The 230,686-nt window shown below is 39.0% G+C and carries 144 protein-coding genes (2 of these 144 running past the window's edge); 102 read left to right on the top strand and 42 right to left on the bottom strand.

The window, feature by feature from the left end; genetic code table 11:
• Positions 1-1,199, top strand: the 3' portion of a protein-coding gene (locus P0Y49_13105) for a sulfatase (protein ID WEK17735.1). 319 nt of this gene lie to the left of the window's left edge; the window shows 1,199 of its 1,518 coding nt (coding positions 320-1,518); its start codon lies beyond the left edge, outside the window; it ends in the stop codon at positions 1,197-1,199.
• A gap of 2 nt (positions 1,200-1,201) precedes the next feature.
• The gene (locus P0Y49_13100) at positions 1,202-2,431 is read left to right on the top strand and encodes a sulfatase-like hydrolase/transferase (protein ID WEK17734.1); all 1,230 of its coding nucleotides are present in this window, start codon (positions 1,202-1,204) and stop codon (positions 2,429-2,431) included.
• Between the two features lie 17 nt (positions 2,432-2,448).
• Here P0Y49_13100 and P0Y49_13095 read toward each other — a convergent pair whose 3' ends face one another.
• Positions 2,449-3,300 carry an IS3 family transposase gene (locus P0Y49_13095; protein ID WEK17733.1) on the bottom strand — a complete coding sequence of 284 codons (852 nt, stop codon included), beginning with the start codon at positions 3,298-3,300 and terminating at the stop codon, positions 2,449-2,451.
• A complete protein-coding gene (locus P0Y49_13090) occupies positions 3,297-3,575 on the bottom strand; it encodes a transposase (GenBank protein WEK17732.1) in 279 nt (92 codons plus the stop codon). Before P0Y49_13090 ends, P0Y49_13095 begins: the two co-directional genes overlap by 4 nt.
• Positions 3,576-3,635: 60 nt before the next feature.
• On the opposite strand from P0Y49_13090, the gene P0Y49_13085 reads away from it, so the two are divergent.
• The 5 genes from P0Y49_13085 (at position 3,636) to P0Y49_13065 (ending at position 12,828) form a co-directional block, all read left to right on the top strand.
• On the top strand, positions 3,636-3,833 hold the full coding sequence (locus P0Y49_13085; protein WEK17731.1) for a hypothetical protein: 198 nt from the start codon (positions 3,636-3,638) through the stop codon (positions 3,831-3,833).
• A gap of 2 nt (positions 3,834-3,835) precedes the next feature.
• Positions 3,836-6,469 (top strand): DUF4962 domain-containing protein, encoded by a 2,634-nt coding sequence (locus P0Y49_13080; protein WEK17730.1) that lies wholly within the window; start codon positions 3,836-3,838, stop codon positions 6,467-6,469.
• A complete protein-coding gene (locus P0Y49_13075) occupies positions 6,466-10,536 on the top strand; it encodes a two-component regulator propeller domain-containing protein (GenBank protein ID WEK17729.1) in 4,071 nt (1,356 codons plus the stop codon). The genes P0Y49_13080 and P0Y49_13075 overlap by 4 nt, the downstream gene beginning before the upstream one ends.
• A gap of 99 nt (positions 10,537-10,635) precedes the next feature.
• Positions 10,636-11,553: an ROK family protein gene (locus tag P0Y49_13070; GenBank protein ID WEK17728.1), complete on the top strand. Its 918-nt coding sequence runs from the start codon at positions 10,636-10,638 to the stop codon at positions 11,551-11,553.
• 18 nt (positions 11,554-11,571) lie between these two features.
• Positions 11,572-12,828, top strand: coding sequence for an MFS transporter (locus P0Y49_13065; protein WEK17727.1), 1,257 nt, complete (start codon positions 11,572-11,574; stop codon positions 12,826-12,828).
• Between the two features lie 5 nt (positions 12,829-12,833).
• Here P0Y49_13065 and P0Y49_13060 read toward each other — a convergent pair whose 3' ends face one another.
• The gene (locus P0Y49_13060; GenBank protein ID WEK17726.1) at positions 12,834-14,525 is read right to left on the bottom strand and encodes a hypothetical protein; all 1,692 of its coding nucleotides are present in this window, start codon (positions 14,523-14,525) and stop codon (positions 12,834-12,836) included.
• Between the two features lie 112 nt (positions 14,526-14,637).
• A complete protein-coding gene (locus P0Y49_13055; GenBank protein ID WEK17725.1) occupies positions 14,638-15,363 on the bottom strand; it encodes a ThuA domain-containing protein in 726 nt (241 codons plus the stop codon).
• Positions 15,364-15,569: 206 nt separating this feature from the next.
• On the opposite strand from P0Y49_13055, the gene P0Y49_13050 reads away from it, so the two are divergent.
• The 7 genes from P0Y49_13050 (at position 15,570) to P0Y49_13020 (ending at position 30,513) form a co-directional block, all read left to right on the top strand.
• Positions 15,570-18,311, top strand: a complete 2,742-nt coding sequence (locus P0Y49_13050) for a hypothetical protein (GenBank protein ID WEK17724.1) — start codon at positions 15,570-15,572, stop codon at positions 18,309-18,311.
• Positions 18,311-19,855 (top strand): trehalase family glycosidase, encoded by a 1,545-nt coding sequence (locus P0Y49_13045; GenBank protein WEK17723.1) that lies wholly within the window; start codon positions 18,311-18,313, stop codon positions 19,853-19,855. The genes P0Y49_13050 and P0Y49_13045 overlap by 1 nt, the downstream gene beginning before the upstream one ends.
• A gap of 20 nt (positions 19,856-19,875) precedes the next feature.
• Positions 19,876-21,474, top strand: coding sequence for a glycoside hydrolase family 28 protein (locus P0Y49_13040; GenBank protein ID WEK17722.1), 1,599 nt, complete (start codon positions 19,876-19,878; stop codon positions 21,472-21,474).
• A 16-nt stretch (positions 21,475-21,490) separates the two neighbouring features.
• Positions 21,491-24,316 carry a glycoside hydrolase N-terminal domain-containing protein gene (locus P0Y49_13035; GenBank protein ID WEK17721.1) on the top strand — a complete coding sequence of 942 codons (2,826 nt, stop codon included), beginning with the start codon at positions 21,491-21,493 and terminating at the stop codon, positions 24,314-24,316.
• Positions 24,294-27,818: a malectin domain-containing carbohydrate-binding protein gene (locus P0Y49_13030; protein WEK17720.1), complete on the top strand. Its 3,525-nt coding sequence runs from the start codon at positions 24,294-24,296 to the stop codon at positions 27,816-27,818. Before P0Y49_13035 ends, P0Y49_13030 begins: the two co-directional genes overlap by 23 nt.
• A 131-nt stretch (positions 27,819-27,949) precedes the next feature.
• On the top strand, positions 27,950-29,518 hold the full coding sequence (locus P0Y49_13025; GenBank protein ID WEK17719.1) for a sodium:solute symporter: 1,569 nt from the start codon (positions 27,950-27,952) through the stop codon (positions 29,516-29,518).
• Between the two features lie 62 nt (positions 29,519-29,580).
• Positions 29,581-30,513: a dihydrodipicolinate synthase family protein gene (locus P0Y49_13020; GenBank protein ID WEK17718.1), complete on the top strand. Its 933-nt coding sequence runs from the start codon at positions 29,581-29,583 to the stop codon at positions 30,511-30,513.
• Here P0Y49_13020 and P0Y49_13015 read toward each other — a convergent pair.
• Entirely contained in the window at positions 30,510-31,382 is an 873-nt protein-coding gene (locus tag P0Y49_13015; GenBank protein ID WEK17717.1) for an AraC family transcriptional regulator, read from the bottom strand. The genes P0Y49_13020 and P0Y49_13015 overlap by 4 nt on opposite strands.
• Before the next feature lie 242 nt (positions 31,383-31,624).
• Between P0Y49_13015 and P0Y49_13010 the strand changes: the two genes are divergently transcribed.
• The 8 genes from P0Y49_13010 (at position 31,625) to P0Y49_12975 (ending at position 47,083) form a co-directional block, all read left to right on the top strand.
• Positions 31,625-33,247 carry a fucose isomerase gene (locus tag P0Y49_13010; protein ID WEK17716.1) on the top strand — a complete coding sequence of 541 codons (1,623 nt, stop codon included), beginning with the start codon at positions 31,625-31,627 and terminating at the stop codon, positions 33,245-33,247.
• 40 nt (positions 33,248-33,287) lie between these two features.
• Positions 33,288-33,962, top strand: coding sequence for a DUF3826 domain-containing protein (locus P0Y49_13005; protein ID WEK17715.1), 675 nt, complete (start codon positions 33,288-33,290; stop codon positions 33,960-33,962).
• A 258-nt stretch (positions 33,963-34,220) separates the two neighbouring features.
• Positions 34,221-37,397, top strand: a complete 3,177-nt coding sequence (locus tag P0Y49_13000) for a SusC/RagA family TonB-linked outer membrane protein (GenBank protein ID WEK17714.1) — start codon at positions 34,221-34,223, stop codon at positions 37,395-37,397.
• An 11-nt stretch (positions 37,398-37,408) separates the two neighbouring features.
• A complete protein-coding gene (locus P0Y49_12995; GenBank protein WEK17713.1) occupies positions 37,409-39,229 on the top strand; it encodes a RagB/SusD family nutrient uptake outer membrane protein in 1,821 nt (606 codons plus the stop codon).
• 33 nt (positions 39,230-39,262) lie between these two features.
• A complete protein-coding gene (locus P0Y49_12990; GenBank protein WEK17712.1) occupies positions 39,263-40,819 on the top strand; it encodes a DUF4957 domain-containing protein in 1,557 nt (518 codons plus the stop codon).
• Positions 40,820-41,104: 285 nt separating this feature from the next.
• Entirely contained in the window at positions 41,105-44,248 is a 3,144-nt protein-coding gene (locus tag P0Y49_12985; protein ID WEK17711.1) for a TonB-dependent receptor, read from the top strand.
• 24 nt (positions 44,249-44,272) lie between these two features.
• A complete protein-coding gene (locus P0Y49_12980) occupies positions 44,273-46,111 on the top strand; it encodes a RagB/SusD family nutrient uptake outer membrane protein (GenBank protein WEK17710.1) in 1,839 nt (612 codons plus the stop codon).
• A 30-nt stretch (positions 46,112-46,141) separates the two neighbouring features.
• Positions 46,142-47,083: a hypothetical protein gene (locus tag P0Y49_12975; protein ID WEK17709.1), complete on the top strand. Its 942-nt coding sequence runs from the start codon at positions 46,142-46,144 to the stop codon at positions 47,081-47,083.
• Between the two features lie 27 nt (positions 47,084-47,110).
• Here the strand turns inward: P0Y49_12975 and P0Y49_12970 are convergent, their stop codons facing one another.
• Both P0Y49_12970 and P0Y49_12965 read right to left on the bottom strand, forming a co-directional pair.
• A complete protein-coding gene (locus P0Y49_12970) occupies positions 47,111-48,934 on the bottom strand; it encodes an ATP-binding protein (GenBank protein WEK17708.1) in 1,824 nt (607 codons plus the stop codon).
• A gap of 12 nt (positions 48,935-48,946) precedes the next feature.
• Entirely contained in the window at positions 48,947-49,543 is a 597-nt protein-coding gene (locus P0Y49_12965) for a redoxin family protein (GenBank protein WEK17707.1), read from the bottom strand.
• Between the two features lie 430 nt (positions 49,544-49,973).
• Between P0Y49_12965 and P0Y49_12960 the strand changes: the two genes are divergently transcribed.
• The 20 genes from P0Y49_12960 (at position 49,974) to P0Y49_12865 (ending at position 86,336) form a co-directional block, all read left to right on the top strand.
• Positions 49,974-51,629: a polysaccharide lyase gene (locus tag P0Y49_12960; GenBank protein ID WEK17706.1), complete on the top strand. Its 1,656-nt coding sequence runs from the start codon at positions 49,974-49,976 to the stop codon at positions 51,627-51,629.
• Positions 51,630-51,740: 111 nt separating this feature from the next.
• Positions 51,741-54,878, top strand: a complete 3,138-nt coding sequence (locus tag P0Y49_12955) for a TonB-dependent receptor (GenBank protein ID WEK17705.1) — start codon at positions 51,741-51,743, stop codon at positions 54,876-54,878.
• A 20-nt stretch (positions 54,879-54,898) separates the two neighbouring features.
• Positions 54,899-56,758, top strand: a complete 1,860-nt coding sequence (locus tag P0Y49_12950) for a RagB/SusD family nutrient uptake outer membrane protein (GenBank protein ID WEK17704.1) — start codon at positions 54,899-54,901, stop codon at positions 56,756-56,758.
• Positions 56,759-56,844: 86 nt separating this feature from the next.
• Positions 56,845-58,470: a polysaccharide lyase gene (locus P0Y49_12945; GenBank protein ID WEK17703.1), complete on the top strand. Its 1,626-nt coding sequence runs from the start codon at positions 56,845-56,847 to the stop codon at positions 58,468-58,470.
• Between the two features lie 166 nt (positions 58,471-58,636).
• Positions 58,637-61,786, top strand: coding sequence for a DUF6298 domain-containing protein (locus P0Y49_12940; protein ID WEK17702.1), 3,150 nt, complete (start codon positions 58,637-58,639; stop codon positions 61,784-61,786).
• A gap of 14 nt (positions 61,787-61,800) precedes the next feature.
• Positions 61,801-63,207: a glycoside hydrolase family 140 protein gene (locus tag P0Y49_12935; protein ID WEK17701.1), complete on the top strand. Its 1,407-nt coding sequence runs from the start codon at positions 61,801-61,803 to the stop codon at positions 63,205-63,207.
• A gap of 11 nt (positions 63,208-63,218) precedes the next feature.
• Entirely contained in the window at positions 63,219-64,127 is a 909-nt protein-coding gene (locus tag P0Y49_12930) for a glycoside hydrolase family 43 protein (GenBank protein WEK17700.1), read from the top strand.
• A 5-nt stretch (positions 64,128-64,132) separates the two neighbouring features.
• Positions 64,133-65,977: a six-hairpin glycosidase gene (locus tag P0Y49_12925; protein ID WEK17699.1), complete on the top strand. Its 1,845-nt coding sequence runs from the start codon at positions 64,133-64,135 to the stop codon at positions 65,975-65,977.
• Between the two features lie 58 nt (positions 65,978-66,035).
• Positions 66,036-67,454 (top strand): sialate O-acetylesterase, encoded by a 1,419-nt coding sequence (locus P0Y49_12920; GenBank protein ID WEK17698.1) that lies wholly within the window; start codon positions 66,036-66,038, stop codon positions 67,452-67,454.
• Positions 67,455-67,471: 17 nt separating this feature from the next.
• Positions 67,472-70,246, top strand: coding sequence for a glycoside hydrolase family 2 TIM barrel-domain containing protein (locus P0Y49_12915; protein WEK17697.1), 2,775 nt, complete (start codon positions 67,472-67,474; stop codon positions 70,244-70,246).
• A gap of 34 nt (positions 70,247-70,280) precedes the next feature.
• Entirely contained in the window at positions 70,281-73,022 is a 2,742-nt protein-coding gene (locus P0Y49_12910; GenBank protein WEK17696.1) for a family 78 glycoside hydrolase catalytic domain, read from the top strand.
• A 17-nt stretch (positions 73,023-73,039) separates the two neighbouring features.
• Positions 73,040-74,176 carry an exo-alpha-sialidase gene (locus tag P0Y49_12905; GenBank protein ID WEK17695.1) on the top strand — a complete coding sequence of 379 codons (1,137 nt, stop codon included), beginning with the start codon at positions 73,040-73,042 and terminating at the stop codon, positions 74,174-74,176.
• 4 nt (positions 74,177-74,180) lie between these two features.
• Positions 74,181-75,584, top strand: a complete 1,404-nt coding sequence (locus P0Y49_12900) for an acetylxylan esterase (protein ID WEK17694.1) — start codon at positions 74,181-74,183, stop codon at positions 75,582-75,584.
• A gap of 4 nt (positions 75,585-75,588) precedes the next feature.
• Positions 75,589-76,485 (top strand): TIM barrel protein, encoded by an 897-nt coding sequence (locus P0Y49_12895; protein WEK17693.1) that lies wholly within the window; start codon positions 75,589-75,591, stop codon positions 76,483-76,485.
• A gap of 9 nt (positions 76,486-76,494) precedes the next feature.
• Positions 76,495-79,035, top strand: a complete 2,541-nt coding sequence (locus P0Y49_12890) for a right-handed parallel beta-helix repeat-containing protein (GenBank protein ID WEK17692.1) — start codon at positions 76,495-76,497, stop codon at positions 79,033-79,035.
• Between the two features lie 9 nt (positions 79,036-79,044).
• Positions 79,045-80,130, top strand: coding sequence for a Gfo/Idh/MocA family oxidoreductase (locus P0Y49_12885; protein ID WEK17691.1), 1,086 nt, complete (start codon positions 79,045-79,047; stop codon positions 80,128-80,130).
• Positions 80,131-80,168: 38 nt separating this feature from the next.
• Entirely contained in the window at positions 80,169-81,758 is a 1,590-nt protein-coding gene (locus tag P0Y49_12880; GenBank protein ID WEK17690.1) for a sodium/solute symporter, read from the top strand.
• Between the two features lie 14 nt (positions 81,759-81,772).
• The gene (locus P0Y49_12875) at positions 81,773-83,962 is read left to right on the top strand and encodes an alpha-rhamnosidase (protein WEK21795.1); all 2,190 of its coding nucleotides are present in this window, start codon (positions 81,773-81,775) and stop codon (positions 83,960-83,962) included.
• A 154-nt stretch (positions 83,963-84,116) separates the two neighbouring features.
• Complete coding sequence (locus P0Y49_12870) at positions 84,117-85,598, top strand: hypothetical protein (GenBank protein ID WEK17689.1); 1,482 nt, start codon at positions 84,117-84,119, stop codon at positions 85,596-85,598.
• A gap of 264 nt (positions 85,599-85,862) precedes the next feature.
• On the top strand, positions 85,863-86,336 hold the full coding sequence (locus tag P0Y49_12865) for a hypothetical protein (protein WEK17688.1): 474 nt from the start codon (positions 85,863-85,865) through the stop codon (positions 86,334-86,336).
• Here the strand turns inward: P0Y49_12865 and P0Y49_12860 are convergent, their stop codons facing one another.
• A complete protein-coding gene (locus P0Y49_12860) occupies positions 86,337-87,848 on the bottom strand; it encodes an arylsulfatase (GenBank protein WEK17687.1) in 1,512 nt (503 codons plus the stop codon).
• A gap of 178 nt (positions 87,849-88,026) precedes the next feature.
• Between P0Y49_12860 and P0Y49_12855 the strand changes: the two genes are divergently transcribed.
• Positions 88,027-90,363 (top strand): PDZ domain-containing protein, encoded by a 2,337-nt coding sequence (locus P0Y49_12855; protein WEK17686.1) that lies wholly within the window; start codon positions 88,027-88,029, stop codon positions 90,361-90,363.
• Positions 90,364-90,383: 20 nt separating this feature from the next.
• On the opposite strand, the gene P0Y49_12850 is transcribed toward P0Y49_12855, so the two are convergent.
• Entirely contained in the window at positions 90,384-90,743 is a 360-nt protein-coding gene (locus P0Y49_12850; GenBank protein ID WEK17685.1) for a DUF1622 domain-containing protein, read from the bottom strand.
• A 142-nt stretch (positions 90,744-90,885) separates the two neighbouring features.
• Between P0Y49_12850 and P0Y49_12845 the strand changes: the two genes are divergently transcribed.
• Positions 90,886-91,791 carry an NAD(P)/FAD-dependent oxidoreductase gene (locus tag P0Y49_12845; protein WEK17684.1) on the top strand — a complete coding sequence of 302 codons (906 nt, stop codon included), beginning with the start codon at positions 90,886-90,888 and terminating at the stop codon, positions 91,789-91,791.
• Here P0Y49_12845 and P0Y49_12840 read toward each other — a convergent pair.
• Both P0Y49_12840 and P0Y49_12835 read right to left on the bottom strand, forming a co-directional pair.
• Positions 91,778-92,635, bottom strand: a complete 858-nt coding sequence (locus P0Y49_12840; protein ID WEK17683.1) for an Rpn family recombination-promoting nuclease/putative transposase — start codon at positions 92,633-92,635, stop codon at positions 91,778-91,780. The two genes, P0Y49_12845 and P0Y49_12840, sit on opposite strands and share 14 nt — an antisense overlap.
• 74 nt (positions 92,636-92,709) lie before the next feature.
• Positions 92,710-93,489: an IclR family transcriptional regulator gene (locus tag P0Y49_12835; protein WEK17682.1), complete on the bottom strand. Its 780-nt coding sequence runs from the start codon at positions 93,487-93,489 to the stop codon at positions 92,710-92,712.
• A 218-nt stretch (positions 93,490-93,707) separates the two neighbouring features.
• Between P0Y49_12835 and P0Y49_12830 the strand changes: the two genes are divergently transcribed.
• The 17 genes from P0Y49_12830 (at position 93,708) to P0Y49_12750 (ending at position 120,707) form a co-directional block, all read left to right on the top strand.
• Positions 93,708-96,476, top strand: a complete 2,769-nt coding sequence (locus P0Y49_12830) for a glycoside hydrolase family 78 protein (protein ID WEK17681.1) — start codon at positions 93,708-93,710, stop codon at positions 96,474-96,476.
• Between the two features lie 8 nt (positions 96,477-96,484).
• A complete protein-coding gene (locus P0Y49_12825) occupies positions 96,485-97,600 on the top strand; it encodes a glycosylase (GenBank protein ID WEK17680.1) in 1,116 nt (371 codons plus the stop codon).
• Between the two features lie 13 nt (positions 97,601-97,613).
• Positions 97,614-100,034, top strand: a complete 2,421-nt coding sequence (galB, locus tag P0Y49_12820) for a beta-galactosidase GalB (GenBank protein WEK17679.1) — start codon at positions 97,614-97,616, stop codon at positions 100,032-100,034.
• 9 nt (positions 100,035-100,043) lie between these two features.
• Positions 100,044-101,204: an extracellular solute-binding protein gene (locus tag P0Y49_12815; GenBank protein WEK17678.1), complete on the top strand. Its 1,161-nt coding sequence runs from the start codon at positions 100,044-100,046 to the stop codon at positions 101,202-101,204.
• Entirely contained in the window at positions 101,201-102,352 is a 1,152-nt protein-coding gene (locus P0Y49_12810; GenBank protein ID WEK17677.1) for a CaiB/BaiF CoA-transferase family protein, read from the top strand. The genes P0Y49_12815 and P0Y49_12810 overlap by 4 nt, the downstream gene beginning before the upstream one ends.
• Before the next feature lie 3 nt (positions 102,353-102,355).
• Positions 102,356-103,519, top strand: coding sequence for a CaiB/BaiF CoA-transferase family protein (locus P0Y49_12805; protein WEK17676.1), 1,164 nt, complete (start codon positions 102,356-102,358; stop codon positions 103,517-103,519).
• Entirely contained in the window at positions 103,512-104,747 is a 1,236-nt protein-coding gene (locus P0Y49_12800; GenBank protein ID WEK17675.1) for an extracellular solute-binding protein, read from the top strand. The genes P0Y49_12805 and P0Y49_12800 overlap by 8 nt, the downstream gene beginning before the upstream one ends.
• A 5-nt stretch (positions 104,748-104,752) precedes the next feature.
• The gene (locus P0Y49_12795) at positions 104,753-105,832 is read left to right on the top strand and encodes a Gfo/Idh/MocA family oxidoreductase (protein ID WEK17674.1); all 1,080 of its coding nucleotides are present in this window, start codon (positions 104,753-104,755) and stop codon (positions 105,830-105,832) included.
• A 14-nt stretch (positions 105,833-105,846) separates the two neighbouring features.
• Positions 105,847-106,287, top strand: coding sequence for a MaoC/PaaZ C-terminal domain-containing protein (locus tag P0Y49_12790; GenBank protein ID WEK17673.1), 441 nt, complete (start codon positions 105,847-105,849; stop codon positions 106,285-106,287).
• Positions 106,288-106,319: 32 nt separating this feature from the next.
• A complete protein-coding gene (gene fucP / locus P0Y49_12785; protein ID WEK17672.1) occupies positions 106,320-107,633 on the top strand; it encodes an L-fucose:H+ symporter permease in 1,314 nt (437 codons plus the stop codon).
• Positions 107,630-110,998, top strand: a complete 3,369-nt coding sequence (locus P0Y49_12780; protein ID WEK17671.1) for a glycosyl hydrolase — start codon at positions 107,630-107,632, stop codon at positions 110,996-110,998. Before fucP ends, P0Y49_12780 begins: the two co-directional genes overlap by 4 nt.
• Positions 110,999-111,034: 36 nt before the next feature.
• Positions 111,035-113,083, top strand: a complete 2,049-nt coding sequence (locus tag P0Y49_12775; protein ID WEK17670.1) for a glycoside hydrolase family 127 protein — start codon at positions 111,035-111,037, stop codon at positions 113,081-113,083.
• Positions 113,084-113,100: 17 nt separating this feature from the next.
• A complete protein-coding gene (locus P0Y49_12770) occupies positions 113,101-114,549 on the top strand; it encodes a sialate O-acetylesterase (GenBank protein WEK17669.1) in 1,449 nt (482 codons plus the stop codon).
• Positions 114,494-116,845, top strand: coding sequence for a DUF5703 domain-containing protein (locus P0Y49_12765; GenBank protein WEK17668.1), 2,352 nt, complete (start codon positions 114,494-114,496; stop codon positions 116,843-116,845). The genes P0Y49_12770 and P0Y49_12765 overlap by 56 nt, the downstream gene beginning before the upstream one ends.
• 99 nt (positions 116,846-116,944) lie before the next feature.
• Positions 116,945-118,861: a glycoside hydrolase family 88 protein gene (locus P0Y49_12760; protein WEK17667.1), complete on the top strand. Its 1,917-nt coding sequence runs from the start codon at positions 116,945-116,947 to the stop codon at positions 118,859-118,861.
• 13 nt (positions 118,862-118,874) lie between these two features.
• Complete coding sequence (locus tag P0Y49_12755) at positions 118,875-119,663, top strand: SDR family oxidoreductase (protein WEK17666.1); 789 nt, start codon at positions 118,875-118,877, stop codon at positions 119,661-119,663.
• A 27-nt stretch (positions 119,664-119,690) separates the two neighbouring features.
• The gene (locus P0Y49_12750; GenBank protein ID WEK17665.1) at positions 119,691-120,707 is read left to right on the top strand and encodes a zinc-binding alcohol dehydrogenase family protein; all 1,017 of its coding nucleotides are present in this window, start codon (positions 119,691-119,693) and stop codon (positions 120,705-120,707) included.
• A 2-nt stretch (positions 120,708-120,709) separates the two neighbouring features.
• Here the strand turns inward: P0Y49_12750 and P0Y49_12745 are convergent, their stop codons facing one another.
• Complete coding sequence (locus tag P0Y49_12745; protein ID WEK17664.1) at positions 120,710-121,105, bottom strand: c-type cytochrome; 396 nt, start codon at positions 121,103-121,105, stop codon at positions 120,710-120,712.
• An 86-nt stretch (positions 121,106-121,191) separates the two neighbouring features.
• Complete coding sequence (locus P0Y49_12740; protein WEK17663.1) at positions 121,192-121,677, bottom strand: Lrp/AsnC family transcriptional regulator; 486 nt, start codon at positions 121,675-121,677, stop codon at positions 121,192-121,194.
• Between the two features lie 273 nt (positions 121,678-121,950).
• Here P0Y49_12740 and P0Y49_12735 point away from each other — a divergent pair, with 273 nt between their 5' ends.
• Positions 121,951-122,379 carry a hypothetical protein gene (locus P0Y49_12735; GenBank protein WEK17662.1) on the top strand — a complete coding sequence of 143 codons (429 nt, stop codon included), beginning with the start codon at positions 121,951-121,953 and terminating at the stop codon, positions 122,377-122,379.
• A 65-nt stretch (positions 122,380-122,444) separates the two neighbouring features.
• Here P0Y49_12735 and P0Y49_12730 read toward each other — a convergent pair whose 3' ends face one another.
• The 5 genes from P0Y49_12730 to P0Y49_12710 all read right to left on the bottom strand — a co-directional run bounded on the left by P0Y49_12730 (position 122,445) and on the right by P0Y49_12710 (position 128,897).
• Positions 122,445-124,130: a sodium/solute symporter gene (locus P0Y49_12730; GenBank protein WEK17661.1), complete on the bottom strand. Its 1,686-nt coding sequence runs from the start codon at positions 124,128-124,130 to the stop codon at positions 122,445-122,447.
• A 22-nt stretch (positions 124,131-124,152) separates the two neighbouring features.
• Positions 124,153-125,652, bottom strand: a complete 1,500-nt coding sequence (gene araA / locus P0Y49_12725) for an L-arabinose isomerase (GenBank protein ID WEK17660.1) — start codon at positions 125,650-125,652, stop codon at positions 124,153-124,155.
• 11 nt (positions 125,653-125,663) lie between these two features.
• A complete protein-coding gene (locus P0Y49_12720) occupies positions 125,664-126,362 on the bottom strand; it encodes an L-ribulose-5-phosphate 4-epimerase (GenBank protein ID WEK17659.1) in 699 nt (232 codons plus the stop codon).
• 32 nt (positions 126,363-126,394) lie between these two features.
• On the bottom strand, positions 126,395-128,098 hold the full coding sequence (locus P0Y49_12715; GenBank protein WEK17658.1) for a ribulokinase: 1,704 nt from the start codon (positions 128,096-128,098) through the stop codon (positions 126,395-126,397).
• Positions 128,099-128,186: 88 nt separating this feature from the next.
• On the bottom strand, positions 128,187-128,897 hold the full coding sequence (locus P0Y49_12710; GenBank protein ID WEK17657.1) for an NUDIX domain-containing protein: 711 nt from the start codon (positions 128,895-128,897) through the stop codon (positions 128,187-128,189).
• A 123-nt stretch (positions 128,898-129,020) separates the two neighbouring features.
• Here P0Y49_12710 and P0Y49_12705 point away from each other — a divergent pair, with 123 nt between their 5' ends.
• The 18 genes from P0Y49_12705 (at position 129,021) to P0Y49_12620 (ending at position 160,624) form a co-directional block, all read left to right on the top strand.
• Positions 129,021-130,196, top strand: coding sequence for a galactose mutarotase (locus P0Y49_12705; protein WEK17656.1), 1,176 nt, complete (start codon positions 129,021-129,023; stop codon positions 130,194-130,196).
• Positions 130,197-130,293: 97 nt separating this feature from the next.
• Positions 130,294-134,382 carry a two-component regulator propeller domain-containing protein gene (locus P0Y49_12700; GenBank protein WEK17655.1) on the top strand — a complete coding sequence of 1,363 codons (4,089 nt, stop codon included), beginning with the start codon at positions 130,294-130,296 and terminating at the stop codon, positions 134,380-134,382.
• 245 nt (positions 134,383-134,627) lie between these two features.
• Positions 134,628-135,827 (top strand): acetylxylan esterase, encoded by a 1,200-nt coding sequence (locus P0Y49_12695; protein ID WEK17654.1) that lies wholly within the window; start codon positions 134,628-134,630, stop codon positions 135,825-135,827.
• A 173-nt stretch (positions 135,828-136,000) separates the two neighbouring features.
• Complete coding sequence (locus P0Y49_12690) at positions 136,001-136,585, top strand: RNA polymerase sigma-70 factor (protein WEK17653.1); 585 nt, start codon at positions 136,001-136,003, stop codon at positions 136,583-136,585.
• 265 nt (positions 136,586-136,850) lie between these two features.
• Positions 136,851-137,882 (top strand): Fic family protein, encoded by a 1,032-nt coding sequence (locus P0Y49_12685; protein WEK17652.1) that lies wholly within the window; start codon positions 136,851-136,853, stop codon positions 137,880-137,882.
• A gap of 140 nt (positions 137,883-138,022) precedes the next feature.
• On the top strand, positions 138,023-139,168 hold the full coding sequence (locus P0Y49_12680; GenBank protein WEK17651.1) for a FecR family protein: 1,146 nt from the start codon (positions 138,023-138,025) through the stop codon (positions 139,166-139,168).
• A 277-nt stretch (positions 139,169-139,445) separates the two neighbouring features.
• Entirely contained in the window at positions 139,446-142,811 is a 3,366-nt protein-coding gene (locus tag P0Y49_12675) for a TonB-dependent receptor (GenBank protein WEK17650.1), read from the top strand.
• A gap of 47 nt (positions 142,812-142,858) precedes the next feature.
• Positions 142,859-144,286: a RagB/SusD family nutrient uptake outer membrane protein gene (locus P0Y49_12670; protein ID WEK17649.1), complete on the top strand. Its 1,428-nt coding sequence runs from the start codon at positions 142,859-142,861 to the stop codon at positions 144,284-144,286.
• A 13-nt stretch (positions 144,287-144,299) separates the two neighbouring features.
• Positions 144,300-146,180, top strand: coding sequence for a glycoside hydrolase family 97 N-terminal domain-containing protein (locus P0Y49_12665; protein WEK17648.1), 1,881 nt, complete (start codon positions 144,300-144,302; stop codon positions 146,178-146,180).
• Between the two features lie 12 nt (positions 146,181-146,192).
• Positions 146,193-148,490, top strand: coding sequence for a trehalose hydrolase (locus tag P0Y49_12660; protein ID WEK17647.1), 2,298 nt, complete (start codon positions 146,193-146,195; stop codon positions 148,488-148,490).
• Between the two features lie 108 nt (positions 148,491-148,598).
• Positions 148,599-150,392 carry an alpha-L-fucosidase gene (locus P0Y49_12655; GenBank protein WEK17646.1) on the top strand — a complete coding sequence of 598 codons (1,794 nt, stop codon included), beginning with the start codon at positions 148,599-148,601 and terminating at the stop codon, positions 150,390-150,392.
• Positions 150,393-150,420: 28 nt separating this feature from the next.
• Positions 150,421-150,996, top strand: coding sequence for a sigma-70 family RNA polymerase sigma factor (locus P0Y49_12650; protein WEK17645.1), 576 nt, complete (start codon positions 150,421-150,423; stop codon positions 150,994-150,996).
• Between the two features lie 96 nt (positions 150,997-151,092).
• Positions 151,093-152,235: a DUF4974 domain-containing protein gene (locus P0Y49_12645; protein WEK17644.1), complete on the top strand. Its 1,143-nt coding sequence runs from the start codon at positions 151,093-151,095 to the stop codon at positions 152,233-152,235.
• 190 nt (positions 152,236-152,425) lie between these two features.
• Positions 152,426-155,821 (top strand): TonB-dependent receptor, encoded by a 3,396-nt coding sequence (locus P0Y49_12640; protein ID WEK17643.1) that lies wholly within the window; start codon positions 152,426-152,428, stop codon positions 155,819-155,821.
• 10 nt (positions 155,822-155,831) lie between these two features.
• Entirely contained in the window at positions 155,832-157,763 is a 1,932-nt protein-coding gene (locus P0Y49_12635) for a RagB/SusD family nutrient uptake outer membrane protein (GenBank protein WEK17642.1), read from the top strand.
• Positions 157,764-157,784: 21 nt separating this feature from the next.
• Positions 157,785-159,002, top strand: coding sequence for a DUF5000 domain-containing lipoprotein (locus tag P0Y49_12630; protein WEK17641.1), 1,218 nt, complete (start codon positions 157,785-157,787; stop codon positions 159,000-159,002).
• A 43-nt stretch (positions 159,003-159,045) separates the two neighbouring features.
• The gene (locus P0Y49_12625; GenBank protein ID WEK17640.1) at positions 159,046-159,732 is read left to right on the top strand and encodes a DUF4998 domain-containing protein; all 687 of its coding nucleotides are present in this window, start codon (positions 159,046-159,048) and stop codon (positions 159,730-159,732) included.
• A gap of 298 nt (positions 159,733-160,030) precedes the next feature.
• Positions 160,031-160,624, top strand: a complete 594-nt coding sequence (locus tag P0Y49_12620) for a sigma-70 family RNA polymerase sigma factor (GenBank protein WEK17639.1) — start codon at positions 160,031-160,033, stop codon at positions 160,622-160,624.
• Positions 160,625-160,721: 97 nt separating this feature from the next.
• Here P0Y49_12620 and P0Y49_12615 read toward each other — a convergent pair whose 3' ends face one another.
• The 6 genes from P0Y49_12615 to P0Y49_12590 form a co-directional block, all read right to left on the bottom strand.
• Positions 160,722-161,222, bottom strand: a complete 501-nt coding sequence (locus tag P0Y49_12615; GenBank protein ID WEK17638.1) for a hypothetical protein — start codon at positions 161,220-161,222, stop codon at positions 160,722-160,724.
• Between the two features lie 157 nt (positions 161,223-161,379).
• On the bottom strand, positions 161,380-162,138 hold the full coding sequence (locus P0Y49_12610) for a DUF4998 domain-containing protein (protein WEK17637.1): 759 nt from the start codon (positions 162,136-162,138) through the stop codon (positions 161,380-161,382).
• Between the two features lie 28 nt (positions 162,139-162,166).
• Positions 162,167-163,414 carry a DUF5000 domain-containing lipoprotein gene (locus tag P0Y49_12605; protein WEK17636.1) on the bottom strand — a complete coding sequence of 416 codons (1,248 nt, stop codon included), beginning with the start codon at positions 163,412-163,414 and terminating at the stop codon, positions 162,167-162,169.
• Between the two features lie 25 nt (positions 163,415-163,439).
• Positions 163,440-165,395, bottom strand: a complete 1,956-nt coding sequence (locus tag P0Y49_12600; GenBank protein ID WEK17635.1) for a RagB/SusD family nutrient uptake outer membrane protein — start codon at positions 165,393-165,395, stop codon at positions 163,440-163,442.
• A 10-nt stretch (positions 165,396-165,405) separates the two neighbouring features.
• Positions 165,406-168,801 carry a TonB-dependent receptor gene (locus P0Y49_12595; GenBank protein WEK17634.1) on the bottom strand — a complete coding sequence of 1,132 codons (3,396 nt, stop codon included), beginning with the start codon at positions 168,799-168,801 and terminating at the stop codon, positions 165,406-165,408.
• 193 nt (positions 168,802-168,994) lie between these two features.
• On the bottom strand, positions 168,995-170,200 hold the full coding sequence (locus P0Y49_12590; protein WEK17633.1) for a DUF4974 domain-containing protein: 1,206 nt from the start codon (positions 170,198-170,200) through the stop codon (positions 168,995-168,997).
• Between the two features lie 347 nt (positions 170,201-170,547).
• Between P0Y49_12590 and P0Y49_12585 the strand changes: the two genes are divergently transcribed.
• From P0Y49_12585 to P0Y49_12535, 11 genes are all read left to right on the top strand, one after another.
• Positions 170,548-171,426 carry an AraC family transcriptional regulator gene (locus P0Y49_12585; GenBank protein ID WEK17632.1) on the top strand — a complete coding sequence of 293 codons (879 nt, stop codon included), beginning with the start codon at positions 170,548-170,550 and terminating at the stop codon, positions 171,424-171,426.
• A gap of 176 nt (positions 171,427-171,602) precedes the next feature.
• Positions 171,603-174,065, top strand: a complete 2,463-nt coding sequence (locus P0Y49_12580) for a glycoside hydrolase family 2 TIM barrel-domain containing protein (protein ID WEK17631.1) — start codon at positions 171,603-171,605, stop codon at positions 174,063-174,065.
• 16 nt (positions 174,066-174,081) lie between these two features.
• Entirely contained in the window at positions 174,082-176,553 is a 2,472-nt protein-coding gene (locus P0Y49_12575; GenBank protein ID WEK17630.1) for a glycoside hydrolase family 95 protein, read from the top strand.
• Position 176,554: 1 nt separating this feature from the next.
• The gene (locus tag P0Y49_12570; GenBank protein ID WEK17629.1) at positions 176,555-179,155 is read left to right on the top strand and encodes a glycoside hydrolase family 95 protein; all 2,601 of its coding nucleotides are present in this window, start codon (positions 176,555-176,557) and stop codon (positions 179,153-179,155) included.
• 13 nt (positions 179,156-179,168) lie between these two features.
• A complete protein-coding gene (locus P0Y49_12565) occupies positions 179,169-181,316 on the top strand; it encodes a glycoside hydrolase family 31 protein (protein WEK17628.1) in 2,148 nt (715 codons plus the stop codon).
• Between the two features lie 11 nt (positions 181,317-181,327).
• Complete coding sequence (locus P0Y49_12560; GenBank protein ID WEK17627.1) at positions 181,328-182,515, top strand: alginate lyase family protein; 1,188 nt, start codon at positions 181,328-181,330, stop codon at positions 182,513-182,515.
• Positions 182,503-184,383: an alpha-L-fucosidase gene (locus P0Y49_12555; GenBank protein ID WEK17626.1), complete on the top strand. Its 1,881-nt coding sequence runs from the start codon at positions 182,503-182,505 to the stop codon at positions 184,381-184,383. Before P0Y49_12560 ends, P0Y49_12555 begins: the two co-directional genes overlap by 13 nt.
• A 26-nt stretch (positions 184,384-184,409) precedes the next feature.
• Complete coding sequence (locus tag P0Y49_12550; GenBank protein ID WEK17625.1) at positions 184,410-185,714, top strand: glycoside hydrolase family 88 protein; 1,305 nt, start codon at positions 184,410-184,412, stop codon at positions 185,712-185,714.
• Positions 185,715-185,799: 85 nt separating this feature from the next.
• Positions 185,800-187,239 (top strand): alpha-L-fucosidase, encoded by a 1,440-nt coding sequence (locus tag P0Y49_12545; GenBank protein WEK17624.1) that lies wholly within the window; start codon positions 185,800-185,802, stop codon positions 187,237-187,239.
• A gap of 7 nt (positions 187,240-187,246) precedes the next feature.
• Positions 187,247-188,761 carry a DUF4955 domain-containing protein gene (locus P0Y49_12540; protein ID WEK17623.1) on the top strand — a complete coding sequence of 505 codons (1,515 nt, stop codon included), beginning with the start codon at positions 187,247-187,249 and terminating at the stop codon, positions 188,759-188,761.
• 135 nt (positions 188,762-188,896) lie between these two features.
• Positions 188,897-190,318, top strand: coding sequence for a GDSL-type esterase/lipase family protein (locus tag P0Y49_12535; GenBank protein WEK17622.1), 1,422 nt, complete (start codon positions 188,897-188,899; stop codon positions 190,316-190,318).
• 165 nt (positions 190,319-190,483) lie between these two features.
• On the opposite strand, the gene P0Y49_12530 is transcribed toward P0Y49_12535, so the two are convergent.
• The 6 genes from P0Y49_12530 to P0Y49_12505 form a co-directional block, all read right to left on the bottom strand.
• Entirely contained in the window at positions 190,484-192,004 is a 1,521-nt protein-coding gene (locus P0Y49_12530; GenBank protein WEK17621.1) for a hypothetical protein, read from the bottom strand.
• A gap of 91 nt (positions 192,005-192,095) precedes the next feature.
• The gene (locus P0Y49_12525; GenBank protein ID WEK17620.1) at positions 192,096-194,093 is read right to left on the bottom strand and encodes a heavy metal translocating P-type ATPase; all 1,998 of its coding nucleotides are present in this window, start codon (positions 194,091-194,093) and stop codon (positions 192,096-192,098) included.
• Positions 194,094-194,128: 35 nt separating this feature from the next.
• Positions 194,129-194,551 carry a transcriptional repressor gene (locus P0Y49_12520; protein ID WEK17619.1) on the bottom strand — a complete coding sequence of 141 codons (423 nt, stop codon included), beginning with the start codon at positions 194,549-194,551 and terminating at the stop codon, positions 194,129-194,131.
• Between the two features lie 23 nt (positions 194,552-194,574).
• Complete coding sequence (locus P0Y49_12515; protein ID WEK17618.1) at positions 194,575-195,876, bottom strand: efflux RND transporter periplasmic adaptor subunit; 1,302 nt, start codon at positions 195,874-195,876, stop codon at positions 194,575-194,577.
• 4 nt (positions 195,877-195,880) lie between these two features.
• Positions 195,881-200,248: a CusA/CzcA family heavy metal efflux RND transporter gene (locus P0Y49_12510; protein WEK17617.1), complete on the bottom strand. Its 4,368-nt coding sequence runs from the start codon at positions 200,246-200,248 to the stop codon at positions 195,881-195,883.
• 90 nt (positions 200,249-200,338) lie between these two features.
• Entirely contained in the window at positions 200,339-200,710 is a 372-nt protein-coding gene (locus tag P0Y49_12505) for a hypothetical protein (GenBank protein ID WEK17616.1), read from the bottom strand.
• 817 nt (positions 200,711-201,527) lie between these two features.
• On the opposite strand from P0Y49_12505, the gene P0Y49_12500 reads away from it, so the two are divergent.
• On the top strand, positions 201,528-201,794 hold the full coding sequence (locus P0Y49_12500; GenBank protein WEK17615.1) for a hypothetical protein: 267 nt from the start codon (positions 201,528-201,530) through the stop codon (positions 201,792-201,794).
• Between the two features lie 96 nt (positions 201,795-201,890).
• On the opposite strand, the gene P0Y49_12495 is transcribed toward P0Y49_12500, so the two are convergent.
• A complete protein-coding gene (locus P0Y49_12495) occupies positions 201,891-202,703 on the bottom strand; it encodes a lysophospholipase (protein WEK17614.1) in 813 nt (270 codons plus the stop codon).
• A 21-nt stretch (positions 202,704-202,724) separates the two neighbouring features.
• Positions 202,725-203,225 carry a DinB family protein gene (locus P0Y49_12490; GenBank protein WEK17613.1) on the bottom strand — a complete coding sequence of 167 codons (501 nt, stop codon included), beginning with the start codon at positions 203,223-203,225 and terminating at the stop codon, positions 202,725-202,727.
• Positions 203,226-203,360: 135 nt separating this feature from the next.
• On the opposite strand from P0Y49_12490, the gene P0Y49_12485 reads away from it, so the two are divergent.
• The 3 genes from P0Y49_12485 (at position 203,361) to P0Y49_12475 (ending at position 207,735) form a co-directional block, all read left to right on the top strand.
• Positions 203,361-205,691, top strand: coding sequence for a TonB-dependent receptor (locus P0Y49_12485; GenBank protein ID WEK17612.1), 2,331 nt, complete (start codon positions 203,361-203,363; stop codon positions 205,689-205,691).
• Between the two features lies 1 nt (position 205,692).
• Positions 205,693-206,478 (top strand): DUF4249 domain-containing protein, encoded by a 786-nt coding sequence (locus tag P0Y49_12480; GenBank protein WEK17611.1) that lies wholly within the window; start codon positions 205,693-205,695, stop codon positions 206,476-206,478.
• Positions 206,479-206,541: 63 nt separating this feature from the next.
• Positions 206,542-207,735, top strand: a complete 1,194-nt coding sequence (locus P0Y49_12475) for a GAF domain-containing sensor histidine kinase (GenBank protein ID WEK17610.1) — start codon at positions 206,542-206,544, stop codon at positions 207,733-207,735.
• On the opposite strand, the gene P0Y49_12470 is transcribed toward P0Y49_12475, so the two are convergent.
• Entirely contained in the window at positions 207,736-208,602 is an 867-nt protein-coding gene (locus P0Y49_12470; protein ID WEK17609.1) for an aldose 1-epimerase family protein, read from the bottom strand.
• Positions 208,603-208,887: 285 nt separating this feature from the next.
• Here P0Y49_12470 and P0Y49_12465 point away from each other — a divergent pair, with 285 nt between their 5' ends.
• Positions 208,888-210,867 carry a PAS domain S-box protein gene (locus P0Y49_12465; protein ID WEK17608.1) on the top strand — a complete coding sequence of 660 codons (1,980 nt, stop codon included), beginning with the start codon at positions 208,888-208,890 and terminating at the stop codon, positions 210,865-210,867.
• 8 nt (positions 210,868-210,875) lie between these two features.
• Here the strand turns inward: P0Y49_12465 and P0Y49_12460 are convergent, their stop codons facing one another.
• The 5 genes from P0Y49_12460 to P0Y49_12440 are packed head-to-tail and all read right to left on the bottom strand — an operon-like array spanning position 210,876 to position 218,855.
• Entirely contained in the window at positions 210,876-213,047 is a 2,172-nt protein-coding gene (locus P0Y49_12460; protein WEK17607.1) for a S9 family peptidase, read from the bottom strand.
• A gap of 4 nt (positions 213,048-213,051) precedes the next feature.
• Entirely contained in the window at positions 213,052-214,917 is a 1,866-nt protein-coding gene (locus tag P0Y49_12455) for a sulfatase-like hydrolase/transferase (GenBank protein ID WEK17606.1), read from the bottom strand.
• Between the two features lie 12 nt (positions 214,918-214,929).
• Positions 214,930-215,607, bottom strand: coding sequence for a hypothetical protein (locus tag P0Y49_12450; GenBank protein ID WEK17605.1), 678 nt, complete (start codon positions 215,605-215,607; stop codon positions 214,930-214,932).
• Between the two features lie 19 nt (positions 215,608-215,626).
• Complete coding sequence (locus tag P0Y49_12445) at positions 215,627-216,406, bottom strand: enoyl-CoA hydratase-related protein (GenBank protein WEK17604.1); 780 nt, start codon at positions 216,404-216,406, stop codon at positions 215,627-215,629.
• Positions 216,407-216,455: 49 nt separating this feature from the next.
• Positions 216,456-218,855: a TonB-dependent receptor gene (locus P0Y49_12440; protein ID WEK17603.1), complete on the bottom strand. Its 2,400-nt coding sequence runs from the start codon at positions 218,853-218,855 to the stop codon at positions 216,456-216,458.
• Positions 218,856-218,984: 129 nt separating this feature from the next.
• Between P0Y49_12440 and P0Y49_12435 the strand changes: the two genes are divergently transcribed.
• Genes P0Y49_12435 through P0Y49_12420 form a run of 4 tightly spaced genes read left to right on the top strand, consistent with a single transcriptional unit; the run spans position 218,985 to position 225,008 of the window.
• A complete protein-coding gene (locus P0Y49_12435) occupies positions 218,985-219,800 on the top strand; it encodes a phosphatase PAP2 family protein (protein WEK17602.1) in 816 nt (271 codons plus the stop codon).
• Positions 219,787-221,052: a TolC family protein gene (locus P0Y49_12430; protein ID WEK17601.1), complete on the top strand. Its 1,266-nt coding sequence runs from the start codon at positions 219,787-219,789 to the stop codon at positions 221,050-221,052. The genes P0Y49_12435 and P0Y49_12430 overlap by 14 nt, the downstream gene beginning before the upstream one ends.
• Before the next feature lie 12 nt (positions 221,053-221,064).
• Positions 221,065-221,991, top strand: a complete 927-nt coding sequence (locus P0Y49_12425; protein WEK17600.1) for an HlyD family efflux transporter periplasmic adaptor subunit — start codon at positions 221,065-221,067, stop codon at positions 221,989-221,991.
• Positions 221,988-225,008, top strand: a complete 3,021-nt coding sequence (locus P0Y49_12420) for an efflux RND transporter permease subunit (protein ID WEK17599.1) — start codon at positions 221,988-221,990, stop codon at positions 225,006-225,008. Before P0Y49_12425 ends, P0Y49_12420 begins: the two co-directional genes overlap by 4 nt.
• Positions 225,009-225,012: 4 nt before the next feature.
• On the opposite strand, the gene P0Y49_12415 is transcribed toward P0Y49_12420, so the two are convergent.
• Together P0Y49_12415 and P0Y49_12410 are read right to left on the bottom strand one after the other, a co-directional pair.
• Positions 225,013-225,429 (bottom strand): EamA family transporter, encoded by a 417-nt coding sequence (locus P0Y49_12415; GenBank protein ID WEK17598.1) that lies wholly within the window; start codon positions 225,427-225,429, stop codon positions 225,013-225,015.
• Positions 225,430-225,455: 26 nt separating this feature from the next.
• Positions 225,456-226,271 carry a sterol desaturase family protein gene (locus P0Y49_12410; GenBank protein ID WEK17597.1) on the bottom strand — a complete coding sequence of 272 codons (816 nt, stop codon included), beginning with the start codon at positions 226,269-226,271 and terminating at the stop codon, positions 225,456-225,458.
• Between the two features lie 133 nt (positions 226,272-226,404).
• Between P0Y49_12410 and P0Y49_12405 the strand changes: the two genes are divergently transcribed.
• Together P0Y49_12405 and P0Y49_12400 are read left to right on the top strand one after the other, a co-directional pair.
• The gene (locus P0Y49_12405) at positions 226,405-227,082 is read left to right on the top strand and encodes a response regulator transcription factor (GenBank protein ID WEK17596.1); all 678 of its coding nucleotides are present in this window, start codon (positions 226,405-226,407) and stop codon (positions 227,080-227,082) included.
• A complete protein-coding gene (locus P0Y49_12400; protein WEK17595.1) occupies positions 227,079-228,332 on the top strand; it encodes a HAMP domain-containing sensor histidine kinase in 1,254 nt (417 codons plus the stop codon). The genes P0Y49_12405 and P0Y49_12400 overlap by 4 nt, the downstream gene beginning before the upstream one ends.
• On the opposite strand, the gene P0Y49_12395 is transcribed toward P0Y49_12400, so the two are convergent.
• Together P0Y49_12395 and P0Y49_12390 are read right to left on the bottom strand one after the other, a co-directional pair.
• Positions 228,318-230,099, bottom strand: coding sequence for a ComEC/Rec2 family competence protein (locus tag P0Y49_12395; GenBank protein ID WEK21794.1), 1,782 nt, complete (start codon positions 230,097-230,099; stop codon positions 228,318-228,320). The genes P0Y49_12400 and P0Y49_12395 overlap by 15 nt on opposite strands.
• A gap of 65 nt (positions 230,100-230,164) precedes the next feature.
• Positions 230,165-230,686, bottom strand: the 3' portion of a protein-coding gene (locus tag P0Y49_12390; protein WEK17594.1) for a type II secretion system protein GspK. It continues 1,500 nt past the right edge of the window; only the last 522 of its 2,022 coding nucleotides appear in the window; its start codon lies off the right edge, out of view; it ends in the stop codon at positions 230,165-230,167.

Genomic DNA, 230,686 nt, shown 5'->3' with positions numbered 1-230,686 from the left:
CTACGCTTACCATATATACTGATTTGATGGAGCAGGCAGGTTATAAAGTTGGTTTTAATGGTAAAGGATGGGGTCCAGGTAGCTATGAAGCTAACGGTCGCCCTCATAATCCTGCAGGTAATTATTTTAAAACATTTAAAGATTTTCTTAAAGACAGAAAGGGTGAGGAGCCCTGGACCTTTTGGATAAGCAGTTATGAACCTGGCAGACCATATGATCCGAACAATATTCAGGCAACTGGTTCTGGTAAGGCAGCAGGCATTGACCCGGATAAAGTTACCGTACCAAAGTATTTGCCAGATTCGAAGGAAGTACGTGGTGATATAGCCGATTATTATGCGCAAGTTGAGAAGTTTGATCGTATCATTGGCGAAACTATGGCACAATTGAAAGCCAGTGGCCAGCTTGAAAATACAGTTGTAGTTGTTTGCGCTGATAATGGATGGCAAATGCCACGAGGCTTAGCTAATTTGTATGATTTTGGTACCCATGTGCCACTTATTATTTCCTGGCCGGGTAAATTTAAAAGCAATGCCGTTGCCGAAAATTTAGTTACATTGAATGATCTTGCCCCAACATTTTTGGAGTTGGCAAATATTAAATTGCCTTCAGATATGACCGCTAAAAGTCTTTTACCTTTTGTTGATGAGCAGACAAAACCAGCAAAAGAAAGAGATTATGTAGTATATGGTAGAGAACGTCATGCTTTTGTGCGTCAACATGGTACGAGTTATCCTGGTCGGGCGATTCGTACAAAGGAGTTCCTATACATTCGCAATTATGAACCAAACAGATGGCCTGCAGGTGATCCACCGCTTTATGGTGATGTTGATCCTTATATGATGCACTATCCAGGTCCTGCTAAGTTTTATTTAATGGCCAATAAAGACAATCCTAAAGTAAAGCCTTTATTTGACCTGGCATTTGCTAAAAGACCAGCTGATGAATTGTTTGATGTGAATAAAGATCCTGATGAGTTGGTTAACCTGGCTTATAAGCCTGAGTATGCTCAAATTAAACAAAAACTTGCGGAGAAATTGGACGCCTATCTTAAAGCAACTAAAGACCCCAGGGCTGTAGGTGGAAAAATCATTTGGGACAATACCCCATATTTTAGTGAGATTGACAAAACACCACGCCCAAGTAAGGAAGCGCAAAAGCAATTTAAATTGGATTCTGTTTACAATTATTTGAAATAAGGATGAGGACGTACAAAGTGAAAGGATTACTGATAGCTGCTGTATTGTTGGCTGGATTTGGAAATACTAAGGTACAGGCCCAAAAGGCAAGTGCTTCAAAGCCGAATATCATCATCATCATGACAGATCAGCAAACTGCTGATGCAATGAGTAATGCAGGTAACAAGGATTTACATACGCCAGCCATGGATATGCTGGCTGCTAATGGAACCCGTTTTACCCGCGCGTATTGCGCTCAACCACTTTGTACGCCTTCAAGGTCATCCATTTTTAGTGGCAGAATGCCCCATGAAACCGGCTTTACAGGGAACTCTCCTGAAAAAGACGGACAATGGCCGGATTCTGTGTTGATGATGGGTAAAATACTTAAGGCAGGAGGCTATAAAACCGGCTATGTCGGCAAATGGCACCTGCCTGTTCCTGTTACCAAAATAGAACAGCATGGTTTTGAAACCATCGAAAATACCGGTACAGGAGATTATACTGATGCAGTTACGCCATCACAATGTGCTGCCTTTATTAAAAAAAACAAGGCTAATCCTTTCTTACTGGTGGCTTCCTTTCTTAATCCGCATGACATTTGTGAATGGGCCAGAGGAGATGAATTGAAAATGGATGTATTAGATGCAGCGCCTGATACTGCATTTTGTCCTAAATTACCTGCCAACTGGCGGATACCTGCGCATGAACCTGCTATCGTGAGGGAGCAGCAAAAAGTAAATCCACGTACGTATCCTTCAGTAGGTTGGAATGAAACAGAATGGCGTCAATATCGCTGGGCCTATAACCGATTGGTAGAGAAGGTAGATAATTACGTAGCTATGGTGCTGGGTTCCTTAAAGAAATACGGTATTGAAGATAATACGATTATCATTTTTACCAGTGACCATGGCGATGGTTATGCAGCCCATGAATGGAATCAAAAACAGATCCTTTATGAGGAATCCGCTAAAATACCATTTATGATTTCTAAAATCGGGCAATGGAAAGCAAAAACTGACGATCAATTGGTTTGCAATGGAATTGATATGATCCCAACTATATGTGGCTTTGCAGGTATTCAAACACCCGCAAATTTAAAAGGAGTTGATTTAAGCAAGCGTATCTCAAACCCTAGCCTTAAACTGCGTGATACGCTGGTTATAGAAACTGATTTTGCCGATAATGATCGGTTATTAGGCATTAAGGGGAGGGCTGTGATGAAGTACTCCCGGTTTGCTGGACAGCTATAGGTCAAACTTAAGATTATTTAGGACACTTTTTTATTATTTTGATAGAATACCTCATTTGGCGTAAGATCGTCCATTGACCGATGCCTTCGTTCATTGTTATAAAATTCCACATACCGTTTTATACCCTGGAATAATTCCATACCACCGTTAGGTGGGTTAAGATAAATATACTCCTGTTTCAAAGATCTCCAGAATCGCTCAATGAACACATTATCCAAGGCTCTTCCCTTGCCATCCATAGATATACTTACATTACTGTCTTTAAGTGCTTTAGTGAAGATCGGACTGGTGAACTGTGAGCCTTGATCCGTATTAAATATACCAGGTGTACCATGTTCTTCAATGGTTTCAAGCAGTACATCTCTGCACCATTCTACGGTCATGGTATTTGAAATGCTCCATCCGACAATCTTTCGGCTGTACACATCAATAATGGCAAACATATACATGAAGCCTCTGAACATGGGAATATAAGTGATATCAGCCTGCCAAACCTGGCCCGGCCGATCTATTTTCAAGCCTTTCAGCAAATATGGATATTTATGGTGTGCCGCATTAGCCTTGCTCAGGTTCTTTTTAGGATAAATTGTCCGCAGGTTCATCACACGATAAAGACGACGTATACGCTTGTTATTCACATGACATCCCAAATCTTTGTTAAGATACGCAGTCATCCGGTCCACGCCGTAAAACGGGCAGTCAAGAAACTTACGGTCAATCAAATTCATTATCGACTGGTTGAACAGCGACTCGCCTTTAGGCTTGAAATAATAGCAGCTGCGCTGCAAGTTCAGTAGCTTGCACTGACTGGCAATACTCAGCGCCTGGTGCTCCGGGGAAATAAGGCTACGCCTTTCAATCATACTCATTTCCCCAAGACTTTTTTTAGGAAATCAACCTGGATCTGAAGTTCGCCAATCTTGGAGTACAGTTCCTTCTCTTTAGATTCTTCCTTTTCATCTGGTTTCTCTGAACCAAACACCGTATCGGCTTTCTCAAGAAATTCACGCTTCCACGCGGTGATCTGTGTGGGATGGAGACTGTATTTGGACGCAAGTTCTTGCATGGTACTACTTTCCTTAATTGCTTCAAGCACCACTTTGGTCTTGAAAACAGAACTGAATTTTCTACGCTCTTTTTTCATTTTCAACTGTTAAATTTATGAATTTAATCAGCCGTCCAATATTTGGGGAGTATTATAGTGATGACCAAAGATTTTAAATATATCATATACGATAAGGGTGAGATTAGGGAACAATTGTTTGACCTTGAAAAAGACCCGGGTGAGACGGATAATCTAGCTATAAAAGCTACCTATAAAAAGAAACTGAACCAAATGCGCGCTTATCTTAAGAAATGGTGTGAAATGCATCAAGACTCATTTTATGCGCAAAAAAAATAGATATGGCTACAACCTTAGCAATCATCCTTCAGTCGGCCTTACTGTTTACGCCGGTTAACCAAACTATTCAACAACAGGTAATTCAAAAGTTGGATACGGGTATGCTTCACCCTCGTACACGCGAATGGGCATATCCTGTAAACCGTGTTGAAGTGCCTGATGACAGTCCTTGTTTGCTGTGGCCGGGTATAAAAGGTAAGACTGTAAAATATAAGGTCCTTTTGGCAACGGATAGCCTGTTTAAAAAGGATGTGATAACCGGTGTTGAACAGCGCTGGGCGGTATACCCTTTACACCAAAGCCTAAAACCGGGCAGATGGTATTGGAAATATGCAGCATCCGAGAAGGCGGGAGGGAAATGGAACTGGTCGCCCGTATACGATTTCATCGTTAAAAAGCAGACCCAAAATCTGTCAGTATCACCGCCTGTAACAACTATATTGGAAAAAAGTAAGGCCATTCATCCTCGTTTGTGGGGTATGAACAAAGGTGCTGATGCTTTTTATTCCAATAACAAACAAAATCCTGAAGCGAAGATTTTTATCGCTGCTTCAACTAAATTATTAGGGCAACCTTTGCCTGAAGAAAAACCTACCCGACCGCGTGATACGACGGGAATGACGGCCTTGCAGCGCAAACAAATGGTTGAGTTTATGTACCATGGTTTTGGCGAAAAAGTAGCTACTCCAATTAGAAACTTGTGTATTGCTTACCAATTGAGCAAAGATGAACGTTTTATAAAAGAAGCGATAAAAAGGGCAGTGCATGTGGCCAGGATGAATCCTGAAAGTCTGGCTACACGTGATGATTTCAATAATGGGAATATTCTTGAAGGATTGGCCTGGCTATATGATGCCGGTTATAAATTCCTGACTGCTGAAGAAAAAGCCGTTTTAAGAAGGACAATCAGCATCCGCGGACAAAGGATATATGAAGGTTTGCCTAACCGCTTTGAACTTCAAATGTGCGATAACCATGTTTGGCAACATATTTTACGCAATTTCTCTATTGCAGCAGTCGCTGTAGCTGGAGATTTGCCGGAAGCAAATGAATGGCTGACCTATGTATATGAAGTATGGAGCGCCCGTTTTCCGGTACTGGGGACTACTGATGGGGGATGGCATGAAGGTAATGGTTATTTCAGGGTGCATTATGAAACATTGATCTATTTACCGGAGCTATTTGGTAATATTTCTGGGGTAGATTATTTTAAGCAGTCCTGGATGCAGAATCTTCCATATTATATGCTGTATAGCTATCCACCAAATTCAACTTCTACCGCAGTTGGAGATATGCACGAGAATTTAAAGGACATGGTAAAGATGCAGGCTGTATTTGCCGATGCGTTATCTATGAAAATGAATAATTCATACCTCAACTGGTATGTTTCCGAAATAAAGAAAAGTAAGCCTGAGTATTTTAAAGGGAATGATGATTTTCAGTTGTTTAGATTGTTGAATTTCAATCCAAAAGCAGTAAAACAAATAGCCTTGCCTTCGGCTTTGCCTAAAGGTCGAGAATTTAAAGACATTGGTTTGGCAGCTATGCATTCCGACCTGACACATGCAGGGAAAGAACTGGCTAGTTATTTAATGGCCAATCCTTTTGGTGCTGCAGGTCATGGTCATGCTGCTCAAAATGCATTTACCATCAACTATAAGGGTAAAAAGATATTTGGTGGAACTGGGTTTTATAGCAATTTTAGCGATGCACATAATCTGTTGGATTATCGTTCTTCGAGAGGGTATAATACAATTTTGGCAGATAGTCTTGGTCAAAGGATAGGCGAGGATGGATATGGCTGGATGCCCCGCTTTATGACGGGAGAACATATTCAATATGCTTTAGGTGATGCTTCAAATGCTTATGGTGAGGTAACTACTGACTTTTGGCTGGGACGCTTTAAAGAAATTGGTATTAAAGCCGATAAGCGTAGCGGTTATGGCAACTCTGGTGTAAAATTGTACAGAAGACACATGTTACAATTAGACAGTAATTACGTAGTCTTATATGATGAGTTGGAAGCTGATAAACCTGTAAAATGGACCACGCAATTTCATAGCCCCTTTATGATGAATGGGAAAAACACAGTAAATGCCCTATCACAACAATTTGATGTGAAAACTGGATTTGCTAGTGTAAATGCGGCTGTTTATGCACATACTCCTTTGCAAATGGTGGTCCATGATAAATATAATTACCCTGCAAAAAACTGGAAAGGTAAGACCGATGATGAAGGAAATATCATCGAATTTAAAGATCAATGGCATGCAGGCATCAGTACGGTTAATCCAGTGCGGGTAAATCGGTTTTTAACCATCATTCAGTTAAAAAACAAAACTGTAGAGGTGATTAAAATGGTGAATGAGGTAAATGGGCTTTACAACTTACAAGTAGGAGTTTGGAATATTATGGCTGAGCTAAATGCAGCTAATCCTGCATCATTGGTCGTAAAATCAGCTATTGATAACGTCGCGTTTAGCTATGGTGCTATGCCTGTTAAAATTCAAGACAAAGTTTATGAGCACAATATAAAAGGTAGCTCTATGCTGATTGAAATAAAAAATAAGACATTAAACAGACAAGAAGTAGTGGATAGTTTGCCGGATGTAGTTAATTTTGACGCGGGATTATGAGGAAAGCAGTATCTATCTTTTGTTTGTTGGTTTGGTTGGTATTAACAGGCCAGATCGTACATGCGCAAGATGTTACTGAGCAACCTGTAAAGCGTTATTTCAGGAGTATTTCTGTCGATAAAGGCTTGTCGCAAAGTACGGTGTTTTCTATTGTACAAGATACACTTGGCTTTATGTGGATGGCCACTCAGGATGGGCTTAACCGCTATGATGGAGAGAGTTTTACGGTTTACAGACCTTCTAAAAGCGATAAAACCAGTTTACAGTCAAACTATATCCGCAGTATTTATCTGGATGATAAAGGGCTGCTATGGGTAGGTGGTAACCAGGGTGTAAGTCGTTATGACTATGCAACCAATAGCTTCGAGAATTACCAACTACCCCGCAAATCAGGCGAATGGTATATTTCATCCATTGTACAAGATGCCGGCAAATTAATTTGGGCCAGCTCAAGTGCGGGAGAGATTTTCTATCTGGATCAGGCTTCCGCTCAGTTTAAGCAAATTAATTTCGACACATCGGTTTATAATATTAAAAGTGTAACCCGCCTGGCCTTGTTAAAAAATACTTTGCTGGTGGGCACTGATGTTGGCTTGTTCAAAATGAATTTGGCGACAAAGAAATTGATGGCTATAAATTTAGGTGTAAACAGACCTAGAATTAATGAGTTTTTTATTGATGGACAATGGTTGCTGATTGGTACTGAGGGGCATGGATTAATTAAGTACAACATTAACACTGGCGTAACGAGCAACTATAGACACAGCCCTAGCAATCCTGCCGGACTAGCTGATAATGATGTACGCGGGATAAGCAAAGACGTAAAAGGTAACATTTGGTTAGGAACCTTTAAAGGACTTTCTATTCTTGATGCTAAGGACGGAACTTTTCAAAATTACTATCACCAGGCTTCTATACCTTATACCATTAGTCAAAATTCGGTACGTTGCGTATATCGGGACAATCAGGATGGGATGTGGATGGGTACCTTTTATGGAGGAATAAACTATTATCATCACAATGACATTAAGTTTAACCTCCTGAATCAGAATACAGGAACACTATCTTTAAATGACCAGGTCGTAAATGTAATTAAGCAAGATCATAAAGGCGATTTCTGGATCGGTACCAATGATAAAGGATTAAATTATTGGAATCGAAACGCAGGTACTATTAAGTATTATACTTATAAAGAATCGGGTCAGGGAGCACTAAGCTCTAACAACATCAAAGCTATTGCTTTTGATCAGAATGGTAAATTATTGGTGGGTACGCATAATGAGGGCCTCAATTATTTCGATCCCGCTACCGGAAAAAGTAGGGTCTATCGGCATTCATCAACGGATCCAAAAAGTATTACCGGAGATATGGTATATGCCTTGTTAAAAGATCATAAGGGTAGAATGTGGGTAGGGACGCGGTCCGGTTTAGATGAGTTTAATGTTGCCGATCAATCCTTTAATCATTTTTACATGGATAAGGCCGGGAAGCGTTTAACTTCTGATGAAGTGACCTATTTGCTCGAAGATTCTAAAGGGCGAATATGGATAGGCACAACAAACGGCGTAAATATATTTTACCCGGATAACCTGTTGTTTGATACTTTTCCAGGTACCTTACTTAGTAATGATGTAGTAAGCTGTATTGTTGAAGACAATAAGAACCGTATTTGGATAGGAACACGGGATGGCTTAAACCTATTTGATGAAAAAACCCGATCGTTTGTCACCTTTAATACACGTAAGGATTTTCTTAAGGGGACTATTTATGGTATACTGGTCGATGATGAAGGGTATCTTTGGATTTCGACTAATAAAGGTCTGGTTAAGTTTCATCCGGATACTCGTAAACTACAGGTGTTTGACAATAAGGATGGTTTACAGAACAATCAGTTTAATCTGTATGCTTTTTGTAAAGCTGCTGATGGGATGATGCTTTTTGGTGGTATAAACGGTATTTCGTACTTCTATCCTAAAGCTTTGAAGCAAGATCTACTTAAACTAAAGGTGACTTTTACGGGGCTCGAAGTATTTAATAAAACAGTTGTTCCTGATGATGGTTCCAATATTTTGGATCAACATATAGATCAAGCCGAAAAGCTAACTTTTAAGCACGAATATAAACAGTTTACGATCTTTTTTAATGCCTTCAATTATATCTCGCCCAGTAAAACGAAGTACGAGTATAAGCTGGAAGGTTTTAATAGCGATTGGCAGATCACGGAGGGTACGTCTAAGGCTAGCTATACCAATTTGCAACCTGGAAAATATGTATTTCAGGTAAGAGCCATTGGCCCTTCAGGAGAAAGCAGTGCTGTGAAAAGGCTGGTTATTGTGATCTCTCCACCTTGGTGGAACAGCAATTGGTTCTATCTGCTGATGATCATATTAGCTGCTGCTGCAGGGTATATGGTATACCGTGTAGTTTCGGAGCGTATAAGGACATTGCATCAGCTTAAACTGGAAAGAATGGAACGAGAAAAGGTAGACTACATCAATCAGATGAAGATGGAGTTCTTTACTAATGTTTCTCATGAATTCCGTACGCCTTTAACCCTGATCCTTGCTCCATTGGAAGAGATCATGAGCAAGCCGGTTACTGATAAACCGCTAAGGAAACATCATGAACTGATGATGCATAATGCAAAGCGTTTGTATCATCTGGTTGATCAACTTTTTGAGTTTAAGAAAACAGAGTTGGGTACTAAAAAGCTAAAGGTAAATAAGGCTGATATGGTTAGTTTTATCCATGAGGTTTATGGTTCGTTTACCACTTTATCTGAAAAGAATAAAATCAAATACACTTTCCGCTCTACGGAGGCAAGATTGTCCTTCTATTTTGATAAGGATGCTATTGAAAAGATCATGTTTAACCTGCTTTCCAATGCATTTAAATATACTCCGGAAGGGGGCTCCATAAATATTGAGTTTGCTAAGAAGAATGGTGATGCTGTGATTAAAGTAAGTGATACAGGAATTGGTATTGCTGAGCAACATAGGGATCGCATCTTCGACAGGTTTTACCAGGTAGATGGCCGGGAGATGAACCTGGGCTCTGGTGTTGGTCTGGCTTTTACCAAACGTTTAGTGGAATTGCATCATGGAACCATTACAGTAGATAGTGTAGCAGGTAAAGGCAGTGTTTTTATCGTGGTTATCCCTTTGGCTGATGAGTTGTATGAGGCTGACGAGCATAACGAAGTACCAAGATACGAGCTTTCTGTAGAAAATGTTATCCATAGCCAGGTTGTAGAAAATGAAGAGCTTGTTCAAATAGAAACAGAGGGGGCAGAGCTTGAAAAAGAGAAACTGCTGGTCATCGATGATAACCCGGAGATTGTAGGCTATCTTAAAAATTATTTTAATAAGATTTACGAGGTTAGTGTTGCCTATGATGGTAAGGAAGCATTAGCTTTATTGGAAGAAGAGTCTGTCGATCTGATCATTTGTGACGTAATGATGCCAGAACTTGATGGGATACACTTTTGTAAAAGGATAAAGCAAAATATTCAAACCTGTCATATCCCGGTGATTTTGCTGACCGCTAAAATTGAAACCAATCAGCAGATCAAAGGATTGGAAGTTGGGGCCGACGATTACGTTACCAAACCTTTTTCTATAGCTTTGCTCGAAGCTAAGTTGCAAAACATCAGTCGTTCACGCAAAAGATTAAAAGAGTATTATTCTAGTTCCAAGGAGATCGTTCCGGAAAATATAGCTTTCAATACGCTTGATGAAGACTTTTTAAGAGCTGCTATTGCTATTATTGAATCACACATTACGGAGTCTGATTTTTCAGTCGATAAGTTTAGCCGGGAAATAGGCATGAGCAGATCAAATCTTTATTTAAAATTGAAAGCCATTACCGGCGAATCTGCAACTGATTTTATCAAGCGTATCCGTTTTAAAAAAGCAGTAGAATTGATGGAGTCACGACAGTATACCATTGCGCAAGTTGCCTATATGTCGGGCTTTAATTCACCTTCTTATTTCTCTACGGCATTTAAGCAATATTATGATTGTATGCCAACGGAATACCTTGCAAAGAAAGAATTAGACCTTGATTAAGTACTTTTAGCACAAAATCTAAATCATTTAAGTCAATATTGAAATCCCCTCAGGGGCTTTACAGCTAATTTCGATTTAATAATTGAAACCTGAGAAAAATTGACAAAATCGTACGCTATAGGAATTGATGTGGGTGGTTCATCCTTAAAATGTGGACTGGTAAGTAACACAGGAGAAGTGGTCTATTCATTTTTATTTCCGCTAAATAATGTTTTAACAGAAGGTGAAGTAATTGCATTAATTAATGCAGCTATCCGCAAATGTGTGGAGTATGCTCCCGAAAAAGTAATCGGAGTTGGTATTGGTTTTCCCGGTATCGTAGATCAGAATGTGGTGATCGGTGGGGCCGACAATTTGCCCGGATTTGAAAACTTAGATTTGGGTAAAATCATAGCTGCTTCTACGAGTTTAAATGTGGTGATTGATAATGATGCCAATATGATGGGCTGGGGAGAGTTGGTTTATGGCGCTGCTGGTGATTGCACTGATGTGGTTTTTATCACGATAGGTACAGGGATAGGAGGCGGACTGATCATTGATGGTAAGCTTTATGGTGGTTATAAAAACAGGGGTACAGAATTGGGGCACATCACCATCCAGCATAACGGAATTAAGTGCTCTTGTGGATCATCGGGCTGTTTCGAAGCTTATGCTTCAGTAAGTGCATTAATTAATGATTATGCAGTGTTGCATGATACCGATACCGAAGGTATAACCGGGAAAATGATTGTAGAGAATTACCTGGCCAGGGAGCAAGAAGCCGTTTCGGCCATGCAAAAACATTTCGATTACATGGCAACAGGAATAGCAAGTTATATAAATGTGTTTAGTCCGCAAAAAGTAGTATTGGGTGGAGGAATTACTGAAGCAGGTAAATTCTACATCGAAGAGATCAAATCAAGAGTGATGGAAAGGGTTATGCCCGGAACCTCACAGTATACCCATATTGTGGCTGCAAAATTAGGTAATCAGGCAGGTTTGCTCGGTTGCGCAGCAAGAGTGTTTTCAAAGTTTTAATCATTTAAAAGAATTTATATGCAGCGTAATAATTTTCTGGTTGGCGTTATTTTATTGATCTGGTTCGTCATTTCATTTGTGACCAATATTCTTGGTCCGTTAATGCCTATTATCATTCAGACTTATAAACTGAGTCTTACGATGGCGGCTTTTTTGCCTTTTTCATTTTTTTTGGCTTATGGAATTATGTCTATTCCATCAGGAATGATGATTGAGCGGATTGGTGAGAAAAAATCGATGTTGATCGCTTTTACTTTGAATTTTATTGGTGCTATCGCTTTTGGTCTATACCCACAATATAGTATTGCCCTGGGCTCTTTATTTATCATTGGGATGGGGATGGCGATGTTGCAAGTGATTATTAATCCGTTGATGCGTACTGCAGGTGGAGAAGAAAATTTTGCTTTCTTTTCTGTGATGGGGCAATTGGTATTTGGTTTGGCCTCTTTTATCAGCCCGTTTGTATTTTCTTATCTCTTATCAGAACTTTCTGCAACTCCTATTGGAAATCCATTAGTAGGGATGTTGGCTGGTTTGGTAAAAGACAATTTATCGTGGACTGCATTGTACTGGCTGTTTAGCTTTATCTTTTTATTGATTCTATTGTTACTTTCTTTTATAAAAATGCCTGTGGTAGAATTAAAGGACGACGAAAAATCTGGAGCCACAAGTGTTTATCTGGGTTTGCTTAAAAACAAGGAAGTATTGTTGTTTTTTGTTGGTATTGTGGCTTATGTAGGTACAGAACAGGCATTGGCAAACTGGATGTCTGAGTTTTTAAGGACTTACCATAATGTAGATCCCAATCAAGGTGGTGCGCAGGCAGTGGCATGGTTCTGGGGCTTAATGTCGCTGGGGTGTTTACTTGGCCTGGCTTTGTTAAAGCTATGGGATTCAAAGTTGATCCTGAAAATAGCTACACTGATTTCGATGGTTACAGTTTCTATAGCATTATTTGGCGAGAAGGATATGGCATTATATGCCTTTCCACTAGCTGGATTCTTTATTTCGGTAATGTTTTCTATTATCTTTTCTCTGGCTTTAAACTCTGTTGCGCAGCATCATGGTTCTTTTTCAGGGATATTATGTTCAGGTATTTTTGGCGGGGCATTAGTGCCACTAATAATTGGTTCTTTGGGCGATGTAATAGGACTGCGTTATGCATTGATGTTTCTTTACATCACTTTGGCTTATATACTGTTTCTGGCTTATTATGCTAAGCCGATGATTAATAACAAGACGGTAAGTTTGAAGGAACTGCTTGTTGGAAAGTAAAGTTTTTATTCTATGTTCCTTGATCTTTGAAAATCGGTGATCTGCTCTTTCATCACATTGATATCTCCTGGCAACATATAAGTACTTAAGTTATCGGCATAATCATGAAGTAATTGAGAGAGCAGTGCATCGTTCTTAGCTGTTTTTACGATAAACCTTTCGCGTCTAGCAAGTGCATCTGCTTTAAGGGAAGGGTAGATAAAAACACTACTGATAACATTGCATACCTTTATATCAAGAGTAAAGTCTGTAGAGGTATCTTTACGTTTTAGCCCACCACCATGCTGCTCAAATTCATCATAATTTCCTGTACAATTAAATAGAATAACGTTCGATTGGAAGAAAATCTCAGTATTAAAAAACATGTAGATTTCATAAACCAGCTTTCTGCCAAAAGAATTTACTGCAATTCCAAGCAGCACCAGGAACAGGCATAAAAGTACATTGGGAGAGTAAGTGATCAGTGCAGCAGTGGGTTGATTTTTAACCAGGTCAATATCTATGCCGGGTGTGGTCATCACACTACAAAATATGAGGATGATCCCCAGGCATATCAATATAGTTCCAATACCCCATACCTTCTTAATCAGTTGATCGGTCTCCTCATCATAGGTAGATGAGAACAGGGCTGGTTCTGTTTCATAAACATATTCAAAATTGAAATCACCCTTTCTGTTCTCATCGCCAGCCAGCGCATCTTTAGCATAAGCGGTAGCTTGCTTGGTCTGCCAGCCTGTTAGCTTAGCAACTGTATTCTCAAATTGTTGTAACAGATTTCCGGGCTGTGTGTAAGTGCGGTGATTGGTCCTTCCTAAAGTTGAAACATTTACGGTCACTACTTCACGTTTGCCGAAAGCCCTTTCTATTAATTTAAATGCAACAAGCGAGGTGAATATCATAATTGCACCCACAGCGAGTATAAATGCAAATAGGGCAAAATTGATTTGGCCTGTATAAGGTTTAAAGAAAAAGATTGTCAATATAAAGAAGATGACAAACAATACAATTTTATATCTGATATCGTTTTTTTGTGATCTTTCTACTAAGGACTCGATTCTCGATGGTCTACATAAGCTCAGTAATCCTACTAATATAAACAGATTGATCCAGGTCATGTTTATCGGAAAAATCTCAAGGTAAGCTAGAAAAAGGAAAAAGAATAAGATCACTAAAAATGAGGCCAATAGCGAGATAGATTTAGATTGATTCTTGATGAATTGGGTGACAGGATAAGGAAGATGATCAACAATCTTTGAGTTCTTTTTTCCTGATATTAATCTGAAAAATAATACTTCCCACCATTTGATATCGCTTTTTTCTATATCAACGAGGCTAAACGAATGGCTGTGCAAAATATCTGAAAGTGCACTGGCGCCATTTTGGCCTTTGTTTCTTTGTCCCAGTAAATTGTTTACACGTTTATTTTGAGCAGGACTGTAAGTTTCATCAAGATCAAAGCTGCGTTCATGCTGATAACCCCTCCAGAATGAAATTCCGCCTACTATGAGAAAGGCAAGACCTGCACTTAATTTCTCAACTACCAGATTTATGAAACCTGCTTTTAAATCTTGTTTTACAGTGAGAAGCAAGATAAGCCCAAAAACAATGGTAAGTATGCTGATGATAAAGGACGTTACTGAGAGTTGCCTGAAAGGATGCTTTTCTGTCCGGAGATTATTAGGTATTTTTAATTTCATGGTGAGATGTTAATTTCTAGAAGTTTGACTTCTGCAAGTTAATGTTTTTTTGTAAAAATTTAAAGAAGAGGATGAATGCCGGCACTATATGCCTCTTATTTATAACCTCTTTTTATTTTTTATGCTGGGCCACAGACCATTCAATTCCCTGTTTCAACAATTTTCTGTAATTAGGATTGGCAAAAGCTTCTGGTCCATGTCCAAGTTGTATAAAAAGCACTTTGTTATTCCCGTATGGATTAATCCATGCGATATAACGTGAGCTCCCCGGATGAGTTGTACTGAGTAAAGGTTTTATGCCAGGTTGAATACCAAATCGACCATAAACTTCATCATGGATTTCAAAATCTTTAAGTCCTCTGGTAACCGGATGTTTTGGGTCTTCAATTTTTACCGGAATAATTACATCATGTTGATAGTTGGAGCTTAATGTGTCACCGTTTATGACTGTTGGTTCTGTATAATACTTGCCACCTATAATCCGTTGAAATTCATCCCATTTCTGATAAGATACAAGTGAATGATGCAGAAAAATCATTGCCTTTCCTTTATTCAATAATTTCAGGTAGGCTTGTTTTTGTGGAGGCGTGATTGTATCATACATATCATAGAAAACCAGGGCGTCGTATTTATCAACCGCAGGAGAAGCGATCAGTTCGTTAGCTTCAGGTTGTTTTAGTTTATCATAACTGATATTGCCCAGGGAGTCAAACATATTGTAAAATGGTATCTGTTTAAATCCATGGCCTCCGGTAATGATAAGAATATGATTTTTTTTCTGCGCAAAACAACCTATGGTGATAAAGCAGAGTATGAAGACGATTCCTATTGATTTCATAAAGAAAGTTTGTATTAAAATATGATTTTTTATTAAGTATAACAGCTTTTTTACAACTTGAAATAGCCAATGGTAATATCCTACAGGATTTTGGGGAAATAATATAGTAAAGCCTATAGGCCAGTAACTATATTTGAGATTTGCATATTTAACCAAATGTAGTCTGAACTTTTTTAAAGCTTTAGATATTCTGAAATCTGTATTGAATGAGAAATTTCCCCATTTTTATTTGTTTGTGTTTTTTGCTTTTTAGCACTACAGGATCTGGTGCGATTGAGGTTTATAAAAAAAATAAACGCACTATCGTTATTCCAATCCAAAGCAATTCAAGGGTTAAATTCGGAGCAGATAGATTGGTAAAATCATTATCATTAATTGGTTATGATGTTAAGATTGTACAAAGTGATAAAGTGCCAAAAGGCAGCGAACTGATTGTAATCGGTACAAAAGGAGATAAACTACTGACTGGTTTATCAACAACCAATTCAGGTAAACAACCCGGAAAAGAAGGGTTTAGCATCAGTTACACCAAAGACAAGAACCTTGTTGTTGAAGGTACAGATCATTCCGGGGCTTTGTACGGTTGCATGGAGCTTGCAGATGAAATAAAAACTAAAGGTAAACTCCCCGAAGATATATCTCTTATAGATCAGCCAGAAATGGTATTACGTGGCACATGCATCGGATTACAAAAGCCTGAGTATTTGCCCGGCAGAGATGTATATGAATATCCCTATACACCAGAAACTTTTCCTTGGTTTTATGATAAAGCATTGTGGATACAGTATTTGGACATGATGGTAGAGAACCGTTATAATTCATTATATCTTTGGAATGGACATCCTTTCGCATCGTTGGTCAGACTTAAAGATTATCCTTACGCAGTAGAAGTAAGTGATGAGACTTTTAAAAAGAATGAAGAAATGTTTAAGTTTCTTACAGAAGAAGCGGATAAACGTGGTATATGGGTAATTCAGATGTTTTATAACATTCTTATTCCAAAGCCTTTTGCCGAAAAACATCACATGAAAACCCAGGATAGAAATCGTCCCATTATTCCATTAATAGCCGATTATACCCGCAAATCTATTGCTGCCTTTGTGGAGAAATATCCTAATGTAGGCTTGTTAGTGGCTTTGGGCGAAGCGATGGAAGGTGTAGGACAGGATGATGTGGATTGGTTTACTGAGACAATTATTCCTGGTGTAAAAGACGGTTTAAAAGCTGCTGGTATTAAAAATGAACCTCCAATTGTTTTGAGAGCTCATGATACAGATGCACCAAGAGTAATGGCATCAGCTTTACCTTTATATAAAAATCTGTACACCGAAAATAAGTTTAATGGTGAAGCTTTAACTACCTATACACCAAGGGGAAGTTGGGCAGAGTTACATAGAAAATTAAGTGCAATTGGTACCGTTCATATTGCTAATGTGCATATTCTGGCTAATCTTGAACCCTTTCGCTATGGTTCTGCTGATTTTATCCAGAAATCAGTACAGGCCATGAATAAAATATATGGAGCTAAGGGCTTGCATCTTTATCCGCAATCCGGTTACTGGGATTGGCCTTATACGGCTGATAAGATTAGCGAAAGACAATTACAGGTCGATAGGGATTGGATTTGGTACAAAGAATGGGCCAGGTATGCATGGAATTCTGCCAGAGATAGAAATGAGGAGATCAATTACTGGGGACAGGAATTAGCCAACAAATATGGCACTGATTTAAACGGAGGCAAAGCAATTTTAGATGCTTATGAAGCATCAGGAGAGATTTCTCCTAAGCTTTTACGTCGTTACGGGATTACAGATGGAAACAGGCAGACCTTAACATTAGGTATGTTAATGACGCAGCTGATCAATCCTTATCGTTATGGCTTATTTACTTTAATGTACGAATCAGAAGCGCCGGAAGGGGAGATGATAATCGAGTATGCTGAGAAGGAATGGAAAAAACAGGGGCATATTGGAGAAACACCGGTGCAGGTAGCTAAAGAAGTGATCGCACATGGTAAACAAGCGTTGGCAGCTATAAATAAAGCAGCGCCAACCGTTACCAAAGATACAGCAGAGTTTAGAAGACTTAGGAACGATATGTATTGTTATGACGCCATGGCAAATTTTTATGCAGAAAAGGTAAAGTCTGCACTATGGGTTTTACGGTATAAGTATTCTAATGATGTAGCCGATTTGGAAAAGGCTTTACCATTTCTGGAAAAGAGCGTTGATTATTATGCTGATCTGGTTAAACTGACACAGAATGATTACCTGTATGCAAACAGCATGCAAACCAAACAACGTAAAATACCAATGCGTGGGGTAGACAAAACTTTTATCCACTGGAAGGAAATGTTACCGGTGTTTACCAAAGAGCTTAACCATTTTAAAAGAAGTATTGACTCCTTAAAATCAGTAGGTTTAGGAAAAGCGAATATTATGGAGCCATTTAAAAATGCTGTAGTTAAACTATTGTCGGGCAACGAAAGCTACATCATTAATAAAGATGCGGGGGTATTTATTGATTCAGTTGCCCCTATAAAAGATGTCACAGAAAAATTGATAGGACTTAAAGGTGTAAAATTGAATAAAGCACAACAGATAAAATCCGGTACTACACTTAAGTTTAGTAATACAACTCCGGTAAAAGTGTTGGTTGGCTTCTTCAATAAAAAAGGGCGTTCTTATCTGGCTGCGCCAGAATTGGAAACTGATGCCAGCGCAAATAATTATGGACAATCGGAGATAAAGATCTCCAATGCCCTGGTTTTAGATGGCTATCCACCGATTAACGTGCACGCTTATTCGTTTGAAGCAGGAACAAATACTTTAACTTTAGGAAAGGGAGCTTGCATGATTCTTGGTTTTATTAGTGAAAGTCAGAAAATGCGGATTTATAATGCAGGATTGGATGGCAAGGGAAAAGATATTGATTGGTTATTTGAATAATGATGAATAGAAAAGAATTAATAGCCATTGCCCTGTTTTTGCTGGTCGGAACTGGAGTTTTTGCGCAATCACAGGTCACGGCAAAGCTTAAAAAATATGTGACTTATTTTAACTCCATTGATACAGAAGCCGTCAAAAATTTTGTGCCAAATGCGCAATCTTATGATTGGCTTGCACAAAACATACCTTTGCTGGACTGCCCGGACAAAGTGCTGGAGCAAAATTATTATTACCGTTGGTGGTCTTTTCGCAAACATCTTGTAAAAACACCCGAAGGTTTTATCTTCACTGAGTTTATTGAACCTGTTAAACATGCCGGTAAATATAATTCTATTAGTTGTGCGCTGGGACATCACATTTACGAAGGCCGCTGGCTTAAAAACACAGATTATTTAAAGGAATACATAGACTTCTGGTTGTATTATGCTGATGTTGGTCAGAGCAGGCAGCGTTTCCATCAGTTTAGCAGTTGGTTGGATGATGCTGTTTATCAGAATTATTTAGTAACACCCGATATAGCTCATTTAAAACGCATTTTGCCTGCATTGGATGCCGATTATGCCAAGTGGGAAAAGGAAAGGCAGTTAAAGAGTGGTTTGTTCTGGCAGTTTGATGTAAAAGACGGCATGGAAGAGTCGGTGAGTGGATCGAGAAAAGAAGAGAACAGAAGACCAACAATTAACAGTTATATGTATGGAAATGCTAAAGCACTGGCTAGTATAGCTGATATTATTGGTGATAAGGCACTTGTGCAAAAATATAATGGTAAAGCTGACGAGCTTAAAAAATTAGTGCAAGATAGTCTTTGGGATAGCAAAGCAAGCTTTTTTAAAACCGGAATGGCCCATGGAGAACTGGCAAATGCACGCGAAGCGATAGGATTTATTCCATGGGATTTTAACTTGCCTGCTGATCAACCAATTTATGCTAAGGCCTGGGACCAGCTATTGGATACCGGAGGATTTAATGCACCTTGGGGTTTAACTACTGCTGAAAGAAGAGAACCTTCATTCAGAACCAGAGGCTCCGGGCATAATTGTGAATGGGATGGTGCTTTATGGCCTTTTGCCAGTGCCCAAACCTTAAAGGGGTTGGCTAATTTGCTTACCAATTATAAAAATCATGGTAAGATGACCACAAAAGTCTTTTATGATGAACTCCATAAATACGCTAAGTCTCATCAGAAGAATGGTAAACCCTATCTGGGGGAGTATCAGGATGAAAAGAATGGCGAATGGCTGAAAGGTGATAACCCAAGAAGCAGTTTTTATAACCACTCTACTTTTTGCGATTTAGTAATTAATGATTTGATCGGTATTAAACCAAGGGTAGATAATGCCATTGGATTTTATCCTTTAATTCCGGAAGGGGCTTGGGATTGGTTTCAACTGGATAACATCTCATATCACGGAAAGATTCTTAAAGTATTATGGGATAAAACCGGTAAGAAATACAATAAAGGAAAAGGGTTGTACATCTATGCCAACGGAAAAGAAATTTATCATGCTGCGAACTTAAAACCTGCAGTAATTCAACTTAAATAACCAGTTAATATAGCCGAAAAATGAAGTTTTGTAATTCGTATCCTGTTACCAGATTTTTTACCATTTTTATAGCATGTTGCTGTGCAATAGTTCTTAATGCAAACGCACAACCTTATTACAATGTGTTAAAGTATGGTGCAAAGAATGACAGTAGCAAATTAGCCACTTCAGCTATTAGAAGGGCCATTGATGCAGCTTCAAAAGCTGGTGGAGGTACTGTCTATTTCCCTGCCGGGAAATATTTAACAGGAGCAATACACCTGAAAAGTAACATCACTATTTTTATTGATGCAGGAGCTGAGCTTCATTTTAGTGATAATTTTGATGATTATCTACCCATGGTAAAAAGCAGATATGAAGGGGTAGATGTAACTAGTTTCTCCCCTTTGTTTTATGCATATAAAGCAGAAAATATTGCCATTAAGGGTCGAGGCATCATAGATGGACATGGTAAAAAATGGTGGGATTTTGTAGAAGGTTATAAAGAAGGACAGACAAGATCTAAATGGCAATATCAATTTGATGAGCTCAATAAGGATATACTTATGCCTGATGAGCCAAAGCAGATGAAACGAGGCTTTCTTCGTCCGCCATTTATTCAGACTATGTATTGTAAAAATGTTTTGATAGAGGGAATTAGTATCCGTAATTCTCCTTTCTGGACGGTTAACCCCGAGTTTTGCGAAAATGTAACTGTTCACGCAGTAACGATTAACAACCCACATTCGCCAAATACAGACGGAATCAATCCTGAGTCTTGTAACAACGTACACATTTCTAATTGCCACATTAGCGTTGGGGATGATTGCATTACCATTAAATCGGGTAAAGATGAACCGGGCAGAAAAATGGCTGTTCCGGCCGAGAACTATACCATTACCAACTGCACCATGCTTTCCGGTCATGGGGGGGTGGTTATTGGTAGCGAAATGTCTGGTGATGTAAGAAAGATTACTATTTCTAACTGTGTATTTGATGGCACAGATCGGGGTATCCGTATCAAATCTGCACGTGGAAGAGGTGGCATAGTTGAAGAAATCAGAGTAGATAACATCATCATGAAAAATATAGGCCTACAGGCTATTGTGCTTGATCTGCAATATGCTAAAACGGTGGTTGAGCCTATCTCTGAGCGTACACCAAGATTCAGAAATATCCATTTTAGCAACATTACAGCGCAGGTAAATCAGGCTGCTTATCTAAATGGATTGGAAGAAATGCCTATTGAGAATATCAGCTTTAACGATATCAATATGGAAGCTAAAACGGGATTTGATATTCATAATTCCAACAGGATAGAATTTCATAATGTCCAGGTAAATACAGAAATCGGCCCTTCAGTAAAAGTCGATAATGTAAAAATGTTGACTATTAATGGGTTGAAGAGTTATGAGCCACATAAAAATGCAGCAGTAATAGATCTTAAAAACGTAAATGACGCGTTTATTTATAATTCTTTTCCGGTTGTGGGTACGGAAGTGTACTTAAAATTAAGTGGAGAAAAGATTAAAAATATAACGTTAGGAAATAATAACTTTAGTCATGCTAAAACTCCTGTTTTAACTGAGAGGGAAGTTACAGAGGCAGTAAGGGTTATTTCGGGAGATTCAATTAAGTAATTTAATTTGTATCAAGATGAAATTTATAAGTTTCCCAAACTTGATGTCTGTAGTAATGATCAATTGTTTAATCATTACACATGTTGTTGCCCAACAACCTTCCTATCAACTTTGGTATAACAAACCTGCAGTAAAATGGACTGATGCTCTGCCTATTGGAAATGGACGTATAGGAGCCATGATATTTGCAGGTGTGGAAAGGGATCACATTCAGTTTAATGAAGAAACCTTATGGACAGGTGGTCCTAGAGATTATAATCACAAAGGTGCTGCTGGCTACCTTGCCGAGATCAGGAAACTACTTTTTGAAGGTAAACAGAGTGCTGCAGAAAAGTTAGCTGAAGAAAAGTTTATGGGCAGCCAGAGCGGAGCGGGAGACAGGGATAAATGGACTGCGGAAATGAAAACCGGGAAAGGTATGCAGGGTAATCCGGCTGCAGAAAGCTACGATGACCAGCAATGGAAAACCATTAAAGTACCGAGCTATGAAGGCTGGGAAACAACAGTGGGACTATCGGGCTTTGATGGTGCAGTATGGTTGCGTACTACCTTTGATGTACCTGAAAACTGGCTGGGTAAAAACCTGGTGCTTGACTTGAATCGTATCCGCGATCAGGACTTTACCTACGTAAACGGAACGCTTGTTGGCAATACAGATGGGACTACACCAAGAAAGTATACCATTCCGGCTAAACTGATTAAAAAAGGAACAAATACAATTGCTATACAAGTATTGAATTACTTTGATAAAGGCGGTATAGCAGGTTATAAAGATATCAATAGACCTATTGCAGTTTATCCCGAAGGCGATCAACCCGAAAAAGGAGTTTCGTTGGTTAAAGAGTGGAAATATAAGATTCAGAATGATGAACCACCAGTAGTTTCACAGTTTCAGGCGAGTTATCAGCCATTTGGTGATCTGTTTCTGAACTTTAAAAATCAGGCTGTTGCCGTTACCAATTACAAACGCAAGTTAGATTTAAGTACAGCTATTGCCAGTACATCTTATACGTTAAATGGTGTAAATTATTTACGTGAGTATTTTGCCAGTCAGCCAAATCAGGCTGTCGTAATCCGTTTAACTGCTGATAAAAAAGGAAGCATTAGTTTAGATGCTTTACTGGGCAGTCCACATAAATATACTGCTGTTAAAAAAATAAATGAAAATACCATTTCATTGACCTTAAGTGTACGTGGTGGCGTTTTAAAAGGTCAAAGTCAGCTTAAAGCAGTTATTACAAAAGGGAAATTACTGGTTGGACAAGGTAAGTTAAGCATAACCAATGCAGATGAAGTTACCCTTTACCTTACTGCAGGTACCAATTTTATTAACGATAAAAATGTATCTGGAAATCCTGCTGCTGCCTGTATAAAAGCCATTGCTAGCTTACAAAATAAAACTTACGCACAGATTAAATCAGCACATGTAAAAGAATACCAAAAATACTATAATCCCTTTTCAATTAGTTTTGGAAAGAGCGAAAATGAAGGCTTACCTACCGATGAGCGCATAGAGAAGTTTGCAGGATCAGCCGATGCCCCCTTTGCGGCCTTATATGTGCAATACGGTCGCTATTTGTTGATTTCAAGCTCGAGACCCGGAACCCAGCCTGCAAATCTTCAGGGCATCTGGAATGATTTGCTAACTCCGCCATGGGGTAGTAAGTACACCACCAATATTAACCTGGAGATGAATTACTGGCCAACCGGGATTTTGAATTTGGAACCTCTGAATGAGCCTTTATTTAAAAAGATACAAGAACTCGCACAAAACGGTGCCATGACGGCAAAAGTACATTACAATGCAAATGGCTGGGTGTTGCATCACAATACCGATTTATGGAACGGCACGGCACCTATAAATGCTTCAAATCATGGGATATGGGTTTCTGGTGCAGGTTGGTTAAGTCAGCATTTATGGGAGCATTACCAGTTTACCCAAGACAGGGCTTTTCTTAAAAATGAAGCCTACCCCTTAATGAAGCAGGCGGCAGTTTTTTTCGTAGATTTCTTGATCAAAGATCCTAAAACAGGTTGGTTGATCAGTACACCATCTAATTCTCCGGAAAATGGAGGTTTAGTGGCAGGACCAACAATGGATCATCAGATCATCAGGACATTGTTTAAGAACTGTATTGCGGCCAGTGAATTGTTGGGAACTGATGCTGAATTTAGAAAAACATTACAACAAAAACTTACTCTGATTGCACCTAATCAGATTGGTAAATATGGACAGTTGCAGGAATGGCTTGAAGATAAAGACGATACTACTAATAAACATAGGCATGTCTCGCATTTATGGGGGGTACACCCGGGTAACGACATTACCTGGGATACGCCGGATATGATGAAGGCCGCGCGCCAATCCTTAATTTACAGAGGTGATGAAGGTACAGGGTGGAGCCTTGCATGGAAAATCAATTTCTGGGCAAGATTTAAAGATGGCGACCATGCTATGAAAATGGTGAAAATGCTGATTAGTCCTGCAGAAAAAGGTGGTGGTGCTTATGTGAATCTATTTGATGCTCATCCACCATTTCAGATTGATGGCAATTTTGGTGGCGCTGCAGGTATTGCCGAGATGCTTTTACAAAGTCATACGCAATTTGTTGAATTGTTACCAGCGTTACCTGCAGATATTCCGGAGGGAGAAGTGAATGGGATTTGTGCACGCGGTGGCTTTGAGTTAAATTTTAAATGGAGTAAAGGTGTGTTAACGGCACTGGAGATTTCTTCTAAAACCGGAGGGGTTTGTCTGTTGCGGTACGGAAATAAAATTACCAGTATCGCTACACAAAAGGGAGAAATATATAAATTGAATGGAGATTTGGAGAAATTATAAAAGAAAGCTTATTGTCTTTTTGGTAGGCATTCTTTTAACTAGTACAGGTTTTACACAAACAGGATTACGTAAAAATACTACACTAAATAGCAACTGGCAAAGCATTGCCAATGATATAAATATCAATGCCTATAATGGTTTTGAACAAAGCAACTTTAATGATAAAAGCTGGAAAAGGGTAAATGTTCCGCACAATTGGGATCAGTATGAAGGGTATCGCAGGTTGTTACATGGCAACAGACATGGCTACGCCTGGTATCGTAAAACCTTTACAACTACAGCTCAAAAAACAGGTAAACGTTTCTTTCTTTATTTTGAAGGGGTTGGTTCGTATGCCAGCATATGGCTAAACGGTAAAAAGGTAGGTTACCATGCCGGTGGCCGTACCACCTTTACACTGGATGTAACGAATGTGATTAAATTAAACAACCAGTCTAATCTGCTGGCTGTACGTGCTGATCATCCAGTGAACATTCAAGACCTACCTTGGGTAGATGGTGGCTGTTCGACAGAACGTGGTTTCTCCGAAGGCTCGCAGCCCATGGGGATTTTCAGGCCGGTACACCTGGTTGTGACCAGCGATGTAAGGATCGAACCTTTTGGCGTGCACATCTGGAATGACAATAAAGTTTCCGAAAAATCGGCTATGCTGAAAATGGAAACGGAAATTAAGAATTATGGTACGACACCCCGTACAATAGAGGTTATCAATCAGTTGTTTGATAAGGATGGCAAGAAAATAAGCGAAAGTAAAAATGTAAATAAGCTATTGGCAGGAAGGAGTTTAACAGTAGTTCAGCAAACAGCAGACTTGAAGGGTGTAAAGCTATGGTCCTTAGAAAACCCTTATTTGTATACACTTAAAACGAGCATTATTGAAGGAAATAAAGTAATTGATGAATTGAGCACTCCTTATGGCATTCGCTGGATCAGCTGGCCTATAGGAGACCATCCTGCAGATGATAAACGGTTTTTATTGAATGGAAAACCTGTCTTTATAAATGGAGTGGCAGAATATGAGCACCTTATTGGTAACAGTCATGCTTTTAGTGCAGAACAGATCAGATCGCGCGTGATGCAAATTAAAGCCGCTGGTTTTAATGCTTTTCGCGATGCGCACCAGCCACATAATTTGCTTTATCAGGAGTATTGGGACAAGTTGGGGATTCTATCATGGACACAAATGGCAGCTCACATTTGGTATGATACACCTGAGTTCAGAGCCAATTTTAAATTATTGCTTACCGATTGGGTTAAAGAACGACGCAACAGCCCTTCAGTAGTATTGTGGGGATTAGAAAATGAGAGCACATTGCCCGAAGATTTCGCAAAAGAGTGTACAGAGCTCATTCGTAAGTTGGATCCTACGGCATCTGCTCAGCGAAAAGTAACAACATGTAATGGTGGTAAGGGGACAGACTGGGATGTACCGCAAAATTGGACAGGCACCTACGGTGGGGATCCTTTAACCTATGCTGATGATATACAAAGACAAGTGTTGATTGGTGAATATGGTGCCTGGCGTACACTTGACTTGCACACAGAAGGCCCTTTTATGCAGAAAGGGACGTATAGTGAAAATAACATGACCCAATTAATGGAAACCAAGGTCAGGCTAGCTGAATCAGTAAAAGATAAAACGGCTGGACATTATTTCTGGTTGTTCAATTCGCATGATAATCCGGGTAGGGTACAAGGTGGTGAGGGGTTGAGAGAATTGGATCGTGTAGGTCCTATAAATTACAAAGGAATGTTTACTCCATGGGAAGAACCATTGGATGTATTTTATATGTTTAGAGCCAACTATGCACCAAAACAAACAGAACCTATGGTTTATATTGTTTCGCATACCTGGCCGAAAAGATGGTTGAAACCGGGTAAAAAGGACAGTATTACTGTGTATTCCAATTGTGATGAAGTTGAGCTTTTTAACGATGTAAACGAGGCATCCTTAGGGAAAAGAAAACGAGGAGGTATTGGTACGCATTTCCAATGGGATGGAGTAATTGTACAATACAATGTACTTTATGCTGTGGGGTATGTAAATGGAAAGGCTGTGGCTAAAGATTATATCGTATTGAACAACTTACCAGTGGCGCCTCATTTTAATGAGTTTAATAAGGATGCTAAAAACATAACAGTTCCCGCAAAAGACTATACCTATTTGTATCGAATAAATTGTGGTGGACCGGAGTATAAAGATCAGAACGGACAACTGTGGTCGGCAGACAGACAACTAATTAATGGAGGTTTTGGTTCTCGATCCTGGACAACTAGTTTTCCCGGTATGCCGGCATTTTTTGCCAGTCAACGCCGTACATTCGATCCGATTAAAGGCACTATAGATTGGAAGTTGTTTCAAACTTTTAGGTATGGACGTGATCAACTTACCTATCATTTCCCTGTTCCTGACGGGGAATATCTGATAGAACTCTATTTTATAGAACCCTGGTTAGGTACTGGTGGAGGAATGAATGCTAAGGGGATGCGTTTGTTTGATGTCGCTGTAAATGGCCAAACATTACTTAAAGATGTAGATATATGGGCGGAAGTGGGGCATGATGCGGTTTTAAAGAAAACGGTAAAAGCGTGGGTTAAAGGCGGACAGCTTATTGTTTCCTTTCCTCAGGTAAAATCAGGACAGGCTGTGATTTCAGCGATTGCAATTGCCTCCACTACAAAAAATATAACACCGGTAAGGGAGAGTAACAGTATCATTGAGCTTGCAGGGGGTAGCGGCTTTAGATCCAGTACATGGATGGATCTTGGCGATCAGCAGTATGCTGATGATCCTGTGTATTTTACTTCATTACCTTCAGCCCTTTATGGTGCAGAATGGATACAAACATCTAATAAAACAAATGCTGCTTTACAATTTAAGGTTACGGCCGATGCGGATGTATATGTAGCCGTTGATACTCTTGTAATTAATCGACCGGCTTGGCTAGCCAATTTTGAGGATACCAAAACAACACTCCATAACAGCAGAGAACAAACTTTTAATATTTATAAAAAACGCTACCTCAAAGATGAAACCCTGAAACTGGATGGGAAATATACTATTGCTGTATTGCCATTAAGCAATATGCAGCCTGCATATGACCTTAAAACAGTAACCACCTACAAAGCAACGGATGCAAATCTTATAGGTAATGGATTGATAAAAGAGGAACTGATGGATAAGGTACGTGTTACATTTAAAAAGCCATCGGGCGATGTATTGGAATGGCACATTACAGTTGGTGTTGCCGATACTTACTCGCTTACGCTAAAATACCACAATCCATTTGAGCGCTCGTTAAAAGGAAAAATGGAAGTATTAACTATGGATGGTGCGGTACTAAAAGCGGCAGAGCATATAGAGTTTACACCAACTAAAAAGGGGAAATGGAATTATTTCAATACCAATACTGGTACAATGATCAATGCAGGTACTTATAAAGTAAGGCTAATTGCGGAAGATGCAGCAGGATTAAGTATGGATGGTCTTGATGTACAATAATTCGATTTTAAGGGATATAATAAGCTGAAATAAGATAAGATATTATAACATATAGCGAAAATATTATATTAATATAGGACCCTGCAAGTTGATATTTGCTTAACCAAATTTATAAAACAGTTAATCGCCTAATGAAGGGTCTCCCTATTTTCGATCTTGTTATAATTGTCATTTACCTTATTGGGATGATACTGGTAGGGATTTATTTCTCCCGTAACAACAAAAATTCAGAACAATTTACTAAGGCTTCAGGCCTTATACCAGGCTGGGCCATAGGCTTATCCATTTATGCTACATTTTTAAGTAGTAATACTTTTCTGGGCGTACCAGGCAAAGCATTCGGTGGAAACTGGAATGCATTTGTCTTTAGTCTTTCTATGCCACTAGCCGCCTGGGTAGCTTCAAAATACTTCGTGCCTTATTATAGAGGCACAGGCGAAATCTCTGCTTATACACACCTCGAGAATCGATTTGGTGCATGGGCCAGAACCTATGCTGTTGTGTGTTTTTTGCTTACTCAACTGGCCCGTATGGGATCAATTTTTTTCGGAATAGCCTTAAGCTTACAAGCACTCACTGGCTATTCTATGCAAATGATTATGGTTGTGATGGGCGTTTGTATTATCATTTATACGGTGCTGGGTGGAATTGAAGCGGTGATCTGGACAGAAGTAGTTCAGGCTGTCGTAAAAACCTTTGGCGCGCTGCTTATCCTTTACCTTATCATTACCAATATGCCTGGGGGCATACCAAAAGTAATTGAAATTGGTAAAGCATCTGATAAGTTTAGTTTGGGTAGCTTTTCGCCCGACTTCGTCAGTTCCTCCTTTTGGGTGGTTTTATTGTACGGTTTCTTTATCAACCTCAATAACTTTGGTATGGATCAGAATTATGTGCAACGTTATCATACGGCATCCTCATCAAAATCAGCTTCTAAATCCATCTGGTTGTGTGTTTGGTTGTATGTACCTGCATCGCTGATGTTCTTTGTAATCGGTTCTTGTTTGTATGCCTATTATGACGTTCACCCGGAGCTGATTGAAAATATAAAACACCAGGTAGCGTTAGAGCGTTTGCCGCTTAGCGCATCGGCCGCAGAGATTATGACTATAGAGAAATCATTGCAGCCTGCAGATTATGGCGACAAGATTATGCCGCATTTTATGGTAACCAAAATACCTGTAGGCTTAGTTGGGCTGATTGTTTCGGCCATATTATCTGCAGCTATGAGTACGATTAGTTCAGGAATGAATTCATCAGCAACTGTTTTTACTGTCGACATTTATAAAAGATATTTTAAACCCGGTATTACCGAAAAGCAAAATCTCTCCCTCTTGCATATTGCAACCGTAGTGTTCGGACTATTAGGTATGGGAGCGGGGATTGCCATGATAGGCGTAAAGAGTATCCTTGATGTATGGTGGGAGCTGTCGGGTATTTTTGCTGCAGGGATGTTAGGCCTGTTTTTGCTGGGCATTGCAAGCAGACAAACAAAAAATCACGAAGCCTTAATTGCTACCATGATTGGTATTGTGGTGATCATTTGGATGACATTTTCTGCTCATTTGCCGGAGCAGTACGAGTTTCTCAGGAATCCCCTAAATAAAAATATGATCATTGTGATCGGTACCCTAAGCATCTTTCTGGCAGGGATATTTTTAACAAGATTGAAGAATAAGAACCTAAAACCAGCTGATTGAAGCCTTCCGGTTTAAGCCGGTCATATAGAATACTTTATAGAAAATTTATTAGAGAATATAAAATGGAAAACTCACGAAAAGGGTTCATCCCGGTCATGCTTACGCCTTTTTTAAGCAATGGAGAGATAGATTATACTGCACTTACGCAGCTTACAGAAGTGTATTTACAAGCCGGTGCGTCTGGATTATTTGCCAATTGTCTTTCAAGCGAAATGTTCGAGTTAACAGATGAAGAACGCATAAAAGTAATCAGTCATGTTATTAAAGTGACGAATGGAGCTGTGCCTGTAGTGGCGACAGGCACTTTTGGGGGCGCAATCAGTAAACAAGCTGATTTTGTTAAAAGAGTAAATGATCTGGGTACTGAAGCTGTGATTATGATTTCCAGCTTACTGGCTGAAGAGCAGGAAGCTGATGAAATATTCGATCAGCGTGTTTTCGAGCTGTTTGAACAAACACCGGGAATTCCGCTTGGTTTTTATGAATGTCCAGTTCCTTATAAAAGGATATTAAATGCAACTCAGCTAAAGCAATTTGTAGCCAGCGGAAGGGTAATTTATCATAAAGACACTTGTTTGGATCTGGAGCAGATAAAAGCCAAACTGAATGTAACCAAGGATTATAAGGCGTTTGGTTTATATGATGCTTACATGGTACACGCGATAGACTCTCTAAAAGCCGGTTCAGCAGGTTTGTCTTGTATTCAGGGGAATTACTTTCCGGAACTAATTGTATGGCTATGCAATAATTACAATGACCCTAAAATGGAAATTGAATTGCTAAGAGTACAACAATTTCTGATAGATAATATGGATGTAATGCATAATGTATATCCGGTTGTGTCTAAGTACTTTTTACAAAAAAGAGGGCTGAATATTTCCACCTTTACGCGTAGGGACGTTGGTATATTTGACAGTAAGATTGTTAAAGAAATAGAAGGTTTATACAGCGATTACAGCACATTAAAAAATGAATTAAACATCCAGGTACTTTAGTCATTTAAATATTTTCGCTTATAATCCATTGGAGTCATGCCTGTTACTTTTTTAAAATGCCTGTAAAAATTAGATACATTGTTAAAGCCGCAATCAAAACAGATCATTTCTGTAGGGAGTTTATCTTCAATTAAAAAGCGGCAGGCATGACTAACCCTAATTTCAATGAGAAAATCATAATAGGTTTTTTTTGTCATCAATTTAAAATACCGGCAAAACGAGGTGATACTCAGATTACTTAACGAAGCGATTTCTTCGAGCGTAATGTCGTTTTTGTAATTGGTCATCGTATATGTGCATATTTTGTTGATACGGATCGTTTCCGATTCATTGGATTGGTAAAAAGTATTTTTCCCCGTTACAATAGTGTCATATTCATCCGTTTCGGCAAGTGTTTTTAAAATACTTAACAGTATGATGATGCGGTCCAGGTTTGTTGCCTCTATAGATGATTTCATCAGTTCGGCCAGCTTATCCTTAGCTTTACCACTGATAACCATTCCGCTTTTTGCCTTCTCAAATAGCTTTGGGATCAGGTAGGCTTCCGGTAAGTTTAACAAATATTTTCCCAGGCAATCCGGTAAAAATTGGATCACCATAGCTTCTACATGCAGATCAGGATTACCCTGGAAATACTCATCCTTACAGCGCCAGGTATGCGGTAGATTTTCTCCTAATAAGATCATTTCACCAGGTATGAAATTACTGATGTTGTCGCCTATAAAACGGACACCTTCGCCTTTAATAATATAGTGAAGTTCAAGTTCCGGATGGTAGTGCCATACATTTCCGAAGTCAGGTTTAATATCATGGCGGATACTAAAGGAGCTTTGGAGCGTACTTGGGATTTTATGGAAATAAGGCTTCATTTTTATTTTTATATTTGAATATTATATTTATATTTAATTATTAAAAATGTTGATTTAGCAAATCATGTATAGAAATTGACTAAATATAGTAGTTTTTATGATAATATCCTATAATAATTTGCTAATAACTATCAGTAATTGATAAGCGCTATTGTTGAGTTTTGTATAAATCACAACAGGCGATAACCAAAATATAAACCGACACATTCTTTTTATATAAAGAATGTGTTCAGTAATAAATTATGAAACAACGGGGAAATAAAGAAATTTTACTAGTTTCCAGCGGAGATTTACGATTGTCAGCAAATCAAAATTGCTGGGAAGCGCAATCTCAAATGGAGTGTGATCTGACCAAAGCCATTACTAAACTTGGCTGGACAGTTAAACGCGCTCATCCTTACGATGTAACGAAGAAACATGGCTTTATTGATTCCCAAAGAATGGGAATGGATATATTCCAAAACATAGATCCAGAACAACCCCTAATTGTTGCCGAAAGTGTTTGGCAATATTCACATCACGTATTTGCAGGTTTAACTACACACAAAGGTCCAATTTTAACGGTTGCCAACTGGAGCGGTCAATGGCCAGGACTGGTAGGTATGTTAAACTTAAACGGCTGTTTAACTAAAGCCGGTGTGGCTTACAGTACTTTATGGTCTGAGCAGTTTGTGGATGATTTTTTTGTTGATGGATTAAATGAATGGTTGATTACTGGTAAAATCAGCTATGACTTAAGTCATGTGAGAAGCCTGGAACTCCATAAACTTCCATTTGTTGAAGAAGAGCAAGGAAGAAATTTTGCTCGTAAACTGAAAGCAAGAAAGGTGATTATGGGGGTTTTTGATGAGGGCTGTATGGGCATGTACAATGCTATTGTGCCGGATGAATTATTACACCCAACAGGATTTTTTAAAGAAAGATTAAGCCAATCGGCTCTTTACGCAGCTATGTTGCGCGTAACAGATATAGAAGCTGTAGCTATTTTAGATTGGCTATTGAATAAAGGCATGAAGTTTAATTGGGGGTCAAATCCGGAAACAGAATTGACTAGAGTACAAACCCTTGATCAATGTAAAATGTATATCGCTGCGGTTCGTATAGCTAACGAATTTGGTTGCGATACTATTGGGATACAATATCAGCAGGGTATGAGAGATCTTACAGTGGCGAGCGACCTGGTAGAGGGACTGTTAAACAACGAAGACAGACCACCTGTATTTTCGGAAAAGGGAAAAGAACTTTACGCTGGAAAAGCATTACCACATTTTAATGAAGTGGATGAATGTGCTGGGGTTGATGCTTTTCTAACCTATAATCTATGGAAAGAGCTCGGAATGTCGGGGGAAAATACTTTACATGACATTCGCTGGGGAGAACATTATAAAGGCGAAGGAATTGATGATTTTGTGTGGCTTTTCCTGATCTCGGGGGCAGCGCCTGCTGCTCATTTTGTTGATGGATATAAAGGTGCGGCTAGCGACAGGCAGCCGGCAATGTATTTCCGTTTAGGTGGCGGTACACTTAAAGGGATCAGTAAACCGGGCCCTATTGTTTGGAGCCGGGTATATGTGATGAATAACGAATTGCATTGTGATTTGGGGGTTGGTGAGGTGGTTGCTTTACCTGAAGAGGAAACCTACAGACGATGGAATGAAACTACTCCAGAATGGCCGATTATGAATGCAGTTTTAAAAGGAGTGAGCAGAGACCAGTTAATGAGCAGGCACAAGGCAAACCACATTCATGTGGTGTATGCAACAGATGAGACCATGGCGCACAAGGCATGTCGCATAAAAGCGGCAGCAATGGACGAATTAGGAATAAAGGTGCATTTCTGTGGAGATGTAAATCTTAAAGCTTAACAAGGATTTTAGTACAAATTACTAACCAAATTAATAAATTATGAAACGTGTTTACCTTTTATTTTCTTTAATGCTCTCCGGTATGGTCAGTGTACTTGCGCAGAATAATGCAATTCCCGAGAACGAAAAGACGGCATATTTAAAGGTGATCACTCAGCGGGCTGATAAGATCGCTGCTGCACTTAACATCAATGATGTTGCAAAACAAGAAAAGGTTAGGGATATTATTCGTAATCAGTATAGTGATCTGAATGATATTTATACAGAGCGTGATGCAAATCTAAAATCAATTAAAGAAGTAAATAGTGGCGATAAAGTAGCAACAGAAGCGGCTATAAAAGAAGTCTCTACTAAAACTGATGCTAAATTGGCTAAACTACATGAAAAATACCTGAGTAAATTGTCCTCGAATTTAAGTACAGAGCAAGTAGATCAGGTAAAAAATGGGATGACATATAATGTTTTAACCATTACTTATAAGGCTTACCAAGAACAGATATTAACACTTAACGACGAGCAGAAGAAGCAAATTTTAACCTGGCTTACCGAAGCGCGTGAGCATGCCATTGATGCAGAATCATCAGATAAAAAACACGCATGGTTTGGTAAATATAAAGGTCGAATAAACAATTATCTTTCAGCTGCAGGTTACGATTTAAAGAAAGAAGGACAGGAGTGGGAGAAGCGCAGACAAGCAAGCGCAAAAGGGAACTAAACAATAATACTATCCGCTCTCATTTGGTTAGAAGGAGTTCCCGTTACTGATTAAGTTGATTAGTGGTAATGGGTTCTTCTGTTCATAATGATAAAACTAAAACTTAAACCAACTCAATTTGATTCAAAATTTACATTAAACCAAACCATTAACAATCTTTAAAATAAACCAAACTATAATTATCCAATGGAAAAGTTTACCTAACAATGAGCTTATTCCTTAGATAATAAATTGACCATTTATATAACAAAACCGAGTATGAACTTTAAACTTTTACGAACGTTAAAAGGGGTAGTAATATTATCCCTGCTTTTTTGCGCCTCATCGTATGCGCAAGTAAGGAAAATTACAGGTAAAGTAACCGATGCCAACGACGGAGGACCATTACCAGGCGTAAATGTGAGCATTAAAGGTAAACCCAGTAATGTGAGCACCAACGAAGACGGAATTTATACCATTCAGGCCAATCCAGAAACTGATGCATTGGTATTCTCCTACATCGGTTTTACTCGCCAAACTGTTAACCCGGCTGGAAAAACGACTTTAAATGTTCAGTTGGTCCCTAATAACGAGGCCCTTAAAGAAGTTGAAATTGTTTCTATTGGTTATGGCTCGCAGAAGAAAATTTCCTCGACGCATGCAATTGAAAATGTTAATATGAAGGCAATTGAGGATTTACCAGTGGGAAGCTTAGCTGCGGCCTTAAGAGGGCAATTGGCTGCTGTAAGTGTTAATGGCGGCCAATCCAGACCTGGTCAAAATGCCACTATTACCATTCGTCAACCCCGTATTTTTTCTAAGGACGGAGGAAATACAGAACCAATTTATATTGTGGATGATGTTTTTAAAACGCCTGCAGAATTCAACTTATTGGATCAGAGTGAAATAGAGAGTATTTCAGTCTTAAAAGATGCCGCTGCTGCAATATATGGTGTTAACGGTAATCAGGGTGCTGTACTGGTTAAAACAAAGCGTGGAAAAATAGGTGCTCCTAAAATTAGTTATAGTGGCTCTGTCGGTATAACTGATGCAACCAGATTACCTAAAATGATGAGTGGATATGACCAGGCAAGGTATTTAAATACCTATAATTATACCGAAGGTAAGTTTAAGAATCCTGCTTTTGACTGGAACGGAGCTCTGGTAAGATACACCGATGAAGAACTGAATTATTTCAAGAATTACAATTACGATTGGTTAGATATGGCCTGGAAAGCCTCAACCATTAACCGGCATACTTTAAACGTAACTGGTGGGGCTGATAAAGCGACCTATTTTGCAAGTGTTACTTACAATGCACAAGATGCAAATCTAGATAACATAAATTCAGATAGGTGGACTTATAGAGCCAGTACTGATATCAAACTAGCAACCGGACTTAATTTGGGTGTTCAGCTGAGTGGGGATGTTTATAACAACAAATCCTATTGGTTAAAGCAAGGAGGTGAAAATGTTGAAAAGGATGTTCTGGCATTGATGCAAACCCCTCAATTTATTCCACCTTACATCAATGGCTATCCGGTAAATATAACAGGAAGCACGAGTGCAACGACGGAGAATTTTCATTTTTTTGCTGTACAAAACAATGGGGATTATACCAAAACAAGAAATGTTGGTTTAAATGTTAATCTTAACCTCAATTACGAAATACCTTTTATTAAAGGTTTGTCAGCGAAGGCAACATACAATCAACGAAATAATAACAGTTTTGGCAAACAGTATGGGACTGCGTATGACGTTTACAATTTTTCAATGTTAGGTAATAAGCACATTTACGGCGGGAACATAACGAGCAAAACGACACTGAAAAATGGATATATGTTGCGTTTTAATCCTACATATGATAAAAATTATCAGATCAACGGAGGATTTAATTTTAATAGATCTTTTGGAAAACACAATATTTCCGCAATGGCTTTGGTGGAACAAAGAGAGTCTTATGCCGATGGAGTTGCTACCTATATAGAAGATCCTATTATGGGAGGTGAGGATAATATGAATTATTTTTATGGCACTTCGGTAATGCAAAGCGAATCTGAATCGGAAGCAGGATACTTATCTTACATTAGTAGATTTAGTTACAATTATGACGAGAAATATTTGTTTGAGACAACAGTAAGGGCAGACGCTTCGACCAATTTTGCTCCCGAAAATCGTTGGGGATATTTCCCCTCTTTTTCTGCCGGTTGGATTGTGAGCAAGGAAAACTTCTTTAAAAAGAATGTGAATTTCGTGAATTTCCTAAAAATAAGAGCCACTTTAGGATTTGCAGGCAGTGATAGAACCAGAGGGTTTCAATGGTATGACCGTTATAGAAAACAAACCCAAAGAAGTGCAGTGTTTGGGGGAGATGCAGACAGGACATTGGTTTTTAATCAAAATGGTATTTCTAACAGAAATGTACTATGGGATGATGCCGTGAAAATGGGTATAGGTATTGAGACCAGATTCCTAAGAGATAGGTTATCTGTTACCATTGATGGTTATAAGGATAAATTTAAAAATATGTTAACGCAACTGACTTCTTCAGTGTCTTTACTAGTAGGTGAAGCATTGCCGTCTGAAAATTATTCAAGAGTCAATACCTTTGGTACAGAAGTTAGTGTTGGTTGGAACGATAGAATTGGTAAAGACTGGTCTTACCGGGTTAATACATTCTTATCATGGTATGATGATAAGAATATATTAAAGGACGTAAGTGCCGGTAATAAAGGCACTATGATGGATCCAAATGGTCGTTCGAGTGACCAGGGTGTTTATGGTTATAAATACGGAGGGCTTTTCAGGACACAAGAAGAGGTAGATGCTTTTATGGCAATAAATCCAAATTACAGGCTTTTTGGTGAAATACCAAAGCCGGGAATGATATGGTATCAGGATGTATCAGGTCCGCGAAATGGTAGTGGAGATCTAACTGCTCCGGATGGTGTGATTACTGCAGATGACCAGACTTATTTAACCAAAAAGGCCGACAACCATTATGGTTTGGGTTTCAATTTTAATGTTACTTATAAGTCCTTGAGTCTGGGGATAACTTCAGGAATGTCGTGGGGCGGACAAGCTGTGGTTGAAGGTGATGCCAGGGCTAGGGCAACAACAACGCTCAATAAGCCGGCTTTTTGGGCAGATCATTGGACTGAAGAGACTCCAAATGCCAAATATCCCAATCCATTCTATACACAAACTTATACAGGTGTTTCCGAGTTTTGGTTCAGGAGTTCTACTACCGTTAGGATTACCAATTTAAATCTATCTTATACATTACCTCAAAACATAAGTAAGAGTATTGGAATAAGTAGCCTGAGAGCTTTTGTTGTTGCAACAAATCCATTCGAATTATATAATCCGTTTAAGGATTACAAGACTAATTCAGGTTCATTTAATGTATATCCAGTATTAAAAACCTGGTCATTGGGTTTAAATGTTGGATTTTAAAACTTAAAATTATGAAATTAAATACAATCATATTTTTTACTGCAGCCATTTTGTTAGGTTTAAGCAGTTGTCAGAAAGTTCTTGATAAAAAAGATTTAGGATCATTGGATGGGGGTTTGATTTTTAACGATTCAACACTTGCATTTTTTAACTTGAGTTTTGTCTACGATCAAAATCTTCCTTCATGGTATGGAAATACTGGAGGTGCCATTAGCGGAAATGGAACTTTTTCTGATGAAGCACAGGGAACTCAGTTGTTTTTTTCGGGGCAGGTAATTTCCACTACTGTTGCTGATTTTGGTACAGGATTAAGCAATACCAATAATTGGGGTAAAATTAGAAAAATCAATGAATTTATCAGAGATGTGAAAAATGGTAGCATGCCAGAAGCAACTAAAAACAGAATGCTGGCGGAAGCGATGTTTTTCCGGGCTTTTAGGTATTTTGATTTGGTTAGGTTATATGGTGGAGTACCTATTGTACTTGAACCGATGGATCCAATAGGAGAAGCAAATAAAGAAGGTAATATGCTGCCAAGAGAGCCAACATCAGCATGTATCCAGCAAATTATTGCCGATTTGGATTTTGGAATTCAAAATTTGCCAGGTAAATGGCCTTCAACTAACGACTGGGGAAGAATGACAAAAGGAGCTGCAGCTGCTTTTAAAGGTAGAGTGTTATTGACTTATGCAAGTCCACAATTTAATCCAAATGATTTACAGGAAAGATGGCAAGTAGCCTATGATGCTAATGTGAAGGCTAAGGAGCTTTTAGATATATATGGTTTTGGATTAAACTCTTCCTATGCTAACCTATGGTTTCAGGAAGTAAATAATCCTGAGGCAGTTATTATTACTGGTTATAATACAAAAAGTGGAGATAATTCAAGAAAAAGCAATACATATGACCTGCAAACACGACCAACCTATTTAAGTAGTGGTAACGGAGGTTCTAATGCGCCTACATGGGATTTCGTAAAGGATTATCCAATGAAAGATGGCAAAAAGCCAGGGTTATCTACAACTTATCCTTATGATGAACAGCATTATTACAAAAATAGAGATCCAAGATTTGACAATACCATTGCTTACAACGGATGTACCTGGAGCATACTAGGTGATGCAACATATCGATTATGGACTTATATAGGTTATAAAATAGATGACAAAGGTGTTGTAACCTATGTAACTACTGAACCGAATGGCAGTAATACGGGCTTTTATTTGAGAAAGGCCATTAGCCCGACCGCAACCAGAGACGCTTTACCTTATTCCGGTACGGATTGGATAGAGCTTAGATATGCAGAAGTACTATTGAATTTAGCAGAAAGTGCTTGTGGAATTAACAAAACAACACAAAATCAGGAAGCTTATCAGGGGTTAATCGCATTGCGGAAAAGAGCTGGTATTGATGCAGGAGCAGATGGTATGTATGGTTTGCAGCAAGGACTAGGACGTTCGGCATTATTCGATGCAATTTTATACGAACGTAAAATAGAACTTGCATTTGAAGGTAAGCGTTTCTGGGATTTGCGTAGATGGAAAAAATTTGAAACAGAGCTAAACGGTAAAAAAAGGACTGGTTTGAGAATGAGGCTGAAAATAGGCGCAGGTATTCCTACTTCTGATCAGCTTGAAAACACAAGGAATACACTCAATCTGGATGATATTTATACTAACTATATGGAGCTTGAGACTCAGGTTAAAGATGGTGCCAATATTAACTGGAAACCTGAGTATTATTTCTTCGCCATTCCGGATGGGGCATTGAACAACAATACAAAGTTGAAGCAAAATAATACCTGGGGTGGTCCATTTAACCCATTAAATTAATATATAGGTAATATCACACCAAATATAAATGATATGAAATTCAATACATATAAAACGCTGCTTGCACTTATGCTGCTAACAGCATTTACGGCCTGTAAAAAAGCACCAGGTCCTGTTATGAACTATTATGTTGATGCTCCTAAAAATATGAGGCTAAATGCAGTTAAAACTACATTGCATGCTACCTGGGAATATTCTGGAAAAGAGAACGTAGGTTTTTTAGCGCAGGTGGCATATGATGCAAACTTTTCAACTATTATCAAATCAGATACTTTAGCCTCAACAGCAACTGCTGTTGATTTTACCAATCTGAGTTATTTTTCTGAAGCTTATGTTAGGGTAAGAGCTTTATCAAGTAATTTGATCTTGCATTCAAATTTTGTGGCCGCTACTATTAAGCCTGAGAGCATTTTAAAAACAATTTTAAAATCAGAGCTAACAGCTACATCAGCTATACTAAGATGGAATGCTCCAAGTTCAGGCACTTTGACCTCTGTATTAATTCTTGATAATCTGAAAAAGACAGAAAGAACTATTCAACTTTCTACACAAAATATTAGTTCTCAATCATTGTTAATTGATGGTTTAGAATCAGCAGGTAATTATACTGCAGTAATTTTTGCTGGCGAAGACAGAAAAGGAGTACTTACATTTAATGCTGTGGATTTAAAGATGAGTATTACTATTCAAGGCAGTACTGAAATCTATGAAACGCTTCATGAAGCTGTTGCAGCAGCACCTGCTGGGGGTATAATCAACATTGGAGGAGCAAAATATGACTTTAGTACACTAGGTACGGTAGAAATAACAAAAGCAGTAACCATTAGGGCAGTTCAGGGAGGAGATATTCCTGAAATTACTTCTCAGGCATTTAATATTGTAGGTAATGTAGCCAGTTTAACATTATCAGGATTAAAAATAGCTGGCAAATCTTCTTATGCAATTATAGCAACCGGTCTCACCAGCGCTTGCAGTATTGTTGTGGAGAACTGTGAAGTAACAGGCCCTACCGCCGGTCTGGTTTATGTAGCAGCAACTGCGGTGGCTGCGGCAAATGTTAACTTTAGAATGAATAATTCAGTCTGTCGTGATTTCGGTGCAACCGGTGGCGATTTCATTGATTTTAGGGCTGGTGGATTAAGTGGTATGACTATTACCAATTCTACATTTTATAATCTTGCCAGAGATTTTTTCCGTATTGATGCAACAACGACCTATCCAATTAGCAATCCGCCGATTTTGGTTGAAAACTGCACATTTAATAATGTTTGTGGTTACGGTACTAATGGTACTCAGGGCAGATTTATTTATATCAGAGTAGCAAAAGTTACTGGATACACTATGATGAAGATAAATAAATGTATACTTACGAATAAGTTCAGGTCTCTGGCCAGCGGTGTGAATCCAACGATTGAGTTTACAAATAACAATGTTTTTGGAAATTATTCGACAGAATGGGCTGGTGGTACAGTAAGTAACGCCGTAACTACTTTAGACCCTCAGTACGCTGATGTTGTTAAGTTTAACTTTACCGTTGGAAATGCGACCGTCAAAGCTGCAGGATTAGGTGATCCAAGATGGTTGAAATAACAAGATAAATTTGGTTAGAAGAGAACTCCCGTTACTGATTAAAGTAACTATCGGTAACGGGTTTTTTATAACTAGAAAACATCCCTAAATAAGCAATTAACAATACTAAATAAATTCATTTGATAAAAACTTTACAAAAGGAAATTTGAACCAGGTTAACAGCTCATTCCGAAGCAGTAAAACTGAATAACCAACAGTTTTAGTAATACCATTCCGCACCTGTCAACACGCTGTTTAATCCTCCTGGATCAACCAATTAACCAATCATAAACCAACAAACTAAGTATGAATTTCAAACTTTTACGAACGTTAAAAGGGATACTTCTATTGTCCCTGCTTTTTTGTACATCCTCGTATGCACAAATAAAGAAAATTACAGGTAAAGTGACAGACAACAGCGACGGCGGGCCAATACCCGGAGTTAATGTGAGTATCAAAGGTAAGCCCAGTAATGTGAGCACTAATGCAGATGGGCAATATACCATTCAAGCTGATCCTGCTACTGATGTCTTGGTATTTTCTTTTATTGGCTTCGTCAGACAATCGATTGCACTAAATAATAGACTTAGATTAGATGTAAAATTATCTTCTGACAATAAGGACCTTGATGAAGTGATTGTAGTGGGATATGGTACTAAAAAGAAATCCGAAATACTAGGTTCCATTGCTAATATTAAAGCAGAGGAAATAGAGGATTTACCGGTGCCAAATATTGCTGCTGCGTTAAGGAATAGGATACCAGGGGTAGGTGTAAATGCGGTTTCAGGAAAACCAGGTGCATCTATAACCATCAATATCCGGAACTCGGCAGTGTCCGACCAGGCCAAACTAAGTGGGGGGGTAGTCAATGAGCCATTGTATGTTATTGATGGAATTACCGTTAGCCGGGATGATTTCGATAATCTTGATCCTACCATGGTAGAGGATATTTCTTTTCTTAAAGATGCTTCTGCTGCGATTTATGGAGCTGCAGGTGCCAAAGGAGTGGTATTAATCACTACAAAAAGAGGTAAAAAAGGTAAACCTCAGATCAGCTATACAGGATTTAGAGGTGTATCAGATAATGCCTCAAATATAGATATGCTATCTGCTTATGATCATGCGCTATTATTAAATGATGGTTTCCGTATTGGAAATAATCCTGCAGGTGATTTTTTTTCAGATGCCGATCTGGAGCAATTAAAGAACAGTACAACAAAGGGATGGTTTGATGAACTATGGAGAACTTCGGCTGTAAATCGACACACCATGAATATTTCTGGAGGTTCTGATGCAATTACTTTCTTTGCAGGTGGTAATTACTATGATGAGTCTGGAAATTACGGAGGGATTAAATATAGTAAATATGCGTTCCGTTCAGGAATGAATGCCAAAATTCTTGAAGGGCTTACAGCTCAGGTAACTTTAAATGCAGATTTCAATAAAAAAACAAGTGATACCTATAAAAACGGTGGTGAAAATGATCAAGCCTTCTTTCAGCAACTAATTACTACGCCAAAATGGGTACCCATACAAATTAATGGGATGCCGGTAAACTATAATAATAATACCAATCCATTGGCAGTTGTTAATTCCGGGAATAAAATTTGGAATAAATCACAAGGACTATCGATCAATGCTTCGATTGACTACAGACCTAAAGTTGTACCAGGTTTAAGCGCAAGAATTCAATTCGGCAAGAATAACAGAAGTGGAAGTAACGGCCAGTATGTACCTCCATATACTGTTTACAACTTTGTAAAAACCGGTCAGAATGGTTTACTTTTTACCGATCAGTTACAAAGCACTGCGCCTACCACCACAGCTGTTGGTGCTGCTAATACACAGCTACTTTCCGGAAGTAACCTCAGCTCAAGTTACCAGGCTATTGCTTCCTTAAGCTATGAAAAAAAGATTGATAAACATAATTTGAGTGTGATGGCCGCCTTTGATCAGTCTGAAAATAATTCGGAGGTCTTAAGTGTCTATTGGAGGAATCAAATTTTGCCTGGGGTAGACGAATTTTGGGGTTTTGATCAAAGTACCTTTACTAAACAAGAAAGAAGTTTTGTTGAATCGGTACAGCGATCATATATCAGTAGGTTGAGCTATGATTTTGATAAAAAGTACTTCTTGGAGGGGATAGCTCGTATGGATGCATCCTCAAATTTTGCACCCGGTCACAGATGGGGGCTTTTCCCAAGTCTGGGTTTAGGATGGGCAGCAAGTGAAGAGAAATTCTTTAAAGACAATGTCAAATTTGTAGATCGTTTAAAATTTAAGATCAATTACGGGTTGGTAGGTGAAAGTAGGGTAGGTTCAAGATTATGGCAGGCCCGCTATACAGTAGATCCAAATGGTTACTTGTATAATGAAACCTTGGGGGGAGGTATAAATCCTACTATGAAACCTAATCCAAATATCAGTTGGGAAAAAGCTAGAACACTTAACGTGGGGGTAGATATGGCAATGTTGGATAACAAGATCACTTTCTCTTATGAGTTTTATCATAGATTCTCTTATGATATGTATGACAAAGGAAACAATGAAAATTTCCCTATGTATGCAGGTTTTGAAGCTCCGTTGTTGAATTATCAGGAGCGTACCAATTGGGGGTCAGAATTTAGCTTAGGTTACCGCACTAAAATCGGGGCAAACTGGGGAGTGAATACGAATGTATTGTTTGGTTTCGCTAACAATCGTATCGATAAAATGTTCTACAATCAATTCCAGCTATGGGACATCACTTATCCCGATTTGAAGTATCAGTTTGGAACAGATACAAAAAAATACAACAGCTCTAACTACGGTCTGATTACTAAAGGAATGTTTAGGACGCAAGCACAATTAGATGCTTTCATGAACGAAAATCCAACCTATACCATCAATAATAAAGTGCCTCAGGTTGGTTGGTTATATTATGAAGATACAAATGGAGACGGCAAAATAACGGAGAAAGATCAGGTACCCATGTTCAATAGTACCAATTCTTTTGGTGTAGGTTTCAATGTTGGAATATCTTATAAAACTTTAAGCCTCAATACTAATTTTGTAACCAGGTTTGGTGGAAAAGAGTTTTATGACAGTAAATCAAAAGCACCGGCAAGTAAAACTGTAAACGTTCCTGCTTATTGGAAAGACCACTGGACACCGGAAAATCCAGATGCAAAATTTCCAAGATTTGACGATGCGGGTATAGGGGCAGGCTGGAATTCTGATTTTTGGGCTGTAAGTGGTACCATGATCAGGATCAATAGCATGACATTAACCTACAAAATGCCAAAAAATATCCTAAGTAGAATTGGTATTGCAGATTCAAGACTGGTATTAACCGGAAATAATCTTTGGACAATCATCAACCCATTAAAGTATAAAGACCCATATTCTTCAACGATATATGATTATCCAACTTTAAGAACAGTTTCTTTAGGCTTGAATGTTAGTTTATAATGTTTACAATTTAAAATCAGAACAATGAAATTTCAATATAAAAAAGCATTAACTATAGCGGCATTGGCTTCTTTAGTGACTGCATTTACCGGCTGTAAAAAAGACTTTTTTGATCTGAAAGACAGGAACGGCATGGATTCCAGGATATGGGATAATGAAGGTGCAATACAGTTTCTGCTAAATGGTACTTATGATGTAGTGATGCCAGAATTTCCTTACGAACTAGCTGCTAATAACGTATTATATGCCAGCGATGAGGACCGTTTCTCATCATCAGATGCCATCATGAGAAAAGCAATCGGGGTTAATGGTTCCTTGATCGCTAATGATGTTAAATTTGTTGCCCAGAAGTACCAGGGAAATAATAAAGGTGATAACAAGTATTTTGATATTGCTCGCTGCAATAATGCAATAAAGGAAATCCCTGGAGGAACTTTATCTCAGGATGCTAAAAACAAGCTAAGAGGGCAGTTCTTTGCACTAAGAGCACTTTCTTATTTTGAGCTTACACGCGTATATGGTGGTGTGCCGCTGGTATTGGAACCACAAGATCCTGATAATATTAAATTAGAAGGAAGGGCAAAAGCTGCAGAATGTTTTAAAGCTGTTGTTAATGATCTGGATTCAGCAATGGTATTGTTGAATGGAGTTACCTGGAATGATGCGAATGAAAGGGGGAAATTTACACGTGCATCAGTAGCAGCCTTAAAAGGTAGGGTATTATTGTATTGGGCTAGTCCGCAGTTTAATCCAACTAATGATCCTGCTCACCCTTATGATGCTAAAAGATGGCAAACCGCGTATCTAGCGTGCAAAGATGCCTATGATATTTGTAAAGCAAGCGGCAATGCTTTAATGCCAAACTATTCAGATATCTTCTTAAAAGAAGGAGCTGCCAATCCAGAGGCAATTATTGTAAGATCGTATTCCAACAAAGTAGCCAAAAGAGGCCAGGCGGTAGAGGGTAAGTTGAGACCTGTTGAAGAAGGAGGTTCTCCATCTGCATTTTTACCTACGTTAAATATGGTTAATGCTTATAGCATGAAAGATGGTGTACCAATTGACAAGGCTTCATCTTTTACTTACGATCCTTCTATGTTTTGGGTTAATCGGGATCCAAGACTCGATGCGACTATTGCTTATAATGGTAGTGCATGGAAACTGAGTGGGTTAGCTAACCGAAGACAATGGAACTATACAGGAAATGTTACTGAGTCTTCTCCTCAGAGCTTTTATATGAAACGTTTTGCAGATCCGGATTTAGCCAAAGGTGCAGTTAGTTATTCTAACGATTTTGGAGGTAATGGCATGGATTGGATAGAATTGCGCTTTGCAGAAGTAATTATGAATTATGCGGAGTGCGCTAATGAGATCGGTAATCTAGCCGAAGCAAAAGATCTGGTTAAGCAAATTCGTATTAGAGCAGGGATAGTCCAGGGCACAAAAAACTATGGTCTTGATCTTGCAACTAGTAGAACCGAAATGAGCGATTTGATTATGAGAGAGAGAATGGTCGAGTTTGCATTTGAAGGTAAGCGTGGTTACGATCTAAGAAGAACTCGTCGCTTCCATCTTTTAAGCGGGCAGATGCAAGTTGTAACCTGGGCAACTAAATCAACAGCTTTAAAAACAGAACTGGAAGCTATAACAAGTAATGGAACAAGATTTAGAGATGGAATTAATGTAAATGATAAAGCTACGTTTGATAAGTACTTTACATCTACTATAAATACAGTTGGAGTTACCGGATTTAGCATTCCTGAAACCTACTACTTCTATGCGCTACCTTCTACTTTTATGAATTCTAGTCCATTATTGGAACAGACCATAGGATGGGATGGCGGTACATTCGACCCATTGTAAATAATTATTTAATCAAAACAACTAATAACAATGATGAAAAGATTAAACAAATATTTGGGCTATGCTTTAGTTGCAGCCTTATTCCTCAGTTCCTGCAAAAAGGAAACTACAAATATTTTTAATATGTTTGGCGATGTAAAGGTTACCTATCATTCAAATAGTCCTTATGCAGTAACCGATTATAAGGAGGTAAATGCTGGGGATAGTGTATATTTAGAATATACTGTCGAATCTGCTAAAAAAGATATGTATGCAATTGCTATTTTTGAAACATCTGCAGCAATCCCTTCTAAAATAATGCTCGATAATACGCAAAGAAGAAGTTATTCAGGAATAGTCAAACTTAAAATGAATACCAGAGTAGGGAAAACCTCTTATCGCATCTGGGCTTTAGATAACACCGGTATATATTTGGGTGATGGTAACAAGACCATAACTATAGATGTAAGATCTGATTACAAATATTGGGCAGGTAGAGAACTTTACGCACCAGACACGTTGGAGAAAGTAAAGAATTGTTATTTTGCACTTACTACCGGCGAATTATTTAATTATAGTAATGGGGCCGCTAGTTCTGCTAATATTGATTTGGGCTTATTTAGAACTCCTACGTTTGATACTAATGGAAGGCTTTCCGGTTATGTATATAATGCCTATTCCTTAAGTGCGACTCCACTGCCCTTCACAGCTTATGATATTAGTTCCTGGACAAAGAAAGGGACATTGTTTGCAGCTCCAAAAACAGGGCAATCTGCTGCATTTCTGGCTTTAAGAACGGCCGATCAGATTATAACAGCGGGTAAAAGCGCAAAACCAACCTTAAAGGCTATTACAACAGGGCTTATTGCAGGAAGCTTGTTCTATTTTCTTACACCTGAAGGTAAGTATGGTGCTTTTTATGTCAATTCTATTTCGACTAATAACTCGCAAAAAGGAGTTTTTCTTAATGTTGATGTGAAGATGCAGAACTAAAAGATAATTATTGTGTGTTTAAGGCTGCTACCGAGAGGCAGCAGCTTTTGTTATTTTAAAAGTGTACCATTTTTCAAGCTTATTCATTAGATCTTCAGGTTTAAAGGGTTTTCGGATATAATCACTCATTCCAGCATTTAAACATTTTTCTTCATCATCCGCCATCGCATTGGCTGTCAGCGCAATAATGATAGGTTGCGATCCAGCTGCCCTCCGAATAATCCGGGTTGCCTCCAAACCATCCATGATGGGCATTTGTATATCCATCAAAATTATATCATAATCCTTTTGCTTAGCTGCTTCGATAGCCTCTAATCCGTTTTTAACCAGATCTGGTTGATAGCCCATTTTGCGAAGAATATTAACAATTACTAATTGGTTCATTTGGTTATCTTCTGCAATGAGTATATGGTGTGGAAACTTCTGGTAAAAATTAGTCGACAGTTTATTTTGGAATGTCTCTTCTTTTTGAAGATGAGTATAAGACGTTGATTTCAATGGGGCAAGATCTGTGCTGATTGTAAAGGAAAAAGTAGAACCAACACCTATTTGACTTCTTACATAAATATGCCCTCCCATTAAACTGACCAGCTTTTCTGATATTGCCAGACCAAGTCCGGTACCTCCATACTTTCTTGTAGTGGAGGAATCCACTTGTGAAAATGCCTTAAAAAGCCGCTTCAACTTATCTTCTGGTATGCCAATGCCAGTATCCCGTATATCAAATCTTAATTCTATTTGTTCATCTGATCTTCTTTTTTCCAGGTGGACATGTACGCAAATCTCTCCATGTTCAGTAAATTTCATTGCGTTGCCTACCAGATTAGTTAAAACCTGACGCAGTCGTAAATGATCTCCTATTATCAGTAGGGGCACATCCTCATAAATTTCATAAGTTAGATTTAAGTGTATTTGTGCCGCTTTGGTGGTAAAAATGTCAAGTACATCTTCAAGACATTGACGAATATCAAAAACCTCTTTTTCGAGCTCCAGGCTTCCGGATTCGATCTTTGAAAAATCAAGAATGTCATTGATTACATTGATCAACGTTTCGCCACAGGTGCCAATCGTTTTGTTAAACATTCGCTGTTCTTCTGTTAAGGAAGTTTCTCCCAGCAAGGCAGACATTCCGATTACTCCATTCATAGGAGTACGAATCTCATGGCTCATAGTAGCAAGGAATATGCTCTTTGCCTGATTGGCCTGATCAGCCTCCTTTCGAGCTTTTCCGAGCTCCATATTAAATTTTCTTAGCTGTTGATTCGATTTGTCGAGCGCTACCTCATGTTGTTTCCGTAGCTTATTATATTTTTCTAACTGATAAGCCCACAAACCGCAAATAAAGAATATTGCACCGGCCAGTAGAAAATGAATGATAAGGGTTTGTAGATCAATGTAGTCAATTTTACTGAAATAGATTTCAGTAAAGCCAATGTTTTGCAGATAGCTGAAAATGGTGTGATGTAGAATGACCACCAGTAATATAGGAATCTGCAGCTTCCACTTTTGGTAAGTAATGAGCAGGGTACTGCCAATAAAAGCAAAGAAATGCATCTCAAATAGCCCATGCATTTGGTAAATAAACTGAGCCATAAAAATGCCGAGAACAGTGCTTAAAGTATACTGGTACAGAGAAGAATTAGGTAAAGCTATTTTAGCAGAATAATAGGCTAGTAATGAAATTCCGCCAACACCAAATGCGATCAGCCAGGTATCATAATATCCTGCGAGTATTAATCCAACTAAAAAAAAACTGGCCAGAAAATAATTCATCAACCTGTCTGATCTTTCCTTTACATCAAGCAGGAGTGTAGGTCTCTGATTGTTGGAGAGGTTAAAATTTGTATTCATAATCGATTTTTATTATTGAGTGCAATCTGGCAATTGACAACCATAGGCTTTTAATGCAAACTGACTAAAAGTTAGTCTGGTATGCTGATTTAATAGGCCTGTTATAGCCATTTTTGCATAATTTGTTTTTTCGTCAGTGCAATAGCGACTTCTGTTGTAGTTTCCCCTATAATATAGTTTATGTTCCTTATCTATAAGTACGGCTTGCGGTGTAGAATAAACCCCACAGGAGCTGGCTATAGAATTGTCAAACAAAATGGGTATATCTAAATTGAATTTATTTTGTATCGAATTAACAGTAAATGTTTTATGACTAACGACAACCACTATAAAATTCACTTGAGTCTTATATTGGGCGACTAATGATTTAAAGTTTTTAATGTTAAATCTTGAGCAGGGGCAATCAGGGTTAAAGAAGTGAAGAAAAAGGGGATTATTATTTAACTTTTTTAGTTGGCTATTTAATTCAATTACTTCTCCAATGTTAACTGTTTTGTAATTCTTAGGAACCGGTGTCGGCAACTGGTATACCCATTCATTATACCAAAATAATGCGCCTACTATAATAAGAAGGAGCATCAACCAGATCATTACTATTGTTTTCTTCATTTCTTTTATACAGTTGGTAGGTGTATTTTGTTTAAAGTATCAATAAACACAGACGAAGGCAGTCTGAGTATGTATTGCAAAAGTTAGTTTAATAAAAATGTTATAGAGGCTCGTTAACCCTTGGTTAAATATAATGAAATTATTTGTGCTCTTTCAACTTTCCATTATTTTCAAAAATATGTAACAGATTTGCAATATAAACCGTTATTTTGACGTATAAAAAAGTAATGTGATAAGATTGTACAAAATATTGAGAAAATGCTATAGTAAATAGCGTTTTTTAGGTTGCAATTTTGGACTAATACACAATCTAACCAAAAAAGAATTAAACCAGAAATACCAAAAAATGAGCTCGTTTTATATATTTCAACTAGATCCTGTATCTGAAAAATGATTGCTTAATTTTTGGTATTTGTTAGCCTAAACATCGATGAAAACTAGATTTTTGCAATTCGTATTTTCTGCAACACTTGTTGTAGCAGCGTTTTCAACTTTTGCTCAATACCCTAATATACCTCCTGATATCAAAAAAAAATCAGAGGATATGATGAATGAAGCTTATCGTCAATCAGATATTGCGTGGCAAAAGGCACTTCCTATCATAGAGAAAGAAGCAAAAGAAGGCAAACCCTATATTCCATGGGCAGGCCGACCGGTGGATCTTCCACAATCAGAACTATTGGCTTTTCCAGGAGCAGAAGGTGGTGGTGCACATAGCTTTGGTGGTCGCGGGGGGCGCGTAATTGTGGTTACAAATTTAAATGATAGCGGTCCGGGTTCTTTGCGTGATGCATGCGAACAGGGTGGCGCAAGAATCGTAGTATTTAATGTATCTGGAATTATCCGGATTAACACACCTTTAATTATTCGTGCACCTTATATTACCATTGCAGGTCAAACCGCACCTGGTGATGGTGTTTGTGTAGCTGGAGAGTCAGTTTGGTTAAATACACATGATGTAATAGTTCGTTTTATGCGTTTCAGAAGGGGAGAAACTTTTGTTGGTCGTAGAGACGATGCAATCGGAGGAAATCCGGTAGGCAACATCATGATAGATCATGTTTCAGCCAGTTGGGGGCTTGACGAAAATATGTCTATATATCGCCATATGTATAATGACAGTACTGGTAAACCTGAAGTTAAGTTGGCTACAGTAAATATTACCATCCAAAACTCTATCTTCTCCGAGGCTTTGGATACCTGGAACCATGCTTTTGGAAGTACCCTTGGTGGAGAAAACTGCAGTTTTATGCGTAACCTCTGGGCCGATAATGGTGCTCGTAATCCATCGATTGGCTGGAATGGTATTTTTAATTTCGCCAATAATGTGATTTTTAACTGGAACAACCGCTCTACAGATGGCGGCGATTATACTGCTATGTATAATATTATTAACAATTATTACAAACCAGGTCCGGTAACCTCTTTAAAAGATCCAATCAGCTATAGAATATTAAAACCTGAATCTGGCCGAAGCAAATTGCCTTATGTGGTGTTTGGAAGAGCTTATGTTGAAGGAAATATCATTGAGGGTAATGAAAAAGTAACTAAAGATAATTGGGATGGTGGCATTCAGCTGGAAGATAAGAAAGGTAGCCTGATGACCTACGATCAGGCAAAGCCATACTTCGCTGCTATGCGTGTTAAAAAACCATTCCCAATGGCAGAAATGACCATTTTGCCAACAATGGATGCACATAAATATGTATTGGCTAATGTTGGTGCAACTTTACCTAAACGTGATCCTGTGGATACGCGTATAATTGAACAAGTAAGAACAGGTAAAATTGACTACCTGAAGGATGTAAAACTATCAGATAAACCGGATTTTCAGCATCGTAGATTGCCAAAAGATTCTTATAAAATGGGTATCATTACAGATATCAGTCAGGTAGGTGGTTATCCTGAATATAAAGGAACGCCTTATAAGGATTCTGATAATGATGGTATGCCAGATAGTTATGAAATTAAAAACGGATTAAATCCTAATGATGCTTCTGATGCAGCTAAAATCACTAAGAGCGGATATTCTAATATCGAAGTTTATTTAAATAGTGTTGTTCCTATTAAGACAGTTAAACCATAAGGATAATTATTGAAGATAAATCGACTATGTCTGATGTAAAATCAGGCATAGTCGATTTATTTAAAAATGCGCTTCTCCGTATTACTTTTTAGAAACCAAAATAACCAAAATATGAATCCAATTTTACAAACCCACCACTATTTAAGTAAAAAAACGAGGATGGTAAGTATGCCTTTGCTAGCATCACTGGTTTTATCGGCAACAGCTTATGGAGCCAATAGCTCAAGTTTACCCATCGAAAATTTGCTTTCGTATCGAAAACAAACTGCACAGGTTGTAATCAATGGTACGGTAAAAGATGCAAAAGGAAAACCAATCCCAGGCGTAAGCGTAAGGATTAAGGGATCAGGCACAGTTACAAGTACTGATGCAAATGGCGCTTACAAGTTAACCCTACCAATAGGGAATGAAATATTGGTCTTTAGCTATATTGGCTTCAATACTCAGGAAGTTCGTCCAGGTAATAAAACGACAATTAATATTATCTTAGAAGAAGGTAATTCAGGGCTGGACGAAGTAGTAGTTATTGGGTATGGTACTGTTAAGAAAAAGGATTTAACAGGTGCCGTTTCTAGTGTAAAGGCAGCTGATATTGCCTTAAGTCCGGTCAGTAATCCAATTGAAGCCCTGCAAGGTAGAGTAGCGGGTTTAGATATTGAACGCTCTAGCGGCAAGGCAGGTGCTAGTCCAAGTATACTGTTGCGGGGAAACAGATCAATTAATGGATCATCAACCCCCTTGTACATTATTGATGGGATTCCTGGAAATATTACTATGTTAAATCCTAACGATATTGAATCTATCGATGTTTTGAAGGATGCTTCTTCAACCGCAATTTATGGTGTTGCTGGTGCGAATGGAGTAATTATTGTGACTACCAAAAAAGCAATTGACGGAAAGACGCAGATAGATGTAGATAGCTATTATGGAGTAAATGGATTTGCTAAATTTCCTAAGCCACTAATGAATGATGCCTGGGTACAGTATTTAAAAGACAAGTATTTTGCCCTAAAAGGTCTACAAGCTAACAGTTTAATTGACTTAGATATTGCTGCTAATGTAAGAGATGCAATTAACGCCGGACAATGGATAGACTGGGTTGACGAAACATTAAGAACAGGGATACAACAAAACCACCATGTTTCTTTAAGAGGTGGCACCGAAAAAACACAGGCCTACATGTCATTGGGTTACATTGGTGAAAAGGGAATTTATAAAAGCGATGCTTCTCAAATCTTTAATGTAAGGGCAGGTGTTGATGTTAGATTCAATAAATTATTGAAAGCTGGTATCCAAACCACATTTAATGGTAAAAATATTGATGCAACCAATAGTCGCATTAATAAAGCCTTTGGTGTACCTCCTGTAGGCGAAGCTTATAATGAAGACGGGTCTGTAAAACTTTACCCATTAGGTACTGAAACAGATAAGACTGCGGGTTATGTTAGTCCAATTGCTAATTATGCTCCAGGGGTGCTCGTAAATAATACTAAGAATCTTAATTTGGCATTGAATCCTTACGCAGAATTTACTCCCATTAAAAATCTTATGATAAGATCAAATTTAGGCTTATCCATATCTTCTTCTCGCAATGGTACTTTTCAAAATGAGAAATCCTACAATCTGGCTTCAGAATCAAGGATAAATAAAGAAGCAAGTTATTCAACAGGACTGGGATACAGTTATATTTGGGAGAATTTTGCTACCTATAATTTTGTTCTAGAAAACGATCATAGTTTTACGGTTACAGGTATAACTTCAATGCAATCAACAAAAAATGAGAGCTCAACTACATCCGTAGATGGTTTGGACTATGATAAATATCTTTATTATAATTTGGGCGCCGGAAAAAATGTTACCGGAAGAGGTACATCATATTCAGAGATCAGTAAAATGTCATATGCGGCAAGGTTAAATTATAGTTATAAAGGTAAATATCTACTTACTGCTTCTAATCGCTGGGATGGAGCATCTCAATTGTTTAAACATTGGTCAGCATTTCCTTCTGTTGCTCTTGGATGGAGAATTAGTGAAGAGAACTTTATGCAGGATACAAAATCATGGCTAAGTAATCTGAAAATAAGAGCGAGTTATGGGGGAACAGGAAATGATGGTATTGATCCTTACCAAAGTATTACCGAAGTTTCGGCTAAAACGGCTGCTTCAAATTTATCTCTCGGCGGAACCTCAATATTGCCAATTTATGTATTAAAGCAAGCATTGGGAAATTTCGAGCTGACCTGGGAAAAATCGTATAGTACCAATTTAGGTTTGGATTTTTCTTTACTCAAAGATCGTCTAAATGTTAGTGTAGATTGGTATCATACCCATACCGATGGTGTTTTGTATAAAAGAGCACTGCCTACTACTTCTGGTGGTTTTGATGCTAAAAATTCTTATATCAAGGTCTCAAACATCGCTAAAACAGAAAACCAAGGCATAGAATTTACATTAAACAGCAGGAATATTGTGAATAAAGATTTTCAGTGGAGTTCTGCATTAACATTTACAAAAGCAAAAGAAAAATTAAAAAGTATTGATCTTGGAAATTCGGTTAGTGCAGACCAACTGATTTCTGAAAATTTGTTTGTTGGTTACCCATTAAAAACAACATACGATTACAAAAAAATTGGTGTTTGGCAATTGGGTGAAGAAGCAGAGGCTTTAAAATATGGTGCTAAACCTGGAGATGTCAAACTGGCAACGGTTCCAAGAAACGATGCTAATGGCGTTTCTGATGAAGGAGTACACACTTATTCAGCAAAAGATAAAATGATTTTGGGCCATAGGAATCCAGATTGGACCTTAGGCTTGCAGAATACATTTGTTTACAAAAACTTTGATTTAACAGTTTTTGTAAACATGAGGTATGGTCAGACGATTAATGCTCCTATTTTAGGGTATTGGAATGCTGTTGCTCAGCCGGCATCCTATAATTACTGGACACCAACTAATCCAACTAATGATTTTCCTCAGCCGGGATCAACCATGAGCTCAAACTACTTGTCAGCATTGTCCATTGTTGATGGTTCGTATGTAAAAATTAAAAATGTCACATTAGGGTATACACTTCCTAAAAATGTTGGCAGCAAATTGGGTATCTCAAGAATGAGAATTTATGGAACAGCATATAATCCATTTATTTATGCAAAAAGTAGTTTGCTAAAAGATGTAGATCCTGAAACTGGAGGCTCAGACTCTTTCCCATTGTATAAACAATTGGTATTAGGTATTAATATGTCATTTTAATTAAAATAAAATTGAAGAAGATGAAAACGATATATAGAATTTTGTTTGCCGGATTATTTATCTCATCAGGAGTATTGTCGTCTTGCACCAAGTTAGATGAATATAATCCAAGTACAGTGTCCTTAGAGACTGCTTATGGAGAAAAAGCGGGCTTTGAAGGATTAATTAATGGTTGCTATACTGATCTTTACTTTTTTCACGGAAAAGTTGATTTTATTGGCCCCACAGAAGCGGGTACAGATAGTTGGGTCAACTATGGTACTAGTGAGATTGGCCTTTGCTTATATGACAACTCGTTAACAACGGCTAGTGGCACATTAAAAGTAATTTGGAATGGTTTGTATTCAATGATTAACTTTTGTAATACTGCTATTTATTATGCCAAAGATGTAAAGGGATATGCTACTCAGCAGGAATTAAATGCCAAGATAGCTGAAGCCTATTTTATCAGGGCCTATGCCAACTTTAATCTGGTCGAGCAATTTGGTGGTGTGGTGTTGCAAACAAAATCTGCAGCAATTAGTGGTGTAGATACAGAACCTAAGCGCAGCACTGAAAAGGAGTTTTATGATTTAATTTTTTCAGATCTTAAATTTGCATGTGATAACTTACCCATTGATCAAACGTTAAGAGGTCGTGTAACCAGAAAAGCAGCCTATGCGTTATTGGCCAAAGCTTATCTGCAAAGAACAAGGCTTGGTGAAAAAGATCAGTATGCAAAATTGGCTCTTGAAACTGCAGAAGAATTGATTAATAATCCTGCAAAATATAAGTGTTCTTTATATTTAAGTGACGCTCAGAAATCAGGTTTCGCTAAATTGTGGGATGGTGCGAATAATAAAAATAATCCCGAATTTTTATTCTTACAGGCAGTTGATGCTACAGCAGGACTAAATCCTGAAAACTTTAATAGAGGACGTACCCGCCAGTACTATTTGCCGGATCTTGGTGGCCGCGGCGCGGAGTGGGGAGCCAGAGAGACCAGTATTCTTTATGGACGTTCAAATGCAAAATATTTTAAGCCAAGTAAATATTTGCTAACCAGTATTTTTGAACCTAGTGAAACTACACCTGATACCCGTTTTGCTCAAACATTTACTTATAAATTTTATGCAAACACTGATAAGGTGATTATTCAGTCATTGGCAACAACCTATGGAAAAGACGCTTCTATAGTTGGAAAAACCATATTGGGAACTACAGCTGCGTATACTGGGTTATTTGGTGCACAGCAGCTGGAAGAAGAAAAGAATATGGCCAATGATGCTGGATTAGCAGTGTTTACACCTAACTGGACAATCGATGCCGCAACGAAAAAGAAGATGCCTATGCTGGTAGCAGATCCAAGTGATATTTTTGATGCTGCAACAGGTAATTATAAACTTGCTTCATCCATACAAGCACCAGATGTAGATCTGACCAATATGTTCCCTGCAATGAAAAAGTTCTCTAGCAAAATGTATGATTATTCCAATCAGTACTGGATGGGCGATATTCCTATCATTCGCTTAGGTGATATTTATCTGGTTGCTGCAGAAGCCGCTTTATTATACAATAATGACCAGAATAAAGCAGCACAATATGTAAATGTAATTAGAAAAAGAGCTGCATTGACTACACGTGAAACAGCTATGGTTGTACTGCCTTCAGATATGACTGTGAATTATATTTTAAAAGAAAGAGGAAGGGAGTTGACAGGTGAGCACTGGCGTTGGTATGACTTGAAACGCACAGGAAATTTGACCAAGGCTTATTTGCAAGCAACAAATCCTGTTGTTGGGGTAAATTTTAATGACAATAAAAATAAAGTCCGCCCTATTCCGCAATCATTGTTAGATGCAATTACCAACTCAGCTGAGTTTGGAACAAACGGTTATTAATCATCTTTAATATAAGCTAAGTGAAAAGGTATGATCACTTCGATCATACTTTTTCACTTAGCTTTCAATAAATCACTTCATAAAATATGAAACTCAATAACATACTGCTTTTTGGCGCTCTATTAGGTACTCAACATGCAGTGGCACAATATCCAACCATTCCACATGCAATGCAGGACTCGTCAGATGCTGTTCAGGCAAAAAACGATAAATTATCTGATCTGGCATGGGAAAAAGCCTTTAAGATTGTTCAGCAAGAAGCCAAAAATGGCAAACCTTATGTTCCAAATGCATCAAAACCTTCAGATCTTTTGCAGGCTAATATTCCCGCTTTTCCAGGAGCTGAAGGTGGTGGCGCGTTTACTTATGGTGGTCGTGGAGGTAGGGTGATTGTGGTCACAAATCTGTCAGATAGCGGACCAGGATCATTTCGTGCCGCCTGCGAAGAGGGAGGTGCCCGTATAATCGTCTTTAACGTTGCCGGAATTATAAAATTAAAAAGCCCGGTTAGTATTCGTGCGCCATATGTTACTATTGCCGGACAATCGGCTCCGGGTGATGGGATATGTATAGCAGGAGAGTCTGTGTGGATAGATACGCATGACGTCGTAATTCGTTATATGCGTTTCCGTCGCGGCGCTACAGATGTAACCCGTAGAGATGATGCCTTGGGAGGAAATCCAATAGGTAACATTATGATCGACCATGTGTCAGCCAGCTGGGGACTAGATGAAAATATGTCTATTTACAGACATGTTTATAAGACAGAGGGAGCTAAACCTGAAAAACTACCAACGGTAAATGTGACCATACAAAACTCAATATTCTCTGAAGCATTAGATACTTATAACCATTCTTTTGGAAGTACGATTGGTGGTTTAAACAGCACATTTATGAGAAATTTATGGGCATCGAATATCAGCAGAAGTCCTTCAGTAGGTATGTATGGCGACTTCGGTTTTGTAAATAATGTTATTTTTAACTGGTGGAACAGAAGTGCTGATGGAGGTGACAACAATTCGTTTTTTAGTTTTATCAATAATTATTATAAACCAGGACCAGTTACTCCTGCAGGTCAGCCAATTTCCTATAGGATCTTAAAGCCGGAATCTGGACGTGATAAAAGGTATGCGCATCTATTTGGAAGAGCTTATGTTGTCGGAAATATAGTAGAAGGAAATGAAAAAGTAACGAAAGACAATTGGGCAGGTGGCATACAGCCGGCAGATGCAACAAATAATCAAAAATTGCTGGACTCTATCCGTACAGATAAACCTTTGCCAATGGCACATGTAACTACAATCAGTGCAAAAGATGCCTATACTTATGTTTTGAACAATGCAGGTGCAACATTACCAAAGCGTGATCCTGTGGATATTCGTGTTGTAGAGCAGGTAAGAACAGGTGTGGTTAAATACAGTGATCAGGCAAAGCCGGGAGTTGGAGGGCAGTTTATCAAAAGAAGATTACCGGATGATTCTTATAAGAAAGGGATTATTTCAGACATTAGTCAGGTAGGCGGTTATCCAGTATACAAGGGGACTCCATATAAAGATTCGGATAATGACGGAATGCCAGATGCATGGGAAATTAAAAATGGTTTAAATCCTAATGATCCATCAGATGCGGTGAAATATAAATTCAAAAACGGTTATACGAACATTGAAAATTACCTGAACAGTTTGGTTGATGTTAAAAATGTAAAACCATAAGAGATTAAAGTGCCTGAACAGATTTGGCAAGATCATATAATATATAGGGAAAATGCTATAAAATGAGCAGGCGTTATCTTCTAATTTTGTAATACAAATATAAATCCAGGTTGTATAGAAGGGGTTCTAATGTAGATCAAACTGCAACTTGTAAAAACAGCTTATTGTGAAATACATTAGTACAAAATCCTATAGTCGGTTATGCTGGTTTACATTGAGCCTGTTTTTGGGCTTATCTGCCGCTGCGCAAAAAGTAAAAGTTGAAGAGCCGGCTAAACCCGTATTTAAAGGTAAGGATGGCAAATTGAATTATACCCCTGATGAAAAAGGCAACCGTATTCCCGATTTTTCTTACTGTGGATATATGGCCGGCGAACAGGCTATTCCTGATGCGGTGGTTAAAGTTACTGTTCCTGCAAAAGCTGGTGATGCGACTTTAAGGATCCAATCGGCTTTAAACTACGTGGCCACTTTACCTTTAGGTCAGGATGGTTTAAGAGGAGCAGTATTACTGGAGAAGGGAAAATATGAAATTGCAGGTACCTTAAAGATCAATGCATCGGGTGTAGTGCTTCGAGGTAGTGGAATGGATAAAAACGGAACTATATTGTATGCAACCGGGTTAGATAGACTAGGTGTGTTACGCATAGCAGGTCAGAGTAATCTTGTTAAAGAAAAAGCGGTAACCATTACCGATAAATATGTTCCGGTAAATGCCATGAAAATTACAGTTGGTAATGGAGCCGCATTTAAATCAGGAGATAGAGTGATTGTACAACGCGCATCCACAAAGAATTGGATAGATGCCATTGGTACAGATCATTTTGGAGGAGGAATTACCTCATTAGGATGGAAACCAGGTCAGCGTGATATTTATTGGGATAGAAAAGTTGTTGTGGTAAATGGCAACGAACTTACACTTGATGCCCCCTTAACTACAGCACTTGATGTATCGTATGGTGAGGCTACAGTATCAAAATATACATGGACGGGTAGGATTTCCTGTTCTGGCGCAGAAAATATGAGGCTCCAATCTGCCTTTGATGCTAAAAATTCTAAGGATGAATATCACCGTTGGACAGGGATTTCACTGGAAAATATTGAAGATGGATGGGTTCGTCAGGTAACATTTGAGCATTTCGCAGGTTCGGTAGTTACTGTACAGGAAACGGCTAAAAGAATAACAGTCGAAGATTGTAAATCCTTTGTTCCTGTTTCGGAAATAGGAGGTGAACGTAGATATACCTTTTTAACTACCGGCGGACAAACGTTATTTCAAAGGTTATATTCGGAATATGGTTATCATGATTTCGGTGTAGGTTATTGCGCTCCGGGGCCCAACGCTTTTGTTCAGTGTCAAGCATATTTGCCATTTAGCTTTAGTGGAGCAATTGACAGTTGGGCATCAGGAGTCTTGTTTGATGTGGTCAATATTGACGGACAAGCATTGAGTTTTATGAACCGCGGTCAGGATGGACAAGGTGCGGGTTGGGCTGCGGCAAATAGTGTTTTTTGGCAGTGCACAGCGGCAAGGGTAGATTGCTATCAGCCACCGACAGCCCAAAACTGGGCTTTTGGTACCTGGGCACAGTTTGCAGGAGATGGATATTGGGATATGTCTAACGAGCAGATCCAGCCACGTAGTTTATATTATGCACAATTAAAGGACAGATTAGGTTCGCAAGTAGATGCGCGCGCCTTTGTTATGCCTGTCGAGACAGATGCTTCGAGTAGTCCTCCAGTAGACGTAGCAATGAAATTGACAAAATTGTCAGTTAAACCGGCAATGACGCTTATAGAATATATAGATCAGGCGGCGCAAAGACAAAAAATTAATACTGATGCCGGTTCGGCTAAAAGTATAGACAAAATTGGCGTTGAAAAGCCTGTACAATCTCCCTCGGCAGCAACAATGTTACTGAACAATGGTTGGTTGGTACGTGGTAACACGGTAGTAACCGGGGATAGGCAGGATGTACAATGGTGGAATGGAAGTGCAAGGCCTTATGGCTTGAAAAGTACTAAGCCACACATTACCCGTTTTGTTCCGGGACGTTCAGGAAAAGGCTTAACGGACGACCTTGACGAAACCACTGATTCCATGCAAAATGGAACAGTAAAGATTTTAGATCATAATTATGGTTTGTGGTATGATCGCCGTCGTGATGATCATGAGCGTATCAGAAGAATGGACGGCGAGGTATGGACACCTTTTTATGAATTGCCATTTGCCAGAAGCGGGCAAGATAAAGCCTGGGATGGTTTAAGTAAATACGATCTTACCAAATATAACTTATGGTATTGGGAGAGGCTTAAGCGGTTTGCTGATCTTGCTGATCAAAAAGGTCTGGTATTGATCCACCAAAACTATTTTCAGCACAACATTATAGAGGCGGGAGCACATTATGCAGATTATCCGTGGCGTACTGCCAATAACATCAATAGTACAGGTTTTCCGGAACCGGTTCCTTATGCAGGTGACAAACGTGTGTTTATGGCCGAACAGTATTACGATGTGACCAATTCAACTCGTCGTGCATTACACCGTGCTTATATCCGTAAATGTTTGGATAATTTTAAGGATAATAATGGCGTGATCCAGTTGATTGGAGCAGAATTTACAGGGCCTTTGCACTTTGTACAGTTTTGGATCGACACCATCAAGGAATGGGAAAAAGAAACTGGTAAGCATCCTATAATTGGCTTAAGTACCACTAAGGATGTGCAGGATGCAATTCTGGCTGATAAAGACAGAGCAGCTGTAGTTGATTTGATCGATATTCGTTACTGGCATTATCAGGCAGATGGTACAGCCTATGCACCAGAAGGTGGACAAAATCTGGCCCCACGCCAACACGCACGTTTATTAAGGCCTAAAAAAACATCATTTGAACAGGTATACCGTGCAGTATCAGAATACCGTTTGCGGTATCCTGAAAAAGCAGTTATATACTCAGGTGATAGCTATGATTCTTTTGGATGGGCTATTTTTATGGCTGGAGGTTCATTATCAAACATTCCGGGTTTTAATAATGCTTTGCTTTCAGCAACTGCCGGAATGAAACCTGTTGCACTCGCTGGAAAACCAGCCGGTCAGTATGCTTTGATAAATCCGGGTAAAGCTTATGTATTCTACAACAGTTCTGCCGCCCCATTAAAGGTCGATTTAAGCAATACGGCAGGTAATTACGCTGTAAAACGCATCAATACTCGTAATGGTGTAGTAATGAGTGAGGAAAAGGTCAAAGGAGGATCAGTAATTGAATTAAAGAAACTTTCATCAGGAGACGAGGTGGTTTTCGTCAACAAAATTTAAAATATTAATATATAATGTATAAAAGGATAGTCTTATTTGCCATTATTTCATTAGCGTTGTTTGGTTGCGCTTCTAACAAGAAACCTGTGGGGGTTAAAGGTTTACAGGTTTCGGAGAATGGCAGGTATTTTACGGAAGAGGGTAAGCCATTCTTTTGGCTGGGTGATACAGGATGGCTTTTGTTTAATAAGCTAACCCGAGAACAGGCAGATCAATATCTGGAAGACCGTAAACAAAAAGGGTTTAATGTAGTGCAGGTGATGGTATTGCATACCGTTCCATCTGTAAATATTTATGGTGATTCTTCATTGGTAAATGGCGATATCTCTAAACCAAAAGTTACCGAAGGCAGCTCTTTTGCCGATTCCACACAGTATGATTTCTGGGATCATATTGATTATGTGATTGGTAAGGCGAAAGAAAAAGGCATTTATCTGGCAATGGTTCCTGTTTGGGGAAGCAATGTGAAGAACAAGAAAGTAACACCGGAACAGGCAAAAATATATGCAGAGTTTTTAGCCAAAAGATACAAAGATAAGCGTAACATCATATGGTTAAATGGTGGTGATATCAGAGGAGACGAAGGAGGGAAAGTTTGGGAAATGATTGGCAGCACATTGCGGGCCAATGATCCAAATCACTTGATTACTTTTCACCCTAGAGGGAGAACTGGCTCTTCGGAGTGGTTTCAGGATGCGAATTGGTTAGATTTTAATATGGTACAATCTGGTCATCGACGTTATGATCAGGATACCTTAGCCAAAGAAAAATGGCATTATGGCGAGGACAACTGGAAGTATATTGAAAAAGATTACAACCTAAAACCTGTTAAACCAACAATTGATGGGGAGCCTTCTTACGAAGATATACCACAAGGCTTACATGATTTCTCGCAGCCAAAATGGAGCGATGCAGATGTAAGGAGATATGGCTACTGGTCTGTTTTTGCTGGTGCATTGGGTTATAGTTATGGTGATAACTCGGTAATGCAGATGTATAATCCGGAAAAGAAAGATCCTGCTTATGGTGCAACAAGACCATGGCAGGAAGCATTGAATGATCCGGGGGCGGGACAAATGGTGCATTTGAAAGACCTGATGTTGTCCCGAAATTCTTACTTTGATAGGGTGCCCGATCAATCATTAATTGTTGGAGCTGCAGGTGGTGACGGTGAAAAATACAACAGATTGATGGCAACCCGTGGCAAAGACTACATTTTCGTATACACCTATACTGGTAGAAACATTCCATTGAAGATGGGCGTACTTTCCGGTGATCAGGTAAAAGCGTCATGGTTTAATCCCCGTGATGGGAAAACTACGCTTATCGGCAATATTGAAAATAAAGGAACCCATCAATTTGATCCTCCGGGAGAAGAAAAGAATGGTAACGATTGGGTATTGATTGTAGATAAAATATAATGATGAATGGAATGAAGCGTACATATCGTTTGTTTTTGCTATTTGGTTTGGCGGTGGCATTTAGCTCTTGTTCTAAAAAGGGCTATTTGTTTACCTCCTTTCATGAGCCTGCAAATGAAGGTCTACGTATGCTGTATAGCTACGATGGCTATAAGTGGCAAGATCTGAATAAGATTTTCCTGAAACCGGAGATCGGTAAGCAAAAGATCATGCGCGACCCTTCGATGATACAGGGACCTGATGGTCTTTTTCATTTGGTATGGACTTGTGGTTGGAAAGGCGAAAGAGGCTTTGGTTATGCAAGTTCTAAAGATTTAATCCATTGGTCGGAACAGCAATTCATTCCTGTATTGCAAAATGAGCCGACAACAGTAAATGTATGGGCTCCGGAATTGTTTTATGACGAGATTAAAAAAGAGTATATTATCATTTGGGCTTCTACTATACCTTATCGCTTTGAAAAAGGAATAGAAGAGGAGGAAAACAACCACAGGATGTATGCGATTACCACTAAAGATTTTAAAACCTTTAGCGAGGCTAAGTTATTCCTTGACCCGGGATTTAGTGTAATTGATGCTGTGATTGTAAAGAAAGCAGCTGAAGATTATGTGTTGGTATTGAAAGACAATACAAGACCAAACAGGAATTTAAAGGTAGCTTTCAGTAAGGATGCTTATGGGCCATATACTGGTATTTCGGAAGCATTTAGTGGTAAACTTACAGAAGGTCCAACAGCGGTTAAGATAGAAAAAGACTGGTTGATTTACTATGATGCCTATGGCGAGAAAAGGTATGCAGCCATGAAAACCAGTGATTTTAAAAGTTTTAAGGATGTTTCTGCCGAAACGGTAATCCCAAAAGGGCATAAACATGGGACGATAGTGCCTGTAAATAAGAAAGTGATTAAGCGTTTGAAATAACAATAATGAAGATATATAACAAAATTTGGATAGCCTCAGCGATTTTTATATCTGTACAAACTGTACAAGCACAGGATACCGTGCGTTATATTGGCAAAACGCTGGTTAATGCCGATTATCACCACGGTCAGCTTGTGCCTGTAATGGGGGTTCATAGCATTCAGACCTTCCGGGCAAACCGGGAACATCCTGAGCTTTCGGAGGGTTTTGGCTGGACTTATAACCATGCACCAATGTTAGCCTACTGGAACAATACATTTTATGTTGAATATTTAAGTGATAAGGTGGGGGAGAGTATCCCCCCAGGACAAACCTTACTGCAATCTTCGAAAGATGGTTATAGCTGGACTAAGCCTGATGTGATTTTCCCGGTTTACCGTATTCCTGATGGAACTACAAAAGAAGGTCATCAAGGTGTGGCGAAGGACCTAGATGCGGTAATGCACCAGCGGATGGGCTTTTATGTCGCTAAAAACAATACTTTTCTGGTTTTAGGTTTTTACGGGATCAGCTTTGATGCAAAGGATGATCCGAATGATGGTAAGGGAATTGGAAGAGCAGTAAGGGAGATATTACCTGATGGTAAATATGGACCGATTTATTTTGTCCATTATAATCCAGGATATTCTGCCAAAAATACTTCCTATCCATATTATACTTCAAGCAAGAACAAAAAGTTTGTAGCAGCCTGTAATGAATTGCTGGCTAATAAATTGATTACACAGCAATGGAATGAAGAGTCCGATAGGAATGATCCACTCATCACCTTAAAGAAACAATATAAAGCTTTCAGTTATTACCACTTGCCGGATGGCAGAGTCGTGGGTTTATGGAAAAATGCACTTACAGCGATCAGTAAGGATAATGGAAAAAGCTGGCCGGAAAATGCCTTTCGTGCACCTGGTTTTGTGAACAGTAATGCCAAAATATGGGGACAAAAAACATCAGATGGTAGTTATGCAACAGTATATAATCCGTCGGAATACCGTTGGCCATTAGCGATTTCGACCAGTAAAAATGGTTTAGAATATACCAATTTGCTATTGGTAAATGGGGAGATTGCCCCAATGCGGTATGGAGGTAATTATAAATCATATGGACCACAATATGTGCGTGGAATTATTGAAGGTAATGGTGTGCCGCCTGAAGGAAAGATGTGGGTAACCTACAGTATGAACAAGGAGGATATTTGGGTGTCATCAATCCCAGTCCCAGTTAAAGATAAGGCAGATCAGCATGTAAACGAGGTTTTTAATACGATGCCTGCAGGTAAAGAGTTGGAATTTTGGAATATATATAGTCCTCTTTGGGCACCTGTAAAAATAGCAACGGTAGCAGGAAACACAAAGGCTTTGGTTTTGGCTGATAAAGATCCTTTTGATTATGCAAAAGCAGAGCGCTTGTTTCCTTCTTCTAAAAAAATAGTGGCATCCTTCAGTGTTACGCCAATGCAAGATGATAAGGGCTTGCTTGAAATTGAATTACAGGATACGAAAGGTACAGCTTCAGTACGCCTTACTTTCGATTCAACAGGTACTTTGAGTGCAAAAGCAGGTGCGCGTTACAAGAATTTTATGAAATATAAGGCGGGAGAAAATTATGATATCAAAGTGAAATTGAATACGGCTGACCGTTTTTATACCGTTACTGTAAATGGAAAGGATGTGTTAACCAGTTTGGCTTTTGTACCGGTTGCGGAAGTAAGCCGTGTGGTATTCCGTACAGGTGACATACGTCATTTTCCGAATGTAGATACTCCAGCTGATCAAACTTACGATCTGCCAAATGCAGGAGCATCGTTACCTCAGTCTACCTATTATATCAAATCATTAAAAACAGAGACATTTTAATATAAAGATGATGGGCCTAAGAAGATATTTTCTGTTGATTTTGTTATTGGGAATGATAATGAAGGCTAAAGCAAAAATACTTTTACCTCAAATTCTTTCGAGTAATATGGTTTTACAGCGTCATAAACCTTTAAATATTTGGGGTTTTGGTGCAACTGGAGAGGCTGTTTCAGTAAGCTTTGCTGGTCAGCTTAAGCAAACTATAACCGATGCAAATGGCAAATGGAAAGTGGTTTTAGCACCTTTGCAAACATCTGCAGTTCCTGCTGTAATGACCATCAAAGGAACAAACACTATTGTACTGGATAACATTTTAGTAGGAGAGGTTTGGCTATGTTCCGGACAATCGAACATGGAATATGCGATGCGTAAGATCGCAAAAGTAAAAAAGCCTTTAAAAGAAGAGCTTGGGTATCCTGTTGATGAAGTCGAAAAGGCCAATAATTCACTGATTCGTATATTTTTAGTTAACCGGAAGGAACTCAGTAAACCGGATTCTATCCATAAAAGCTGGAATATTGCCCGGGATTCAGCTTTAAAGAGCTTCTCAGCAGCAGGTTATTTCTTTGCAAAGGCCTTATACGATAAATTGCATATACCGATAGGGGTGATCTCTTCGGCGGTAAGTGGTAGCCCGATTGAACCATGGATGCCTAAAGAAAGTTTGGAAACCGATTATTTTAAAGGACAGAAAGTAGGGAACGACCCCGGCAAGTTTTATACGCCTATGATTGAACCATTAACACCTTTCGCTTTGCGAGGGTTTTTGTGGTATCAGGGCGAAACTAATTGCTTCTTAAAAGAGAACATCAGCTATAGCTATAAAATGAAAGCATTGATCAATAGCTGGAGAACAGCATGGAGCAACGCCTCAGGTGTATCCGGTAAAGAAACTGAGCTGCCATTTTATTACGTGCAAATTGCTCCTTTTAATTATGCGGCCACTAAAGGCAAGGTAGTATTGGATGCAGAGACAGAACCTGAATTTTGGGAGGCACAGGCACAATTGCTAAGGGTGCCTAATACCGGAATGGTGGTCACGACCGACTTAAACGATTATCCTGATGATTTACATCCCACTTATAAATGGGAAATAGGTCGCAGGTTAGCCCTTTGGGCATTGGCCAATAACTATGGTGAAAAAATAAACTACTCAGGCCCCATTTATCAATCGGTTAGCCTTAAAGGAGAAACTATCGAACTGGATTTTGATCATATCGGTAATGGCCTGATAAGTGTCGATGGCAAAGCTTTAGATTGCTTTACCGTAGCAGGTGCCGATGGAAAATTTGTATCTGCCGAAGCTGTAATCAAGGGAAACAAGATTATTGTTTCGGCAAGGGGCTTGGAGAAACCAACTACAGTGCGCTTCGGGTGGAATGAAGCCATGCGACCTAATTTGTATAACAAGGACGGTTTGCCGGCTTTGCCATTCCGAACAGATAATCCATTAACAAAACAATTTAAACCTATATAAAACCAGATCCTTTATTCATGAAGCTTACACCGATCCTTTCTATTATTTTGCTGACACTATTCAGCTCTGTTCGCGCTCAGCAGACAGAGCAACTCTATTTATCGGGTACCGGAAACGACGATACTGTAAAATGGGATTTCTTTTGTACGGCAGGAATGAACTCAGGAAAATGGACTACCATACCCGTACCATCCAGTTGGGAATTACAGGGTTTTGGTAAGTATGATTATGGATTTTCTAAAGATAGCTTGCGTGGTAAAGAACTAGGCTTATATAAATATAACTTTAAAGTCCCTGCAAGTTGGAAAGGCAAAAAAATAAATATCGTATTTGAAGGTTCGATGACCGATACCGAAGTAAAGATCAATGGTAAATCGGCAGGAGCTATTCATCAGGGATCTTTTTATGTGTTCCGTTATGATATTTCGACCTTGTTGAAATATGGAGCGGCCAATCTGCTGGAAGTAAAGGTTGCTAAACATTCGGCCAATAAATCGGTAAACGAAGCAGAAAGAAAAGCGGATTTCTGGTTGTTTGGTGGGATATTCAGACCGGTATACCTGGAGGCTTTGCCTTTACAGCATATAGAAAAGGTAGCCATAGATGCAAAAGCAGACGGACAATTTAAAGCTGAAGTTCAGATAGCCGGTAATGCGGATAGGATAGCTGTGCAGTTGTATACTACCGATGGTAAAAAATATGGCTTGCCGTTCGAAGGAAATGTGAAAAATGGATCAGCATTAATCAATGGATCATTTAATTCTCCTAAATTATGGTCTTCCGAGTTCCCTAATCTCTACAAGGCCACATTTACTTTATATCAGAAAAATAAAGCGGTTCATACTTTATCCAAAAAGATCGGTTTTAGAACTGTAGAGGTTAGAGAAAGAGATGGGGTGTATGTGAATGGAGTTAAGATGAAGTTTAAGGGGGTAAACCGCCATTCTTTTTACCCTGCATCGGGCAGAACAACCAGTAAAGCCATTAGCATTGCTGATGTATCGCTAATGAAAGAAATGAACATGAATGCGGTCAGGATGTCGCATTACCCACCAGATGGACATTTTTTGGATGTTTGTGATTCATTAGGTTTGTTTGTGATGGATGAGTTGGCAGGTTGGCATGGGCATTATGATACTCCTACAGGTACTAAATTGTTGAAAGAAATGATGGCAAATGATGAAAATCATCCTTCTATTGTGTTTTGGGCAAATGGAAATGAAGGCGGACATAACCGTGATTTTGATCCGATATTTAAGCAATTGGATATTCAGAAAAGACCTGTCATCCATCCTTGGGAAGTCTTCGGTGGGTTTGAAACTACGCATTACAGGGAATACAATTACGGAATCGGGAACTACGACCATGGTCACAACATTGTGATGCCAACTGAGTTTTTGCATGGAATGTTTGATGGTGGGCATGGAGCCGGACTTGAAGATTACTGGAAGGCAATGTGGAATAATCCACTGGCAGCGGGTGGTTTTCTATGGGATTTTGCAGATCAGGGTGTAGTGCGTACAGATAAGAACGGGATCATTGATACCGATGGAAATCATGCACCTGATGGAATTGTTGGCCCATATCACGAAAAGGAAGGTAGTTTTTTTACCATTAAAGAAGTTTGGAGCCCTGTGTTTATGGAGCATAGGGAGATTACTCCGGCATTTGATGGTCGCTTTAACCTGGAAAACAGGTATGCTTTTACCAATCTGAATCAGTGTACCTTTAGCTGGAAATTAAAAAAACTAGGCAAAATAGCGGTAGAAGAGGAGTATAAAGCCGGTAATGCGGTTGCACCGGATGTAAAACCATTTGAAAAAGGGGTGTTGAAATTGGATTTGCCGGCCGACTGGCGAAACTTTGATGTATTGTATGTAACGGCGAAAGATAAGGATCAGTGTGAGCTGTTTACCTGGAGTTATCCAATCGTAATGCCTGCGCAACAGGCGGAGAAAATGGTAGTTAAATCCGGAGCAGGTAAAGTAGAGGTGGTGCAATCAGCTACAACTTTTGAAATTACGGCTAATGGCATCCGATTATCCATCAATAAAACAACGGGTTTATTGGAGAAAGTGGGCAATGCAAAGGGGCTTATTCCATTTAACAACGGACCGATCCTTCAGGAAGGGGTAAATAACTTTAAAGACTTTACCTCCCGTAAGGATGGTAATAACATCATCATCTCTTCTAAATTTAATAGAAAAGAAAGTTACAATACGCTCGAATGGACCATTTATCCTTCAGGATGGGTAAAAATGCAGGTCAAATATTTCCCTGCTGCCTATTTCACCACTTTTGTGGGAATGAACTTCTCTTATCCTGAAAAGGAAATTAAAGGGGTTGAATACATGGGGAACGGTCCATACCGCGTATGGAAGAACCGCATGAAGGGCACTCAGTTTGGTGTATGGCATAAAGATTACAACGATTCTGCAACGGGTGAAGTTCCCTTTAACTACCCGGAATTTAAAGGGTATTATTCCAATTTGTATTGGTGTAAAATAATCGGCAAGGAACAATCTTTTAAAGTCGTGACAGATCAGGAGGATATTTTTCTGAGGTTATTTACACCTAAAAAATCAAAAGATACAGAGTATGACAATATGCAGCCAACTTTTCCTAATGGTGATATTTCTTTCATGAATGGGATTTCGGCTATCGGTACTAAAACTCAAAAGCCGGAAACAACAGGTCCGATGGGGATGAAACATGTATTTTATGATTTTGAGAAAGAGCCTGCACGGGCATTGGATATGACGCTGTACTTTGATTTTTCGACCAATAATTAATTGCTTAAATTGAATAGAAAAAAGCCTGAACCGAATGAAGCTTAAACGATATATCCTACTTGCAGCTATTTTAATGCTCAGCTTTACTGGGGCATTTGCCCAGATATCACTGCAAAATCTACGTTGCGAGCTGTTGCAAAATCCTTTGGGAATTGACGTGGTTAAACCACGGTTAAGCTGGGAAATCACTTCAGTTCAGCGTGATGTTAGACAAACAGCCTATCATATTCTGGTGGCCTCATCGGTAGATAAGCTCACAGAGAATGATGCGGATATATGGAACTCAGGTAGGGTAAATTCATCGGAATCGATTTACAACCAATATGCCGGGCCGGCATTAAAAAGTAAAAACAAATATTACTGGAAAGTTAAAGTATCTACGAACAAAGGTGAAACGAGTTGGAGCAAACCTGCATCATGGTTAATGGGGTTGCTGTATTACAAAGATTGGGAAGCCAGATGGATAGGTTTTGATCGCTTTTTTCCTTGGGACAATGAAAACGAGGATCGTTTATCCGCTCGCTATTTCAGAAAAGAGTTTTCAACGGATAAAACAGTAGCATCTGCTACTGCCTACATTATGGGGATGGGCTTATATGAAATGTATATTGACGGTAAAAAAATCGGCGATCAGGTTTTGGCTCCTGCACCTACAGATTATACAAAGAATATAAAGTACAATGCATTAGATGTTACTAAACAGTTGAAACAGGGCAAGCACGCTATAGGCGTAATCTTGGGAAACGGGCGTTTTTTTGCCATGCGTCAGGCCAAAGCTTATAAAGTGAAAACATTCGGGTTCCCAAAATTACTCTTGCAGGTGGTCATTAAATATACCGATGGCTCTACAGTACTAATCAAAACGGACGATAGCTGGAAAGGTACCGCTGATGGACCAATTCTTGCCAATAATGAATACGATGGTGAGGTATACGATGCCCGTAAAGAGTTTAAAGGATGGACCGAGCCTGGATTTAACGAGAATAAATGGCTCCAGGCCGAATATGTTCAGGAACCTGGCGGTACTTATGAGGCCCAGTTAAGTGAAGCTATGAAGGTGATGAAAAATATTGCACCTATATCAGTTAACAAACGTCCGAATGGTAAATACATCTTAGACTTTGGTCAAAACTTTGCAGGTTGGGTCAAGTTTAATGTTAAAGGGCCTAAAGGAACTGTTGTTTCATTGAGGTTTGCAGAGTCGCTGGAACCCAATGGGGAGCTATTCAGAACAAATTTACGAGATGCTAAAGCAACAGATTCTTATACACTTAAGGGAGAGGGAACCGAAACCTGGGCGCCAAGATTTACCTATCAGGGATTCCGTTATGTCGAATTGAATGGTTATCCTGGTATTCCTCAAAAAGATGATTTTACGGGATGCCTGGTTTATGATGACATGAAAACTGTAGGGACTTTCGAGTCTTCCAATAGTCTGCTCAATCAGATATTCAAAAATTCATGGTGGGGCATTGCCTCCAACTATAAGGGAATGCCAATTGATTGTCCACAGCGTAATGAGCGCCAACCTTGGTTGGGTGACAGGACTGTAGGTGCCTACGGTGAAAGCTTTTTATTCGACAATACTGCTATGTATAAAAAATGGTTGGATGATATTCGCTATGCCCAGAAAGAAGATGGCGCGATACCTGATGTTGCTCCGGCATTTTGGAGGTATTACAGCGACAATGTGACCTGGCCTGCAACTTTGCTTATGATATCTGATATGCTATACAAGCAAACAGGAGACGTTACTATACTGATTGCAAACTATCCTGCTATTAAAAAATGGATGGGTTATATGAAGGACAGGTATATGAACAATGAAGGGATCATGACAAAAGATAGCTATGGTGATTGGTGTGCACCTCCTTTAACAGCTGAGGATGGTAAGGGCGTAAATGCCGATCAGAAACATCCAAGTGCATTAATTGCTACAGCTTATTATTATCACTTAGCTACTATGATGACCCGTTACAGCGCGCTTACAGTTAATGGAGCTGATAGTGCGGGTTATGCCGCATTGGCCTCGGAATTAAAAAAAGCATTTAACAGTAAATTTTACAATGACCAGGGGTATTATGGCGACAATAAATTAACGGATAATCTGTTGCCTGTTTATTTCGGTATAGTCGACGAAGGGAACAAGAAGAAGGTTATAAAGCAGATCTGCTCCATTATAGAAGAAAAAAATAATGGACACCTGAGTACCGGATTAATAGGGACACAATTCCTGATGCGTACGCTTACGGAAGTTGGAAGGAGTGATCTTGCTTACCGGATAGCTTCACAGAAAACCTATCCTTCATGGGGATATATGATTGAAAATGGCGCTACAGCGATATGGGAATTATGGAATGGAAATACTGCTGCCCCTAAAATGAACTCTCAAAATCACGTGATGATGCTTGGTGATTTACTGATCTGGTATTACGAAAATCTGGCCGGCATTAAAGCAGCTGCACCCGGATTTAAGGAAATTGTGATGAAACCAGAGATGATTGAGGGATTGGATAAAGTAAACGCAACTTATCAATCTGTATATGGCCCTATAATAAGCAGCTGGGCTAAAACCTCTGGTAAGTTTAGTTGGAACATCAGCATTCCGCCAAATACTACAGCAAAGATCAGTATTCCTGCAAAATATGTAGGACAGGTAAAAGAAAGTGGACAGAAAGCTACAGATGTTAAGGGGGTGAAGTTTATACACATGGAAGCTGGTAGGGCAGTGTGTGAGCTAGGCTCGGGTGATTATACATTTACAGCAGTACAATAAAATTTAATAGACGACACATGATGAATAAGAAAATATACCTATTGACCTTACTAATCTGCATGACTGGCGGATTGATCCTAAAAGCGCAGTCGCAGAAATGGCGTTCAGGAATCATAACAGATGAATTCTTGTACGAAAAGGCAGCTTTTCCTTCCTGCCACTCTGCGACTATTGCTGAAACCCCCACAGGATTGGTGGCAGCTTACTTTGGCGGTACCAAAGAGCGTGATCCTGACGTAGAAATTTACATTAGCCGTAAAGTAAACGGAACATGGTTAGCCCCTGTTTCAGTGGCCAATGGTATACAGAATGAGAAATTAAGATTGCCAACCTGGAATCCTGTTTTGTACCAGGTACCTGGTGGCGATTTGCTGTTATTTTATAAGATAGGTCCTAAACCATCAGAATGGTGGGGAATGATGCGTACTTCTAAAGATGGAGGAATTACCTGGTCAGATGCTAAAAAACTACCTGATGGATACATCGGCCCTGTTAAAAACAAGCCAGTATTGCTAAGCAATGGCAACTTATTCTGTCCTTCGAGTAAAGAAGGCGATGGTTGGAAGGTACATTTTGAAGTAACCAAAGACAATGGGCAAAACTGGCGTACAGTTGGTCCGATAGCAGGTGCAGGATTGAACGCCATACAGCCAAGTATTTTAGACCATGGAAAGGGCAAACTGCAGATTTTAGCCAGAAGCAGAAACAGAGCAATAGTGGAGTCATGGTCATCCGATAACGGAGAAACCTGGTCTACCTTAACCAAAACAACTTTACCTAACAACAACTCGGGTACTGATGCAGTTACTTTAAAAGACGGCCGTCACGTACTGGTTTATAACCATGTATTGCCTCCGGGAGATCTGGCTAAAGGCGCAAGAACCCCTTTGAATGTCGCTATTTCCAAAGATGGTAAAGAATGGTATGCAGCCCTGATCCTCGAAGATTCTCCAATTAGCCAGTACTCTTATCCGGCAGTGATCCAAACCACAGATGGTATGTTACATTTCATTTATACCTGGAGAAGAGAAAAGATCAAACATGTTGTAGTTGATCCGTCAAAGTTGAAACTTAAAAAGATTGTAAATGGCGTTTGGCCAAAATTAAACGGATATTCTGCACCTGTGGTTACAGATGTTAAAAACGAGGAGTAATCTGATGAAACGAATTGCCTTATTTCTGATTGTGGGATTTTCGCTGATTTTAAGCGTCGCTGTTGCGCAAACGCAAAATTCTGATCTTCTATACCGGCAGCCACTTAAAACTGTGTTGATGGAGATAGAAAGCCGTTTTAAAGTAAAGATAAAGTATAATGATGATCAGGTGAAAGACCGATGGGTGAATTATGCACTTTGGCGTTTCAGACCGGAGCTCGATGAAACATTGTCTAATGTGCTGGCACCTTTGGATTTAAAGGTAAACAAAGAGAAAGAAGGCATTTATAAGTTAAAAGAATACGAGTATTATCGTTGGGATGTACAAGATGGGCAAAATAAGTTGGATCAATTGGCTGCGCAATATCATGATAAAGCCAGTTGGGAGCAGCGCAGGACTTTAATCAAGCCGGGTTTGTATGAGGCTCAGGGCTTGTCGACCCTGCCAGTGAAACCCACATCTAAACCCATTATTACTCCTAAAAGAGTAATGGATGGTTATACGGTAGAAAATATTGCAATTGAAATCTTACCAGGACTATATGTGAATGGCTCTTTGTATAAACCTTTAAAAGTTAAAGGAAAGATCCCGGTAATGCTAAGTCCGGATGGACATTGGGCACAGCAGCGGTACCGTGCCGATTGCCAGATCCGCTGTGCGATGATGGCCAGAATGGGTGTGATGGCGATTAGCTATGACCTGTTTGCTTGGGGGGAATCCTTGCTTCAGTTTAAGTCGGAAGACCACAGAAGAAGTCTGGCACAAACTATTCAGACTCTTGGTGGTATTAGGATACTGGATTATGTTTTGTCCCTTAAAGAAATTGATCCAAATCGTGTTGGTATTAGTGGTGGATCGGGTGGGGGTAGCCATACCGTGTTGATTGCGGCTATGGATGATCGTATTAAATTAAGCATTCCGGTAGTGTCTTTATCTTCTTCATTTTATGGAGGTTGTCCGTGTGAAAGTGGAATGCCTATTCACCTGTGTGCAGGCGGTACAAACAATGTAGAGATTGCAGCAATGGCTGCGCCAAAACCTCAGTTGGTCGTATCGGATGGAAAGGATTGGACGGTTACAGTACCTGATCATGATATGCCTTTTCTTAAAAAAATATACAGCTACTATGGTAAATCGGATCAGGTAGAGAATGTTCATCTGCCTGACGAAGGTCATGATTTTGGCCCGTCGAAACGCAAGGCTGTATACGATTTTATCATTAAAAACTTCAAGTTAGATGGAGCTTTGGTAAAGGATAAAGCCGGTCAATATGATGAAAGCAAATGCACCATTGAAAAAGAACCTGCTATGTATGTGTTTGGCGATAAAGGAGAGCATCTGCCTGCCAATGCAATAAAGGGATTTGAACAATTAGAACAGGTATTTAAAGCAAGTATTTCAAAATAAAGCTATGGAAAATCGTCGTCAGTTTATTGGAAAACTGACCCTTCTTATGGGTGGGTTGATGCTTGGCAACCAATATACATGGGCTTTAAGGGCTAAAGAACAACGTTATAAAGTTGCAGTGGTCGATCTTATGATCCTAAAACGGCAAAAATTGGGTGCCTTACAGCTGACCAGGGATATAGGTGCTGATGGTGTGGAAGTGGATATGGGTGGATTGGGCGATAGGGACACTTTTGATAATAAACTCGTTGATCCGGCGACCCGAAAGGAGTTTATGGATACAGCGAAAGTGCTGAATCTGGAAATTTGTTCGCTGGCAATGACTGGCTTTTACGCACAATCACTGGCTACGAGACCCACTTATCAGCAAATGATCGGGGATTGCATTGCCACCATGAAGGAGATGAATGTAAAAGTTGCCTTTTTACCATTGGGCGTCCAGGGTGATCTGGTTAAGAATCCGGAACTGCGACCTGCTTTAGTGGAACGCTTAAAAGTGGCCGGAAATATGGCAAAGAAAGCTGGAGTAGTGATTGGTATTGAAACTGCCTTAGATGCTGCTGGTGAATTACAATTCTTAAAAGACATAGGTTCAAGTGCTATAAAAAGCTATTTCAACTTTTCCAACGCCATAAAGAATGGCCGTGATTTGAATAAGGAACTACAGATATTGGGCAAAAAGAACATTATCCAGATTCATTGTACAAACGATGATGGCGTATGGCTGCAGAATGATCCTAAGATTGATATGAGGGCAGCTCGAAAGACACTGGATGATATGGGGTGGAAGGGATGGCTGGTTGTAGAACGTTCCAGAGATGCCAGGGATGCCCGTAATGTAAAGTGGAATTTTAGTGCAAATACAGCTTATGTAAAGTCTGTTTTTCAGTCAGATATATAACTCGAGATTATGAATTTTAAACCTTTCTGGCTGGTTTTGCTTGCAGGCATGCTATTGAGTAGCATCCCAAGCCTGGCTGCAGATATTTATGTTTCTTTGAAAGGATCGGACAAGAACGAGGGCACAAAAACAGCCCCCGTAGCCAGCTTATCAAATGCCTTGCGTAAAGCGCGTGAATTGAGGCGCTTAAAAGATCCTTCTATAAAAAATGGGATCAATATTTTTATTGAACAAGGAGTTTACTATTTAACAGAAAGCGTGATTTTGCGGCCTGAAGATTCGGGGACTGCGGGTAGTCCAACTGTGATTACTACGCTGGATGAAAATGAAGCTGTTTTAAGTGGCGGTTTACCCATTTCCGGATGGAAAAAGGTGGTTAGTAACGTCGATGGGTTACCAAATGTAGCTAAAGGTAAAGTTTGGGTAGCTGATGTATCTGATCTGGGAAATAGTCTTTTAGAATTTAGACAACTATGGGTTGATGGAAAAAAGGCTATTAGAGCCCGAGATTGGAATGGTGCACAAATGGGGCGAATTTTAAGTTGGAATTTTCCCGCAAAAACCTGCAAGATTCCTTTTTCAATGGCTAAATATACTGCCGGATTGGAGCAGATTAAAGGTATAGAAATGGTGATCCAGCAATGGTGGGCTATCGCTAATTTGAGGGTTAAATCAATCAAAGTAAATGGAGCAGAAGCAGAACTGAGCTTTATAGAACCGGAGAGTCGTGTACAGTCAGAACATCCCTGGCCGGCCCCTTGGATATCTGCCAGGACTGGCAATTCCCCATATTACCTAACCAACGCGATTCAGTTCTTGGATGAACCGGGAGAATGGTATGAAGACTTAAAAAATGACAAAGTTTATTATTGGCCTCGGTCGGGCGAAAACATGAATACGGCTAAAGTTGTTGTGCCGAATTTGGAGACTTTAGTGAGGGTAGAAGGCACGATCGATAATCAGGTGGCCTATGTGTCATTCAAAGGCATTTCCTTTCAGCACGCAGGCTGGTTGAGGCCGTCTCGCTTTGGTCATGTGCCGCATCAAGCCGGAATGTACATGTTGGATGCCTATAAATTGAAAATCCCGGGAACTCCGGATAAAAAGGGGTTGGAAAATCAGGCTTGGGTAGGTCGACCAGCAGCAGCAGTTGAAATCAGCTACGCGCATCATACGGGCTTTGAAGCTTGTAAATTTGAACATCATGCTTCAACAGGACTGGATTATAGACGGGGGACCCATGATAATGAGATTAAAGGAAATCTTTTTAAAGATATAGGCGGTAGTGGTATACTGGTAGGTGTTTTTTCTGATGAAGCTGCAGAAGTTCATTTACCATATAACCCAACAGATCAGCGTGAAATCTGTACCAATGAAAGTATTACAAACAACCTGATTACTGATGCGACCAATGAAGATTGGGGGTGTGTGGGCATAGGTGCTGGTTATGTAAGGGGGATCAATATTGCGCATAACGAGATTAGCGATGTGGCTTATTCTGGAATCAGCATGGGCTGGGGTTGGACTAAAACCATCAATGCAATGCGTAACAATACCATCCATGCCAACAAGGTTCATCATTATGGGAAGTATTTGTATGACGTGGCAGGCATTTACACATTGTCTGCGCAACCTGGTTCTGTGATCTCCAACAACTATATTGATAGCATCTACAAAGCCCCTTATCCGCACGATCCAGAGCATTGGTTTTACCTGTATACAGACGAAGGTTCTTCTTATTTTACAGTGAAAAATAACTGGACCCCGGCAGAGAAATATTTGCAAAATGCCAACGGGCCTGGTAATGTTTGGTCGGGTAACGGCCCTAAGGTAGCGGATAGTATTAAATTTAAAGCTGGTCTTGAACATGATTATGTTTATTTATTGAACAGTAGTTCAGTAAAAGTTTTTAATCAGCCTGTGAATAGTGTTGAATCCGGGAATGGGAATGAGGTTGCAATAGAGGTTGTGTTACCTTCAGCTGCAGAATTGAGTAAACCTCTAATGGTGGAAATTTGTAGGGAAAAAGGTATATCAGCTTCTGCAGTTTATCAATGGAATAACCGATTGCTGGTGTATGCTACAATGAATGAAGCAGAGGCTTTAATCAGGCAATTCCAGCAAAGGATTAAGGGAGCAGAAGTCAGGCTGTACAAGGATGTATTTTACACGTTTAACAGGAAAAAGCATTGTGGACAGGAGCCGGTTAAGGAATGGGATAACATTATTTTGAGTACGAACCTGGTAAAGGATGAGGCGATGCAAAAGGAATATCTGAATTACCATGCTACACAATTTGATAAGTGGCCGGAAGTAGCCAAGGGCTTTTGCAATGCTGATTTTCAGCAGCTGCGGATCTTTAAAAATGGAAGGCAGTTGATGTTGGTGATCAGCATTCCGAAAGGGACAAGTTTAGATGAATTAAACCCGAAAACCACACTAAATAATCCAAAGGTTGATGAATGGAATGTCTTGATGAAGAAATATCAGGAAGGTATAGCAGGCACCAAACCGGATGAAGTTTGGGTGTTTTTTAGTCAGAATAATTAAAGAATTTATATGTTGAAGTTAGGAATATTAGGATTAGGAGAAGGAAGAAGTACTATGTCTGCCGCCCTTGCGAGTGATAAATACGAGTTGGTTAAAATCTGTGATGCGAACGAAGAAGTGTGTAAACAGCGGGCTAAAGAGTTCGATTTCCCGTATTATACCACCAGCTATCAGGAAATACTGGATGACTGCACTATTGATGTAATTGCCATATATACTCCTGATCATTTGCATGCAGACCATGTTAAACAAGCGCTGTTGCACGGAAAGCATGTGGTTTGTACAAAACCATTCATTGATGATTTGGGAAGAGCTAAGGAGCTCCTGGAGGTTTCAAAGCAAAGTGGTAAGAAGGTGTTTGTTGGTCAGAGCTCTCGTTTCTTCGAACCTTATAAACGACAAAGAACAGATTACACTGCAGGTATTATTGGTGATTTAATCACTGTTGAGTGCCATTACAATGCAGATCATCGCTGGTTTCTGGAAAAGAAATGGGCTCTGGAAGCTTCTTTTAAGTGGCTTTATGGCGGATTGAGCCACCCTGTCGATTTCATTAGGTGGTACTTGCCAGAGATTGAAGAAGTAATGGGCTATGGAATGATCAGTGCCAATGGAAAAAAAGCAGGATTAAAAAATGAGGATACCATGCATTTTATCTTCAAATCAACTGATGGTAGGATTGCCCGTGTAAGTGGCTCCTATACCGGTCCAATACAGCCCGCTTATCGCGAAAGCGAAATGAGTTGTGTGTTAAGGGGGACAGAAGGGGCTAGTCAAGCTGATTACCACGAACTCCGTTATGCGGTAACCACCAATACTGGTGAAGAGCAGTTGATCACCTGGGGTGACGCTAAATTGAAGCATTTCTTCCGTTTCGAAGGACAAAGTCACCATGCAGGAGAATACCAGAATTACCTGGAATACTTTGCTGACAGCATTGAAAATGATACTGTTGCTTATCCGGATTTAAAAGAAGGAATAGGTACAATTGCGCTGCTACAAGCAATGGATAGGTCATTGCAAACAGGCTTACCAATTAAAATCAATGATATTTTGAATGAATACCAATTGTTAAGATCCGATTTCGGACTTTAACTAAAAACTAAACCAATCAACTAAACCAAAAACATTTAATGGGAAACATTGTAGAGCGCTTAACCAGTCTCGATTACTTCATTGTAATTGCTTATCTGGTTATTCTAATCATTATAGGTTATAGGGCCAGCTTCTCTAAGAAGGGGAACAGGGATGAGACCTTATTTCTGGCGAATAAATCATTAGGTTGGTCCAGTATCGGTTTCAACATGTGGGGTACCAATGTTGGTCCGTCTATGTTGCTTGCATTTGCAAGTATAGGTTATAGTACAGGTATTGTGGCTGTTAATTTTGACTGGTATGCCTTTGTATTCCTGTTTTTACTTGCTATCGTTTTTGCGCCTAAATATCTGGCTGCCAAAGTAAGTACTATGCCCGAGTTTATGGGTAAAAGGTATGGTGATTCTACGCAAAATATACTTGCCTGGTATGCACTGATCAAGATCTTAATCTCCTGGTTGTCGCTGGGACTATTTGCTGGGGGCTTTTTAGTTCGACAAATTCTCGGCATCCCCATGTGGCAATCTGTAACCGTGTTGGTTGCTTTTGCAGGTTTGTTTACTTTCTTTGGTGGTTTAAAAGCCATTGCCAGGGTAAACGTTTTTCAAATGATCCTGTTGATTGCAGTATCTCTTGCGCTTACTGTATTGGGTTTACATAAAGTCGGAGGTATTGAGGCTTTATACAGCAAAACCCCATCACATTATTGGAATCTGATTCAGCCAGCCAGCGATCCCAAATATCCTTGGTATGCCATTTTGCTTGGTTATCCGGTAGCCGCTGTGGCTTTCTTTTGTACAGATCAGGCCATGGTACAATCTGTATTAGGGGCTAAAAATCTGGAACAGGGCCAGCTTGGAGTTAGCTTTATTGGTTGGTTAAAGATCTTGTCGCTCCCCTTGTTTATCATTACCGGGGTATTGTGTTTCGTGCTATTTCCGGATTTGAAAGACCCTAATGAAGCCTATATGACCATGGTGACTAATTTATTCCCTCCGGGAATGAATGGGCTGGTTATAGTAGTGCTGATTGCAGTGTTGGTAGGAACCATTGGTTCTTCTTTAAATTCTTTAAGTACCGTGTTTACCATGGATGTTTACGTAAAAAACATCAATCCGCAAGCTACCAATAAACAGATCATTAGGATGGGTAGAATAGCTGTGATTGCCGGATGTGTATTGGCAGTAATTGTGGTATTGGCTATAGATAACATTAAAGGTTTAAACCTGTTTGACGTTTTTCAGTCGGTCCTGGGCTTTATTGCGCCTCCATTATCGGTAGTTTTCTTGTTAACCGTTTTCTGGAAAAGAACAACACGCAAAGCCGTCAACTTTACACTATCGATCGGTTCAATTTTAAGCTTAGGCACAGGAGTGACATATTTGTGGATTCTTCCACCGGATGAATGTTCTTTCTGGCCGCATTACCTGATCCTTTCCTTTCTGATCTTTTTAGGTTTGCTGATAATCGCCATAGTAATCTCCCTGGTTGATAGGAACCCGACGGTTTATGAGATTGACGAACTGGACAAAAGTACAATCGAAAAACCAACAAATCGTGTTTGGGTATCCTGGATTGCGTTGGCAATTGTGATGGTTGCATTATATATCTTTTTTAACGGACATTAATTTTATAGATGGAAATGAAACTTTTTAAAACAAGTATACTGAAGTTAGCAGCACTTGTACTTTTATTAACAGTGCTATGGACTGATGTTCATGCACAGAATGCTAAAAAAGCCTCCTGGATCTGGTATCCTGGTGATCTGGATATATGGGTATCTAATAAAATGCAGAATCGTAGAACAGAAAGAGGAGCTTTCCTTCCGCCATTCTGGAAAATGGATAGCCATTATGTACTGGTAGAATTTCATAAGGAATTTAATCTGGCTACTCCGGAAGAAGTAAAACTGTATGTGGAAGGACAATACAATGTAAAGATTGACGGACAAGCCTTTTCGGGTTATCCTAAAAAAATTACCATCCCGGCAGGTAAGCATAAACTGAGTTTAAAGGTCTATGGACAGGATAAGGTTCCGGCTATATTTGTGCAAGGGAAAACGGTAGTTTCTGATGATAGCTGGTTAACTACTTTTGAGGATAAAGAATGGATAGACGAGAGTGGAAAGGCTTCCGATAAATCGGGAACCACCTTTGTTTCTGTTGGATCATGGAATTTAACGGATCCACTATCACCACCTTCACAATTTAAGTTATCCACCAAATCTATGGAGGCTGTAAAAACCGATAAAGTGGATAAAGGTTTTGTAGCTGATTTTGGCAAAGAGACTTTTGGTTTTCTTAAGCTTCATGGTTTAAAGGGAAATGGTAAACTGCATATTTACTATGGAGAATCAAGGGAAGAGGCTTTGTCTGCCGATAAATGTGAAACACTTGATCTGTTGGATATCGATTTAAAAGGAAAAACAGACTCATTAATTGAGTTGTCTAAAGCCTTTCGTTATGTGAATTGTCAGCCGGAAGGCAATGTAACACTTGATAAGGTAAGTATGCTGTATGAGTATGCTCCCGTAACAGAAAAAGGGAGTTTCCGTTGCTCCGATGAGCAAATCAATAAGATTTATGATGTATCGAAATATACATTTCATTTAAACACCCGCGAGTTTTTTATCGATGGAATTAAGCGGGATAGGTGGGTATGGTCAGGCGACGCTTATCAAAGTTACCTAATGAACTATTATTCTTTCAATGAATCGCCAATAGTGAAGCGTACTTTGCTGGCGCAAAGAGGAAAAGATCCTGTAACGGCACATATCAATACCATTATGGATTACTCCTTTTATTGGTTTTTAGGTATTTATGATTATTACCAGTATTCAGGAGATCAGAAGTTTGTACAAGATGTTTATCCAAGAATGAAAACTCTGATGGATTATGTGTTAAACCGCCGGAATAATGATGGTTTGCTGGAGTGGATGCCGGGCGATTGGATTTTTATTGACTGGGCTGACAAGTTAAGTAAAGATGGAGAAGTGAGTTTTGAGCAATTGTTGTTTTGCCGTAGTCTGGAAACCATGGCACTTTGTGCGGACATGGCAAAGGATACTGAAGCAGCTGCAAATTATAAACAGCTTGCAGTGGATTTAAAAGCGAAGATCTTTAAGCTGTATTGGGACGAGAACAAGCATGCATTGGTACACAGCAGAGTTGGTGGTAAACCTACCGATAATGTAACACGTTATGCCAATATGTTCGGTATTTTTTTCGATTACTTTACGGCTAATCAAAAGCTAGAGGTGAAACAGCATGTGCTGATGAATGATAAGATCAACAAGATCACAACACCTTATATGCGTTTTTATGAGCTCGAAGCGCTTTGTGCAATGGGCGAGCAGTCGTACGTATTGAAACAGATGAAAGATTATTGGGGTGGGATGTTGGATTTAGGAGCTACTTCTTTTTGGGAAGAGTACAATCCTGAGAAGAAAGGTACTGAGCATTTGGCCATGTATGGCAGGCTTTTTGGTAAAAGCCTTTGCCATGCCTGGGGCGCTAGCCCAATTTACTTGCTTGGTAAGTATTATTTAGGAGTTAAGCCGCTTTCACCGGGATACGAAACTTATGTGGTTGAACCAAATCTGGGTGGATTGGACTGGATGGAAGGTAAGGTGCCAACACCTGCTGGCGAGATTTCCTTGTATTGCAGCAAGAAAGAGATTAGGGTGAAATCTGATGAAGGATCAGGTGTGTTGCGGTTTAAAAGTATTTCTAAACCAGTTATAAGGGGAGGAGAAGCCAAAGAGGTGGGGAAAAGGACTTATGAACTGCAGCTCGAAAAAGGGGTAGCCTACGTAGTTAGTTATAAAAAGTAACGTTAATTATAACGATTAACTGCTTTGAAAGACCATTTAGGTGAAGAATTGCTTGAATACTCTTTTTAATGAAATTTTTTTGTTGTAACCATAAAAGTGTACCTTTAGGTTAATTTTAAAGTTTTATTTTCACTTAAACTGTAATAAATTATTTATGACTACTAGAATAGCGTTCTTGTTAATTGCTTTTTTTGCCTGTAATACTACTTTTGGACAATCTCAGATTGGCATTATTAAAGATCCGCAATGGAATTTAGTGGCTGCTTATGACAGTAAATTCAAGAATACGATTAACCTTTCTGATAATAGTTTGGCTATGGTGGTTGGGGTTCCGAAAGTTGATTTTGCTGTTGTAAATATTGATTGTAAACTGGCTCAGAAATGGCTTACCCCACTTAGTGGATATCCGTTGACCATTGGGAAGTTCAAAAATAACATTTTAGTAGTCGCTGCAAGTGATAAAAATTTTATTAAGAACTTTGGGGGTGCTTATAAAGCTTATCTCCTCGAAGAGAAAACAGGTAGGGTATTGTCTGAAAAGATAATCTACGAAGGAAATAAAGATTTTATTGAAGAACCTGATTTTTTCTTTGCTACTGATGGTTCTTACTTCAGAATGTCGGTACGTCTGACTTTAATGAAACGTAAAACGGGTATTCTTGCCTTGTACCAATCTGACAAATCATATCCGCAGACGCAAGATTTTAGCATCATTAATTATGATGGGGACTTAAATCAAAGAGAAATCATACATCCTCGGATGCCGGAAGGAGAGCAATGGACGACATCAAACGGTGCGGATGGTAGTTTGTTTATTGCTACTGTGGATAATAAAGGAGGTAAAATCTCTGCTGCAACTTATATCGCAAATAGCGCAGATCCGTTAAAGATTGTGACCATTCCGATGGATATAAGGAAGGGCAGAGTGATCAGTTCAATATTGAGTACTGCTAGTGCGAAGCCATTCATCAACTATTTGGCTATAGTTTATGAAAATATGGACAAAGAGACGACTTTAATTACTGCTAAAATAGATTTTAAAGATGGTACTTCAAAAGTAACTAAGGATGTTTTTGATAGTAAACGTGTTAAGGAATTACGAAAAACCTTTGTTCCGGTTAATAAAACTTTTGACGATCTAAAGTTCGCTAAAATAGAATTTTTAGGGGTAAAGCATATTACGGAATATGGGGATAAATTATTGGTCAGTGTGGCACCTAGTTTCTTTCAGGCGTCAAATAATGTAGCCGTCACTTTCGATGGTTCATTATTAATGAAAATTTATGATCAGGAGGTAAAAGAATTGTATCACCAATTTATCCCACGTACTTATATGAGCTTAGATGGCGAAGGCTCGAAGATAGCCTACTCACTTAAAGGTAATGTCTTAAGAATGGTTGCTAACATGAGAACAGGTAGCTTGAGTACGACTTCTTCATTGTTTGCTGAAATGGATTTTACAACAGGTAAGATGCTGAGTACCAGTAAGATTTATAATAGAGATATCAAAAGAGGTTTTTATGTAAATACAGAATCTGTTACTTGGTTAAATGAATCATTTATTCTGCCTTATTATGATAAACAACGTGTTTTTAGAACAACTATTGACGCTCAAATGCAGTTGTTGAGTTATTAATATAAAATGATCTTCTTTATGGAGTGCTTCAGACACCTCTTAAACTTCTATTTAGAAGTTTAAGAGGTGTCTTTTTTTGTGATAATTTTTCTTTAGTTTAAATCACTTAAGAAAGCCAATGATAAAAGGAGGTAAGGTGATAGAGGTTGGAAAAAGGACTTGCAAGCTTAAAATAGAAAGGGGGATGGAATACATGGTGAGTTATACCCTCCAAATATGGAAACAAAGCTCTAGCCTGATTTGTTACTATGAAAAGATGCAATCATGGAAAGTGTATTGAAGCCATTTCTGGAGTTGTTCCGGGAAATTTATATTGGTTCTGAGTTTGAACAAACCTGGATTATAGATGGTACACCTGGGTATGGCTTCACCACAACAATTAAACAGATAACGGCTAAAATGGCATCTACTCCTATGGTAGAAGGTGGCTCTACCATTGCAGGTCATACTGAACATTTGCGATGGAGCTTGGAATTTGCAATGACATTTTACAAAGGACAGCAGCCTTCAGGTAGCTGGGAGGAGAGTTGGAGAATTCGTAAAGTCAACAATAAGGAATGGGAGGAATTACAGTTGGCTTTATTGATTGCTTATCAGAATCTGGTTAATGCTATTAGAGAAGTTAATGACTGGTCAAATCCGTCTTTGCTTAAGGGCACATTAGCATTATTGCCACATGCAGCCTACCATTTGGGTGCAGTGAAACAGTTGATCATAGCTGTTCATGAACATAAATAATTAATTTGTTTTTCTGCTATGGCCTTCGGTAATATATTTATTTAGCAAAGTAGATAGTTCCTTTACAATTTCGGGTTTCTCGAAATATAGGTTGTTTTTTTCTTCAATATCGCTAGCCATATTATACAAAGTCATGGGTGCTTCTCCTGGTTTTGCTTCCAGTTTTCTTGGTTCAGTAAAGCCTCCGGAACCTAATTCAGTGCTTAGCTTCCAGTCGCCTTTACGGATAGCAAAAATACCTCCTAAAGAGTGATGTACAATGGCCTCCCTGATAGGAGATTTTTGTTGCCCGGTAAATGCAGGTAACATATGCTCACTATCTTCAGCGGCGTTTATAGGTAATGGTTTGTTGATGATGTCAGCGACTGTCGCAAATAAATCTGTTGTGCACATGATTTCATTGCTTACACTCCCCGGTTTAATTTTTGTTGGCCATCTTGCGATAAATGGAATCCTGTGACCCGCATCGTAAATATCAGCCTTTCTGCCTTTGAAAATATAATTGGCATGATGATTAGTTTTTTCAATGTCAGCAGGCTTCCAATCAGAGCCGTTATCACTCGTTACAATAACTAGTGTATTGCCATCTAAATTGTTTTTTTTCAATGCTTCTAGTACTTTCCCGATCATGTAGTCTGTTTCTTCTACGTAGTTTCCATATACTCCGGCTTTAGACTTTTTAAATTCTTCGGTAGGCACCCATGGGGTATGTGGGGAGGGAAGTGGAAGATAAAGGAAAAAGGGCTTATTACTGGTTGACTGCTTATTAATATAGGTAATAGCATCATTGATGAATTCAGGTAATACCTGCTGAAAATCAAATCCTGGTGACATTTTTCCTGCCCTTCTCATACTACCCCTGCCTTCAGATTCACTTTTTCCGGGAGTATAGGCTGTAGCAGGAATTACAGCTTTGTTATTTCTAAGATATAGGTATGGACTCATGTCTAACGAAGCCGGAATAATATATGAATAATCAAAACCGTGGTTTAAAGGACCATCTTCAAGTACCTTTTCGTAATTAACATTGTCGTTAAAATCAAGATCAATTTTTTCGCCAGTCCCAGAATTTCCTACAGGTTTTGTTTGGTCATTCTTTGCCCAGCCTAATCCCAAATGCCATTTCCCTATACAGGCAGTAGTATAGCCATTATCTCTTAAAAAGGAAGCTACTGTTGGTCGACCTTTTTCAATGAGCGCTGGAGAATAGCCATGAAGTACACCTTTTTTAAGCGAAGATCTGAAAGCATATCTTCCGGTAAGTATACCGTATCTGGTTGGTGTACAGACAGAAGAGTTGGAGTGTGCATCAGTAAAATAAATTCCATTTGAGATCATTTTGTCAAGGTTTGGAGTATTGATCTTTGATTCCTTATTGAGACTGGAGATATCACCAAATCCCATATCGTCTGTAAGTATGTATACAATATTAGGCTTGGTCTGCTGTTGGGCAAATGAAATTGAGGTGGTTAAACAAATAGCGGTAAGTAAAAGGTTTTTTATGTATTTCATGTGCCTAAGAGGATTCAGATATGAGGTTGAATTTCAATATAATGTATTAATTTGTTTACTGTTTTATAAGCAATCTGTTAAATGATTTTGGCAAGAAGCTCATATAGGAGCTTAAATTGTTTAATACTCTGCCAATATATATTAAGTGATGTTGAATGATTATCTTCAATTTAGGATAATGAAACTAGCGATTACTTTCTTTTTTAGCTTTTTGATAGTGGTTACTTCTACTCACGGAAAGGATATATATGTATCTGAAAAAGGAAATGATAAGAATAAAGGGACATTGCTTAGTCCATTTGCCAGCCTATATAGGGCACAGATGGAAGCTAGAAAATTTAAAACGCAGCAGATAAATATATTCCTAAGAAAGGGGACTTATGATTTAAGTCAACCTATCATTTTTATTTCAGATGATAGCCGCGCTCAAGGCAAAGGGCTAGTTATTCAAGCATATCAACAAGAAAAAGTATATATTAAAGGCTCATGTAAATTGAAGTTAAATTGGGCACAAAAAGACGGCGTTTATCAGGCAAAAGTTCCTCAACCAGGATTAATCTTTGATCAGCTATATGTAAATGGTGTATTGATGCAAATGGCGCGTTACCCTAATTATCAACAGGGAAAAATGCCTTTTAATGGTACTGCAGCAGACGTGATTAGTCATGAGCATATTCAGAAGTGGAAAAATCCTGAAGGAGCTTATCTTCACGTAATGCAAACTAGTATGTGGGGTGGGTTTGCTTATCGGATTAAGGGAAAAGGTGGATCTGAGTTAGAAATGGAAGGTGGCTGGCAAAACAACCGGCCATCTGCTATGCACAAGCAATATCGTTTTATAGAAAATGTATTTGAAGAGCTGGATACTTTGAATGAATGGTATTTTGACAAACACAACCAACAGCTTTACTTAAAGACCAATAGGGATCTGTCGACCGCCTTGATTGAAACACCTCAACTGGAAAGTTTACTGGAAATAAAAGGTTCAGCTGAAAAGCCTGTAGAAAACATCAGTATAAAAGGGCTTATTTTTAATCACGCGCTGCGGACTTTTATGAAAAACAGCGAGCCTTTACTACGGAGCGACTGGACCATATATCGTAAGGGAGCCATCACTATTGAAGGAGCTAAACACATTAACATAGAAAAGTGCGTATTTAATGAACTGGGAGGGAATGTGTTGGTGTATAGTAATTACAATAAACAACATACTTTTTCCGGTAATCATATATATAATTCGGGGGGCAATGCTGTAGTGTTTGTTGGTGATCCGAAGGCAGTGCGTTCGCCTGTTTTTCAATACAATAAATTCGTGGAGTTAAAAGATATAGATATGCAGTCAGGTCCGATCGGTAATAATTTTCCATCAGAATGTACGATTTACGACAACCTGATCCATGACATTGGCCAGGTAGAAAAGCAGACGGCTGGCGTGCAGATCTCTATGGCCCAAAATATTAAAGTAAGTCATAATACCATTTATAATGTCCCAAGAGCAGGTATTAATGTAAATGAGGGGACTTGGGGAGGTCATAACATCGAATATAATGACGTTTTTAATACAGTACTGGAAACAGGGGATCATGGTGCTTTTAACTCTTGGGGAAGGGATAGGTTCTGGCATCCTAAGCGGGTGGTAATGGATAGTCTTGCAGCTAGTCATCCGGAACTGATCTTCCTGGATGCGATGAAACCTACAGTGCTTTTTAACAATAGATTCAGGTGTGATCATGGCTGGGATATAGACTTGGATGATGGCTCTTCCAATTATATTATCAAAAATAATGTATGTCTTGCGGGAGGTCTAAAACTTAGAGAAGGATTTAAGCGAGTAGTGGAGAATAATATCATGATTAATAATTCTTTTCATCCTCATGTATGGTTCAAGAATAGCAACGATGTATTTAAACATAATATTGTCAGCACCGTTTACTTTCCAATTCAAATTAAAGATTGGGGGAAACAGGTGGATGATAATCTCTTCCCGGATGCGGCTTCGTTAAAAAAAGCACAGGCATGGGGAACAGATGCAAATTCAGTATTCGGTGATGCACAGTTTGTTAATGCAGGACGGGGGGATTATCGGGTAAAAGCAGGATCAAAAGCTTTTAGTGTAGGATTTAAGAATTTTGAGATGAATTTTGGAGTAGTATCGCAGGATTTAATCACAAAGGCTAAAAAAGTAGCCATCCCAAAGTTGGTATCGTTGGTATGGAAGGAAGATGCTATATATGATTTTGCAGGTGTAAAGGTTAAAAATCTCACTACTCTTGCAGAAAGGTCGGCGACAGGGATGTCGGCCGAAACAGGTGTATTGGTAATCCAGATAGACCAAGGCAGTTTAATGTACAATGTGTTAAAACCTAATGATGTGATTTTACAAATGGCGAACCTTCCTGTGCTAACGGTGAAAGATCTGATTGTGGCAAGACAGTTTTCCCAATCTAAGAACATGGTCAAACTTAAACTATTCAGAGACCAGAGAGAGCAGGAAGTCACAGTGAATTTGAAATAATTCAGGTAAAATTGTAATATTTATTCGTCTTTATCTTCCTTTATTGGTTTGTTTTCGGCAATGTTTTCAATTTCTTTATTCAGGAAAAAGGATAGGCCTGTTCTGATGACTACAGTTCCGGCCAATATTCCTAAATCATCAAATGAAGGATTTAGAATGGTATCTATAATATCTGATGCAATTAGAAATTCTAAGCCTAACAATAAATAATAACCTACTTCTATTTTGATTTGAACAGTTTTAGCTAGTGAAAAGGAATTTCTAAACCGGTTCAATTCGTTATGGATGAATTTAAACATTCCAAGTGCTGCGCCATAACAGATGATGGCAATACTGGCGTAGCTAATGATATGAGACAAGGATTGGAGCAGGTAATTCATAGATAAGCTGGATTTATATAAAAATAACAAATTATAAGAGAATATTTACTTTATAGCGGTATTGAATTTTATTGCATCAATGTTGCAATTGTTGTTTGCGCTGTGTTTATTATTTTGCAACTTTGTTGCAAAATAATATTGAATGAAAAAGAACCAAAATTATGATGTAGTCATCATTGGTGGAAGTTACGCCGGTCTGTCAGCTGCTTTAGCACTAGGTAGGGCTATAAGGAATGTGTTGATTATTGATAGTGGAAAACCTTGTAACAGTCAGACACCGCATTCACATAATTTTCTTACCCAGGATGGTAACACACCAGTGGGTATAGCTGCACTGGGAAAATCTGAAGTGATGCAATACCCAACAATAGAATTTCTAGCGGATTTGGTGACTGCAGTAAAAGGAGAAAACAATAATTTTGACGTTTTTACGAGTTCTGGTAAAGTAATAAAAGCACGTAAGTTACTATTTAGTACGGGGGTAAAAGATCAGATGCCGGATATTCCAGGTTTTGCAAATTGCTGGGGGATATCTGTTATTCATTGCCCTTATTGTCACGGTTATGAATTTAAAGATCAGGTTACAGGGATATTAGCCAATGGAGATACCGCTCATGAAATGGCACTTCTGATTAATAACTGGACAAAGAAATTGTCTGTTTTTACCAATGGGCGATCAGAATTAACTGAAGCACAGCTGCAAATGCTAACAGCCTTGAAAATAGATGTAATTGAAAAACCGTTGCGGGAGATTGAGCATAAAGATGGTTCCTTAAATCAGATCATCTTTGGTGATGGTAGTCGCTACGCCTTAAAGGCACTATATGCAAGACTTCCCTTTGAGCAACATTGTGTCGTTCCAAAAGAAATGGGATGCGAGCTCAATAAAATGGGCTATCTGCAAGTAGATGAACTCCAAAAAACAAGTATCGCAGGTGTATATGCTGCAGGTGATAACACGAGTAAGTTTCGTGCGGTTTCAGCTGCAGTAGCTGCTGGAGGTAAAGCAGGGGCTTTTATTAATCACGAATTGATTACCCAAGGGTGATCAATTCGATCTCTTCAATTGAAAGTTTAGTGAGTTTTGCGATCAGTTCATTCGTTAAGCCCTCTTTTTTCATTGCAGAGGCAATGTTAAGCTGAGTTTGTTCTGCTGCTTGCTCCGCAGCTTGCTCTTTAGCCCAATCCATACCACCTTTCCAATCAGATTTAGCTTTTATGTCTGATTCATACAATTCGCGTTGTTCTTTGGTTAACTTACTCACTTCGGCAATTTTAAAAATCTTTTGAAATACTCTTTTATCCAGGAAGCTAGGAATTTTATTTAGACGGCTTAAGTTTTTTAACAGGTAAAACCATTTGTCCAGATCAGATTCCAATTCATGCTCGAGCTTATCAAAGCTAGGTAATTCAAGGAACTTGTAGCCCATGCCTTTGTAAAATACTTTGCCGGTATCTGTGTTCATTAATGCGATATTATGCAGGTAGTTGCTATCGACATTATTGAACTGGAACTCCATAATGCCTATCAGGTAAACTTCTTTTAATGGCGTATTCCAGTCTTTTCCTTTTGGTAATTGCGCACTAATTAGTCTTGACATGTAAAATACACATCTATCCCTAAAGAACTTTTGTCCGGTTCTCTGCATTTCAATAATAAATTGCTCACCATCCTGTCCGGTACAGGTGAGGTCGAAGAGTACTTTTTTCTCTTTAGTATAACTCCCACTATACTCAGTAGCGCTATAGGTAATATCTACAATGTGCTTTTCTCCCTGAAAGAGGGTATTTAAAAATTCGATAAGAATGTCCTTATCGGGTTCATTCCCAAATAAAAGTTTAAAACCAAAGTCTGTTAGTGGATCAATGTAGCGGCTTGTGTTTTCTGTCATGGCTATTAAATTACGTAACTGGTAATTTAATCTATTTTTAGTAGAGAAACACAAATTTCAAAAGTTAATTTATTTTACAATGCTAAAATCCCAATCCGCTCTTCAATTTTCTTCGCACACTTAATCGCCTCAACCAAAATATCCTCATTATCCATATCCTTATCCGCATTTAAGGCGGTAAGACTTGAAATTGTTAAGCAAGCGATAATTCCGGTGCTTCCGCGACCAATAGGAACGGATACATCAACTACTCCTGCAGCAAGATCACTGGTCCTGATGTAGGCGCCTTTACTTTGAATTTCCCGTAAAGAAGCTAAGAACTTTTTCTTTTCCTTTTCAGGGTATGCCTGATAGATATCATTGCTATTCAACACAACTTCCTGTTCAGCGTCAGGCATATAGGCAAGCAATACTTTTCCGGAAGCAGTTAAAGGCAAAGGAAAAAGGTTTCCCTCTTCAATAGATAGTGCTATCGGTCCCGGGCTTTTGGCGTGAATAATCACCATTACCTGGTTCATATATAATATACTAAGGTGACAAGATTGCATCACTGCATTAGCCAGTTCTTCTAGTGGATATTGTGCGGCCTTGCGCAATTCATCAACAGGCGAGTGCCGATGCGAAAGGTAAAATAGTTTTAGTGAAAGCCTGTATTTCCCGGAAACCTCGTCCCTTAAAATGTAGCCTCTACTTTCCAGGCTCATTAACATCCTATAAATCTCATTTGGACTTTTATCTATACCTGTAGCTATCTCTGTCTGAGAAAGCGGTATAGATTGAGCAGAGAGGTATTCAAGAATGTCCAAACCTTTATCCAATGCCGGGGCCTGGTATTTCATTTCCTTATCCTTCATAAAAACAAGCGAGTAACTTTTTTAATTGACAAACATACTAAATGCTTTTTATTCATTCTCCTGTAGTAGATTTAATAAAAAGATACTTAAATATACACTTTCATATTTGAAATAAATATTTATATTTGAATTAACAACCATTTGTAAACCCAATACCTTATTAATCTTTAAACTAAAAAACTAATTTAGTTATAACAGGTGTTAATCTTATAAACTGAATGAGCAAACTATTATATTTCCTTGGTTTATTTCTTTTCACTATACCGGTTTTTGCACAAAATTTAAGTGTATACGATTTGCGGTGTGACTATAGAACTAACCCACCAGGGGTTGAAATAGCTGCACCTGCATTAAGTTGGAAAATAGCATCTGCCGAAAGAAATATACAACAATCAGCTTATCATATTCTTGTAGCCGACGATGTTACTTTATTAACTAAAAATATCGGCAATGTCTGGGATTCAAAAAAGGTAGGTTCTGGTAAATCTTTGCAGGTAAATTATTCAGGTAAAGCTTTAATGGCCGGAAAAACCTATTACTGGAAAGTAAAGGTGTGGGACAATAAAGGCAATGCTTCAAGTTGGGCTACAATTGCCAAATGGCAAATGGGACTTTTGACAACAGCAGATTGGAAGAATGCCAAATGGATTGCTTATGAGAAATTGGCAGATTCTAATGTTACAGTCTTGCCAAAAGATAATAAAAAGGATACTTATTTGGGAAGTAATGTGTTGCCGCTTTTAAGAAAGGATTTTGCCGTCAAAAAGCCGGTAGCTAAAGCCAGTTTATTTATCAGTGGCCTGGGACATTTCGAGATGAGTTTGAACGGCAAAAAGCAAGGTGACCACTTTCTGGATGCGGGTTGGGTAAAATATGATAAGGAAGCGCTGTATGTAACCTTTGATTTGACGAATGACTTGCTTAAGGGAGCGAATACAATTGGCGTAATGTTGGGTAATGGTTTTTATTATGTGCCTCCGGTAAAGGGTAGGTTTAGAAAGTCGAAACCTGCATTTGGCTACCCAAAAATGATATGTAGGTTGTTGCTGGAATATAAAGATGGGACTACAGAAAACATCATCAGTGATCAAAGCTGGAAAACAACACCTGGACCAATTACCTTTTCCAGTATATATGGTGGAGAGGATTACGATGCGCGTCTGGAGCAGAAAGGTTGGGATTCACCATCTTTTAAAGATGCACAATGGAAAAATGTATTAATTGTAGATGGGCCACCGGCCATCAGATCGCAACAGGCAGAGCCACTTAAGGTATTTGAAAATTTCGGTGCACAAAAGGTTACTAAAATCTCTACCACGGAATGGGTATATGATCTCGGACAAAATGCTTCGGGTATCATTAGTTTAAAAGTAAAAGGCAATAAGGGCGATACCATCAGGATTTATCCAGGGGAACTACTTAAAGATGGAAAAGTTAACCAGAAACCAACTGGAAGCCCATTTTATTTTGAATATGTATTAAAAGGTGTAGGGGAAGAAATCTGGCAGCCACGTTTTACCTATTATGGTTTTAGGTACCTGGAAGTAAGAGGCGCAGTGCCTACAGGAAATAGCAAGCCAAAAGGCTTGCCGGAAATACTGGAATTAAAAGGTCTCCATACCCGTAATGCAGCCGCTAGAGTAGGAGGATTTACATCCTCAAATCAACTTTTCAATCAAACAGATAAATTGATCGATTGGGCCATAAAAAGTAATATGGCCAGTGTATTTACGGACTGTCCGCACCGTGAAAAGTTAGGTTGGCTGGAAGAATCGCATTTGATGATTTCATCGGTCATGTATAATTATGATGTGGCTACGTTAGCTGATAAAATCGTAAATGATGTAATTACATCCCAGCTGGATAATGGACTGATTCCGGAAGTTGCCCCTGAATACATTCATTTTACCTGGGGTGGTGATATGTTTCGTGATTCTCCTGAATGGGGGAGTACAGGGATTATCTTACCTTGGTATTTGTATGAATGGTATGGTAATACCGAAGTGTTGAAAAACGCTTACCCTATTATGCAACGCTATATTGTTTATTTACAAACTAAAGCAGAAAATAATATATTAAAGCAGGGTTTGGGCGATTGGTATGATATTGGCCCTAAACGCCCAGGTGTTTCACAGCAAACCCCAATGGGCGTAACAGGTACAGCCATTTATTATTATGATTTATGTCTGATGCAAAAAATGGCAAGCTTGTTGGGTAAACCTGCAGATGCAGAAAAGTACGGTAAGCTCGCTGCTGCGGTGAAGCAGTCCTTTAACACCACTTTTTTTAATAAAGAAACCGGGCAATATGCTACAGGAAGTCAGGCAGCCAATGCCATGGCCATCTATATGCAATTGGTTGAGCCAGAATATAAAGCTAAGGTGTTGGCTAATCTGATTAAGGACATCCGCGACAGAAATAACGCTTTAACAGCAGGTGATATTGGTTATCGTTACGTTCTGCGGGTTTTGGAACAAGAGAATAGGTCGGATGTAATATTTGATATGAACAGCAGGAGTGATGTGCCGGGTTACGGATATCAATTGGCACATGGTGCCACAGCATTAACAGAATCCTGGGCTGCATTGCCAGAAGTATCCAATAATCACTTTATGTTGGGCCATATTATGGAATGGTTTTACAGTGGGCTGGCGGGAATTAGACAGGAAGAAGGATCCGTTGCCTTTAAACATATTAAAATTTATCCTGAACCTGTTGGTGATCTGACCTCAGCAAAGGGCAGTTATCTTTCTCCATATGGTTTGATTGTTTCGGACTGGAAAAAAACAAACCAGACATTTGAGTTGTCGGTCACTATACCAACAAACACAATAGCTACCGTTTCCATTCCGGCAATGGAAAAACAGCAACTTACAGAAAACAATGTTCCTGTAAAGGACAATCCAGGAATTAAATTAATAGGTTACGAAAAGGGGAGAGCAGTATTGCAGATCGGATCGGGTAGTTACAAATTTAAAGCACAATAGGTTTAATCATGAAGTGGATAAAGGTTTTAGGTTTTTCTTTCTTGGTTTCGTCGGTTGCTGTAGCGCAGTCGCCGAAAAATGATATTCCGTCAGCTAAGATGCAGGAGATTTATGAGGAGGTTAAAACACCTTATAAATACGGATTGGTGATGGTACCGGAGGATGAGCAGCATAAAATGGACTGTCCTACAATTTTTCGTGAAGGAAAATTTTGGTATATGACTTACCTGATTTATAGTGGAAGAGGCTATGAAACTTGGTTGGCTAAAAGCAGTGATCTGCTGAGTTGGGAAAATATGGGGCGTTTAATGTCCTTTGGTGATGCCGGTAAATGGGATGATAATCAAAAGGCTGGATACAATGCTTTAACAGATACCAAATGGGGTGGTAATTATAAACTGGGTAAGTTTAACGGTAAATACTGGATGTCTTATTTCGGAGGTAAGGAAAAGGGCTATGAAACAGAACCGCTATCAATCGGAATGGCTTATACTGATCAGCAGCCTTGGGTGGTACAAGAGTGGACCAGGATGCCGGAACCTATCTTAAGTGCCCTTGATAAAGATGTGAGATGGTGGGAAAACCGTCATAAGCTTTTTAAAAGTTCAGTAATTGAAGATAAAAAGAGGCTAACAGGACATCCTTTTGTGATGTATTACAATGCTGTTGGCGATTCATTGGAAAACAATAAGAAAACAAGATGGTATGAGCGGATTGGTATGGCAGTGTCTGATGATATGTTACACTGGAAAAGATTTGGTAAAGATCCTGTAGTGCATCATCCTGTGGGTATTACCGGAGACGGTGTGATTCAGAAGATTAAAAATACCTGGGTGATGTTTTATTTTGGGGCTTTCTGGCAGGATAGAAAAGGCTCATTTAATCGTTTTGCGGCTTCTGATGATCTGGTAAACTGGACGGATTGGACGGGAGATAACCTGATCCAATCCTCTGAGCCTTATGATGAACTGTATGCCCATAAATCATTCGTTTTAAAATATAAAGGAGTAGTTTATCATTTCTATTGTGCTGTAAATAAAAAAGATCAGCGTGGTATTGCGGTGGCCACTTCTAAAGATTTAGGGAAGAGTAAGCTTGACTTTGTTTCGGGCAATGTTAAATAAAGAATTTTAAATTATGACGTTAAGAAAGAACCTGGTATTGCTTTTTCTGATATTGATTGTTGGCCTTAAAGCCAGTAGTCAGTCTCGTATACACCAAAGTTTTAATCAGGACTGGAAGTTTTTTTTAGGAGATCATGCTGAGGCTAAATCGTCGGATTTTAATGATTTAGGCTGGAGAAAGCTGAGCTTGCCACATGACTGGAGTATTGAAGGGAAATTTGATGAAAAGAACCCGGCAAAGCCGGAAGGAGGTGGATTACCCACGGGGATCGCCTGGTACAGGAAGTCGTTTACTTTGCCTGCTGCGTTGCAGCAAAAAAACATATTCATCGAGTTTGATGGCGTATATAAAAACAGTGAAGTATGGATAAATGATCATTTGCTGGGCAAACGCCCGTATGGTTATAGCTCTTTTCGATATGAGCTGACAAAATATTTAAAGGCTGGTAAGAATGTCATCGCTGTGCGGGTAGACAACTCAGCACAGCCTGATTCGAGGTGGTACTCCGGATCTGGTATTTACCGTAACGTTTGGTTAAGCGCTACTGGAAAGGTAGCCGTGGATCATTGGGGTACATTTGTAAGTACACCGGAGGTGAGTAAAGCGACAGCTAAAGTAAGCTTTAAGACTACGGTCAGAAATCAGGATAAATTAAAAAGGAAGGTTGATGTACAGTCGCAGGTTTTTGATACAAAAGGGAACCTTGTGGCTACTGCTAAAACGGAGGATGTAATGCTGAAAGACACACTTACCGAAGTCACACAGTTTGCTACAATAAACAACCCGGAATTATGGTCAGTAAGCCGACCTCATCTATACAAAGTAGTAACCCGATTATTTGTAGGTAAAAAACTGTTAGATAGTTACGAAACGCCACTCGGGATTCGTTATTTTAATTTTGATGCAGCAAAAGGTTTTACGCTGAATGATGAATATCTAAAAATATTAGGTGTCTGTATGCACCATGATCTAGGTGCTTTAGGGGCTGCGGTGAATATAAGGGCAATGGAGCGTCAGCTTGAAATACTAAAGGAAATGGGCTGTAATGCCATTCGCACGGCGCATAATCCACCAGCGCCGGAACTACTTGATCTTTGCGATAAAATGGGTTTCCTGGTGATGGATGAGGCTTTTGACATGTGGAAGAAGAAGAAAAACTCAAAGGATTATCACTTAAACTTTACAGAATGGCATGCTTCCGATCTGCAGGATATGGTTAAACGCGATAGGAACCATCCTTCAGTTATTTTATGGAGCATAGGAAACGAAATTCGTGAGCAGTTTGACAGTACTGGCCTAGCCATCACTAAAGAATTGGTGAAACTGGTAAAAGATCTGGATACTACCCGCCCGGTTTTATCCGCACTTACAGAAACCGATGCAAAGAAGAATTTTATTTATCAGGCAGGTGTATTGGATATATACGGCTTGAATTATAACCATAAACTGTATAAGGATTTTCCGAAGAATTATCCTGGACAGAAGTTCCTGGCTACAGAAACAACCTCTTCCTTAGATACCCGTGGTTTTTATGAAATGCCATCTGATAGTATCCGTCGCTGGCCAAAAGATGGCAAAACGAAATTTACAGAAGGTAACGCCGAATTTGCAGCTTCGTCGTATGATAATGTATCGGCCTACTGGGGTTCAACACATGAAGAAACCTGGAAGGAGGCTAAAAAGTACGACCATGTTTCAGGTTTATTTGTGTGGACAGGATTTGATTATTTAGGAGAACCATTGCCATATCCATGGCCAGCCAGAAGCTCTTATTTTGGCATTGTTGATTTGGCAGGATTTCCAAAGGATGCCTACTATATGTACCAGAGTGAGTGGACAAACAAGCCAGTATTACATCTGTTTCCACACTGGAACTGGACGGCCGGTAAAATGGTCGATGTGTGGGCTTATTACAACAATGCAGATGAAGTAGAACTATTCTTGAATGGAAAATCATTAGGAAAGAGAACCAAACAGGGAGAAGACTTGCACATTGTGTGGTCGGTAAAATATGAACCGGGTACTTTAAAAGCTGTTTCTAAAAAGAATGGTCAGGTGGTACTGGTTAAGGAGATTAATACTGCAGGTAAACCGGCTAAAATAGAATTGCTTACAGATAGAAATCAAATTGCGGCCGATGGAAAGGATCTTTCCTTTGTTACCGTAAGAATTTTGGATGCAAAAGGAAACCTGGTACCTGATGCAGATAACCTGGTACAATTTAAACTGGAAGGTGAGGGTACAATTGCAGGTGTTGATAATGGCTTTCAGGCTAGTCTGGAGCCTTTTAAAGCGGAATATAGAAAAGCTTATCGTGGCTTGTGTCTGGCCATTGTAGAGGCTAAAAACAAAGCAGGAAAAATAAAATTAATAGCGACATCTGCAGGGCTTAAACCCTCAGAAGTATGGATTAGCGTAAAAGGAATAAAGTAAAAAGAGGTCATGAGTGACAAGATTAATTTAAAAGGAATAACATGGAACCATAGCCGGGGCTTTGTGCCCATGGTGGCCACGGCACAACGGTTTTCGGAGTTAAACCCATCGGTAGAAATTACCTGGGAGAAAAGAAGTTTACAGCAATTTGCTGATTTTTCAATACAAGAGTTGGCACAGCATTTTGATCTGTTGGTGATCGATCATCCCTGGGCAGGCTTCGCCGCTAAAATGCAGTCTATCCTTCCATTGGATACTTATCTGACTAAAGCCTATTTAGATGACCAGTGCAAAAGTACCGTTGGACATTCGTTTGAAAGTTACTCTTATGATGGTCACCAATGGGCTTTGCCCATTGATGCTGCTACTCCTGTAGCTTCAAGCAGACCTGATCTGTTAGAAAAGCATGGTTTTAAGTTGCCTGCGTCTTTTGCAGATCTGCTTAAGCTGGCTAATAAAGGTTTAGTTGCCTTTGCAGGAATTCCCATTGATGTGCTGATGAATTTTTATACTTTCTGCTGTTCTCTTGGTGAAGATCCTTGTCAGCAAGAAGACATCATCGTTTCGCAGGAAACTGGTGTAAAAGCTTTGCAAATGTACCGCGAACTGGCTTCAAAAATTCACAGAGATAATTTTAAAAGAAATCCCATACAAGTGTACGAGGCCATGACCTTAAGCGATGACATTGCTTATTGCCCTTTTGCTTATGGCTATTCCAACTATTCAAGAAATGGTTATGCACGTAAATTGCTGCATTTTCATGATATGATTTCTTTAGATGGGCAAACCAATTTACGCAGTACTTTAGGCGGTACGGGATTGGCTGTGTCTTCCAGCTCAGAAAATATAGAAATGGCGGTTAAATATGCAGCCTATGTAGCTTCCCCTGCTTGTCAACAAAGCGTTTTCTTCGAAAATGGCGGTCAGCCAGGTCATTTAAGTTCATGGACTGCTACCGATGTGAACATCAAATCAAGCAATTTCTTTACCAATACTTTGCCTGCTTTGCAACGTGCCTTTCTTCGCCCACGTTACCATGGACACATGTTTTTTCAGGATCATGCTGGTGATATCGTAAGAGATTACCTGATGGAGGGAGGATCGGAATTACGCGTGCTGGAGCAGATGAACAAGTTGTATGTTGAATCACGAAGCTTAATATTATCATGAGAAGACCACTTGAAGGAATACTGGTCTTAGAGTTTTGTCAGTTTTTAGCAGGCCCCTCAGCCGGGTTAAAGATGGCTGATTTGGGCGCTCGTGTCATTAAAATTGAGCGTCCGATAAAAGGTGATGCCTGCAGACAACTGGCCATCAAAAATCTTTTTGTAGATGAGGATAGTTTGCTTTTTCATACCATCAATAGAAATAAAGAATCGTATGCTGCAGATCTGAAGAATTCTGAGGATTTAGATGCCATCCGGAAACTGATCGCCAGAGCTGATGTAATGACACATAATTTCAGACCAGGGGTAATGGAGAAAATTGGATTGGATTACCAGTCTGTAAAAACCGTTAACCCTAAAATTATATATGCCGCAGTAACAGGCTACGGAAATGAAGGACCTTGGGTAGGTAAACCAGGGCAGGATTTGTTGGTACAGTCAGTTTCGGGATTAACCCATTTATCGGGCAGTAGCGAAGAAGGTCCGGTGCCATTTGGATTGTCGGTAACAGACATTATGTGTGGTAATCACCTCACACAGGGAATTATTGCCGCTTTAATTAAGCGGGCAAAAACAAATAAAAGTGTATTGGTAGAGGTAAGTCTGCTGGAATCCGCATTGGATGTTCAGTTTGAGGTGTTGACTACTTACTTGAACGATGGTGGACAGTTACCGAAAAGGAGTAAAGTGAAAGGAAGCGGACACGCTTATTTAAGTGCTCCTTATGGAACCTATCAAACCGCTGATGGTTACATTGCACTTGCAATGGGGGATTTGAGTAAGATCAGTAAACTGATAGGTTGTGATATTTCTGCAATCTATACGAATGCTAAAGACTCATTTGAAAACAGGGATGAGCTGATCACATTGCTGGGACGGACTTTTAAAACCAATACCAACCAACATTGGCTAGAGGTATTGGAACCTCATGATATCTGGTGTGCCGCAGTATTGAACTATAAAGAAGCAACAGAACTCGAAGTATTTAAAAATATGGAGATGAGGCAACAGCTGGATCTTGGTAATGAGAGAACACTGGATACTACAAGAGCACCCTTGCAGATTGATGGGCGTAAATTATTTGCCAGCAAAGCAGCACCTAAAATTGGTGCGGACAACCAGAAAATTAACAAAGAATTTGAATTGAAATAGTATATGACCACCCTTGAAGAATATTTAGTAGTTGATTTTAGCCAGTTTCTGTCAGGTCCTTCTGCAAGTCTGCGGTTGGCCGACATGGGTGCAAGGGTAATTAAAATAGAACGTTTAGGTGTAGGTGATATTTGTCGCACTTTGTACACTTCTAATGTGATCATGAATGGAGAATCTTCTGTCTTTCATGCCATCAATCGCAATAAGGAAAGTTTTGAAGTGAATTTAAAAGATGAGCGGGATTGTCAAATGGTACGTGAGCTTTTGGCAAAGGCGGATGTGATGATCCATAACTTTCGTCCCGGTGTGATGGAAAGATTGGGTTTCGATTATGAATCTGTAAAACAGATCAATCCAAATATCATTTATGGGGAACTTTCTGGTTACGGTGTGGAAGTTGATGGTAAGGGAAAACCTGGACAGGATTTGTTGTTGCAATCTGTCACGGGCTTAACCTGGTTAAGTGGTAATGCTGATAGTGGACCTGTAGCAATGGGTTTATCTATTGTAGATATGCTTGCTGGCTCGCATCTTGCCCAAGGCATTTTAGCTTGTTTGTTTCGTAAAATAACAAGTAAGGTTGGGGCCTTGGTACAGGTGAGCATGATCGAATCTGCTTATGATTTTCAATTTGAAACCATTACCACTTTTATGAACGAAGGAGAGGCCCTTCCTGAACGAACGGCGAAGAATAATGCAAATGCGTATTTAGGAGCACCTTATGGTATTTATAAAACTGAAGATGGACATATAGCACTGGCTATGGGATCGATACCTGTTTTAGCCGATTTGTTGCAATGCGAAGAAATGAAGAAATATGTAGTACCTGCCGAAGCTTTTGATAAACGTGATGAGATTAAACCTATTCTCGCAAATCATTTGCTGAAGGGCACTACAGAAAAATGGCTGTCAATTTTGGAGCCTGCAGATATATGGTGTGCAGATGTGTTGAATTGGAAGCAACTGATGGAACATGAGGGGTTTAAAGCCTTAAACATGATCCAGAAAGTGGAAATGAGTGATGGCTATCAGTATCAGACTACAAGATGTCCGATCAGGATTGATGGAGAATTGTTAACTTCAGCCAAAGGTTCGCCTAAATTGGGGCAGGATAATGAACAAATCATCCGCCAGTTTATTAATATAAAATCAAGCATCCATGACTAAAAATGAAGTATTCAGAATTGCCTTACGTAAGTTTGGCCCCTTTGAATCTGCCATGCAAAAAGTATGGGATCAATATTGTCTTTATTCCGGTTGTGAATTAAAGGCAGAGCTGGTTTCTTTAGACTTGCATGAACTTCATGAAACTACACTAAAGCAGGATGGTCTTAAAAATGGTGATTGGGATGTAGCACATATCAATACGGATTGGTTGTATGAAGGGTATACGAATGGTGCTTTCGAAGATTTAAAGCCTTTTATCACTGCAAACTCTCCTTCGGAATTTCCACATGGATGGAGTAATTCACTATTGGCTTCGCAGCAATTTGACGAAGCAATTGTGGGCCTGCCATTTCATGATGGACCGGAATGTCTGATTTACAGAAAGGACTTGTTTGATGATCCTGAGGCCCAAAAAAGCTATTTAGCTCAATACGGAAAACCATTATTTGTACCCGAAACATGGGCCGATTTCCAACAGGTGGCCCGGTTTTTTAACCATCCCGAGCAAAATTTATATGGAAGTGTATTTGCCTGTTATCCTGATGGCCATAATACCGTGTTTGATTTTTGCCTGCAATTGTGGAGTCGCGGTGGAACACTTGTGGATGAACAAGGCAGAGTTAATATAAATACACAGCAAGCTATCGAAGGACTTGAGTTTTACAGGGAGATCGTTAAAGATAAAAATGCGGTACATCCCGGTTCAGTGAATTTTGATTCTGTACAGGCCGGTGCTGCATTTGCGAAGGGAGAGGTAGCGATGATGATCAACTGGTTTGGCTTTGCCTCGGTTTGTGAGGTAGATCCGGCTTCAGCTGTAAAAGGAAAGGTAGAAGTTGGCTTATTGCCTACTTCTCCGGGCAGTAAATCAGCATCATTAAACGTTTACTGGTTATATACAGTGGGTTCGGGCAGCAAGTATAAAGCAACAGCCTACGATTTTATCCGCTTTGCAGTAAATGAGGAAAATGATAAACTATTAACCCTTGAAGGAGGAATTGGTTGCCGGATTTCGACCTGGAAAGACAGAAAAGTAAACGAAATTGTCCCTTATTACCATAAGCTCGAACAGCTGCATGAAAGTGCCAGAACATTGCCACAGAAGCACAATTGGGCAGACATTGCATCGTTAATTGATGAAATGGTGTTAAGCACCCTAAACTCAGAATTACTTGTCGCTGAAATTGTAAAGACAACTCAGGATAAAATTAATTTAATCGATAAGTAGCATATATGAATATTATATATCAACCTCAGCTGCCTGAAACTATACAACCCATTATTATTATAGGTGCTGGTGGTATTGTAGCCGATGCCCATCTTCCGGCTTATAAAAAAGCAGGTTTCACTGTTTATGGAATTGTAAATCGGACAAGAGCAAAAGCAGAGAAATTGGCAGAGGATTTTCAAATCCCTCATGTTTATGATACGGTGGCAGAAGCAGTAGCAAATGCACCTGAAAATGCGGTGTACGACCTGACGATAATGCCAGAGCAATATCTGGAGGTGTTGGCGCAGTTGTCAGATGGAGCCGCAGTGCTAATCCAGAAACCGATGGGCGACAGTTTTGATCAGGCTAAAGAAATACTGGAGCTATGCAGGCAGAAAAAACTGGTAGCAGCGATTAACTTTCAGCTTCGCTTTGCGCCTTTTGTAAGTGCCGCAAGGTATATGATAGCACAGGGGATGATTGGCGAGTTATACGATATGGAAGTTCGCGTAACTATTAAAACGCCATGGGAGATTTTTCCGCATGTGATGGTACATCCACGCCTGGAAATTCTTTATCATAGTATCCATTATGTTGATATGCTCCGTTCTTTTTTAGGGAATCCGGAAACGGTAATGGCGAAGACCTTAAAGCATCCTGCTAAAACACTTTCATCTTCACGTTCTACCATTTTAATGGATTACGGAGATACCATGCATGCGGTGATCAATACCAATCATGATCATGATTTTGGGCCGCATAATCAGGAGTGTTTCATTAAATGGGAGGGAACAAAAGGAGCAATAAAAGCTAAAATGGGCCTGCTTATGGATTATCCACATGGCGTTCCTGATGTGTTTGAATATTGCTTTCTGGAGGAAGGAAAAGAGCCTGTGTGGAAGCAACTGAAACTGGAAGGGTCCTGGTTTCCAGAGGCATTTGTCGGTACGATGGCCAGCTTAATGCGGTTTAAGGAAGGTTCATCTGATATCCTCCATACCGGCGTGGAAGATGTGATCAATACGATGGCCGTGGTAGAAAGTGCTTACCTATGCAGCGATAAAGGTGGCGTAAGGGTAAGCGAGCAGTTGAATAATAAATAAAGTAGTAAAAGAGCATGTATTTTAAATCAATATTTTTTGAAGATTACCAGTTAGAAGAGAAAAGGATAACATTGGGGCGTACGATTACAGAAACAGATTTCGTAGTTCATGCAGGGCATACAGGAGATTTTTTTCCGCATCATATGGACGAAGAATGGTGCAAAACCCAACCATTTAAACATAGAATTGCCCATGGAACGATGGTGTTTAGCATTGGCATTGGATTAACAGCATCGGAAATTAATCCTGAAGCTTTTTCTAAAGGATATGATCGCCTGCGCTTTGTAAAACCTGTATTTATTGGAGATACCATTCATTCGGAGATTACCATTTCGGAAAAGGCGGAAGCTAAAAAGCCGGAATACGGAACGGTAACAGAGCATGTAGAAATTAAAAATCAACACGGAGAAGTTGTATTGGTCTGTGACCACCTGCTGCTTGTAAAAAAGAAATAAAGCCTTATTAAGAACCAACCTAAAACTAAAATATGAACCATAATACAGAACCGGAAGCAATTGCCATAGCAAACCCTGCAGTCCATATCAAAGATGACACGACCACAGGCAAAAAGTATTTAGTGCCATTTATCCTTGTTGTAAGTTTGTTCTTCCTATGGGGAATGGCACATAACCTGGATTCTGTGTTAATTCCGCACTTAAAAAAGGCCTGCGATTTGAATAATCGTCAATCGACATTAATCGATACCTCTGTGTTTTTAGCCTATTTTCTGATGGCTATCCCGGCAGGGATGCTACTGAAGAAATGGGGTTATAAAGCCAGCATGATTAGCGGCTTACTTGTTTTTGCTCTAGGTGCATTCCTGTTTGTACCGGCAGCTAATCAGCTTTCTTATGCTACTTTTTTAATCGCACTGTTTATTATCGGCTGTGGTTTAACCATTTTGGAAACATCAGCTAATCCTTATGCCGCAGTATTGGGCAGTCCAGAAAAGGCCACCAGTAGACTTAATCTGGCTGCAGCTTTTAATGGATCGGCTGCGATGGTTGCTTCGTTTGTTGGCAAATTTATTTTATCAGGTAAATCTCATACTAAAGAAGAGCTGGCGGCAATGTCCGATTCAGTTCGGATGGATTATTTCCTTTCCGAAGCATCTTCAGTTAAGTTGCCTTATATCATTTTAGGTTCAGTGCTCGTATTGGTCGCAGTGATCTTCTATTTTATGGATCTTCCGGAGATCAAAACGAAGAGCAAAGATGGTATCTCGAGTGGTAGCTTCCTGGGTGCATTAAAACATAAGCATTTGAAATGGGCGGTTGTGGCTCAGTTTTTTTATGTAGGTGCACAAGTATGTGTAACCAGCTTTTTTATCAGAATGGCGCAACAGGGCGGAGGTTTTGATGAACATACGGCATTGAATTATCTGGCTATGTATGGCACCTTGTTTATGGTTGGTCGTTTTGCGGGAACATTTTTATTACAATTTATTGCTTCCCATAAGCTTTTATCTATTTACGCGGTTATTTCCACGGTCTTGTGTCTGGTAGCTATTTTAGGCGAAGGAGCTTATGTGGTATATGCTTTAGGGGGGATTGGTTTCTTTATGTCGGTGATGTTCCCAACTATTTTTGCATTAGGAATAGAGGGAATTGGGGAAGATACAAAAGCGGGGTCGTCATGGTTAATCATGTCAATAGTTGGTGGTGCAATTTTACCTTATGCAATGGGAACATTGATTGACATGAACGGCGACCATATTCAGATCGGTTACAGTGTACCATTGGTTTGTTTCCTGATCATTTTATTTTTTGGTCTTAAAGGGTACAAGATTGCCAGTAAATGATGAAAAAGACATTCTTTCTTTTTTTATTGGTTTGCAGCCTTTGCAGGTATGTCGCCAATGCACAGCAAAACGAAACAGCTAAGCCCTGGGTATTGTGGTACTGGATGCAGGCAGGTGTTTCCAAGCCTGGTATTACCGCAGATTTGGAGGCAATGAAAGCTTCCGGAATAGGTGGTGCTTACCTGGTATCGATCAAGGGAGCTACCAATCCGCCATTATTTTTGCCTCCGGCAGAACAGCTGAGTCCACAATGGTGGGATATGGTAAAGTTTGCCATGGAGGAGGCTAAAAGGTTAAATCTAAAGATGGGTATGCATGTTAGTGACGGTTTTGCACTTGCCGGCGGCCCCTGGATTACCCCCGAGCTATCTATGCAAAAAGTAGTCTCTACACAACTGAATATTAAAGGTGGTACCCAAACGAAATTAAGCTTAGCACAACCAGAAACGGTTGAAGGTTATTATAAAGACATTGCTGTTTATGCCTATCCTTCACCAGAAGGGACATGTATTTCGACACAAACTGTAATTCCAAAAGTAAGTACAAGTACAGGTGGTGATGCCAGTGGACTGGTCAAAGCGGGCAACAAAAAAAGCTTTGGCAGTAGCGAGCCTTATTGGATTCAATATGAGTTTGCCCAACCGTTTACCACACGTACGATTATGGTTAGAACTAATGGTAACAACTATCAGGCAGAACGATTGGATGTTCAGGTGAGCGATGATGGTAAGGTATTTAAGTCTGTAGGACGGCTAGAGCCACCTCGTCATGGTTGGCAAGATACAGATGCCGATGTAACCCATACCATAGTTCCGGTTACAGCAAAGTATTACCGATTTGTGTATGATAAGAAAGGATCTGAACCGGGAGCAGAAGATCTTGATGCCGCCAAATGGAAACCATCTTTAAAACTGGTTAATCTGGAGCTTTCTGCTGAAACAAGAATTAATCAATATGAAGGAAAAGCAGCTGCGGTATGGCGCATCAGTAAACGCAGTACTGCAACTCAGATTCCTGATCAACTTTGTGTGCCTTTAAATCAAATTGTTGATTTAACAGGTAAACTGAATGCTGATGGCAGTTTAAACTGGAAAGCACCTAAAGGAAACTGGACGATATTGAGAATTGGACACACTTCTACCGGTCATAAAAATGCCACAGGTGGAGGCGGCATAGGTTTGGAAAGCGATAAGTTTAATCCAATAGCTGCGAAATTGCAGTTTGATAGCTGGTATGGTGAAGCTTTAAAACGTGGTGGACCTGAGATCGCTTCGAAAGTATTGAGTGTGTTTTACATAGACAGTTGGGAATGTGGTAGTCAGAATTGGTCGTCACTGTTTGCCTCAGAATTTAAAAAGCGTCGGGGTTACGACCTTATGCCTTATTTGCCTGTAATGGTCGGCATTCCTGTACAAAGTGCAACCGTTTCTGAAGGTTTTCTCTATGATTTGCGCAGAACGATTGCTGAACTGGTGGTGGATCAGTTCTATAAAACATTGGCGGCATTAGCCAAAGAGAAAGGACTGGCATTTACTGCTGAAAGTGTTGCACCAACTATGGTTAGTGATGGCTTGATGCATTATAAAACGGTAGATATGCCGATGGGAGAGTTTTGGTTAAACAGTCCGACTCACGACAAACCCAATGATATGTTGGATGCCATTTCAGGTGCACATATTTATGGTAAAAAGATCATTCAGGCAGAAGCATTTACTACGGTACGTATGGATTGGGGCGAGCATCCGGGAAATATGAAAACTTTGCAGGATAGAAATTATGCATTGGGTGTAAATAAACTGGTTTATCATGTGTTTACCCATAATCCATGGATGGACAGGAAACCGGGGATGACATTGGATGGTGTGGGCTTGTATTTTCAGCGTGACCAGACCTGGTGGAAGCCCGGTAAAGCATGGATAAATTATGCAGAACGAGCACAGTCACTTTTACAACAGGGAAATCCGGTAGTCGATGTAGCAGTATTTACCGGTGATGAAATTCCAAGAAGATCTGTATTGCCCGACCGACTTGTTGCTGTGCTACCAGGGATTTTTGGATCTGATGTTGTTGAAAAGGAACGAATCAGACTATTGAATTCCGGGGAGCCATTAAGGCAAATACCTGCTGGAGTTACACATTCTGCAAATATGGCTGATCCTGAAAATTGGGTAAACCCGCTTCGTGGGTATGCCTATGATTCTTTTAACCCTGATGTATTAAGTACTGCAATAGTAAAAGATAAAAGGGTAGTGTTTATAGGTGGGGCTAGCTATGCCATATTGGTCATTCCTGGTAGAACGGCTATGGACCCCAATTACCAATACATGAACTTTGAAACAGTAAAGCAATTGCTTGCTCTGGTAAAAGGAGGAGCAACAGTATTACTGAATGAGAAACCACTTTATCAGGCGGGTTTAAAACAGGTGGAAGAAATTGAGTTCAAGAAGGTTGTTGATGAATTGTGGACTGCAGGAAAAGTTGGTGAGGGAAGGGTAATTATAGGGCCTTATCAGGATGAAACATTTAATGCGCTGGGACTTGAACGCGATTTACTTATTACGGAGAGCGGAGAAGCTGCTTATGCAAAAAGTGTTGCTTATACCCACCGTAAGACTATAAATAAAGATATTTATTTTATAGCCAATCAATTAGATAAAGCGCGTTCGCTAGATTTTTCATTCCGTGTTGCTGATCTAAAAACTGCACCGGAATTCTATGATGCTGTTTCGGGCAAAAGCTGGAAAGCAGAAAATTGGTCTGTGGTGGATGGGAGATTGGAGCTGCAGACTAAACTGGAGCCTAATGCATCCCTTTTTGTAATCTTTGATCGTAATGCTGAACCTGCAAAACCAGTTGAAGGTAAACTTAACTTTACAGTGTTTAACGCTTCTGAAACATTAAAAGGCGAATGGAAGGTGAGCTTTGATGTTGCTTATGGTGGCCCTTCAAAACCAATAATTTTTAAAGAACTGCAGGATTGGAGTACAAGTGCAGATTCTCTTGTCAAATATTACTCAGGTACTGCGGTATATACTAAAAATTTCGGGTTTAAAGGAAACAAGCAAGCTGAAGTTTGGCTGGATTTGGGCAAAGTAGCGAATATAGCAGAGGTAAAGGTAAATGGAGTTTCTTGTGGGACAGTTTGGACACCTCCCTACCGGGTAGACATCAGTAAGGCGCTTAAAAATGGGAACAATGTAATTGACATTGAAGTAAGTAATACCTGGGCAAATAGATTGATTGGAGATCAGCGCCTACCGGAAAATAAACGGATTACCAGAACTACAGCACCTTATCGTTTGGAAGGGAAACCTTTACTAGAGGCAGGGTTATTGGGCCCGGTAACGATCCAGACCATAAAATAATTGATACAATTAAATCGAACTATAAAACCGATACATATGAAAAGGATCAAAGTACAGTTGGCTAAAGTTTTGTTGTACAGTACTTGTTCTGCATTGATTTTTCTGTTCCTGAATAGTTCAGCGCAAGAGAAAAGCCTGGTGAATACAAAACAGAGTAGCCACGCTAAACTACATAGTCCGAATATGAAAGACGTGACCTGGACTAAAGGTTTTTGGGCGGATCGCTTTAAAGTAGCAAAGGAAACAATGGTTCCTAATATGTGGGATATCTATAATGATGAGCACATCAGTCATGCTTTTAAGAATTTTGAAATTGCTGCCGGTCTGGATACAGGAGCACATAAGGGGCCATCCTTCCATGATGGCGATTATTATAAAACACTGGAGGCTATGGCCAGTATGTATGCGTCGACGAATGATCCAAAGCTATTGGCTAAGATGGACAAAGCCATTGCTGTGATCGCAAAATCGCAGCGCGAAGATGGATATATCTATACCAAGGCTATGATAGAGCAGCGGAAGACCGGGTCAAAAAATCAGTTTCAGGACAGGTTAAGTTTTGAGGCATATAATATTGGTCATTTGATGACTGCCGCCTGCGTGCACTATAGGGCTACAGGTAAAACTAATTTATTGGATGTCGCTAAAAAAGCTACAGAATATTTGTACAATTTTTATCAGAAGGCATCGCCAGCACTGGCTAGAAATGCCATTTGCCCTTCTCATTACATGGGGGTAATTGAAATGTATCGAACCACTAAAGAGCCTCGTTACCTGGAGTTGGCTAAACACTTGATTGCCATTAAAGGGAAAATTGAAGATGGCACGGATGATAACCAGGATAGGATACCATTTTTGCAACAAACTAAAGCAATGGGACATGCGGTAAGGGCAAACTACCTATATGCCGGTGTAGCAGATCTATATGCTGAAACTGGTAACGATTCGTTGATGCATACACTGAATTTGATGTGGGACGATGTAAATCAACACAAGATGTACATTACGGGTGGTTGTGGTTCTTTATATGACGGTACATCTCCCGATGGGACATCTTATGATCCAACAGAAGTACAAAAGATCCATCAAGCCTTTGGCAGGGATTACCAGTTGCCAAATTTTACAGCCCATAATGAAACCTGTGCAAATATTGGTAATGTGTTGTGGAATTGGCGAATGCTTCAAATTACGGGGGATGCTAAATATGCAGATGTGATGGAATTGGCGTTATACAATAGTGTGTTGTCTGGCATTAGTCTGGATGGTAAAAACTTCTTGTATACCAATCCGCTAAGCTATTCGGATGATTTACCGTTTAAACAACGCTGGTCTAAAGATCGGGTACCTTACATTGGCTTATCAAATTGTTGTCCGCCAAACGTTGTGCGTACCATAGCTGAGGTAAGTGATTATGCCTATAGTATTTCAGATAAGGGGGTATGGTTCAATCTTTATGGTGGTAATACCATCCAGACAAGTTTAAATGATGGATCGAAAGTGAGCCTTGTTCAGGAAACGAATTACCCATGGGATGGTAATATAAAGATCAGTGTTAAAACAACCGACAATAAGCCTTATTCGATGTTCTTTCGTATTCCAGTCTGGACAGCTAATGCAGCTGTAAAGGTCAACGGAAAAACTCAAAACATGGTGTTAACCCCAGGTACTTACTCGGAACTGAATCGCCAATGGAAAGCAGGAGACCAGATAGAACTGGTATTGCCGATGGAAGCACAGTTAGTGGAATCAAATCCGCTTGTAGAAGAAAATAGAAACCTGGTGGCAATTAAACGTGGACCGGTTGTCTATTGTCTGGAATCTCCGGATCTGCCAGGTAAGCGGATCTTTAATGTTTTCATACCTGCTAAGATCAGCTTAAAGGCAAGTCCTATGCAAATTGATGGGGCAGACATGATGAGTCTGGAAGGCGATGCGCAGCTAATTGAAAATAAGGACTGGAAAAATGTGCTTTATCGTCCGATAAATAAATCAAATACCATAACGCCGATCAGGTTAGTGCCTTACTTTGCCTGGGGTAATCGTGGGCATTCTGAAATGTCAGTTTGGTTACCATTAAGCAGATAAAATTAATAGATTTAAAAATGAAAACATTTAAAGCATATATTCTTAAACCGGCAACGTTATTATGCCTGATTGCCTTTTCTGTAGGTTCTTCCTTTGCCGAGGTAAAACCTGCCTCTATTTTTACCGACCATATGGTACTTCAGCAGAAAGCTGATGTAGCAGTATGGGGTTGGGCAAAGAACAATAGCCTGGTTACTGTAACCCCATCATGGGACAAAAAGAAATACACTGTAAAAGCGGATGCGAATGGAAAATGGAAGTTAAAAATAGCCACTCCAAAAGCGGGTGGCCCTTACGAAATGACCATAACTGATGGTACTTCCATCACCTTAAAAGACATCTTGATTGGCGAAGTTTGGTTTTGTGGTGGACAATCCAATATGGAAATGCCCATGAAAGGATTTAAAGGGCAGCCTATTCTTGGGTCAAACGAGGCAATTTTAAAATCTTCCAATTCACAAATCCGACTATATACAGTCCCACGGTCATCTATAACAGAAAGACAGGACAATAGTAAGCCTTCTGATTGGAAAATTGCAGGGCCCGAAGCGGTATCAAATTTTAGTGCAACCGCGTATTATTTTGGTAAATTGCTGAGCGAAATGCTACAGGTTCCGGTTGGATTGATTAACGATAGTTATGGAGGTTCAACTATAGAAGCCTGGATGTCGCCCGAATTATTAAAGTCATTTCCTGAAGTTAAAATACCTTCAAAAGGCGATACGATTAAAGAAGTAAGTCGTACACCAACAACGTTATATAATGGTATGTTATACCCTGCTATTGGTTATGGAATCCGTGGAGCGATTTGGTACCAGGGAGAGTCTAATCAGGAACGTCCGGATAGATATGAAGATTTGTTTCCGGCCATGGTAAAGGAATGGCGGAATGTATGGGGAATGGGGGAGTTTCCTTTCCACTATGCACAGATTGCGCCATATAAATATGCAAAAGACCCAGCTCAAAGCGGTAAGAAATTTAATTCAGCATTCATCAGGGATGCGCAGCGTAAATCGCTCACTAAAATACCCAATTCAGGAATGGCAGTGTTGATGGATATTGGAGAAGAACGGTCCATTCATCCGGCAAATAAAGAAAAAGGAGGAGTACGATTGGCTTATCTGGCATTAGGCAATACTTATGGCATTAAAGGTTTCAGTTGTGCAAGTCCTGAATACGACTCGATGAGTGTTAAAGATGGTACTGCAATTATTAAATTTCAGAATGTAGCGAATGGACTTACTTCATTTGGAAAGCCCTTGTCTTTATTTGAAATTGCCGGAGAAGACAAAGTGTTTTACCCTGCAAAAGCTGTGCTTTCAGGAAGTAGTGTAACAGTCTCGTCTGAGTCTGTTAAGGTTCCGGTGGCAGTACGTTATGCCTTTAAAGATTTTGTAATTGGGGATTTGTATGGAAATGAAGGTTTACCGGTTTCCTCTTTTAGAACGGATGACTGGGAAAAGTAAATCGATTCTTTTTATTTGGATGATTATATCCGGCTGTTTATGGACTGTACAAGCACAACATAAGCAGGTGGAAGCTAATCTGGTATGGAACAGTCAGAGTGAAAATGCAGCGGGTTCTATGCCTTGCGGTGGAGGTGATATCGGTTTGAATGTTTGGGTGGAAAAAGGAGAACTGCTTTTTTATATTTCCAGAAGTGGAACCTTTGATGAAAATAATACTTTATTAAAACCAGGGCGAGTAAGACTTAAGTTAAGTCCTAATCCTTTCGATGCCAGTAGTACTTTTAAACAGGAGCTGGTTTTAAAAGAGGGCTACATAAAAGTTACGGGAACAAAAGCAGGATTGCAAACTGAGGTGAAAGTTTGGGTTGATGTTTTTAAACCTATTGTACATCTTGAACTAAAAAGTAATCAGAAGACTTTTGCTGAGGCAGGATTTGAAAGCTGGAGAAATGAAGACAGGATAACCAAGGGCAAAGAAAACAATCAGAACTCTTATAAATGGGCGCCTCAAGGGGAAGTAAAAACTTTTAAAGATAGCATTACATTTAAAAATGATGGATTGTTGTTTTTCCATCAGAACAAGGCCTTTTCTGTCTTTGATGTGACGGTGAAGCAACAAGGAATGGGCAGTGTCAAGGATAAGTTGTTTAATCCCTTAAAGAACCTCGTATTTGGAGGTTCCATGCAAGCACAGGGTATGAGCCCGGCAGGAATTTACACAGGCAGTTATTCCGGAATACCATTTAAAGGCTGGAAACTAAGAAATACTGAACCCCTAAAGGCTATAAATGTTGTCATTACATTGCATACGGCCCAAACACCGGCTGTAAAGGATTGGGAAAACGAATTGAGAAAAACAGAACTTACGGCTGCTAAAACTAAACAGGCATTTGAAGCAAGTAAAAACTGGTGGAATAGCTATTGGCAACGTAGTTTTATAGACATGAGCAGTGAGGAAAATCCTTTAGTTGCACAGGCAGGAAGAAACTATCAGTTGTTTCGCTATATGTTGGGCTGCAATGCTTTTGGAACTTATCCTACAAAATTTAACGGCGGCTTGTTCACTTATGACCCGGGCCTGGTAGATTCTACCTTAAAATACACGCCTGATTTCAGAAACTGGGGTGGTGGAACGCATACAGCCCAGAATCAACGATTGGTGTATTGGCCGATGCTGAAAAGTGGTGATGTAGAAATGATGAAACCACAGTTTGATTTCTATACAAGCTTACTGCACAATGCTGAACTGAGAACTGAATTTTATTGGGGGCATAAAGGAGCAAGCTTTACAGAACAATTGGAGAATTTTGGCTTGCCAAATCCTGCTGAGTATGGCTGGAAAAGACCTGTTGGTTATGATAAAGGCATGGAGTACAATGCATGGCTGGAATATGAATGGGATACCGTATTGGAGTTTTGTATGATGATGCTGGAGACAGAAAGTTATGCCGGAAAAGATGTAAAAGTATATCTTCCATTTATAGAAAGCTGTCTTAACTTTTTTGATGCACATTACAGTTATTTGGCTAAACAAAGAGGTAGTAAAGGGCTGGATGGCAATGGCCATCTGGTACTGTATCCGGGGTCAGCAGCAGAAACCTATAAGATGGCTTATAATGCTACATCAACCATTGTAGCATTGAAAACGGTATTGGGCCGATTACTGGAACTTAAAGGGATTTCTGAACCACAAAGGTCAGAATGGATTGCAATGTTAAAACGCATTCCACCAATTAGTTTCCGGGAGTTTGAGGGACATGTAACTATTGCCCCGGCTAAAGCATGGGAAAGAATAAACAATAGCGAAAGTCCACAATTGTACCCGGTTTATCCATGGGGAATTTATGGGATTGGCAAGCAGGGATTGGATACGGCTATCAACACTTTTAAATACGATCCAGACGTGCTGAAATTTAAGAGCCATGTGGGATGGAAGCAGGATAATATTTTTGCCGCAAGGCTGGGCTTAGTAAAAGAAGCAACGGAATTAATGCTGTTAAAATTAAAAGATTCAGGCAGAAGGTTCCCGGCATTTTGGGGACCAGGATTTGACTGGGTGCCAGATCATAATTGGGGTGGTTCGGGTATGATTGGCCTACAGGAAATGCTGTTGCAAACCCATGAAGAAAAGATCTTCATATTTCCGGCCTGGCCAAAGGAATGGGATGTACATTTTAAATTACATGCCCCTCATCAAACGATAGTAGAGGCTATATTGAAGAATGGAAAGGTGGAGCTGATAAAAGTAATACCTGAGTGGAGAAAAAAAGATGTTGTGATTTTAGTAAAATAAGTCTTTGGCAACGATTGCGTATTTATTTTGTAAGTTTTACTAAGATCACTGTTTAAAACTATGTAGAATTGTATTGAAACCATTTATAACACAACAAGTATGAAAATGAGATCTCTTATATTTAGTTTATTTGCCCTGGTTGCTATAGCACCGCAAGCAAATGCACAGAATGCCAAAACAAAGGCGAAGCCTTTATCTGACCAGATGGCAGCTACTGTAATGGAAGTATGGAAAGACAGATCAAAGAAATGGTCCTACGATGATGGCGTTGTTCAAGATGGGATGACTGAGATCTGGAGAAGAACCGGTAATGCGGTATATTTCAAATATGTTCAGGAAAAAATGGATGAGTTTATTTCACCGGAAGGGGTTATAGACACCTATAGTCAGGATCATTTTAATATTGATAACGTAAAAAATGGGACTGTTTTGCTCAATCTTTATAAAGTAACCGGACAGCAAAAATATTTTAAAGCGGCAACCACATTATGGGAGCAATTGCAAAAACAACCAAGAACAAAAGAAGGTGGTTTCTGGCATAAGCAAATATATCCAAACCAGATGTGGTTGGATGGCTTGTACATGGGAGAGCCTTTTTATGCTGAATATGCAGCACTAATTAACCATAAAGCTGCTTTTGATGACATCGCGAACCAATTCATCTTTATGGAAAAAAATGCCAGAGATGCGAAGACCGGGTTGTTGTACCATGGTTGGGATGAATCAAGAGAGGAGCGTTGGGCAGATCCAAAAACAGGTTTGTCACCACATATTTGGGCAAGAGCTATGGGCTGGTATGGTATGGCACTGGTAGATGCGTTGGATTATTTTCCAAAGGATCATCCGAAAAGAAAAGAGTTGATTAATATTCTAAACCGTTTGGCAACAGCGATTAAAAGCGTGCAAAATAATAAGACAGGCGTATGGTATGATATTTTAGATCGTCCAAATGATAAAGGCAATTACTTTGAGTCTTCGGCCTCGGCCATGTTTGTGTATACCATTGCTAAAGGGGTAAGGATGGAATACTTACCACAATCGTACTTTGCTGTAGCAGATAAAGGTTATAAAGGGATGCAGCAGGAGTTTGTTGAGCCACGCGCTTTTAATATGGTGAACCTTAAAGGTACGGTTACTGTATCAGGATTAGGTGGTAAACCTTATCGTGATGGTAGCTATGCTTATTATTTGAGCGAAAAAGTGATTACCAATGACCCTAAAGGTGTAGGTGCTTTTTTAAAGGCCATCAACGAAATGGAAATTGCAGCTATGCCTAAACCGGGTTTAGGGAAAACAGTAGTATTGGATTCGTATTTTAATAATGAAACAAAGAAAGATCAAAGTGGAAATGAAGTATCCTGGCATTACAAATGGGAAGAAATGGCCAATGGTGGTTTTTCTATGTGGGGTGAGCAGTTTAACAATGCAGGTTTTAAGACTTCAACTCTGTATAGTGCGCCTACAGCAGCAAACCTTAAAAATGCTTCGGTTTATATCATTGTTGATCCGGATACTGAAAAAGAAACGGCTAAGCCGAATTTTATCGGAGCTAATGACATTAAGAACATTACTGACTGGGTAAAAGCTGGTGGTATTTTAATCATGATGGCCAATGATACCGGTAATGTAGAGCTGGAGCATTTTAATCATTTGGCTAAAAATTTCGGTATTCAGTTTAACCTGGATAGCAAGGGCAGAGTGGTTAAAAACCAATTCGAAATGGGCAAGGTATCTGTTCCGGCAGGCAATGAAATCTTTAAAACGGCTAAAGAATTGTACATCAAAGAATATAGCAGTTTGAAGGTTATGCCACCTGCTAAATCGATACTTAAAGATAAGGATGGGGATCATGTAATGGCTATTGCCAAATTAGGTAAAGGAACAGTATTCGCTATTGGTGATCCATGGTTATACAATGAGTATGTGGACGGCAGAAAACTTCCCGCAGAATATAACAACTTTGAAGCAGGCCAGGACCTTATAAACTGGATTGGCAAACAATTGGTAAAGAAATAAATTTTTAGATGATATGGATTTACAATTAAAGGATAAGGTAGTTATCGTTACAGGCGGAGCCAAAGGTATAGGGAAAGCTACAGCAGCGGTGTTTGCTACTGAGGGTGCTATAGCGGTAATTGTGGGTAGAAAGGAAGCTGATAACCTAAAGGTGGTAGACGAAATTGTATCATCAGGTGGAAAAGCTTTCCAGGTTGCTGCAGAGTTGAGCGATCCTGAAGCCTGTGAACAAGCTGTAAAAACCATTGTAGCTCAATTTGGAAGAATTGACGGTCTGGTGAATAATGCAGGAGTGAATGATGGCGTAGGGTTGGAGCATGGCAATTATAAAGATTTTATGGCCTCTCTACATAGAAATGTTGTTCATTATTATTTGATGGCACATTTTGCCTTGCCTGAGCTGATCAAAAGCAAGGGTGCGATTGTAAATATTACTTCGAAAACAGCAGAGACCGGACAGGGGAATACTTCGGCCTATGCGGCAGCAAATGGTGGTAGAAATGCATTAACGAGAGAGTGGGCAGTGGAGTTATTGAAACATGGCATCAGGGTAAATGCAGTAGTGGTGGCCGAATGTTGGACACCAGCTTATGAAACCTGGATTGAAACATTGCCTGATGCAGAACAGAAATTAAAAGAAATTACATCAAAAATACCATTTGAAAACAGGATGACCACAGCCGAAGAAATAGCAGATATGGCTGCTTTTTTAATGTCGGGTAGATCTAGCCATACCACGGGTCAGATAATTCATGTAGATGGCGGATATGTACATCTGGATCGGGCTTTAGCCAATGCTTAACGGGATAATAGAAATCAGAAAAAATAAATGAAAACATTAGTTTGCAGTACACCGGGTACATTTGAATACGCTACCGGTGAAAAGCCTGTATTAACACAGGGCAACGCAATTATAAAAATTAAACGTATCGGTATCTGTGGCACTGATTTACATGCTTTTGAAGGTACACAGCCTTTTTTTAGTTATCCAAGAATCTTAGGACATGAACTTTCGGGTGAGCTCATCGAGTTTGATGGTACTGCGGGTTTTGAAAAAGGAGAGTCTGTTACATTTATCCCTTACTTTAATTGCGGAGTATGTATCGCTTGCAGATCTGGTAAACCCAATTGCTGCACGGATATTAAAGTCTGCGGTGTACATGTGGATGGTGGAATGGCAGAGTACCTTTCTGTTCCTTCACATACGCTGATTCATGGTGAAGGATTGAGTTTTGATGAACTGGCATTGGTTGAACCCCTTGCTATTGGTGCACATGGTGTTCGCAGGGCGGATATTCAAAAAGATGAATTTGTATTGGTGATAGGAGCCGGGCCGATAGGTTTGGGGACAATGGAATTTGCCAGAATTGCCGGTGCAAAAGTAATTGCGCTTGATATTAATGATGCTCGCTTACAGTTTTGTAAGGATAAGCTGAATGTGCCTCATTTAGTTAATGCCGCTGATACTGATGTTTTAGAGCAATTGAAGACAATTACCGGAGGTGATATGCCAACGGTTGTCATAGATGCTACAGGGAACTTAAAAGCGATTAACAATGCCTTTCAGTATATGGCCCATGGAGCTCGGTTTGTACTTATTGGCTTACAAAAGGAAAATATCTCCTTTAGTCACCCGGAGTTTCATAAACGCGAAGCTACCTTAATGAGTAGCAGAAATGCGACAAGAGCAGATTTTGAACATGTCATTGCTGCTATGAAAGCCGGTTTGGTAAAACCAACCACTTACATTACGCATAAAGTTTTATTTGAGGCGGTTAAAGACCAGTTTCAAAGCTGGCTTGATCCTTCAAACGGAGTAATTAAAGCGATGGTAGAAGTAGATTAAAATCAGATTTTAATCGTTACAGGTTCTTCTTTTCCATTGTGGCAGCTTGCACAAGAGATATTTGTTAGCTTTCCTTCTTTGTCCTTTTCGTGGAAATACTTCTTATTGATCTTGTTAGTCATACGCATCATATCCCTTGCAATTTCTTTCTTAGGGTTTTCATCACTAGCAAAGTCAAGTTTTTTAGGATTGTCTTTTCGTGGAGCGTGACAATAATTACATTTTACACCTAATGCAAGTTTAAAACCATCCATAACTTTATCCAGATCATCATGACTAATGTTTTTTGGAAGCACTTTAAGGTTCGTAGCTTTAGGTTCTTGTTGCGGCATAAAAGCACTTAACATCACAACTGTGGTCAATAATAGAGAAAAAGTAATTGTCTTCTTATAGCGCATAACAAATGATTTAATATATCAACCAATATAATTAGATTAGATTAATATGACAAACCTATTGCTTATTGGGAATTAATCTTAATAATTTACTGCCCTGGAGGTATTTCCAGGGTATAAGCTAATTCCCTTTTTGCCTCATTAATTACAAATTGGCTACGTACTGTGCCCACGTCGGGTAGGTTAGCTAGTTTATTTACTACAAACTCTTTATATGCCTGCATATTGCTGACAACGATTTTTAAAATAAAGTCAAAATCCCCTGTCATGTGATAGCATTCCATTACCTCAGTAAATTTAATGGCTTCCTGCTGGAAGTTTTTTAACGATTGGGTACTATGATCTTTCAGCTGAATGAGGGTAAAAGAAGTGAGTATTTCCCCTAGTTTTTCGCGGTTAATGATGGTGTGGGTACCAATAATATAGCCGATCTTTTTGAGCCGCTCCAATCGGTTATAAATGGTATTACCGGCTTTGTGCAATTTTAACCCAAGTTGTTTATTGGTCAACGAGGCATCTTTTTGAATGAGGCGTAATAGTTGTAGATCAGTCTGATCCAAAGTAATAGTAGTCATATTAGTTTTTTTACGCTTCTTTTTGCAAATTAAATCTATTCTATTCAGATTGTCAAGTAGTTAGCGTTAATTCTGTAAGATGGATACTTTCTTGTACTTTAAAGAATTTAATTCTGTTTGATCTGTGTTTATTTGATGAATTTTCCACTTTTTATAGGTATTTGAGAATTTATCAATTGTACTGTTCAAATTTGTGGCATTCTAAACCCCAACTATTTTAATCATCAAATGCTCCATCTAACAATTAAAGAACAATAAATAAATAGATGAAAAATGAGTTTAAATTTTTTAAGTATTAACCGTCTGGAGGAGTATAACAGAAACGAAAAGTCACAAAGTATCTTCAGTTTCCGTTTAATGTGGTTAGATGAAGGTGAAAGTATGGTCTTTGTACCTTCCGGTGTTTCTTTTGATATGGATAGCTATGATACATCAGGATGGATATTTTCATTCAATGAGTTTTTTTGCCGGGATTTTTTTGATCGTTATCCTCAGGATTACAATAGTGCATTGCTCGTAAATAAGTTGACCGATTATGTATTTATTCCAATGAATACGAAGCTACGAATGGAAATGAGCGAACTGGCAGATTTGCTGGTAAAGGGGAGAAATGAAGGACAATCAGAGTTGTTTATGCAAACCTATGCTGATCTGATTTTACTCAATGCTAACCAGAGGTATGTAGGGATATACAGTAAATGATTTATGTATATATTAGAAAGAGGTGTTTGTAGCTTACAAGCACCGCTTTCTAATACGGCTCATTATTACCAGAACTTCACATAAAGTGCAGCAACTATCAATAGGGTCAAAACAATAAGTATTAACGTAGAAGGTGATACTTTAAACATAGTTTTATCCAGCTCAAAAGCTTTTGGATTTACTTTAGGACCAGCTAAGCTTATACCAATCATCAATAGCATAGTAAAGGCAAACGATAAGCCCATGCAAATGTGAAAAGGAATTTCAAATCCCCCATTACCGTTTGTATAAGCCGTGTACATCCAGGTATCATTGCCTAAAACTGACGGCGCAAATTCATTAAAGAAAACAGACAAAAGGAAACCAGCAATTACACCTACGATGGCTGCACTTCCTGTTGTACGTTTCCAGAACATACCTAAAATAAACATGGCAAATACACCCGGACTAATAAAGCCGGTATACTTTTGTATATAGGTAAAGCCACCTACGCCACCGATCCCCAGCAAGTCTGTCCAGGTAAACATTACCGCTAGTATTAAGCCTAAAATAACAGTAGCGCGACCTACATAAACAAGGTTGCGTTGGTCTGTATTCTTTTTAAAATATTTAGAATACACATCTAATGTAAAAATGGTAGAAATACTGTTTAGTTTTCCCGCTAGAGAAGCAACAATGGCAGCCGTTAAGGCAGCAATTGATAACCCCTTTAAGCCTGTTGGTAAAAAGGTAAGTATTGCCGAATAAGCACCATCTTTGCCGCCAACCAGCTGTGGTAAATGTCCATTTTTATACAATACAAAAGCAGCAATACCAGGTAACATCACAATAACAGGCATCAGCAGCTTTAAGAAACCTGCAAATAAAATACCTGTTCTGGCCGTTTGCAGATCGGCGCCCAATGCCCTTTGTGTAATGTATTGATTGCATCCCCAGTAGTTAAGGTTGATGATCCATATTCCTGCAACATAAGATGCTGTCCCCGGAAGCGTAAGGTATTTGCTGATCTCATTTTGAGTAGAGGTAGCCGTAGGTTTTGGAATGATCATTTTAAAATGTTCCGGAGCTTGTTCCATCAGTACATTAAAGCCGGCAATAGCATTGGCACCAACACCAAACTTCTGACCTACCACAGTTAAAGCGATATAAGTAGTAACCAACCCGCCAAATATCAGAACGGCAACCTGTATTACATCTGTATAAGCAACGACTTTCATTCCACCAAGCGATATAAATAAGGCGAAGGCAGCCAGCCCCAACATAATTATGTGCAAGTATTCCCCACCAGTAAGCCCGTTGATCGCCACAGCCCCAAGGTATAAAATGGAGGTGAGGTTAACGAAAATGTAAAGGAACAACCAAAATACGGCCATAATTAAAGCAACAGTTTCATTGTACCTGGTTTGCAGAAATTGTGGCATGGTGTAGATCTTGTTTTTAAGATAAACAGGAATAAACCACACGGCAACAATGATCAGGGCAATAGCGGCAATCCACTCGTAGGCAGCTACAGCGATCCCAAGAAAAAAGCCTTCCCCACTCATGCCAATAAACTGCTCTGCAGAGATGTTAGAGGCAATTAGGGAAGCTCCAATGGCCCACCAGGTTAATGTACCTTCGGCAAGGAAAAATGCCTTAGCATCGTGCTCATTTTTTTTACGCCTATTGTAAATGATATAACCATAAACGGTGACGATGAGAAAATAGAAAATAAAAACTACATAATCTGTGAAGACTAAACTGCTGCTCATGAGATATAATATTTGGTTAGGTTTATTTGTTTAGCTGATAGTATACTTCATTCCACTTCAACTCGTTACGGAACTGGTTAAGATGTGTATGCTTATCGATAATTACAGTTTCAATGCCTGCCATATCTGCAAAATCAGTTAGGTGTTCGGCAGTAAGATTCTGACTGTAGCAGGTATGGTGAGCACCACCCGCGTAAATCCATGCTGCACATCCGGTTTTCATATCAGGCTGCGGTTTCCATAAAACGCGAGCTACCGGCAATTTTGGGATATCTTCGGTTATGGCAACAGCATCAACATTGTTAACCAGCAAACGGAAACGATTACCCATATCAACAATAGAGGCATTTAAAGCAGGACCAGCTGCAGCGTTAAATACTAACCTTACAGGATCTGCTTTTCCACCAATCCCTAGCGGATGAATATCACATTTTACAGGGCCATCAGCAATCGACTCGCAAATTTCCAGCATATGTGATCCCAGCACCATTGAGTTTTTAGGATCGAAATGATAGGTGTAGTCTTCCATAAAGGAATTCCCGCCTTTTAATCCACTACCCATTACCTTCATAGCTCTTACCAGTGCCGATGTTTTCCAGTCGCCTTCGCCACCAAAACCATAACCTTCTGCCATTAAACGCTGAGAAGCAATTCCCGGAAGTTGAACCATGCCATGCAAGTCTTCAAAAGTATCTGTAAAGCCTTTAAAGTTTCCTTGTTGTAAGAAATTACGCATACCGATTTCAATTTTTGCAGCCTCGCGCAAGGATTGGTATTGATCCCCACCTTTAAGCAACGCTTTATTCATCACATAGCGACCTTCGTATTCTTTGATCAACTGATCTATCGCGGCATCACTGGTTTGATTAATTACCGCAACAAGATCGCCGATACCATGTGTGTTTACAGAATAACCAAATTTGATCTCCGCTTCAACCTTGTCACCATCGGTTACAGCAACGTAGCGCATGTTGTCGCCAAAACGTACAAATTTAGCCCCTTGCATATCGAACCAGCCGGCAGCTGCTCTTAACCATGTATTCAAACCTTCTCTTACTTCATTATCTTCCCAATGGCCAACCACAACTTTTCTGTTCAGGCGCATTCTCGACATGATGAAACCGAACTCTCTGTCGCCATGTGCACTTTGGTTCAAGTTCATAAAGTCCATATCTATGGTGCTCCAAGGGATATCGCGGTTAAACTGAGTATGTAGGTGTAATAAAGGTTTTTGCAATACTTTTAAACCACCAATCCACATTTTTGCAGGGGAGAAGGTATGCATCCAGGCGATGATACCGATACAGTTTTCGGCGGTATTGGCTTCCTGGCAGATCTGATAAATTTCTTCAGGAGTTTTTACAACAGGTTTAAATACAATTTTAACAGGAATCTGTGGTGCCTCATTTAAACCCTTCGCAATTTGCAGTGAATGTTCTGCAACTTGTCTAAGTGTTTCTTCTCCGTATAAATGCTGGCTTCCTGTGATGAACCAGGCTTCAAATTGTTTCAGATTAATCATTTTATGTTTAGTTATTGTCCGTAATAAGAATCAGCGCCATGTTTTCTTTCATAGTGCTTTTTAATTAATGAGTCTTTTAATTTAGGTACGTCTCTACGTATTTGTTCTGTGAGGAAGGCCATTCTTGCCAGCTCTTCTACTACCGCACTGTTGTATACCGCTTTTTCGGCAGTTTTTGCCCAGGTAAAAGGAGCATGATTGCCAACAAGGATCATTTCTACCTCTTTGTAGCTTAAGCCAGCCTCTTTTAGGTGGTTCATGATCTGGAATCCGGTTTCATATTCATAGTTCCCGGATATCCTATCATCATGCATAGGAGGGGCACAGGGGATGTCGACCGTAAGATGATCAGCATGTGTGGTACCATAAATAGGTATTGCCCTTTGAGATTGCGCCCATGCGGTTCCATAGGTAGAGTGGGTGTGTACAATACCCCCAACATCTTCCCAATGCTTATACAATACCGCATGTGTTTTTGTATCAGATGAAGGACGAAGTGTACCTTCAACTGTATTGCCATCGAAGTCAACGATCACCATTTTCTCCGGTGAAAGTTCTTCATATGGTACGCCGCTTGGTTTTATAGCAAATACACCAGCAGCTCTATCTGCAGCGCTGGCATTACCAAAGGTGAAAAGCACCAACCCTAATTTAGGGAGTTGCATATTTGCCAGATAAGCCTTTTCTTTAATTTCCTGGTAGTTGTTCATTGTTGTTATTTTATAGCTATAGCACAACAGATTTATGCCTGTTGTAAAACATGGTGTTCATTTTTAGTACTTTCTTCGATAAAAGCGCCAAGCGTTTTATACTTTATAAAGCGAGCCTCATAATAAGCAGTTGTTTCAGCTTGAGGTATATATTCGTTATCGAAACCACTACCCATACCTACCATGGCCGCTTCAACATTAGGATAAATGCCTCCTGCAACAGCTGCAAACATGGCTGCACCTAAAGCACAAGTATGTTCAAATTGATGGATACGAATTGGCATATTCAGTACATTTGCCATAGTTTGCATCACAAATGGCGATTTTTTAGCTACACCTCCAATACCAATAATACCTTTTACCGGAATACCCTCAGCGTTAAAACGATCAACTATGTTTTTAGCGCCAAAACAGGTTGCTTCCACTAATGCTCTGAATAGACGCGGAGCATCACTACCCAAATCAAGATTATGGATTGCTCCTTTTAATTCCTGATTAGCATCTGGAGTTCTTCTTCCATTTAACCAATCTATGGCCAGTTCATCATCGTCTGTTTTTGGTAATAAAGCAGCCTGTTTGCTGAGTTCTGGAATAAGCTGATCTAAAAGCTCTTTTTCAAGGGCTGCAGCAGTATGACCATCCAATAATGCCGAATTTCTTAACAGACTTTTAATTGGCCAGGCCAACACTTCTTTAAACCAGGCATATACGTCACCAAAAGCCGATTGTCCGGCTTCAAGACCCGACATCCCTGGAATAACAGAACCATTCACTTGTCCACAAATTCCCTTGATGAGTTTACCATCAATATCTGATTGCGGTACGACTAAAATATCACAGGTAGAAGTACCCATTACCTTACTTAAATGATAAGGCTCAATTTGTCCACCCACAGCACCCATGTGTGCATCAAAAGCGCCAACGCCAATCACCACATTTGTATTTAAGCCCAAGCGTTCGGCCCATTCTTTACTGATGTTTCCTGCGGATACATCAGAAGTGAAAGTATCTTTATACAAACGTTCTGTAAAACCATCAAGAAGTGGGTCAAGCGCAGTAAAGAAATCATTTGGAGGTAAACCACCAAATTCTTCTGCCCAAAGTGCTTTGTGTCCGGCAGCACAGCGACTTCTTTTGATTTTCGAAACGTCACTGCCTCCGGTAAGTAGAAAAGGTACCCAATCACAATGCTCTACCCAGGAATAGCAAGCGTCCTTTACGGCTTCATCGGCACGTAAAATATGTAACAATTTAGCCCAGAACCATTCTGATGAGTAAATGCCACCGCAATATTTAAGGTAATTGGGCTCATATTTCTCTGCATGTTTGTTGATTTGCATAGCCTCTTTAACAGAAGTATGGTCCTTCCATAACACAAACATCGCATTAGGATTTTGCTCAAATTCAGGTAAGAGGGCAAGAGGTGTACCTGCCTGGTTTACAGCTACAGGCGAAGAACCTGTTGTATCAACTGCAATAGCTTTTATAGAATCAGCAATAGTAGAACCACCAGCCTTAATTATACAGTCTTTTATGCTTTGTTCAAGACCTTCAATATAATCTAAGGGATGTTGCCTGAACTGATTTTTTGCCGGATTGCAGAATAAGCCTTTCTGCCAGCGGGGATAATAGAAAACGGATGAAGCCAGTTCTGCTCCATTGTTTGCGTTAATAATGACTGAACGCACAGAATCCGATCCATAATCAACCCCTATAACGTATTGATCTTTGCTCATATTTAGTTAAATAAATGTCTAATTAACGTTTATTTAATTTAATAAAAGAATTTTTTTAAAGATTCCTGCTTTGTGAGCTAAAGGGTTCTTATACAGTTATTAGTTTGTCGGGATTAGGAATGAAGTTGAGGAATGCCTGAAAGTTTGCTTTGTACTTTTTCTTATCTAGTTTGAAATAAAATGCACCTTTTTTAGAACCGGACTTATCCTTTTCGGTAAGTTTGATCAGCAGCTTCGTTGCCGTTAATTTTCGGATAAAGTTTCGGTTGTCTATATGTGTATTATATACATCTTCATACAAATTTTGAAGTTGTGGAATGGTGAATTTTTTAGGTAAAAGTTCAAAAAGAATAGGGTGTAGGGCAGCTTTATACCTTATTTTCTTTTTTGCCGTTTCCACCATGTCGCTGTGGTCAAATATCAATTCAGGTGCGTCTTTTAAGAGAAACCACTCTGCATGATACTGGTCGCTAATCTGTGTTTGGTATTTATGGATGTCTATCAATGCAAAATAGGTAACCGATAAGGTTCTTTCAATGGGATCTCTTAGTGGATCTCCATAAGCTTGGATTTGTTCCAGGTAAACACCTTCAAGTCCGGTAAGTTGAGTAAGTACCCGATTGGCTGCACCATCCAAACTTTCCTCTGGTCTAACAAAACCACCCATCAAACTCCATTTATCCTTTTCAGGTTCAAAACCACGTTTAATCAAGAGTAGTTTTAAATGCTCTCCATCAAATCCAAAAACAATGCAATCAACTGCAATTAAAAAACGAGTCTGATCAGTATATTTTTTCATTACTTCTTAAGGGCTAGGTATCTGCTGTTGTAAATATATCATATTTTGAACATTAATTGTTTTTTTGACATTTAATATTCTTTTTATACTTTAGTAATACGATCAAATATAAAAAAACACATTATGAACAGAAATTTCAATTCCATTTGTTTAATTTTTATTTCAGTATGGACGTTAAGCAGTTGCAGCAATGCGAACAATCATCAATCTACCGGAAATGACTCCCTGGCTGTTTCTACCATCCATATACCGGATGCAAACGGGTTTAAAGGAAATGTAAGTGGCAAGGAAGTTGAACTTTTTGTATTAAAAAATAAAAATGGTGCTGAAGCCGCTATTACCAATTATGGTGGACGAGTGGTATCCTTATTGGTGCCAGACAAACACCAGGTATTTAAAGATGTGGTTTTAGGTTATGATAGCCTGACCGCTTATAGGAAAAAAGGGGAACCGTTTTTCGGTGCTTTAATTGGCCGTTATGGAAATCGTATCGGGAAAGGAAAGTTTACTTTAGATGGCAAAACTTATCAATTGGAACTGAATGATGGAGTGAATAGCCTTCATGGTGGATTTGATGGTTTTTTTAGCCAGGTTTGGGATGCAAAAAAAGTGAATGACCAAACCCTTGAACTGTCTTATCTCTCTAAAGATGGCGAAGCGGGGTATCCGGGGAATTTAACGGTTAAGGTAACCTATGAATTAACCGATGATAATGCCCTTAAAATAAGCTACAATGCAACTACAGATAAAAATACAGTGATTAATTTGACCAACCATGCTTACTTTAATTTGAATGGAGCAGGAGATTCAACAATTACAGATCACTTGTTATCTATTGATGCAGAAGATTATACTCCGGTTGATTCGACTTTAATTCCTACTGGAAAACTAGAGAAAGTTGCAGGTACACCATTTGATTTTAACAAACCAACTTTAATTGGTGCAAGAATTAATGATCAGAACGAACAACTGAAATTTGGAAAAGGTTATGACCATAATTTTGTATTAAGAAAAGGTAATGGGTTACGTAAAGTGGCTACAGTTATCAGTCCTAAAACAGGTATTGTGATGGATGTTTTAACCGAAGAGCCTGGATTACAATTTTACAGTGGTAATTTCTTAACAGGGAATGATCATGATGGTAAAGGTCAGGTAAGTTATCCGCATCGTTCAGCTTTCTGTCTGGAGACCCAACATTTCCCGGATTCACCTAACCAACATTCGTTTCCAACTACAGAACTGAAACCTGGACAAGTCTATAAAACTGTAACGATTTATAAATTTAGCGTACAGAAATAACAAAAATACTTTATTTAGACAGCCTCTATTTGGTTTACCATTTTAAGGAATATGAAAGTAAAATCATATTTTTACGGTAAACCAAATGAGCCTGTACATGTCACCATCATTTTTTTGGATTAAACTGCCGCTGTTATTCATCATTTTGTTTGGATATAGGTCGGCAAGTGCTCAAGAAGATAAGATCAGTTTTAAACATCTGACTGTCGAAAATGGTCTTTCCCAAAGCAGTGTGCTATCTATTGCACAAGACAGTATGGGCTTTATGTGGTTTGGGACAAAAGATGGATTAAATAAATATAATACCAGAAATTTTGAGATCTATAAACGCGAAAAAGGAAACAGCTCTTCTTTAAGCAGTGGACAGAATGTTAATGCTTTATTAACTGATAGCAAAGGTAATTTGTGGGTCGGTACTCAAAAAGGCTTGAACAGGTATTTGCCTGAAAGTAATTCTTTTAAGCGTTATCAATATGACCCAAAACGGAAAAGTAGCCTTAGCAATAATATTGTTAGGTGTATTTTTGAAGATAATAAAGGGCATATTTGGGTAGGAACAGATAGTGGGTTAAACAAGTTGATCGATGACAACCGTTTTGTTCGCTTTTTGCCGGGAAAGAATGATGCCACCGGATTAGCAAATCATCTGATTAAATCTGTTCATCAGGATCATGAAGGTATCATGTGGGTGGGTACCATTCAGGGCTTAACAAGGATGCAATTTGAAAATGGAAAGTATCATTTTCAATCTTATTTTCATAAAAAGGGAGATCCGGAAAGTCTTATTGATAATGATGTAAGTGTAGTTTTTGAAGATCCAAAGCACAATCTTTGGATTGGAACACATAACAATGGACTGGATTTGTTTGATCGGGAAAAGGGAACTTTCAGGCATTTCGTGACTAAAAAAGGAGATCCGAATAGCATCAGTAGTAATGTGATCCGTAGAATTAAAACAGATCCGGATGGTCGATTATGGATTTCCACTCTTCATGGCATTAATATATTGGATCTGAATACTTTTAAATTCACCGTATTAAACCATAATCCGGAAGATCCTACGAGCTTAAATCACAACTCTATCTATGATATTGTTAAGGATGCCACCGGATCGATGTGGGTGGGTACCTATTTTGGTGGTGTAAACTTTTATCATGCGAATGCAACACCATTTAGAGCGTATAAGACCAGTTCTGGTAAAAATGGTATCAGCAGTAATGTGGTAAGCTCCATAGTTGAAGATCAGTATCATAACTTATGGATAGGAACGGAAGCCGAAGGTTTGAATTATTTTGATCGAAGTTCAGGCAAGTTTACGAGTTTTAAGCACGATTCCGAAAACCCGAATTCATTGAGTTCGAATCTGGTTAAGGCAGTTTCAATTGATCAGAATGGTGAAGTCTGGATAGGTACTTATGAAGGAGGGCTGGATGTTTATCTACCGGATACAAAAACTTTTAAACATTATAAACCGAATTATGCCGATCCAAAAGCTTTAAATTCTAACCGTATTGTTTGCTTGCTGCATGACAGTAAAAACAGACTCTGGATAGGCACGAGGGCGCAAGGTATTTTTATCTATAATGAAGAGGAAGATAACTTTGCTCCTTACCACAACCCAGGAAATCAGCACGATTTAAAATTTCTCAGATATTTATTTGAGGATTCTAAGAAAAATATTTGGATTGCTACAAATTCAGGAACCTACATTCTTGATCCTGTAAACAACAAAATAAAGAGGTTTAAAGTTAATGACAACAGCACAAAATTTGATGATGTCAACCTGATACAGGAAGATTCACAGGGGATTATTTGGTTGGGAAGTTATGATGCAGGATTAATCCGTTATCAGCCGGTAAAAAATAAGATCAGTTTTTACACCATGAAAAATGGACTGCCAAGTAATGTTATCCTCGGAATTTTAGAAGATGATCATAGAAATCTGTGGATCAGTACAGATAATGGCTTAACTAAATTTGATCGCAAAACTTTCAAAAACTATACCGTTGAGGATGGATTGCCAGGTAATGTATTCAATTACAACTCGTTTTATAAAGATACTCAGGGACAACTTTATTTTGGAGGATACAATGGCTTGGTTAGTTTCTACCCGGATCAGATCAAAGAAAACAAAAGGATTCCAAAAATTATTTTTACCCGGCTAAGGCTTTTTAACAAAACAGTTGCAATAGGTGATGAAAGTAACTTGTTGAGTCGTAACATAAGCTTAACTAAAGAAATTACTTTTTCGCATTCTCAGAATATTTTTAGTGTGGAATTTGCTGTCCTCAATTATATCAAATCTGAGAAAAATAAATACGCTTATAAACTTGAAGGACTGGATAAAGAATGGAATTACGTAACTACACCAAGCGCCACATTTTACAACCTTCCATCAGGCACTTATAAATTATTAATAAAAGGATCCAATAATGATGGTGTTTGGAGCAATCATCCGGAAGAGATGATCATTCACATTAAACCCCCATTTTGGAAAACCTGGTGGGCTTACCTCATTTATGCGATATTATTTTCGGCCATCTTATTTCTTGTATTTAGGTTTTTATGGATCAGGGCTTTATTAAGGAAGGAACATGAGGTCTACCAAATGAAAATGGACTTCTTTACCAATGTGTCTCATGAGATTAGAACACCTTTAACGTTGATCATAGGTCCATTAGAAAATTTAATTAACGATACCAAAGAATATCCGGGGATAAATCGTCGATTGTTAACGGTAAGAAAGAATGCAGGGAGGTTAACCCGTTTGGTAAACGAATTGATGGATTTTAGAAAGCAGGAGGCCGGTAAAATGACCTTGAATGTTGCTCCCGAAAATATAGTTGTGTTTGCCAAAGAAATCTTTTTGTCATTCCAGTATTTGGCCATAAAACACCATATTGATTATCAGTTTAATAATGATGAAGATCAAATAGAAGTATATTTTGATCCCGAACAACTAGAGAAGGTATTTTATAATTTATTATCAAATGCATTTAAGTTCACACCGGAATATGGCATCATCATCTTGTCAGTAAAACGGGCAGAAAAAGGATTTGTAGAAATAAAAGTACTCGATAATGGTAAGGGGATTCCCGAAGAAAGCAGGGATAAATTATTTACCAATTTTTATCAGGTAAAAGATCCGCTTTCAAGAAACAATGGAACAGGAATTGGACTTGCCTTGTCTAAGAAAATAGCGAGATTACATCATGGAGATCTGATTCTTTTACCTGATCCTCAGCCTGGTGAAGCAAATGTTCAAACTTGTTTTAGCTTAAAACTACGAACCGGGAATAGCCATTTTAAAAAGAGTGAGCTCAGTCCACAGTTCATAAATGTCGAAAGTCCTGCTCTATATCAATTGCCACAAGACCTTGGGGATATACCGGATCAGGATTTACTTGATGAAGTGCCAGTTGAAGATCAGATTACTGTATTGATTGTTGAGGACAACCGTGAAATACGTGACTTTATTAAACAGTCGTTAAAATATGCTTATCTGATTATTGAAGCCGAAGATGGGCAACAGGGAATGGAAATTGCATTTGAAAAAATACCTGATATAATTGTCAGTGATGTGATGATGCCTGTTATGGATGGACTGGAGTTATGTCGTATACTTAAAACAGATGCACGTACCAGCCATATTCCTATCATTTTATTAACTGCAAGGTCAGGGAATATACACGAGGTGAGTGGACTGAAAACGGGTGCAGAGGCTTACATCACTAAGCCTTTCAGTATCGATGTCCTGCAGCTTAACATCAATAACTTGCTCACGTTGCAAAATAACATGCGCAGAAAGTTTAGTCAGCAGATGACCTTGCAGCCATCCAATGTGCTTATTGAATCTACAGACGAAGAGTTCTTGAATAAGATCATGGCCATCATTGAGGATAACTTTAGTATTGATGAGTTCAATGTTAATGTATTGGCCGCTGATGTAGGCATGAGCACACCAATCCTATATAAAAAGATAAAAGCACTGACCGGTTTAACTGTTAATAATTTCATAAAATCGGTGCGTTTAAAAAGGGCAGCTCAGCTATTGAAACAACAGACTTATACAGTCTATGAAGTGGCTTATATGGTAGGTTTTAGCGATAGTAAATATTTTAGTAAAGAGTTTACGAAACAGTTTGGACGTACGCCAAGCGATTATGCTGAAGAAGCCGAGGCATAGCCAAATCCCGTTGGTGATATGAGGCTATAATCGTAGAAGTCCTGAGTGGATATTGTTAAGGCTTTCCTGGTATCAGAGCCCCAGCAAGGCCCCGGCAACACCCCGTCAAGGCCTCAGCAACGCCCCCGCAATCATTGACTGTTTGTCCAACAGTCTTATCCGCCTTTTCGGATGTCAAAAAAGTTTAATAAAATGCCAATTATTCTGCAATTAGGGGGACTTGTAATCTCCTATATTTGATAGAGATGCTAACCAGATATAACACCCCAATATACATATTTATCGCCATATTCTTTTGGCTCCAAAATGCTAATGCCCAAATAAAAGGAACAATTTGGGATACCAAAGAAATTTACAAGGTACCCAACTATAAAACCATAAGTACGGATTCGGCGATTGGAATAGTATATCAGGGCTTGCCTTATAAGGGTCAATCAAAAAATGTGTTCGCATATTATGCCAGTCCAGGTACATTAAGTGGCGACAGGTCAAAAGATAAAAATTTACCGGCAGTAGTATTGGTCCATGGTGGTGGTGGTACTGCATTTAAGGCCTGGGCAATTTTATGGGCTAAAAAAGGATATGCAGCTATAGCTATGGATTTACGTGGTAACGATGCAAAGAAACAACATATAGCCGGTGGCTTTGATGAACCAGAATCATTAACCCCGTATTATGCCATCACACCCAATTTAAATGAGCAATGGATGTATCAGGCTGTAGGAGATGTAATATTGGCTCATAACCTGATCAGAAGTTTTAAAGAAGTAGATAGCAATAGAACAGCACTTACAGGCATAAGTTGGGGTGGGGTAATCAGTTGTTCGCTTGCCGGTATTGATAGCAGGTTTAAAGCCGTTGTACCTGTATATGGTTGTGGCTATCTATTTCAGAGCAGTGCAATGCGCAAGGAACTGGATAAATTGAGTGAAACAGATGAGGCCGCATGGATTAAACAATATGACCCTTCTCAATATATTGGAAGAGCAAAAATGCCCTTATTGTTTATAAATGGGACAAATGATGGAAATTTTTTTCTGGATAGCTACACAAAGACCTACAAATTGGTGAAAGATAAAAGCCTGTCCATAAAAATTGGCCTTAAACACAACCACAGCTATGGCTGGGGGAATGAAGAGATTTATCATTTTATCAATAGTCACCTGAGTGGCACTGCTCCACTACCAAAAATAGATGCAGTTGAAATAAAAAAAGGTTTGATTACTGCAAAAATTAAATCCCTTGTGCCTATTGATCAAGCTTATCTTAATTACACGATGGATACTACTGCAGTATTAAAAGATAGAAAGTGGGAGCGCACGGCGGTAACCATAAAAGATAATAAAATCTGGTTATCGGCACTCCCGGATGGAGTTACGATTTGGTATTTGTCGGTAATTGATAAAAGAGGATTACAGGTATCAGGTGAATTGCAATGGCCATGATCTGGTTTTGTACCTTATGCCAAAAAAACTTAATAAAATGCTGATGTAAGAAACGCTAACTGTGTTACATTTATGTTACATTTGATACATATACTAACCAAACGTAATATTATCTGTGTCTATGCCGGTTTCTGGCATATCATTCATCGGTAATAGATAATTTCTACCATTATATGTCAGGATATCACTTACATACAGATGAAGAATTGTTTGTTCTGATAAAGGAAGGAAATCATACTGCCTATACACAAGTTTTTGATCGTTTCTATGGACTCTTATACTTGCATGCTTTAAAAATCCTTCTGGATGAAGATGAGGCAAAAGATCTGGTTCAGGAACTGTTTGAAATGATATGGATGAAACGTGATTTATTAATCGTGAATGGAAGTGTTTCTGCTTACCTGTATGCGTCTACAAGAAATATGGTGTTAAACCAGATTGCCCATAAAAAAGTGAAAAACCGCTATCTGGATACTCTGGGCGAATTTGTTGGACAGGAGGAGTACTTGACTGATTTTTATGTTAGGGAAAAGGAATTAAAGCGCATCATTGAAAAGGAAATCTCGGCTTTACCTCAAAAAATGAGTGAGATTTTTAAACTAAGTCGAACAGAATACTTATCTCACAAAGAAATCGCTTCAAAATTACATTTGTCAGAATTGACCGTTAAAACTCAGGTAAAAAGAGCCTTAAAGATATTAAAACCTAAGTTTGGTTTTATCATAGGACTGATGTTGTTACTTGTGATTTTCCTTTGATGATGTTACACTTTTTAGCATACATGATGTTACATTTGATATTTTTGAAAAACTGAAATAAGTCCTTATCACTATTCCAGTTTTGTTAATTTATGTGAAACATAGCCTTTTCTTATTCCATGTTTATTGGTATATCTGGAATAAGAGCTACATTTGCATTAAATTTTTAATTATGAAATCGTTCAAGCCAGGAACTTATATTAATTAGGGTTATTACAAAAGTTTTCAACCAAATCCTATAAATAGGGAATGGCAGCTAGAGGATATGGATGTCATTAATTTACTCAGTCAAGCAGACCGACAACTAGGAAGACTGGATATGTATTCTGAATACATCCCTAATATAGATCTTTTTATAAGTATGCACATTGCTAAAGAAGCTACTCAGTCAAGTAAAATTGAAGTTACACAGACTAACGTAGAAGAAGCATTTTTGGAAAGGGAGGAGGTGCCCCATGAGAAAAGAAATGACTGGGAAGAAGTACAAAATTATATTCAGGCAATGAACCAAGCAATATCCTTATTGGATGAATTGCCCTTTTCATCCAGATTGATTAGAGAGACACATAAGATTTTACTTCAAGGTGTCAGAGGGGACCAAAAGCAGCCGGGTAATTTCAGAACCAGCCAGAATTGGATTGGTGGTGCATCCATTAATGATGCAACATTTATTCCTCCAGTTCATACTTCTGTACCTGAACTGATTTCTGACATCGAAAAATTTGCAAATGATGAATTAAATAAAGTCCCTGAATTACTAAAAATAGCTTTACTTCACTACCAATTTGAAACCATTCACCCTTTTTTGGATGGAAACGGAAGAGTTGGCAGACTCATGATTACGCTCTATCTTGTAAGTAAAAACATCTTAAAAAGGCCAATATTGTACTTGTCGGATTTTCTGGAACGTAACAGGATGTTGTACTATGATAATTTAATGATGGTTAGAGAAAAGGGAAGTTTAGATCAATGGTTTAAATTTTTTCTGGTCGGAGTAATAGAAACCGCAAAAAATAGTATCAAAACCTTTGATGGTATACTTCAGTTACAAAAGCAGGTTGATGCAAAGATTCGCTCTTTAGGCAGCAGAGCTGGGAATGCACAAAAGATAATGCATCATTTATATCAGAAACCACTCCTGCACGGACATAAGGTTTCTGAAGTCACAGGACTATCTCCTACTACAGGATATAAATTATTAACTGACCTCGAAAAACTAGGCGTATTAAAAGAAGTAACGGGCGCCCAAAGAGGCAAATTATATATTTTTAAGGACTACCTGGATTATTTCAATTAATGTAACACCAACTTAGCTAAAAAGTGTAACATGATCAAAGGAAAATAACATTACTTATTTTTTGATTTTTTTTATCCACCCGTACCCCCAGTCAGGGTAGCTTCTTGTCTTATAATCGTAAAAAGCTAAAAGGTTTAATCATGACAGACGATCCTGGGAAATTATTAGATAAATACAATGCGGGTTTATGTACTGAGGAGGAAAGGATTGCTGTGGAAAGTTGGTACCTGAAATTAAGCGATACTGAAGCTAAGAATTTAGATATTGCATCAGCAGCCCGGACAAAAGCCGCTGTTTGGTCATCTTTAACAGCTAATCAACCCGCTATAAAATTAAATCGTTTCAAGTATTGGGCAGCAGCAGCGATTTTACTAATCATAGGTTCAATTGGTTATTTTTATTCAAAAAGCTCCAAAGTAGAATCCATTGCAGTTGTTTCACCAAAAAAACATGACATCGCTCCAGGGGGAAATAAAGCTTTTCTGACCTTAGCTGATGGTCAGAAAATATCATTAACGGATGCAAATAGTGGAGAGATTGTTAAACAAGGAGGATTGTCGATCAGTAAAACTGCTGATGGCAAAGTGGTTTATACTGTTGATGATCAGCATAAAAATGATAATGAAGGAAAAACAATATTTAATACAATTGAGACCCCTAATGGCGGACAATACCAGATTAACTTACCGGATGGTACTAAAGTATGGTTAAATTCGGCTTCATCACTTCGTTATCCTACAAAATTTGCCGGTAATATGAGAAGGGTAGAACTAACCGGAGAAGGGTACTTTGAAGTTGCAAAGGTTCATGTCCCTTTTGTGGTTAAAACTATTGGGCAGGAGGTACAGGTATTGGGTACCCATTTCAACATCAATAGCTATAAAGATGAGGGAGATATCAAAACGACTTTGTTGGAGGGGTCAGTACGGGTAACCCAATTTGGAGCACATAAGAATAACCAATCAAAATTATTAAAACCGGGCGAACAGAGTCAATTGACTGAAAATACTATAAATGTTAAAGCCGTCGATACAGAGTCAATCGTAGCTTGGAAGAATGGAGATTTTATTTTTAAAGGTGATGATTTAAAAAGTATCATGAATAAAGTTGCCCGGTGGTATGATGTAGAGGTTGTATATAAAGGTGACTTCGATCATCTAAAGTTCGGCGGTTACATATCCCGTTCCAAAAATATTTCAGCAGTATTAAATATTATGGAATCAACAGGTAAGGTAGACTTTGATATTAAAGGGAAACTGGTCACAGTATCGCGAGTACATAAATAAACAAGCATAATAACCAAATATTAAACAGTATGGAAAAAAAAACTACACAACAAGCACCTTAATTATGGGAATATGCCTTTGCTAAATCATTAATGGCTATTAATTGCCAGTGTTTAGTTAAAAACCGGAAGTGCTTCGAACCACTCCCGGTAAAAAAATGGCTGGGATTACCCTCAAACAGTTAATTTTTAGTTTCACCCAACTAACCAAATGTATGAACTTTTACAAACAATCGGTAAGTAAGCCACCTGGTTTACTACACAAATTTTTGTTGATAATGAAATTTACAACAATTTTATTGCTCACGGCCTTTTTGCAGTTTGCACATGCCGGCAAGGCACAACGCATCACTTTTTCGCAAAGAAATGCCAGTCTGGAGGATGTATTTAAAGAAATCCGTAAGCAAAGTGGTTTTGATTTCTTTTATGATGTAGAGGATATCAGAAAAGCAAAACGGATTGACCTTTCCGTAAAAAATGAAACGCTTGAAGAAGTCTTGAAAAGATGCTTCGAAAATCAGCCATTTACCTATATTTTGAAGGATAAAGCTGTGATTATTAAAGACAATGAGCAGTTTATAACCAATGTTAGAAGTTCTATACAAAAAATGGAACTTAAAGGCAAAGTTACGGATGAGAATGGCTTAAGTTTACCTGGAGTAAGTATAAAACTTAAGGGCACCAACATAGGCGCAATGACTGATGCTAATGGTAATTATGCTTTAATATTGCCAGATGGATCAGGTACCCTTGTTTTTACCTTTATAGGCTTCGCTCAGCAGGAAATTCCTGTGAATAACAGAAGTGTTATCAATGTAGTTTTAAAAGAAGAGAGCAGTGCGCTTTCGGAGATTGTTGTAGTTGGATATGGTACACAAAAGAAGGTAAACTTAACCGGAGCCGTAAGTAATGTTTCGGGTACGGAATTAACCACCAGGCAAGCGCCAAATACAACTGCATTATTACAAGGAAGAATGCCTGGAGTACAGGTAGTTCAGAATTCCGGACAACCGGGAGCTGAAAAGGCGACTATTCAAATACGTGGACAGGGGACTTTTAGTGGTGCCGGTAATGACCCGTTGGTATTAATTGACGGTATAGAAGGAAGTCTTAACAGTGTGAATCCCAATCAGATTGAGAGTATTTCTGTATTAAAGGATGCTGCTTCTGCTGCAATATATGGTTCAAGAGCAGCGAATGGAGTAGTGTTGGTGACCACTAAGGCCGGTAAATCCGGAAGGTTAAATGTAGATTATAGTTATAATTTTGGTAGTCAGCGTGCCACGACAATATCTGAAAGGATCACCAATTCGGTACAGTTTATGGAATTGCTGAATAAGGCGATAGCACATACTGGTACCAGTGGCAGTCAAACTTATACACCTGAAGAAATTGAACTATACAGACAAGGTGCCATCACTAACCCAGCTCAATATCCGAGCTATGATTGGCTGGATGCCATTTTCCGCAAAGCACCTATGCAGCAACATTATTTGAGCGTAAATGGTGGTAAAGAAGGTACAACCTATAACTTTGGGTTAGGTTATCTGGATCAGGATGGTATCCTTATTGCGACCGGATATAAAAAATATGATGCTCAATTTAATTTTAAAACCAGCCTGAATAATAAGGTTACTTTTGGAACCAATATTGCATTTTCTACGGGTAATATGCACGAGACTGCATTGAACAATAATTTTGATGGAAATCCAACAGAGGACCAGATCTTAAGTGCCTTAGCTGCTCACCCTACATTTACCCCTAAATTGCCTGATGGAAGTGGAAGATATGCTGCTAAAGCTTTTATTAGGGAAGGCGGAAATAAAAATCCGATAGCAACTGCTGAAAATGGCGGCAGATTTCTTAAAAACTATTATACCCTTGCTTCTGCTTTTCTAGATGTAGACATTCTTCCCGGATTAAAAGGAGAGATCAAAGGTGCTGTAAAGTATAATGATAAACAGACGAAGGTAGATGTAATTGGCATACCAGGATATATGTTCTTACCGGATGCAACTGGTCAGTATCTTTACAATACACAATGGAATGGAACCGTGGGTGAAAATAATCTAACAGTTCGTAATGAGAAAGATGTACAGTACACTGTTTTTGGAACATTAAATTATACCAAGACCTTTAACGAAGTACACAATTTCTCCGCATTATTGGGTGTAAGTCAGGAAACCTTTAGGTATGATCGGTTGCAGGGCTTTAAAAGAAATGCGCCGTCGAGCGAACTAATAGAATTGGGTGCTTATTCACCTGGTGGACAGCTTGCTGATGGTTTTGCTTTCGAATGGGCGCTTCAATCTCTATTTGGGAGGGTTAATTATAATTACAAAGAGAAGTATTTACTGGAAGGTAATTTCCGTTATGATGGATCCTCTCGTTTTCCTACCGGAAATAAATGGGGATTTTTCCCTTCTGCTTCCGCAGGTTGGAGATTGTCGCAGGAAGATTTCTTAAAACCTGTTAAATGGGTGGATAACCTTAAACTAAGGGGTTCATGGGGACAAGTAGGAAATCAGAATATCAACCGAGCCTTGAATGGAGAGCAAATGCCTTATCCATACGAGGAAGTATTAAACCCTGTGTCGTACAATATTGGTGGCTCTTTACAACAAGGGGTAACTCAAACAGATCTAATCAATAGAAATATTACCTGGGAAACTACCACCATAACCGATATAGGTTTAGATTTTAGCTTGTTTAAAGGTTCTTTATTTGGAACTATAGATGTGTATTCTAAAAATACAACAAACATCTTAAGGGCACTACAGGTTCCTGATTTTATTGGAGTCGCAGGACCAACCGTAAACCGGGGACAGATGAACAATAAAGGATTAGAACTTTCTTTGGGCTATGAAAACAAGGTCGGAGATTTCCATTATAAAGTAACAGGCAATTTTGAGACCTATAGAAATAAGGTAGTAAAATTTGGTACCCGAGAAATTAATAGTAGCAACGGTACCATTACACAGGAGGGGCTACCATATAACTCTTATTATATGTACGTATTTGATGGGATCTATCAGAATCAGGCTGAAATTAACAATGGACCGACGCCAATTGTTAAAACATTACCTGGTGATATGAAATACAAAGATATAAATGGAGATGGCAAAATAACAACTGACGATCGTGTCGTTGTAGGTGGTGCATTTCCTAAATTTAATTACGGAATGACCTTTAATTTTGACTATAAGGATTTTGACCTGAGTTTCTTCTTGCAAGGTGTACAGGGACGTAAGATTTATGTTAGAGAGTGGGGGATAGCTCCATTCAGACAAGGAAGTCCGCCGCCTAAGTTCTGGGAAAATGCATGGGACGGAGAAGGTACCTCTAATACCATACCACATATATTTAATGAAAATTATGCTCCGGATACTCAGGTTTCTGATTGGTGGTTACAGGATGCTTCATATCTAAGGTTAAAGAACATCCAGCTAGGTTACAACTTCCCTGTAAAGTTAATTAACCACGCTAAAATTCATGCACTTAGATTATATGTGTCCGGAGATAATCTGGTAACCTTTACCAATTTCTTTAAAGGAAGTGATCCTGAGCGGGCGGCAGCCAATGGCCGGGCAGCCATCTATCCTCAGGCTAAAATTTATTCATTTGGAGTGAAAGTAACCCTTTAATTATTAATCTCATGAAGACTTTACATATAAAAATAATACTTCTGCTGATGAGCACTTTAGTGTTTTCATGCAAGAAGACCCTTGATACCTCTCCGCTTACAAATCCAGATTCTGCAAATTTCTGGAAAACGGAAGGAGAAGCAAACAAGGCATTAATAGCTTGTTATTACAAGCTAAAAGAACCCATTTTTTCCAATGGACCAGGGCAAAGTGGTAATTTCCTTTTCTGGGAAGCCTTATCTGATAATGCTTCAAATACATCCAATTATGAAGCCTTTGACATTGTGATGAGGGGCGAACACAACTCTGCAACAACAGGAATCGTGAGTAAAACATTTACATTTGGTTTTCAAGGTATTGCTTACTGCAACTATTTTTTGAACAACATAGACCGCGTTCCGGGAATGACAGATTTAAACCGCAATAAAATGAAAGGGGAAGCTTTGTTTTTAAGGGCTTTTTACTATAATGAACTTGCACAACTATATGGTGATTTACCAATAATTTTATCGCCTGCTACATTAGATGGGGATTTTATGAAAACACCAAGATCTCCAAAAGCAGATGTAGTCACGCAGATGCTTAAGGATTTGAATTTAGCAATTTCTTATTTGCCAAATTCAGCTTATACTGACGGTCGTGCAGTTAGAGGTTCTGCAATTGCATTAAAAACCAGAGTTTTATTAAATAATCAACGATATGGAGACGCTGCTGATGCAGCTTGGTCTTTAATTGGTGATCCTGCAAACCCCTTCCAGCTTTCTGATAACTATGCGGGTATCTTTTTTGGTAATCAAACCAATAATAAAGAGATCATGTTTTCTGTGCAATTTAAAGCTCCTGATGATTATCACTCGTTAGATCAGGTAATTGGTGCCCGGATGTCGGTTTTCCCAACTGTAGAGTTGAGAAATGCTTATGAACCAAATGATCCGCGTAGGAAAATGACCATATTTGAAGCCGGAGATCCATGGGCATACAATCCGGGAGGTTTTAAACAAACAGGAAGTACTGCTGAAGGACAGATCCCTTATACCACGATGGCTTTTAAAAAATGGGTAAACACCTCCATAAACAATGCTTCGGGTGCAACATTAAGTGATCAGCACATGGTAAAGATCCGTTATGCCGATTTATTATTAATGTATGCAGAGGCCATGTTTGAAAATGGACAGGGGGCTGATCCGCGTGCACTAAAAGCATTAAATGATGTAAGGGGAAGAGTTGGGGTTAATATGCCACAAAAATTAGTGCTGACCCGAGAAATCATTAGAAATGAACGTAGGGTAGAACTGGCATTTGAGGGCTTACGGTACAATGATCTTATCAGGTGGAAAATTGCAGATCAGGTAATTCCTACTATCGCTTATGATGCTAAAGGAACAAAAAGAAAATTCAAATCTTATCTTTTCCCAATTCCGCTTAGTCAAATGGATATTATGACGGGAATTTGGACACAGAATACTGACTTTTAACGCTTAATAAATTATGCTCAAAATCAATTTTATGCTTTCGCTGTTACTTCTTGTAACGGCGAAAGCTTTTTCTGTGGATACCCAGGCTATTCAAAGTCCGGATAAGAAAGTGATCTTTAAGGTTTCCATTCAAAATAACTGCTTAAATTATACCATATTTTATAAGGATAAGCCTGTTATTGAGCCATCGGCGATTCGAATGCTGATTGATGGGACAGTGATTACCGATCAGGTTAAAATTGGTAAAATGGATAGGTATCAGCTTGATGAAACGTATCCCTGGTATGGGGGACATTCTTTAGCACATAACCATTATAATGGTGGCAAAATTTTGATTTCAAAAGGTGCTGTTAATTACACTTTAGATGTGCGTGTTTTTAATGATGGAGCGGCTTTCAGGTTAATTGTTCCGGGAAAAATTACTGATAAGAGAGTAGCTGACGAGGCTACTGTGTTTACCTTACCTAAAGGGACTACGGCCTGGTATCACGATCTTTATATGCACTATGAAGGTGTGTATGGAAAGAAAAATATGGATACTGTAAAAGCGGGAGAATGGGCTGCACCCGCAATTACTTGTCAGCTTGCTGCGAATGGTGTTTATTTAGCGGTAACAGAAGCTGATCTTAAAAATTATGGAGGTATGGCTTTACAAACCAATGGGAACAAAGGCCTGGTATTGCGCTTGCCGCAAAATCAGCCCACTTCATATCCTTATAAATTACGCTATAGTCCGGAAGATACCTTAAGGCTTTCAAAGCCAGCAGTTATTGATGGGACAATTACAACACCATGGCGGATAATTATGATAGCTGAGGATTTGAATAGATTGGTAAATAACGATATGGTGCATAATCTTTGTCCGCCACCGGATAAAAAAATATTTCCGCAAGGCATTAAAACGGATTGGATAAAACCGGGTCCGGCAGTATGGAAATACCTTGATGATGGGGGCGAAGGAACACTGGCCAATATGAAAGAATACTCCAAATTGGCTGCTGAGTTGGGCTTTAAGCACAATATACTGGAAGGTTTTTGGAATAAATGGAGTGATAGTGACATTAAAGCACTTGTTGATTATTCTAAACCAAAAGAGGTAGAAATATGGTTATGGGAGCATTCCAAAAATTTAAGGGAGACTAATAAAAGGCGGGCTTTCTTTAAGCGATGCCACAATTTGGGAATTGGTGGATTGAAGATTGACTTTTTTGATCATGAAGCCAAAGAAGTTGTTGATTTATACCAGGCGATACTTAAAGAAACCGCTGAATTGAAGATAATGGTTGATTTTCATGGTGCCAATAAACCAACCGGACAGGAAAGAACCTGGCCCAATGAATTGACACGTGAGGCTGTTAAAGGAATGGAAGCCAGTAAGCTGGCAGATAGAGCAGGCCATAATGTTACACTTCCTTTTACCCGTTTTATAGCCGGCCATGCAGAATATACGCCTGTTCATTTTGGCGAACGTCGTAAGAATACCACCTGGGCACATCAGGTGGCTAGCGCTGCAATTTTAACAGCTCCGTTACTTACCTATGCAGCTAGTCCGCAACATTTATTGACTAACCCGGCCGTAGAAATGATAAGGAGTATTCCATCTGTATGGGACGAAACCATCGTTTTACCGGGCTCAGCAATCGGTGAAGCTGCAATATATGCCCGCAGGAAAGGCAATACCTGGTTTTTAGCGGTTATGAATGGAGCAAAGCCCAAGGTATTGAATATTGCTTTGTCTTTTTTAGGAGAAGGGGTATTTAAGACACTGGAAGTTAGTGATGTGCAGGGGGATTCAGGAGCGTTGAAAGTAAAGAAAGGATCGGTAAGTAAAAAGGATATTATCCATTTGGATTTGGTTGAAGGTGGGGGGTATATTACTAAATTTATGAAATAAAATAAGCTAAATATGACAACCAAATCTCTGTTAATGCTCATGGCCTCATTAGTATTGTGCTTTACAAAAAATAGCAAAGCACAGGAAATTTATGCAGGACGATATAAGGCTGTTTTTACAAATGCACCTCAGCGTGTACCCACCTCAAAAACGCCTGATGCACCATTAGCAGGAAACGGAGATATTGGTTTAACCCTTGGCGGTAGCCCGGATAAACTAGCACTTTATCTTGGGAAAAATGATTTCTGGCGAGCCTACCCGGTTTACCCGGGGGGTGGAATAGCCTTGCCTGGATGGTTAGAAGTGAGTATTAGCGCCCTTCAAGGCGCTAATTACTATGCAGAGCAAATTTTGGATAAAGCCTTTATAAAAGGAGAATTTACTAAAGATCAACTTAAAGTGTCATTGAAAGCCTGGGTAACTGCTACTCACAATACAGTGGTGGCCGAATTTACAGCCAGCAATGCCTGTAATTTGAAGCTTGGACTAAAATCTACGAAAGGGAATACATCTGTTAATACAGCAGGAATAGATGGAAATGTGATTTGGGTAACCCGGTCTTTTGAAAATACGCCATTGCTGGAATGGCCGTCGCATGTAGCAATGGCTTTAAAGGTATTGGGTGCAAATGTGGATAAGGATGGGATGGTGAATTTGCAACCAAACCAAAAGGTTATCCTCACCATTACCATGTATACCAATCATGACCGTAAAGATTGGAAAGAAGCTACTATAAAAACGGCGCATAACTTAACGGAAAATAAAATTTCTGAAATGCAGGGTGAGCATGAGCGTTGGTGGAAGGATTTTTGGAGCCAATCTAAAGTAGAAATTGGAGATCCATTTATAGAAAAATACTACTACGCCTCACAGTATTTATTTGGTGCTACATCCAGAGGCAATAAATTTGCTCCTGGTATCTGGGGACCATTTGTAACGCGAGATTCTACTTCATGGGGTGGTGACTATCATCTCAATTACAATTATCAAGCTCCTTATTGGGCATCCTATTCTTCCAATCATCTGGATGAAAGTGCCAATTTTGATCAGCCTTTGCTGGATTATATGGCCAAGGGAAAAGAACATGCAAAAACCTTGTTGCAACTAAAAGGAATTTATTACCCTGTCGGCATAGGACCAAAGGGACTTGTAACCACTCGCTGGCCTCTAACACCTGATGAAATGGAAAAACGATATGCAACACGGGAGAATACCATAGATGGAGGCTATAAATTTTTGGGACAAAAGATCAATGCCGTATTTAGTGTAGGCAATATGTTAATGCGTTTTTATAGCACTTATGATAAAGCCTATGCTCAAAAAATCTATCCTTATATGCTTGAGTGCGCAAATTTTTGGGAGGATTATTTAAAGTTTGAAAATGGCAGATATGTAATTTATATGGACCATTATGGAGAGGTAATGCCAAACCTGAAAAATAATGGAAAATGGCGTGATCAGTTGGGGGATTTTAACTCTACGTTGTCAGTTGGGCTTGTAAAAATGCTTTTTAAGGGAATGATAGATGTTAGTACTTTTTTAAATGTAGATGTTTCAAGAGTCCCTAAATGGAAGCATATCGTAAAGCATATGAGTGATTTCACTGTTGGCGAAGTCGATGGTAGATTGAGTCTGAAAAGTGTAGAGAAAAGCCCCTCGGCCTGGCATAGCCGGATCGGTGGATTGGCCAGAGTTTCGATTCATGGCTTGATCCTTCCCGGGGGCGTATGTGGACCGAAAACAGACTCAGCTTTTAACCGTATTCTGTTAAGTGATGTAACTCGATGGAAAGAAAGAATGAAGGGGCCGGGAGAATGGGCCAATACACTGGGAAATGGTATTGAAACTTGCTTTCCGGCTGCTGTGAGAGTAGGTTATGATTCAGATGAGATTTTAAAACAATTAAAAGACAGGATCAACATACAATCACTTCCTAATCTATGGATAACTGCCGAAGGTGGTGGAATAGAAACGTTGGCCGCCGTTCCGCTAACTATAAATGAGATGATGATGCAGAGTTATGAACATATTATTCGAATTTTTCCGAACTGGAACAGATCCAAAGATGCAAGCTTTGATCAGTTAAGAGCTTATGGTGCATTTTTGGTAAGCAGCCGCTTGGAAAAAGGCGAAATCAAGCATGTAACTCTGTTAAGTGAAGCTGGACGGACCTGTAATATAGATAATCCCTGGCCCGGGAAAAAGGTGCAGCTGGTTCGAAATGGACAAAAAGCTGAGTTGCTTTCAGGTAAAACCTTTGCATTCCATACAAAGATGGGCGAATCCATGCAAATGAGTGTCGAGGAATAAGATCCTGCTAGAATAATTGACTGTTAAGACAAAATCGTACTATATTACTTGCTTTATATTTATGTTATTTGGGCTGAAGTCTGATGATATCTAAAATTATTGTAGTACATGAAATTGAATCTTATTCGTAAAACTATCCTTGTATTTGCTTTTGCAGGTAGCGTCGTAACCCCTGTTTGTGCACAAACTATGGATGAGATGTGGGACAGCAACGTATCTGGTAAAGAAAATCCCAATTTGAAATGGTTTAAAGAAGCTAAATTCGGCATGTTTATTCATTGGGGATTGTACGCTAAACTTGCCGGCGAATGGAAGGATAAACGCTATTATGGAAGTGGAGAATGGATTATGAATCAGGCTAAAATACCTGTTGCTGAATATAGACAGGTAGCTCAAACTTTTAATCCGGTTAAATTTAATGCTGATGAATGGGCTCAATTGGCAAAGGATGCCGGCATTAAATACATGGTGATTACCGCAAAGCACCATGAAGGTTTTTCTATGTTTGATTCTAAAGTGACTGATTTTAATATTGTAAACGCGACTCCTTATAAAAAGGATCCGATGAAAGCACTTTCTGAAGCAACGCGAAAAAGAGGGATTCAATTTGGGTTTTACTATTCACAGTTTCAGGATTGGTATGAGCCAAATGGGGGTAAAAATACATGGGATTTTGATGAGTCGAAAAAAGATTACCAAAAGTATTATAGAGAAAAAGCGGTTCCGCAGTTGAAGGAATTATTAACTAATTATGGTCCACTGGGTATTATATGGTTTGATACTCCTGGCGGAATGACCAAAGAACAAACACAAAGCTTTGTAAATGAATTGAGGGTTTTACAGCCTAAAAGCTTATTCAGCAGTCGAGTAGGTCAAGGCTTAGGCGATTATCGTGATTTTGGTGATTCTGAAGTGCCAGCGACACCTATTAAAGGTGCCTGGGAGTCAATTTATACCCACAATGACTCCTGGGGCTACATCAAGCATGATATGAATTTTAAAACGCCGACAGAAATTATCAGACTGCTTGCTAATGTGGCCTCCAAAGGTGGCAATCTGATGTTGAATGTCGGACCAGATGGTGAAGGTAATATTCCTGAGTATTCAGTTAAATTTTTACGTGAAACTGGTAAATGGTTGGAGAAAAATGGAGAGAGTATTTACAGTAGCACTTACGGACTGATTCCTGCTCAACCATGGGGTGTAAGTACTTCAAAACCGGGTAAACAGTATTTGCATGTACTGCAGAGACCCGAAAATGGTCAACTGTTTATTCCTGATTTTAAGGGGCAGGTTTCTAAAGTATATGCTTTAGTGGATCACAAGAATCTTGTCTGGAAAAAAGTAGGTGATGATATTTCGATCGAATTACCTGCATTTGATGCAGCAAATACGGTGTTTGTAATGGAATATTCAGGTAAAATTGGAGATTATGATTTAAACGTTCCAATTACTGTTTCTAATCAATTTAAAGAAAATATAGTAGAGGCAACATTTGCCAAATTGAAAGGTAATGCACAAATAAAAAGCTTAACCTATAGTCACTATTATGGCGATTGGAAGCATACAGTTTGCGTAACTGATATGAAGAGCAAGGCTGATGAAGCCGATTTTAGGATTCGAGTAACGGAGCCTGGGATATATAAAATCACTTTGGAATACTCTTGTTCGCCGGAAAGTGCTAAACAGGAGGGAATTATGAAAGTCAATAATCAGGAGTTTCTTTTCCGGACTTTACGTACTTCAGAGTTTGATAAAAAGGCACCATTGCCATTTATTAAACACACTATTGCGACAACCACATTTCGTAATGCCGGTGTTTACACGATTACAGTAAATCCTTTGCAAAATGGAGTTGAACTATTTAAGTTGAAGTCAGTAATGTTGGAGCCAGTAAAATAATAATCAAAGAAAATTGGGATGCATAAGTATGTTGAGTTATAAGCAATGTGATGCGGATTTAGTGGCTCTTTTGAGGGAAGGTGATGAGTGTGCCTTCACAGAGATCTATCAGCGTTATTTTCAGCTTTTATATACCTATGCCTATAAAAAATTACGGGATCAGGATCTGGTAAGAGATATTTTGCATGATTTTTTTGCCAGTTTGTGGGGAAATAGGGATACGATTCCAGCGATCAATAATCTGTCGGCTTATTTTTTTACGGTGATCAACCGGAAATTGATAGACCACTTTCTCCACGAACAGGTAGCTGCTAAGTATGTGGGTTCTTTTGCTGCTTTTGCAGAAAATGAGGAGGCGAAAACAGATCATCTGATCCGAGAAAAACAAATGATAGCTGCAATTGAAGTGGAAATACAGGCACTTCCGCCACGTATGCGGGAGGCTTTTGAACTGAGCCGTAATCAGCACTTGAGTCATAAAGAAATTGGCTGCCGTATGGATATTTCCGAAAAGACGGTAGACCGGCAGATTTCCAATGCTTTAAATATTCTGAAAGGCCGTTTAACAGCCCTTGTCTGGTTGATGTTGCTAATGGGATTCTGAGTATCAGTAATAATTTTCATTTTTTTTTTACATTCATCTACATGTTGCCCCTATACTTCCTCGTCTTACTTTTATTAACGGGAAAGTATTGTAGCTATGTCATACGAAAAAGCCAAAGCGCTATTAGAGAAATATAAAGCAGATAGTCTTTCTGAAACTGAAAAGGCATTGGTAGAAAAATGGCTATTCAGTTACCAGAATGAGGGGCCTAACTTGTCTGACGATACCATAGAGGGGATCAGTAAGGATGTATGGGAGGAATTGCAGCTTAAACAGGTAAAGACAAGTGTTTTATGGCCGCGCATTGCTGCTGCGGCGTGTTTATTGTTCGTCTTGGGAGTAGGCCTGTTCTTTTATTTAGATAAAGGGAACAATAGTCAGGTTCGGCTAGCGGAAGTAGTGACGGGGGACATATCACCAGGTGGCAACAAGGCTGTCCTTACCTTGTCGAATGGCGAAAGGATTAGCCTTACTGATGCCAATAAAGGGGAGTTGGCCAAACAACCGGGTATACTTATTTCTAAAACCAGTGACGGACAACTGGTATATGAGGTAAATGGAGATGAAGGACATGTGGCTGGAGAAATTAGATATAATACTGTTGAAACCCCGCGTGGGGGGCAATATCAGGTTAATCTGCCTGATGGCAGCCGGGTTTGGCTTAATGCTGCTACAAGTCTTAAATTTCCATTGTCGTTTGTTAATTTACATGAACGGAAGGTGGAGCTGAAGGGGGAAGCTTATTTTGAAGTAGAGAAAGATGAACAGAGGCCTTTTATTGTGCAGAGCGATAAACAGGCTGTGCGGGTACTGGGTACTCACTTTAACGTCAATTCGTATGCAGATGAACAGTATGCCAAAACGACTTTACTCGAAGGCTCTGTTAAGGTCTGGGGATTGAATGCATCGGAAAATAATTATCGGATTTTGGTGCCTAATCAACAAGCTCAGATCAGTTCAGATCGTAGCAGTATCCGTGTCGTTAATGTGGATGTACAAGCAGAAACGGCCTGGAAAAACGGCATGTTCTCATTTGAAGATACACCCATCGAAAATATTATGAAACAGCTATCGCGGTGGTATGATATTGATGTGGTTTATAAGGGCAATGTAGAGGGGAAAACAGTTTGGGGTTCGATAACACGTTACACCGAAGTGTCAAAAGTACTTTCCATACTCGAACGGACGGGGAAGATCCATTTTAAAGTAGAAGGAAGGAGGATCATTGTGAGCAAATAACATTTACTTAAAAAATGGTAAAAAACCGTGGATTCGACGGCAATCTTATCCACGGCAAAATATCTGGGTTACCGCCGGAGAATTAGCTATTAACAAACCAACTATAAACAGAATAACCAAATGTATGAATTTTTACGATCTAATTAGGTCTGAGCACTTTATTGTCAGACCTGACAAAATATTGCGTATTATGAAGTTGACCGTCATCATCATGACCACTTTATTAATGAGGGTAAGCGCCTCGGGTTTTGCACAAAAAATTACTTTTTCGCAAAAGCAAGTAACTGCTAAAACAGTATTTAAAGAAATAGCCAGACAGACAGGCTACCAGGTAGTGTGTGATGGTGATTTACTTAAAGCTGCGATTGTAAAAGACGTGAGTTTTAAAAAAACAGAATTGAATGATGTACTTAATCTGTTTTTTCCAGGAATGTCTTTGAGCTGGAGCATAGAAGACAATACTCTGATCATTACACAGCCTGCAGAGGTGCTGAAGAAGAAAGCTGTTGCAGAGCGGCAGATTTCCGGTATTGTAAAAGATGTAAATGGTGGCATCCTGCCGGGAGTGTCTGTAACGGTAAAGGAAAAACCGAGTATAGGTACTTCTACAGATCTCAATGGAAGATATATCTTAAGTGTACCCGACAATGCTGTATTGGTATTTTCGATGGTTAGTTTTAAAAAGCAGGAAATTGCTACAGCGAACAAAACAGTGATCAACGTGACCTTACTGGAATCTGATGATGCACTGGAAGAGGTAGTAGTTACGGCTTTTGGAAATGTGCAAAGAAAAAGCGACCTGATAGGTGCAGTAACGAGCATTTCACCAAAGGATCTTAAAATTCCATCGAGCAACCTGACCGCTGCCCTGCAGGGAAGAATTTCAGGTATGGTATCATTTCAGAGAAGTGGTGAACCTGGTATGGATAATGCAGATTTCTTTATCAGGGGGGTGGGGACTTTTGGGGTAAACCAGAAGCCGCTGATCCTCATTGATAATATGGAAGTAACAACTGATCAGTTAGCCAGGATACCACCAGATGATATTGCAAGTTTTTCTATTCTTAAGGATGCCACTGCTTCAGCTGTTTACGGATCAAGGGGAGCAAATGGGGTAATTCTGGTTACTACCAAAGTAGGGATAGAGGGGCCTGCCAAAATAAACATGAGGATAGAGCAAAGGGTATCTGCAGCTACCCAAAAACTCCGGATTGCAGATCCGGTTACATTTATGAAAATGAATAATGAGGCCTTGTTGACAAGGGATCCTCTGGCTATTACGCCTTATACAGATGAAAAAGTAGCACTTACTGAAGCAGGGGTTAACCCGCTGTTGTATCCGGCGGTTGATTGGTTAAGTATACTGACAAAGGATTATACGAATACACAAAATTATAGTTTAAGTGTAGCTGGTGGAGGTAGCCTGGCTACTTATTCGGTAAGTGGCAGCTTAACCCAGGACAATGGGTTGTTGAAGGTTAACCCGATCAATAATTTCAACAGTAATGTAGATTTTAAGACTTATAATCTGCGGAGTAATATTAATTTTAACCTCACAAAGTCTACCCAATTGATGGTCCGGACAATTGGTAATTTTCAAAGCTATAGCGGTCCGCCAATTACTGGTAGTGAGGCTTTTGCTCAGGCAATTAGTGCTAATCCTGTTCTTTTTCAGCCCATGTATGTGGCTGGTTCTAAACAGGCTTATATTAAGCATCCGCTTTTTGGTAATTATGATGATGGTTCTTATTCCAATCCTTATGCTAATATGGTTCGCGGTTATCAGGAAAGGAACACCAATAATATGCAAATCCAGCTGGAACTAAAGCAGGATTTATCGAAATTGTTAACAGAAGGATTGGCTTTTAGATCTATGGCTAACCTGACCAGGACTTCTGAATATCAGATTGTCAGACAGTATAATCCATTCTATTATGTTCCGGAATATAATGAGAACTCCAGGGAGTACACTTATTTAAATCTTAATCCAGATAAAGGGACTGAGACCTTGAACTTTTCGCCTTCCGGAAGTGGACTTTCTGCTTTGTTTTATATGGAAAATGCATTTAATTACTCCCGGACATTCAACAATAAACATTTGGTAACGGGTATGGTAATTGGTACATTAAGAAATAACATTACCCAACCAAAAAATGAGGCTTTCACTCTTCTGAATACCTTGCCTTTTAGAAACCTGAGTTTTTCTGGAAGTTTTACCTATGCATATGATAATCGTTATCATTTTCAGTTTGCATTTGGATACAATGGATCTGAGCGATTTGACGAGAACTTTAGGTGGGGGTATTTCCCTTCTGCGGGTATAGCATGGACCATTCATAATGAGAAGTTTATGGAACCACTAAAGGATATAATCAGCACACTTCGCATAAGGGGAACACATGGATTGGTAGGAAATGATGTGATTTCTAAAGAAAGGTTCTTTTACCTTTCCGATATCAATCTGAGCAATAGTAGCAGGGGATTTTCATTTGGAACACCAGGCAGTTTATACACCGTTCCTGGAATATCTACGAACAGATATGCTAATCCTACAGTGCGTTGGGAAAAATCAAAACAAACCAATATCGGTTTGGATCTGGGTCTATTTAAAAGCGCTTTTAATGTTACCCTTGATGCTTACCGACAGGACAGGAGTGATATTGTACAGGAAAGAACATCCTTACCGGTTGCATTGGGGCTTGCTCAGGTACCTCTGGCTAACCTTGGTAAATATCGGAGCGAGGGTATAGATATAGAGGCTACTTATAACCATACGGTAAATAATAATTTATGGTTCCAGGGAAGGGGTACATTTACTTTTTCAAGGGGCAAGTATATCGAATTTGAAGAGCCTAATTATAATTATGCTTATTTAAGCAGGTTAGGGTATGCAAGTAGTCAGCAACGGGGATTAATTGCAGAAAGATTATTTACAGATGATGCGGAAGTGCTGAATAGCCCATTGCAAGATTTTGGTTCCAAAGTAAGAGGTGGTGATATCAAGTATCTGGATGTAAATAATGATGGGGTAATTAATGCTGATGATATGATGCCAATTGGTTATCCTACTACGCCGCAGATCAATTACGGATTTGGCTTGTCTACAGGCTATAAAAGCTTTGATTTGTCATTTTTCTTTTCTGGGATAGGAAATACTTCTTTGTTTATTTCACCAATTTCTTCACAGCCTGGAGATAAAGAACAGGGAATTGCACCATTTGGCTCCGTAAAGAATCCGAAAGCGGTTTTGCAGGAAATAGCAGATAGTCACTGGACAGAGGAAAATCAGGACGCTTATGCTTTTTGGCCACGTTTAAGCCCATCTGCATTGTCAAATAACACGCAAAAAAGTACTTATTGGATGAGAAATGGCGCTTTCTTACGTTTGAAGCAAGTGGAGTTTGGGTACAAACTAAACAGCAAATTTACTAAGCGGTTTAAAATTGAAGGTCTGAGATTTTATGCCAGTGCAACCAATCTATTCATATTTAGCTCATTTAAATCCTGGGATCCGGAGATGGGTGGCAATGGACTGGCTTATCCTCTACAGAAAGTTTATAATATGGGATTATACTTAACTCTTTAGTTTACAGATAATGAAAAAAATATTAATAGCAGGACTTGTTATTATATGCAGCATTTTATTTAGTGCATGTAATAAATTTATGGACATCGTTCCGGACAATGTTCCCAGATTGGAAAATGCGTTTGCGATGAGAACTATGGCAGAACGATATTTGTTTACTTGTTACAGTTGGATGCCTGCAGGTTTTGACAATCAATCCAATACGGCTATGCTGGCTGGTGATGAAGCCTGGCTAAACTCCACTGCCAATTATCAGGAAGGTACTTATGGTAACTGGTACATAGCAAGAGGAGGACAAGGATCAAATAAACCACTAAATAATTATTGGGAAGGAACACAGCAGGGTAAGAACTTATGGGCAGGCATTCGAGATTGTAATGTGTTTTTAGAAAACATTTATAATGTACCTGATATGGACTCTTCTGAAATCAAAAAGTGGGCTGCAGAGGTAACTTTTCTGAAAGCTTATTACCATTACTTTTTATTGAAAATGTATGGTCCTGTGCATATTATGGATAAGAATATAGAGGCCTTCTCTGATTCAGAAGCTACACAAATTGAACGTAAACCTGTAGACGAATGTATTCGCTATATTGTTGGATTAATTGATGCTTCTATAGAGGATTTACCTGATGATATTACCGGTTCTGTATTGGAAAATGGTAGGATTACTAAGCTGGTTGCCTATTCAATGAAGGCCGAAATCTTAGTTACGGCGGCGAGTCCGCTTTTTAATGGCAACAAGGATTACCCGGGTTTTGTAAACCAGCAAAATGTTCCGTTTTTTAACCCTGTGTATAGCGCGGAAAAGTGGGCTGCTGCAAAGAATGCCTGTGAAGTAGCGGTGAATTTTTCGGAAGAACATGGAAGAAGGCTATTCAAATGGACACCTCCATTTACGATGAACCCTGCGCCTCAGCAAACGACAAAAAATCAAATGAATTACAGAGAAGCAGTTGCTGAGAGAGAGGGGAACACCGAGCAGATATGGGTAAATAATGCCAATAGTGCAAACTCGGTATTCCAGCGTTCGGTAACTGTAAGGAGTTATGATCCTGCATTAGTGAATAACACCATTTTAGGTGGTTTTATTTCACCTACAATCAATGTTGCATTACTTTTTTACAGTAAGAATGGGGTTCCGATAGAGGAGGATAAGAACTATGACTACAGTGCACGGTTTGCGTTGAGGACAGTGCCGGCAGGAACTTCCGCATATATGTACAACTTAACTCCAGGTTATACAACAATTGGGTTGCATTTTGACAGGGAAGACCGGTTTTATGCGGCATTATCTTTTGATGGCGGACGCTATTTTATGAGTAGTCATACTGATGATAGCAAAACATTCAGTACCAGCTATCGTGTTGGTGGAAATTGCCAGCCAGCTAATCCCTCAGGATACTCGATTACAGGTTACACGCCAAAGAAGTTGGTGAGTTACCGTAATGTATATGCTGCATCGAATGTTTATACAGTATATGACTATGCTTATCCAATTTTGCGTTTAGCAGATTTATACCTGTTATATTCTGAGGCTTTGAACGAGACTGGAGCTAGCACTACTGAAGTATGCAAGTACGTAGATCTGGTAAGGGAGCGAAGCGGATTAAAGGGGATAGTGGACTCCTGGAATAGCTTTTCGAAAAATCCTGGTAAACCAAAAACAAAAGAGGGACTACGGGAAATTATTTTAAGAGAGCGTTCTATCGAACTGATGTTTGAGGGGAAACGTTTTTGGGACTTATTGCGTACTAAAACTGCTCTACAGGCCTTGAATACTAATATTTTAGGCTGGAATGTGCGAGAGAAAGATCCGGAATTATTTTATCGCCCAACAAATTTATTCAGCAGAAAGTTTACACAACGGGATTATTTATGGCCATTGAGCTTAAACGAATTACGACGTAATTCAAAACTGACTCAAAATCCAGGATGGTAGTATCATTAACTAATTATTAAAATGAACATGAAAGTATCAAGAATTAAACTAATCAGCATGTTGATGTGCTTTTTAGTAGCAATTGCCTGTAAGGAAACACTAAAACCAGAACCTGTAAAGAAAGGTGATAAACCAGGAAAAGTGAGTCAATATACATCTGAATCAATACCTGGTGGAGCAATAATCACCTTTAAGGTTCCGGCAAGTCCTGATCTTAGGTATGTTAAAGCCACTTATACCTTAAATACAGGTTTGGTGAGAGAAGCAAAATCAACTGTTTATACAAATACTATTCTGGTGGATGGTTTTTCTAAAGCCGGTGATTATCAAATTACGCTTGTTGCAGTGAGTGTTGGTGAAGTTGAATCGGACCCTGTTTTTGTTAAAATTACAGCCCTGACTCCTAGTCATCAGGCTGTAGTTGATGATATTAGGGTAAATAAGACGATGTATGCAACTTTTGGTGGGATAAATGTTGATTATAAGAATGAAATGGAGGAAAATTTGGTAATCAGGGTGCTCACTAAAGATGAGAAAAACAATTGGATGGTAGCTAGTACTGCTTATACTAAAGCGAAAAATGGAAGACTTAGATTGCGCGGCTATCCTCCCGTTGAACGGGAATTTGCTGTTTATGTAACAGATAGATGGAACAATAAATCAGATACTTTATATCGTTCGCTTACACCGATTTACGAAATAAAATTTAACAAAGCACTGTTTAAGGAGGTTAATCTGCCAGGGGATACTTATACGCCGCATTCTGGAGCTAGCAGAGCCAGAGCAATGCCTATTTTATGGTCAGAACCAATTACTTCTGCAACGATATTCCATACTCAGCCAATTAGTGTGATGCCACAGCATTTTACATTTGATATGGGGGTGAAGGCAAAACTAAGTAGGTATATCTTCTATTCAGATGCCAATTCAAACGCGGTAATGTTTGGGCCAGGAACGCCATCGGTATGGGAATTATGGGGTAGTAATAATCCGAATCCCGATGGTTCATTTGCCAGCTGGACAAAGGTAGGTAAATTTAATTCTATTAAGCCTTCAGGTTTACCACTTGGTCAGCTGAGTGATGCGGATATAGCACAATGTAAAAATGGGGAAGAGTTTGAAGTTGATCCAGTTGCAGGTGCATATCGTTACTGGCGTTGGAGATCATTAGAGAATTGGGGAAACTTAAGTTATATATATATGGCAAGGTTTACATTCTTTGGTAGCGCTGAAAATTAACTTTTCATTTTAAAATAATTAAGAAAACTATAAAAATATTCAAATGAGGATAGCTAAAAATAAATTACTATTTGCCTGCATCTTACCACTCTCGTTTATTCTGGCTTGTAGTAAAAAGGTAGATTATAGTGACTATCTGAAACAGTCGGAAAAAATTTATCCAGGACGTGTAGAGGCTATTACTGTGATGTCAGGTTATAAAAAAGCGCAAGTGAATAGCTTGCTCAGTTCAGATCCACGTGTGGTTAAAATGCGCCTTTTTTGGAACAATAGACGTGATTCAATAGAGGTTGTGGTAAATGAGCAAGATTATTCAAAAGTAAAGTCTGTTAATATACCAGTAATTGAGGAGGGAATGTACACATTCGAAGTGATTACACTGGATGCTATGAACCATCGTTCTGTAAGCTCACAGAAAAATGGACAGATTTATGGCGAATTTTATGTTGGTGGCCTCGTAAATAGAGTCTTTAAAAATAAAAGTATTGTAAATGGAAGTCCGGCACTGGTCTGGTTTAGTGAAACGGATAAGGATTCACCAATTTCGGGGGTACGTGTAACCTATCCTAAGGCAGGTGGTGATTCCCTCACTGTATTTACACCCAGGTTGGAGGATGTCACAGTTATGGTTAATGCTGCGCCGACTGGAACTGCTAAGATAAGAACGGCTTATTTACCAGAGAATGCCCTGGAAACTTTTTATTCAGCTCCGGTTTATATTGCTTATTAATTTACTCAGCGTTTTATCCAGGTGCTAAAAAAGCACAATTGCCATTTATTAAACATACTATTGCGACAACCACATTTCGTAATGCCGGAGTTTACACGATTACAGTAAATTCTTTGTAAAATGGAGTCAACTACTTAGTTTAAAGTTAGTTAATTAGCTTGGGTAAGATAGAAAACGATTCTCGAGTGCCAAAATACCATAGCTGAATGGCAAATTGATTTAATAATTTGCCATTCAGCTATGGTATCTTTATTTATAACCAGATATAAACACGGTTTCATTTAAATGGAAACGGTTAATGAATAGAGAACGCTGCGAGAATTTTATTGTCACTGATTTGTTGATTAAGCTAATTAATAATGATCATTATGCTTTTCATAGACTTTATGAGCTGTATAGTCCCCAGTTATATAGTAATCTTTTAAAAATCGTTAAAGATGTTGATACTGCTCAAGATTTATTGCAGCTTACTTTTGTAAAGGTTTGGGAGAAACGTCATTTAATTAATGTTGAAAAAGCTTTTTTTGCATACCTCATTCAAATTTCCCGAAACCTAGCTTATGATCATTTTAGAAAAATAGCCCTAGATAAAAGGCTTGAAACCTATGTTTTGTCAGTTACTGATGAAACGTATAGCCATATTGAAGAAGAGTTCATTTATAAAGAAAGTAATCAGCTTTTTTTGGAGGCTGTTGCCAAGCTCTCCCCTATGCGTAAGCAAGTATTTACCTTATGTAAAATGGAAGGCAAAAGTTATCATGAAGTAAGTGATTTACTTAATATTTCGCCTTCGACTATTAGTGATCATTTGCTAAAATCTAATAAGTTTATTAGGTCGCAGATGTCAATTTCGGAGGCTTTGGTATCTATTTTTCTAATATTTATTTTTTAATTCCAAATCTTTATTGCCAGTCGGCCTTTTTAGATCTGAGGATTGTTTGCGGGGCAGCTATGGCGAAATTTCACGATCCCCTTAATCTCTGTCAGGGCTAAAATAAAGAGCCCCTCTTTTTTCTTGTTTCATTTACATAGATTTTTTCACCTTCAATGCTTTTGGCAATATCCATTAACAAAAAAAATAGCCTTTTAGACATTGCCTTTTCAGCTCCTAAAAATTCAATATCGTATTTAAAGACCTGACCCTTATCGCCAAATATTGTTGCAGCTACATTTACATTATATTTTCCACTCAGCTCAATCCCATTTGAAATAATATGTCCATTAAAAACATAAGCACCTGTCCCGTGTTCAGTTAGTGAATCTCTGGTCGACACCGTAAACTGCTTTCGATTTACTATAACCGTGTAACCTCTTTTCATAAACTCACTTTGGAGTAGAAACAGGTTTTGGTTAAGCGATTTATCATTTGTAATGACCAATTTATTTACTCCCTTAAAAAGCACACTATCTTTTATCTGTTTCCTGATTGGATCATTTATCTGACCAAAAGAGAAACAGGATAAAAAACACAGCAGCAATATCAATTGCATTGAAAAATTCTTTATGATCATTGTTTTATAAAATGAAGAGCTAATTCTTTATTGATTTTTGTTGATCGAGACTCATTCTTTTTTTACAAAAAGTTTTTCCAAGACCTTTATCCGGATACCATTAGGCATTCGGATAAAGGTAAAGTTACTTTCAATCTTATGGTACCAAAACTTTAGAATATGCTGTATAAAATGTATCTATTGCTGCTATGTTAGGTTTATAACCAGTTCTATAAGTAAACTCTGTTCCTTTTTTGTATCCCGGCAATCTGGTAGCGGGTCTAAATTGCGCAGGTTTATCACCATTTTTAACCGGAACCTCTATTACAGTCAGCTTCTCATTTGATTCATTAACATATTTGATTTCCATAACTACAGCTTGTGTACTCACACCAAACCATTGTATTTCTACGCCTTTAAATGCGACAACAGGTGGACTGGCGTTAGCATTGGCCGGAATATTTAGCCATGTGGCAGTGTTCAGTGCTCTGTTATTGATATTGTCCTGATAAATTTGACCAAAAGACTCTCCGATAACCTCTGTCCTAATTGAAGCATTGCCTTGCTTATCATAAGTGAAAACCTCAAATGTATAAATCCCTTCATTCAAATCAGGAACGATAAGAGATAGATAATCAACGCCTGTTGATTTGTTGATAGGCATCTCTATATTATTAGCCCGGTTATTCCAAAATATTTTTGCTTTGACAATTTTAGGGTCAGATGTTAGCTGCCAAGTTAACTTAATTCTTTTATTACCAGATAAAGCTCTTAAAGAATCTGGCTTCCCTGAGTAAATAATTTCCCCTCCTTTGACAAACTCACCATATGTATCCTCCATTTTTTCACAAGAGGTAAAAATACTTCCAACAATGGCTATAAGAATGGAATATTTGAAATATCGCTTCATATTCATAATGTATTTTAATTTTTATTATCCTTATTTATTTGAGTTGTCCCCATAGAGATAACTCACCTAAGTGAAGGAATCCTGACTGTCCCTCTATGGCAGCCCAACAATCAATGTGTTTCCAGGCAATGTATCTCACAGCTGGTATTCCAAGCGGGAAGTCATATTCCTGTCCTGCTTCAGCTATAGCGATATCATCATTAGAATTGGTTCCAACAGGCAAACCTGAAGGCTTCTCCATGATACGATGCTCCAGCAATACCCAACTATCAGGAATGGAAGGAGTATTCGTTCCATAAATCTCCCATTCATGCGGATTTCCGTGATTAAATGCATAGGTAGAAGTTCCTCTTTGCCAAATTTTATACCTGCTTAATTTTGCAGTTACCCCAAGGTCAATTGGTATCCATACAGGTTGTTCTACGGCTTGCTTAGTGTGATATAGAGTAGTGGGCTTATTGTCCCATAAGTTCGTTACTTTATAACTCGATGAATAATCTACGGCAAGTACCATTGGATTACCGGAAGCTGGAAGCACCCCAATTTGTGGTATTGGATAATTCTTAGGTTTTAAATCTGCCCACTTTGCCTTATCTAATGCAACTTCATAAATCGGGGTTAATTCCACTTTCAGTGTATCAGTATGGTTATCCCATCTATCTTTTAAATAAAAGCCAAACTTATATGGATTTGAAGCGAGGCCACGTATGGAATACGTTTCATTGACCAACCCACTGTAATGAATATCAATTGATTTCCATTCGTTTAATTTAGTGTCCCATAATAGAGCTCCAATTACAACATTAGTATTTACACCCCCATTAAGTGCAGATAAATTCTCAAAACTGATCAGTATTCCACCAAAAGTTTCTTGTATTTTTAAACTATTAAATACGTTATATACAGGTGCTGGTAATGGTTTGATCTTAACATTAACCGCCTCAGATAATTTTTCTGAACGACTTACTGCATATAGTGAAATTTCACGTTCATTTGTATCTCCAAAACCTTCTATTACAATGAAGTTCTTATAATAAGAGGCTTTAGCTTCCATTTTTACGCCTTTAAGGTTATATACAGCTTTTACGTATAGCAAATTATTATCATCTGGTGGACTATATTTTATTTTAGCACCACCTGCAATATTTTCAACTTCAATATTCGCAATTGCTTTGGGCGCATGTCCATCATCATTAATTGGAGAGAGTTTATCTTCTTTACATGCTGCAATTAGCATAATTATGAAGATAAAAAGTGGGAATAAAATTTGATACCTTTTCATTTTTAATTAATTTAGATTAATACCCTTACCAACCTGGATTTTGAACCAGATTATGGTTTATTTGCATTTCAGAGATCTTTAAAGGCCACAGGTACTCACGCATGCTGTAGCGCTGATTAAATAGCAATACTTCTCTATAATAGGCTATTGATTCTTTCTGAGTAATATCCCATCCTTTTACAGGACCATTTAACGCTCCGCTCTGGTGTGCTTCCAACCATCTTCTAAGATCCCAGAATCTACTACCTTCGAATGCAAGTTCTATTGCACGTTCTTTGTGAATAATTGATCTTAAATTATTCTTATCGGTGTAATACCCTGGAAGTGTGGAATACTGATTCCATGAAACTTCCACCGAGGGAATCCCTGCTCTTGCTCTAATTTTATTAACCCATAAAGTAGTTGCACCACCGTTATATCCATTTACTTCATTTAATGCTTCGGCATATAATAAGTATAGGTCAGCTAGCCTTAATTCAGGCCATGGATATGATTTTATATTACTGGAAGGCATTTGTGGTGTTTGAGTAGTACCAATGTGAACCCATTTTTTTACCGTGTATCCTGTTATGGAATAATTTTGGTTTTCCTGCTTTGCGGCGACTTCACCAGCTCTACCTTGAACATAGATTAGAGACCCTTGTCCGTTATCCTCCAGTGCAACATCATAATTATTCGCGGCATTACCATACCAAATGCCTCTATCAAAACCCATATCTGCATAAAAACGTGGCTCTCTGTCAAAATGAAGTTGAACAGTTTCCTGTCCTTTTTTAACATAAAATCTATCTTTAGCAACAGCGGTTCTAAGCGCAAAACGGTCCAAATTTTGCCAGGCCTTATCATATTCTATAGGTAATCCTTTATTTGTATAAAACATCTCCGCCATTTTTAAAGTTGGAGCAACTGTCCCCATTGGTCGCAGGCCTGTACTTCCAGGATCACCAGGAAGAAGTTTGGGAATGGAAGAGCGCTGAAGAGTTCCTGTTGTACTATTTGTATTAGGCCATATTACTTCCGTATTAGCTTCCTTATCACTTAAAGCCGCACGGATATTCATTTGTGTTTGAATAGTGTCGTTTACCTTGTAAGCAAAAGAAGGGGGGAATTCATATAATTTATACCCTAGTTTTTCACTAAAATCAATTGCTTCTTTGCAGGCATTAAGTGCTTTTACCCATTTCTGGGGATCAGGACTAAGATTAAATAATTGTAACCCTTTGTTATCCTGTAAATTAAAGAATGAATTTCCACCATTAAATAATGGGCTTGCTGCTGTAACCAGCACTTTGGCTTTTAGGGCCTTTACAATTACCCTTGTAATACGTCCCAGCTCTATGTTTTCTGTTCCTGAGAGTCTGTCAGGCAAGCTCTCATTTCTATCGACCTCATCCAATAACTCCACAATGTAATTTACAACTTCATTTACAGGCTGCCTATACACTTGTACTTCTGCAGGGCTACTCCCAAGTGGTAAATTTTGTTTTACAATAGGAATAGGTCCATACATCCTAAATAAATAGAAATGATAGTAAGCCTTTAAAAAAGTAACTTCGGCAACCCATCTGTCTTTTTCATAGGCCTCAATATCGGCAACCTTGTCAATGTTTTCCAGAAAAATATTGCAATCCCGAATAGCCTGGAATAATTTATTTCCTTGCTTTTCTCCACTCCAGTAATTAGCCAAAGGACTTGAAGAACTTTGCAACCCCTGTGCTATACTCCAAACATCACCATTCACTCCTTTTATTGGTGACATATACCACACCTCATCTGCTCCATTAAAGCCTGGATTTTTATTAATATCACCATTACTTGGCATGTAAGAATAACATGTAAATAAATAACGCTCTGCAGAAGCGCGCAAATGAAATGCATAATCTAAAGTCGGTACATTATCAGGAACCACATCCAGATACTTCTGGCATGAGCATAATAAACTCGTCAATGTGATTATAAATCCTATCTTAATTTTTTTCATCTTATTTCTTTTAAAATCCAATCTTTACACCAAAATTAATTACTCGTTGTATTGGATAACCCAATCCTTTACCTGCCATTTCCACATCCCACATTTTGAATTTACTAAACGTCAAAAGGTTTGTTGCAGTGGAGTATAACCTTAGATTTTCAATTCTTAATCTCTTTGTTAACTTCTTAGGAAAGGTATACCCAAGCTCAACTTGCTTTAAGCGTAGGAATGAACCATTACGCATAAACCAGGTACTGGTTTCATTATTGTTGCCATTGACGGTTGAGGTTAAACGTGGCCATAGGGCATAAAGGTTTCTATTTTCTTCAGACCAATGGTCATCTGCATAACCTTTTAACAATTGATTATCTCCCACAAAAGGAGCGGTTGCATTAACATCTATCCAAAAAGAAGATCTAGCTGAGCCTTGAGCAAAAAAATTAATATCGAAATGTTTATAACCAAGCATGAATCCAAAGCCGTAAATAATTTCAGGCGTTTTAGGATATCCTATAGCTACCATGTCAAGCGGCGTAATTTCGCCATCACCATTAATATCGCGAAACTTAATATCACCACCTCTGGTAATGAAATTATTGAATTTTTGACTTGGAGAATTACGTACCTCCTCATCATCTACAAATAAACGTTCTGCAATATATCCCCATTGTTGACTCGTAGAGTGTCCTTTCTTAAACAGCCAAGGTTGAGCATAATTTGGTTCCTCATAATTCTCAAATTTGTTTTTAGAATACGTGAAATTTCCCCGAGCCTGTATAGTCCAATCTTTACCTAAATGCTCATCATAAGTTACTTGCATTTCAAATGATCTGGATCTTACTTCACCAACATTAGCCTTAGGTGTGGCTTGCAAACCCATTGTCATCGGGATAGAAGCCCTGGTCATTAAAATATTGTATCGATGATCTATAAAATATTCAGTAGTAATATCTAACTTATTCCACAAACCTAACTCAAGTCCGAAAGTAGAATTTTGAGTAGTTTCCCAGGTAACATCTGGATTCTCATACCTTACAATACTAAATCCATTTCTTTTATAGCCTCCATCAGTACCAAAAGTAGCGCCATAACCGGTCTCGTTCATTTTTACTTCTGAAAGGTAGAAAAATCTTTCTGATGCACTTCCAATTGCATCATTACCTGCTAACCCAATATTTCCTCTGACCCTTAATTTATTAACTATAGATTTGTATGGTTCAAAGAATTTTTCGTTAGATATTGCCCATGCGACACCAGCTGACGGGAAAAAGCCAAACCGTTGTTCCAACGAGAAACGCTCAGAACCATTATAACCAAAATTGAATTCAAAGAAATAACGATTGTCATAACTATAAGTAGCCCTACCAGATAGACCCAAATTACGTGAGGGTAGGGATCCTTGTAAACTAGTGGCATCACCATTTGATTCTGAATGCATCTGAAGTATTGCCATACCGGAAACGCTATGCCTTTTTCCAAAGGTACGGCTGTAGTTTAATGCTGATTGCAAATGAAATGTAGACGAAACAGTTTTAACACCGGGAACATAACTTAACCAGTCTGTGCCTCCACCTTCTTCCGGCGCACCTTGATTTAACCCTGTTAAATTATATGTATTTGCGACTTTATCATAATTTGTCACAGCATACCAAAATGGGGTATATTCTCGTTTCACATCGAAATAAGAGCGACGGTTGGTATTCATCATCGCATTTAGTGATAGTCCCTCTGTGACAAAAGAAAAATCCTGATTAAGCTCTAATTGTGCAACCATTAATGATCTTGAATATTCTTTATACCCCTTTACCATATCTGCATAAGGATTTAATGCGCCGCCTTCTGGAACATTTCCAAACATGGTATGATTGATATAAGCAGTACTTTCAGTTGGTGTATAATAAGGTAAAAAGCGCGTTTGAGGAGTGCGCATTACCTTCATGTAAATATCTTCTCCACTGTTTAGCGGACCTTGGTAATCGTCAAAATTTCCATTTAATCTGATACCAAGCTTGGTTGACTTAGACACATTAATATTTATATTAGAACGCAGGTTGAAAGACTTGAGATCAATATTGGTATTAAAGTTATTCCGTGGATCTACTTTAAGTACACCATTGTCCTGGTTGTAGGTGGCTGATACGTAGTATGTTGAAACCTGTCCGCCTCCACCTAAACTTGCATTCATCCTTTGATTGATGGTTTGTTTTTTGAACAACTGATCTTGCCAATTAACTACAGGAAAGACTGTAGGGTTGATACCAGATATGGTGTTATCAATTTTACTTTGCGGATAAATGATGGCGCCCAAGGGATCCCTTGTTAACACAGATTCATTGTGTAATTTCATATAAGTAATAGGATCTGCCAACTCTATATTCCTTGTTGGAGATGATATAGAATTTTCAACACGAACATCTATTTTAGGAGAGCCTGCTTTCCCTTGTTTTGTAGTCACTAGTATAACACCATTTGCGCCACGTGCCCCATACAATGCTGTAGCTGTTGCATCCTTTAATATAGAAAATTCCTGTATATCATCCGGTTGTAAACGCGCAAGGTCTGTAGTGGTATATTCCATTCCATCAATTAAAATCAAAGGATCTTTTTTATATCCGAAAGTAGTTGCACCTCGAATAAAGAAATCGGCATTATCTGCTCCTGGTTCACCACTTCGCTGGTAGGCAATAATTCCTGCTATCCGGCCGGCTAAAGCCGTAGTTAAATTACTGGAAGGTACTTTTAATTCACCTGGGTTTATTGTAGTAATTGAACCAATTACTGATTCTTTTTTCTGTTTACCAAAAGCTACGATTACAGTTTCATCAAGTTGATTATCGGCCGCTTTAAGAGTTACATTTATAATGTTCTTCCCCCGAACTGGGATTTCCTGAGTGGCATAACCAACCATTGTAAAAACCAACACAACGTTTTCATCGGGTACATCTAGAATATATTTACCATTTAAATCTGTTGTGGTTCCTATACCTGGTTTATTTTTAACAGACACATTAATACCAGGTAAAGGTCCTACAGTATCACGTACCGTACCTCTTATCTCTTTAGAGAGGGATTTTAACCTATTAACTTCAATTGTTTTATCAAAGATTACCGGTTCATTTACTATCGCCTTTCGGAGAATAAGGGTTTTATCTTCTATGATCCATTTAACAGATTTTTTTGGAAAGAATGTATCAAATACTTCCTGCAAGCTAGCCTCGGTAAAGTTTACATCAGCAGCTCTTGCGGCTTTAATAAGTTCTCCGTCGCATATAACCTGATAGCCTGTTTGGCTGGTTATTTCTTTAAACACCATTTTTATGGATGTGCCTTTTTGTGAAAAAGTGATTTTTTGAGCAAATCCTGAGGCACTGGTCTCTATTAGTAAAGTGGTCATAATGAGAATGATCAGCTTCATAATGCGTATTGTTTGTTTAGATCTGTGAACAGAGGGTTCGGACCTAAATAGATCGTAAAAATTCATACATTTGGTTATTGGGTTTATTGTTGGTTATAGTTAATTGTAAACAGATTTAGTGGTAGACCTAATGTTTATCCGCGATTTCGACGGCAATCGAAGTCGCGGTATTTAAGTCTACTTTTAAGTAAAATTACTTTCGCACAATGATCCTCCTTCCTTCTACTTTAAAGTGAATTTCACCTGTAAGCTCTAATATAGAAAGCACTTTTGATACGTCTGCATAACGTGTTACAGAGCCCCAAACAGTCTTGCCGGCCACGTTATCCTGATAAATCACCTCGACATTATACCACCGTGCAATCTTTTTCATAATATTCTCAATAGGCTCATTTTCAAAAAAGAACAAACCCTGTTTCCAGGAAATTTCGGTCATAGGATCTACACGAATTACATTAATATGATTAGATTTTATACTAATCTGGCTTTGTTGTCCTGGTTTTAGAATAATTTGATCACCATTTGCGCCATTTAGAGCAGTGATTTTAACAGAGCCTTCAAGTAATGTAGTTTTAGTCTCGGCTTCATCTGTATATGAATCAACATTAAAATGAGTTCCAAAAACCTGAATGATCTGATGATTGGATTGTACAATAAAAGGTTTACCTGGATTTTTCTCAACTTCAAAGTAAGCTTCTCCTTGTAGCTCAACCTTACGCTCTTTCAAATTTTCGAAACTTAAAGGAAATTTGAGTGTAGTTGCAGCATTCAGCCAGACCTTTGTGCCGTCAGGTAAGTTTACCCGATATTGTCCACCTCTCGGCGTTGCAATGGTGTTGGTCAATGTCATTGTATAATCTGCATTGGTATCATCCAATTGTTTAATGGTTTCATTTACCGTATATACGACTTGTCCATCATCAGTTTTAGTAATTCCAACTCCAGCCTGATTGGTAAGTTTCCCCTTAACTGCGTCATCTAAAAGAATTTTCGATCCATCAGCCAATGTCAAAACGGCCTTGTTACTACCTGGTTTGATATCTTCAGATTGAAGTGATCTTTCAAAGTGTGTTTTAAAAAATAGAACGCTAATACATAGAATAAGTACTGCAGCTATTTTAAGCCAAAGCCTATTTTTCCCTGCAGTGACCTGAATTTCCGTTTCGCTGATTTGTTGAATTATATTCTTCTGAACCTTATTTAATTCGGCTTTAATTTGAGGTAACCTTTTAAACTCTGGATCGACCTCCTGTTTCAATTCAATCTCAATCAGATCCTTCAAAAACAATTCATGTTCTTTGGAACACAGTAATTCCCAAAACAACTGTTCTTCTTCCTCCGAACATTGATTTACCAGGTAACGCTTAAATAGGACTGTTATCTCTTTCTGATTTCTCAAAATATGGCTTTTAGAGATAATACGGCTGGTACTAAAAAAGTCCCTGCTCTAAGAAAAGTTTTTTTTAAATAACTGCCAATAATCATAAAAGTCAGTTTTATCATGATGAATTGGTATTATTTAAGATTTTCACCCCCTTCTTTTAAGATTTTACCCCCTTTGCTATTGCGTTCAATAGTAGATTAGCCTTACCAAATATAACTGTAAAGCTAAACGAGCCATGAACGAAACCATATTAAATTTCCGAACTATCGCTGTCGCTGGTCGCAAGTTATCAGACGAAGGGTAATCTATTGTTCAATTAATTTTAACACAACCAAATTTTAACCTAACCAAATAAATTGATCATGAAAGCACAATTACTTAAAGTATCAATGGAGCCTGCACAATCATTTAGTGTAAGACAAGACCTCGAGCCTTCTATTAATAATAAATGGCACTATCACCAGGAAATTGAATTGATTTATTTCAATAAAGGAGATGGCACGCAATTTATTGGTGATAGCATTAAACGTTTTAAATCAGGAGACATTGTTTTGTTAGGTGCTAACTTGCCTCACTACTGGAGATTTGATGCCGCTTATTTTACTACGGACGTAGAGCCAGCACCGGCTGATGTGAGAGTTGCCCATTTTAGTGAGAACTTATTCGGTGATTGTTTTATAAATCTGCCTGAAAACAAGCAATTGAAAGACATCCTCGAAAAAGCTAAAAGAGGAGTAAAGGTAACTGGTAAAAATAAGGCCATTGTTGCAGAATTAATTACAAAAATGTTAAAGGCCGAAGGAACAGAAAGAATCATTATTCTGATGCAGGCTCTGGTAGAAATTGCAAAGTCAAGTCAATTGGAAGTACTTTCATCTGTAGGATTTCATTATGATCTAGAGATGATTGAAAGGGACAGGATCAATGATATTTATGATTACACCTATGCTAATTTCAAAAATAAAATATATCTGGAAGAAATTGCCGAAGTGGCCCGGATTAGTCCGAATTCATTCTGCCGTTATTTTAAATCCCGGACCCGTAAAACCTATTCACAATTCCTAATAGAAGTGAAAGTAGGACAAGCCTGTAAGTTACTTATTGAGCATAGTCTTAACCTTAAACAGGTGTGTTATAATAGTGGTTTTAACAATTTTGCAAGTTTCCATAAGTGTTTTAAGAAAATTACAGGAAAAAGTCCCCTTTGCTATCAAAAGGAATTTGTTAGCGCCTGCGCTTAAACCCCTGTCAACTCTTTTTTGAATAAACCACAATGTAGGTTTAGGTATCTTATTTTGCCAAAATAGCTGATGAATAAGCTAAAACGATGAAACGATTTGCTGATGCTATTAAGCAATTTAGCGATACTCAAAAAGAGCGCTAACCAAACATATTTTAAAGTTACATAGATTAAGAAGTGAAGAGATTTAAGCTGGTATTTTTTATAGGATTGCTTATTTGCAGTCAGTATATTTCTGCGCAAAATAAGCAAAGATTAGTAAACAATTGGGAGTATTTAAAGGGTGATTTAGGAGGTGTTTGGGAAGCCATCAGGCCAGTTAAAGAAGGTAATCCGGAAAGTGTTCCATTGTGGCAAAATGTAAAATTACCACATTGTTTTAATGCATTAAACTCAGTGGATCCGGATGAGAATTATTATCAGGGACCGGGCTGGTATCGCACGCAATTGTCGGTAACTAATCCGTATAAAGATGGAAGAACATTATTGCATTTTGAAGGGGCAGGTCAGAAAACCCAGGTATATATATATGATAAAAAAGTAGCCGAGCATGTTGGGGGGTACGATGAATGGACTGTTGACATTACTGATGCGGTTAAAGCATTTAAAAAATCTGATGTTTTTGCGAAACAATTTAAAGGGAAAATACCATTAGAAATCAGATGTGACAACAGTCGTGATCTGGAAATGATCCCTTCTGATTTATCTGATTTTAATGTTTATGGAGGTTTATATAGATACCTGAATTTGGTTTATGTACCAAAAGTATCTGTCGACAAAATTTTTGCTGCAGCATCGGTTGATGCTAAGGGTACAATAGGAAAATTAAATATTTCAGGAAGACTCCTTAATCCAGATGGAGTGGATACTGTTACTGTTAAAATAGAAATAAAAGATCCGGAAGGTAAAATTGTAGCGAGTTGGGGAAATGAAATGAAAGCCTTTCATGGCGATAAGGCCTTGTGGGAAACCAGCTTAAAAACTCCAAAACTTTGGTCTCCGGAATCTCCTAACCTTTATACCGTTCAAACCAGCATAACTGCCAAAGGAGATACGCACATACACCAGGAAAAAATTGGGTTCCGAAATTTTGAATTCGTTAAAAAGGGACCCTTTATGTTGAATGGTAGGCGTCTGCTTTTAAGAGGAACACATCGACATGAAGATCATGCAGGAGTAGCGGCGGCGATGACAGAAGGAATGATCCGTCAGGAGATACTGATGATGAAAGATATGGGGGTTAATTTTATTCGTCTTGGCCATTATCAGCAGTCACGCATTGTATTGAATTTATGTGATAGCTTGGGTATTATGGTTTGGGAAGAAATTCCATGGTGTCGTGGTGGTCTTGGCGGTGATGTTTACAAAAACCAGGCGCGCAGAATGTTAACCAATATGATTGAACAGCATTATAACCATGCCGCGGTGATCATTTGGGGCCTTGGAAATGAAAATGATTGGCCGGGAGATTTTAATGAGTTTGATGAGCAAAAGATCAGAACCTTTATGAAGGAGTTGAATGATCTTTCACATACACTGGATGCTTCCAGAAAAACAGCGATCAGAAGATGTGATTTTTGTAAAGATATTGTAGATGTTTATTCGCCATCTATTTGGGCCGGTTGGTATAGAGGTATTTATACCGAATATAAAGAGGCTTCCAAAAAGGAATTTGATAGAGTAGATCATTTCCTGCATGTAGAATGGGGCGGTGATAGTCATGCCGGTCGACATTCTGAAACACCGGATAAAGCATTGAGTGAGGTTAAAACAGGTGTGGGAACTGATGAACGAGATGGAGATGCCTCTCTGTTTGGTGGAAGTGCCAGGGTTTCTAAAGATGGAGACTGGAGTGAAAGTTATATTGTGAATTTAATTGACTGGCATTTAAAAGAGCAGGAAAATATGCCTTGGTTAACCGGAGCTGCTTATTGGCCTTTTAAAGATTTTTCTACCCCTGTACGTCCTGATAACCCTGTACCATATATGAATCAAAAGGGGGTAATTGAACGTGATTTTACTAAAAAAGAAGCCTATTATGTTTTCCAGTCCTATTGGACACAAGCACCTATGATTCATATCTATGGACATTCATGGCCGGTTAGATGGGGAGATGCAGGGGAGAAGAAAATGGTAAAAGTTTATTCCAACTGTTCCGAAGCCGAGCTTTTCCTGAATGGAAAAAGTATGGGTAAAAAGAAACGGAACAGCCAGAATTTCCCAGCAGCAGGTTTAAGGTGGATGGTTACCTATAACGAAGGCCCAAATCACATTAAGGTAATCGCCAAAACAAAAGAGGGTAAGGAAATTACAGATGAAATTACTCAGGAATATCAAACAGCCAAATGGAAAAAACCAACTAAATTGGTGTTAGAAAAATTGTCTGAAAAGGATAATATTGCTGTGATACAGGTAAAATTATTTGATGAAAACAATATATTGTGTTTGGATGCCCGTGATTACGTGACATTTGGTTTAACCGGAGATGGAAGTCTGATCGATAACCAAGGTACTTCAGATGGCTCGCGTAAAGTGCAGCTTTACAACGGAAGAGCAGTGATCAGTATAAATCTGAATAAAGGTAAAAGTGTGGCCAGCGTAAAAGCAGACGGTTTACCGGTTAGCTTCCTTACACTTTAATTAAATAATACTCCTCATGATCAAAAAACTATTTGTAGTTCTAATCATTAGCTATAGCACACTTGCTTTTGGCCAGGTAAAAAAACTAGACGGTACGCTAAAGTTATGGTACAACAGACCTGCGGCAAACTGGAATGAAGCTTTACCAATAGGTAACGGACGGTTAGGAGCCATGGTTTTTGGTGAACCTGGTAAAGAGCAATTGCAGTTAAATGAAGAAACTGTTTGGTCCGGTGGGCCAAACAGCAATATTACTTCAGAATCCGGCGCTGCTATTCCGGAATTAAGGAAATTACTTTTTGAAGGTAAATTTGAAGAAGCACAAGCCATTGCTGATGTGAAAATGCTCCCAAAAAAAAATAGTGGGATGATTTATCAGCCGGTAGGCAATCTCTTTATTAAGTTTGATGGCCATGAAAAGGCGATTAATTATTACCGCGATTTAAATATTGAAAAAGCAGTAGCCACTGTCATTTATGAAGTGGACGGTGTAACATATAAAAGAGAAATATTTTCTTCGTTCCCGGATCAGGTCATGATGGTGCGGTTAACTGCCAGTAAGCCTGGTAAGATCTCTTTTAGTGCAACGATGGATTCTCCGCAAAATGGAGTGCTGAAAACAGAAAATGGCAAATTGGTATTTTCAGGGATTACCTCAGATCATGAAGGTGAAAAAGGTCAAATCAAATTTGAATCCCAGGTAAAAACGGTAGCTGAGGGAGGAAAGGTTGCCCTGCAAAATAATACCTGGACAATTAAGGATGCCAATTCTGCTACTGTTTATGTTTCAATAGCTACTAATTTTAAAAATTACCATGACATCAGTGAGAATGCGGGTAGCAAAGCGGCAGCATTTTTGGATAAAGCAGTTCAAAAGAATTATGCAACAGCACTGGCAGCGCATATTAAATTTTATCAGCAATATTTTAATCGTGTCAAGTTTAACATAGGGGTAAATGAAGCTGTAAATAAACCAACAGATCAGCGCATCGCCGAGTTTGCCAGTACCAATGACCCGCATTTAACAGCGCTCTATTTCCAGTTTGGCAGGTATCTCCTCATTTCCAGTTCACAGCCTGGAAATCAACCTCCAACTTTACAAGGTATTTGGAACGATAAAATGCTGGCTCCCTGGGACAGCAAGTATACCATCAATATCAATACCGAGATGAATTACTGGCCGGCAGAGGTGACCAACTTATCGGAATTGCACGACCCTTTATTTAAAATGTTAAAAGATCTGGCCGTTACTGGTAAGGAGACTGCTAAAGTAATGTATGGTGCAAAAGGATGGGTAACCCACCATAATACCGATTTGTGGCGTATTACAGGCCCTGTAGACCGTCCTTACGCCGGTTTATGGCCAATGGGAGGGAACTGGTTAAGTCAGCATTTATGGGACCATTATATGTTTACGGGTGATCAGCAGTTTTTGAAAGAATATTATTCGGTATTGAAGGGGGCTTGTGAGTTTTATCTGGATGTATTGCAAGAAGAGCCTACACATAAATGGTTGGTTGTATCACCTTCAAATTCTCCTGAAAACACGTATGTTACCGGTAAACGAGTTTCTATTGCTGCAGGTACTACAATGGACAATCAGTTGTTATTTGACCTGTTTACTAAAACCAGCAAAGCCGCAGAAATTTTAAAACTTGATCCGGATTTTCGTCAGATTCTAAAAACTACAATAGCCAGATTGGCACCTATGCAAATAGGAAAAAATAGTCAATTACAAGAATGGATGCACGATTCAGATCGTCCAGATGATAAACACCGCCACGTTTCGCATTTGTATGGGCTATATCCGGGGAACCAGATTTCGCCTTCAAGGACACCTGAACTATTTGATGCCGCCAGAACATCTTTAACTTATCGTGGAGATCCTGCTACAGGATGGTCTATGGGCTGGAAAGTAAATTTCTGGGCGCGTTTTTTGGATGGAAACCATGCCTATAAATTGATAACTGATCAGTTAAAGCTGGTAGGAGGCCGAATTGAGGGGGTAAGTACAACCGGTGGTGGAACTTATCCAAATTTATTTGATGCACATCCTCCTTTTCAAATCGATGGTAACTTTGGCTGTACCGCGGGTATTGCCGAAATGTTATTGCAGTCACATGATGGGGTGGTGCATTTGTTACCTGCATTACCGGATAACTGGCCAGCAGGTGAAATTACGGGTTTAGTGGCCCGTGGTGGATATGTGATAGACATCGCCTGGAAGAATAATCAAATTACTCAGCTTAAAATAAAGTCAAAACTTGGAGGAAATTGCAGGTTACGCATTAACGACAATATGAAGTTTAATGCCGGAAATATCCCTGCTGCTAAGGGAATAAATTCCAATCCTTTTTATGAAACACCACAAGTTAAAGCACCACTTATTTCTCCGCTTGCAAAGCTAAATCCAGTGGGAGTGGCACCTTCAAAAGACTACGACCTTAAAACGGAGGCGGGTAAGGAATACATTTTTAAATTGAATTGATATGATCAAATATAGTCTTCTTTTTCTTGGGGTAGTTATTGGTGCATCAGGTGCATTGGCTCAGAAAAAACAAGAGCCGGCATTAAAATTATGGTACGACCAACCTGCTAAGATCTGGGAAGAAGCTTTGCCACTAGGTAATGGGAAAACAGGGGCAATGGTATTCGGACGGGTAAATAAAGAGCGGTTTCAATTAAATAACAATACGCTTTGGTCTGGAGCTCCTGATGCTGGGAACAATCCTAAAGCTCAGGCAAATTTACCATTGGTAAGGGCAGCAGTTTTTGCCGGTGACTATGGCAAAGCTGCAGAAATCTGGAAAAAGAATTTGCAAGGCCCATATTCTGCCCGTTATTTAACAATGGCAGATCTTTTTCTGGACTTTAATCTTAAAGATTCTATTCCCACAGCTTATCATCGCGAACTAGATATTAGTAATGCGGTAAGTACAGTTAACTATACACTTGGGGGTGTTAACTATAAGAGAGAAACAATTATCAGCTATCCTGATCAGGTAATGGCCATCCGTATAACTGCTGATAAACCGGGTGCAATTAACTTTACGGCAGGTATCAGTAGTAAATTGAAGTATGGCGTTACGGCGCCTGGACAAAATTATCTGGTACTAAAAGGTAAAGCACCTAAGCATGTAGCTCATCGGTCAACAGAACCACAACAGATCGTTTACGATGATAAGGAAGGGATGACCTTTGAAGTTCATGTACGGGTTAAAGCAGAAGGTGGATCAACAAAGGCTACAGGCGAAAAAATCGCCGTTAGTAATGCCGATGCGGTGACTATTTACCTGACAAATGGAACGAGTTTTAATGGCTTTGATAAATCTCCGGGATTGGAGGGTAAAGATCCGGCTATCGAAGCCAGGGCTAACCTAAGCAAAGGTTCTCAAAAATCTTTTGCTGCTATAAAAACTACTCATGTAGCAGATTATAAACAGCTTTTCGACCGGGTTTCGTTTAATCTGGCGGTTAATTCGGAGCTATCTAAATTGCCAACAAACGTAAGGTTGTCCAGACAAGGAGCAACAGGGAATGATCAGGGTTTACAGGTTCTTTACTATCAGTTTGGTAGATACTTGATGATTGCCAGTTCCAGACCAGGTTCACAAGCAACAAATTTGCAGGGAATTTGGAATGATCATGTTCAACCACCATGGGGAAGTAACTATACTGTAAATGCCAATACGCAAATGAATTATTGGTTGGCAGAGAATACAAATCTTTCGGAACTGCATCAGCCACTATTTGACTTTATCAGTACGTTGGCAGTTAATGGTGCTACAACTGCTAAGGTTAACTATGGTATCCAGCAGGGCTGGGTAGTTCATCACAATACAGATATCTGGTCTAAAACATCGCCATCAGGTGGTTATGATTGGGATCCGAAAGGTGCACCAAGATGGTCGGCCTGGCCAATGGGTGGCGCATGGTTAAGCACGCATTTGTACGAACATTATCTGTTTACGGGTGATAAAAAATTCCTTAAAGAAAAAGGCTATCCACTAATGAAGGGGGCAGCAGAGTTCATGTTAAACTGGCTGGTTAAAGATAAAGATGGAAACCTGGTAACCAATCCTTCTACTTCGCCGGAGAACGTATTTAAGATTGACGGTAAAGAATATGAAGTGAGTAAGGCTACAACCATGGATATGGGGATCATCAGGGAATTGTTTAACGATTGTATTGAATCGTCGAAAGCCCTTGATGTGGATGTTGATTTCCGTAGTCGCTTAGAGGCAGCCCGTGCAAAGCTGTATCCGTTTAATATTGGTAGATATGGACAATTGCAGGAATGGTTTAATGATGTAGATAATCCTAAAGATACCCACAGGCATTTATCGCATTTGTTTGCACTATATCCTGGAAACCAGATTACGACACAAAACACGCCGGAACTTGCTGCCGCTGCAAAGCAGTCGCTGATCCACCGTGGAGATGTAAGTACCGGCTGGTCGATGGCATGGAAAATCAATTGGTGGGCCAGGTTAAAGGATGGAAATCATGCGTTAAAGATCTTAAAGGCGGGACTTACTTTAATAGATCCTGCTAAAACAGTAGAGCCAAAACCAGATCCCAATGCGCCTGCTACACAATTAACCAATATACAAATGAGTGGGGGCGGAACCTATCCTAACTTGTTTGATGCCCATCCGCCTTTTCAAATAGATGGAAACTTCGGCGCTACGGCAGGAATAACAGAAATGTTGTTGCAAAGTAATGAAGGCGAAGTAAATCTGCTGCCGGCTTTGCCAGATGAATGGAAAAATGGTAGCATTAAAGGGATAAAAGCCCGCGGCAATTTTACGGTAGCGATAGACTGGAAAAATGGGAAATTATCGGAAGCGCTAATTTACTCAGGATCAGGTGGGAACTGCCGACTAAACACAGCTGTGCCGGTAAAAGTTATTTCTGCTGTTGTCACAAATGCTAGTGGACCAAATAGCAATAACTTAAATGAATTGTCAGAAAAACCGGTATATCATAAGAATGAAAGTGCTAAACTTCAGGATCTTGGACTGAAAAAGAACTATGTTGTAGATTTCAATACTGAAAAAGGAAAAACCTATAAAGTAATTACCCAATAAACCATTATTTGCTATGAACCGAATATTTAAATATTCAATTTGCTTAATCCTCCTGTTCAGTGCCTCCCGGTTAACTGCTCAGGATATCAAATGGGAGCAAGTAGCTCCCGGAGTTTGGAAAGGAAGTATTGGCAAGCCTGAAAACTATAACTTGCTGAATGCTGCCGGTGCTAAACCTGCTATGGATGGATTAAAAGACATGGGGGATGTTTCATTTCCTCTTGTAAAAGAAGAAATAACCGCAAAGCTTGCTGATGGTAAAACTTATCTATCCTTTCCACTAGATAAGAAAGAACAACTTTACGGCTTTGGCTTAAATTTTCAAACAGTGCATCAGCGCGGAAAGATCCTGCAACTGCATGTAGACCACTTTGGAGGTAAAGATAATGGACGTACACATGCCCCAACTCCTTTTTATGTATCTTCAAATGGCTATGGCGTATTTATCAATTCTGCACGATACCTGGATATTTATGCCGGATCTGCTGTAAAACGGGATGGAAAGAATGTTCCTGAGGCCAAAGATCGTAATACTGATAAAACATGGTCTTCACGTCCATATTCGGATGCTGTTGAGGTTTTGGTGCCGGCCGATGGTGTTGAATTTTACGTGTTTGCAGGGCCTAAACCACTGGATGCCGTTCGCAGGTATAACTTGTTAAATGGTGGTGGCGTATTGCCTCCGCGTTGGGGGTTGGGCTTTACACAAAGGGTAAAAACATTATATACTTCTGCTGATGTGGAGGCTGAAGTAAAAGCTTTTGAAGACAAGGGGTTTCCACTTGATTTTATTGGCCTGGAACCTGGATGGCAAAGTAAAGCTTACCCTTGTACTTTTGAATGGGATAAAACACGCTACCCTGAGCCCTCTGTTTTCGTAAAAGGTTTATTAAATAAGGGGATTAGGGTTAATTTGTGGACAAACCCTTATGTTTCTCCGAAAGCCTCAATTTATAATAACATTAAACCATTTACAGCAGACCATACGGTATGGTTGGGTGCTATTCCGGATTTGACCATGCCTCAGGCACGTGATATTCTATTTTCTCAATTAAAAAAGAGCCAGGTAGACATTGGTGTTAGTGGCTACAAATTTGATGAGGTAGATGGTTACGATCATTATTTATGGCCAGATGTTACTACATTCCCTTCAGGCAAAAGTGCAGAGCAAATGCGTCAGACTTACGGCTTACTGATTCAGCGCTATAGTGCTGATATGTATCATGAGCGCAATCAGCGTACTTTTGGATTGGTTAGGGGATCAAATGGGGGCGGATCTTCGTTGCCTTATGTCATTTATAACGATTATTATAACCACGAAGATTTTATTACAGCATTAATCAATAGTGGTTTTGCAGGTGTATTGTGGACTCCGGAGGCCAGAGCTTCTAAAACTGAGGAAGAATGGTTACGCCGTATGCAATCTGTTGTGTTTTCGCCAATGGCGATGATCAATGCCTGGTCTACAGGTACTAAACCATGGTCGTATCCTAATGTAGAAAAACAGGTGAAAGATATTGCGTTGTTACGTATGCAGATGATGCCTTATTGGTATAGTGAATTTGCAAAATACCATTTCAAAGGTATACCTCCATTTAGGGCAATGAATCTTGAGGATGGTTACCAGGCAGATGTTAAAAAGGAAGTGAAAACAACCAATTTAGAAGAGAATCCTTACGTTGAAGCAGTGAGTAAAGAAGTGAAAGATCAATATATGGCGGGAGAATATTTATTGGTAGCGCCTATGTTTACCGGAAAACAAACCCGTACAGTGATTTTACCTAAAGGTAAATGGTTTGATTTTTATACGGGAGCATATGCCGGTGATGGAGAGGTAATTACCATCACTCCGGGCTTGGATAAAATTCCCGTTTATGTAAAAGACGGTGGTATTGTGCCAATGGGACCTGCATTAATGCATGCTCCTAAGTCTACTGAGAAACTGGATCTGGAAATCAGATACTACGGAAGTAAACCAGGTAAGTATATGCTTTATGATGATGATGGAGAGACTTTTAACTATGAAAAAGGCGCGTATAGCTTTAGGGAAATTAATATAGTTAAAGATGCGAATGGTAAACTTAAGGCTTCTATTTCCAACGCCGAAAAAGGTAAACCAAATACCATTAACAAAGTCAGCTTTAGGGCTATGACCAAATAAATAAAAAAGTTATGAAACAGTTTGTGTTAACAGCATTTATATTGATCAATATGATTGTCACTTCATCCTTTGCGGCGATGAAGGATGGTCAGACTGCCACAAGCGGTATAGAGAAAGAAGTGTTGAAAACTTTAAAGGCTTCCATCTTGAAAAATGCTGACTGGGCAATGAAACAACGTCCGGTTACCGTAACTGCCGAAAGTTCATTAAGAAGTGCAGGTGGTAAACATGATTTTTATTCAGAGGGCGATTATTGGTGGCCTGATGCACAAAATCCGGAAGGTCCATATATTCAAAAAGATGGGATGACTAATCCTGAGAACTTTGTTGCACACAGGTTGGCAATGATCCGTTTCAGTAAAATTATTGGGGCATTGGCTTCTGCTTATAAACTTACCGGAGATCAGAAATATGTTAAGCAGGCAATGTTGCATCTGCAAGCCTGGTTTATCAATGAAGGTACAATGATGAATCCAAACCTAAAGTATGCTCAGGCTATAAAAGGCCGATTTACCGGTCGTGGCATTGGAATTATTGATACTATTCAGCTGATGGAAGTAGCACAGGGAATTATTGTAATGCAAAAGGCAATGGAGCCGGGTGTCTTGTCTGAAACTCGTAAATGGTTTGCTCAGTACTTGACCTGGCTAATGACCCATCAGTATGGAAAAGACGAAATGAATGCCCAAAATAACCATGGAACTTGTTTTACCATGCAGGTAGCATCTTTTGCAAAATTGTGTAACGACGATAAGTTACTTGACTTTTGTCGTGATAGATATAAAAATGTATTGCTACCCAATCAAATGGCTGTTGATGGTAGCTTCCCAAGAGAACTTGCACGTACAAAACCTTATGGCTATTCGATTTTTAATCTGGATGCGATGACCACGCTTTGTCAGATCCTTTCCACGAAAGCAGATAACCTGTGGGACTTTCAAACTGCTGATGGGAGATCCATTAAAAAAGGGATTGAGTACTTATATCCATTTGTGGCTGATAAAAGTAAATGGCCTTTAAAGCCAGATGTAATGTATTGGGATAATTGGCCTGTAGCGCAACCATTTTTGGTTTTTGGTGCCAGTGTTTATGAGAAAACCGATTGGTTAAACATCTGGGCTAAGCTTGATCATGATCCCAAAGTAGAAGAAGTAATTAGAAATTTACCTGTAAGAAATCCCTTAATATGGCTCAATTAAATAGTAAGTCAGCATTTTTATTATCCGCTTTGTTAGCTGCAAATCTTTATTCCTACAGTCAGGTGGCTGGTGATGAGGATGCAAATATGTTGAACAAGGCGCAGCAACGCGACCAGAAAGCAATGGATGAAGCCCGGAATGGCTGGTGGAAAAACTCCATGAAAACGCATGATGAACGGATACAATGGTGGCGTGATGCCCGATTCGGTATGTTTATACATTGGGGGTTATATTCGTTACCTGCTGGAGAATGGAAAGGAAGGAAGGTAAATGGCTATTCGGAACATTTGATGCGTAAGGAACAAATTACCAGGGCAGAATATCTTGATCTTGCTCATGTATTTAACCCTGTTAAATTTAATGCTGAGGAATGGATCTTGACAGCAAAGAAAGCCGGAATGCGTTATTTTATCATTACCGCAAAGCATCACGATGGGTTTGCTATGTTTGATTCAAATGCATCTGATTTTAATGTAGTCAAACAAACCCCTTTTAAGCGTGATCCGATGGCTGAGCTCGCTGCTGCAGCTAAGAAATATGGGATGAAGTTCGGGTTTTATTATTCGCATGCATTCGATTGGGAACATCCTGATGCGCCGGGTAATGATTGGGAATACCAGAACCCTGGTGGAGATAAGTTGCTTGGTGGTGCCAATTGGTTTGATAGTCATCCTGAATGGTTACCAAAAGCAGTAAAGTATGTTGACGAAAAAGCTATTCCACAGATAAAAGAGTTGATCAATAAATATCATCCGGATATTTTATGGTTCGATACACCGCATAAATTGCCTTTATCTGAAAACATCAGGATACTTAAAGCGATTAGGGATACGGATCCAAATATTGTGGTAAATGGGCGTTTGGCAAGGAGTGCCAGCGGCAATTTTGGTGATTATGCAAATACAGGCGACAGACCTGCGGAGCTACTTACGGTTGCGGGTGACTCCGAAGCAATTCCTACCACTAACGAATCTTATGGTTATTCGAAACATGACAACAGTCATAAGTCAGCAAAGTTTTTTATTCAACTTCTAGCTAATTCTGCTTCCAGAGGAGGGAATTTACTGATGAATATCGGGCCAAAAGGCGACGGTACTTTTGATCAGAAAGACAAACAGATTTTGGATAGCATTGGTGGATGGTTAAGTCAAAATGGTGCTGCAATATATGGCACTCAGAAAGGTGAGTTGCCAATTCCGGCCTGGGGAGTTAGCACCCAAAAAGGGAAAAATATTTACCTGCATGTATTTAACTGGCCTAAAGATGGCAATCTTGTTGTAGGTGGTTTAAAAAGCGATGTTAAAACGGCTTATTTATTAACTGATAAAAGTAAAAGGCCTTTAACTGTTAAACGTTTGGATGCTGCTGACTTAAATGTGAGCCTGCCAGCAAATGTATCAGGTAGTCCCGATGTTGTAGTCGTATTGGAGGTAAATGGTAAACTTGAGACTGATGGGGCAAGAGTACTATCTCCTAACATTCCAGCGAACAGATTCCTGGTATTTGATGCAGAACAACATGGAAAGAAGCTTGGTTTTGGTGATGGGAAAACCGATCGCTACTTTGTAAATGGTTGGAAATCGAAAGATAGTTACCTAACATGGAACTTAAAAGCATTAAAGTCTGCTAAATACAAAGTTGTTGTTAAATACATTGCAGATGAGGGCGGTTCATCTTACGAAGTTAAAGTTGGCGATTTCTCTAAGCAAGAGGAAGTGATAGCCTCGAAAAAAGGCGCGGTAGTTACTACGGAAATAGGTGTTTCTACACTTGGTGCAGGTCCGTTGGAGCTTAGCATTAAACCGGTAGCTATTAAAGGTTCCGAATTGATGAAATTGCTTGAAATTCAACTTTTACCTGTACAATAATATAAAAAATAATAACAAAAGAAATTATGAAATCACTCTCTATAACTATAGGTGCATTGTTGCTGGCTACTACTGCCTCATCCTTTGCACAGGAACGCACGGTACGTACTCAGACCACATCTGGTACGGTAATTTCTGGTTCAAGAAATCCACGTAGTACTCCGGATTTTGGGTCGTCAGTAAACAGATCAACACCTTCAGGTCTGGAGGTAAATGTAAAAAAAGCCTTTGTTCAGGCGGATAAGCAAACCCTTTTAATGCTAAAGGAAATCGAGAAAACGAAAGCTGCCGGAGCAAAGGCTGATCAATTTTCACCGAGAACGTTGGAAAAAGGTGAATTGAAATTGGTAGCTTCGCGCGATTGGACCAGTGGTTTTTTCCCTGGAGAGCTCTGGTTTTTATATCAGTATACTGGAAAGCAAGCTTGGCTGGACCAGGCTAAAGCATTTACAGCTCAGGTGGAACAGGAGCAGTTTAATGGTAAAACTCATGATATGGGGTTCAAAGTTTATTGCAGTGTGGGTACAGGTTACCGCATCACTAAAGATAAACACTATGCTGATGTCATTATTCAATCTGCCAAAACATTGGCTACGCGTTTCAATCCCAAAACAGGCGTGATCCGTTCTTGGGACCATAGTTCTGATAAATGGGTAAACCCGGTAATTATTGATAATATGATGAATCTGGAGCTACTTTTTGAAGCTACTGCCCTTACAGGCGATTCTTCTTTTTATAAAATTGCGGTGAGCCATGCAAATACGACAATGAAGAATCATTTTCGACCGGATTACAGTTCTTATCATGTGATTGATTATGATCCGAATACGGGGGCAGTATTGAAAAAGAACACGCATCAAGGCTATAGCCACGAATCTGCCTGGGCGAGGGGACAAGCATGGGCATTATATGGATATACAATGTGCTATCGTTTTACCAAAAATCCTGCTTACTTAAAACAGGCAGAAAATGTTGCCGGTTTTATACTTAACCATAAAAATATGCCAGCAGATCTGGTTCCTTACTGGGATTTTGATGCGCCTAATATTCCTAATGAGCCGCGCGATGCTTCGGCAGCAGCAGTAATTGCTTCTGGATTGTATGAATTGAGTGGATACAGTAAGAACAAAGGGCTTTATTTGAAAAAGGCGGATATCATGTTGAACAGCCTGAGTACAAAGTATGCTTCGCCCATTGGGGAGAACAAAGGTTTTATCCTGGTAAGCAGTACAGGTTCTAAACCATCAGACAGTGAGGTTGATGTACCTTTATCTTATGCTGATTACTATTACCTTGAAGCTTTGCTAAGGTATAAGTCATTAAAAAGGTAGGTCATTATAAGATAAGATTGAGCCAATTTCGCTGAATATTGACAACTTGATAAGCTTTAAATTAGGAATTAAATAAAACCAAATCATGTATAAACGAAAAGTACTTTTAGTAGTAGCGGCTTTTTTAATATTAGGCCAGTCTGTATATAGCCAGAAAGCATTGACAAAGGATGAACGAATGGCCTGGTGGCGGGATGCCAAATTCGGTATGTTTATCCATTGGGGCGTATATGCCCAGTTTGCGGGTGTTTATAAAGGACATGAGCAGCTAAGGGGGGGCGCAGAGTGGATCATGAACCGTTCTAAAATTCCCGTTGCTGAGTATCAGGAAATGGCGAAAAGCTTTAATCCTGTAAAGTATGACCCGGATGCATGGGTAAGAACGGCAAAGGATGCAGGAATGAAATACATTATCATTACTGCAAAACATCATGATGGATTTGCTTTGTTTAACTCTAAAGCCAGCAAATGGGACATTACTGATGCGACACCTTATGGGAAAGATTTGCTAGCTCCATTAGCTGTGGCTTGTAAAAAATATGGTATTAAGCTAGGCTTTTATTATTCCCAGGCTCAGGATTGGAATAACCCTGGAGGATCAGCTGCAAGAAAGGAAATGAAAGAGGGCTGGTTAAACCCGGATTCAGCTAAAATTGATGCTTATACATTGGCGAATAAAGGACATTGGGATCCGGCTCAGATGACCAGAACTTTTGATCAGTATATTGATGAAGTGGCCGTGCCACAGGTTAAGGAACTGATGACAAATTATGGTGAGATTGCTGTGCTTTGGTGGGATACACCAACCAATATGACAGATGAGGCGGCTTTGAAATTGCAGGCAGCTTTAAAATCGCAACCACAGATCATTACGAATGACAGGTTAAAACGCCCGAATTTCCCCGGTGATACCAAAACACCGGAACAAAAAATACCTACTCAGGCTGAATTGGATGGCATGGATTGGGAAACCTGTATGACCATGAATGGTACCTGGGGGTTTAGAACTTCAGACAATAAATGGAAATCTACAGAGACTTTAATTCGTAACCTGGCTGATATCGCTTCAAAAGGGGGGAACTATTTATTGAATGTTGGTCCAAAACCTGATGGTACATTTCCGCAGGAAAGTATAGATCGTTTGAAAGAAATAGGTGCCTGGATGAAGGTCAACAATGAAGCAATATATGGTACTAAATCGAGTCCATTGGAGCCTTTAAGTTGGGGTCGCTGTACAAGAAAAGAGATGCCAAAAGGTACAACGCTTTACTTTTCTGTATTTAACTGGCCTGCAAATGGTCAACTGGTTATTCGGGGCATAAAGAACAAAGTTGTATCTGCCACTTTACTGGCTTCAAAAGGTAATTTGAAAACTGAAACCAATGGTGATGCACTGACTATTAATGTAGCTGCGACTGCACCTGATAAAATCGCAAGTGTAATTAAGGTTGAGTTTGAGGGGACAGTAGCTCATCAGATAGAAACAAAACCTAAGAAAGAAATGAAAACTGGCGCATTAGATTAATAAGATTTTGAAAAAAATAACTCTTGTTTTAAACGTATTGCTCTTAACGGTAACCGCCCAGGCACAAAAAGTATCTCCCCTGTGGCTGGATTTTGTAAAATCAAAAAAGGAAGGCAGCACACCAGTGCTGCCTGATTTTTCTTATGCCGGTTATGGATTCTCCGAAATACCACTCCCATCGGTTAGTGATAAAAAGTATTTTAAGGTAGATGATTATGGTGCAAAGCCCAATGATGATCAGTACGATGATGTAGCTATCCAAAAGGCTATTGATGCAGCTGAAGCAAATCCTGGGGGCGGAGTAGTGTTCTTCTCACCCGGTAAATATTTAATTGCTGCAAATGAAGATGCGAAGAAGCAAATCAGAATAACTAAAAGTAATATTGTTTTAAAAGGCAGTGGCAGTGGAGCTGGTGGTACAGAAATTTATCAGGCCAATATGAGAATCAACGGCAGACAGTTTTTGTTTAAACCAGAAAACGATAAGTTCGAAAAATTAGCGACCATTGTTAAAGATGCCGGGCGTGAGACTTTTTCTGTTGTTGTTCAAGATGCTTCGAAACTTAAAATAGGTCAGGATGTAGTTGTTCGCCATAGAAGTGAGGAATTTACAAAGCTTTATTTTGCTCCTTTAGAATTAAAGCCACAATGGACAAGGTTGTTTGGCGATAAAGGAGGGATGTTGATTTATGAAATTCATACAATAAATAAGATTGAGGGGAATAAGGTTAGTTTTAAAAATCCGATACACATCGATATCAAAATGGTTAAGTCGGCCGACTGGACGATAGAGTCCTATAATTCCATCGATCATTGTGGTGTAGAGGATATATTGTTTACCAGCAACTGGAAGAATTATCCTGAAGAATTTATCCATCATAAAAATGAGATTCATGACTACGCTTATGAAGCTGTAGGTATGGAATTTGTTAAAAATAGCTGGGTTCGCAATTGTGAGTTTCATGACTGGAATGAAGGGGTATATATACGTTCCGGGTATCAGGTTACTGTGGAAAATACACATTTTAGGGGTAAAAAAGGGCATGCTTCTGTGCATGCACGTACTGGATATGGGGTATTGGTGAAACATTGTACTTTTAATGGTGCTCAGCATCATGGTGCAGGTACGGGATACAGTGCAGTTGGAACAGTAGTTAGCCAGTGTTCTTTGGGGTCTGATCAGAACTTTGATATTCATTCCGGGCAGCCTTATGCTACGCTTTATGATGATATTGATGGTGGTGTTTTTTATAATTTAGGAGGCCCTGAACCGGGACATCCGCATCATGGTAAGGAGTTGGTATTATGGAATTTTCATCATAAGTCTGATAAGGAACAGAATTATAATTTTTGGGACATGAGTAGACGTAGGAATTATACGATTGCTGCGCCGATTATTGTAGGCTTTACTTCTGATAAGCCGGTTACTTTTGTGAATGCTGGGTTAGTAGAAATGAAGGGGGAAACGGTGTTGCCGAAATCGTTGTTTGAGGCGCAGTTGGCATTAAGAATGAAAAAATAACCGTTCTCTTCAAAGACTGGAACTTTTTGCCTGAAGAAGGCAAAAATTTCTAGGTCTTTTCTGAGAAGGTAATTTTTTGCTAAACTGGATGGCTATGTTTAGGGAGGCTAAATTGGGCTGTTAAATCAAATCGAGATGAAATATATTTTTAAGCTGACTCTTTTCTGGGGGCTGTTTTTTATTGTTGGGCATTCTTTTGCGCAGTCAAAAATACGGATCACTTGCATTGGGAATAGCATCACTTTTGGATCGGGATTAACAAATAGGGCTCAGGAGTCTTACCCTGCTCAGTTACAGGCTTTATTAGGAGCAGGTTATGAGGTGCTTAATTTTGGTGTAAGTGGGGCTACGATGCTTAAGAAGGGTAATAAACCGTATTGGAATACACCGGAATATCAGAAAGCATTATTGAGTAATCCCAATTTGGTATTTATTAAGTTAGGTACCAACGATAGTAAAGTGGTGAATAGACCAATGATGGGTGATTTTGAGCAAGATTATCATGATATGATCCGAAGTTTTAGGGAATTGCCAAGTCACCCAAGGGTAGTTTTGTTATTGCCTGTAAAAGCCTTTTCGGATGAGAAATTTGGTATTTCTGGGACTTATCTAAAAGAAACTATGATTCCTATGATTCAGAAGGTGGCTTATGATGAAAAATTAGCTATACTTGATTTATATAGTTTGTTTGCAGATAAGGAAGAACTACTGGCAGATAAAATTCATCCTAATGCAGTGGGGGCAGGGTTTATCGCTTCACGATTGTATGATTTTATTAAGTTGCAAACTGAACCTGTTGAGGCAGAAGGGAAAGGAATAATAAAGCATGCTGAGAAAAGTAATTTTTATGGATACAACTGCTTTTCGTTTGACTTTAAAGGTCATAAAGCAAAGATTGTAGCACCTAAAGCAACTGCTAAAGATATGCCATGGATATGGAGAGCAAGGTTTTGGGGACATGAACCACAAACGGATATTGCACTGTTGGAACGTGGTTTTTATGTGGTGTATTGTGATGTTGCTGAGTTGTTTGGTAATGCGGAGGCAATTGGAGTTTGGAATGATTTCTATAATCAGTTGCAGAAAATGGGATTTGCTAAAAAGGCTGTATTAGAAGGGATGAGTCGCGGTGGAGTATATGTTTATAATTGGGCAGCAGTAAACCCTTCAAAGGTGGCTTGTGTATATGCAGATAACCCAGTATTGGATTTAAAAAGTTGGCCAGGTGGTAAAGGTGTAGGACCTGGAAGTAAGAAGGATTGGGATATTTTTTTAAAGGATTATGGTTATGTTACTGAAGAACAGGCTGCAGGTTTTGCTGGTAGTCCAATAGATAAAATTAAAGAAATTGTTAAAGGAAAATATCCGATGCTCCACGTTTGTAGTGATATGGACGAACTGGTTCCTATGTCAGAAAATACATTGCCTTTTGCAGAGAAAATTAAGCAAGCAGGAGGTAATATCACAATCATTCATAAGCCTGAAGGAAAACATCATCCACACAGTTTGCCTAATCCGGCACCGATAGTCGATTTTATTTTAAAATCCAGAAATTAACCTACCTCTAAAAGTAAAAATATAAGTAAGCGTAAAAACAAGTAAGGCACAATCCAAACTGAATGTTTTGATTGTGCCTTAACTGTAAAATTGGGTTTTCGATGAGACCTAGCTTTTTTTAGCGCTTTTTCAGCGCTGAAGAAATGCAGACTCAGAGAAGAATCCCTATTTTACCCCCTTTGCCGCTTTAATTTGTGCCAAATACAGCGAAGCTGGTTGAAGATCAGTTTTATTTAAACCTTCCCATTCTCCATCAGGCTTTCCATTTAGACGTCCTTTCAACTTGTCTCCCTGTACACCAACAGCATAATTTTTACCCGATACCCATGGATTTTGAATGGCAGCACCTTTAACCTTGCAATTCCACAATACCTGAGTAACACCAGCCCAGCCGTGACCACTACCCCAGTTACCACGGTCTTGTACATTAATCTCACCATCCGTATCAATATTGTCATACAGAGTACCGCTAGACCAACGGTGGTGCGGACCAATATCAGCATGTGTCTTTCTTGATTTGCAGCGGAAAAAAACATTAGGCCCACATGTTTTGGCTCCTGTCACATAATCGTGTCTGCCTTCAGTAGTTTCCAGATCCATAAATAGATTTTGCTGGCCGGTATTGTTAAACGAATACCTTTTACCTCCAGTAATGACCGATTTGGCATCAAAGCATTTTGAATTCTTTACCGTTACATTTTTTGCATCACCATCTAAACTTACACAAGCGTAACCAAAATAGCGGGAAGTTACATCACTTACCCAGGCATTTTCAATTTGATTAAAATCAACAGCAATCCAACCATGATCTTCATCAGTATCATTGGCATATTCAGATTCAAAATAGATGTTCTCAACGCCCACCTCTTTTATACGTCCTTTAAATTCGTATTTAAAAATTAGCCCACCACCATATTGCTCTTCCATAGCCATCACTATCGGATTGTCTATGGTGATTTTATTGCCATCTACCGCTACAATTTCTCTTTCGTAGCTAAGGTTATATTGGTCCGCTTTCCATTGTTTAGTTCCATTTCTTTCTTCAATTTTATCCATCTGAAGATCGTGAATCCAGTTTTCTGTTCCTGGTCTGTAAACAATGATTCTATCGCCGGCTTTAAACCCTTTTGATGAGGCTACCTGAAAAGATTTTGCACCGGTAGGCACATAGGCGTCAGTAATTTTCACCTTGTCGCCAACTTCAGAAATTTTGCCTTTTCCATTAATTTTGAGCAATGAGCGTAAGCCTTTGCCTGAGGCAATTAGTCTGGTGCCCTCAGCAGTATTTCCTTCACCTCTTAAAACGATGCCCTCAGCTTTTATGTTAATCGTTCCTGAAATAGGATAATCGCCCTTTTTTAATAGAATTGCACCTCTAAAGCCATCAGCACCAAGCGGCATTGCCGATACCTCATCAATGGCTTCCTGAATGGTGCTACCGGCATCACCTTTTACTGGTGAAACCGTTTTTACCACTTTTACCTGGGGAATTTCTTTTAAACCATGATGATAGCCTACGCGGCTAAAATCGGGAATAATATTACCCTTCTCATCGGGGAAATAGGTAATGCTGCCATCTTTGTTTACCGATAAGAATTTGGAGGTCCATACCTTGTCTTTTACAAAGGAAAGTGTTAATCCTGCAATAAACAGAATGCAGATCGCTAAAGTTGATTTGGTTTTCATTGAAATATATAATTGCTAATGCAATTGCGTCATAAAAACCGATTTTTTAATACACGTTATTAGCAGATTTATAAATTCAATTGGCAATGATTTATAACTTCATTTGCTGAATGCGGACTGCATTTAAAATAGCCAGTAGGGCTACGCCTACATCGGCAATTACCGCTTCCCATAAAGTAGCCATACCTCCTGCGCCTAAAATCAAGACAATGATTTTAACCCCCAAAGCAAAAACTATATTTTGCCAAACAATGTTTCTGGTGAGTTTTCCAATTCTTATAGCAGTTACAATTTTTGAAGGCTGATCGTTCTGGATGACAACATCGGCCGTCTCTATTGTTACATCACTACCCAGCCCGCCCATGGCAACCCCTGCATCGGAAAGGGCTACAACAGGCGCATCATTTACCCCATCACCTACAAAGGCCAGGTGCTTACCGTCATTTTTAAGTGTTGCTACCTTTTTTACTTTGTCCTCAGGTAACAGATCGCCATAAGCATGATCAATGCCCAACAGTTTGGCCACTTTATTCACCACACTTTGTTTATCGCCGCTAAGCATTACCGTTTGGATATTTAATCGATGCATGTCAGCAATAGCCTGTTTGGCATCTTCTTTAAGCTCATCTGCAATGATAATGTAACCCGCATATTTACCATCAACAGCAATGACAACAATAGTATCCGCTTCGCTGTCGATACTATGGTCGTACTCCACGCCGAACTTTTTAAGCAGTTTGGTATTTCCCGCAAGTATCGACTTCTCGTTTATTGTTCCTTTAAGTCCATGGCCAGGGATTTCTTCTATGTTTCCAATTCTGGCTTCACGATAGTCATCTCCTGCATATTTAACTACAGCAATTGCAATAGGATGGGTAGATTTACTTTCAATAGCAGCTGTTAGTAAGATTAATTCTCTTTCCTCAAAATTATTGGTCACTATTTTTTGAACTTCAAATACACCTTTAGTTAGCGTACCGGTTTTATCCATCACAATAGTATTTACTTTGGTCATCACATCCAGAAAGTTTGAACCTTTAAATAAGATTCCATTTTTAGAAGCTAAACCAATTCCGCCAAAATAGCCAAGGGGGATAGAGACTACCAGTGCACAAGGACAACTGATTACTAAAAAGACCAGGCCTCTGTATAACCAATCTCTAAAAACATAATCTGAAACAACGAGCCATGGCAGTGTAACCACCATAACAGCCAATGCAAATACGATAGGGGTGTATATTTTGGCAAAACGAGAAATGAACAATTGCGTTTGTGATTTACGTGCTGTAGCATCCTGCACCATTTCCAATATTTTACTCAGCTTACTATCTTTAAATACAGCTTTAATCTGAACTGTACTTACTTGCTCCAGATTGATCATTCCGGCAAGTACGATTTCACCTTTAATTTTATTGTCGGGTTTGCTTTCTCCGGTCAATGCGGCGGTATTGAAGGTGGCTTTGTCCGACAACAATATACCATCCAACCCTACTTTTTCACCTGGTTTTACCTGTATCATCTCGTCAATGTCCACTTCTGCCGGATCAACAGTAAAAACTTTTCCATCTCTAATCACATCAACGGCATTTGGCCTAATATCCAATAGCGCTTTAATGCTTCGTTTGGCATTACTTACTGCATTATCTTGAAACCATTCACCGATAGAGTAGAAAACCATTACGGCTACCCCCTCGCTATACGAGCCAATAGTGAAAGCACCGATAGTGGCCACACTCATTAAAAAGAATTCATTAAAGAAATCAAATCTTAGGGCTTTTCTAAAAGCCAGGTTCAATACATTATATCCTGCTAATAAGTAAGCGGGAACATAGATGGTTAGCTGTATTAGGTTGTTAAAGGTGATGTGGAAGCCGTATTCTAATACCATCATTACCACTACAACAGTAAGAGATGTTAACAGTGGCCAGTGACTGGTCCAGCTTTGGGCTGATTCCGCTCCATGGTTATGCCCATCGTCGTCACTATGTTCGTGAACAGCGGATAGCGGCTCCATATGGTGATGATGTTTTATTTTATGATTGAGTTCTTCAGCTCCACAGCAGCCCGAACTTATGTTTGATACCTTCATAACCTTAAATTATAAATCAAAGGTAAGGCATGATCTTATGCAATGCTATTGCAAACTTTACAAATACCCTTGATGATCAGGTTCATTTCCTCTTGTTTAAAACCTTCAGGTAAGGCCAGTTCCGGAATGCTGGTGTTGGGCAAACAAAAGGTTTCCCTGCAATTGTTGCAGTAAAAGTGAACATGCAGATCATGATGGTTTTCCCCATCACAATCTGCATCGCATAAAGCATACTTGGTGGCGCCACTACCATCTTCTATACTATGTACTAAACCTTTTTCTTCAAAAGTTTTTAACGTTCGGTATAGGGTGATACGGTCTGATGGAGCCATACCTTTTTCAAGATCATTTAAACTTATCGCTGCAGTTTGTTTTGTTAAAAACTCCAAGACCAATAAACGCATGGCGGTAGGATTAATATGCCTGGCTTTAAGTCTGCGTTCCATGTCCTGTATCATAATGCTTTCTGCTAATTGTTCAATTAATGACTGTGTTCTGCCGGTCCTGATGATTTTGACTGCAAATAAAAGGCCCCTTTTGTGACTACTTTAACATTAGCAGGTAATTTTTCTACAGGCGTGATCTGGATATAGCCTAATTCCGAAACTCCCGTGGTTACTTCAATTTTTTTGAAATGTACTGAATTTTCGTCTTTTGCATCCTCTTCTTTGTGTTTTTCTTCGGCTTCTCTTTGATGTGTATGTCCATGTTCTTCCTCGTGTGCGGCTTTGGTACCAGCATCAAGGATAAAAATGAATTCCTTTCCCTCTGATCGTACTACAGCGTCAATAGGTACGGCGTTGGCAGTTGCAGTACCTACACCTATAAGGCCTGTGACATACATTCCAGGAATGAGGTTGGCACCTGGTTTTTTTATCACCGTATGAACGACCACGCCTTTGCTATCGTTCTCAAATGATTTATTGATGCCATAGATATGCCCTTCAATTTGCTCATTCTTTTGATTGGTTAATCTGAAATCAACTTTCTGGCCCACTTTAATTTTGGATAGATCTTTTTCAAATACAATGAGATCGGCATGGATCTTAGAGTTGTCTACAATATCCATGATCGACACACCCGGTTGGGCATAAGAGCCTGTTTCTGCTGTGATTTTTCCTATTGTGCCATTGATAGGCGCTTTAACCGGCACTTGCGAGGTGATATTGCCCGATGCAACACGGCCAACAGCAATGCCATATTGCTGAAGCTGGCGTTCCAAAGCCTTTAGTTTGGCCTGTTCGGCGTTATAATTAGCCTCTGCCTGCTGATGGGCCTTTCCAGTACCCGCATTGGCAGCTTTAAGTTGTTGCTGGCGGTGGTATTCGGCTTCAACATAGCTAAAGCCACCTTTAGCAGTCAGGTAATCCTGTTGAAGTCTGATCAGGTCCTGATTTTCGATGGTTACCAATACCTGCCCCTTATTTACACGTTGGCCTTCAATTACATTGATTTTTCTGATGATCCCACCAGTAAGTACATTAATCTGGGCTGCATTTTGCGGTGGTACAGCCAACTGTCCACTTGCTTTTACAACTTCAGTCAGGTTCTTTTGTTCTATATTTCCAATTACAATGCCTACCGCATTCATTTGTTCCTGACTCAGCTCAAGTGCTTCACTGTGTTCTTCATGGCCTTCGGCACCATAATCATGTGTTCCTTTGGCTTCCGCAGTTGTTTCCGCTTTTTTGGTGGTATCACCGCAAGAGGTGATTACGGTGATGATAAATGCTGAACAGATGAGTACAGCTAAGTTTCTTTTGATATATGGTGTTGCGTTCATCGAATTAGTTCCCTTTTAAAAATTGTAATTGAATAACTGATTGGTTCAACTGGTTGACAGTTTGCAGATAATTGAGCTTACTTTGTACAGCCAGCGCCATATTTTGAATAAATTCAATGTAACCAATCTCGCCCAGATCATAAGATACCTGTGCAATACGTAGTTGCTCGTCGGCCTGCTTTAAGCCATCAGAGGTAAAATAATCTGCAATACTTTTGTGCTGAGCATAATTTTGAAGCTCTTGCTGATACTGCATAGCCAGCTGGTTTTGTATGCGCTGGTAGTCTGTTTCGGCAATTTGTACTGCGATTTTTTCAGTGTTTACCCTTGCACGACTGGCACCATTAAATATAGGCACCGCAATACCTACCTGAAGACCAGCAATTCGGGTTCCTGGTGTATAACTACGATCTATATTTGCCGGATTAAAAGATTTGATCACGAATTGTTGTGCGTAACCAAGTGTCAAATCTGGCATAGTGCGCGAACGTTCCAAATCAATTTTTGCTTTAGCTACCGCTATTTGTTGCTGGTATACATCAATCAGTGGACTATTGCCGGGCCCATTTGTTTCTGTTTCAACCAAATCGAGTATTGGAAGCACCTTTTCAGTAGGATTGATTGTTGTTTTTAAATTTAAAAGCTGCTGGAGGTTTAACTGTTGGATGGCGAGGTCAGTTTCTGCTGCTTTTTTTAAGGCTTGTACTTCCTGGTACTTGTTTCTTGCTGTAATCAGCTCCAGGTTAGATGTTTCGCCTACCTTGTACCTGAGCTCTGATTTTTTAATGAAATTGCGGTAGATGCTGTCCTGCAATTCCAATATTTTTAAAGTATTGATGCTGTAAATCAGCTTATAGTAAGCTAGTCTGGTGTCACGGGTAATTTCCGATTTGGTATAATTACCCGATTTTTCCATAAGGCCGGTTTGTTCGGTCAGCACTTTTTTCTGGTTCTTATAAAATCCGGGCCAGGCAAAGCTTTGAGAAACGGAAATAGAGTTGTCATTACTGCCACTACCTGTAGGGTCCTGGGAAACCGAGAAAGCAGTTTTTGCCGGATCAAAAGCAGTTTTTTGCATGGCTTTTGACTGGTCGATCGCCAATCCTGACGATTTTAACTGCAGGTTATTTTTTAGGGCAAGCGCAACCGCTGTATCTGCAGAGATCGGCAGTTGTTGTGCTTTAACTGAACCTGTAAGTCCTAATCCTGCAAAAAACAACATGATTATGACTAATGGTTTTGTAGGCATACCTAGCTTCTTTTTACGGTCTGTAACTAATACATATAAGCAAGGCAGCACAAATAGCGTGAGTAGAGTTGCTGAGATTAAGCCTCCAATCACTACAGTCGCCAAAGGTTTTTGCACTTCGGCACCTGCACCACCTGATAGGGCCATTGGTAAAAAACCCAACGAAGCCACCGCTGCAGTCATAATTACCGGCCTAAGTCTCACTGCTGTACCCTGCATTACGCGCTTGTAAACATCAGTAACGCCCTCTTCTTTTAATTGGTTGAAATAGGAGATAAGTACAATTCCATTCAATACAGCAACGCCGAACAGCGCAATAAAGCCAACCCCGGCTGAGATACTGAAAGGCATACTTCTAAGCAATAAGGCAAATACACCGCCTATAGCCGATAATGGAACAGCCGTAAAGATCAATATGGTTTGTGTAAAAGATCTGAAGGTAAAATAAAGCAAGCCTAGAATTAAAATCATGGCTATTGGAACTGCTACAGAAAGTCTGCTTTTGGCTTCTTTAAGGTTTTGGAACTGACCACCATAAGTAATATAGTAACCTGATGGAAGTTTAAGCTTTGCATCCAATATCTGCTGAATTTCTGCTACAGTACGTTCAATATCTTTTCCTTTCACATTAAAACCTACATAAATACGTCTTTTTCCATCCTCACGTGAGATTTGGGCAGGAGCTTCTTTAAGTTCGATCTTCGACACCTGATTTAATGGCACCTTATTACCCGAAGGAAGGGGGATATATAAATTCTCAATACTGGAAATGTTCTCACGAAGGTCGCGTTGCAAACGGACCACCATATCAAAGCGTTTCTCACCTTCAAATACTACACCCGCCACATTCCCAGCAAAAGCAGTTTTTAAAATACTGTTGATGTCGCTAATGGTTAATCCATATTGTGCAATTCTATCTCTGTCGTAAGTCACTACGATCTGTGGTAATCCGGTTACCTGTTCCACAAACGGCTCGCTCACGCCAGCCACAGGGGCGATCAGTTTAGAAACTTTATTGGCTTCCTGTGCTAGTACATCCAGGTCTTCACCATAAATTTTAATAGCTACATCTTGCCTAACACCCGTCATAAGCTCGTTGAAACGCATTTGCATAGGTTGGGTTAGCTCAACACTCACACCGGGTAAAACGGATAATGCATGTTCCATTTTTTCCGAAATTTCATCCTTAGTTTTTGCAGTAGTCCATTCTTCTTTTGGCAGCATAGCGACCATCATGTCGCCACGTTCTATCGGCATGGGGTCGGTCGGTATTTCCGCACTTCCAATCCTTGTGACTACCTGTTTTACTTCAGGAAAGTTATCTTTCAATATTTTCTCGGCCTTACCGAATGTTTCTACCACCTGAGTAAGGGAAGTTCCCTGTGCCATGGCAATTTCAATAGCCAAATCTCCTTCTTCAAGCTGAGGCAGGAACTCGCCACCCATATGGCTAAATATCCATAAGGTAAAGCCGAAGCATATTACGGCGATGGCTACAATTAACTTTTTAAAGTCCAGCGCACGCTCCAGCATAGGCTTGTATATGCGCCTGAAAAAATCCATGATTTTATCTGATATATTTCTTTTATGTGTGGTGTTTTTACTTAAAAACAGGGCGCTTACCATCGGTATATAAGTAAGGGATAATATAAAGGCGCCTACAATGGCAAAAACGACAGTCTCGGCCATTGGCTTAAACATTTTACCTTCAATACCTAGGAGGGAGAGTAAAGGAAGGTATACAATAAGGATGATGATTTCACCAAAGGTAGCACTGGCCCTGATTTTAGAAGAGGCTGTAAATACCTCTTTGTCCATTTGCTGTTGCGTTAGCTTTGGTGTATCCTTAAATAGCTTGCTCTCTGTTAGTCTATAAATGATGGCTTCCACAATAATGACAGCCCCGTCTACAATTAAACCAAAATCTATTGCCCCAAGGCTCATTAGGTTGCCCGAAACACCAAACAGGCGCATCATGGCAAATGCAAACAACATGGATAATGGAATTACCGAAGCCACAATCAGGCCAGCCCTCCAGTTTCCAAGCAGGAGCAGGAGTACGAAAATTACAATCAGGGCACCTTCAATAAGGTTTTTTTGAACTGTACTGATGGAGCGACCAACCAATTCGGTACGGTCAATATAAGGTTCTATAACCACCCCTTCAGGTAAGGTTTTTTGGACCTGGATAATCCTTTCTTTTACATTTTCTATCACCTGATTAAAGTTTTCACCTTTCAGCATCAGGGTAATTCCGGCTACCACTTCACCGGTACCGTTTCTGGTTACTGCGCCATATCTTGTAGCCGTACCGTATTGTACTGTTCCAATATCTCTGATGAGTACAGGAACGCCACCCACATTTTTGACGACTATCTTTTCAATATCGTCCAATGATTTCACCTGGCCTATACCTCGGATGGTATAGGCATTACTTTGCTGCTCTATATACGAACCGCCGGTGTTTTCGTTATTGTTTTTAAGTGCCGCATAGATTTGAGCAATGGTTACATTATTGGCATTCAGTTTTTCATTGTCGAGTGCAATTTCATACTGTTTTACATAACCACCCCAGCCACTTACTTCGGCAACACCTTTAGTTCCGGCAAGTTGGGTTCTCACCACCCAATCTTGCAAGGTTCTGAGGTCGGTAGCAGAATATTTATCTTCATACCCCTTTTTGGTATGCAAAACATACTGATAAATTTCGCCCAGGCCAGTGGTAATGGGGGCCAGGGTAGGCTCAACCATTCCATTAGGAATGATGCTTTCAGCTTCTTTTAATTGTGCAGCCACCTGTTGCCTTGCCCAATAAATATCAGTATCATCTTCGAAAACGATGGTAATCACAGATATCCCGGAACGTGAAATGGAACGTTTTTCGATCACATTGGGGATGTTGGCCATAGAAAGCTCAATAGGAGCCGTAATAAACTGTTCAACTTCCTGCGCGCCCAGACTAGGCGCTTGTGAGATGATTTGTACCTGATTGTTAGTAATGTCGGGCACAGCATCAATAGGTAATCTTGTTAATGAATAAATTCCCCAGGCGATTAAGGCCAGAGTCATTATGCCAATAACTAATTTATTCTTTATAGAGAATAAAATAATCTTATTAAACATATTATGATGTTGTTTTACAGCAGATCAGTGGCAAAATTTTGCCATGAAAATGCGTGGGTTAATAATTAATGAAGAAAAAAATCGAATTAATTATACCCATTGAGGGGGCTGCCAGATATCGCCAGAAAATAAGATAACAGGAACATCCTGGTAATCAGGAAAACTGTTATTCTTTTCGGCTACCACAATTGCAGGAGTTTTAGTGACTGCGGCTGCAGCTACAAAGGCATGATAAGTACTGGAATGAAAAAATGGTGAACAGGCATGTGGATTCGGATGTTTTTCACTACGGTTGTCAGAAGCGGAATAACATTCATCTTCATGGCCTGATGGAAGATCTGCTTCACTACCACAGCATGGCCATGCAGACAGGGCCATTACGTAGATGGTGAATAAGAAAGCCAGATACCTCATGTTACAAACATAATGCTTTTTTTTAAAAAACAAATCATTCGTTATCATTTGACTGTTTTATTTTAATTTAAAGTTAATAAAAGTGGTTGAGATTTCTTCTAGCCTTTAAAAAAATCTTAACGTAATGAGAATATTGCAAATGTAGTTTTGTGAAAAAATCACATCAAGACCAGAGTTGCCTTTTTCATCATGTATAATTTTCCTGTCATTTAAACTGCATTTAATGAATATGTTAGGTGATTTGCGCTTGGTGTGTCGATAAATGCATAGAATGCAAGCCGGTATTTTTATTTCGCACTACATTTAGTTCATGAAAACAAAAATAGCAACCATAAACACATTTTTAGGCTCGTTTTCGGGTTTGTGTTACACTTATAGAATGGCAGTGTTCAGGTCCTTAACTAAGTCGCTCCTGAGCCGACTTGGGTTCGACTCCGGTTCGTCTCTGGTTCGGAAAAACCCAATTGAAATAAGACGAGGGGAAAAAGGATAGTAAAGTTTTATAAAATTGCACTAACCGGGCTGCGAAAAGATTGCAAAGAAATCGAAAAAAGCCTTGATGTTTGTGCTGGTGTGATCTCATTAAACGGAAAAAAGGTAGCCAATTTGAATACCTGGAAAGGGTAGTGATTTTATGAATGAACAAACTAATTAAAATTAATGGGCGGTCAGACATTAAAAAATGTATTAGTCTCTAGTTTTTTGTATAAAAATTCATATAAATTAATTTTATGTTCAATAAAATGATTTTTATTTTCTTTTTTATTTTTGTTGTTGTTTTTAAATTAAATAAACTTTTGTAAAGTAAAATATAATCTATAGGTTTGCTGTAACAAATGGATATGATACTAAAAACAACAACGATATGAACAGCAATCAAGTAAAATCTGATTTTTTTTCGGTAACGGGATTATTTGTGTTTGATGAAACCAATAACGGTTATACGGGCACATTTGCAGAATTGCCATGGGTTATAGCAGAAGGCGGTAGTCGCGAAGAAGTTCAAGCTAACCTATTTGAAGCGTTAAGAGAATTTAGCAAGGAAGAAATGGAAGCCAGGGTGGATCAAAATGTTATTGAAGGCAGTTTTCCAATTGTCGAGAAGATGATATTTAAAATGGAGCTTGCTTAAAATGACATTCGGGGGATCCACAAAGGAGATATTGCCATTTACTGCTTGTCTCATATGTCAGAATTTTGGAATAGAGAGTCCGGAAGATGATCTTTATTAACCTTTTAACCAATCCGCTACATACTGTAAAACCTCAGCACTCTCCGGTTCATTATGCATCTCATGATAGAGGTGATCCCATTCCTTATAGGTGAGCAAATTGGAGGGAGCACGTTTGGCAAACAGACGTGAACCCTCAACGGCTGTAAATTCATCTGCACTACCATGCATTAGCAAAGACCTGACTTTTAATTGATCTGCATGTTCAAGGCACCAGGCTCCGTTCTGTATCATATCATTGGCTAGCCGGAAACTGATTTTGTCATGTCGCAAAGGGTCATTTTCAAACTTTTCTATTGCTAATGGATCATGTGATACTTTATTGATGTCGAGTCCCTGTGAGATACGAAAGTTCGGTGCTATGGAGGTGATCACTTTTAATGCGCTTTTAAGAAAAGGACCGGGGCGCATAGCAATGATCAGTGCGGGAGCAGAAATAACTGCCGCTAGTATGTCAGGCTGTCGTTTGAGTAAGAAACCGGTTAATACACCACCACCCATGCTATGACCATACATGACTATAGGTTTGCTGAATTGTGTTCTTACATGGCGTAAAAATGCCTTTAAGTAATCGAACATAAATTCGAAGCCGCGGGAAGCTCCTTTATGGCCATCAGATTTACCATGACCATAATGATCAATCCCGACCACACCATAGCCTTGTTGCATAAAAAAAGCAGCTACCTGATCGTAACGTCCAATGTGCTCTCCAATGCCATGAACAATGATCATTACCTTATCGAATTTTTGTGGCAGCCAGTTGATACCGTGAAATTGTGTTTGTTTAAAAGTCCAATAAAACTCACTCATAGGGTAGGCGTTTGATTAAGATTAATCCATTGCCGGCAAGCCCATTGCGATCCACTCTTCTTTTGAAGGTCCGTAAAGTCCTAGTACCGGTAAACCTAATATACGCATAATCACTGTCATTTGTCCACGATGATGCGTTTGGTGTAACAATAGAATATTCAAAATTTTTCCTTTCATCCACTCATCACCATACATAGGTACAAGATCTTCGAGGGCAGAATCGGTCCATTTTAACCGTACCGCGCGACAAAGTAGCTCGGAATTGGTCTTGTAGATTTCAGCTATTTCATCCATAGTCTCCGGAATAGCTTGATGTTCAAGTAAATCTTCTGTAAGCAATCCGGCACGTTTACCCATTTCTGTAATGGTTTGGGTTAAGTGCCAGGCCAGTCTTTCTAAGGTGCGTACATTCTCATGAACCCGTTTTGCTTTAGCTTCAGCACTGATTAAACTAAAAATCTTTAAAGTAAATTCTTCCTCGCTTTTCCAATCTTTCAGGAAATCATCAATTTTCCGGTACATTTTAATTCAATTTGATTAGTTAGCTAATCTCCTAAAGATTAATCCTAACTGCAAATTTTAATATCAACATTGTGAACGTTAAGAAGGCTTGCTGATACGGTAATTCTTTCTATTTTTACAAATCACGATGTGACTATGCCAAACACCATTAGAATTGTACTGATACTACTTTTTATAATTATTCAACCCCGATTTGTAATTGCTCAAAATAAAAGAACTGTCAATGGAAATGTGACGGATGCAAAAACCGGTGAAACCTTAATTGGAGCGAGTGTAAAGCTAACTGGCAGCGCTAGCGCCGGGTCGGTAACCAATGCGTATGGTTTCTATTCGATCAATACCCAGGAGGGAAGTTACGAGATTTCGGTCAGTTTTATTGGATATAAAACCATAAAGCAAAATCTGAAGGTAACTAAAGATATCAGGATTAATTTTGTGCTGGAAGAAGATAACCAGTTAAGTGAAGTAGTGATTTCTGCCACTAAGAGAAATGAAAATGTAAGCAGTCCGCAAATGGGGCTGCAAAAAATAGACGTGAAGGATATCAATAATGTTCCGGTATTATTGGGAGAGCGCGATGTACTGAAAACGCTTCAACTGCTTCCCGGAATAAAATCGGCCGGTGAGGGCAATAGTGGCTTTTATGTTAGAGGTGGTTCTACCGATCAGAACCTGATCCTTTTGGATGAAGCACCGGTTTACAATGCCTCCCACCTGCTCGGTTTCTTTTCTACATTTAACTCGGATGCGATAAAAGACGTAAGTGTATATAAAGGTGGTATGCCGGCACAATATGGTGGCAGGTTGGCTTCAGTATTGGACATTAAAATGAATGATGGTAATAGGAAAGCCTATACTGTAGAGGGGGGCATAGGTTTAATCTCATCTAGATTAAAGGTAGAAGGGCCTATTGTGAAAGACAAAGGTTCGTTTATGGTGAGTGCAAGGAGAACGTATATGGATGCTTTTCTGAAGTTGTCACCCGACAGCTCCGTCAACAAGAACATCCTTTATTTTTATGATTTTAATGCAAAAGCGAACTATCAGATTGACGATAAAAATACACTGTATCTAAGTGGTTATTTTGGTAGGGACAAGTTGGGGATAGCGGAGACTTTTGGTTTTAACTGGGGCAATGCAACGGTTACATTGCGATGGAACCATTTATACAGCAATAGGTTATTTTCAAACACCTCATTAATCTATAGCAACTACAATTATGTGATTCAGAATTTCATGGAAGAGAACAACTTTGAAGTTAATTCCTCTATTAAGGATTTTAATTTAAAGCAGGATTTTGAATACAGTTTAAGCAATACCCATAATTTAAAGTTTGGAGTAAATGCGATTCACCATACCATAGCCCCAGGTAAACTTACCGCCTCGGCAAGTTCCAGTGTAAATCAAACGACTTATGAAGACCGTAAAGGACTTGAACTTGCTGCTTATGTTTCGGATGAATGGGCGGTAAGTGATCGGATGAATGTGGTTTATGGATTGCGTTTAAGTAATTTTTCATTAATGGGGCCAGGTAATATCAAATCCTATGATGCTGATGGCAATATTATTGCTACGAAAGTTTATAAAGCAGACGAATTTGTAAAAAGTTATTTCAATCTGGAACCAAGAATATCTGCCAATTACCAGTTAACCAATTCAAGCTCGTTAAAGGGGGCGTATACCCGGAATATTCAAAATGTACATCTGATGTCGAATTCAACATCCACTTCGCCAACGGATCTTTACATTATGAATAGTAACAATGTAAAACCGGAAATAGCTGATCAGGTTGCTGCGGGATATTTCAGGAATTTTAATGACAATAGTTATGAGTTTTCGGCAGAAATATATTACAAATGGATGCAAAATCAGATTGAATATCGAAGTGGTACAGATCTGCGTGGCAATGGAAATGTAGAGGCTGATTTATTATATGGTGATGGCAGGGCCTACGGACTGGAACTGTTTTTTAAGAAAAGATTTGGGCGTTTTAATGGCTGGATAGGCTATACCTGGTCGCGCACACAAAGACAATTCGATGCCATTAATAATGGTAAATGGTTTTATGCGAAGCAAGACAGAACACATGATTTATCGCTTGTCGGCATCTATAAAGCTAGCCAGCGTTGGACTTTCTCCTCGGTTTTCGTATACAACACCGGTAATGCTGTTACTTATCCTAGTGGTAAATACCAGATCAACGATAGAACCGTTTTTTATTATACGGAAAAGAATGGTTACCGGACACCGGCCTATCACCGCTTAGATGTTGCGGCAACCTTAGAAGGTAAACCGGGAAGGAAATTACAATCGAGCTGGTCTTTCGGGATTTACAATTTGTATAACCGCCAGAATGCCTTTTCTATCAATTTTAAGGACAACCCAAATGACCCTACCAGGACTGAAGTGGTAAGGACCACCTTGTTTGGAACAATCCCTTCAGTAACCTGGAACTTTAAATTTTAGCATGATGAGACCTATTTTATTAATAACACTTTTTGTAGGAATGCTATTCTGTGGTTGTGAGAAAGTAATTGAGCTTAAACTCGACAATTCGACTCCTGTATTGGTTATCGATGGCGGAATAAACGATCAGAATGAAAATCAGATAATAAAGGTCTCCAAAACCTACAATTTTACAGAACCCAATAAGTTTAATGGAGTAAGCGGGGCAAAGGTAGTGTTGACCAGACCAAATGGGGTAACGCTAAATTATACTGAAGTTTCGCCGGGTGTATACCAATCTGTTAAAGCACGTGGAGTTCCTGGGAATAAGTATACACTGGATGTGACTGTAGATGGTAAAACTTATAGTGCGAGCTCAACAATGCCGGCAAAGGTAGCGCTGGACTCGCTAACCTTTAAACAATTTAATTTTTTTGGTAAAATAAGTACTTATATCGCCGTTAATTACAATGATCCTGCAGCTACCGCCAACCAATATCGCTATATTTTAAAAGTGAAAGGAAAAATAGAAGAGGATATGGTGAGCGAGGATCGTTTTAACAATGGGAACAAAGTGGCTGATGTGATTTTTTATAAGTTGGATGACTTAGTAGCCGGGGATAATTTGGAGGTAGAATTTCAATGTATTGACCTCAATGTTTACCGCTATTTTTATACTTTGAAGCAGAGCAGTGGTAAGGGCGGACCGCCTGTAGCGCCTTCAAATCCGCCTTCAAACTTTAACAATGGGGCGTTGGGCGTTTTTAATGCATATACAACCAGTACGCGAACAGCTGTGATTAAGTAGACCATAATAATTTGTTTTCCAAGTGAACAATGCTAACTTTATGTTATCTCTATTATGAATCTCATGGCTACACAAACAGATCCGGAATTAATTTCGGTGGAAGAAGAAAGGATTAAAGCCTTATATCGGTACGACATTCTGGATACTCCCCCAGACAGCACTTTTGATAAATTAACTAAATTAGCTGCAAAGCTGATTAAAGTTCCTGTAGCTGTAATTAGTTTTGTGGATGAACATCGGGTTTGGTTTAAATCAAAATATGGATTGGATGTACAACAGATGGATAGGGAAGAAGGCTTATGCGCAACTGTAGTTTCAGCTGATGATTTTTATTTGGTAGAAAATGCGGCCACTGATCCGCGAACATTAAGTCATAAACTGGTTACAGGTTCTTTTGGATTGAGATTTTATGCTGGATATCAGCTAAAAACTAAGGAAGGCTTTAACCTGGGATCTTTTTGTATCATTGACAAAGTACCTAGAACAATTTCTGATGATGAACAGGAAATTTTAAGAGATCTCAGGGACATTGTGATGGATCAGATAGAGCTGAAATTTGCTTCGAGGTTATCACTGACACAACACAATCAGCTCCTGAATACAACAGCACACGATTTGAAAAATCCGCTAACCACTATACCTGTTCGCGCAGATCTGATTAAGCTTAAAAAACATGATCCTGTTGTAGTAGATGCAATGTGCGATCAGATCAAGATTGCGAGTTTAAATATGGTGAGTATTATTGATGAGTTGTTGCAGTCGGGGAGCATGGAAGCCGGTGAAATGAGGTTATTGCTGATTAAATTAAATGTGTCTTATCTGGTGAGCAATGTAGTGGCCATGAATCAGCCTTTGGCAGAAAGAAAAGGACAAACGATTCATTTTACGCCGGAAATGGATATCTATATCAATGCAGATGAGGGTAAATTAAATGAGGTGGTAGATAACCTCATCAATAATGCAATTAAATATGCGCCTTTAAATACGAATATCTATGTGCGTGTGAGTACCTCAAATAGTAGGGCTGTAATAGAAATTGAAGATGAAGGACCGGGTTTAACTGCTGATGATAAAAGGCGATTGTTTCAACGTTTTACACGCTTAAGTGCACAGCCTACTGCCGGAGAACACTCAACCGGACTTGGCCTTTCTATTGTAAAAGTTTTAGTTGAGGCTCATGGCGGTTGGATATTTGCTGAAAGTGGAGGTGAACATAAAGGTGCTAAGTTTACGGTTCAATTACCCGGTGTTAAATAATTAAAAGCATTCTATTTCCCATGTCCTGCTCCAGGTTTTGTCTGGGGCAAGGAAGACAATTCCTTCTTTTTCCGTAAGATTTTGCTGATGATCAACACCGTCGGCAATGCCACACCAGGGCTCTAAACAAACAAAGTCTGCATTTTTTGCGGCCCAAATGCCAAAGAATGGAAAGTCTTTAAATTTAAAATGAAGACCATGAGGGTTTTTATCGCAGGCAATAGTAATGCAGTCACTTTTTAATGATTTAAAAACCAATGCGTCTTCATAAAAAAGTTCATGCTTTAGCGGGAGTTTTCCATCCTGGAGTTCTATTTTAACCGTTTCATGCGCAACCAGATCCCCGCTGATTTTATGGTATGTCAATGCCTGATCTTTATTAAATTTGAGAAAATAGTCGGTGTATTGTACATTGTCTTGAAGTGGGACTTTAAACGCCGGATGCGCCCCAAGTGAAAATAACAACAAGTCATTAGCCGGGTTGGTGACTTCATAGGTACAGGATAATCCGGATTCGTGTAAGGTGTATCGCAGCTGGAGTAAAAATCGAAAAGGGTATACTTTTAAGGTTTCATCATTATGCGTAAGCGTAAAAACAACTTCTGTTTTGTTTCGCCGAAGCAATTTAAAGTCATAATCTCTTGCAAAACCATGTCTGGGTAATTTATACTCTTTGCCCTCGAAATAATATGTATTGTTTTTCAAGGCACCTACTATAGGGAAGAGAACAGGACTAAACTTACCCCAATAGGAGGGGTTTCCACTCCATAAGTAATCTATGTTGTGTTTTTTGCTTTTTAAACTTTGTAGCTCCGCACCCTTGCTGGCAAATGAAGCGATTAAGTACTCGTTTTCAAGGAAAATCATAAACGTAAAAATATAAAAAACAAATTAGTGTAAAAAAAGGTAAATAAATACTATTAGAATGATAGATTTTGTTCTGTTTGGGCAGTATTTAATAAGAAGCAAATAGAGACGTTGAGTTGGAAGGCAAAGCATTCTTTGATATTACTGCTACTTCTGAGGCTAAAATTGTGAAGATTAATTTGATCAGGAGAATTGTTAGTGGCGTTGTTGTTTCATTACAAAAAACTGCTATATTCGTACTCTCGTAAAAATTAAGAATAATTTTTATTTATTACTTGAGGTAATATGAATGCTGAAAGAAAGCTCTCCACTCTGTTAAGCCGGTTACTTAGTAAACCTAAGGTAGCAGGTATATTAGTGTTTTTGTTTCTCCTTTTACTTATTGGATTTATTACAAATCAGAAATACCTGATCATTAAAGAAAGCCAAAGGCAGGAAATGCTGAGTACGCTGAACATCATAAAACAGAATATTGATCAATCCCTAAAAAATAGCTATACTGCTGCACTTACACTGGCCTTAACACTTAATGATGAGGGGAAACCTGTCAATTTTGAAAAAGTTGGTGAACAGCTGATCAACTCCAATTCGATGTTAAAGGCGGTTCAATTGGTTCCCGATGGAATAATTAAATATACTTATCCATTGAAGGGCAATGAGCGGGTACTTGGACTCAATTTATTTAAAGAGCCTAACCTGGTTGCTATGGGGGCTTTTAAAACTATTAATTACCAGAAAATGTATTTTTCCGGCCCCATCAAACTCCGACAGGGTGGAGAGGGTATTGTTGGGCGGCTTTCCTTATTTAATAATAATAAATTCTGGGGTTTTTCGGCAGTTGTAATTAATCTGACCGATTTTCTTAAGCAAGCAGGGGTTTACAACAATGAAAATAAGAAGTTTTACTTTCAATTTTCAAAAGTTAACCCTGCTACCGGCAAGGAGAACTTCTTTCTTCATCCAAAAATGGATTTTGCTGGTCGTACTTACGAAAGCATTTATTTTCCAGATGGAGATTGGAAACTTTATCTGATCGTATCCGATAAATATAGCCTGTTGTTTCAACTGATTTATCCTTTGGTGTTAGGCTTGGCTTTGGCTGTGGTTTGCGGCTTACTTACCATGAAGTTGTTTAAAAAACCTGAGAAACTTAGGCGATTGGTAGACAGACAAGCCGGTAAATTGATCGAAACGCAGGTGAAGTTTAAAACTATTTTTGATAAGGCTCCTATCGGTATTGCAGAAGTAGATACACAAAATGGCTCTTTTATACAGGTTAACGATAAGTTTCGTAAGATACTTGGTTATAGTGATGAAGAGTTTTATGAGACAGACTTTCATTCTATTACTTTTCCTGAGGATCTGGAAGAAGGTTTACTTAAAATGCAGAAGCTGAAAGCAGGAGAGATTGAAGAGTTTACAATATTAAAGCGATATAAACATAAGGAAGGACACCTGTTATGGGCAAATCTAATTGTTAAATCATTATGGAATGATGGTGAGTTGTCCAGTAGTCATATTTGTATTATTGAAGATATTACTGAATATAAACAGGCAGAAAAGGCGCTAAGTGATTCGTTTAACCTGGTCAATGAACAGAATAAGCGCCTGCTTAATTTCTCTTATATTGTATCCCATAATCTGCGTTCACATACCAGTAATATTGAGGCCATATCTCATCTGATTGATATAGCGAGTTCCGAAGAAGAAAGGAAAGAATTGGTTCAACTGCTAAAAAGGGCATCTGGCTCACTCAATGAGACATTAATGAACTTAAACAAGGTCGTTAATATTCAAACAAGTATCAATGTGAACGTTGAGCCTTTAAACCTTAAACACTACCTCAGCCGAACGATTGATACTCTCAATGAAGAAATCGTTGCAAAAGGGGCTAGCATCAAAGAGAATGAAAATTGTGAGCTGGTGGTAAACTATAATCCGGCGTATCTGGAAAGTATTTTGTTGAATTTTATATTTAATGCGATCAGATACAGCCATCCGGATCGTAAACCCCTCATCGAAATCAATTGCTTTAAGGAAGATGATTATCAGGTGCTACAGATTTCGGATAATGGAATTGGAATAGACCTGGAAAAATATGGAGCGGAGTTGTTTGGGATGTACAAAACCTTTAATGGTAATCCCGATTCAAAAGGCATCGGTCTGTTTATTTCTAAAAATCAGATCGATGCCATGGGGGGTAAAGTTACGGTGAGCAGTGTGATAAACGAGGGAACAACATTCAATATTTATTTCAAAAATTAAACTTTCCTTTATTTTCCTCCTGGAGGGCAGTACTGCTGCAAAAATTTGGTATAGGTAAGTGCTAAATGTTCTGAGGTGCCTTCGCCTTCGTTAATGCTGTGTGTTCTGTTTGGGTAAGACATCATCTGGAACATTTTTCTGTTCTTAATTAGTTCATTAATTAGCATTTCAGCATTCTGGTAATGCACATTGTCATCACCTGTTCCATGAATATACAATAAATTTCCTTGCAGATTTTTTGCATAACTAATGGGAGAACCTTTGATATAAGCTTCTTTAGTGACCAATGGTGAACCCATATAACGTTCCTGGTAAATATTGTCGTAGGTTAACTGATTACCTACTGCTGCAATGGCAATACCTGTTTTGTAAATCTCAGGATACTGGAACATTAAGTTTAAAGTTGATGAACCACCACCGCTCCAACCCCATACTGCAACCCGATCTTTGTCTATAAATGGCCATTCCAGTACCTTTTTAGCGGCCATTGCCTGGTCACGAATATTCAAGGTACCTATGCTTTTGTAAATGCTTTTACGCCACTCACGTCCTTTAGGAGCAGGGGTGCCTCTATTTTCAATGGAGATATAAACATATCCATCTTTAGACATATCTCCGGCATACAGCCAGTTTCGTCCGGCTCCATAGATATCGGTTACAGTTTGCGCAGCTGGTTCGCCATATACGTAAAATACAACCGGATACTTCTTTGTCTGATCAAAATTATCAGGCTTTTTCATCCAACCGTCCAGCTCAATTCCATCTTCAGTTTTTACTTTAAAAAACTCCACCTTGTTTTTGGGTGCTTTTATTCTGCCTAGCTGATTGGTAATGCTACCGGCCATGGTCAGCGGATTTAAAGTCGTTAGCCTCATCCATTCGGTAATTGGCGGCACCAGAGCACTTGTATAAGTATGACGTGCAAATACACCATTTGGCGAAATTTCGTAAGTATGTGTACCTGGTAAAATAGAAGGAGTGACCATTTCAGGTTTGCCGCCTCCACTTAACTTTATTTTAAATAAGTATTTCTGAGTAGCATTTGAAGGAGAGGCTATATAATACAACAGGTTATTCTTTTCGTCAACCAACGAATTTTCTATAACATCAAAATCTCCTTTAGTAATCAGCGTTTGTTTCTTTCCATCTTTGCTGATGAGGTAGGCATGGCGCCATCCGTCTTTCTCACTTAGCCAGATAAATTCTTTTCCACTATTAATCCACTGCCAGTCTTTCGCAGCATCTATCCAGGCTTTATCAGTTTCTGTGTAAATGTTATCGGCAGCTCCTGTCGTAGCATTGGCCACAAACAGCTTACTTACATTTTGTTCCCTGTTTAATTGCTGTAACATCACCTCATTGGTATTAGGAACCCAGTCCATCCTTGGTATATAGTTCTGCACCTTATCACCTGGTACATTTAACCATTTGGTTTGTGCACTGACAATGTTCACTATGCCAACTTTGCAGGAGGAGGGATCTTGTCCAACTTTAGGATACTCTACCGGAATGGTAAAGGAATAAATAGAATCTGTATTGTTGATCATCAGGAAGTTTCTGATTTTGGTTGCATCCAATTGCCAGTAAGCGATAGATTGTCCATCGGGACTCCATCTAAAGCCGTCTCTGCAATCAAATTCTTCTTCATATACCCAATCAAAGGTTCCATTGATGATCCTGTCTGTGCCGTCAGTAGTTAAAGCTTTAGTTGTCTTAGCTACTAAGTCGTCAACATAAAGGTTATGTTTGCTTACGTAAGCAACTTTATTCCCATCGGGCGAGAATTTAGCAAACATGAGGGATGAGGCAGGTTTGTCTTTCCCCACTTGGGTGAGTGTGTTTGCTTTTAAATCGGCAACAAAGTAATCGCCGCGGGTTTCATAGCGCCAAACTTTTTTACTATTGCTATAGATCAGCACTTTGGTACCATCTTCAGAAATTTGGAAATCTTTAATTCTGCCGGGGTTAGTGCCGGTGGAGTGGAGTAAATCACGACTTACAATAGTCTTGCGCTCATTTTGAGGTAAGGAAATGGTAACCAGCTCATCATCCATCATCTGGTAGTAAGCATTCCCATCCTTAGTCCATTTGAGATCAGGTTTATTTTGTGCCTGGGTTTTTCCGTAAAAGCCAATCAGGACAACTAATGCCAGTTTAAAAATGATGTTTCTGAAGTTCATTTTATTAAAGTTCTATAAATTGACGATATACATTTTGCAGATATGCTTTCGCATGATCAAGTGTTTTTGAGGTTTGCGCAATATCTTTTTCATTGCTGTTGTACAAGATCATTTTACCTATATTATCAAATGTAACACATTGTTGGTTATCAATAAAGCCCATTCCATTGTCCCAGCTGAAAAAAGCAAAAGGTTTGCTGTAGGGATTCAATAGGTTTTTACTCCATTCAAATTGCTTTGCAGCGATATCTAGCTGGGCAAGTAGGGTAGCGGCAATATCGGTCTGACTACCAATATTGTTCAGTTTGCGGCCCTTAAATTCATCTTTAATTACATCTCCATAAAATAACAGGGGGATGTGGTAGCGTTGGGGAGTCGAAATGTCGTGTATGTTTTTAGGTAGCATGTGTCCATGATCGGCTACAAATACAAATAGTGTATTTTTATACCATGGCTGTTTTTTAGCGTCAGTTAAAAAAGCATTGATGCAGGAATCTGTATAATAAGCTGTGCTTTTAAAGTTGGCTATATTATCGGCTTTGCCAAATTTTGAAGTCCCAGGTAAGTCGAATGGTTCGTGATTGGTTAAAGTAAGTGTAGTAGAAAAGAAGGGTTGTTTTTCCTTGTTCAGGTCGCTTAGCTGTTTTTGAAATACCACTTCATCAAATTTTCCCCATCTGGATCTCATGCCAATGCTTTCAAAATTGTTTATATCAATCAGTTTGTGGTAATCATGACTTAAAATAAAGGCTTTATAATTGTCAAATTCGGACTCTCCACCATAATAAAAAGAAGTACTGTAGCCATTTTTAAATAAGGATTGTGAGATACCTGGTAGTTTTTGCATTTTCTCAGGCCATCTTACAATGCTTCCACTTGCGAGGGTAGGAAAACCGGCAAGTGTAGCGATTAAGCCTTTGTCGGTACGACTTCCAGAGGAGTAAATCTGGGTAAAAAGTACGCCCTTATTAATCAGCGTATCAAAATGAGGGGTAATGCCTTCTTCATTGCCTAAAGTCTTGGTCAGGTCGGCAGTAAAGCTTTCAATAATAACCAGTACTACATTTGGACGTTTGGTATTTAGTATATTAATGGTGGTATCCTTTAACGTACTATACAATGCTTTTATATTCTCATCTGCCTGTTTGCTGCCCAAGTACAGGTAAGGATTGGTTCTTGACATTTTTGCAGACAGTAGACTGGATATGAGGTTCCACTCTGTGTTTACGGCTGCAATATTTAATATCTGCTCTTTCGAAAAATAGGACTTGCTTTGGGTGATCGGCGATACACCAATTCCACCTCTAATCAATAAAAAGTTAGCTCCTGTTAAAGCGATACAAAGCAATATTTTGGTCCAAATTGGACTTGTTGTAAAGGTTAGCTTTCTGGATACCACAAAACGCTGAAGAAAAAGCCCTAAGACAGCCAGCAGAACCAATAAAGAAATGGATAAGCCTAGAGGAGAGGACGCGCTTGACGCCATGGCCTCTTTGGGGGATGAAAATGCAAAACCAAGTGCTTTAGCATTTACTTTGCTGCCCCATTCTCTATAAATGTTAAAATTAACAACAGAAAGGATGCTACATATTAGGATGAGGATGGTATTGTAAACTGATAGCCATTTTAGTTTTACTGTTTTACGCCCATTTAACAGCCAATAAATATAGCTTAAAAGTGGAATGACGGCAATGTAAGCCGTCATGGATAAATCTAAGGGTAAGGCGTAATAAAATGTTGCTGCTGTTTCTTTAAATGAAACAGCAGCAAGTTTTTGATGATAGATGAATATAAATATCAGGCGGTCAATAAAAAAGAACAGCAGCCAGAATAAGAAGAAGCGGATAAAAAAGAGCAGGCTTTTTAACATTTTACGACTGAGTTATCGGCCACCTCTCATTGCTTTTAATTCATCCATGGTTTTTATTTCATATCCTTTAGGAACATCCAGAGAAAAGGGGCCTATTTTTCCTTCTTTTACACTTTTTAAGGTCAACAAAGTTTTAAAACCATCCTGAGTATTTGTGAATTTGATTGGTGTACCATTTAGGTCTGCAAAGCCCGGAGGGTTAGCACCTAAAGGTAGTTTAAGTTCTGTAGTAGCCCACAGTTCATAATCAGCACCATTATTGTCTTTGTAGGTATATTTTTCTGCATTAAAGCCGGCAATATTTTGTTTTTCGCCGGTAGCTTTAAAATCACTGTATTTTAAGGAGCCTCTTTGCTTTTCTATTTCTTCTTTAGACATTTTTGCTGCATACTGTTTTTGCATCATTGGGATATCAACAAGTACCAAGGCATTACTGGCGGCACCATCAGTAAGCACTTTTAGCATAGCCATACCTAAATCCATTTGTACTTTAGATATATTGCCATTAAACTCTACTTTGCTTTCTGAAGGCAATACCGAAGGATCAACTTGTTTCTTCTGGTCATCGGTTAGTACATATTCTACACCGTAAGTAATGGTTCCGGCATCTATAACTTTTTGAGCTTTAGCGACGATTGCTGTTCCTATTAAAATAATTACAAGAACTCCTGTTTTGATAGATTTAAACATTTTTTAATAATAATTTAGTTTACCAGTTAATTTTCTCTTTGCTGATAAAGGCAGCAATTCCTTTTCTGAAATCTTCACTTTCCCTCACCCGGGCATTGATCCGCACAGCCTCCGACAAGCTTTTATCCAGTTCGGGATTGGTGGTTTGTCCGATGAGCTGCTTTGTAACCATTAACGAATTGGTAGAAGCTTCATTACACAAACTTAATGCAAAATTATTTACATTAAGACTGATATCTGCTTTGTTTGTTACAAAAGTGATCAGACCATAGTCTAAAGCCTCTTGTGCGGAGAATAGCGCACCGGTGAATAATATTTTTTTGGCAATGGTTTCACTTGTTTTTCGTAGTAAAAAGCAGGAAACAATGGCGGGTACAAAACCTAATTTTACCTCTGTATATCCAAAATTAGCCTCAGGCACAGCAAATATAATATCGCAAACAGTTGCCAGACCACAGCCCCCGGCAATAGCGTGCCCTTCAACTTGTGCTATGACTACTTTTGGGAGATAATAAATTGTGGTAAATAAATTCTTCAGGTTTTCGGAATCAGCAAGGTTTTCTTCATAGGTGTTTTGCTGGAGCTGCTGTAGGTAAGCCAAATCGGCACCTGCACTAAATGTACTACCATTGGCTTTTAAAATAACAACCTTTACTTCATCATCTGCCGAAGCCCTTACAAAAGCTGCAGTTAGTTGAGCAACCAGAGCGGGATTTAGCGCATTGCGCTTTTCCGGACGGTTAATAGATATGGTAGCTATACGCTGACTTAGCGAGTATAAAACCAATGGTTCAGTCATACAAATATTTAGTTAAGTTGACCAAATATAAGATAAGCCGAAGAAGATATTATAAACTATTGTCAAACTGCATGTCTTTCTTTTTCTTTACTACACCAAAATTGTAGCTGAGACCCAAATAAATAATTCTTGAATTGCTTTTTGTTAAAACATGCTGAGTTAAAAGCGGCCCTTGTAGATTTATTTCCTGTCTCTGGGATTTAAACAGGTCAGAAACTGTAAAATATATAGCACCTTTTTTACCTAAGAGATCCTGTTTGGCACCACAGTTCATCACAAAGCTTGGAAGGTATTTACCTTGTGGGGTTAATCTGGTTGATTTATAATTCGAATTTATCTGCAAGGATGTTCCTTTTGTGATGGCATAAGTTGCATTTAGATTAGCAGCCCATGCGATCGTAGATTTTTTGTTACTATAGCCCAAATTGGAGGCGTCTATCTGGTTGTAAAAGATGTTTGGCGTAAAGTTGAGGTTTAGTTTATCGTTGAAATTTCCAGAAAAAACGACATCTGCACCTATGGCCTGGTCGTTGGCCAGGTTTTGTTGCCGGGTAACCAATACTGAGTCATTTAAAGGTGTGGTAACTGATGTAAACCTATTATAAGTGTATCGGTAATAAATTCCGGGCATGATACTTATCCCATTTTTTCGCCATTGGTACCCAATTTCTACAGAATGAATAATTTCGGGTAACAAGTAAGGGTTTCCAACTTTTATGTTAGTTGGATCAGCGTACTCGGCAAAGGGATTCAGATTGTCTCCTTCTGGTCTTCTAACTCGTCTGCTGTAATTCAATTGCATTTCTTTATTGTCCTTTATTTTATAGGTAAAATGTAGGGTCGGGTAGATTTTAAAGTAATGGTTGGGTATGGCAGTGTTGTTAGTGATCAGCTTGGAGTTGATGTCAGAATATTCACCTCTTAAGCCAATCATTACCCCAATTTTCTTAGCTTCTTTGGATATGGTGCCATAAATTGCATGTACATTTTCATAGTAAATAAAGCGATTGGTTTTGTTGATGTCGGTAACGAATTGCTGACTTCTATTGTCAAATTCGGCACCATAAAAGTCCAGATCTTGTTTGTTGAACTGGCCATCGTAACCAGCTTCTATTTTGCTTTGTTCTGAAATGGGATACTCATAACTCAAGCTGACGTGCTTATTGTCCGAAGTTTGTTTAATGATGGTATTGTCAAGCTGGTCTGGTATTACCGGAAACCTATAGGTATTGGTATAATGGTTGTCTTCAATTTCCGGCGAATGAGTTACGTTAAATTCCAGTCTAAGTTTATGATCTTCACCTTTAAAAGCGTGTTCATAATAAAGAGTTGCTTCACTTGCTTTCTCTTGCTCAAAGTTTTCACGTTTTCTATCATAATCCTGATTCCCACTTATCGCATTTCTAACCTGTTTAACGGTTAGATCATGCTTATGCATGTTCCTTAAGTAATAATTTCCGGATAGGCCGAAACTATTCTTATCGTTGATATTGTAATCAAAACCTAATGTAGCAATATTAGAAAAGGGACGGGTTTTTCCGATCATCCGGTCGTTATAATAGTTTGTTGCACCTGTATTGGGATCCGTTTGGACTCTATCATTTGTTGTGGTTCTTATCCTGTCATCCTGCTTAACGCTATAGCTGCCAAACACATTTAATTTACCAGGCTTGTAATTTATTGTTGTTCCGACATTGTAACGATCATTGTTTCCCCCATTGGCGGTTATGTTGCCATTTAAGCCACGTTTTGTGCTCTTTTTTAATACGATGTTGATGATGCCGCCGGTTCCATCCGGTTTATACTTAGCAGAAGGGTTAGTAATGACTTCTATTTTTTCTATGCTGTTTGCAGGAAGTTGTTGGAGTGCAGCGGCTGCATTTTTGCCCATTAAGGGTGAGATTTTTCCATTGATCAAAATGGTTACAGCAGAATTTCTTAGACTTACATTTCCGTCAAGATCAACCTGTACTAACGGTACATTTTGAAGCACTTCACTGGCAGAACCTGATTTTGCCATGATGTCCATATCTACATGGTATATTTTTCTATCGATGGAATTGGTAAAGATGTTTTTTTGAGAAATAACTTGTACTTCATTTAATGTTTTTTTTGCACCATCCATATTAATGTTAAAGTTAGCCTTAGGATGTTGGGCATTTATATCAAAAAAAGCTGTTCTGGAGTCATCATATCCTACAAAGCTAGTCTGTATGAAATATTTACCATCAGGTACAGCCGTTAAATTAAATTGTCCTTTGGCATTAGTCACTTCATGGATAACAACTGTGCTGTCTGTTTTTCTCTTTAATACGATGTTTACAAATTCAAAAGGCTTTTTTGAAGGGAGTTCGATTACTTTTCCGGTAATTATTCCCTTAGACTGAGCGAATGTGGTTGAAATGGATAAAAAAAAGAAAAGGCAGAAGTAACTTATGGGTCTGGTCATTAGATTTGCTAATTTAAATTGCATAATTACGGTCCAATTCTGTAGAATTTTTGAAGTAGAGCAATTAATTTCTACTTCAGATTTTCTTCATAATTGAGCAGTAATTTAGGCCTTAAACTTTTCAAGGTTATGAGTGCTTCTTCTTATTGTACGGTGTACAGAAAATTACTTATTGCAGTTATTTGTTTCTGCTTACCGGGCTTTTGCATGGCACAAGGGGCTACGCAGGATACTTTAAAACTGCAAACGACAGGGACATATAAGGATCATCATGTTGCAGCTACTGAATATAAACCAGGGGTTGCAGCGTTTATCATTCCGGCATCTTTTATTGGTTATGGTTTAGTCTCTCTGGCGGGAGACAATGTGGTGAGGCGGCTGGATTATTCAACTAAAAATGAATTGCAGGAGGATCATCCTTTATTTGCAGCGCATATTGATGATTATTTACAGTTTGTACCTGCAGCGGCAGTTTACGGATTAAATCTGGCAGGGGTAAAGGGACAACATTCTTTATTGGACGCTACAGGTTTATATATATTGTCATCTGCAATTGCTGGTGGTTCGGTGACTATTGTAAAGCGGGCCTCACATAGGGAAAGACCAAATGGGGCAGGTTTTGATTCGTTCCCTTCGGGGCATACCGCTAATGCATTTGCTGCGGCAGAATTTTTAAATCAGGAATATAAAGATGTATCGCCCTGGTATGGGATTGCGGGATATGCTGTTGCAACAGCTACCGGGACACTTAGAATGTATAACAATAAGCACTGGTTGAGTGATGTTGTAGCAGGCGCAGGATTTGGTATCCTATCAACCAAGGTTGCGTATTTTATTTATCCAAAATTAAAAAGATTGGTTTCAGGTAATCGTGCAATGAATTATAATGTTGTACCTTCATATCAACAACATAGTTTTGGCCTCTCTTTTAATGGAACATTTTAGAAAAAGAAGATTCGTAATTATTTTATGCCTGAGCTTTTTTACTTTAAGAAGCCATGCGCAGCGCTCGGTAAAGGAATCTGCAGACTTGAATTTTTTCATTAATCAAGCGCTGGCATCAAGTCCGCTCAGTAAAGATTATAAAAATCAATTACTGATGAATAAAATCGATAGCTTACGATTAAGAGCAGGCTATTTACCTCAGATAGCGGCCAGTTCTACAGGTTTATATGCACCGATAATTAATGGATATGGCTATGATGTGGCATTAAGCAATGGGCAAACGCTTGATGCGTTGCTAAGCTTAAATTATAACCTGATTAGCAAAGGTTCGAAAGATAATAAGTTACAGCAGGTGCTTTTGCAAAGGGATTCCATTCATTATGCCTCAAAACTTTCGGAACTGGATTTGAAAAAAGCCATAACGGAGCAGTATATCACAGCCTATGGCAGTCAGCAGCAAGTTGATTTTAACCATGATGTTTATGATCTTTTAGTCAAAGAAGAAGTTTTGTTGAAAGAACTTACCCGCGCAAATACTTACAGGCAGACAGAGTATCTTACTTTCCTGGTTACGCTAAAACAACAGCAGTTGCAATGGAAGCAAGCCGAACTTCAGTTTAAAAATGACTATGCTACCTTAAATTATTTGTCTGGTATTCATGATACGACTGCTGTGAGGCTAAAGGAGCCTTCGATAGCTATTTATGGAGATGGGCTGCAAGAAAAGAATTTCTTTATCAAACGTTTCCAAATCGATAGTCTTAAAACTTTGAATGAAAAGCAGGCTGTGGATTTTAACTATAAGCCAAAAACAAGTTTGTATGTAAATGGGGGCTATAACTCTTCTTTTATTCTTCAGCCTTATAAAAATTTTGGAACAAGTGTAGGTTTTACGGTGTCTGTTCCGCTTTATGATGGGCATCAAAAAAAGATGCAGCATGATAAGCTTAACTTACAATTGCAAACAGGGTCTATGTACCGCAATTACTTCAGTACACAGCAAAAGCAACAAATAGATTTACTGAAGCAACAGATAACGACAACAGATGGTTTATATGAACAGATTAAAGATCAAATCAAAATTACCAGTGGTCTGATCGATGTTGATCGTAAATTGTTGCACACCGGAGATGTGAAAATTGTTGATTTTGTAATTGCAATCAATAACTATATGGTGGCACAAAACTTATTTAGACAAACAAATATCAATCGTTTAAGACTCATCAATCAGCTCAATTACTGGAATAGATAATCTCGCAAACCTATGAAAAAAGGGAATTTGACCAAATATTTATATCTACTAACTGCAGGTCTGCTAAGTGCCTGCCATGGAGCTGCCCCGACCGAAGATGTTGCTGCACCGGTAACACCTGTTCTGGTGAGTTATGTAACTGTTGGTCCACTTTCTGAGTCTACAGAATTGAATGCTGTATCCGCTTATTTGCAAAAGAGCTATGTTAAGGCAAATATTAATGGTTATGTTCAATCTGTTCGTGCACAGGTAGGGCAACAGGTTGCCGGGAATGAGATTTTGTTTAGCTTGATTACCAAAGAAGCAAGAGCTATTGGTAACGCTGTGAATCAACTTGATCCGGAATTTAAGTTTTCAGGAACCTCAAACATCAGGGCTGGCCAGGCTGGCTTTATCACTGATGTGAATCATCAGAAAGGTGATTATGTTCAGGATGGGGAAGCATTAGCTGTTATTATCAATAAAAATAGTTTCGTGTTTTTGCTTGATTTGCCTTACGAACAGCGGGCGCTGATGATCAATAACAAAACACTTGAACTTACCTTGCCGGATGGTGAAAAATTGAAAGGAACAATTAGTGGTACGTTACCTATGGTCGATTCAGCTTCTCAGGCACAAAGAGTAATCATTAGGGTGGATATTTCTCATCCAATTCCGGAAGGATTGATTGCAAGGGTGAGCATCATTAAGGCAGCACGGCCAAATGCAAATACATTACCCAAATCAGCTGTGCTGACAAATGAAACGGAGGATGACTTTTGGGTAATGAAGCTGATTAATGATTCTACAGCTATAAAAGTTCCTGTTAAGCGGGGCATTGAAAATAAGGATAAGGTAGAGATTCTAAGTCCTGTTTTTACTTCCCGGGATCGGATCATTACTACCGGCAATTATGGTATGGCTGACACAGCAAAGGTTAAAGTAGTGAAACAGCTATGAAGAACTTTTTTATATCGTACAGAAACCCATTACTGGCGGTACTTATATTGGTGCTTCTGGGGGGTGTTTATTCTTATCATCAGCTAAAAACAGCGCTTTTTCCTGAAATTACCTTTCCGAAGATAAAGATCATCGCAGAAGCCGAGCTTCAACCTGTTGATAAAATGGTGGTTACAGTCACCCGGCCACTGGAGAATGCAATTAAGCAGGTGCCGGATTTAAAGTTGATCAGAAGTGTAACCAGCAGAGGGAGCTGTGAGCTATCAGCCTATATGAATAGTACTGCAGATATTAACGTTAGCCAACAAAGGATCGAAGCGTTAATAGAGAGGATCAAGGGTACCTTACCGCCGGGGATAAATTTTTCTGTTGAAAAGATGAACCCTTCTATATTGCCGGTAAGTGGTTATAGTTTAGAGAGTCATACCAAATCGCCGATTGAACTTAAGCAGCTTGCTACTTATACCATAAAGCCATTTTTATCAGAGGTGGATGGGGTTTCAGAAATTAGGGTGATCGGTGGGAAGAGCAAAGAATATTGGTTGGAGCTTGATCTTCAAAAGATGACTACTTTGTCTATTTCGCCGGATCAGCTGAGCAGCATTCTTGCGCAAACCAATTTTATCAAGTCAAACGGATACCTTTCAGATCATAATTACTTATATCTTTCTATTACAGATGCAACGGTGAAAAGCAAGGGAGATCTGGAAGAATTGATTGTTAGCAAAAATGGTAACCGGATAGTTAGGGTAAAAGATATTGCCAAGGTTAAAATAGAAGAAGGGGTAGCTTATACCCGTATCAATGCGAATGGAAAAGATGGGATTTTAATTGCGGTAATTAAGCAGCCCAATGCTAATTTGGTCGATTTATCAGCGCAAATGGAGGCTAAGGTGGCTGAATTAAAAAAAATACTTCCTTCCGGTGTATATATAAAACCTTATTATATACAAGCTGATTTTGTAAATGAATCTGTTAAAAGTGTTCGGGATAGCTTACTGATTGGCCTTGCATTGGCCATTATCGTAGCTGTTATTTTTTTACGGTCGCTAAAGGCAAGTGCAACCATACTGATTACCATTCCAGTTACGCTTTGCTTAAGTATTATTGTGCTGTATTTTGTTGGGTATTCCTTAAATATCATGACGCTTGGTGCCATTGCTGCGGCTATAGGTCTCATTATTGATGATGCAATTGTGGTGGTAGAACAGATTCACCGAACGCATGAAGAGCATCCGGACGAACCAACGGTTAATCTGCTGAAAAAAGCAATAGATTATCTTTTTCCTGCAATGCTTGGCTCGTCTATTAGCACAATCGTAATATTTGTCCCTTTTGCGTTGATGACCGGTGTGGCCGGGGCATACTTTCAGGTGATGACGAATACCATGATCATTACGCTGGTTTGTTCGTTCTTTGTCACCTGGATAGGTTTGCCTGTGATCTATTTGTTGCTTACACGAAATGCCGGGGCAAATTCAGTAAGTAAAAAAAGTAAAGGACACGAAGTCAAAAAACAGGATTGGATTCGATATTTTATTCGGCGACCGTATATCAGTATAATAGGTATGCTGTTGCTGGTTGTTGCTATTGGATTTGTTTTTCCTCATTTAGAGACTGGTTTTTTACCGGAAATGGATGAAGGTAGTATCGTGTTGGATTACAGTTCGCCACCCGGAACCTCATTGTATGAAACGGATAGAATGTTGAGGGAAGTAGAGAAAGAGTTGGTTAAAGTACCGGAGGTGCAGGCGTATTCGAGAAGAACCGGGACACAAATGGGTTTTTTTATTACAGAACCTAATACTGGTGATTACCTGATTCAGCTAAAGCCGAACAGAAATAAAACCACGGATCAGGTGATTGCAGAGATCAGAAGCAAAATCGAAAGTAGTCAACCGGCTTTAAAGGTGGATTTTGGTCAGGTTATAGGGGATATGTTGGGCGATTTGATGAGCTCTACCCAGCCCATTGAAGTGAAAATATTTGGCAATAATCAGCTTACATTGGAAGCTTTATCCAGAAAGGTGGCTGATGTGTTACGGAAGGTAAACGGTACAGCAGATGTATTTAATGGGATTGTTCTGTCGGGGCCAACTGTTGATATACGGCCTGATTTTGCGGCTCTTGCGCAATATAGGATTAGCCCTGCAAGTTTCCAATTTCAAATTCAATTGGCTTTGGAGGGGAATGTAATTGGCGATTTATATGATCAGCAGCAATTGTCTCCAATTCGAATCATCTACCCGGGAAGCAGGCAATTCGCAATTGCCAATATTAATGAACTAAAGATATTTCTTCCTTCAGGTAAAGCGATTCCGATTGGCAACTTAGCTAAAGTGGAGCTTAAAACAGGAAGTGCGGAGGTACAAAGAGAAAATCTGCAGTCTATTGGTGTAGTTACTGCGCGTTTAGATAATAGAGATCTGGGTAGCGTGATGAAGGATGTACAGCGAGAAGTAGGTTCGCAAATAGCTTTGCCATCTGGCTATCACATAACTTATGGTGGCGCTTATGCCGAACAGCAGCAGTCTTTTAAAGAATTGTTGATGATCCTCATTACTTCGAGTTTATTGGTGTTTAGTGTGATTCTATTCCTGTTTAAGGATTTCAGGATTGCATTTTTAATCTTGTTGATTGCTGTGCTAGGTATTTCAGGAAGTTACCTGGCCTTATTCATTACCAATACGCCTTTAAATGTTGGGAGCTATACAGGCTTGATTATGATCGTTGGAATTATAGGTGAAAATGCGGTGTTTACTTTCCTGCAGTTTAAAGAGTCTTTGCAGGGGAATGATGTGGATGAAGCCATTACCTATGCTATATCAACAAGATTAAGACCTAAATTAATGACTGCTCTGGGAGCAATCATAGCGTTGTTTCCATTGGCATTGGGAATAGGAGCTGGAGCGCAATTGCATCAGCCGCTTGCTATAGCCGTAATTGGAGGCTTTTTAGTAGCACTTCCCTTATTGCTGATCGTTCTGCCAAGTATGATCAGGAAGTTTTATCGTTAAATGGTTATTGAAAGATGAGGATGATTGTTCCTCCTGTGATGAGTAAAACGGCAATGACGGTTTTAAATGTTAAAGGTTCGCCTAGAAATACAACAGATAATAAGATGGCTATGGCTACACTGGCCTTATCTACCGGGGCTACTTGCGAAACTTTTCCTAGCTGTAATGCTTTAAAGTAAAAGATCCAGGAGAGGCCGGTGGCAAGACCAGAAAGGATAAGGAAAGTCCAGTTTTGTCTGGTTAGGCCGGAAATGCCTTGCTGGTCGTTTCTGAACAATACGATTGCCCAGGCTAAAAGTAAAATAATGACTGTTCTTATTGCTGTTGCCAGGTTAGAATCAATTCCTTTAATCCCTACTTTGGCTAATACGGCAGTAAGGGCAGCGAAAAAGGCTGATAGTAAAGCATAAATCCACCACATCTTTTTTTTGAATCAATTTAGGCAAATTAATTTGGATCATCCCTTTTTAGAAATGGAAATTTAATAAGATCAGAAAAATCCGTTGCCGAATGTCCCTCGTATACATCCAGTCCAAATTTAATTTCAGAAATATTTAACTCACGATAGGTTCCGAGCATTCTATCCCAGATACTAAAAACATCGCCGTAGTTACAATCGGTATATGGCAGTTCAAAGTGATGATGTACGTGATGAAGATTCGGGGTAATAAACAGCAAACCGAATATTTTATCTGCTCTTTTTGGCAGTTGATAATGTGTATGGGCAATTAAATTGGCAAAAGTTTGTACTGTTTGTCTAAGTAATAATAACCCTATGGATGCGCCGGACAAAAATACCCAGAGTATCTGAAAACATACTCTGATAAATGTTTCTCCCGGATGTTCCCTAATCGTCGTAGAGACATCCATTTGAAGATCGGTATGATGAATCAGGTGAAAACCCCATAATGTCTTTACTTTATGCATACAAACGTGGTATACATATTCGAAAAAATCCATTAGGAAAAACCCAACTACGTATTTAATCCAGAAGCTGTTATGGTGTGGTAACAGATATAAAAGACCCCATTTATGAATGGTTACCCAGCCTGAAACGAAGATTACAAAAAAAGTAAGTGTGAGTTGTATGGGCAATGCAGCCATCACAAACTTGAGATTAACATAAGTGTGGCGCCATTTTTCTCTTAATGAAAGGATGGTTAATCGTAGTTCTGCAAGCCAAATAGTAATAATTACTGCTAGATATAAGATAATTTGAACCAGGGTGGCGTGGTCCTTTAGTATGGTTAGTACGGTATTCATGTGTTGATAATTAGTGCAATAGTATTTTTGAATTCTGTAGAGAATCTGTAGTTATTGAAACTTCAAATTCTCTACAGTATTAAAATGCTATTTTGTATTTTGCTAGTCTATAAATGTAATAAAAACCTTTCACATGAAGATATTGCTGATTGAAGATGAAGTGTCCCTTAGAGAGAGTATTATAGCTTATTTTACCGGAGAAGGTAATATCTGTGAAACAGCTGTCGATTTCAAATCAGCGATAGAAAAGATTGGTATTTATAATTACGATTGCATTTTACTTGATCTGACTTTGCCGGGTGGCGATGGTATGGAAATCCTGCGCAACCTCAAAAAAATGAACAAAAAAGATGGTGTGTTGATTATCTCTGCACGGCATTCGTTGGATGATAAGCTGGATGGTCTGAACCTCGGTGCTGATGATTATCTGATTAAACCATTTCACTTGTCTGAGCTAAAAGCAAGGGTAATGGCTATTGTTCGAAGAAAGAGTTATAATGGCAGCAATGTTATGGTGTTTAATGAGATAAGTATTGATACTTTGGCCATGAGGGTTGATGTTGCTGATCATACATTAATCCTTACACGGAAGGAATATGATTTGTTGGTTTATTTTATTTCAAACAGAGGTAAGGTGATTTCTAAAAATGCACTTGCTGAACATTTGTGGGGTGATGAAATTGATCTTGTGGATCATTTTGATTTCATTTATACCCACATTAAGAATTTAAGAAAAAAAATGATGGAAGCTGGTTGCCCGGATTACATCAAATCTATGTATGGTATAGGTTATAAGTTCGAAAGCCAATGAGGTTGCTAGCTAAGTACAATAGGGTGACGTTACTTGCCTCTATCATTATACTTGTATTTACCGGTGTAATCTATTATACAGTGATCCATTTTATTTTAACAGACCGGGTAGATAAAGATCTGGTAACAGAGGAGGATGAGATTGCTGCTTATGTTGAAACGTTTGGCAAGCTACCACTGGCAGAAAATTTTAAAGATCAGAAAGTAGTTTATCAGCTCGTGAAGCCTGGGGATACAGTTGAACGCAGTTTTTTTAATACCTCTTTTTTTAATAAGACGGAGAAGGAACATGAGCCTGGAAGGACATTAATTACTTCTTTGAATGTAAGGGGAGAGCTCTATAGGATTTCAATTACCAAATCACGTGTGGAGGCAGAAGACCTGGTCAGGATGATTTTTATGATCACTCTTGGGGTTACGGTTGTGCTTCTGGTTACATTGATGCTGATCAACCGGTTTTTACTTAGGAATTTATGGAGGCCATTTTATACCGTATTAAAGCAAATGAAGGCTTTTAATCTGGCTGATAAGGGTGAGGTTGTTGCGGACGATACAAATATTGATGAATTTAGAGAACTGAATCAGGCGGTTATTGCGATGTCTTCAAGGGTGAAACAGGATTATAGAGAACTGAAAACCTTTACTGATAATGCATCGCATGAAATGTTGACGCCGCTTGCGGTGATTAACTCTAAGCTGGATACTTTAATCCAGACGGAAACTTTTACTAATGTGCAAGGAGAGGTGATTGAGGATATTTATTTGGCTGTTAGTCGCTTGTCAAGATTAAATCAGTCGCTGTTGTTGTTGGCTAAATTAGAAAATAACATGATAGCAGGAGATCAGGAACTGATCAATTTGAAAGAACTTATAGCACAAAAGCTCAGGCAGTTTCAGGAGTTGATGCAGGCACAAGGTATTGTACTCAGTCAACAATTGGAATATAAGGAGGTGAATATGAATAGGTATCTCGCAGATATATTGATCAATAACCTGTTTAGCAATGCTATTCGTCATAATTATAATGGAGGTGAGATTATCGTGCAGCTGAACGATAAGGAATTAAGGGTCAGCAATACAGGTAGTGCAGAGCGGTTATCGGATCAGGCATTTGAAAGGTTCTACAAAAATGCCGCTTCTGAAGGAATAGGGTTGGGGCTGGCAATATCTTATCAGATCTGCTCTCAGTATGATTTTGAGCTTAGTTATGATTTTAAAGATGGAAAGCATACTTTTCTAATTGTTTTTTAATTCCATAAAAGCAGTGACTTCCTTGAATTGAATTTGAGTTACCTTATGCTGATCAAGAGCAGGTTTAACAAAATACTTGAAAACCTTACTTCCTGACTGTAAATCTGTAAACAAAATGGCTTTTCGGGAACAAATCAGTGCGACAGCATAATTTTTCCTTAAATTAAACCTAATGGTCTTTTTTTGATGAAAGGCATATACCTTATCATAAGTCATAATGCTTTGCAGGCATGCAAATAGTATTGTAGCTGTAATCAGCAGTCGTTTTTTTCCCTCGCTGAGCGCCATAATAAAGAGGATTAAAGCGGTACATAGCACCATCAATTCTGTTTTGCTGATCCAGATAGCAGATACACCCGAAAAAGGCAATTGGGCTATTCGATCTAATCCAAGATTTGTAAAGTTAATGAGCCATTCAAATAGTGGTCCTAGGCAGTCCAATTTAAAAAGTAATATAATAATCCCAATATACATTATTAAGGCCGTAGGGATCGTAATAAATAGGTTGCTGAGTGAAAAATAAATAGGGAACTGATGGAAGTAGTACACACTATGGGGGTAAGTAGCCAATTGTGCGGCTAAAGACATAGCAATAGTACCCCATATTTTATTTATCCAGGTGTTTTTCGGATGAAACCAGCCTTCGATTTTAGGTTGTAGATAAATTAAACCTAAAACTGAAAGGAAAGAAAGCTGGAAGCCTACATCCCATATCAGGAAAGGGTTGTAGATTAATAAACAAAAAGCAGCAAATGCAATAATGTTATAGCTATTGGTAGTTTTGGCGAATAATTTGGCTACTATGAATACTGAAATCATAACAGCTGAACGAAGTACAGAGGGGGAGAGGCCTGTGAGTAGTGTGTAGAACCAAATTAGACCTAGGATAACTGTGGTTTTTATAATTCTGGTGATTTGCTTTCTGTTTAGGAAATACAATAGCTGGTTAAGTACAAGATAAATTAAGCCCACATGCATTCCTGAAACGGATAGGGCATGTATGGTGCCTGTTTTTGAATAGGTATCAAGCATTTCAGGACTTAAATCTGCTCTGTATCCCAATATTAAGGTGGAAGCAACTGCAAATGCATCGTCGTTTTTGATGAGCTTACGATATAGCGCTACTTGCTTTGCCCTTAGTTCCAAAGCAAAGGCAATCAGTTTGTTTCCGGTATTGATGTTTAGTCTGACTAATTCCTGTTGCTTTAAAATGGTTTGATGGTAAATGTTCTGAGTAGCCAGCCATGATTTGAAATCAAACTCAGCAGGGTTGAGAGGGGGCGGGATTTCAGAAAATCTGGCAGGTATGATCAGCTCATCACCATACTTTAGGGCGAGCGGATTGCTGCTATTATTCATGATTGTCACTCTTATTTTTCCGGAAGCCTTATGAAAAAGGTGAGTGTTATTGTTTTTGTCTGTTAGTGAGTTAGTTAGGCGTGTTGATTTGGTGGTAAAGGCATTGAACAGAATTATATTTTGTCTGTTTTGTGGTTCGTCAATAATTCTGATTTTTAAGTATTTTGATTTTTTAAATGCGTAGTAATCAGTGTTTATATGGTCATTATATGAAATAGAAGATAAACTTCCTGAAATGAATAGAAAACCATGAAGTATTACTCCATTAATGCCTTTGTGGCGATGGATATTTATCTTATTATAACTGATGTTTATTATAAATAATGTGGTGAATAAACATAGGTTAAGGAAAAGTAGGTGATAGAAAAGAAAGTGAGTTTCCCGGCTATAAAAACTAAGTATACCCATTGCAAACGGGATCAATATCCTTACGAAAACGATCTCTGTTTTGGCTATGTCTTTAAAGCCGTCCATTAAAATTGATACCTCAGTTGCACTTTAACCTCTGTTTTTCTGTTTCCCTCTATTTCATCCAGTCCGGTGCCGATTGTTGCTGTATTTTTATAAGTGAAGCACGCGTACCTAAGCCAGATATCTATTTTTTTGAATGGTCGGTATCGGGCATTTATAAAACTACGGATACCATTGCCGGAATAAATCCCTGAACTGGAACCGTATAAAACATCGCTTTCGTAAGCATAAATTCTGCTGTTGTAAGATGAGGTTTTGAAATAAGCCAGACGTATATTTCCCGATAATTTGGATGCTGTTGGGGTGTAATGTACGTCTGTATATACTAATATTCCTGATTCTTTTTGATTTATACCTTTTTGATATTGAGTTATTTCTGTTCGTTGTTGAAAGTTTAACTTTCGATTAGGTTTCCAGGTTGTTTCTAAGCGATAGGTTTGTTTCAATACTTCCTCCAGATGATGATAAGTACTGCCTGCATTTGGGTTTTGCTGTTTTTGTTCTCTCTTAAATCTTAGTGCTGA

This window comes from Candidatus Pedobacter colombiensis, from assembly GCA_029202485.1.
Lineage (GTDB): Bacteria > Bacteroidota > Bacteroidia > Sphingobacteriales > Sphingobacteriaceae > Pedobacter > Pedobacter colombiensis.
This window is presented reverse-complemented; position numbering and strand designations above follow the sequence as displayed.

Bases quoted from the DNA above. Each gene is read 5' to 3' on its own strand.
- P0Y49_12425 (WEK17600.1), top strand. From the start codon at position 221,065: ATGAAAAAAGGGAATTTGACCAAATATTTATATCTACTAACTGCAGGT.
- P0Y49_12835 (WEK17682.1), bottom strand. From the start codon at position 93,489: ATGAAGGATAAGGAAATGAAATACCAGGCCCCGGCATTGGATAAAGGT.
- P0Y49_13075 (WEK17729.1), top strand. From the start codon at position 6,466: ATGAGGAAAGCAGTATCTATCTTTTGTTTGTTGGTTTGGTTGGTATTA.
- P0Y49_13015 (WEK17717.1), bottom strand. From the start codon at position 31,382: ATGAAGCCTTATTTCCATAAAATCCCAAGTACGCTCCAAAGCTCCTTT.
- P0Y49_13010 (WEK17716.1), top strand. From the start codon at position 31,625: ATGAAACAACGGGGAAATAAAGAAATTTTACTAGTTTCCAGCGGAGAT.
- P0Y49_12955 (WEK17705.1), top strand. From the start codon at position 51,741: ATGAATCCAATTTTACAAACCCACCACTATTTAAGTAAAAAAACGAGG.
- P0Y49_12410 (WEK17597.1), bottom strand. From the start codon at position 226,271: ATGAATACCGTACTAACCATACTAAAGGACCACGCCACCCTGGTTCAA.
- P0Y49_12450 (WEK17605.1), bottom strand. From the start codon at position 215,607: ATGTTTAAATCTATCAAAACAGGAGTTCTTGTAATTATTTTAATAGGA.
- P0Y49_12865 (WEK17688.1), top strand. From the start codon at position 85,863: ATGGAAAGTGTATTGAAGCCATTTCTGGAGTTGTTCCGGGAAATTTAT.
- P0Y49_12570 (WEK17629.1), top strand. From the start codon at position 176,555: ATGATCAAATATAGTCTTCTTTTTCTTGGGGTAGTTATTGGTGCATCA.
- P0Y49_12985 (WEK17711.1), top strand. From the start codon at position 41,105: ATGAATTTCAAACTTTTACGAACGTTAAAAGGGATACTTCTATTGTCC.
- P0Y49_13035 (WEK17721.1), top strand. From the start codon at position 21,491: ATGAAATTTATAAGTTTCCCAAACTTGATGTCTGTAGTAATGATCAAT.
- P0Y49_12620 (WEK17639.1), top strand. From the start codon at position 160,031: ATGAATAGAGAACGCTGCGAGAATTTTATTGTCACTGATTTGTTGATT.
- P0Y49_13055 (WEK17725.1), bottom strand. From the start codon at position 15,363: ATGAAATCAATAGGAATCGTCTTCATACTCTGCTTTATCACCATAGGT.
- P0Y49_12800 (WEK17675.1), top strand. From the start codon at position 103,512: ATGACTAAAAATGAAGTATTCAGAATTGCCTTACGTAAGTTTGGCCCC.
- P0Y49_12545 (WEK17624.1), top strand. From the start codon at position 185,800: ATGTATAAACGAAAAGTACTTTTAGTAGTAGCGGCTTTTTTAATATTA.
- P0Y49_12740 (WEK17663.1), bottom strand. From the start codon at position 121,677: ATGACTACTATTACTTTGGATCAGACTGATCTACAACTATTACGCCTC.
- P0Y49_12490 (WEK17613.1), bottom strand. From the start codon at position 203,225: ATGTACCGGAAAATTGATGATTTCCTGAAAGATTGGAAAAGCGAGGAA.
- P0Y49_12550 (WEK17625.1), top strand. From the start codon at position 184,410: ATGAAATCACTCTCTATAACTATAGGTGCATTGTTGCTGGCTACTACT.
- P0Y49_12465 (WEK17608.1), top strand. From the start codon at position 208,888: ATGAATGCTGAAAGAAAGCTCTCCACTCTGTTAAGCCGGTTACTTAGT.
- fucP (WEK17672.1), top strand. From the start codon at position 106,320: ATGAACCATAATACAGAACCGGAAGCAATTGCCATAGCAAACCCTGCA.
- P0Y49_12530 (WEK17621.1), bottom strand. From the start codon at position 192,004: ATGAAAACCAAATCAACTTTAGCGATCTGCATTCTGTTTATTGCAGGA.
- P0Y49_12480 (WEK17611.1), top strand. From the start codon at position 205,693: ATGATGAGACCTATTTTATTAATAACACTTTTTGTAGGAATGCTATTC.
- P0Y49_12585 (WEK17632.1), top strand. From the start codon at position 170,548: ATGAAAGCACAATTACTTAAAGTATCAATGGAGCCTGCACAATCATTT.
- P0Y49_12840 (WEK17683.1), bottom strand. From the start codon at position 92,635: ATGACAGAAAACACAAGCCGCTACATTGATCCACTAACAGACTTTGGT.
- P0Y49_12405 (WEK17596.1), top strand. From the start codon at position 226,405: ATGAAGATATTGCTGATTGAAGATGAAGTGTCCCTTAGAGAGAGTATT.
- P0Y49_13060 (WEK17726.1), bottom strand. From the start codon at position 14,525: ATGAAATTAAAAATACCTAATAATCTCCGGACAGAAAAGCATCCTTTC.
- P0Y49_12555 (WEK17626.1), top strand. From the start codon at position 182,503: ATGGCTCAATTAAATAGTAAGTCAGCATTTTTATTATCCGCTTTGTTA.
- P0Y49_12895 (WEK17693.1), top strand. From the start codon at position 75,589: ATGGAAAATCGTCGTCAGTTTATTGGAAAACTGACCCTTCTTATGGGT.
- P0Y49_12575 (WEK17630.1), top strand. From the start codon at position 174,082: ATGATCAAAAAACTATTTGTAGTTCTAATCATTAGCTATAGCACACTT.
- P0Y49_12605 (WEK17636.1), bottom strand. From the start codon at position 163,414: ATGAAAAGGTATCAAATTTTATTCCCACTTTTTATCTTCATAATTATG.
- P0Y49_12415 (WEK17598.1), bottom strand. From the start codon at position 225,429: ATGTGGTGGATTTATGCTTTACTATCAGCCTTTTTCGCTGCCCTTACT.
- P0Y49_12500 (WEK17615.1), top strand. From the start codon at position 201,528: ATGAACAGCAATCAAGTAAAATCTGATTTTTTTTCGGTAACGGGATTA.
- P0Y49_12760 (WEK17667.1), top strand. From the start codon at position 116,945: ATGAAAATGAGATCTCTTATATTTAGTTTATTTGCCCTGGTTGCTATA.
- P0Y49_12920 (WEK17698.1), top strand. From the start codon at position 66,036: ATGAAGGCTAAAGCAAAAATACTTTTACCTCAAATTCTTTCGAGTAAT.
- P0Y49_12645 (WEK17644.1), top strand. From the start codon at position 151,093: ATGTCATACGAAAAAGCCAAAGCGCTATTAGAGAAATATAAAGCAGAT.
- P0Y49_12460 (WEK17607.1), bottom strand. From the start codon at position 213,047: ATGAACTTCAGAAACATCATTTTTAAACTGGCATTAGTTGTCCTGATT.
- P0Y49_12610 (WEK17637.1), bottom strand. From the start codon at position 162,138: ATGAATATGAAGCGATATTTCAAATATTCCATTCTTATAGCCATTGTT.
- P0Y49_12520 (WEK17619.1), bottom strand. From the start codon at position 194,551: ATGATACAGGACATGGAACGCAGACTTAAAGCCAGGCATATTAATCCT.
- P0Y49_13050 (WEK17724.1), top strand. From the start codon at position 15,570: ATGAGAAATTTCCCCATTTTTATTTGTTTGTGTTTTTTGCTTTTTAGC.
- P0Y49_12995 (WEK17713.1), top strand. From the start codon at position 37,409: ATGAAATTAAATACAATCATATTTTTTACTGCAGCCATTTTGTTAGGT.
- P0Y49_12805 (WEK17676.1), top strand. From the start codon at position 102,356: ATGACCACCCTTGAAGAATATTTAGTAGTTGATTTTAGCCAGTTTCTG.
- P0Y49_13065 (WEK17727.1), top strand. From the start codon at position 11,572: ATGCAGCGTAATAATTTTCTGGTTGGCGTTATTTTATTGATCTGGTTC.
- P0Y49_12715 (WEK17658.1), bottom strand. From the start codon at position 128,098: ATGAGCAAAGATCAATACGTTATAGGGGTTGATTATGGATCGGATTCT.
- P0Y49_12890 (WEK17692.1), top strand. From the start codon at position 76,495: ATGAATTTTAAACCTTTCTGGCTGGTTTTGCTTGCAGGCATGCTATTG.
- P0Y49_12825 (WEK17680.1), top strand. From the start codon at position 96,485: ATGAAGTGGATAAAGGTTTTAGGTTTTTCTTTCTTGGTTTCGTCGGTT.
- P0Y49_12745 (WEK17664.1), bottom strand. From the start codon at position 121,105: ATGCGCTATAAGAAGACAATTACTTTTTCTCTATTATTGACCACAGTT.
- P0Y49_12775 (WEK17670.1), top strand. From the start codon at position 111,035: ATGAAAAGGATCAAAGTACAGTTGGCTAAAGTTTTGTTGTACAGTACT.
- P0Y49_12470 (WEK17609.1), bottom strand. From the start codon at position 208,602: ATGATTTTCCTTGAAAACGAGTACTTAATCGCTTCATTTGCCAGCAAG.
- P0Y49_12650 (WEK17645.1), top strand. From the start codon at position 150,421: ATGTTGAGTTATAAGCAATGTGATGCGGATTTAGTGGCTCTTTTGAGG.
- P0Y49_12855 (WEK17686.1), top strand. From the start codon at position 88,027: ATGAAACTAGCGATTACTTTCTTTTTTAGCTTTTTGATAGTGGTTACT.
- P0Y49_12660 (WEK17647.1), top strand. From the start codon at position 146,193: ATGACAACCAAATCTCTGTTAATGCTCATGGCCTCATTAGTATTGTGC.
- P0Y49_12960 (WEK17706.1), top strand. From the start codon at position 49,974: ATGAAAACTAGATTTTTGCAATTCGTATTTTCTGCAACACTTGTTGTA.
- P0Y49_12815 (WEK17678.1), top strand. From the start codon at position 100,044: ATGAGTGACAAGATTAATTTAAAAGGAATAACATGGAACCATAGCCGG.
- P0Y49_12695 (WEK17654.1), top strand. From the start codon at position 134,628: ATGCTAACCAGATATAACACCCCAATATACATATTTATCGCCATATTC.
- P0Y49_12690 (WEK17653.1), top strand. From the start codon at position 136,001: ATGTCAGGATATCACTTACATACAGATGAAGAATTGTTTGTTCTGATA.
- P0Y49_12700 (WEK17655.1), top strand. From the start codon at position 130,294: ATGTCACCATCATTTTTTTGGATTAAACTGCCGCTGTTATTCATCATT.
- P0Y49_12485 (WEK17612.1), top strand. From the start codon at position 203,361: ATGCCAAACACCATTAGAATTGTACTGATACTACTTTTTATAATTATT.
- P0Y49_13025 (WEK17719.1), top strand. From the start codon at position 27,950: ATGAAGGGTCTCCCTATTTTCGATCTTGTTATAATTGTCATTTACCTT.
- P0Y49_12990 (WEK17712.1), top strand. From the start codon at position 39,263: ATGAAATTCAATACATATAAAACGCTGCTTGCACTTATGCTGCTAACA.
- P0Y49_12795 (WEK17674.1), top strand. From the start codon at position 104,753: ATGAATATTATATATCAACCTCAGCTGCCTGAAACTATACAACCCATT.
- P0Y49_12510 (WEK17617.1), bottom strand. From the start codon at position 200,248: ATGTTTAATAAGATTATTTTATTCTCTATAAAGAATAAATTAGTTATT.
- P0Y49_13040 (WEK17722.1), top strand. From the start codon at position 19,876: ATGAAGTTTTGTAATTCGTATCCTGTTACCAGATTTTTTACCATTTTT.
- P0Y49_13085 (WEK17731.1), top strand. From the start codon at position 3,636: ATGACCAAAGATTTTAAATATATCATATACGATAAGGGTGAGATTAGG.
- P0Y49_12880 (WEK17690.1), top strand. From the start codon at position 80,169: ATGGGAAACATTGTAGAGCGCTTAACCAGTCTCGATTACTTCATTGTA.
- P0Y49_12935 (WEK17701.1), top strand. From the start codon at position 61,801: ATGTATAAAAGGATAGTCTTATTTGCCATTATTTCATTAGCGTTGTTT.
- P0Y49_12615 (WEK17638.1), bottom strand. From the start codon at position 161,222: ATGCAATTGATATTGCTGCTGTGTTTTTTATCCTGTTTCTCTTTTGGT.
- P0Y49_12505 (WEK17616.1), bottom strand. From the start codon at position 200,710: ATGATAACGAATGATTTGTTTTTTAAAAAAAAGCATTATGTTTGTAAC.
- P0Y49_12680 (WEK17651.1), top strand. From the start codon at position 138,023: ATGACAGACGATCCTGGGAAATTATTAGATAAATACAATGCGGGTTTA.
- P0Y49_12850 (WEK17685.1), bottom strand. From the start codon at position 90,743: ATGAATTACCTGCTCCAATCCTTGTCTCATATCATTAGCTACGCCAGT.
- P0Y49_12790 (WEK17673.1), top strand. From the start codon at position 105,847: ATGTATTTTAAATCAATATTTTTTGAAGATTACCAGTTAGAAGAGAAA.
- P0Y49_12830 (WEK17681.1), top strand. From the start codon at position 93,708: ATGAGCAAACTATTATATTTCCTTGGTTTATTTCTTTTCACTATACCG.
- P0Y49_12670 (WEK17649.1), top strand. From the start codon at position 142,859: ATGAGCACTTTAGTGTTTTCATGCAAGAAGACCCTTGATACCTCTCCG.
- P0Y49_12870 (WEK17689.1), top strand. From the start codon at position 84,117: ATGACTACTAGAATAGCGTTCTTGTTAATTGCTTTTTTTGCCTGTAAT.
- P0Y49_12900 (WEK17694.1), top strand. From the start codon at position 74,181: ATGAAACGAATTGCCTTATTTCTGATTGTGGGATTTTCGCTGATTTTA.
- P0Y49_12445 (WEK17604.1), bottom strand. From the start codon at position 216,406: ATGACTGAACCATTGGTTTTATACTCGCTAAGTCAGCGTATAGCTACC.
- P0Y49_12750 (WEK17665.1), top strand. From the start codon at position 119,691: ATGAAAACATTAGTTTGCAGTACACCGGGTACATTTGAATACGCTACC.
- P0Y49_12945 (WEK17703.1), top strand. From the start codon at position 56,845: ATGAAACTCAATAACATACTGCTTTTTGGCGCTCTATTAGGTACTCAA.
- P0Y49_12705 (WEK17656.1), top strand. From the start codon at position 129,021: ATGAACAGAAATTTCAATTCCATTTGTTTAATTTTTATTTCAGTATGG.
- galB (WEK17679.1), top strand. From the start codon at position 97,614: ATGACGTTAAGAAAGAACCTGGTATTGCTTTTTCTGATATTGATTGTT.
- P0Y49_12635 (WEK17642.1), top strand. From the start codon at position 155,832: ATGAAAAAAATATTAATAGCAGGACTTGTTATTATATGCAGCATTTTA.
- P0Y49_12810 (WEK17677.1), top strand. From the start codon at position 101,201: ATGAGAAGACCACTTGAAGGAATACTGGTCTTAGAGTTTTGTCAGTTT.
- P0Y49_13100 (WEK17734.1), top strand. From the start codon at position 1,202: ATGAGGACGTACAAAGTGAAAGGATTACTGATAGCTGCTGTATTGTTG.
- P0Y49_12975 (WEK17709.1), top strand. From the start codon at position 46,142: ATGATGAAAAGATTAAACAAATATTTGGGCTATGCTTTAGTTGCAGCC.
- P0Y49_13045 (WEK17723.1), top strand. From the start codon at position 18,311: ATGATGAATAGAAAAGAATTAATAGCCATTGCCCTGTTTTTGCTGGTC.
- P0Y49_12730 (WEK17661.1), bottom strand. From the start codon at position 124,130: ATGAGCAGCAGTTTAGTCTTCACAGATTATGTAGTTTTTATTTTCTAT.
- P0Y49_12430 (WEK17601.1), top strand. From the start codon at position 219,787: ATGGAACATTTTAGAAAAAGAAGATTCGTAATTATTTTATGCCTGAGC.
- P0Y49_12915 (WEK17697.1), top strand. From the start codon at position 67,472: ATGAAGCTTACACCGATCCTTTCTATTATTTTGCTGACACTATTCAGC.
- P0Y49_12720 (WEK17659.1), bottom strand. From the start codon at position 126,362: ATGAACAACTACCAGGAAATTAAAGAAAAGGCTTATCTGGCAAATATG.
- P0Y49_12765 (WEK17668.1), top strand. From the start codon at position 114,494: ATGGAAATGAAGGTTTACCGGTTTCCTCTTTTAGAACGGATGACTGGG.
- P0Y49_13080 (WEK17730.1), top strand. From the start codon at position 3,836: ATGGCTACAACCTTAGCAATCATCCTTCAGTCGGCCTTACTGTTTACG.
- P0Y49_12525 (WEK17620.1), bottom strand. From the start codon at position 194,093: ATGAAGGTATCAAACATAAGTTCGGGCTGCTGTGGAGCTGAAGAACTC.
- P0Y49_13000 (WEK17714.1), top strand. From the start codon at position 34,221: ATGAACTTTAAACTTTTACGAACGTTAAAAGGGGTAGTAATATTATCC.
- P0Y49_13020 (WEK17718.1), top strand. From the start codon at position 29,581: ATGGAAAACTCACGAAAAGGGTTCATCCCGGTCATGCTTACGCCTTTT.
- P0Y49_12595 (WEK17634.1), bottom strand. From the start codon at position 168,801: ATGAAGCTGATCATTCTCATTATGACCACTTTACTAATAGAGACCAGT.
- P0Y49_13030 (WEK17720.1), top strand. From the start codon at position 24,294: ATGGAGATTTGGAGAAATTATAAAAGAAAGCTTATTGTCTTTTTGGTA.
- P0Y49_12565 (WEK17628.1), top strand. From the start codon at position 179,169: ATGAACCGAATATTTAAATATTCAATTTGCTTAATCCTCCTGTTCAGT.
- P0Y49_12710 (WEK17657.1), bottom strand. From the start codon at position 128,897: ATGAAAAAATATACTGATCAGACTCGTTTTTTAATTGCAGTTGATTGC.
- P0Y49_12655 (WEK17646.1), top strand. From the start codon at position 148,599: ATGAAATTGAATCTTATTCGTAAAACTATCCTTGTATTTGCTTTTGCA.
- P0Y49_12535 (WEK17622.1), top strand. From the start codon at position 188,897: ATGAAATATATTTTTAAGCTGACTCTTTTCTGGGGGCTGTTTTTTATT.
- P0Y49_12970 (WEK17708.1), bottom strand. From the start codon at position 48,934: ATGAATACAAATTTTAACCTCTCCAACAATCAGAGACCTACACTCCTG.
- P0Y49_12875 (WEK21795.1), top strand. From the start codon at position 81,773: ATGAAACTTTTTAAAACAAGTATACTGAAGTTAGCAGCACTTGTACTT.
- P0Y49_12420 (WEK17599.1), top strand. From the start codon at position 221,988: ATGAAGAACTTTTTTATATCGTACAGAAACCCATTACTGGCGGTACTT.
- P0Y49_12845 (WEK17684.1), top strand. From the start codon at position 90,886: ATGAAAAAGAACCAAAATTATGATGTAGTCATCATTGGTGGAAGTTAC.
- P0Y49_12965 (WEK17707.1), bottom strand. From the start codon at position 49,543: ATGAAGAAAACAATAGTAATGATCTGGTTGATGCTCCTTCTTATTATA.
- P0Y49_12735 (WEK17662.1), top strand. From the start codon at position 121,951: ATGAGTTTAAATTTTTTAAGTATTAACCGTCTGGAGGAGTATAACAGA.
- P0Y49_12435 (WEK17602.1), top strand. From the start codon at position 218,985: ATGAGTGCTTCTTCTTATTGTACGGTGTACAGAAAATTACTTATTGCA.
- P0Y49_12675 (WEK17650.1), top strand. From the start codon at position 139,446: ATGAAATTTACAACAATTTTATTGCTCACGGCCTTTTTGCAGTTTGCA.
- P0Y49_13090 (WEK17732.1), bottom strand. From the start codon at position 3,575: ATGAAAAAAGAGCGTAGAAAATTCAGTTCTGTTTTCAAGACCAAAGTG.
- P0Y49_12755 (WEK17666.1), top strand. From the start codon at position 118,875: ATGGATTTACAATTAAAGGATAAGGTAGTTATCGTTACAGGCGGAGCC.
- P0Y49_12780 (WEK17671.1), top strand. From the start codon at position 107,630: ATGATGAAAAAGACATTCTTTCTTTTTTTATTGGTTTGCAGCCTTTGC.
- P0Y49_12685 (WEK17652.1), top strand. From the start codon at position 136,851: ATGGATGTCATTAATTTACTCAGTCAAGCAGACCGACAACTAGGAAGA.
- P0Y49_12440 (WEK17603.1), bottom strand. From the start codon at position 218,855: ATGACCAGACCCATAAGTTACTTCTGCCTTTTCTTTTTTTTATCCATT.
- P0Y49_12930 (WEK17700.1), top strand. From the start codon at position 63,219: ATGAAGCGTACATATCGTTTGTTTTTGCTATTTGGTTTGGCGGTGGCA.
- P0Y49_12885 (WEK17691.1), top strand. From the start codon at position 79,045: ATGTTGAAGTTAGGAATATTAGGATTAGGAGAAGGAAGAAGTACTATG.
- P0Y49_12475 (WEK17610.1), top strand. From the start codon at position 206,542: ATGGCTACACAAACAGATCCGGAATTAATTTCGGTGGAAGAAGAAAGG.
- P0Y49_12600 (WEK17635.1), bottom strand. From the start codon at position 165,395: ATGAAAAAAATTAAGATAGGATTTATAATCACATTGACGAGTTTATTA.
- P0Y49_12625 (WEK17640.1), top strand. From the start codon at position 159,046: ATGAGGATAGCTAAAAATAAATTACTATTTGCCTGCATCTTACCACTC.
- P0Y49_12770 (WEK17669.1), top strand. From the start codon at position 113,101: ATGAAAACATTTAAAGCATATATTCTTAAACCGGCAACGTTATTATGC.
- P0Y49_12910 (WEK17696.1), top strand. From the start codon at position 70,281: ATGAAGCTTAAACGATATATCCTACTTGCAGCTATTTTAATGCTCAGC.
- P0Y49_12560 (WEK17627.1), top strand. From the start codon at position 181,328: ATGAAACAGTTTGTGTTAACAGCATTTATATTGATCAATATGATTGTC.
- P0Y49_12395 (WEK21794.1), bottom strand. From the start codon at position 230,099: ATGGGTATACTTAGTTTTTATAGCCGGGAAACTCACTTTCTTTTCTAT.
- P0Y49_12455 (WEK17606.1), bottom strand. From the start codon at position 214,917: ATGTTAAAAAGCCTGCTCTTTTTTATCCGCTTCTTCTTATTCTGGCTG.
- P0Y49_12640 (WEK17643.1), top strand. From the start codon at position 152,426: ATGAAGTTGACCGTCATCATCATGACCACTTTATTAATGAGGGTAAGC.
- P0Y49_12495 (WEK17614.1), bottom strand. From the start codon at position 202,703: ATGAGTGAGTTTTATTGGACTTTTAAACAAACACAATTTCACGGTATC.
- P0Y49_12630 (WEK17641.1), top strand. From the start codon at position 157,785: ATGAACATGAAAGTATCAAGAATTAAACTAATCAGCATGTTGATGTGC.
- P0Y49_12980 (WEK17710.1), top strand. From the start codon at position 44,273: ATGAAATTTCAATATAAAAAAGCATTAACTATAGCGGCATTGGCTTCT.
- P0Y49_12515 (WEK17618.1), bottom strand. From the start codon at position 195,876: ATGAACGCAACACCATATATCAAAAGAAACTTAGCTGTACTCATCTGT.
- P0Y49_13095 (WEK17733.1), bottom strand. From the start codon at position 3,300: ATGAGTATGATTGAAAGGCGTAGCCTTATTTCCCCGGAGCACCAGGCG.
- P0Y49_12925 (WEK17699.1), top strand. From the start codon at position 64,133: ATGAAGATATATAACAAAATTTGGATAGCCTCAGCGATTTTTATATCT.
- P0Y49_12860 (WEK17687.1), bottom strand. From the start codon at position 87,848: ATGAAATACATAAAAAACCTTTTACTTACCGCTATTTGTTTAACCACC.
- P0Y49_12400 (WEK17595.1), top strand. From the start codon at position 227,079: ATGAGGTTGCTAGCTAAGTACAATAGGGTGACGTTACTTGCCTCTATC.
- P0Y49_12950 (WEK17704.1), top strand. From the start codon at position 54,899: ATGAAAACGATATATAGAATTTTGTTTGCCGGATTATTTATCTCATCA.
- araA (WEK17660.1), bottom strand. From the start codon at position 125,652: ATGATTAATCTGAAACAATTTGAAGCCTGGTTCATCACAGGAAGCCAG.
- P0Y49_12665 (WEK17648.1), top strand. From the start codon at position 144,300: ATGCTCAAAATCAATTTTATGCTTTCGCTGTTACTTCTTGTAACGGCG.
- P0Y49_12905 (WEK17695.1), top strand. From the start codon at position 73,040: ATGATGAATAAGAAAATATACCTATTGACCTTACTAATCTGCATGACT.
- P0Y49_13005 (WEK17715.1), top strand. From the start codon at position 33,288: ATGAAACGTGTTTACCTTTTATTTTCTTTAATGCTCTCCGGTATGGTC.